The organism is Pseudomonas sp. LBUM1674 (assembly GCF_059695635.1).
On sequence record NZ_CP166779.1, the window covers coordinates 3,493,472 to 3,724,157 of the forward strand.

Below are 230,686 nucleotides of genomic sequence, written 5' to 3' on the forward strand. Positions count from 1 at the left end.
GACCAGCCGCGCCTCGCCATCGGCGACAAACGCCCCCATGCCAGCCACGCAGGCCAGCCAGGCTTTCGGGTTGAGCCATTGCATGACGGCGCCGTAAAGCATCGACGGTGCCCGGCCTGACTCCTTCGCTTCGAGTTGCCCCTGGTCGGCAGCCAATTTGAAGGCCATGTACAACAGGAACGCCACGCCGGCCCATTGCACCACCTGCGTCAACGCTGGCCAAAGCTGCAACAGCTCATGCAAGCCCAATCCCATCAGAACCAGCAGCAATACAAAGCCCAGCGTCGCACCGGCCACATGTCGCTGACTGGCGCGAAAACCGAAACGCGCCCCCGAACTCAACGCCACGATGTTCACCGGCCCCGGCGTTATCGAAGCCGCCAGGGCAAACGCCGCCATGGAAATAATCAGACTCATCGCACACCTTCTTCCATTCAGTTGATCCAGGCTCCAAGGTAAAGAGCGTCCTCTTCGCTGTATTGAATAAAACACCCCTCACCTGTACCGCGATTGACGCGCACCACTGTACGGGTCGAGCCACGCTGCACCTATGGTAAAAATACCGCTCTCGTTTCAGGAGCCCCGTCATGGACCTCGCCACGCTCAGCCTGTTTCTCCCCGCCTGCTTCGCCCTGAACATGGCACCAGGGCCGAACAACCTGTTGTCGGTCAGTAACTCGACCCGCTACGGCTATCGCACCGCGTGTGTCGCCGGTATCGGTCGACTGCTGGCCTTTGCCGGGATGATCGCGCTCGCCTCGGCGGGGCTGGCGGTAGTGCTGCAAACGTCGGAGTTGCTGTTCTACGGGATCAAGATCGTCGGCGCGGCCTATCTGTTCTATCTCGCCTGGCAGTTGTGGCGTGCCGATCCCGGGACGCAAGACAGTGTCGCGGGAGCGCCCGTGGGCACGCTGAGATTGGCGCGGCAGGAGTTTCTGGTGGCGGCCGGTAATCCGAAAGCGATCCTGATCTTCACCGCGTTCCTGCCACAGTTCGTCGACTCGACCCAGGCAATAACCCCGCAGTTCGCGATATTGGGCGCACTGTTCCTGATGCTGGAATGGATCGCCATCGGCGCCTACGCCTACATGGGCCTGCACATGCGCCGCTGGTTTGCCGAGCCACGGGGCAAGCGTATATTCAACCGTTGCTGCGCGGGCTTACTCTCGGTAGCGGCTTCGGTGTTGCTGATGGCACGACGGGCCTGAACTGCTACGAATTCTCTGTCGATTTTCCGGTGGAGGCGCCGGGCGACGCGCCTTATGCTCAGCCCATGAACCTACAGAACGCTTTGCTTCCGCCCCACGCCGAGATGGTTCGCGCCATGCTCGAACGAGACACCGCCTACGAGGGGGTGTTTTTTACTGCGGTCAAAACCACCGGCATCTTCTGTCGCCCCAGTTGCACGGCGCGCAAGCCGAAGCCGGAGAACGTCGAGTTCTTTGCCCATGCCGATGAGTGCATGTCGGCGGGTTATCGCGCCTGTCTGCGCTGCAAACCGCTGGACGCGGCGGCTATTGCCCCGGACTGGGTGCAGAGGTTGCTCGCGGCGGTGGATGCCGATCCCGACCAGCGCTGGACCGATGCCCGGTTATTGGCCGAGGGCATCGAGCCGCTGAAGTTGCGGCGTTGGTTCAAACAGCATTTCGGCATGACCTTCCATGCCTGGTTGCGCACCCGCCGCCTCGGCATGGCGCTGGGCGGTATCAAACAGGGCGACTCCATCGACCACGCCGCGTTCGACTCGGGCTATGAGTCCCTCAGCGGTTTCCGCGATGCGTTCCAAAAGTCCTTCCACATCACACCAGGCCGCGCCGCCAACAGCGAGCCGCTGCTGTTCACGCGCCTGACCACGCCACTCGGGCCGATGATCGCCATGGCCGAACGGCGTGGGCTGGTGCTGCTGGAGTTTCTTGACCGGCCAGCGCTGACCCGGGAAGTCGAAGCACTGCAGAACCGCTATGGCTATGCCGTGGCGCCCGGGCACAATGGCTACTTGCGACAAATCGAAGAAGAACTGGCGCAGTATTCCGCCGGCAAACTGACTGTGTTCAACGTCCCGCTGCACCTGCCCGGCAGCGTATTTGCCCGGCAAGTGTGGGCGGAACTGGCGCAAATCCCTTACGGCCAGACCAGCACCTACGGCACCATCGCCGCGAAGCTCGGCAAGCCCGGCGCCAGTCGCGCCGTGGGCCTGGCCAACGGGCATAACCGGCTTTCGATTGTCCTGCCCTGCCACCGGGTGATCGGTGCAGACGGCTCGCTGACCGGCTATGGTGGAGGACAACCGCGCAAGGCGTTTCTGCTGAGGCTGGAAAAAGCCGCGATGCACGTCACCCAACAACTCGCGTTCTGATCATTCGGTGTTTTTCATCTTTCATAGGGAAGGAAATTCGATGGACACGCTCGACCAACTATTTCACCAGTTGCACCAGGATGGCTTGCTGATCCTCACCAACGTCGCCGATGCCGCCGGGGCGCGACTGGTGGAGCAATTGGGCAACAAAGCCGTGGCAACCAGTAGCGCGGCGGTGGCCTGGGCTCACGGCTATCAGGACGGCAATGCCCTGCCCCTCGAGCGGCTGGTGTCGACGGTCGAATCCATCGCCCGAGTGATCTCGGTACCGTTGACCGTGGACATCGAGGCCGGCTATTCCGATGACCTGGCCCGGGTCGCAGAAGTCATTGATGCGGTGATTGCCGCCGGGGCTGTCGGGATCAATATCGAGGACGGCGCTTCTACACCCGAGCTGCTGGCGCGCAAGATCGAAATCGCTCGGCAGGTTGGCAATCGTCGCCATGTGAAGCTGTTCATCAATGCCCGCACCGATGTGTACCTCAAGGAGCTTGTACCCGCCGAAGATCGTGTGGCGGAAACCCTCAGGCGCGCCGCGTTGTATCAGGCCGCCGGCGCTGACGGGTTGTTTGCCCCTGGCGTGACGGCGCAGTACGAGATCGCGGCGCTGTGCCAGCGCACCCCGTTGCCGTTGAACGTGCTCGGGCTCCCGGGCCTGCCATCGCTTGACGAGTTGAAAGCCCTCGGCGTGCGTCGTTTGAGCGCTGGCTCGGGCATCGCCGAATTTCTGTATGGCGCCATGGCCTCACTGGCCAAGAGCTTTCTGCAAACCGGCAAACTCGACAGTAGCCAGCTCAAGGCCTTCACTTACGGCGAAGTGAATGCCCTGTTGGCACCCACAGGAAAAGTCTGAGCGCATGCCCGACACCTACCTGCCCGCCACCGAGTTTCTAGCCTCCATCGACGACGACTGGCGCCGCCACATCGTCGCCATTGGTCCATGCCTGCATCAGCCCCATGCGGCCCGTGATCCTTATGAATCGCTGGTGCGGGCGATTGCTTATCAGCAACTGCACGCAAAGGCAGGGGATGCGATTGTCGCTCGGCTGTTGGCGTTGTTTTCTTCGGGCACGTTTCCCAGGCCCGAACAGATTCTGGCGACGGACTTTGACCAGATGCGCAGTTGCGGGTTTTCCGCCAGCAAGATCGCGACCATTCAGGGGATTGCCCAAGCGGCTTTGGATGGCGTGGTGCCGGACTACGCCACAGCGTTGGCCATGGATGACGAAGCGCTGATCGAGCGTTTGATTACTTTGCGCGGGGTCGGGCGCTGGACGGTTGAGATGTTGCTGATTTACAGCCTGGAACGCCCGGATATTCTGCCGGCCGATGATTTTGGCGTGCGTGAGGGGTATCGGCGGCTCAAGGGGCTGGAGGTACAGCCGACGCGCAAGCAGATGATTGAGATCGGACTGGCTTGGAGTCCGTATCGGACGGTGGCTTCCTGGTATTTGTGGCGGGTGCCCAACAAGTAGATCGAGTCATCGTTCATCGCGGGCAAGCCCGCTCCCACAGGTTACACATATACCCTTGTGGGAGCGGGCTTGCTCGCGATGACGTCAGTACATTCAACACATTATCCAAGGCCAGTCACAACCCCGACTTCAACCGACTGAACGCCCGAATCAACGCCCGGTTAAACGCCTTGCCATTGTCATTCTTGCTATATAACGAAGCCCGAACCGCAGCCGACGGATAAGTCCCGGGATCATTACGAATCGCCGGATCAATCAACCCCTCCGCCGCCGTAATCGCATTGGCGTAATGAATGGTGTCAGTGATCGGCGCCATCACCTCGGGCGTCATCAGATAATCCATCAACGCCAGACCCGCCTGGGGATGCGGTGCATCCTTGGGGATGACCATGGCATCGAACCAGATCAACGTGCCCTCCTTCGGAATCCGGTAGCTTAGTTTGAACGGCTTGTTCGCCGCCTCGGCCTGGCCCGCTGCGATGGCGACGTTACCGTTCCAGGACATCGCCACACAGGTGTTGCCGTTGGCCAGGTCGCTGATGTTCAAATCATTGTCGAAGTAACGAATGTACGGCCGGATCTTCGCCAGTTGCTGCTCCGCCTGTTTCAGGTCATCGAGGCTCTGACGGTTGATGTCCAGCCCCATGTACTTCATGACCGCGGCGAACACCTCGTTGGGGTCGTTGAGCAGACTGACCCCGCAATCGGCGAATTTCGATACCACGGCCGGGTCGAACAGCATCGCCCAACTGTCCCGTGGCGCGTCGGGCAGGCGTTGCTTGATCGCCTGCTCCTGATAGCCCACGCCGGTCGTGCCCCAGGCGTAGATCCCGGCGTACCTATTGCCCGGATCGAACACCGCCATGTGCTGGCGAAACTCCTCGCCGACGCCGGCAAAGTGCGGCAATTGCTGCTTGTCCACGGTCTGGATCGCACCGCTTTGGATCGCCCGGGACAAATGCTGCCCCGCGGTCAGCACCAGGTCATAGCCACTGCGGCCGGTGAGCAGTTTGGTTTCGACGGTTTCCAGGGAGTCGAAATGATCGACCACCACATGGATTCCGGTTTTTTTCTCGAAATTGGTCAAGGTGTCCGGGGCCAGATACTCGCCCCAGATGTACAGATTCACCACCGGTCTGGCGGAATCGGCGGCCTGCACACACAAGGGTGCAAGCACCAGCAATAACGCTTGGGTCAGTTTGTGCAGGCCCATGATCAGACTCCTTTGTTGTTACAGGCACTGCCGGCATATTGCGGCATGGTGATGCACGCGACGTTGCCGCCGCCCAGCAGGATTTCCCTGGAGTTTTCGATGCCGACGATTTTATGTTTCGGGAACAGTTCGGCGAGGGTCGCCATCGCTGCCTGATCATTACGATCACCAAACAGCGGCACCACGATCGAGGTGTTACCGGCGTAATAGTTGATGTACGACGCGCAGATTTTGGTCCCCGCCTGACGCACATGAGTGCCGTCGAGCTGGTCCAGGCCTTCGGCCTCTTCAGCGGTCCATTCCAGTACATCCGGTTGCGGCAACTTGTGCACGATCAACTCGCGGCCTCGGCTGTCGCGGGTGCTGCGCAGGATGTCGTAGGCCTCCTGATAGATTTCCCATTGCGGGTCGTCTCGATTGTCGGTCCATTGCAGCACCACTTCACCGGGACGCACGAAACACGCAAGATCGTCGACGTGGCCGTCGGTTTCGTCGAACTTGCACCCCCGAGGTAGCCAGATGACTTGCTCGGCGCCGAGGTAATCGGTCAACCGCCGGGTGACTTCTTCCTTGCCTAGATGCTGGTTGCGGTTACGGTTGAGCAGGCATTGTTCGGTGGTGAGGATGCTGCCCTGGCCGTCACTCTGAATGCCCCCCAATTCGGCAATCAGCGGTGCGCGATAGCGGTCGAAACGTTCGATTTCAAGGATCTTGCTGGCGATCTGGTCGTCCTTGTCCCACGGGAAATACAAGCCACCGTCGAGGCCGCCATACGCGTTGAACTCAAAGTCGACGCCACGCACTTCACCGCTATTGTCGTTGACCACAAAGCACGGCCCGCTGTCGCGGAACCAGGTGTCATTGCAGGTCATTTCCACCACCCGCACTTGCGGCGGCAACTGCCGACGGGCCGTGGCGAACTGGGCGGCGGAGGCACACACGGTGACCGGTTCGCTTTGGGAAATGGCGCTGACGATCTGCACCCAAACCTTCTGCGCAGGCTTGGCGCCATTGCGCCAGACGTCGGTGCGTTCCGGCCAGCCGAGCCAGCAACCGGCCTTGGTTTCGAATTCGCCGGGCAGGCGGAAGCCGTCTTGTTTAGGGGTGGAGTCGAGCAAACGTGCCATGGTCAAACCTCATCAGCGGGGATTGGATGACCACAGGCTAAGGTCGCCGGCGCCCTCCTCGCCAACGATGATTATTTCGGAACAGTTGAATTCAACTCATCAATCAATCAGCTGATCGTTGAACCATTCGAGCATCTGCGTCACGGCCGGACGTTCCAGGCGCACCCGTTCGCACACCAGCGCATATTGACCCAGGGCCGTCATGTTTGAAGTAAACGGCCGGACCAGACGACCGCTGAGCAAATCCTCCTGAGCCGTCAGATTGTCGCCCATGGCCACGCCCTGCCCTTGTGCCGCCGCTTCCAGCGCCAGACCGGCGTGGGCAAAATACAATTGCCGTTGCGGGCGTTGATCACCGGCATGACTGGTGAGCCAGGCCGTCCATGTCTTGCCGTCCTGATCGTCGTGCAGCAGACAATGGCGGGCCAGATCCTTCGGGGTTTTCAAAGTGCCTTGGTTGAACAGGCCGGGACTGCACACCGGGAAAAACTGCAGCGCCGGCAAAGGCCGGACGAAATACGCGCTGCTGTCCACCGGGCCGGTGCCGTAAGTGATCGCCAGGTCGATGTCCTCTCCCGGCGCCGTGGCATCGATCGGTTGTTCGTAAAGGTGCAAGGTGATGTGCGGATAGCGCGCATAAAAATCCGTGAGGCGCCTCATCAACCACTTTTGCGCCAACTCGGCGGTCACCGCTAAACGCAACACGGCCAGCGATGATGGATCGCGCAACTCATCGCAGGCATCACCGATCAGCTCGAAGGCCTGCTGCAAGCTTTGCATCAGGCGCCCGGCGGCCATTGTCGGGCGAATCTGCCGGCCTTCGCGGATGAACAGCGACACGCCCAATTGCTCTTCGAGCTGGCGAATCTGATGGCTGACGGCGCTGTCGGTGACGCACAACTCCGCCGCCGCCCGGCCGAAATGGGCGTGACGGGCGGCGCATTCGAAGGTTCTGAGTGCTGCCAGGGAGGGTAGACGTCGCATGATCAAGGCCCGGATTTCGAGGTGCTCATGCTGACTCGGCGAGCGGTAGGCGTCCAGTGAGACCGCGTTATCGTTCTTCGCGAGCAGGCTCGCTCCCACAGGTTACGTGCTGAACACAGATGTTGCGTACACAAAGATCCCTGTAGGAACGGGCCTCGCGAAAAGGCCAGCACATCCACCACAAACCCAGCCCCTGCCTGAACCCGGCGCATGTTCCAGCGAGGCCATTGCGGCGTCCATCGAGGGCCGCTGAGGGTCTAGGCTGTACTGGGTAAGTTCCAGACCCGTCGGAGGGTCCCATGCTGCTCGAAGGTTCCTGCCATTGCGGCGCGGTGTCATTCAGTTTGACCAGCGCCCACCCCTACCCGTACCAGCGTTGCTATTGCTCGATCTGCCGCAAGACCCAGGGCGGTGGCGGTTATTCGATCAATATTGCAGGTGACGCCGCCAGCCTGAAAGTGCGTGGCCGCAAACACATTGCGATTTACCACGCGCGACTCAAGGAAGAAGGCGCTAAACGCGCGCACACCAGCACTGCCGAACGGCATTTCTGCTCCCTTTGCAGCTCCGGCTTGTGGTTGTTCAGCCCCGAATGGCCGGAATTGATCCACCCATTTGCATCAGCCATCGACACCCCGCTACCGGTGCCGCCGCAACACACGCACTTGTTGCTCGATTCCAGGGCGCCGTGGGTGGAAGTCGAAGTGCGTCCTGGTGATAAGCAGTTCGATGTCTATCCCGAAGAGTCGATCGCCCAGTGGCATGAACGCCTGGGCTTGAGCCGCTAAGCCGCTTCACAGCCGTTGGCGGTTTCCCGACAAAGCTGAGATCAGGTTACGCGGCTACCGGCACACCGCTGTGAAAACGAAATTCCACATCCGGCGATTCAATCAGCTCCTGCTCGGCAGCGCGAACCCTGTCGATCACCTGGGCGATGTCCTTGGCGTCGCCATACTGGTAGGCCAGTTTCAGGTAACCCTGAAAATGCCGCGCCTCGCTTTTCAGCAGGCCAAAGTAGAACTTGCCCAGCTCTTCATCCAGATGTGGCACCAGCGCCTCGAAACGCTCGCAGCTGCGGGCCTCGATAAACGCGCCGACCACCAGGGTGTCCACCAGCTTGACCGGTTCGTGATTGCGCACCACTTTGCGCAGGCCCGAGGCGTAACGCCCGGCGGACAGCTGACGCAGCTCGATCTTGCGCTTTTTCATCAAGCGCATGACCTGTTCGTGGTGCACCAGCTCTTCCCGGGCCAGGCGCGACATCAGGTTGATCAATTCGACGTGGCTGTGATACTTGGCAATCAGGCTCAACGCCGTGCTGGCGGCCTTGAATTCGCAGTTCTTGTGATCGATCAGCAGGGTTTCCTGATCGGCCAGCGCGGCCTGGACCCAGCCGTCGGGGGTTCGGCAGCCGAGAAACTCGTGAATGTCGGGAAGGATCATGGGGCTCACGGATAAGAGGTTCAAAACGAAGGGCGCCGATTATACCGGCCTGCCGCCAGACCACCAGCCGCGACCGTTGATATGCATCAAGTCCCGAATGCCCGGCCAGCAACTATAGTTGTCCAACGCAGTATTTTTACCTTCCTGGAGATCCCGATCATGCAAGCCATCCGCAGCATCCTGGTGGTCATCGAACCCGAACACTCGGAAAGCCTGGCGCTCAAACGGGCGAAATTGATTGCCGGCGTGACCCAGGCCCATCTGCACCTGCTGGTCTGCGACCGCAAGCACGACCATAGCGCCATGCTGGGCGTGCTCAAGGCCGCCCTGCTCGAGGACGGTTTCAGCATCACCACCGAGCAGGCCTGGAACGAAAGCCTGCACGAAACCATCGTCGACGTGCAGCAGGCCGAAGGTTGCGGGCTGGTGATCAAACAGCATTACCCCGACAGCCCGTTGAAAAAGGCCCTGCTGACCCCGGCAGACTGGAAACTGCTGCGCTACTGTCCAACCCCGGTACTGTTGGTCAAAACCTCGAAACCCTGGACTGGCGGGGTCATTCTGGCGGCGATCGACGTCGGCAATACCGATGGCGAACACCGCACCTTGCACGCCAGCATCGTCGATCATGGCTATGACATCGCCAGCCTGGCCAAAGCCCATTTGCATGTGGTCAGTGCCCATCCATCGCCGATGCTGTCGGCGGCCGACCCGACGCTGCAACTCAGCGAAACCATCGAGGCCCGCTATCGCGAACAGTGCAAGGCCTTTCAGGCCGAGTTCGACATTGATGACGAGCACCTGCATATCGCGGAAGGCCCGGCGGATGTGTTGATTCCGTATATGGTGCACAAGCTGGGGGCGTCGGTGACGGTGATCGGCACGGTTGCGCGGTCCGGTTTGTCTGGCGCGTTGATCGGGAATACGGCGGAAGTGGTGCTGGATGCGGTGGAGAGTGACGTGCTGGTATTGAAGCCGGACACGATCATGGATCATCTGGAGGAGATCGTGACTCAGCATTAGCCAAGATCAAACGATCGCAGCCTGCGGCAGCTCCTACATGGGATCGCATTTCCCTGTAGGAGCTGCCGCAGGCTGCGATCGTTTGACTTTAAAAATCAGCCACCGAAGGCGTCCTTGAGGAAGCCGGGCGCAATGTAGCGCTGGTAATGCGCCTCCGAGAGCAAAAAGAACTCCCGATCAATGGCATCACGCAATTGCGGCAGGTTCCAGTCGCGAAACTCCGGCATCAACACCATCCCGTAGGCTTCCAGATTGTTGATCACCCGCGCGCCACGGGCGATCAGCTGATAAGCCCAGCAATACTCCGACTGGTGCGGCACAAAACGGATCTTGCGCTGCTCCAGCTGCCATCGCAGGCGCTGGGGATCGAAAATCTCCAGCTTGCTGGCCATCACCTGGGACAGCAATTGCTCAAGCCGCAGCCACACGGCGCGTTTTTCTTCCTCGTTGTAACCATTCCAGTTGATCACTTCATGGTGGAAACGCTTGCAGCCACGGCACACCAGATCACCGTAAACAGTGGAGCAAAGGCCGACGCAGGGGGTCTTGATGGTCTGATTGGGCATAAGTAGGAGAACACGGGAAAGCAGAACAGGTGGGCATGTTAGCCCTTTGTCTAACATTCATCACCCCTCAAAATTCAGGCCCTAACTTACCTTTAATTTTTTTTTCCCGTAGAATCAGCCAGCCTTTTAAGGCGCCAATGTCCGTTAGAAGCTGTTTTCAAAGCGTCACGAGCACAGTCGTTCCTTCAGAGCGGTGTTGGCGAAGGGTTTTTCCAGCGGGGAAAAGCCCAACGCCAACCCTCATCAGCTCCCGTTCTGCAGGCGTAAAACTTTGAAAGCAGCTTCTGTAAGGAATTGTCGGTAATTCTGGCTAAGTGGCCCACAACGCCACGCAGCGCATGAGTACGGCAATTTCGGGATGAGCGTCCCGGACACCCAGATGGGACCACTGATGAGGGTAATAACTGTGCTTGAAGCCTACCGCAAACATATCGAAGAGCGTGCAGCACTGGGTATCGTTCCCCAGCCGCTTAACGCCGAACAAACTGCAGGCCTGGTCGAGCTGCTGAAGAATCCCCCGGCTGGCGAAGAAGCTTTCCTCGTTGACCTGATCACCAATCGCATTCCACCTGGCGTGGACGAAGCGGCCTATGTAAAGGCTGGTTTCCTGTCTGCCCTGGCCAAAGGCGAAGCAACCTCCCCTCTGATCGACAAGAAGCGCGCGGTTGAACTGCTCGGCACCATGCAGGGCGGCTACAACATCGTGACCCTGGTTGACCTGCTCGACAGCGCCGAACTGGCCCCAGTCGCTGCCGCTCAACTCAAGCACACCCTGCTGATGTTCGATGCATTCCACGACGTCGCGGAAAAAGCCAAGAACGGCAACGAACACGCCAAAGGCGTGCTCCAGTCGTGGGCTGACGGCGAGTGGTTCAAGAACCGCCCTGTCCTGGCCGACAAGATCAGCCTGCGCGTGTTCAAGGTCACCGGCGAAACCAACACCGACGACCTGTCCCCTGCCCCGGACGCCTGGTCCCGCCCGGACATCCCGCTGCACGCCCTGGCCATGCTGAAAATGGCCCGTGAAGGCATCGTGCCTGACGCCCAAGGCGTGACTGGCCCGATGAAGCAGATCGAAGAAATGCGCGGTCAAGGCTTCCCTATCGCCTACGTCGGTGACGTGGTCGGTACCGGTTCGTCGCGTAAATCGGCTACCAACTCCGTACTGTGGTTCTTCGGCGACGACGTTCCTAACGTACCGAACAAGCGTGCTGGCGGTTTCTGCTTCGGCAGCAAGATCGCTCCAATCTTCTACAACACCATGGAAGATGCTGGCGCACTGCCAATTGAGTTCGACGTTACCAACATGAACATGGGCGACGTGATCGACCTGTACCCGCATGCTGGCAAAGTCTGCAAACACGGCACCGACGAAGTCCTGACCACCTTCGAAATGAAGACCCCGGTTCTGTTGGACGAAGTTCGTGCTGGCGGCCGTATCCCGCTGATCATCGGCCGTGGCCTGACCGACAAGGCTCGCGCCGAACTGGGTCTGGGCCCAACCGATCTGTTCAAACTGCCTGAAGCACCTGTCGACACCGGCAAGGGCTACACCCTGGCGCAGAAAATGGTCGGCAAGGCGTGCGGTCTGCCAGAAGGCAAAGGCGTTCGTCCTGGCACCTACTGCGAACCGAAGATGACCACCGTCGGTTCCCAGGACACCACCGGTCCAATGACCCGTGACGAACTGAAAGACCTGGCGTGCCTGGGCTTCTCGACCGATCTGGTGATGCAGTCCTTCTGCCACACCGCGGCTTACCCTAAGCCGATCGACGTGACCACCCACCACACCCTGCCAGACTTCATCATGACCCGCGGCGGCGTTTCCCTGCGTCCGGGCGACGGCATCATCCACAGCTGGTTGAACCGCATGCTGCTGCCGGACACCGTCGGTACCGGTGGTGACTCCCACACCCGTTTCCCGATGGGCATTTCGTTCCCGGCCGGTTCCGGTCTGGTTGCGTTCGCCGCCGCCACTGGCGTTATGCCGCTGGACATGCCGGAATCGATCCTGGTGCGCTTCAAAGGCAAGATGCAACCGGGCGTTACCCTGCGCGACCTGGTTCACGCCATTCCTTACTTCGCGATCCAGGCTGGCCTGCTGACCGTCGAGAAGAAAGGCAAGAAGAACGCTTTCTCCGGCCGCATCCTGGAAATCGAAGGCCTGGACAACCTGAGCATCGAACAAGCTTTCGAGCTGTCCGACGCTTCGGCTGAACGCTCGGCTGCCGGTTGCACCATCAAGCTGTCGAAAGATTCCATCACCGAGTACCTGAACTCCAACATCACCCTGCTGCGCTGGATGATCGGCGAAGGCTACGGCGATGCGCGTACTCTGGAACGTCGCGCCCAAGCGATGGAAGCCTGGGTTGCCAACCCTGAGCTGATGGTTGCCGATGCTGACGCCGAATACGCTGAAATCATCGAAATCGACCTGGCCGACATCAAAGAGCCTGTGCTCTGCGCGCCAAACGATCCGGACGATGCCCGTCTGCTGTCCAGCGTTGCTGGCGAGAAGATCGACGAAGTGTTCATCGGTTCGTGCATGACCAACATCGGTCACTTCCGCGCGGCCGGCAAGTTGCTGGAACAGGTCAAGGGTCAGCTGCCAACCCGTCTGTGGCTGTCGCCGCCGACCAAGATGGACGCTCACCAGTTGACCGAGGAAGGCTACTACGGCATCTACGGCAAGGCTGGCGCACGCATGGAAATGCCGGGTTGCTCGCTGTGCATGGGTAACCAGGCACGTGTTGAGCCGAATTCGACAGTAGTGTCGACGTCGACCCGTAACTTCCCGAACCGTCTGGGTGACGGCGCGAACGTTTACCTGGCTTCGGCTGAGTTGGCGTCGGTGGCTTCGATCCTGGGTCGCCTGCCGACCGTCGAGGAGTACATGGAGTACGCGGGCAAGATCGATAGCATGGCGGCCGATGTCTACCGCTACCTGTCCTTCGACCAGATCGCCGAGTTCCGTGAAGCTGCTGCGAACGCCAATATCCCGGTGGTTCAAGCCTAACGCTGCAACGCAATAAAAAACGCCGCCCATCGTGAGATGAGCGGCGTTTTTTTATGCCTGCCCCCTTAACTGATCGTTCCCACGCTCCGCGTGGGAACGCCTCTTGTGACGCTCTGCGTCACGCTTTGGGACGCGGAGCGTCCCGGGCTGCATTCCCACGCAGAGCGTGGGAACGATCAAAACCCTGTGGGAGCCGGGCTTGGTCCGGGCGGCGATCCGACGATGGCGGACTTACAGCCCCACAAGATCCATCAGGCATTCAGCGAATAGATCAACGCCGAAATAGCCACCAAACCAACGGCCGTCACAAAGACATTGGACGCCTGACCGCGATAACGCGCCATCGCCGGCACCTTGCGAATCGCATACATCGGCATCAGGAACAGAATCGCTGCGATGACTGGACCACCGAGGGTTTCGATCATGCCCAGGATGCTCGGGTTCAGCGTGGCAACAATCCAGCAGACCACCAGCATGAACGCCGCCGTCATACGGTCCAGCGTCTTCGGTGCCGGGCGCTTGCCGCTTTTCACGATCAGTCCTTTAAGACCTTCACTGGCACCAATGTAGTGACCGAGGAACGACTTGGAAATCGCCACGAACGCAATCAACGGCGCCGCAAAAGCGATGGTCGGATTGCTGAAGTGGTTGGCCAGGTACGACAGGATCGACAGGTTCTGCGCCTTGGCCTCGGCCAGTTGCGCCGGCGACAGGGTCAGCACGCAGCTGAAGACGAAGAACAGCACCATCACCACCATCAAGCCGTGGGCCCGGGACAGGATCTGCGAGCTGCGCTCCTGGGCGTGATCGCCGTAACGACGTTTCTGGTCCACCGCAAACGCCGAGATGATCGGCGAGTGGTTGAACGAAAACACCATCACCGGAATCGCCAGCCACAAGGTGTGCAACAACGCCGAGGGTTCAGGCAGCGTGGAAGCGGTGGCCAGGATGCCGCCGTTCCAGTGCGGAATCAGGAACACCGCGAGAAACAGCAGTGCCACGATGAACGGGTAGACCATCAGGCTCATGGCCTTGATGATCGCTTGCTCGCCGCAGCGCACCACGGCCAGCAGGCCGAGGATCAGCACCAACGACAGTACGGCGCGCGGTGGTGGCATGATGTGCAGTTGATGCTCGAGAAAACTGCCCACGGTGTTGGTCAGGGCCACACTGTAGATCAGCAGGATCGGGAAGATCGCAAAAAAGTAGAGCAAGGTGATCAGCGCGCCGGCCTTGATCCCGAAGTGCTCCTCCACCACTTCGGTAATGTCCGCGCCTTCGCGGCCGGACAGCACGAAGCGGGTCAGGCCACGGTGTGCGTAAAACGTCATCGGGAACGCCAACACTGCAAGGATCAGCAACGGCCAGAAGCCGCCCAGCCCTGCATTGATCGGCAAAAACAGCGTGCCAGCCCCGATGGCCGTGCCAAACAGGCCCAGCATCCAGGTGGTGTCATGGCGATTCCAGCGGGTAAGGCTTGCTGGTGTCGCCGCTACATAGCGTTCGTCGACGCTATTGGCCTGATCATTCATCCGGTGGGATCTCCGCATTCCGGTCATTTGCTACCCGGTCAGGACGAGTCGGAAAAAACCGACAGGCAGCGCCCTGACCGAAACAGGGGCGCGATTGTCCGGGATTAATGAACAGAAGCAAAGACTTAGCTGAGGAGTGGTGGTGCGGATCAGTCAATCGGGCGAAGTGACCCCCTGTGGGAGCGATGGCGCCCTTGCGTCCGAATAAAATAGATTGTTTAAACTACCCATTCGCCAGGGTTTCAACCTGATGTATGTTCAATTCAGCCGCCGTCCGGCAGCCCTCATTGCGGAGTCACGCCATGCCACTCGTTCGCGTCGACATCAGGAAGCAGCAAGACCCCTGTTACGCCAAACGTGTCGGGCAATTGATCTACGCCGCCATGCACAGCGCCATTGGCGTGCCGGAGAACGATAACTTCCAGATTCTGGCCGAGCACGATGAACATCATTTCATCTTCGATCCCGGATACCTGGGCATTGACCGCACCGACAACCTGGTGGTGATTCAAATCACCCTGAGCGAAGGTCGCACCGTCGAACAGAAAAAGCTGCTCTATAAAACCATCGTTGACAGTTTGCATGCGCAACTGGCGGTTCGACTGGAAGATGTGTTCATCAATCTGGTAGAAGTGAAAAAAGAGAACTGGTCGTTCGGCAACGGAGTTGCCCAGTACGCCATCTGATCTGCGCATGCCTGTATTAGCTGACAGGAGTGGTCACTGAAAAACGATATTGCTCCTCTTGCAATATCTGCACACAGGAAAACTCCTACAGCCAACACATCGATAAACAAGTACGACTAACCGTTTCTTAAACATTAGAAGCCTGAATTGTTACAAGCAACTACCCACCATTGAACAACTCACATTTCCAGATTATATTTTTCCAGCATTGAATCTGAATGATTAATAGCGCGCGACTCCCCCATCAACCATGGAGTTATCCGTATGCAAAAAAATAATATTCCGTCCACACTCCTGCTTGCCGCGGCATTGTTGTGCCCCCTCGGCAGCTTCGCGCAACAAGCACCTGCCACTGGCGATGTTCGGGACCTGGCCTCCTCTCCTCGGTGGCTGACCACCAAGGTCTATATAGAGGGCGCTCCACAAACGGATGTAAAAGATAAGTATCCCGGGGTGGTCGGAATATCGACCTGGGACCCCGAACGCAATCGCTATGAGTTCTTTTACACCGACACGGGAGAATCAAAACACAACAATGGAGGTGGCGGTTACTTTTTTGTCACGGGCGATAAAAAAACCCACGTTTTAGTGCCCGATGTCGGGCCAACCAAAGCCATGGCTAGACGATTGGAAACGTTGAATACCAATGAATTTACCTATTCTCGCGAAGTGCCCCGCGACATGGTAAACAACAATCCCCTGGTGCGCATCTATGTCGTTCATGCCCCCTACACCGGCACAGTAGTTACAAAATCCGCCATCAAACCAGATTCCGATACCCACTGAAGCCATTCAGGCTGAACGGCACCCACGATTCAACTCATCACCTCCAACGCGCGTTGGCGGTTAAATATATCTTGCCACCTATAAAACATGGAGTTTCAATATGCAAAAAACCCTCAAAACGTTACTGCTATCTACGCTACTGATCGCCTCGACTTTCTCCGTTGCCAACGCGCAACCCACCACGTCCTCCCCGGTAAAAAATGCCGTCGCCACGCCAGATAATGCCATCATGCTGACCGTCTTTTTAAAGCACGATCAATCACGATCTTTGCCTGAACTGAAGACCCAACTTGAAAAGCAAGGATACTATGAGGCCTTCCCACCTGAGGGGGTAGAGGTCGTCAGTTGGAATACCGTGATGGGTATCGGCCAAATCGTCACATTGCGTTTCCCGGCCTCCCGCCTGATAGAAGTAAATCTTGCATTCGAAAGAACAGCATGGGGAAGCTTCAAGACCGAGTTCTATCCGACCTATGATGCCAAAGCTATTGCACTGGCGGAACGAGACAGAGTGCTAAAGCAGCGAACTGCCCAGTGACGCTGCGGCAGCACACTGTATTTGCAGTGTGCTGCCCAGTGACGTGACATCGGCTCCGTCTGCCCTGAACCACGAGTTTGCTTCTTTCAGGAAGCGGTCCAGACTAAAAAACACCGTCTCTGCGATTGGCGACCATTGCCAATTCGCTTGGGAATCAGCAACCTGAAAATGTTTTTCACGCCGACACGTCACGATCACAGGAGCAGAGTAATGCCCGCAACCGTTCTGGTACTGGTTGAAACCATCAATGATTACCTGCCGATTCTTGAACATCAGGGCTTTCACCTGATTCTGGCCCCGACGCCCGCCGAGCGAGCGGCGGCCATCACCCGGCATGGCGGTCAGATCGATGCAGTGCTGACCCGCGGTCCCTTAGGGCTGTATGCCGATGAAATCGCCGCCCTGCCCAATCTCAAGATCATCTGCGTGATCGGCGCCGGCTACGAACAGGTCGACCTGCAAGCCGCCGCCAACCGGGGCATCACCGTCACCAACGGTGCCGGGGTCAATGCGTCATCGGTCGCCGATCACGCCATGGCCATGCTCCTGGCACTGGTGCGCGACATTCCCCGCTGCGACGCCGCCGTGCGCCGGGGCGAGTGGCCGAAGATCATGCGCCCTTCCCTGGCCGGCAAACGCCTGGGTATCCTTGGTCTCGGCGCTGTCGGCATGGCCATTGCCAAACGCGCGGCCCACGGCTTCGACATGACGGTGAGCTACCACAACCGCCAGCATCGCAGCGACGTACCCTACAGCTTCTGCTCGACGCCAACCGAGCTGGCGCGTGCGTCGGACTTTCTGATCGTGGCCACCCCCGGCGGCCTGGGCACCAAACACCTGATCAACAAACAAGTACTCGATGCCTTGGGCCCCAAAGGCTTCGTCGTCAACATCGCCCGGGCCAGTGTCATCGTTACCGCAGATCTGATCAGCGCGTTGGAACAGCGGCGAATTGCCGGTGCCGCGCTGGATGTCTTCGATGCCGAACCCCGGGTGCCGGATGCATTCAAGGCGTTGGCCAACGTGATCCTGACGCCGCACGTCGCCGGGCTGTCTCCCGAAGCCACCCAGGGCACCGTGGAGTTGGTGGGTCGCAACCTGGTGGCGTTCTTTTCCGGCGACCCGGTACTGACCCCGATCGATCTACCGGCGAGCCAGATCAAGGCAGTGTTGTAGGCTGTCATTCAAACAGGTGTATCAAAAGCAATGATTGCCCGGCAACACGCTCACCTATAAGGGCTGTTCATGGTTGTGGGTGTCGGTTGTGCGCATTAGATTAGCCAATAGTCTCAGGCCTCCAGAATAAGCAGAAGGGATAAGCATGGCGCTTACTGACCAGTCCACCCGTATCCGCTCCGGCGAAGAACTCGATGCCAGCCTGATCGATCCGTACCTCAAAGCCCATATTCCGGGGCTCAGTGGCCAGCCTGCCATCAGCCAGTTTCCCGGCGGCGCGTCGAACCTCACCTACTTGCTGGAATACCCCGAACAGGAGTTCGTCCTGCGTCGGCCGCCATTCGGCCACAAGGCCAAGTCTGCCCACGACATGGGCCGCGAGTTTCGGATCCTCAATCAGCTCCGGGACGGCTTCCCGTACTGCCCTAAAGCCTACGTGCACTGCACCGATGAATCGGTGATCGGGGCCGAGTTCTATGTGATGGAACGGGTCAAGGGCATCATCCTGCGCGCCGAACTGCCACCGGAACTGGGGCTGGATTCGGCGAAGACCGAAGCCCTGTGCAAGAGCTTTATCGACAAATTCGTCGAACTGCATCAGGTCGATTACAACGCCTATGGCCTGGGCGACCTCGGCAAACCTGAAGGTTACGTGGCACGGCAGATCAAAGGCTGGAGCGAGCGCTACGAAAAAGCCCTGACCCCGGACGCGCCGCAGTGGCAAGCGGTCAAGGCCTGGCTCAATGACAAGATGCCGGCCGATCACCCGACCTCCAGCATCGTTCACAACGATTACCGTTTCGATAACGTGATCCTCGACCCGAACAATCCGATGCAGATCATCGGCGTACTCGACTGGGAGCTGACCACCCTCGGCGACCCGCTGATGGACCTGGGCAATACCCTCGCCTATTGGATCGAAGCCGATGACCCGGCGCCGGTGCAGTTGATGCGACGCCAGCCGAGCCACGCCCCGGGCATGTTGACCCGCCGTGAGTTCGTCGATTACTACGGCCAACGCTCAGGCATCCAGATCGACAACTTCGACTTCTACTACACCTACGGCCTGTTCCGCCTGGCCGGCATCGTGCAACAGATCTACTACCGCTTCTTCCATGGTCAGACCCAGGACAAACGCTTTGCGCAGTTCATTCACATGAACAAACTGCTGGAGCAGATGAGCTTGCAGGTCATTGCAAAATCCAGCCTCTGACTGCGCCCCTGGCCCAATAACAAGACTTTTTATAAGGGAATCCCATGTCCAAGACTCAGTTGTTCGACCTCGACGGCAAGATCGCTTTCGTTTCCGGTGCCAGCCGCGGCATCGGTGAAGCCATCGCCAAGCTGCTGGCCCAGCAAGGCGCCCACGTCATCGTTTCGAGCCGCAAGCTCGACGGCTGCCAGCACGTGGCCGACGCGATCATCGCCGCTGGTGGCAAAGCCACCGCCATCGCCTGTCACATTGGTGAAATGGAACAGATCAGCCAGGTCTTCGCCGGCATCAAGGAACAGTTCGGGCGCCTGGACATCCTGGTCAATAACGCCGCGACCAACCCGCAATTCTGCAACGTACTGGACACCGACCTCAGTGCCTTTCAGAAAACCGTGGACGTCAACATCCGCGGCTACTTCTTCATGTCGGTGGAAGCCGGCAAGCTGATGCGCGAAAACGGCGGCGGCAGCATCATCAACGTGGCTTCGATCAACGGCGTCTCGCCGGGGATTTTCCAGGGCATCTATTCGGTGACCAAGGCCGCGGTGATTAACATGACCAAGGTATTTGCCAAGGAATGCGCGCAGTTCGGCATTCGCTGCAATGCCCTGCTGCCGGGTTTGACTGACACCAAGTTTGCCTCGGCGCTGGTAAAGAACGAGGCGATTCTGAATACTGCCTTGCAACAGATCCCGCTCAAGCGTGTGGCGGATCCGAGTGAGATGGCGGGGGCCGTGCTCTATCTCGCCAGCGATGCGTCCAGTTACACCACTGGCGTGTCGTTGAATGTGGACGGCGGTTTCCTGTCCTGATTCGATTTTTTGCGGATGACCAAAGGCAGCCTCGGGGCTGCCTTTTTTGTACCTGTAGCACCGACCATTTACGTGCTGACATCATGTTGTGTATACCGCGCTGAACCCGTGTAGGAGCCGGCTTGCCGGCGAAGGCGTCTTTCATGGGCGCTGCAAGGATTGAGGCCGCCTTCGCGGCGGTGCGGCGATCCGACAAGCCAGCTCCTGCACGATCACCGGTGTACCGATGGATTGTGGAAAACGGAAATCCGTCGCTCGGGAATATTTATTCCAAATATTGCATATTGTGAATATTTATTCCATTAATAGACTTCCTGAAAACAAAAATCCAAAAGGATTCCGGCTATGCGCGAACTCGGTATCGGTCTCATCGGCACAGGCTTCATGGGCCGCGCCCACGCCTTGGCGTTTCGTAATGTCAGTGCAGTGTTCGAACTCCCTCTGAAGATCAATCTCGCCGCCCTGGCCGACGCCGACCCGCAGCGCGCCCGCCACTGCGCCGACGCCTGGGGGTTCGAAACGGCCCACAGCGACTGGCAACACTTGATCGACGATCCCAAGGTCAACCTGATCGCCATCACCACGCCCAACCACCTGCATTACCCCATGGCCATGGCCGCCCTCAGCGCCGGCAAAGCGGTGTACTGCGAAAAACCACTGGCGGTCAATCTTGAACAGGCCGATGCCATGCGCCAGGCGGCGAAAGCGGCAGGCGTGGTCACGCGGGTGGGTTACAACTATCAGCACAATCCGATCATCGGCCTGGCGCGGCAATTGATCGAAAACGGCGAGCTGGGGCACATCATCAGTTTCCAGGGTGAGTTCAGCGAAGACTTCATGGCCGATCCCGCATCCCCCTGGTCCTGGCGCTGCGACGCTGGGCATGCCGGCGGTGCGCTGGCGGATCTGGGCAGTCACCTGCTGGCCATGGCCCGTTATCTGGTGGGCGATGTCGAGTCGGTGTGCGCCGACACCCAGACCGTGCACGGGCAACGTCCCGTCACACTGGGCAGCCAGGAACAGCGCAGCATCGCGGTCGATGATCAGGTCCATGCCCTGCTGCGGTTTGCCAGCGGTGCGCGTGGAACATTCAGCAGCAGTTGGCTCAAGCACGGTTACAAGAATCACCTGAGTTTTGAAATCAGCGGCACTCACGGGACGTTGGCATTCGATCAGGAACGTTTGAATGAACTGCGTCTCTATCGCGCCGGACAGGACGGCTTCCAACGCTTGCTGGCGGGACCGGATTTGCCGGGTTACGCCGCGTTCAGCCCGGCGGCGGGGCATCAGCTGGGCTACAACGAACTCAAGACCCTGGAAGTGCATGATCTGGTAATGGCGCTGGCCGGGCTCGGTCAGGGCGGCACGGATTTCGAGCAGGCGTGGGAAGTCGAACGCCTGGCAACGGCGATTCGCCTCGCGGCGCGAGCGTCGCGCTGGGTCAGGATAGAAGAGGTCTGATCGCCCCCTCAGTGAGCGCCCGCCAGCAGCTCTACGCCGCTGGCGGTCTACACAAACTGATCCGCGTTTACTGAGTGATACAACGGGTCAGGGTGGTGTTTCGGGTCACCTGCCCTTCAGCTCGCATGTCGCCTTGCACATCAACGTTTTCAGTGGTTTGGCAGGTACGCACAGGAAGCGGCGGCGGAGCAAGGGGTGGTGGAGGCGGAGGACTGGCACAACCACCGAGTATCGCCGCGCAGAGGGCAAGCGGCAGTGGTGCAAAAACGCGTTTCCCAAGACTTTTCATAGGTTGACCCGCGATAAGTGATGTACACAGTTGTGTGACAACAAAACAACGCTGGAAAGTCCACGGGCCGGCAACAGAAAGGCAGGTTTACGAAGTTTCGGGACGATGCAAGGTATTGCTCTCAAGTTCATACCGCAGCTCTTCAACCAAAGCTGCCACGGCCTCCGGTGATCTGAGGTACGTCACATTCACCCCACTGACCACCAGGTCCACCTGCCCGGACACCGGGTGATACAGCTTCACCGTCACCAAGTTATCACCCGACACGCTGCACTCACAAGCGCGAGGAGAAAACTGCTGTTCCAGTTGCGCACGCAATTTCGTCAGATAAATCATTGCGATTCACCCCTGGGCTGGTTGATGGCCCCGTCGACCGAAACTGTTTTGAATTGGCGAAGCATGTGGCTGTTCCTTGAGCTGTTTCGAAGGGGACGCGACAGCGGTCCAAAGACCTCTATCGCACCCTTACAGACTAAGAACTGCGGCACCCCGCCAGAACATCCATTTGCATCTCAAGGCCTAGTGCATTTGCACCTTCGCGCTAACCCTTGGTCCGCCGCTGACCCGAGAACAACCCACGCTCGCGGGCCCAGACTATCGCCTCGCTGCGACTGTGCACATCGAGTTTGGAATACACCGTCGACACGTGATTGCGCACGGTATTAGGTGCCAGTTTCAGCCGCGCGGCGATTTCCTTGTCGGCCAGGCCTTCGCAGATCAGGCCGAGCACATCGCGCTCACGGGCAGTCAGGTCAGTGAAGGACACGCTGGGCAATTTCGGCGAGTTGACATGCTTCACGTTGGCGAGTTTTTCGATCAGCGTGCGGCTGAACCACGAGGCGTCTTTCATGACCTCTTCAATGGCCGACACCAACTCCAGTTCCGTGCGTTTGCGCTCGGTGATATCCATCAACACCAACAAATAGCATGGGTTGTCCTGGATGTTCACGGTGTCGGCGGAGACTGCGCAGTCGATCTCCTCGGCGTCTTTTTTACGCATACGCACGTCGATCCGGTCCAGGCTCCCGGTTTTCTCCAACGCCGCGAACAACTTCGTACGAGCGCCTTTGTCATGGATGAAATCGATCGCCACGAGCGTCTTTCCGAGCACCTCTTCGCTGGGGTACGCGAAGGTGTCCAGAAAGGCTTCATTGACGTCCATCACCACCTGATCGCCGGCGTTACACACCAGGATCGGCACCGGGGTCAGGCGAAAGGCCTTGGCAAAACGTTCCTCACTCTGGCGCAGAGCGACTTCTGCCTTGTGCCGAGGCTCCATGTCCACGAAGGAAAACAGCATGCAGGCCTCGTCGTTGAGCTCCAGGGGTTGTCCGGCGACGATGACCTGCCTGTTGCCCCCTTCGGGCAATTGCAACTCGGCCTGCATCTGCGGAATGGTGGCCCCTTCACGCAACCGTTGCTTGGCCAGGTCTTTGTTCTCGGCCCCCTCCAGCACATCCAGTTCATAGGTTGAACAACCGATCACCTGATCACGGGAGTAACCGGTCATTTCCAGGAAGCCGGAATTGACCTTGATGTAGCGCAAATCGCTGAGGCGACAGATCACCGCCGGGGCGGGATTAGCGTTAAAGGTCTTTTCGAATCGCTGCTCGGCACTGGCCCACTCGGTGACGTCGTCCATGATCAGCACCAGCGACTCCGGTTCGCCGGTACTGTCGGTCAGCACCATGCTGCGCACGTTGTGGACCCAGGTACGCTCTTCGTCCCCTGCGGGCGTCACCTCGACCAGCACATCGCTGAACGTCTCGCCCCGAGCCACGCGACTGATCGGGTAATTGTCCACCGGGACCGGGTGATTATTTCGATAGCGCAAGGTAAAGCGCCTGGCGTACTCCCTGGCATTGACGCCCAGGTCATCGATCCGACTGACACCGTGCATGGCCAGCGCGGCCTCGTTGGCCCAGAGAATGGTCTGGTCGAGCTCCAGCAGAATCACCCCGTCGGACAGGCCGGCGATGATCTGCTGCAACTGGCGGCGGTTGGTTTCGGTGGTCAGGACGTCCTGGCTCATTGCATCTCCACACGTGTGGCGGCGCGTTTACGCGCGGCCCTGTGAAGATTACGACCGCTGGCGAGCCTGATCGTGCAGAGGTTGTTCACCGGGCATGCCGGGAACAAGGTCAATGCAGGCGCTGGTGCAGGCGGCGATCTTTTGATTCCAGCGCATTCAAGATCGCCAAAATTCAAGATCAAAGGATCGCAGCCTGCGGCAGTTCCTACAGCTCCGGGTGAACGCTCTTGATCAGGTCAGGACTTTTCTTCCCAGAGCACTTCGGCGCCTATAACACCCGGTGCCCATTCTTTGTCATAGGAGGTATGAGCCTGAATACAACGCCAGTTCTTCGCGATATGGCTCACCGAATCGCCTTTTGCATATAGCGTATTCAGTTTCCATGCCGGATATTGGCCCCCCTCTCCCCCGGTTTTGACCTTGAGTGTATTGCTCGGCAATGACAGCTTACCGTTCAGATCCAGCGCTTTTACGAAGTAACAGTACTCGGTATCCGGCGTCAGGCCCGTGTCGTCAACCGAAATCTGATTCCCGCTCACGGATCTGACTTCTTGATCGTCGCGGAAGATCAGATAGTTCACAATCGGCACCGCGCCGACGGATGCAGTCCACATCAGGCTGATGCTGTCGGCGGTCTGGCCCATGCTGTGCAGGTCCTTCGGTGCGCCGGGCAGCGGTGCCCCGCCACCTTCGGCCAGCGTGCGCACGTCAATGGCCCGACTGGGCGCAGACATGTTGCCCTCAATATCGATCGCGCTGATGAAGTAACTGTACGTCGTTTCAGACGCCACGCTGTTATCGGTCCAGGTCTGCAGCGGTGCCTCGATATCGACCAGAGTGATCCCGTTGCGTGTAAGCCGATAGAAGGCGATGGGCATGGGGCCGGTGGCTGCATTCCACGTCAAGACCACCTGCTTGTCGGTGACATTGCCAGCGGCCAGACCGGTCGGTGTGCTTGGACGCTCACCTCCACCGTCGGATGGCAGGAAATTCAGATCCACTACCTGATAGAACGCCATCGAAGTATTGGCCACTTCCCAAACCGCCAGTAACACGTGGTAGCCCTCTCGCTTGGGCAATGGCACCTCATGCGTGGTGGGTGATGACGGCAACATTTCGTCTGTATATTGCCAAAAGGGTTGCTGATTGTTTTGTACCGTATGGAAGGGTTGCGATTCAAACTGATCGCGTGACAGCACCTTACGGGGATCCCATCCCTCTTTAGTCATGAAATAGTTATAGCGCCGCGTCGCGTGCTTGGCGCTGAAGTTCCAGGAGACATCCAAGGTTTCACAACTTCGCACATCATGCTGTTGCCAGTGGTCCCCGGGCTCATCCAGTTTTGCGCCAGTCAACTGATTCGCGCTGGCGATTTTCCCGTCCGGTGGCGGTGCGACGTTAGCCATGTCGTCCTTGGCGTAAACATCCCGCACGTCGCCCGCGGTTAGCGGGAAAAATTTTCCGGACTCGCGCTGGTTCAGCGCACCCTCATCCAGCCAGCCCTCCAGCCAGGCGAAATAAGCCCGGGATGCGGGATAGAACACGTGGCCGTGTCGTGGGGTATTGCTTCTGCTGATCGTATTCCGACGAATCTGTGACATGGTGTTTCTCCATTTTCTCGTGTTGCCAGGTTCGAGATCCTTGAGGTCACATGGGTTGCCATCACGACTTCAGCGCTTTTGAAGCGAAGACAGTGTTCTCCTTCCGACTGGACTATGCCTGTCGCGTTGTTCCTGCTCTGCAAGGCATCATGCTCAAGCACATTAAACGCGCTGCAAGCCGTCACGGATACTGTCAAAAGTATCAGGTCGACATGGCAGTCCAATGGTTTTGGCGGTCCGCGCGCCAAGATCAAGATCAAAAGATCGCAGCCTGCGGCAGCTCCTACACCGGTTGTGTGCATCCGCGTGATCACTGGTGTACCCGGGTAGGAGCTGGCGAAGCCTGCGATCTTATGCTCTTCAGGCCGCCAATTTTCCAGATGCGATGGCGGCGGACGCTGCCAGCATCGCCCGCAACAACACCGCACACCCGGCCGCCAAATCACCCGGCGCGGCGTTCTCGATTTCGTTGTGGCTGATGCCGCCTTCGCAAGGCACGAAAATCATCCCGGCCGGGCCTAGTTCAGCGAGGAAGATTGCGTCGTGCCCTGCTCCGCTGACGATGTCCATGTTCGACAAACCCAGCCCTTGGGCAGCAGCGCGTACGGCCTCAACGCAACCCTTGTCGAAGTACAGCGCAGGGAAATCGGCGGTGGGGGTGAGTTCGAAGGTCAAGCCGTGTTCCTCGCAGGTGGTCTCTATCACCGCATGGACTTCGGCGATCATCGAATCCAGGCGTGCCGGTTCCAGATGACGGAAGTCCAGGGTCATGCGCACCTCACCGGGGATGACGTTGCGTGAGCCGGGGTAGGCTTGCAGGCAGCCGACAGTACCGCAGGCATGGGGTTGGTGGCCGAGAGCGGCGCGGTTGACGGCGCCAACGATGATCGAAGCGCCGACCAGGGCATCCTTGCGCAAATGCATCGGGGTCGGGCCGGCGTGGGCTTCGACGCCGCGCAGTTTCAGGTCGAACCATTTCTGTCCGAGGGCGCCCATGACGACGCCAATGGTCTTGTGTTCGTCTTCAAGGATCGGGCCTTGCTCGATGTGCGCTTCGAAATAGGCACCAACGGCGTGCCCGCTGACCTTGCGCGGGCCGGCGTAGCCGATGGCATTCAGCGCTTCACCGACGGTGATGCCTTCGGCGTCGACCTTGGCCAGGGTTTCCTCGAGGGTGAATTTTTCCGCGAACACACCGGAGCCCATCATGCAGGGTGCGAAGCGCGAGCCTTCTTCGTTGGTCCAGACCACCACTTCCAGCGGTGCTTCGGTTTCCACACCCAGGTCGTTGAGGGTGCGCAGGACTTCGACGCCGGCCAGTACACCGAAGCAGCCATCGAACTTGCCGCCGGTGGGTTGGGTGTCGATATGGCTGCCGGTCATGACCGGGGGCAAGTCCGGATTGCGCCCGGGGCGGCGGGCAAAGATGTTGCCGACGGCGTCGATGCTGACGGTGCACCCGGCCTCCTCGCACCACCGCACGAAAATATCCCGAGCCTGGCGGTCGAGGTCGGTCAGGGCCAGGCGACAGACACCGCCCTTGACTGTGGCGCCGAGCTGGGCCAGCTCCATGAGCGACTGCCACAGGCGGTCGCGGTTGATGTGCTGATGGGTGGATTGCAGAACGTCTATGGCTGCGTTCATGATGATCTCCTCAGGCTGTTCTTATGGATTTCTTCAGGCGTTTCGTTGGTGGATTTGAGGTCGCCTTCGCTGGCAAGCCAGCTCCTGCAGGGGTTGCGGTTATTTGGCGGTGTTTTTTTGGTGGATTTGAGGCCGTCTTCGCTGGCAAGCCAGCTCCTACAGGGGTTTTGTGAGCGTTGAAGATCCCTGTGGGAGCTGGCTTGCCAGCGAAGAGGCCGTCCGTCACACCGCAGATTTCACGGCAGTCGGACTGGACCGCATCGAGCACAACCCGTAATAAATCAACCCGCCCAGCGCCGACCCGGTAAACCAGCCATAGCTGTAAAACCAGCTGAACGCATCACTGCCGAGGGATAACAACGTCAACACCACCGGCACACCGAAGGCGATGAACCCGAACCAGTTCCACGCCGGGTAAACGTCATCGCGATACAGCCCGGCCAGATCCAGTTGCTGCTTCTTGATCAGGAAATAGTCCACCACCATGATCCCGGCGATCGGGCCCAACAAACTGGAGTAACCCAACAACCAGTTGGAATAGACGGTTTCCAGGCTTAAATCGGAAACAATCAGCCCGAGCTTTTTCAACAGTTCATGCCCCATCAGCACCAGCCCGACCAGTCCGGTGAGCATCACCGCCTTGGTCCGGTTGATGACCTTGGGCGCAATGTTCTGAAAGTCGTTGGTCGGCGAAACGATGTTGGCCGCGGTATTGGTCGACAGCGTGGCGATAATGATCAACGCCATGGCCAGCGCGACCCAGACCGGGCTCTGGATATGGCCGATCAAGGTCACTGGATCGGAGACGGTGACGCCCACCAGTTTCACGGATGCGGCCGTCATCACCACGCCAAGCGAGGCAAACAGGAACATGGTCAGCGGCAAGCCGATGATCTGCCCGACAATCTGGTCCTTCTGACTTTTCGCATAGCGGCTGAAGTCCGGAATGTTCAACGACAGTGTGGCCCAGAACCCGACCATCGCGGTCAGCCCGGCGGCGAAGTAACTGACCACACTTGCCCCTTCCGGGCGCTTGGGCGGGATCGCCAGCAGTTCAGTCATCGACACATTCGGCATCGCCCACACCAGCAGCCCCACACCGACCAGCACCAGCAGCGGCGCCGACAGGGTTTCCAGCCATTTGATCGAGTCCGCCCCGCGAATCACCACCCACAGGTTCAAGGCCCAGAACACCATGAAGCCGATGACTTCACCGGTGCCGCCCAGCGACTTCCAGCCCTCGAACACCGAGCCCAGGAACAGGTGGATCGCCAGCCCGCCGAACATCGTCTGGATGCCGAACCAGCCGCAGGCCACCAGGGCGCGGATCAGGCATGGAATGTTGGAGCCGAGAATGCCGAAGGACGAGCGCAGCAACACCGGAAACGGGATACCGTATTTGGTACCGGGGAAGGCGTTAAGCGTCAGTGGGATCAGGACGATGATATTGGCAAACAGAATCGCCAGCAGCGCTTCACCCACGCTCAGGCCGAAGTAGGCGGTGAGGACCCCGCCGAGGGTGTAGGTCGGCACGCAGATCGCCATGCCGACCCACAAGGCGGTGATGTGCCATTTGTTCCAGGTTCGCTCGCGCACCTTGGTCGGTGCCATGTCGTGGTTGTAACGGGGACTGTCGAGGACATCGCTGCCGGCTTCGAGCTCGAACAAGCCGTCGCGCTCGGTCACTTGCGATCTGATCTGTTGCATGGCCGCTCCACTGTTCTTTGAATTTTTTTTTGCTCATCAGGGCTGATGGCTTCAATAACTGTGCCGGTCACCCCGTTTGCGCATCGGGCAGTTCCATAAAGACTTTGTAAATAACTGATGTACATCAGTTTTATTTATCCAGATATGAATCACCGTTTACTTGTCACGCCATTCGGGCTGAATATCCAACAGGTTTTACAGACAGTCAGGACTCAATCTGGTGCAGCTGTTTTTTTCCAAGGCTGCGCATCAACCATAGACCATCCCTCAAGCGGCTGATTTCACATAGAAATCTCGTTCATTTTCAGAACCTGTCAAGTGCGTCAAAATGGTGAGGCGCCTGACCATTTCAGTGAATTTGTTATTTTATCTTTCAATATCAACACTTTAAAAAATATATAAGCTTATAAAAATATTCTTGCCCAATCCCCAAACTGCAGCTAGCGTCTATTCTTGACAGCACTGACAGGAATACGCCTGTTGGTGTCTGCTTCATATAAAACATTTAGAACCGACACAAGTCGGTCATTGCCTGCGAGGAACTCGGAATGTCTCTGTTGATCCGTGGCGCCACCCTTATTACCCATGATGAAAGTTATCGCGCCGACGTCTATTGCGCCGACGGCGTGATCAAAGCCATCGGTGACAATCTCGATGTTCCGGCGGATGCCGAAGTGCTCGACGGCAGCGGCCAATACCTGATGCCCGGCGGCATCGACCCGCACACGCACATGCAACTGCCCTTCATGGGCACCGTGGCCAGTGAAGACTTTTTCAGCGGCACGGCAGCAGGACTTGCCGGTGGCACGACGTCGATCATCGATTTCGTGATTCCCAATCCGCAGCAGTCGTTGATGGAAGCGTTCCATCAGTGGCGCGGCTGGGCCGAGAAGTCGGCATCCGATTACGGCTTCCATGTCGCGATCACCTGGTGGAGCGAGCAGGTTCGCGAAGAAATGGCTGAGCTGGTCAGCCAGCATGGCGTCAACAGCTTCAAGCATTTCATGGCCTACAAGAACGCGATCATGGCGGCTGACGACACTCTGGTGGCAAGTTTCGAACGCTGTCTGGAACTGGGCGCGGTGCCGACCGTGCACGCGGAGAACGGCGAGCTGGTCTATCACTTGCAGCGCAAGTTGATGGCCCAGGGCATGACCGGCCCTGAAGCGCATCCGCTGTCGCGTCCTTCGCAGGTTGAAGGCGAAGCGGCGAGCCGGGCAATCCGTATTGCCGAAACCCTGGGCACGCCGCTGTACCTGGTGCATGTCTCGACCAGGGAAGCCCTCGACGAAATCACCTACGCCCGTAGCAAGGGCCAGCAAGTCTACGGCGAGGTGCTGGCCGGGCATCTTCTGCTGGACGACAGCGTCTACCAACACCCGGACTGGCAGACCGCTGCCGGTTACGTGATGAGCCCGCCCTTCCGTCCTCGCGGTCATCAGGAAGCGCTTTGGCACGGCTTGCAATCAGGCAACCTGCACACCACAGCCACCGACCACTGCTGCTTCTGCGCCGAGCAAAAAGCCGCCGGCCGTGACGACTTCAGCAAGATCCCCAATGGCACTGCCGGCATCGAAGACCGCATGGCGGTGCTCTGGGATGAAGGGGTGAACACCGGCCGCTTGTCGATGCAGCACTTCGTTGCACTGACCTCCACCAACACCGCGAAGATCTTCAACCTCTACCCGCGCAAAGGTGCCATTCGCGTCGGTGCAGATGCCGATCTGGTGCTGTGGGATCCGCAGGGTACGCGGACGATTTCGGCGAAGACGCATCACCAGCAGGTCGACTTCAACATCTTCGAAGGCAAGACCGTGCGCGGTGTGCCGAGTCACACCGTGAGCCAGGGTCGGGTGGTCTGGGCCGATGGCGACTTGCGGGCCGAGCGTGGTGCCGGGCGGTACGTCGAACGGCCGGCTTATCCGGCGGTGTTTGATTTGCTGAGCAAGCGGGCTGAGTTGAATAAGCCTGTTGCAGTGAAACGCTGAAATCGAGGCCTCCGGCCTATCTGATCGTTCCCACGCTCTGCGTGGGAATGCAGCCCGGGACGCTCTGCGTCCCACTGGAACGCGGAGCGTCCCCTGAGGCATTCCCACGCAGAGCGTGGGAACGATCAGCCCACCAGAGGCAGCACCTCAAATAACCGTGAGGCCAACACCGTGATCAAGACCCTGAACCACCTCCCGCATCCCCATGAGACTGCGGCCGCCCTCGCCGCCCATTTCACCGACCTGGCGCCACCACTCAACGATCGCCAGGCCCACCTGGAAGCCTCGCGCTGTCTGTATTGCTACGACGCGCCCTGCGTGAATGCCTGTCCGAGCGACATCGACATTCCCTCGTTCATCCGCAATATCCACCAGGAAAACGTGCAGGGCGCCGCGCAGAAAATTCTCTCGGCCAATATCCTCGGCGGCAGTTGCGCGCGGGTTTGCCCGACGGAAATCCTCTGCCAGCAAGCCTGTGTACGCAACAACGCCCACGAATGCGCGCCGGTGCTGATCGGTCTGTTGCAACGCTACGCGGTGGACAACGCCCACTTCAGCGAACACCCATTCCAGCGCGCCGCTGCCACTGGCAAGCGCATCGCCGTGGTCGGTGCCGGACCCGCCGGATTGTCCTGCGCTCACCGCAGCGCCATGCACGGCCATGACGTGGTGATATTCGAGGCGCGGGAAAAGGCTGGCGGCCTCAATGAATACGGGATCGCCAAGTACAAGCTGGTGGACGATTATGCGCAAAAGGAGCTTGATTTCCTGTTGGCGATTGGTGGCATCGAAATCCGCCACGGCCAAAAGCTTGGCGAGAACCTGGCCCTCAGCGAGCTGCATCAACAATTCGATGCCGTGTTCCTTGGCCTCGGTCTGGCGGCCAGCAAGCAACTGGGCCTGCCCCACGAAGATGCGCCGGGCCTGCTCGCCGCCACCGACTACATCCGCGAACTGCGCCAGGCTGATGACCTGACTCAGCTGCCGCTGGCGAACCACTGCATCGTGCTCGGCGCCGGCAACACCGCCATCGACATGGCCGTGCAAATGGCGCGTCTTGGTGCGCGCGACGTCAATCTGGTGTATCGCCGCGGTGTCGAGGACATGGGTGCCACCGGCCACGAGCAAGACATCGCCAAGGCCAATCAGGTGCGCTTGATGACGTGGGCACAACCGCAAGAAGTGTTGCTCGACGACCAGGGGCAGGTGCGCGGCATGCGCTTCGCCCGCACGCACCTGGTGGAAGGTCGTCTGCAAACCACCGGGGAAACCTTCGAGCTCGCCGCCGACGCCATCTTCAAAGCGATCGGCCAAGCCTTCGACGCCGGCGCCCTCGCCGATCCCCTGGCCCGTGAACTCAAGCGCCAGGGCGAGCGAATCCTGGTCGACGAACAGCTGCGCACCAGCATCCCCGGCGTGTATGCCGGCGGTGATTGCACCAGCCTCGATCAGGACCTCACAGTGCAGGCCGTGCAACACGGCAAGCTGGCTGCCGAAGCCATCAACGCCCAACTCATGCTCAACGTGGAGGCTGCGTAAATGGCCGATCTCTCGATTGTCTTCGCCGGCATCAAAGCCCCCAACCCGTTCTGGCTGGCCTCCGCGCCACCGACCGACAAGGCCTACAACGTGGTCCGCGCCTTTGAGGCCGGCTGGGGTGGCGTGGTCTGGAAAACCCTGGGAGAAGACCCGGCGGCGGTCAACGTGTCGTCGCGTTACTCGGCGCACTTCGGGCCCAACCGAGAAGTGATGGGCTTCAACAACATCGAGCTGATCACCGACCGCACGCTGGAGATCAACCTGCGGGAAATCACCCAGGTCAAAAAGGACTGGCCGGACCGCGCGCTGATCGTCTCGCTGATGGTGCCCTGTGTCGAAGAGTCGTGGAAATCCATCTTGCCGCTGGTGGAAGCCACCGGTGCCGACGGCATCGAGCTGAACTTCGGCTGCCCCCACGGCATGCCGGAACGAGGCATGGGCGCGGCGGTCGGCCAGGTACCGGAGTATGTCGAGCAGGTCACTCGCTGGTGCAAGACTTACTGCTCGCTGCCGGTCATCGTCAAGCTCACGCCGAACATCACCGACATCCGCGTCGCCGCCCGCGCCGCCCATCGTGGCGGCGCCGACGCGGTGTCGCTGATCAACACCATCAACTCGATCACCAGCGTCAACCTGGAACGCATGGTCGCCAATCCCGCCGTCGGCAGCCAGAGCACCCACGGCGGTTATTGTGGCTCGGCGGTCAAGCCGATCGCGTTGAACATGGTCGCCGAAATCGCCCGCGACCCGCAGACCCAGGGCCTGCCGATCTGCGGCATCGGCGGCATTGGCAGCTGGCGCGACGCAGCGGAATTCATCGCCCTGGGCAGCGGCGCGGTGCAGGTATGCACGGCGGCGATGCTGCATGGCTTCCGGATAGTCGACGAGATGAAGGATGGCTTGTCACGCTGGATGGACAGTCAGGGTTACGCCAGCGTCGCAGATTTTTCAGGACGTGCGGTGAGCAACACCACGGACTGGAAGTACCTCGATATCAACTATCAGGTGATTGCGAAGATAGACCAGGAAGCCTGCATCGGATGCGGTCGCTGTCATATCGCCTGCGAAGACACCTCGCACCAGGCGGTTGCCAGCCTCAGGCAGGCGGACGGCACGCATAAGTATGAAGTGATCGATGAGGAGTGCGTGGGCTGCAACCTGTGCCAGATCACCTGTCCGGTGCAGGATTGCATCGAGATGGTGCCGATGGAGAACGGCAAGCCGTTTCTGGATTGGAATCATGATCCGCGCAATCCGTACCATGTCACCCCCTGAATTCAACGGCGCCTGAACTGACGCCATCGCGGGCAAGCCCGCTCCCACAGGGTTTTATGGCGCACACCAATCCCGTGTACACCAGAGAACCCTGTGGGAGCGGGCTTGCCCGCGAAGAGGCCAGCCGCTACACCAAATACCTCAAGGCTCCAACCCAATCCCGCGCAATATCACACTGGTCACCGTCTGCACCGCCCGCTCGAACTGCATGTCCGACAACGGCTGGTGGTCGTTCAAAATATTCACCTGATGATCAAAGTCAGCATAGTGCTGAGTCGATGCCCAGATCATATACAGCAGGCTCGAAGGCTCCACCGGCAGGATGCGTTTATCCTCCACCCACTGGCGGATTTTCGCTTCTTTCATCTTGGCCCAGTCGTACAGGCTCTCGTCCAGTTTTTCACCCAGGGTCGGGGCACCGTGGATGATTTCGTTGGCCCAGACTTTCGAGCCGTAAGGCCGGCTGCGGGAGTGGTTCATCTTGGCGCGGATGTAGCTGCTGAGTACCACCCGTGGGTCGTCGAACATCTCGAAGCACAAGGCGTCCTGTTTCCACACTTCGAGCAGGTCGAACAGCACCGCGCTGTACAGTTCGCTCTTGGTGCTGAAGTAGTAATGCAGGTTGGAACGCGGCAGTTGCACCTCGGCGGCGATGTCGGCCATGGCGGTGCTGCCGAAGCCTTTTTCGGCGAAGACCTTTTCGGCCCCCAGCAGAATTTTCTCGACGTTACTGCGGCGAATCTCGATCTTGTGATTGCCCATGAGGGCTCCCTGACAACAGCATTGGTCAAGACTAGCATCCGCCCTACTTCGGGGCGACAGGGGAAAACGAATCTTCCTACGCCCCACTTCACGTTCACGCAGGTAAACTCCCCGCCTCTTCGAACCTGCCTCTGAGGTATCCACGATGCTGCTCAAGAACGCCCTGACCACCGCCGCCCTCCTCGGCTCGCTGCTCGCCGCCTCATCGGTGTTGGCCCATGCCCATCTGAAAAGCCAGACTCCGGCTGCGGACAGTACGGTGAGCGCACCGGTGGAACTGCGCCTGGTGTTTTCCGAAGGCGTCGAAGCGACCTTCACCAAAGTCACCCTCAGCAAGGACGGAGCCAATGTCCCGGTGAAAAGCCTGGCCACCGAAGGCAGCGATAAAAAGACCCTGGTCGTGACACCGGCGGCGCCTTTGTCGGCCGGGGCTTACAAAGTCGAGTGGCATGCGGTCTCCGTCGACACCCACAAAAGCGAAGGCGCCTACAGCTTCAAGGTTGGCCAGTAATTCATGACGAGTGCGATGGTGCTGTGCCGTTTCCTGCATTTCACCGTGGTGCTGATGCTGTTCGGGGCCTGGGTGTTCAAGCCTCTGTTGCTGGGCCGCGAAACGGCACTGGATGGGCTCCTGGCGCGGGTGAGCCGATGGCTTGCGGTGCTGGCGTTGGTCAGCGGAGTCGGCTGGTTGTTGCTGATCACCGCCAGCATGGCCGGCTCCTGGGCGGCGGCATTCGATCCGTCGACCCTGGGGCTGGTGTTGGGCAAGACGTTTTTCGGCCAGGTGTGGCGCTGGCATTTGCTGCTCAATCTGCTGTTGGCGGCGTTGCTGCTGACGCCGCTGCACCGCAATGTTCCCTTGCGGATAGCCATGAGCGGGCTGTTGCTGGCGACCTTGGCCCCGGTCGGCCATGACGCCATGCTCGACGGCCTTGAAGGGCAATTGCTGATCCTCAACCAGATCATCCACCTGATTTGCGTCGGCGCCTGGCTCGGGGGATTGATGGTGTTGGTGATGATCTTGCTGCGTCCGGCAACGCCCTCTGTCAAAGGGATGTTGCAACGCTTCAGCGGTGTCGGTTTTGCCTTGGTCGCGGGGTTGCTGGTTACGGGGCTGATCAATGTTCGGGTATTGACCGGGGCGTTCTGGCCGACGCCATTGCTGAGTGGATTTGCCTTGATTCTGTTGATCAAGGTGGTGCTGGTGGGCGCGATGCTGGGGTTGGCGCTGTTCAATCGGTTGCGGATCAGGGATTGCGAGCGGCGCATGATGGCGTTGCGTGCCAGTGTGGTGCTGGAGTGGTTGCTGGGGATTGGGGCGGTGGCGGCGGTTTCGCTATTGGGAACCCTGCCACCCATGATCATGAATTGAAATACCAGGGTTCCAGCGACATACGTCCAAAGTCATCAAGTCGTCGTACAACTTCCGATTGACAATCCGCGAAATCCTCGCAAATAATCGCCCCCATGTTATACGACGACGCATGACAACAATAAAAACAAAAAAGTTATAGGGAGCGTCACAGTGAGCAAGCTCGTCCGCAATTCCTCCGCCAGCACCCCTCGCCCCGCCTTTGCACGCTGCCATACCTTGAACCTGATCAGCTTCAGCACCCTGGTTTTCGTCTTGCCCATGACCGGCAACGCCAAAGGTTTTGTCGATGATGCCAAGGCCACGCTGAACCTGCGCAACGCTTACTTCAATCGCAACTTCACCAACCCGGCAGCGCCAACCTCGGCTACTTCATCGGCAAGGAAGACGGCAGCGCCCTGGGCGGCGACCTCGACAACAAAACCGCGTTCGCCCTGCTCTCGGCCAAATACGGCGGCAACACCTTCTATGTCGGCCTGCAAAAGCGTTTTGGGGCGGGCACAAACTCTGTCGTCAGGGTTAACCGATCAATGTGGGAGCGAGCTTGCTCGCGAAGAGGGAGTGTCAGTCGACAGTAATGTGGTCTGGTACACCGCATCGCGAGCAAGCTCGCTCCCACAGGGGTCAGTGTGACGTGCCGATCGACGTTTCACTGCGATGCCCCCCGTCAAATTCGAGCAAAGTCACGTTGACAAGAGCCGGAAACCCTAACGATACTTCAACATAGTCGTACGACAACCTACAACAAATTCAACAATGATTTTACGTCCAGGAACTTGCCATGACCACCACGCCCAATGCCCCTTTCAATCGCCTTCTGCTAACCGGTGCCGCCGGTGGCCTAGGTAAAGTGCTGCGCGAAAGTCTGCGGCCTTATGCCAACGTGATTCGCCTGTCGGACATCGCCGACATCGCCCCGGCTATCGATGATCGCGAAGAAGTCGTCACCTGCGATCTTTCCGACAAGCAAGCCGTGCATCGACTGGTCGAAGGCGTGGATGCCATCCTGCACTTCGGCGGAGTGTCGGTAGAGCGTTCGTTCGAAGAAATCCTCGGCGCTAACATCTGCGGCGTGTTCCACATCTACGAAGCCGCGCGCCGCCATGGCGTCAAGCGCGTGATCTTCGCCAGTTCCAACCATGTGATCGGCTTCTACAAGCAGGACGAAGTCATTGATGCCCACTCCCCGCGCCGCCCGGACAGTTACTACGGTTTGTCCAAGTCCTACGGTGAAGACATGGCCACGTTCTACTTCGATCGTTATGGCATCGAGACCGTCAGCATCCGCATCGGCTCTTCATTCCCGGAACCGCAAAACCGCCGGATGATGAGCACCTGGCTGAGCTTCGGCGACCTCACGCAATTGCTCGAACGTGCGTTGCTCACCCCTGGCGTCGGCCACACCGTGGTGTACGGCATGTCCGATAACAAGGAAGTCTGGTGGGATAACCGATTCGCGACCTCCCTGGGCTATGAACCCAAGGACAGCTCCGAAGTGTTCCGCGAAAAAGTCGAAGCCCAGCCGATGCCGGCCGCTGATGATCCGGCGCGGGTCTATCAAGGTGGCGCTTTCTGCGCGGCCGGGCCGTTCGGCGACTGAACCCGCACCGATCCCAACCATAAAAGCCCAAGGGAATGAGTCGCCATGCACGCCGAATTGATTGTCGATGCCCGTAACGCGGTCGGTGAAAGCCCGGTCTGGGTCGCCGAGGAAAACGCCCTGTACTGGGTCGACATTCCCGCCGGGGGCCTGCAACGCTGGAGTGCCGACAACGGTCATGTCGATGCCTGGACCACCCCGCAAATGCTTGCCTGCATCGCGCGTCAAGGCAATGGACGCTGGGTGGCGGGCATGGAAAGCGGCTTCTTTGAGTTGCACCCGCATAATGACGGCAGCCTCGACAGCGAACTGCTGGCCGGCGTGGATCACGCCCGCCCCGACATGCGCCTCAACGACGGTCGTTGCGATCGCCAGGGGCGCTTCTGGGCGGGCAGCATGGTGCTGAACATGGGCGCCAATGCTGTCGATGGCACACTTTATCGCTACAGCGCCGGGCAACCGGGGCCGCTGGAGGCACAACTCGGCGGATTCATCGTGCCCAACGGCCTGGGCTTCAGTCCGGATGGCCGCACGATGTACCTGTCGGATTCCCATCCCCTGGTCCAGCAGATCTGGGCCTTCGATTACGACATCGACAACGGCACGCCGTCCAATCGCCGGCTGTTCGTCGACATGCATCAGTTCCCCGGACGTCCCGACGGCGCCGCGGTGGATGCCGAAGGCTGCTACTGGATCTGCGCCAACGACGCCGGGCTGATCCATCGTTTCACCCCCGATGGCCGACTGGACCGCTCCCTCGCGGTACCGGTGAAAAAACCCACCATGTGCGCCTTCGGCGGCAGTCGACTGGACACGCTGTTCGTGACCTCGATCCGCCCCGGAGACGACCAGGACGAACAGTCACTGGCTGGCGGCGTGTTCGCCCTCGATCCCGGCGTGAAAGGTTTGCCGGAACCTGCGTTCAACCCTTTGCCGTAACCGCTTGTGCTGCAAGATCGCAGCCTTCGGAAGCTCCTACAGTGGACCGGGCTGCGATCTTTCAACCATTCAACGCAAGACGAAAAGCCATGACACTGCTAGAACTCAAAGACAACCTCACCCACCTCACCCTCACCCTCGCCCCCGAACTCGGCTAGCCCAGCATCTGACTCAGCACTGCGCGCAACTTGCCGGGTTTCACCGGTTTGTTCAGCAGCGGTGCCTCGAGCTTTTGCAACGCGCTGCGACACTGGTCGGTGCGGTCCGCGGTGATGATGACGGCTGGAATCATCTGGGCGAAATGCTCGCGCAAATGCCGGACCACCTCACAGCCCACCACCCCGTGATCGAGGTGATAGTCGGCCAGGATCAGTTCCGGCGCCTGCCCCTGCAAAGCCGTCAGCGCGCAGGCTTCATCGGTGGCGATCACCACTTCGCAACCCCACTGCCCCAGCAACGCGCTCATGCTTTCGAGGATGCTCACTTCATTGTCCAGCACCAGCAAACGCCGCCCCGGCAACGGGTTGCCCGTGCCCGGCAGAGGCACGGCCTGACTGATCGGCAACGGGACCTCGTGGGAAATCGGCACGTCGATGCTGAACATCGAACCGCGCCCCGGCCGCGAATGCACCTGAATCCTGTAGTCGAGAATTTTCGCGATGCGCTCGACAATCGCCAGCCCCAGGCCTACGCCCTTGCGATCGGCGGCGCGGCCGACGTCCAGTTGGTTGAATTCGAGGAAGATCGAATCCAGCCGGTCCGCGGCAATCCCGCGTCCGGTGTCCCAGACTTCCAGGCGCAGCATTGGACCGCGCCGCCGGGCGCCCAGCAGGATGCTGCCCGCGTCGGTGTAACGGCAGGCGTTGCTGAGAAAGTTGCGCAGGATCCGCGTCATCAGCCGCAAGTCGGTATTGATGGCATAGTCGCCCATGTGCACGCGCAGGTTCAATCCGGCGGCTTCGGCCACCGAGCGGAATTCAGACACCAGCGGTCCGAGCAATTCATCAAGGCGGTACAGCGCAACGTCCGGTTTGACCGCGGCCTGATCAAGCCGGGAAATATCCAGCAAATCGGTGAGCAAATCTTCGGCCCCTTCCAGGGCCTGGTGCGTACGTTCCACCAACACCTGTTCGACCTCGGGCAATTTGCGCTCGCGCAAGGTCGAGATCAGCAAACGCGCGGCGTTGAGCGGTTGCAGCAGGTCATGGCTGGCGGCGGCGAGGTATTTATCCTTGCTGCGATTGGCGGCCTCGGCAGCGTCCCGGGCATCGCGCAAGGCTTCGGCGATCTGTTTACGCTGGGTGATTTGCTGCTGCAGGTTGCGGTTGGCTTCGAGCAATTCGTCAGTGCGCGCCGTGACCCGCTGTTCCAGTTGGTCGTTGAGCTGTTGCAGACGCTGCTGGGCGAGTTTGCGTTCAGTGATATCAGCGACAAAACCTTCGACCAGCCCTTCCTGATCGGGTTTGAGCAGCAGGTTCATCAGTACGTCCAGACTGCTGCCGTCCTTGCGCCGCAATTGGGTTTCGTAGCCATGCAGGCTGCCTTGGTGCCTGAGGATTTCGCCGATGTTTTCCAGCTCCCGCGCCCCGCCGACAAACAGGTTGCTGGCCAGGTCCGCCAGCGAGAACAACACCTCCTGCGGATCCTGATAGCCCAACATCCGCGCCAACGCCGGGTTGGCGGCGCGCATGCCTTCGAGCAGGCTGGCCTGGAAGATCCCGTGCACCGCGTTTTCGAACAGCCACTTGTAGCGATTACGCTCGGCCTCCAGCTCATCAAGGCGCGCGGCCAGTTCCGGGTAGTGACTCTTGCGCGCCGAATGGCTGCCTAGTCCCAGTAGTCCGGCCAGCGCCCGTTGTTGCTCGTCAGAGGGCTTCGCCATAGACGACCTCGACATCACGCTGACTGGACTCGCGCGGGTTGGTGAGGATGCACGGGTCGTGCATGGCGTGCTGCGAGAGGAACGGAATGTCCGCCGTGCTGACCCCGTGCAGGCCGAGGGTTTCATGGAAGCCGATCGCATGCTTGAGGGCGATCAGGTGCGCCACCAGCCGCCCGCAGATCTGCCGGTGATTGAGGCCCCGGCAATCAATGCCGAAGGTCTCGGCGATCACCTTGAAGCGGTCAGGCGCCGAGTTGTAGTTGAAGGCCACCACGTGTTCCACCAATACCGCGTTGCACAGGCCGTGGGGCAGGTCGAGAAAGCCACCGAGGCTGTGGGACATCGCGTGCACCGCACCGAGGATCGCGTTGGAGAACGCCAGCCCGGCCTGCATGCTGCCGAGCATGATCTTCTCGCGCAGCGCGATGTCGTTCGGGTTGGCGATCATCTGCACCAGGTTGCCGTTGATCAGGCGCATGGCTTCCAGTGCATGGGGATCGGTCAAGGGTCCGTGACCGGTCGAGACAAAGGCTTCGATGGCATGGACCAGGGCGTCGATGCCGGTACAGGCCGACAGGAACGGGTCCATGCTCAGGGTGGTTTCCGGGTCGATCAGCGACACGTCCGGCACCACGGCCTTGCTGACGATGGAGAATTTCATCCGTTCTTGCTGATTGGAAATGATCACGAATTGCGAGACGTCCGCCGAAGTGCCGGCGGTGGTTGGAATCAGGATCAGCGGCGGGCTGGGCACGCGGATGGTGTCCACGCCCTCGAACTCGAGGATGCTGCGCCCGTGGGCGACGACGATGCCGATGCCTTTGCCGCAATCCATCGGACTGCCGCCACCGACAGCGACTATCACATCACAGTGGTTTTCCCGGTACAGCTCGGCACCGAGCATGACTTCTTCGACCCGCGGGTTGGGCGATACGTCGCTGTACAGGAAGTAATCGATGCCCTGGGCTTGCAGGCTGGCCTCGACATCCGCCACCCATCCGGCGGCAATCACCCCGGGGTCGCTGACCACCAGCACCTTGCGGGCACCGAAGGTCTTGGCGTAGTTGCCGACGTTGTGCCGGCAACCGGCACCAAAGATGATTTCAGGCGAAACGAATTTACGCAGCTGGCTGAGACTCTGGCTCATTGGAAAGCCTGTTTTTTATTGTTTTGGAAGGTAAAGCCACACTAACGCATCCGGTGGTGAATGCAATCAGACCAATGGGTAGGCCGCGGCTACCCAAATCTTATATCTAACGCAAAACCCTGTGTTGGATGTACCTATTCGATTTATCCGCGAAAGATCAGCCGCGAAGCCTTTTCATTGCGCAACGTCAGGTGTTCCATGCCCAACCCCGGCGCATCAGCCTCCTCCCGGGCCTTGAGGATCACCCCATGATGGGGCGACTTGCTGCACACCGGGTCGGCATTTTCCGCATCGCCGGTGAGCATGAACGCCTGGCAGCGGCAACCGCCCAGGTCCTTGTGCTTTTCATCGCAGGAGCGGCACGGTTCCTTCATCCAGCCATCACCGCGAAAACGGTTGAAGCCGAAGGAGTCGGTCCAGATGTGCTCGATACTGTGCTCGCGCACGTTGGGAAACTGCACCGGCAACTGTCGCGCGCTGTGGCAAGGCAGCGCGGTGCCGTCCGGAGTGATGTCGAGAAACAGGTTGGCCCAGCCGTTCATACACGTCTTGGGGCGTTCTTCGTAGTAGTCCGGGGTGACGAAAATCAGCTTGCACGGATGGCCCTGGGCCTCCAGACGCTCGCGGTACTCGTTAGTGATGCGCTCGGCACGCTGCAGTTGTTCGCGGGTCGGCAGCAGGCCGACGCGGTTGAGCTCGGCCCAACCGTAGAACTGGCAGGTGGCCAACTCGACGAAATCCGCCTCCAGTTCCAGGCACAAGTCGATGATCTTCGCGATCTCGTCGATGTTGTGCCGATGGGTGACGAAGTTCAGCACCATCGGATACCCCTGGGCTTTCACCGCCCGGGCCATCGCCAGTTTCTGGGCGAAAGCCTTGCGCGAGCCGGCGAGCATGTTGTTCACCGCTTCGTCGGCGGCCTGGAAGCTGATCTGGATATGGTCCAGCCCGGCGACCTTGAAGTCGCGCACCTTCTGTTCGGTCAGGCCGATGCCCGAGGTAATGAGGTTGGTGTAGTAACCCATGTCCCGGGCGGCCTTGATCAGCTCGACCAGGTCCTGGCGAACCAACGGCTCGCCACCGGAAAACCCCAGTTGCGCCGCGCCCATGTCCCTCGCCTCGCGAAACACGCGAATCCATTCTTCCGTGCTCAGCTCCTCACCTGATTTGGCAAAGTCCAGCGGGTTGGAGCAATACGGGCATTGCAGGGGGCAACGATAGGTCAGCTCCGCCAGCAACCACAGCGGCGGTCCCGGAGGCGAATCATTCGATCCAGAATTGCGCATGGGCCACCTCCAGGAACGCCAGCACGTCCTCGTCAATCCCCGGTACGCCAGGGAAACTCGCGGACAGCAGATCAATGATCGCCGCCACGCTGCGCCGACCGTCCAGCAGATCGAGGATCTGCCCAGCGCTGACGTTGAGCTTGATCATGCCTTCGGGGTACAGCAACACGTGGCAGTCCTGACGCGGCTCCCATTGCAGGCGAAAACCCTGGCGCAGGGACGGTGCCTGCTCGCGTTTGATCAGGCTCACAGGGTAATCCCCCGGTGCCAGACCTTCTCGGTCGTCACCGTGTGAAACGGCGGGCGCTCCAGCTCATAGGCCATGCTCATGGCATCAAGCATGCTCCACAGCACGTCGAGCTTGAACTGCAGAATCTCCAGCATGCGTTGCTGGGCCTCGAAGGTCACGTAGTGCGCCAGGGTGATACGCAAACCATGCTCGACATCGCGCCGCGCCTGGCTCAGGCGAGTGCGAAAGTAGTCGTAGCCGGCGCCGTCGATCCACGGGTAATGGGTCGGCCAGGCGTCGAGCCGGGATTGGTGGATCTGTGGCGCGAACAGCTCGGTCAGGGAGCTGCTGGCCGCTTCCTGCCAGCAGGCGCGGCGGGCGAAATTGACGTAGGCGTCCACAGCGAAGCGCACGCCCGGCAGCACCCGCTCTTGCGAGAGGATTTGTTCGCGATCGAGGCCCACGGCTTCGCCCAGTCGTAGCCAGGCTTCGATGCCGCCTTCGCTGCCGGGCACGCCGTCATGGTCGAGAATCCGTTGCAGCCATTCCCGGCGTACCTCGCGGTCGGGGCAGTTGGCGAGGATCGCTGCATCCTTGAGTGGGATGTTCACCTGGTAATAGAAACGATTGGCGACCCAGCCCTGGATCTGCTCGCGGCTGGCGCGGCCGGCGTACATGGCTTGGTGGAATGGGTGGTGGATGTGGTAAAAGGCGCCTTTGGCGCGCAGGGCCTGTTCGAATTCGGTGGGGGTCATCGCGGTGTCGGTCATTGCGGTTCTCCGCTGCTCCAGCAACAGGCCCGGCCAACGCCACGGCTGGCCGGGCGGGCAATCAACGGTTGGCGAAATACATCGTCACTTCGAAGCCAATGCGCAGATCGGTAAACGCGGGTTTAGTCCACATGGGTCAATCCTCTTCTTGTGCCGGACGATTCCGGTAAAGCCATTAATGCACGGGGTGCGAGGCGATCGAATGCTACTTTCGAAGGAGGTGGCGGCGTGCGTTGGTAGGGGGTGTAACGCGGACATTGGAAATACACAAACCCTGTGGGAGCGGGCTTGCCCGCGATGGCGGCGTCACATTCAACACATTCGTTGACTGACACTCCGCTATCGCGGGCAAGCCCGCTCCCACAGGTTTTTGTGGTGTTCTTGCGGGGTTAGAAGAACCCCATCGGATTGATGTCGTAGCTCACCAGCAGGTTTTTGGTCTGCTGATAATGGTCGAGCATCATCTTGTGATTCTCACGACCGACACCGGATTTCTTGTAGCCACCGAACGCGGCATGCGCCGGGTACAGGTGGTAGCAGTTGGTCCACACTCGCCCGGCCTTGATCGCCCGGCCCATGCGGTAGGCGCGGTTGATGTCGCGGGTCCACAGGCCGGCGCCCAGGCCGAACTCGCTGTCGTTGGCAATGGCCAGGGCTTCGGCTTCGTCCTTGAAGGTGGTGATACCCACCACCGGGCCGAAGATTTCTTCCTGGAACACGCGCATTTTGTTGTGGCCCTTGAGCAGGGTCGGCTGGATGTAATAACCCGTCGACAAGTCACCCTCAAGACGCTCGGCCGCGCCGCCGGTGAGCAGTTCGGCACCCTCCTCCTGGGCGATTTTCAGGTACGAGAGGATCTTGTCGTATTGCTGCTCGGACGCCTGGGCGCCGACCATGGTTTCGGTGTCCAGGGGATTGCCGCGCTTGATCTTGACGATCTTCTTCATCACCACTTTCATGAAGTCGTCGTAGATCGACTCCTGCACCAGCGCTCGCGACGGACAGGTGCAGACTTCGCCCTGGTTGAAGAACGCCAGCACCAGGCCTTCGGCAGCCTTCTCGATGAACTGCGGTTCGGCGTTCATGATGTCTTCGAAGAAGATGTTTGGCGACTTGCCGCCCAGCTCCACGGTGGACGGAATGATGTTCTCGGCGGCGCACTTCATGATGTGCGCGCCGATCGGGGTGGAACCGGTGAAGGCGATCTTGGCGATGCGCTTGCTGGTGGCCAGGGCTTCACCGGCTTCGCGACCGAAACCTTGCACGATGTTCAGCACGCCGGCCGGCAGCAAGTCGGCGATCAGCTCGGCGAAGACCATGATCGACAGCGGGGTCTGCTCGGCGGGTTTGAGTACCACGCAGTTACCGGCGGCCAGGGCCGGGGCGAGTTTCCAGGCGGCCATCAGCAGCGGGAAGTTCCACGGAATAATCTGTCCAACCACGCCCAGCGGCTCGTGGAAGTGATAAGCCGTGGTCAGTTCGTTGATCTCGGCGGCACCGCCCTCTTGAGCGCGGATGCAACCCGCGAAGTAACGGAAATGGTCGGCGGCCAGTGGCACGTCGGCATTCAGGGTTTCGCGTACGGCTTTGCCGTTGTCCCAGGTTTCGGTGACGGCGAGGATTTCCAGGTTTTGCTCAATGCGATCGGCGATTTTCAGCAGCACCAAAGAGCGGTCCTGCGCCGAAGTCTTGCCCCAGGCGTCAGCAGCGGCATGCGCGGCATCCAGGGCTTTTTCGATGTCGGCGGCGCTGGAGCGCGGGAATTCGGCGATCACTTCCCCAGTGACCGGTGAGGTGTTGGTGAAGTACTCACCGTTGACCGGCGCGACGAATTCGCCGCCGATGAAGTTGCCGTAGCGCGCCTTGAACGTCACGACGGCGCCTGGTGTTCCGGGTTGTGCGTAGATCATGGTGGGCCTCTGTCTGGGTCGGTGCCTGTCGGGCAAACAGGCGATGCATCGATAATAGAGAGCCCCGTGCGCCAGACGAATGCGCCGTTGGCAGGGGGATTCTCGTTATTTGGTCGTAGGTTTGCGCACATCTACCTGTTGATGATCGTTCCCACGCTCTGCGTGGGAATGCAGCCAGGGACGCTCTGCGTCCCAAGAGCCGAACGCGGAGCGTCCGATGAGGCATTCCCACGCGGAGCGTGGGAACGATCAAGGCAGCGATCAGTGCTTGGCCACGAGGTCTTTCGGCAACTTGAACGTCCAGAGCATCCCGCCCTGGTTGAAGTCCTTGATGCGCTTGGCCACTTCGCCCCCCCACAGCGGTACCGCACCGCCCCAGCCCGAGAGCACCGAGACGTATTGTTCACCGTCCATTTCCCAGGTCACGGGCGAGCCGAGTACGCCGGAGCCGGTCTGGAATTCCCAGACTTTCTCACCGGTCTTGGCATTGAACGCTTGCAGGAAACCTTCCGGCGTACCGGTGAACACCAGGTTGCCCTTGGTGGTCAGCACTCCGCCCCACAACGGCGCGTAGTTCTTGTGGCGCCAGACTTCCTTGCCGGTTTTCGGGTCGATGGCCCGCAGCACGCCGATGTAGTCTTCATTCAATGGCTTGATGGTGAAACCGGCACCGAGGAACGCCGCGCCTTTCTTGTAGGCGATGCCTTCGTTCCAGATGTCCATGCCCCACTCGTTGGACGGCACGTAGAACAGCCCGGTGTCCTTGTTGTAAGCCATCGGCATCCAGTTTTTCGCGCCGAGGAATGCCGGTGCTACGAATACCGAACTGCCTTTGGCTTCGGTGCCTGGCGCGCCTGGGCGGCTGGCGTCGTTGTAGATCGGCCGGCCCTCTTTATCCAGGCCGGTGGCCCAGGTGATTTTGTCCACGAACGGGAAGCCGCGAATGAACTTGCCGTTGGTGCGGTCCAGCACGTAGAAAAAGCCGTTACGGTCAGCGGTCGCGGCGGCTTTGATCTCTTTGCCGCCTTCGGTGTAGTTGAACGAGACCAGCTCGTTTACGCCGTCATAGTCCCAGCCGTCGTGAGGCGTGCTCTGGAAGTGCCATTTGATGGTGCCGTCGTCCGGATTGAGCGCCAGGCGCGAAGACGAATAGAGGTTGTCGCCAGGACGCAGGTGCGAGTTCCACGGCGCCGGGTTGCCGGTGCCAAACAGCAGCAGATTGGTTTCCGGGTCGTAGTAACCGCCTAGCCAAGGGGCGGCACCGCCGGTTTTCCAGAGATCGCCGGGCCAGGTCTTGCCGGCTTCACCGCCGGAGATGCCGTTCTCTACCGCTTTGCCGTCCTTGTAGACGAAGCCCATGTGGCCTTCAACGGTTGGACGGGTCCACAACAAGTTACCGTTTTTCGGGTCGTAGGCTTCGATTTTGCCAACCACCCCGAACTCACCCCCGGCCACGCCGGTAATCAGTTTGCCGTTGATCACCAACGGTGCGGCGCTGATCGAGTAGCCTTCCTTGTGATCAGCGACCTTCTTGCTCCATACGACTTTGCCGGTGTCCTTGTTCAGGGCCACGAGCTTGGCGTCGAGCGTGCCGAAGAACACCAGGTCCCCGTACAGTGCAACACCGCGATTGATCACGTCGCAGCACGGGCGGATGTCGTCGGGCAGGCGCGCATCGTATTGCCAGAGTTTCTTGCCGGTGCGTGCATCCACCGCGAACACCCGCGAGTAGGAACCGGTCAGGTACATCACGCCGTCCTTGATCATCGGCTGTGCTTGTTGACCGCGTTGTTTTTCACCGCCGAAGGAGAACGCCCAGACCGGCCGCAAGTCCTTCACGTTGTCGACGTTGAGGGTATCGAGCGGACTGTAGCGCTGACCCTGAACGCCCAGACCGTTGGTGACGATCTGCTCCGGGTTCTTGGGGTCCTGGAGGATGTCCTGGTCGGTGACGGCGGCCAATGCCGTGCCGGACAACAGCATGGCACTGAGCAGCACGCTCAGGACGAAGGGTTGGCGACGTGCGGGTTGGGTCATGACGGCTACCTCTGCGGTTTTTGTTATACCCGGGAAATTTTCCCGGTCTGGTGCAGATTCTTGGCCGCCGCCGCCCTGGCAACAATTGCCCGCAGTGTTGAGATTGCTAGTTCCTTAGTAGCGGGTCGGAGGGGATGAACACCGGATTTTGCGATCAACACCGGCCAACTGTAGGAGCGAGCTTGCTCGCGAAAAACGTGAGAGCGCCGCGTTCATCCAGGCAGTCCCCGTCATCGTTAACGTCCTTCGCGAGCAAGCTCGCTCCTACAGTTGATGTGTGTTGTTCATTTGTTTGCGGTGGAATCCACCCGCGTCATCTGTGAGCGCTCGTAACGCGGATACAGATGGCTGACGCTGCGGATCAGTTCGTAACGGCTCAGTGTGATTCCGGCGAAACGCTCGGGAATGGGGCTGCGGATCATCTCGGCCATGTCGCTGCCATTGGCGGCGCCGTCGCGCATGAGCTCGTCGAGCCAGGTCAGGTAGTCACGCATTTGCTCGAAGGGCTGTTGATCGCTGGCCACCGGCCCATGCCCCGGCACGATCAAACTCCACGGCAACCCTTGCAGCGTGGCGATGTCCGCCAGCCACACCGCCAGCCCCGGACTGTTGGGCGTGGTCAGTGCCCGTTGGTAAAACACCAGATCCCCGGCAAACAGCACGCCGGTTTTCCGGTCGAGAATAGCCAGATCCGCACCTGTGTGCCCACCCAGGCTCAGCAGGTGCAGATCGTGATTCCCAAAACTGTGTACGCCAGGCGTCAGCGTCTGCGTCGGCAACCGCACTTCGGTGCCGCGCATCCAGTCACCCACCAGCCGATACAGGTTCTCGGCCATGGCATCGCCCTGCTGCCGCAGCAGGTCGGTGGTGCCGGCCAACGCCCCGATCGGTACGTCGCTGAAGGCCTGGTTACCCAGCACATGATCAGGATGATGATGGGTCAGCAACACCTGGATCACCGGTTTATCGGTGGTCGCGGCAATCGCCTTGCGCATCGCTTCACCGTAGCGCCGGGACGGCCCGGTATCGATCACCACCACGCCGCGCTCGGTGACGATGAACGCGGTGTTGACGATGTTGCCGCCGTTGGCCTTGGCGAAATTGTCGGTGCTGCCTTCGAGCAGCCAGGTGCCTTCGGCGATCTGCCGGGGCTTGAGTGCATAGTCGAGCTCGGCCAGGGCCGGCAGGCTCAGGCTCATGAACAACAGCAACATCCAGCGCATCACGCGCTCCTTGGGGTCAGGGTATGGCCGCATCGAATTGATTGCCGCTGTTATCACGCAACAACAGGCGGGTCTGCCCTGCCCCTTCGATATCGAACGCCAGGCTGGGGTTTTCGCTGACGGCGGGGAACAGTTCAAGACGGGCCAGCAACTGATCGTGCTGGTCGCGCAGTTCAGCCTGGTTGATGAAGAACTCCGGGATGCCGCTGACCATGCCGTTGTCCATCGGGTGCGCCACCTGCAGGCGCAGACGACTGGATTGGCCACGGGGATAACGACCGCCGAGCACTTCGCCGAGGTGGTCCTCCCAGCCCGCTTGCGTGCGCACCACGCTCGGCGCCGTGCAACCGCCACCCGCCGCATCGATCAGCGTCGAGCCGACATGCCACAGCCCGTCGCGGGTCAGCACCGCCGCGCGCAGCGGCGTCGCCTGTTCGATACGGATACGGATCGACAGCCACGGCAGCACCCGGTCCAGCGGTTGGAAATCGACGATTTTCGGCAACGGATTGAGTTCGGCCCAGGCGAGGATTTTCACCACCTCGCCCTTGAACGCCCGGGCATCGATTTCCAGCGGTACTTGCCGGGCGTCTTCGGCGAACGGCGGCGCGAGCAGCTTGACCCGCTCATCGAACACGAACGGCGCATCGCCGAGCATTTGCTTGTGATAAAAGGCCCACATCACCGAGGGCACCGGGTCCTTGCCCGGTTCGATGTCCACCCCATGGGCTGCCAGGGGCAACCAGCAGGCCAACAGCCAACTCGCTCGCCAGTTCACTGTTGATACATCTCGGGCACGTCGTAGCGCAGGCCGTAGCGGGCATAGATGGCTTTCACCGAACCCTCGCGAATCAACGCTTCCAGCCCCTCCTCCACGGCATAAGCCAATTGACGATTGCTTTCGTGCACCGCCATGCCGATTTCCCACAGCTGCTTGCCCATGTTCGGGTAAGCGTTTTGCGCCAGCGCCAGTTGCGGGTCCGCCGCCTGGTGCACCTGCCAGTCGATCTCGCCACGCATCGCCATGACGGCATCGACTTCACCGGCCTTCATCGCCGCAAACGCCTGAGCCACGCCGGGATAATGGTGAGCCTTGCCGACGAGCATGCCGTTGAACACCGAGGTCAGGTAGAACGACGGCACACTGTCGACCTCGACGCCGATCGGGTGATGCTCGAACACCGCGACGCTGCCCACCTTCTCCAGCCGGCGGCGGTCGAAGGCGACTTGCCATTGTTCGCTCTGGTACGGTCCGAACATCACCACATGGCCGTTTTCCAGCTCGCCCAGTTCATTGCGTTTACGGGCGTAGTCCTGGTCGTAGGGCACGCGCATCATCAGGTCGGCCAGTTGCAGGTCGTGCAACTGGCTGGCGCGCCAGATGTAATCGCGCAGGTCGTCGTCGAGCTTCTCGCCGGCCGGTGCCCAGATCAGCGTCAAACGCACGCCCAGCGCCCTGGCCAAGGCCTGGGCGAGTTCGACATCGACCCCGCGCGGCTGGCCGGCGTCTTCAAAACTGTAGGGGGCGAAGTCCTTGTAGACCGCCACCTTCAGCTCCCCAGCGGCGATCATTTCGTCATAGGTACGGACCTGCGCCTGCGCCGCCTGGCAGCACAGCAACACAGCGCTGATCAACACAGCGAGCAGGCGCATGAATTACTCCTCGACGTGAACGCTGTCCAGATAGGTGCGCACCGCCCACAAGGCTTCCTGGCTCAGGTAGTCGGCCATCTTCGGCATGTACACCCGGCCATCGCGCACCGCACCGTGGCGGACCCGTTCGACGAACCATTCATCACCGGCATCGCCGGCATCGAGCATGCGCAGGTCGGGGGCGATGCCGCCGGACTTGGCTTCCAGGCCATGGCAGGCCGCGCAGTTCTGGTTATAGGCCGATGAGCCGATTTCCACGGCCTTGTCGTGTTCCGGGGAGGTGCGATAGGGGTTCACCGCCGCCCAGCCATCGGCATCGACCTGCACGCCGGCGTCCTTGATCGGGGTCAGGCCCTGGGTGGCGACGGCCTGGGGTACGACGTCGCCGTGAGCCCAGACTGAACCTGCACTGATAAAGCCGGCCAGCAGTCCGGCAACGAGCAAGGCGTTGCGTTTTGTTGTCATTGTTATGCCCTCGAGATTGCACGCAAAACCTCCTTGAAGAGGCTATGGCACCCATCTTAAGAAGGGCTTCGCGCAAGCCCCATGCTGCTTTGGTGTCCGCCACCCGGTACCTTGGTAGTAGGGCTTGTGGCGCACACCCAAATCAGGTGCGCCATGGGAACTTTTCCCGGCAACAGCGGGACTTTTTCCGTATCCGGCATCCCACCGGGCGCAGCAACCTGTGCAGGCCAAAACCTCCACTGGGAACTGCAACCATGACAATAAGATCGCTACCCGCCCTTTCCCCGCTGACGCTTGCCGTACAGGCCTTTTTGCTGGTGGGCAGTTTGTCCCTGAGCGCTGCCAGCCATGCCGCAACCGCCCCTGCCAACCCGACCCGCAACGTCAGCTGGGAGGACATTGCCAACGATCACCTGACCACCAGGGACGTGCTGCAATACGGCATGGGCACCAACGCCCAGCGCTGGAGCCCCCTGGCCCAGGTCAACGACAAGAACGTGTTCAAGCTGACCCCGGCCTGGTCCTACTCATTCGGCGATGAGAAGCAGCGTGGCCAGGAATCCCAGGCCATCGTCAGCGATGGCGTGGTGTACGTCACCGGTTCCTATTCCCGGGTATTTGCCCTGGACGCCAAGACCGGCAAACGCCTGTGGACCTACAACCATCGCCTGCCGGACAACATCCGTCCGTGCTGCGACGTGGTCAATCGCGGGGCGGCGATCTACGGCGACAAGATCTACTTCGGCACCCTCGACGCGCGGCTGGTCGCCCTGGACAAGAACACCGGCAAAGTGGTGTGGAACAAGAAGTTCGGCGACCATGCCGCCGGCTACACCATGACCGGCGCGCCGGTGCTGATCAAGGACAAGACCAGCGGCAAGGTGCTGCTGATCCATGGCAGCTCCGGCGATGAGTTCGGCGTGGTCGGGCAGCTGTTCGCCCGGGATCCGGACACTGGCGAAGAAGTCTGGATGCGGCCCTTCGTCGAGGGGCACATGGGCCGCTTGAACGGCAAGGACAGCACCACCACCGGTGACGTCAAGGCGCCGTCCTGGCCGGATGATCCGACCACCGAAACCGGCAAGGTCGAAGCCTGGAGCCACGGTGGCGGTGCCCCTTGGCAGAGCGCCAGTTTCGATCCGGAAAGCAACACCATCATCGTCGGCGCCGGCAACCCCGGCCCGTGGAACACCTGGGCGCGCACCGCCAAGGACGGCAACCCGCATGACTACGACAGCCTCTATACCTCGGGCCAGGTCGGTGTCGACCCGAGCACCGGCGAGGTGAAATGGTTCTACCAGCACACGCCGAACGATGCCTGGGATTTTTCCGGCAACAACGAGCTGGTGCTGTTCGACTACAAGGACAAGGACGGCAAGACGGTCAAGGCCACCGGCCACGCGGACCGCAACGGCTTCTTCTACGTGGTCGATCGCAACAACGGCAAACTGCAGAACGCCTTCCCCTTCGTCGACAACATCACCTGGGCCAGCCACATCGACCTCAAGACCGGCAAGCCGGTGGAGAATCCGGGCCAGCGGCCGGCCAAGCCACTGCCGGGCGAGACCAAGGGCAAATCCGTGGAAGTCTCGCCGCCGTTCCTCGGTGGCAAGAACTGGAACCCGATGGCGTACAGCCAGGACACCGGGCTGTTCTACATTCCGGGCAACCAGTGGAAGGAGGAGTACTGGACCGAGGAGGTCAACTACAAGAAAGGCTCGGCTTATCTGGGCATGGGTTTCCGCATCAAGCGCATGTACGACGATCACGTCGGCAGCCTGCGCGCGATGAACCCGACCACGGGCAAGGTGGTCTGGGAGCACAAGGAGGCGCTGCCACTGTGGGCCGGTGTGTTGGCGACCAAGGGCAACCTGGTGTTCACCGGCACCGGCGATGGGTTCCTCAAGGCCTTCGACGCGAAAACCGGCGCCGAGCTGTGGAAGTTCCAGACCGGCAGCGGCATCGTCTCGCCGCCGATCACCTGGGAACAGGATGGCGAGCAGTACATCGGCGTGACCGTCGGTTATGGCGGCGCGGTGCCGTTGTGGGGCGGCGACATGGCCGAGCTGACCAAGCCGGTGGCTCAGGGCGGGTCGTTCTGGGTGTTCAAGATTCCGAGTTGGGATAGCCAGGTGGCGAAGAAGTAGCTTTCTGCAGCGAGAGGGCTTCCCTGTGGCGAGGGAGCTTGCTCCCGCCGGGCCGCGAAGCGGCCCCTCCATTTTCAGCATTACCGGGTTGCCTGGGTTCGCGACTGCTGCGCAGCCGAGCGGGACGATGCGGCGTTCCGACAAGCTCCCTCGCCACTGGAACTGTATTGGTCACAGGTTTTGTGTGTATCCAGCTGCCCTGCCCATTCCGAGGACCTGTCATGAAATATCTGCCTTTAGGGCTATTGCTCACTGCCGTTGCGGTTTCCGCCGCCGCCGACGACGCCGAAGACACCCCGCTGATAATCAACGGCTGCACCATCGCCGATCACAGCCAATGCCCCGGCACCGATCTCAAAGGGGCGAACCTGAGCAATCAGGACCTGCGCAACATGAACCTGAGCGGCGCCGACTTGCGCGGTGCCGACCTGCGTCACGCCCGTCTTGACCTCGCCAACCTGGAAAAGGCCCAGCAGCAGGGCGCCAACCTGACCCGCGCCAGCCTGCAACAAAGCAACCTGCGCCTGGCTGATTTCAGTGGTGCGACGCTGATGGCGATCCAGGGTTGGGGGATGTTTGCCCAGGGAGCGCAATTCCAGGACGCCAACCTCGGCGGCGCAAACCTGCAATTCGCCCGCCTCTCCGGGGCCCGGCTGCACAATGCCAACCTGCAGGCCGCCGATCTGGAAATGACCTGGCTGAGCAAGGCCGACCTCAAGGGTGCCAACCTCGGTGATGCAAACCTGCAGGAAGCGAAGTTCGGGGAAAGTAATCTGGAACAGGCGAACCTCAGCGGTTCGCGCCAGCATTATGCGAATTTTCAGGATGCGAATATGGAGGGGTGCAAGGGGTGTCCGAAGACGTGGAACAAGTGAGGTCAGGGCAAAATACAACCACTGTAGGAGCGAGCTTGCTCGCGATGAACCTGAGAACGCAGCTGGGTGTCAGGTTACCCGCGTTATCGTTGTCGACCATCGCGAGCAAGCTCGCTCCTACACACCCGCACCACCCCCATATCGATCCCCAAATGCACCAATTCGGCATGGGACGTCACCTGCAACTTGCTCTTGAGCAAGGTCAGGTGGTTTGAAACCGTCTTGCTGCTGATGCTCAGTTGCTCGGCGATCAACCGGGCCGGGGTGCCTTTGGCGAGCATCACGAAGATCTCCAGTTCGCGTTGGGTCATGCTCTGCAAGCGCGGATCACTGGCGTCCTGTTGCGCATGACACGCCAGTTGAGTGGCCAGCGGCTGTTCGATGTAGGCATGCCCCGCAAGGATCCGCCGCACGGCCTCGATCAACACCTCCGGCGCCGAACTCTTGGTCAGGTAACCCGAAGCCCCCGCATCCAGCGCCTGGCGCACCAGCGGCAACTCATCGTGCATGCTGAAAAACAGCACGCGCAATTGCGGCAGGCGCTGACGCAGGCGTCGGGTGGTCTCCAGGCCGCTGATCCCCGGCAAGCCAAAATCCATGATCACCAGGTTCGGCACGGCTTCCTGCACCCTGGTCAAGGCTTCTTCGCTCGTAGCGGCTTCACGGACCTCCATCGCCGGCAATAGCGCGCGCAACAGACTGGCGTAGCCCTGACGGACCACCGCATGGTCATCGACCAGCAGAATATTCATGACGCCTCCAAAGGCATGCTCAAGGCCAGCGCCCAACCGGCACCGGGGTGGCTGATGATGCGCAGTTCGCCGCCCAGGCTGCGGGCACGTTCGAACATCGAGTACAAACCGACACCCGGGCGCTGTGGCTGTGCTGCACCGCGACCGTTGTCGCGAATCAGCAAACGCAAATGGCCGCCGCGATGTTGCAGGCGCACCCGCACTTCGCTGGCGCCGGCATGCCGGGCGACATTGGTCAACGCTTCCTGCAACAGGCGGTAGAGATGGGTCTTGTCCGGCGCGGACAGCGGCGGCAACTGCGCGCTGACCCGTAACTGGCAATCGATCCCCTGCCGACCCTGCCATTGCTCCACCAGCAACCCAAAGGCTTCGGCCAGCGGCAGGTGTTGCAACATCACCGGGTAGAGGTCGTGCACCAGCGCCCGAAAGCCCTGTTGCAAGTGCTCGCAGTTGTGTTCCAGCTCGCGCACCGTACGTTCCACCACCACCGGTTGATTCGCCACCAGCCGCAGCAGGCAGGCCTGGGCGCGGATGCCGGCCAGGTACTGTCCGAGGTCATCGTGCAGGGTCTGCGCCAGATGGGTGCGTTCCTGCTCCTGCACCGCCAGCAAGGTCTGTGTCAATCGGGTGTTATCCGCGTGAGCCTGCTCCAGCGCCACGGTCATGCGGTTGAAATGCGTCGCCAGTTGCCGTGCCTCCGGCAACCCTGCAGCCCGCAGGCGCACCTGGAGTTGGCCGGCGCAGACCTGCTGCAAGGCGCGCAGCAGTTCGTCGAGCAGGCCCATGCCCCGGCGCACGGCCCAGCGGATGGTCAACAGGCTCAGCACCAGCGCCAGGCCACAGAGGCTCAGCAACTGCTGGAGCGAGTCCCGGATTTCATCGATTTCATCCCGCGGATCGACCGCGATCTGTACGCGCCGGCCATCGCGCAAATCCAGTACTCGCGCGCTGTGCCGGGCTTCGGCGAACAGCAGGCGCCCGAGCCAGGCATCAAGCCCGTCCTTCACCTGCAGACGTGCCGCCTCGCCCGGCTCCAGCCAACGCACCCGCACATGACGCAAGCTGCTGGTCAGCTTCGGTTGCAGGCTGGCGGGATCACGCTCGGCGGTTTCACTCAGGTATTCGACCACCGCCTCGGCGGATTGCAACTCACGCTCCACATCCTCCACCGCCTGATGCACCAGCAAGCCCATGCACGCCAGGGCCACCAGGGCGAAAAAGCCGCAGACCCAAAGGTTGATCCGCCACAGGGCCGACACGCCTAGCGCCCCGGCATCGCGGGCACGACCAGCAACAGCGCGGGGCGCGGCCCGTGGAGTTTGTCGACGCCGATCATGCTCAAAATCAGCAACAACGGCAGGAGCAGCGCTTTGAGAATTCGCATGATCGATCGCCTCCGGAGTGATGGCCGTTATGGCCCATGCTAAAACCGCGCCGCCCCGGGCGAGCTACTACCTTGGTACTGCCTCACTGGTACTTTCTGCATATTTCATCCCCGGCCAAGGGTTCCTATGCTGGCGCTACCTGTAAAGGAGTGACCCATGCGCCAGCTTGCCCCTTACGCCCTGATCTACCTGCTGGCGATTGCCTGCGCCGCCGGGCTGGCCACGCACAGCCAGGCCGCGGACGCGCCGTTGCAGGTGCAGATCGGCTACCTGGGCTATCGCCCCGATCCCGGTCCATTGCTGTCGAACATCATTCCCGAGCCGGTCGACGCCGGGCTGCGGGGCGCGGAACTGGCGATCACCGACAGCAACAGCACCGGACGTTTTCTCCAGCACAGCTACAACCTGGTCAGCGTCAACGTCGACAACCCCGAGGCGTTGCTCGAAGCGGCGAAAGCCCAACACGAGCAAGGCCTGCGCTTGTTCGTGGTAAACGCGCCGGCCGCCAGCCTGCGCCAACTCAGTGCTGCCCTGCCCGACAGCCTGCTGTTCAACGCCGGCAGTCCTGAGGACAGTTTGCGGACCACCGACTGCCTGCCGAACGTGCTACACAGCCTGCCTAGCCGGGCGATGCTCGCCGACGCGTTGGCGCAATTTCTGGTGGTGCGCAAGTGGCAGCGGGCGCTGCTGATCGTCGGCCCGACCGCCGACGATCAAGCCTATGCCGCGGCCCTGCGCCGCGCAGCCAAGCGCTTCGGCCTGCAACTGGTGGCGGAAAAAGCCTGGAGCTTCGATAACGATCAACGCCGCAGCGCCCAGGCCGACATGCCGCTGTTCACCCAGACCGCCGAGTACGACGTGGTACTGGTGGCTGATGAACGCGGCGATTTCGGTGAATACGTGCCGTACCAGACCTGGTACCCGCGCCCGGTCGCCGGGACTCAAGGATTGACCCCGGTGGGCTGGCACAAGACCGTGGAAACCTATGGTGCCGCGCAGTTGCAGAAACGCTTCGAAGCCCTGGCCAGCCGCTGGATGAACGACCGCGATTTCGCTGCCTGGATCGCCGTGCGCAGCATCGCCAGCGCGGTGAGCAAAGTGCGCAAGGCCGATCCGATGGCGATCCGTCAGCTGGAAATCGGCGATCAGTTGCCACTGGACGGCTTCAAGGGCCGCAAGCTCAGTTATCGGCCGTGGAATGGCCAATTGCGCCAGCCCATCCCCATCGTGCAACCCCGGGCACTGGTCAGTACTTCGCCCCAGGACGGTTTCCTGCATCCCTTCAACGAAATGGACAGCCTCGGCTACGACAAGCCCGAGGTCAGCTGCCGCTTTCCCTGATCCCTGCTCCTCCACGACAACTACAACAACAAGGAATTCGCCATGCGCCGCACCCTGCTCTGCCGCTCCCTGCTTTCCTGGGCCCTGCTGCTCGCCGCCGGGCACGCCGCTGCCAGCACCGCCTGGGTCTCCAACGAAAAGGACAACAGCCTGAGCCTAATCGACCTGCAGACCCTGCAAGTCACCGACACCCTGGCTGTCGGCCAGCGTCCCCGCGGGTTGCTGCTGTCCCACGACAACAAGCTGCTGTACATCTGCGCCAGTGACTCGGACCGGGTCCAGGTGATGGACGTCGCCACGCGCAAGATCATCAAGGAACTGCCCTCGGGCAAGGACCCCGAGCAGTTCGCCCTGCACCCGAACAATCGCTGGCTGTATGTCTCCAACGAAGACGATGCGCTGGTGACGGTGATCGACACCGAAACTTCCAAGGTGCTGAGCCAGATCAGCGTCGGCGTCGAACCCGAAGGCATGGCCGTCAGTCCCGATGGCAAATGGGCGGTGAACACCAGCGAAACCACCAACATGCTGCACTGGATCGACACCAGTACCCAGACCCTGGCCGACAGCACTCTGGTGGACCAGCGGCCGCGCTTCGTCGAGTTCACCCCGGACGGCAGCAAACTCTGGGCTTCGGCGGAGATCGGCGGCACGGTGACCATTCTCGACGTCGCCAGCCGCCAGGTGCTCAAGACCCTGACCTTCAAGATCAAGGGCGTGCACCCGGATAAAGTCCAGCCGGTGGGGATCAAGCTCAGCGCTGACGGCAAGTACGGTTTTGTCGCCCTCGGCCCGGCCAATCATGTGGCGGTGATCGATGCCAAAACCTTTGAGATTGTTGATTACCTGTTGGTCGGGCGGCGGGTCTGGCAGCTGGCGTTTACCCCGGATCAAAAGCAACTGCTGGCCACCAACGGCGTCAGCGGCGATGTGTCGGTGATAGATGTGGACAGCCTCAAGGTCAGCAAATCGGTCAAGGTCGGGCGCTATCCCTGGGGCGTGGTGGTGACCCCATGAACGCGCTGGAAGTCAGCGACCTGAGTTTCGCCTATGGGCCGCGGGAGGCGCTGTGCCAGGTGAGTTTCAGCCTGGCACCGGGGCGCTTTGCAGCGTTGCTGGGGCCGAACGGCGCAGGGAAATCGACGCTGATCGCCCTGCTGACCCGACTCTACGACTTGCAGCGCGGTGACATCCGCGTCGGCGGTTGTTCCTTGCGCAATGCGCCACGCCCGGCACTCAAGCAGTTAGGCGTGGTGTTTCAGCAAAGCACCCTGGACCTGGACCTCAGCGTCGAGCAGAACCTGCGTTATCACGCCGCGCTGCATGGGCTGTCGCGGCGCCAGAGCGGCATCCGGGTCGAGGCCGAACTCGCCCGCCAGGCCCTGACCGAACGCCGTCGCGAGCGGGTGCGCGAACTCAATGGCGGGCATCGCCGGCGAGTGGAAATCGCCCGAGCCTTGCTGCATGAACCGCGTCTGTTGCTGCTCGATGAGGCCAGCGTCGGCCTCGACCCGGCCAGCCGCCTGGCGCTCAACCAGCACATCCGCAGCCTGTGCCGCGAGCAGGCGCTCAGCGTGCTCTGGACCACCCATCTGCTGGATGAAGTGCAGCCCAGCGACGATTTGCTGATCCTGCATCAGGGCCGGCTGGTGGCCAGCGGACAGGCCGATGCCTTGAGCCTGGAACATGGCGGCAACCTTGGCTCGGCATTCGCTCGCCTGACGACCTCTGGAGTCGCCCCATGAACGCTTACTGGCAGTGTTTCAGCGGCATCGTGTTGCGCGAGTGGCTGCGTTTCGTGATGCAGCGCACACGGTTTCTCAGTGCGCTGGTGCGGCCGTTGCTGTGGCTGCTGGTGTTCGCCGCGGGCTTTCGCGCGGCACTCGGCATCGCGATTATCGAGCCCTATGACACTTATATCCCGTACGAGGTCTACATCATCCCCGGCCTGGCTTGCATGATCCTGCTGTTCAACGGCATGCAGGGCTCACTGTCGATGGTCTACGACCGGGAAATGGGCAGCATGCGGGTGCTGCTGACCAGCCCCCTGCCCCGGGTCTTTCTGCTGTGCAGCAAGCTGTTGGCCACTTCATTGATTTCCCTGCTGCAGGTGTATGCCTTTCTGGCGATTGCCTGGGTGTACGGCGTGCAACCGCCGGCGATGGGTCTGTTGATCGCCTTGCCGGCCTTGTTGCTGGTGGCGTTGATGCTCAGCGCGCTGGGTTTGCTGCTGTCCAATGCGATCCGCCAGTTGGAAAACTTTGCCGGGGTGATGAACTTCGTGATTTTCCCGCTGTTTTTCCTGTCGTCGGCGTTGTATCCGCTGTGGAAGATGCGCGAGTCGAGTGAGTGGTTGTATGGGTTGTGCGCGTTGAATCCGTTTACCTATGCGGTGGAGTTGGTGCGGTTTGCGTTGTATGAGCGTTTCAATCCGGTCGCACTGGCGGTATGCGTGGGGCTGACGCTGGTGTTCTCCCTACTGGCCGTCCTCACCTTCAACCCGCAACACGCCGCCTTGCGCAAAGCCAGCTGACAACAGCATCCACTGTGGGAGCGAGCCTGCTCGCGAAGGCGGAGTGTCAGTCGGCATCAATACTGGATGTGATGGCCTCTTCGCGAGCAGGCCCGCTCCCACAGTTGATCTTCATCCGCTGCAAAATCAATGCATTAGCCAGGCAAAATTACTACTTTAGTACCGGTTTACCTGTCTATCGTCGCATTCCAATCGCACCGCGACTGGCATGTAATGGGTTCATAACTATAAGGATTGAACCCCATGCCGCGTGCCCGACCCTGCCTGTTGCGCCCTTCGCTCGCTGCGTTGTCACTAAGCCTGTTGTTGGGCGTCGCACAGGCCGATACCCCGCTGTTCTCCTCCGACGGCTATCGCATCGGCCTGTACCGCAGCCCGACCCCGGATCAACTGCAGGGCGCGACCATCGTCGATACGCCAGCCCTGCAATCGCTACTCACCCAAACGCCGCGCCCGCTGCTGATCGACGTCTACCGCCGCCAATGGCTGCAAGGCCGCTTCATCGAAGATCAGCCTCACGAAAACCTGCCCGGCAGCCATTGGCTGGCCAATACCGGTGACGGTGACCTGACGCCCGAGTGGCGGGACTATTTTGCGCGTAAGCTGAACGTATTGACCGCAGGCGATCGCGCGCAACCGCTGGTCTTCTACTGCCGCTCCGATTGCTGGTTGAGCTGGAACGCGGCAAGACGCGCCGCCGCCATCGGCTATAAGACGCTGTACTGGTATCGCGACGGCCTGGACGCCTGGCAAGCGGCGAACCTGCCAGTGACGCCGGCCCGGCCCGAACCCTTTCCCTGATCTTTACGCTTGCGTGTAGTTGCCACACCATAATCAAAAAAACGAGGTGAAAGGCCATGTACAAAATTCTGATTGCCGACGATCACCCACTGTTTCGCGAAGCCATTCATAACGTCATCAGCGATGGTTTCCCGGGCAGCGAGGTGATGGAAACCGCCGACCTCGACAGCGCCCTGGCGCTGACCCAGGAGCACGACGACCTGGACCTGATCCTGCTCGACCTGAACATGCCCGGCATGCACGGGCTCAACGGCCTGATCAACCTGCGCAACGAGGCGCCGACCATTCCGGTGGTGATCGTCTCGGCCGAGCAGGACAAACAGATCGTGCTGCAGGCCATCACCTATGGCGCGGTGGGTTTCATCACCAAATCCTCGCCACGGGTGCAGATGACCGAAGCCATCCAGCAGATCCTCAATGGCAATGTGTACTTGCCACCGGACATCATCCGCACGCAAAAAAGCGGCACCCACCGCCGGATGAACGACAACCCGAGCTTCCCGCCGGAATTGCTGCAGGCCCTGACCCGCAAGCAGTTGCTGGTGTTGGAACGCATGACCAAGGGTGAGTCGAACAAGCAGATCGCCTACACCCTGGAAATCGCCGAAACCACGGTCAAGGCGCATGTCTCGGCAATCCTGCGCAAACTCAATGTGCATAACCGGGTGCAGGCGATCTTGAGTGCCGGTGATATTGATTTCGGGTCTTATTTGCGGCGTTGAATACCGGATCAACCGGAAGACCGGGTCGGCCCTATCGTCGGAACGCCGCCCGGACCAAGCTCGCTCCCACATTTGATCTCCAGTGAACACAGTTTTTGTGAGCATCCGAGATCAAGAGTGGGAGCGAGCTTGGTCCGGGCGGCGTTCCGACGATAGGGCCCGCATAGACCCCAGAAGACTCAAGGCCTGCCGAGCAAATGACTCATCGCCGTCTTGAGCTTCATCGGCCGCACCGGCTTATGCATCAGGGTATGCCCCAATTCGCGGATCTGCAGCTTGAGCTCGTTGCTGTAGTTGGCAGTGATCATCATCGCCGGAATCGCTGAAGCACGCCGGGCATTGATCCGGGCCACGGCATCGACGCCGTTCCGGTCATCATCCAGGTGATAATCGGCAATCAGCAAATCCGCCTCGGCATGGTAGTTGTCCACCTGCCGTGCCAGATCCTGCTCCGACAGCGCCGTCACCACCAGACACCCCCACCCTTCAAGCAAGGTGCGCATGCCAGCGCAAATGGCGGCGTCGTTATCCAGCACCCACACCCGCGCCCCGCGCAAACGCTCCAGCATCGGCTCGCTCATCAGTAGGCTCGGCAGCGCCTTGGGTGCCGTGGCGCTCAACGGCACTTCCACGGAGAACATCGAGCCCTTGCCCGGCCACGAACGCACGTGAATCCGATGCCCGAGAATCCCGGCAATCTTCTCGACGATTGCCAGGCCCAGGCCCAAGCCGCGATCCTGGTCCGGACGCTGCACATCACCGCGCTTGAACTCCTGAAAAATCTCCTCCAGTCGATGTTCAGCAATGCCCATGCCGCTGTCCCAGACCTGGATCGACAGCCGTTGATGATGACGCCGGCAACCGAGTACTACCCGGCCGCTGTAGGTGTAGCGAATGGCATTGCTCAGCAGATTGCGCAGGATCCGCGCCAGCAGTTGGATGTCGCTGCGCACCAGCGCCGAACACCCAATGAAATGCAGCTCCAGGCCTTCACTGCGGGCGACCTGGGTGTACTCGGCCGCGAGGTTTTCCAGCAGCTCGCTCAGGGCAAACGGCGCAATGTCGGCCTTGATCACCCCGGCATCGAGTTTGGAAATGTCGACCAAGGTGCCCAGCAGATTTTCGACATCCTCCAGGGAATTGCTGACATTGCGCACCAGCACCGCGTTGGCCACCGGTTCGCGGCGTTCCAGCAGCGCACTGGTAAACAGCCGTGCGGCATTCAACGGTTGCAACAGGTCGTGGCTGACGGCGGCCAGAAACTTGGTCTTCGACAGGTTGGCCTGTTCGGCGTCGAGCTTGGCCTCGCGCAGGCGTGATTCCACCCGCCGACGCTCGTCGATTTCCCGCAGCAACTGATCATTGAGGGTGGTCAGTTCCGCCGTGCGTTCGCGCACCCGCAATTCCAGATTCTGATAAGCCTGGTGCAAGGCCTCGGCGGTGCGCCGGCGTTCGGTGATGTCGCGGATCAGCACGAAGATCCCCACCACTTCGCCGCTGGCCAGGCGATTGGGCACGTAGGAGCGCAGCATGTAACGCTCCTGATTATTGATGTTGATTTCGGCAAATTCGAAGGTCACGCTCTCACCGGCCAGCGCCCGGGCCACATAGGCCTCCAGGCGCTGGTAATGCTGCTCGCTGTGCACTTCGCGCAGGCTCTGGCCGAGCATCACGCCCCGGGGCCAGCAGTACCACTCTTCATAGACCTTGTTGGTGAACTCATACACCAGATCGGCGTTGAGGTAGGCGATCAGCGCCGGCACATGGTCGGTGATCAGGCGAATCCAGCGTTCGCTTTCACTGAGGGCCTCGGCATGCTGGTAGCGCTCGGTGATGTCGGTAAAGGTGTTGACGAAGCCACCGGTGGGCAACGGATGGGTGCGGATTTCCAGGACCCGGCCGTCATAGAGGCGCTGCTCGCATTCCTGCACCGGGCGCCCGTTGCCATCGCGAGTGGCCGGGGTCAGCAGGTTCAGCTCGCTGTCGGCGATCACCTCGGCGAACGGCCGATGGGCCGCCACCGGGGCCAGGCCGCTCAGCTCCAGGAAACGCCGGTTCCACAGTTCGAGGATGCCCTCGGCGTTGACCATGGCCACGCCCTGGGACAGGTTGTCGACCGCCCGTTGCAGCAAATGGGATTTCTGCGCCACGGCCTGTTCGCGGCGCACGGTCTCGCTGAGCTTGACGTCGGTAATGTCGGTGAACAGGATCACCCGCCCGCCTTCCTGGGTCGGCCGTTCGCTGACTTGCAGCCAACGGCCGTCCTGCAGGCGATAGAGCAGGTTCTCGTCGGCATGCCCCCGGGGCTCTTCGGTGAACAGCCCGGTGGCACTCATCAGCCGCTTGACCTCGGCCAGGCGCATGCCGGCGTTGATCCGCACCCGGCTGTTGCCCCAGAACGCCTTGAAGCGGCTGTTGAACAGTACGATCCGCTGCTCGGCATCGAACAGCACGAAGGCATCGGAGATGCTCTCGATGGCATCGATCAAATGCTGATGCGCGGTCTCCGCCCGCAGGCGCGCTTCGCTGAGCAGGTGATTACCGGACTTGAGTTCGGCCATGGCCTGGTTCAAGGCATCGGTGCGTTCACGCACCTGTTCGGCCAGCACCACCGAATGCTGGAACGCCGCGTACGGGTCGTTGCCGCGGGTGATGCCGGACTCGATCCGTTCGATCAGCGCGCCATTGATGCGCTGCAACTTGTGATTGTCGTGGCGCAGGCTGGCGAGTTCGGCCTGCAGGTCAGCGCTGTCCAGGGGACCGGCCTCGGGCAATGGCAACCCCGGTGAAGGTCTGGTTGATATGCATGCCATTGAACTGTTCTCCGTAGGTGTTGAAACCCATCACCCGCTGGTCGCGCAAAAAGCTGCCGATCTGCTCCAGGTGTCCGCCGTCTTCCAGCTCCAGGCGCCTGAGAAAACAGTCGCAACCGATGGTCAGCAACAGCTCGCCCAGGCGTTCCTGCAAGCCCTCGAACAGGTGTTGCAGATTGGGCAGCATCGGGCCCGGGGTCATGACCGTGAGGACGATGCCGTTTTCCACCGCGCAGTAGAAACTCAGGCTCAGGTCCGGATGCACCTGCTGGATCGCCCGCACGTAATACTGATCGTTGATCCGCACCGCCAACGGGTGCGCGGCGAAGACCCGGTGATCGAGTTCGGCCACCGGGACGCCGATGTGCCGGGCGTACTCCTCGGCGGCGGGTTCGGCATTGAGTTCGAACACCCGGCGCGAGCCGCTGTCGGCCCCGGTGACCACCAGTTTTTCCGCCCGGGGCAGGATGTGGTGAGTGGTGAAGACCTCGAAATCGAGCCAGGTGTTGACCAGCACCACCACCGCCGCGCCGCTGTGAAACTCGCCATTGAAATAGACGTGGGTGTGGGTCAGGTAGTTGTCATCACCGGCCGAACCGCCGAAATGCGGGATGTCGCCCAAGGCCGCGCTCAAGGCGGCGAGGACCATTTCTTCGCGGCTGGACAGGCCATCGAGCAAGGTCAGGGCAAAGCTGTTGCCCTTGATCGGCGCCAGGGTGTTGCTGCGACAGCCACTGACCAGGCGCTCGACCATTTGCTGGGCGTCGATCAGGCTGAAGCGCTCCATCTCGCAGATCAGTTCGGCGTCGATGGAAAAATGCCGATGATCAAAGCCTACCGCGGTCACGCAGTTGCGTCCGTAGCCCAAGGGGGTGATTTCCCCGGCGCTGGTGCAGCCCACCAGGCGAATGCCGCCGAAGCTTTGCTGCAAGGCCTGGCCCAGCGCCTGCAAGTCGTACTCGGCGGAGCAGAAAAACAGCACGAAGCCCAGGTGTGGATGCAACAACTGCCGCGCCAGCTCCTGGGCCACCTGCGGGGCATCGGTGGCCTGGGACATCGCACTGACCACACCTTCACTCTGGACCTGCTGCATCGTCGCCTCCCGCAGGTGCGTGTGTATGAGGGGTGAGTGTACGAAGGCTGTGGCGGGCGACCTATGCTACTTGGGTAGCGGTCTGGCGGTTCGATGGGATGAGAGAAGTGTCAAATCCACAAAACACCACACATCCCTGTGTGAGAGCAGTGTCAGACCTACAAAACACCGCACATCCCTGTGGGAGCGAGCTTGCTCGCGATGGCGTAGTGTCAGTCAACATGGATGTTGAATGTTAAACCGCTATCGCGAGCAAGCTCGCTCCCACAGGGTTTAGCTGGGGTTACCAGGTCAACACCGCCCCTACCGCAAAGGTATCGGTGTCTTCATTCTGCGCACTGGTGTCATGGCCATTGATTTCAAACTGGTTGTACTCCGCCACCAGCTTCAGGTTGTCGTTGACGTCATGGAACAGGGCAACGCCTCGGGTCTCGTAATCGGCGCCACTGCCGACCACACCGTTGCCGTCATCCTCGGTCTTGCCGTAGGACAAGGCCAGGCGATTCTTGCCCAGTTTGTAGGAGCCCTGCAGCAGGTAACCATCGCTATCGACATTGCGCAGCGTAGGCTCCCCGGCGTTGTTGGTGAAAAACGGGTTGATGCCCTTGGCCTGAAACCCCGAACCGGTCAGCGACAAGCCGCCCATTTTCGCCTGTACGCCGTAGCCGACGCCTTTGGAGGTGACCGATTCGACGCTGGAATCGGTGTTGTCCGAGGTCTGGTAGCTGCCGTTGACCCAGCTGTAAATCTTCGCCCCGGCGAGGTCGAACTGATAGGTGACCTCGCTCTCGGTGCGTGGATTCTCCTGGTAAGCCTTGCCCAACGGACTGCTGTCGTTGGTGTCGACCGGGTCCATGATCCCTACCGCCACCCGCAACCCCTCCATCACCGGCGTGCGGTAGGTGATCTGCGAAGTGGGGAACGGATACGGATAACCCGTGCCAATGTTGCCGAACGACACCCCGCCACCGTCCACCAATCCCAGGGTATCGCTGACCTGGCCATAACCGGCGAGCAATTCATCGAGCAAAATGTTGGAACGGGCAAACAGGCCGAAATCCTTGCCGATCAGCACTTCGCCCCATTGCGGGTTGGCCACCGTGCCGTAGAACTGCCGCACGTCGATGGCGGTGTCGGTGCCGTTGGTTTCGCTGTCGTTGATGGTCACCCAGAACGAGGCACGGGCGCCGAGCTTGAGGTCATCGACCTGCTTGCCCATGTTGAAACCCAGGTAGTTGGGCAGAAAGCCCATCTTGACCCGCGACTGCCGACGGTCGTACTGCTCGCCGGCACGGTCGACATCGCTGTTGACGTAGAAGGCGTTGATGTAGCCGTCGGTGGAAAACGTGGTCTGGTCCTTGTCGTACAGCATGATCTCGGCCTCGGCCATGGCACTCAAGCCGAGGGTCGACAGACTGGCGAAAAAGGCAGGCAAGTAACGATGCTTGAAGTTGTTATTGTTGTGCATGACGCGCTCCGCAACGGGGGACTTGATGTCGGAGGCGATTATCGAAAGCGGACCGGCGGCGTCATACGCTGCCTTGGAGCTGGTTTTCAGTTGCTTTGGAGTGGCGTATGGAGCGCGGCAAATTCGATGTAAGACCGGCCTTTGGCAAGGCTCGCCACTTAGGGTGTATGCCTGTGGAACCGACTGGCATCCACAGGAACCGGTACCCGCTAGGCGCCCGCTCTGAACAGCATGTAGGCGGCGACCACCACGCAGATGCTGGCGAAGCCGATCTGCAAGACCCGAGCCGGGACGCGCGCGCACAGCTTGCGGCCAATGACCATGCCGACGATGCTCGCGACAATGAACACCGCCCCCAAACCGTCGATGCGCACCCCGGCGTGAAACGCGCCGATCACCCCGATCGCCGAGATCAGGCTGATCACCATCAGGGAGGTGGCGACGATCCCGCGCATCTGCACGTCGGTCAGTTGCTTGAAGGCCGGGACGATCAGGAAACCGCCGCCCACCCCGAGCAGTCCGGAGACAACCCCGGTCACCGCCCCCAGGGCCGCCAGGGTTGCGGTGCATTTGGCGGTCCAGGAAAAACGCCCGGTCTGCTGATCGAGCATGCAGTTCTTCTGGCCCCAGTTGGCGTGGCCATGGTCGCTCGGCCCTTGGTCCTGACGCTCACGGCGCAACATCCGCCAGGCGACCATGACCATCAGCAGGCTGAACAGGATCATCAGGATCTTTTCCGGCAACTGATGGGCGAAGAAAATGCCCACCGGCGAAAAGATCGCCCCCAGCAAAGCGATCAACAGCGCCGCGCGATAGCGCACCAGTCCATGCCGCAAACCATCGATGGCCCCGACCGCCGCCGCACTGCCCACCGCAAACAGCGCGACCGGTGCCGCCTGGGTCATGGTCAGACCCAACCCCAGTACCAGCGCCGGCACCGCAAGAATCCCGCCACCGGCGCCGGTCAATCCAAGGACCAGGCCCATCACCACGCCAAAAAAACCTGCCAGCAACATAAAGCACTCATGATCCGCGAACAAAAAAGCCGGGAACGCCCGGTATCGATTGAGTGACAGGATAGAGCCCGTACAGCTTTTTTCATTAACAGAATTAATACGGGGGTGGCCAACCCAGGGAAAATGAAACTACCCTCATGGTCTGTCCCCCCAAAAATAAGCCACCATGTCCGCCTTGATTGAAGCCTTCCTCGACCCCGCTTCGTCCACCTACAGCTACGTCATCTACGAGGCCGATGGTGGTCAATGCGCGATCGTCGATCCGGTGCTCGACTACGATCCTGCCGCCGGGCGAACGGCGACCACTCAGGCCGACAGGCTCATCGCTTTCGTCCGCCAGCATCGCTTACAGGTGCAATGGCTGCTGGAAACCCACGCCCACGCCGATCACCTGTCCGCCGCGCCCTATCTGCGCCGGCAACTGGGCGGCAGGATCGCGATCGGTGAGTCCATCGGCAAGGTGCAGGACGTGTTCAAGTCCTTGTTCAATCTGGAAGCGGAATTTGCCGTCGACGGTTCGCAGTTCGATCACCTGTTCGCACCGGACGAGTCATTCATGATCGGCAACCTCAAGGCCACGGCCTTGCATGTGCCCGGCCACACGCCGGCGGACATGGCCTACCTGATAGACGGCCAGCTGATTCTGGTGGGCGACACGCTGTTCATGCCGGACGTGGGCACCGCCCGTTGCGACTTTCCCGGGGGCAATGCGAGCCAGATGTTCGCTTCGATCCAGAAATTGCTGGCCTTCCCCGCCAGCGTGAGCCTTTACGTCTGCCACGATTACCCCACCGAGGGTCGCGAATCCCGGTGCATGACGACGGTGGGCGAACAACGCAAGAGCAATATCCACGTCCACGACGGCATCGATGAAGCTGCGTTCGTCGCCATGCGTAACCGGCGTGATGCGGGGTTGGGCATGCCGACGCTGTTGCTGCCGGCGATCCAGGTGAATGTGCGGGCGGGGAATTTTCCGCAGGCGGAGGAAAATGGCGTCACTTACCTGAAAATCCCCCTGAACAAACTCTGATCTAAAGGTGTCGATCGTTCCCATGCTCCGCGTGGGAATGCCGCCAGGGACGCTCCGCGTTCCGCTTCCGGACGTGACGCAGAGCGTCACGGGATGCATTCCCACGCGGAGCGTGGGAACGATCAATCTTGCCCTCAGGCCAGGGTCAGACCATTGGCCGGCAACGGCAGCGCCGTCTTGTAGCGCACCTGCTTGAGCGCAAAGCTCGACCGGATATTCGCCACCCCCGGCACCTTGGTCAAAAAGTCCATCATGAAGCGCTCAAGCGACTGAATGGTCGGCACCAGCACCCGGATCAAATAGTCCGGGTCGCCGGCCATCAAATAGCACTCCATCACTTCCGGGCGATCCGAGATCGCTTCTTCGAAATGCTGCAGCGCCTCCTCCACCTGTTTCTCCAGGCTGACATGGATGAACACATTCACGTGCAACCCCAACAGATCGGCATCCAGCAGGGTGACCTGTTCGCGAATCAGCCCCAGTTCCTCCATGGCCTTGACCCGGTTGAAACAGGGTGTCGGCGACAAGTTGACCGAGCGTGCGAGGTCGGCGTTGGTGATCCGCGCGTTCTCCTGCAGGCTGTTCAAAATGCCGATATCGGTACGGTCCAGTTTGCGCATGAGAAAAAAACACCTGTGATTTTATGTTTATGCAGAATTTTTATCCTCAAATGGCTTCGAGTGCAATGAAACACAGAGAAATATTCTCCTTGGTCCGGCCTATGATTGTTGTAGGACAAGAATTCTCCGACAGAAGAATGACGGTCAGCTCACTACAAAAAATTCACAAGATCGAGCGTAGAAGCCATGAACCAAGCGTACGAACCGCTGCGCCTGCACGTTCCGGAACCTTCGGGCCGCCCAGGCTGCAAAACCGACTTCTCCTACCTGCGTCTGACCGACGCCGGCCTGGCGCGCAAACCCCCAATCGATGTTGAACCCGCCGAAACCGCCGACCTGGCCAAGGGCCTGATTCGTGTGCTCGACGACCAGGGCAATGCCCTCGGCGAATGGGCTGAAGGCGTGCCGGTCGAGATCCTGCGTAAAGGCATGCGCGCCATGCTCAAGACGCGGATCTATGACAACCGCATGGTGGTCGCCCAGCGTCAGAAAAAAATGTCGTTCTACATGCAAAGCCTGGGCGAAGAAGCCATCGGCACTGGCCAGGCCCTGGCATTGAACATCGACGACATGTGCTTCCCCACCTACCGCCAACAAAGCATCCTGATGGCGCGGGACGTGCCGCTGGTGGACCTGATCTGCCAGCTGCTGTCCAACGAGCGCGATCCGCTCAAGGGCCGTCAGTTGCCAATCATGTACTCGGTCAAGGACGCCGGTTTCTTCACCATTTCCGGCAACCTCGCCACCCAGTTCGTACAAGGCGTGGGCTGGGGCATGGCCTCGGCGATCAAGGGTGATACCAAAATCGCCTCGGCCTGGATCGGCGACGGCGCCACCGCTGAATCGGACTTCCACACCGCCCTGACCTTCGCCCACGTCTACCGGGCGCCGGTGATCCTCAACGTGGTCAACAACCAGTGGGCGATCTCCACCTTCCAGGCGATTGCCGGTGGTGAAGCAACCACCTTTGCCGGTCGTGGCGTCGGCTGTGGGATTGCCTCGCTGCGGGTCGACGGCAACGATTTCGTCGCGGTCTACGCCGCCTCGGCCTGGGCTGCCGAACGCGCCCGGCGCAATCTCGGTCCGACCATGATCGAATGGGTCACCTACCGCGCCGGCCCGCACTCCACGTCCGATGATCCGTCCAAATACCGGCCAGCCGACGACTGGAGTTACTTCCCGTTAGGCGACCCGATTGCGCGCCTCAAGCAGCACCTGGTGAAAATCGGCCAGTGGTCCGAAGAGGAACACGTCGCGGTCAGTGCCGAACTGGAAGCCGAAGTGATCGCCGCGCAAAAAGAAGCCGAGCAGTACGGCACCCTCGCCGGCGGCCAGATTCCGAGCGCCGCGACCATGTTCGAAGACGTCTATAAAGAGATGCCGGAGCACTTGAAGCGCCAGCGTCAAGAGTTGGGGATCTGACATGAACGATCACAACACCCATATCGAGCTGGAAACCGCCATGACTACCACCACCATGACCATGATCCAGGCCCTGCGCTCGGCCATGGATGTGATGCTTGAGCGTGACGACAACGTCGTGGTGTTCGGCCAGGACGTGGGCTACTTCGGCGGCGTGTTCCGTTGCACCGAAGGCCTGCAGACCAAGTACGGCACCTCTCGCGTGTTCGACGCGCCGATCTCCGAAAGCGGCATCGTCGGTGTCGCCGTGGGCATGGGCGCCTACGGTTTGCGGCCGGTGGCCGAAATCCAGTTCGCCGACTACGTCTACCCGGCCTCGGACCAGATCATTTCCGAAGCCGCCCGCCTGCGCTATCGCTCGGCCGGCGAGTTCACCGCGCCGATGACCCTGCGCATGCCGTGCGGCGGCGGCATCTATGGCGGCCAGACCCACAGCCAGAGCATCGAGGCGATGTTCACCCAGGTCTGCGGCTTGCGCACGGTCATGCCGTCCAATCCTTACGACGCCAAGGGTCTGCTGATCGCCTCCATCGAAAACGATGACCCGGTGATCTTTCTCGAGCCCAAGCGCCTGTACAACGGCCCGTTCGACGGTCACCACGATCGCCCGGTGACCCCGTGGTCGAAACACCCGGCCGCACAAGTGCCGGACGGCTACTACACCGTGCCGCTGGACGTCGCCGCCATCACCCGTCCGGGCAAGGCGGTGACCATCCTGACGTACGGCACCACCGTCTACGTCTCGCAAGTCGCCGCCGAAGAAACCGGCATCGACGCGGAAGTCATCGACCTGCGCAGCCTATGGCCACTGGACCTGGACACCATCGTCAAGTCGGTGAAGAAAACCGGACGCTGCGTCATTGTTCACGAAGCGACCCGCACCTGCGGTTTCGGCGCCGAACTGGTCGCCCTGGTGCAGGAACACTGCTTCCACTACCTGGAAGCGCCGATCGAGCGCGTCACCGGATGGGACACCCCCTACCCGCACGCGCAAGAGTGGGCGTATTTCCCTGGTCCGTCCCGGGTGGGCGCGGCTTTGAAACGGGTCATGGAGGTCTGAATGGGCACGCACGTTATTAAAATGCCGGACATTGGCGAAGGCATTGCAGAAGTTGAATTGTCGGTATGGCACGTCAAGGTCGGCGACATGGTCGTCGAAGATCAGGTGCTGGCGGACGTGATGACTGACAAGGCGATGGTCGACATCCCTTCGCCGGTGCACGGCAAAGTCATCGCCCTGGGTGGCGTGCCGGGTGAAGTCATGGCGGTGGGCAGCATCCTGATCAGCATTGAAGTCGAAGGCGCGGGCAACGTTAAAGAGTCGGCCCAGCCGGCGGTCGCTGCCGTGAAAGAAGCGCCGGTTGCAGCGCCGAAAGCTGCACCGGTGGTTGAGAGCAAACCGGTTGCGGCGCCGCGTCCAGCCGCCGTTTGCCAGGGCCCGATGGTTGCTCGCGAAGCCGATGAGCGCCCGCTGGCCTCCCCGGCCGTGCGCAAACATGCGTTGGACCTCGGCATCCAGTTGCGTCTGGTGCGGGGCACCGGCCCTGCCGGTCGCGTCTTGCACGAAGACCTCGAGACCTATCTGGCCCAAGGTCAGCAACCACAGTCGTCCGCGGCTGCCGCTTACGCCCAGCGTAACGACGAAGAACAGATCCCGGTGATCGGCATGCGCCGCAAGATCGCCCAGCGCATGCAGGACGCCACTCAGCGCGCGGCCCACTTCAGCTATGTCGAGGAAATCGACGTCACCGCCGTGGAAGAACTGCGGGCACACCTGAACGAAAAACACGGGGCGACCCGTGGCAAGCTGACGCTGTTGCCTTTCCTGGTCCGCGCCCTGGTCGTCGCCTTGCGTGACTTCCCGCAGATCAACGCCCGTTACGACGACGAAGCCCAGGTCATCACCCGCCTCGGCGCGGTGCATGTGGGCATCGCCACCCAGGCCGACAACGGCTTGATGGTGCCGGTGGTGCGTCACGCCGAAGCCCGCAGCCTGTGGGACAGCGCCACGGAAATCTCCCGTCTGGCCACCGCCGCCCGCACCGGCAAAGCCAGCCGCGATGAACTGTCCGGCTCGAGCATCACCCTGACCAGCCTCGGCGCGTTGGGCGGCATTGTCAGTACCCCGGTGTTGAACCTGCCGGAAGTGGCGATCGTCGGCGTCAACAAAATCGTCGAACGGCCGATGGTGGTCAAAGGCCAGATCGTGATTCGCAAGATGATGAACCTCTCCAGCTCCTTCGATCACCGCGTGGTCGACGGCATGGACGCGGCGCAATTCATCCAGGCCATTCGTGGCTTGCTCGAACAACCCGCCACGTTGTTTGTGGAATAAGTATTTGTGGAGCAAGGCATGCAAACGTTGAACACCACGCTGTTGATCATCGGCGGCGGCCCTGGCGGTTACGTGACGGCGATTCGTGCCGGTCAGCTGGGCATCCCGACCATTCTGGTAGAAGGCGAATCGTTGGGCGGTACTTGCCTGAACATCGGCTGCATTCCGTCCAAGGCGCTGATCCATGTCGCCGAGCAGTTTCACCAGACGCAACACCACAGCCACCACTCGGCACTGGGCATCAGCGTTTCGGCGCCGACCCTGGACATCGGCAAAAGCGTCGAGTGGAAGGACGGCATCGTCGATCGCCTGACCACTGGCGTCTCGGCGCTGCTGAAGAAGCACAAGGTTCAGGTGATTCAAGGCTGGGCCAAGGTCATCGACGGCAAGACGGTCGAGGTCGGCGACACGCGGATCCAGTGCGAGCACCTGGTGCTGGCCACCGGTTCGAAAAGCGTGAACCTGCCGATGCTGCCGATTGGCGGGCCGATCATCTCCTCCACCGAAGCCCTGGCGCCGACCTCCGTGCCGAAACGGCTGATCGTGGTCGGTGGCGGTTACATCGGCCTGGAGCTGGGGATTGCCTATCGCAAGCTCGGCGCAGACGTCAGCGTCGTTGAAGCCCAAGACCGCATTCTCCCGGCCTACGACGCCGAACTGACCCAGCCAGTGCATGATGAATTGAAAAAACTCGGCGTGCGGCTTTACTTGAAGCACAGCGTCCAAGGCTTTGATTCTGTTAACAATACACTGCAAGTTCTTGAGCCGGGCGGCGACACCCTTAACCTGGAAACCGATCAGGTACTGGTGGCCGTCGGCCGCAAATCCAATACCCAGGGCTGGAATCTCGAAGCGCTGAACCTGGACATGAACGGCTCGGCGATCAAGATCGACAACCGCTGCCAGACCAGCATGCGCAACGTGTACGCCATCGGCGACCTGAGCGGCGAACCGATGCTGGCCCATCGGGCCATGGCCCAGGGCGAGATGGTGGCCGAGCTGATCAGCGGTAAATCCCGCGAGTTCAACCCGACCGCCATCGCTGCCGTATGCTTTACCGACCCGGAACTGGTGGTGGTCGGCAAGACGCCGGACGAGGCCAAGGCTGCGGGACTGGACTGCATTGTTTCGAGTTTCCCGTTTGCGGCCAATGGCCGGGCGATGACCCTGGAATCGAAAAGCGGCTTCGTACGGGTCGTGGCGCGGCGTGACAATCATGTGATTGTCGGTTGGCAGGCGGTGGGTGTGGGTGTTTCGGAGTTGTCGACCGCGTTTGGCCAGAGCCTGGAAATGGGCGCGCGGCTGGAAGACATCGCCGGGACGATCCATGCGCATCCGACCTTGGGCGAAGCGGTGCAAGAAGCGGCGTTGCGCGCTTTGGGCCATGCGTTGCATCTGTGAATCAAGGGGATAGTTGGCGTAGCTGATGGCCCCTTCGCGAGCGGGCTCGCTCCCACAGGGATTCAGGGTGTTTGCAGGTTCCACGGCAGACAACGATCGAATGTGGGAGCGAGCCTGCTCGCGAATTCTCAAGGGCGACATCATTTATATGCCAATCACCCGATAGTCCGGGCTGCGAAAAGGGCCCGGAATGAAGTATTGTTGTCCCCATCCAGAAAAACGTCAGAAGCCTTGAACCGTTTCGGCGGTTGTTAAGCGATAGAGGGTGTCATGGGTAACGAAAGCATCAATTGGGACAAGCTGGGTTTTGACTACATCAAGACAGACAAGCGCTATTTGTCGCACTGGCGTAACGGCGAGTGGGACACAGGCACCCTGACCGAAGACAACGTGCTGCACATCAGCGAAGGCTCCACTGCCCTTCACTATGGCCAGCAATGCTTCGAAGGCCTGAAGGCCTACCGTTGCAAGGACGGCTCGATCAACCTGTTCCGCCCGGACCAGAACGCCGCACGCATGCAGCGCAGCTGCGCACGCCTGCTGATGCCGCAGGTGTCCACCGAGCAGTTCATCGAAGCCTGCAAGGACGTGGTCCGCGCCAACGAGCGTTTCATCCCGCCATACGGCACCGGCGGCGCGCTGTACCTGCGTCCGTTCGTGATCGGCGTGGGTGACAATATCGGCGTGCGTACCGCCCCCGAGTTCATCTTCTCGATCTTCTGCATCCCGGTCGGCGCTTACTTCAAGGGCGGCCTGACGCCGCACAACTTCCTGATCTCCAGCTACGACCGCGCCGCGCCACAAGGCACCGGTGCAGCCAAGGTCGGTGGCAACTACGCCGCCAGCCTGATGCCGGGCTCCCAGGCCAAGAAGGCGCATTTTGCCGACTGCATCTACCTGGACCCGATGACCCACACCAAAATCGAGGAAGTCGGTTCGGCCAACTTCTTCGGGATCACCCACGACAACAAGTTCGTGACCCCGAACTCGCCGTCGGTGCTGCCGGGCATCACCCGCCTGTCATTGATCGAACTGGCCAAGTCGCGCCTGGGCCTGGAAGTGATCGAAGGCGACGTGTTCATCGACAAGCTGTCCGACTTCAAGGAAGCCGGTGCCTGCGGGACTGCCGCGGTGATCACGCCGATCGGTGGCATCAGCTACAACGACAAGCTGCACGTGTTCCACAGCGAAACCGACGTCGGCCCGATCACCCAGAAGCTCTACAAGGAGTTGACGGGCGTGCAGACCGGCGACGTCGAGGCGCCAGCGGGCTGGATCGTCAAGGTTTGATCTGATACCCGTTGCAAACAAGCCCCCCATCGCACTGGCGATGGGGGGCTTTTTTATGAGCCATGATTTTGACCACGCCCGCTACTCCCGCAGCGATACGCTTGCCACCCGCGGAACCGCGATGCACTACATATATACAGCCCTTGATTTTTTCCGGAGCACATAATCGCCGCTTCACACATGACCACGGATTGTCATTATGGAAGCGCACAAGATAAAAACATTGAGCATTGCCGATGCTCTCGACAACTTGAAAATTTCCCCTGTGTCGGCTCTACCGGGCGATCAGGCCCGGCAAGTATTTCTGCACTTATTACCCCCAACAATGCTTGATGCGTTGCAGGCAAATGAATTTTATAAAGTCATGAACTGGGAAGATGAACATTTCTTACCCGCGTTTTGCAGATTTCCATCAATAAGGCGGATCATTTCACAGGCAACGGGGATTCTGGAAGAAAACCTCGCGTTTTCGCTGACGCTGGAGTTTCTATACAAACTTTCATATGCCATATGGAAAGACAAGCTTCCCGCCTTGTCTTACCCGACCGTCGCGTTGAGCAGCACAGCACGAAAAACATTCAAAGACGCCGTTAACATCGAGGAGATCAACAAGCAGAGTGACTATCCACTCAGTGTTGACACCACGCGCCTACTGGCAAACATCATCGACACTTATCAGCTTCGGACTTTCCAGAGCCTTCAGCTCAAAGCGCTTGCAATCGACAACGTTGATCCCTTCGACCTTCTGAAAAATCAGCCGCGCTTTTCCGAACGGATGCTGGCAGAAATAAAACACTTGTTGAACCGGATCATGGACACTTCAACTCTTTCCACGATCTATTCTGTCATTGTCCATGGTTACGTTGATGATCCGACCGAAGTGGATTCAACTCAGTCTCGAACACCTATCCAGATTTATACGGGTTCGATGGCCACCGTCATAAAAGACTATTTGATCAGCGGCGCAAAACCGCATCGACAGGACCATCACCCATGGACATCGCTGAAAGTTTCGTTTTATGAGGACGCCAATAAACCTGAAAATGCGAAAGATTCTCTGGTCAGTTCCTCCGACCTGCTCAAGGAAGGCCCAATCAACTATAGCCACTTCAACTTTTTTCCGTTCCAGCCCGCCAACCTCGCCGTCCTTGATGACTTTTTTGAGCGCATTGACAAGCTGCTTTCGCTATATCAGAAAGACATAGAGCAATATTGGCAAGCCCCCGCCCCTGGAACCGGAGCTAAAAAAGTATGGGCGGACAGACTAAAACACGACATGGAAACCGATGTTCGCCTACGACTGGCTGACACTACACTGGGGCAGGAAAGTTACCGGCTACTGGATCAGGTATTCAGTCACCCTACACTTGACGAACGAAAAAAACTGGCCAACGAATCCGCCGCCAGGGTGTTCAACTGCGTACTCGTCGACCTAGCTTCCTCGAAGGAATTTCCGCTACAAGGGACTTTCCTGATCGGCGATCATGACGACGCCAAGGCGAACGTTATTGTCTATTCGCTGGACACAGGTGCATGGGAATACGACAACTGGGAAAGCTTTACCAAAGAGTTACTCAATCAAATGGCTGACGACAACGCCCGTCATCCGCTTCTGGCGCGCCTGAGTACAAAACATGCCTGGAATATATCTGAATTTTATTCTCTGCAACCGGCACGCCTGGGCGTCAAAAGAATCGAAATCCAATCGAGCGTTATCGATGCCGTTATCGACGGGCTGCTCTGTCAGCAGCAAGAAAACTTCATCCACAACCAGGGTCTCGCAAAAAAACAGTTGCTTGCGGGAAACCTCGATGCATATTGTAAATCCCTGGACACATCCTTGGGCTTTGGTCTCGAGATAAAGCGTACCCTGCTGCTAGCCCAGCGCCAGCTGAAATTGATTGCTGGTCTAGCCGAGCATCCACTCTCCTACGCATTGGCTTTTTTTCACACGCCTGCCCACAGTGATCTCTCCAGGGCTCACCTGATGCCTCCAGCCTTGGACTTACCTGATGGCGATGATCGCTCTTTAAGTGATGACGCGCGTCGCCGACTCATGATGAAAACGTTGACCTCCAGCGACATGATCAACGCTATAAAAGGTGTTTTAGCCAATGTCGCTCCCTATTTTCCAGGCGACACCGTTATTACTCGCCAACTCAGTGCAGAAATTCTAAACAAAATAATCACCCACCGCCTGGAACTTATTGGGTTTCGCTGGGAAGTTCCCGACAGTCAACGATACAAACATTACTTTCTACAACAACAATCCCGCCAGAATCCTGATCACGTCTATGCCAAGACCCTTGTCGACAGTGCCAGTCTGCCGTTGCTGGGTATAACACGACGTCCAATGGAAACAGCCAACCCCTATTACTCATCCCAGGAACTCGATACCGCCCAGGATCAACCCGCAACAATGGTTCAAGCCTTGCGTACCGCAATAGCTGCAGGATCAACCGGCATCGATTTGAACGCCCTTGCCCGATACCTTGATGTCGCAATATTGACAATCGATGAGCCCGAGACGTCTCCCGCCTATCGATTCAATCGAAGTTATGCCCTGTACCACCAGCTTTTCCTGGATCTTCCGGGGTTCCATGCACTGGAAGATGCGCTTGAGAAGGCCGCGCCAGACCGCGATCAACCGTTATCCATAACCACAAAACGAGCGCTTGCGGTGTCGATAATCACCGACTACCTGTATCCGTCTGCGGAGCAACAACCGGGGTATGTCTGTGGCCTGAACCTCAATAGCGTCAGTATGGGTGAGTCGTCCGCCACAAAGGTTCGCGAGGCTCTTCAACATCACATCAGTCAGCAATTCCCCGGTACTGACAGAGCCGGTCAACTCTTTGCGTTTACGCTGCTCAGCGCTCGCTTCGCCCCCGAACTCCTTGTGGAAGCGCTCCCGCAAACGCTGCTTTACGGGCAGACAATAGAGGCCGTTCATTGGCGCCACGCCGTCGCCTGCATGGAAGCAATCGAGCCTTGTTCCTCCCATGGCATGACTTATGAAGAGATCACCGCTGCTTATGCGACTTTTCAATATAGTTCTCTTTCAGAAAACAAAAAAACAGCACTGGCACTTCTGAAGCAACTTCCCGCGCTGCATTTTTCCATGTGCCAAGGTGTCATTCCGGAAACAGACATTGCTTACGTTTCCCATGACAACAGCCTCAAGGCCGCCGAATACATCAAAGAACGAGAAGATCTGGAGGCTAAAACATTCACTGATCTGGTTCAAATACCTCCTCAACGCAAAACCATCGCGAGAGAGGCTTTCACCAAAGAGTTTCCAAACGAGGATGCGGAACGGGTCACGATGTTTTCGAAAACCGAATTAAACAAATACTTCTTCAGCCATCCTGCTGCTGCGGCCGACAAGGGTGTCGGACGCAAAATGAAGATGACCATTCTTGAAAAATACATGAGCTGTGCATTTGGAAATGTATTCGATGAAGCGGAACTTGGATTGAAACCTTATCCTAAAGGAGCCTGTTATTTTCAAACCTTGTTCGACGCAAAGTTTAAAATCTATAAAGAAAACTTCCTCAACGCCTTGATTTCCCGCATGACACTGTCGCTGCATGACTTGCCCGAACTGGACAGAAACAGAATCCTGAACGCTTATAAATATATTAAATTATCATTCAACAATAACCAAGCCAACCAGGACAGCTATTTCGGCATGATTGCTTTATACAAGGAAAGCGACAGCATCCAATACGCTTATGAGTTGTTCAGCCCTTCCGGGGTTATCCGGCCACTGCCTCTTACCGGAACACACCCTGTTCGCATCAATCAGGACTTTTCACCCGACACACAAGATGCACTCTGGCATGAGTCACCTTATTTGAGAATTCCGCCACTGGACGAAGGGGTTTACCTTGAAGGCATCGTCAATGGAAAAAGGAGTATCCCGGACCTGACAGTGGCTTTCTACTCCGTCCGCCGACAGACCCAACAAATGTCCAGAAACGAGAAAATCGAATACCTCTGTAAAAAACTCGTCGACTCGGTTTTTGGAAACATTGTTGAGCTTGGCTATCCAACATTGCGAAGCCCCACGCCTTTCGAAGCACATAAAGAAAGGGCTTATAATCGGGCAGTGCTATGGGCCAGTTTTGTTTTTCCCGGCTATGCGCTGTATCAGGATATAAAGTCTGGAAAAGTCACAGTGGGAACAGTCATTTTCGGCGCGCTGGAAGCACTCAGTTTATTATTGCCTTTTATCGGGCTTGGAATAAAAGCGCTCAAGGTTTCTGCCCAGCTCAGCCGCATCATCATCACATCACGCTCTCTAGGCTTCTCAAGGCAGGTATTGGCAGCAGCAAGGGCCATAAAACCTCTGCAAAATGCCGCTCCCAAGGCCTTTCTGCGCTCGGCCGAAGCCGCCAACCCGCTTGGGGCCGTCGTGCTGATGTTCCAGGCGGGAAGCAAAGGCATGCAAGCCTTGAAATTCGCTCTAAGGTTTGCCCGACAGGAATTGGGGTCTGGCCCTCACCTGTCCAGCCTTATCAAAATAAAACACCTGCCGCCCATCCACACAGTACCTATCCAGTCCATGGGGCGACCCGTCGCCCGTCAGGGGGTAACGATAGACAGTGTGGATTTTTTCAGGGCAGATTTTTCGACGTCCGGCAATTGTCTGAATATCCAACAACAGAGAAGGCTGCATGCTCGAGGTGTGGATCTATCGGACGTTGTAGCGACCAATAACATCTACTCAACAAAGGGCAAAACTTATATTTACCTTCAGGAAAATATTTATGAGGTAAACAACACCGGGGACGGTCAATACCGCATTCACAAGGAAAACATTGAAGGCCCTCGCGTTGTATTCAGCCACAGCAAAAAAAGGTGGGAAATAGCATGTTAACTTCCGAAGACTACTGCCACCTTCCAGTGAGCAGCTTACAACCCGACGCGCCTGTTCACGAAGTCGCCGTGCCCATGGCGGACGTCTCCAATCATGGCGTGATAAATTTACACGGTTATGGCGCCCATGCTTTTTACGATGCCGGCAATCAAGTCTGGAGACTACGCTTTTCATTCGGCAACGGCCCAATGGTAGCGTGGCGTGTCGCAAAAGACGAATGGGTGTCCGGTTCCGTCGTTGAATGGCAGGCCATCAGAGACACCCTGCCCCCGCTTGAAGGATTCAGGACAATCCAACTGCCGCCACTTCCTGTGCTTCCTTTAAATACTCGACCAATACCAAAAAAAATCCATCATATCTGGGTGGGCACCTCGATCCCCAACCAGAACATCATCGATAACCTCAGCCTCAATGGACGCAATAGCTCGCAATTCACTTCGACACTGCATACCGATGTCAGCGATGAACTGCTCATGACACTCAAGAACATTTTCAGGGCCACCGCACCCGGCCTGGTCATTGCCAATGTACGCGACAGCCTGTTTTTCGAGCAATTCAGAAAATCCAGACTGTACGCCCATTACATCAATGCAACCACCGGGCCGGGGCTCAACTATTCAGCGGCGTCTGATATATTGCGTTATCCGCTGAGTAACTATCACGGTGGTTTATACATGGACGTTGACGATCATTTCATACGAGATCCATTGGACATGGTTTTTCAAGCGGCGCCCAACGATCTACTGCTGGGAGGATTAGTGAAGCACGCTGATGCAGGTTTTGAAGGCTATAACAGCAGTATCTTTGCCACGCACCCAAACAATCCCGTATTGAATCAAGTGATAGAAGAGATGGCCACGCGCTGCGAGCTGAACAGAGACTTTTTTCTCAAGCCCAGGCCGCGATTCAGTCTTGACGCCGTTTCCACTTCCGCACAACAAACATACTCATCCGAGCTTTTTCGTTTGACGGGGCCTCAGGTTTTAAACGATGTATTGGCCCGAGAAAGGCCGGACTACTACAACAACCAGTTTAAGCTCACTGAGGAACATGGAACGTCAATGACTCACGTTGTATATGACCCCGCTTATGTAGACAAACTTACCGAAGTACAACAACATTATTTTCCGTTTTTCAACAAAGCCGAAGTAGCCATCGGAGCTGAGCATTCATGGCTCACAACCTGAAGGCTGGCGAGCGTTGACTGTTGGAAAAAACAGCAAACGTTCAGTCAAATGCCGGCAACCATAACCGAAACCTCGCCCCTCCCAGGGGCGATGCCTCGACGGTCAGCGTTCCACCCTGAGCCTCCAGCGCCCGGCGACTGATCGCCAACCCCAGTCCAAACCCGCCCGTGGCGCGATCCCGACTGCGGTCCAGGCGATAAAACGGCTCAAAAATCCGCTCACGTTCATCTTCGGGGATGCCGATGCCGTCATCGTCGACCCAGATCTCACAACCCCTCGGGGAAACCTGTACGCCGATCTGAATCCGTTTTTCGCAGTAGCGCATGGCGTTGCGCAGCAGGTTCTGAATGGCGCGGGCGGTCAGGCGCGGGTCGAGGCTGAAGCGTTCGAGCTGGCCGTGGAGCAGCACGTCGATGATGATGTCGGGGGATTCCAGTTCTTCGTCGACGCTGCCGAGGATGCTGTCGATGAATTCATCCAGCGAGACATCGACCTGCTCGGGCAGCCGCGCCGGGTTTTGCAGGCGGCTGTAGGACAGCAACTCCAGCACCAGCTCGTCGAGTTCACGGATGTGTGCCACCAGACCTTGCAGACGCTCGCGGCTGGCGGCCGGCAGGTCATCCGACAGCGCCAGGGCCAGGCCGAAATCCAGGCGCGTCAGGGGGGTGCGCAATTCGTGGGAGACGGCATTGAGCAAGTCCCGCTGCTGGTTGAGCAGGTTCTCGATGTCGCCGGCCATGGTGTCGAAGACGTTGGCCAGGCTGCCGATGTTGGAGCTGGCGGAAATCTGCGTGCGCTCGCTCAACTGGCCCTTGCCGAAGCGTTCCGCCGTGCCTTTGAGGCGTTCCAGGTCGCGCCAGTGCGGGCGCAGCCACAGCAACAGACAGGCGAGCATGGTCGCGCCGATCAGCACGTTGATGCTCCAGTACAGCAAACTGACGTCCGTCGGGTCCGGCGGCACCACCATTTGCACCACCGTGCGCTCGTTCAGCGGCGACGCCGCCAGGGTACGCCAGCCCCAGTCGCCAATGCGCACGATGTTCTCGCCGCGCTGCAGACGTTGCCGTTCATCGAGGGTGAAGTCGGCATCGTCGTTGCCGCTCAACACGATGTGCAGCGGCTGGAATTCCTTGTCCATCTCGGCCGCCAGGGCCGGCCATTGCGTCGGGGGGATGGAATGAAATTGTTTGACGATGAGGGTCTGCAAGCCTCGGGAATAGTCGAGGTTGTACGTCAGAAAACGCTCATGAAAGACCTTGATCACCAGGTCCGGCACCAGGTAGATCGCCGCGCTGAACGAGACGATGGTCACCAGGTACAGGCGAAAGAGGATTCTGAACATCGGCTCAGCATTCCCACTCGGAACGGCTGAACAGGTAGCCCTTGCCCCAGACTGTCTTGATCTTGCGCGCCTCGCCGGCGCAATCGCCGAACTTGCGTCGCAACTTGGAAATCGCCACGTCCACCGAGCGGTCGGTGCCGTTGAACTCGATGCCGCGCAGGCGTTGCAGGATCTGGTCGCGGCTGAGCACTTCGCCGGCATGCCGGGCCAGCACCACCAGCAGGTTGTATTCGCCGCTGGACAGTTCGACCGGTTGCTCGCGCCAGGTCACGGTGCGTTCGGACAGGTCGATGCACAGGTTGCCCATGAGGATGCGGTCATTGGCGGCCTGCGGTTCGCTGAGACTGCTGCGCCGCAGCAAGGTCCGCACCCGGGCCAGCAGCACCCGCGGCTCGCAGGGTTTGGTGACGTAGTCGTCGGCGCCCATTTCCAGGCCCAGCACCTGGTCGTGGCTGTCGTCGCGGGCGGTGAGCATCAGGATCGGCAGCGTGGCCGAATCGGCGCGCAGCAGTCGACACACTTGCAGGCCGTCCAGCCCCGGCAGCATCAGGTCGAGGATCACCAGGTCCGGCGGATCGACCCGGGCCCGTTCGCGCACGTGGTCGCCGCGGCCGATCACGCTGACGCAATAGCCGTTGCGTTCCAGGTAGCTGGCAATCAGTTCGGCGAGGGCGGTGTCGTCTTCGACCAAGAGGATGTTGGGCATGGGTGTTTCCAGAAAGTGCTGTGGCGCCTGTTCCGGCCTCATCGCGGGCAAGCCCGCTCCCACAGGGGCCGGTCGTGTTCACAAAATCTGTGTCCACATCACATCCCTGTGGGAGCGGGCTTGCCCGCGATGGCGGCCTGACAGTCGCAAAAAAGTCTCAAGCTGCAAAGGATATACGCCCTCACCCACCCCCGTGCAAAACCCTTACACAATTTCACACAGCACCTACAAAGCTTCACCGCTACCCTCCCCGCCTCCCCGTAGGATGCCGGGGTCATTATTGGGGTTATTACATGTCAAACAATCTGCTTGCCAGGCTCAGCCTGATTGCACTGGCGTTGACGCTGAGCGCTTGTGACAAAGCCTCGACTGCCGAAGAGCAGGCGCCGTTGGCCACGGTTCGCATCGAGACCCTCTCGGCCCGGCCACTGTCGATCAGCAGCGAGCTGAGCGGTCGAATTGCCGCGCCGCGCATGGCCGAAGTCCGCGCCCGGGTGGCCGGCGTGGTGTTGCAACGGACCTTCCGTGAAGGCAGCGACGTGAAACAGGGTGATGTGCTGTTCCGCATCGACCCGGCGCCGTTCAAGGCTGACCTGGACAGTGCCGAAGCCGAGCTGCGCAAAGCCGAGGCCAATGCCTTTCAGGCGCGCTTGCAGGAGCAGCGTTACGTCCAGTTGATCGAAGGCAACGCCATCAGTGGTCAGGACTACGACAACGCCCGGGCGGCCGTACGCCAAACCGCGGCCGATGTCGCCGCCAACAAGGCCGCGGTGCAGCGGGCAAAACTGAACCTGGGCTACGCCACCGTTACCGCACCGATTTCCGGGCGCATCGGTCGCGCACTGGTCACCGAAGGCGCCCTGGTCGGGCAGGACGAAACCACGCCGCTGGCCTTGATCCAGCAGCTGAACCCGATTCACGCCGACCTCACCCAGTCGACCCGCGAGCTCAACGACCTGCGCCGCGCCTTCCGCTCCGGCCAGTTGCAGCAGGTCGGCCAGGGCCAGGCCAAAGCCACGCTGATCCAGGACGACGGCAGCCTCTACCCGTTGCCGGGCAAGTTGCTGTTCACCGACATCAGCGTCGACCCCGGCACCGGCCAGATCATCCTGCGCAGCGAGTTCCCCAACCCCGACCTCGACTTGCTGCCCGGCAGCTTCGTTCGCGTACGCCTGGAGCAAGCGGTCGATCAGCAAGGCATCAGCGTGCCGCAACGGGCCATCCAGCGTGACAGCGCCGGTGTCGCCCAGGTGCTGCTGCTCGACGCCGAACAACGGGTCGGCCAACAGCCGGTGGAACTGGGCCCGGTGCAAAACGATCGCTGGATCGTCACCGGTGGCCTCAAGGCCGGCGACCGCATCGTCGTCGAAGGCCTGCAACATGCGCGCCCTGGCGAGAAAGTGCAGATCGACGACACCCCCCTTCCCCTTGCCCAGGCTTCTGGTCAGTAAGCAGGACGCTTTTTTATGCCGCAGTTCTTTATCGATCGCCCGGTGTTCGCCTGGGTGGTCGCCCTGTTTATCCTGCTGGCCGGTGCCCTGGCCATCCCGCAGTTGCCGGTGGCGCAGTACCCCGACGTCGCGCCGCCGCAGATCGAAATCTACGCCGTGTACCCGGGCGCTTCGGCGCAGACCGTGGACGAGAGCGTGGTCAGCCTGATCGAGGAAGAGCTCAACGGTGCCGATCACCTGCTGTATTTCGAGTCGCAAAGCAGCCTGGGCAGCGCCACGATCAAGGCCACTTTCCAGCCGGGGACCAACCCGGAAATGGCCCAGGTCGATGTACAGAACCGCCTGAAAGTCATCGAGTCGCGACTGCCGCAAGCGGTGAATCAACAGGGCTTGCAGGTGGAGAAAGTCTCCGCCGGTTTCCTGCTGCTGATTACCCTGACCTCCAGCGACGGCAAGCTCGACGACGTGGCGCTCAGCGATTACCTGGCGCGCAATGTGATGAACGAGATCAAGCGCCTGGACGGGGTCGGCAAGGCCCAGCTGTACGGCGCGGAACGGGCGATGCGCATCTGGATCGACCCCCGGAAGCTGATCGGTTTCAACCTCACACCCGCCGACGTCAACGCCGCCATCGTCGCGCAGAACGCCCAGGTTTCGGCTGGCAGCATCGGCGACCTGCCGACCCGCAGCACCCAGGAAATCACCGCGACTATTCTGGTCAAAGGTCAGTTGTCGACCCCGGAAGAATTCGCCGACATCGTGCTCAAGGCCAATCCCGACGGTTCCACCGTGCGCATCGGCGATGTGGCGCGGGTCGAGATCGGCAGCCAGGAATATCAGTTCGGCACGCGCCTGAACGGCAAGCCATCCACCGCGGTCGGCGTACAATTGTCCCCCGGCGCCAATGCCCTGAGCACCGCGACCCTGGTGCGGGCGAAGATGGATGAACTGGCGCGCTATTTCCCGGCCAACGTGGAATACAAGATCCCGTACGACACCTCGCCCTTCGTCAAAGTCTCGATCACCAAGGTGGTCTACACCCTCGTCGAGGCGATGGTGCTGGTGTTCGCGGTGATGTTCCTGTTCCTGCAAAACATTCGCTACACGCTGATTCCGACCCTGGTGGTGCCGGTGGCGCTGATGGGCACCTTCGCGACCATGTTGGCCCTGGGTTTCTCGATCAACGTGCTGACCATGTTCGGCATGGTCCTGGCCATCGGCATCCTGGTGGACGACGCGATTGTGGTGGTGGAAAACGTCGAACGGATCATGGTCAGCGAAGGCCTGTCGCCCAAGGAGGCGACACGCAAGGCGATGCAGCAGATCACCGGGGCGATCATCGGCATCACCCTGGTGCTGGTGGCGGTGTTCATTCCCATGGCGTTCATGCAGGGCTCGGTCGGGGTGATCTACCGGCAGTTCTCCTTGTCGATGGCCACCTCGATCCTGTTCTCGGCGTTCCTCGCCCTGACCTTGACCCCGGCGCTCTGCGCGACCTTGCTCAAGCCAGTCGCCAAGGGTGAGCATCATGAAAAACGCGGGTTCTTCGGCTGGTTCAACCGCCGCTTCGAACAGCTCACCGCGCGTTATCAGGGCTGGGTCGCCTATGCGCTGAAACGCACGGGTCGTTACCTGTTGATCTATGGCCTGTTGTTGATCGGTCTGGGGCTGTGCTTCAGCCGCCTGCCCTCCTCGTTCCTGCCGGTGGAAGACCAGGGTTACACCATCACCGACGTGCAACTGCCGCCGGGTGCGAGCAAGAACCGCACGGTGCAGGTGGTCGAACAGATCGAAGCGCACAACGCCTCTGAACCCGGGGTTGGCGACAGCACGGTGATTCTCGGTTTCAGCTTTTCCGGCAGCGGCCAGAACGCGGCGCTGGCGTTCACCACGCTCAAGGATTGGTCCGTTCGCGGCAGCGACGACTCGGCCAGTTCAATTGCCGATCGGGCCAACATCGCCCTGAGCCAGATCAAGGACGCCGTGGCCTTCGCCGTCCTGCCGCCGCCCGTGGACGGCCTCGGCACTTCCAGCGGTTTCGAGTTCCGCCTGCAGGATCGCGGCGGCCTTGGCCATGCCACGCTGATGCAGGCGCGCACCGAGTTGCTCGAAGCCGCCGACAAAAGCCCGATCCTGATGAACGTACGCGAAAGCGCCCTCGCCGAAGCGCCCCAGGTGCAGCTGGAAGTTGACCGTAAACAGGCCAATGCGTTGGGAGTGTCCTTTGCCGAGATTGGCAGCGTGCTGTCCACCGCGGTCGGTTCGGCCTACATCAACGACTTCCCCAATCAAGGGCGGATGCAACGGGTGGTGGTCCAGGCCGAAGGCGATCAGCGCAGTCAGGTCGCCGACCTGCTGAAAATCCATGTGCGCAACAGCAATGGAAAAATGGTACCGCTGTCGGCCTTCGTCCAGGCCAAATGGACCCAGGGCCCGGCGCAGTTGACCCGCTACAACGGCTACCCGGCGATCAGTATTTCCGGCGAACCGAAACCGGGTTACAGCACGGGTGAAGCCATGGCGGAAATCGAACGTTTGGTGGTGCAAGGGCCGGCGGGACTGGGCCAGGAATGGACCGGGTTGTCGCTTCAGGAGCGCCTGTCCGGCAGCCAGGCGCCGATTCTGCTCGGGCTGTCGTTGCTGATCGTGTTCCTGTGCCTGGCAGCGCTGTACGAGAGTTGGTCGATCCCGACCTCGGTGCTGCTGGTAGTGCCGCTCGGCGTGCTCGGCGCGGTATTGGCCGTGACCTTGCGCGGGATGCCCAACGATGTGTTCTTCAAGGTCGGGCTGATTACCATCATCGGTTTGTCGGCGAAGAACGCGATCCTGATCATCGAGTTCGCCAAGAGCCTGGTCGACGAAGGCCACGACCTGATCGACGCCACGCTCCAGGCCGCGCGTCTGCGCCTGCGGCCGATCGTCATGACCTCCCTGGCGTTCATCCTCGGCGTGGTGCCGCTGGCGATTGCCACCGGGGCCAGTTCGGCGAGCCAGCAAGCCATCGGCACCGGGGTGATTGGCGGGATGATCACCGCGACATTGGCGGTGCTGTTTGTGCCGGTGTTTTTTGTTGTGGTGATGAAGCTGGTGCGCAAGCGCCACAAAAACATCTAACCCCAACACATCCCCCCTGTAGGAGCTGGCTTGCCAGCGAAGGTGGGTCAGCCACATTGATTTCGACTGACACTCCTTCGCTGGCAAGCCAGCTCCTACAGGGATGTGTGTAGGCCTCACGTCTGTGGTGCTAAGGTATTTGCATACCCTGGCCCATTGAGTTCACATGCCCTTCCTCGCCCGCACCCACCCGCGCCTGTCCGCGGCCGCCACACTCGGCGTCGCGGTGGGCATTCTGGCCCCGGCCGACTCGATCATCAGCAAAATCCTCTTCGGCTGGAATGCCGGGGTCTGGACATATCTGATCCTGATGTTCTGGCTCACCGTGCGCGCCAAGGCGCCGGACGTGAAGCGCATCGCCGAGGTCGAGGATGAAAACGCCGGGCTGGTGCTGTTCGTGGTGTGCATTGCGGCGATTGCCAGCCTGGCGACCATCACCCTGGAACTGGCCGGCAGCAAGGACCTGGAAACCACGGACAAACTGCTGCACTACGGCTTTACCGCGTTGACCGTGCTTGGGTCCTGGCTACTGATCGGGGTGATCTTCAGCGTGCACTACGCGCGGCTGTTTTACACGTGGGACGGCAAGGATCAGGCACTGCGTTTTGCTGAGGGCCTGACGACCCCCAACTACTGGGACTTCCTTTATTTTTCGTTCACTATCGGTGTGGCAGTGCAGACCTCGGATGTCGGCGTAGCCACCCGGCAAATGCGCCAGATCGTGTTGGCGCAATCGCTGATCGGGTTTCTGTTCAACACGGCCATTCTCGGGTTCTCGATCAATATCGCCGCGGGGCTCTTTGGATAACAGGACGATCAGCTTCTGATTGACCGGTTGCGATTTTTTACTTCGTGCCCTGCTCGCCAATCCATGGCAGTGACCATCCGAACGTTCTACAACTCACCTTCTATGGAAACGGTTAATACAGCAGGCTCAGAGGCATTTCCCGAAATATCCATGGCACTCACCTCAAACGAGTAAGTACCGGGCAGCAAGTCAACGGCCGTGTAATGGGTCAGCGGGGTGCGGTCGAAGTATTCGCAATTGTTGTAGATGACATACTCGTGCAAACCGACGTCGTCTGTTGATTCTTCCCAGATCAGCATCACCGAATCAGCCGTCACGTCGCCCTTGTGTAGATTTTCTGGTGTGCTGGGAGGGGTAACATCCTTGGGCACGTAGGCAAGAACTGTCGGCTCGGATAACTGACCGAAAATGTCAAAGGCCGATACACTGATTGAGTATTCGACGTCCGGCGTCAGATACTGCAGCGGTAACCTTTCAAGGAACAGTACATCTCTCAAGTGCTCGTCATTTATCGAAATCCTTACGCCCGAATCGCCGGATTCCAGCTTCCAACTCAGATTGGCTGAAGTAGATGTCAACGCAGTGATTTCCACCGGCGGCGGAGCGGGTTGCGGTTTAGGCGCCTGTCCTGTGGTTTTGAACACGGCGGTCCGGCTGGGTGCAGACAGGTTTCCATCCTTGTCCCGGGCACGCACGAACGCCCAGTGATAAGTGCCGCTGATCAAATTGGTAAAAGTACAGAGCGTGTCAGAGGACGAATAAGGAATCATTCCATTCAGAAGCACTCGATACTCGTTTACTCCGACATTATCGCTCGAGGGTTCCCAACTCAGGGTCGCCGAGGTATCGGTTACATCGCTGACCACTGGAGCCCCGGGTTGGCTCGGAGGAGCGTCATCAACGCTATGCTCGAGCAAAGCGACGTCAGAATGGGCCCCGTCAAGCTGAGCATGGACTGCAAACTTCAAGTGATGCGGAACCGGGCCGGGCGAAACATCAGCCAGTTTGAAATTGTAACCCCAGCGGCCTGGGGCAACGGTGAATACTTGGCCATTGATGGATAATTCATGGGCCGGTTTTTTCCTGAAAACCGGGTCCCATGCCAGCCTGCAAATCCCGTTTCGGTGGCTGAACTTCAGGTTGGTCGGCGGGCGCAGTCTGGTCTGGAAGGTAATGAAACTCGGCTCGGAAACACCTACCTCATTGAACGCCCGCACCTCGACTCGATACTCGGTATGACTTTGCAGGTGCGTGAGGCTGACTTGAGGCTCGGTGACCAGTTTAACGAGAAAGCCGTTTAGATAAACTCTGTAGCGAGTGGGTCCAGCCCCTTGAGATGAAGGTTCCCAAAACAATGTCACCGCAGCATGACCTAGCTCGCTCAGCTCTGGAATGCCCGGTTTACCGGGAGAGTGCAGTTTGAACAGGCGAAAAGGGCTCGGCGTCGAAACATTGTTCACCGCTGCTTTGGCCGTAACATAAAACAGATACTCGACATCGGCTTTCAACCCCGTCAATTCAAAAGGCGGCCGGTCCACACTTTGTGTTGCGATGCCTTCCCCGAACACTTCATAACCAGTGGCATCCGGGCACAAATGGCAGGTTGAGTAAGGCTCATCCCAAGTCAACAGAGCGGTGGTTGAAGAGTTTCGCCAGCCTCGCACATTGCCTGGAGCGCAAATCTTAATCCCCGAGCTGGATCCACTGTTGATGACCTTACCGATTGGGCTGTCGGGGCTGGAAGGATCAAAACGGCTCATGTGGCGCTTCTCTGTTCAAGTAGTCAGCGTCCAGTAAAACCCTCCGGGGCCATCAGCACCACTATCAGAACTGCTAGTGGCGCCGCGAAGTATTTATGCTTTAGTTGTCCGATTCGACGTTGCAGCAACGAGCAGTCCGTTCTAGGCACCATTCGCCACGGACGTTAAATTGACTGGCAATCCGTCCCACAGGTGCAGCATGACCACTCACAACTGGATCGACCTGACCCAGGACGCCGACACCGGCATCGAGACGCTGCGTGCGCATTTCAGGGGCCACGCCTACGACCCGCATTGGCATGACAGCTATCTGGTGGGCGTCACCGAGCAAGGGGTGCAGCAGTTCAACTGCCGGCGGGCGAAGCATCAAAGCACGCCGGGCAAGGTGTTTCTGCTCGAACCCGGTGATATCCATGACGGCGAAGCACCGACCGAGGACGGCTTCACCTACCGCATGCTGTACCTCGATCCGCAATGGTTGCAGCGTGAACTCAGTGCGGTGTTCGACAACGCGCCCGAAAACAGTCAGTTGAGTTTCGCCAATACCCTCGCCACTGACGTGCGTCTGGCCCATGCCACCGGCCTGGCCTTTCAGGCGCTGCATCAGGGAGCGCTGAAGATCGTGCGCCAGACCGCACTCGACGGCTTGCTCGAACGCCTCACCAGCCACCTGCACTGGCGGGCTCGTTATGGCGAGGATCCGCGTCTGCCGTTGGTGGCGAAAAAAGCACGGGAGTACCTGCACGCCAACGCGCAATACGACATCGGCCTCGACCAGTTGGCCGCGGCGGCGGGCGTCGACCGCTTCCGCCTGACTCGCGCGTTCAAGGCTGCTTTTGGTATCGCACCCCACGCCTACCTGGTGCAATTGCGCCCGACGTTTTTGCCCTTCCTGTTATTTGCTTTCGTGGCGTCGATCAGCCCCGGCCCGACCAACATTCTGGTGTTGAGCAACAGTGCCCGTTACGGGTTGGCGGCGGCTCTGCCGATCATATTCGGTGCCTGTGCCAGCGCTGCAATCATAGTGCTGCTGCTCGGCACGGGGGTCGGTTCGTCGTTGACCGCTTTGCCCCGAGTGCAAACCACGATGCAGTGGGTCGGCGTGATCTGGCTGAGTTACCTGGCCTGGCAGATTTTCAGTGCCCCGGTCAAGGCCCTCGACGCGAGTGACACCCAAGCGCGGCTCGGATTACTGGGCGCTGCCAGCCTGCAATTGATCAATCCGAAAACCTGGATGATGGCGCTGGCCGTTGTCAGCGTGTTCGCCGGGAGTGGCGAGCAGCGCCTGGGCCATGTGCTGTATTTGTCCCTGGCTTTTTTCCTGATTTCCCTGCCATGCCTCGGCGCCTGGGCATTGCTCGGCGCGGGCTCCACGCGATGGTTGCGCTCGCCGCGAGCGATGCAAGGTTTCAACCGCTGCATGGCCCTGTTGCTGCTGGGATCGGCCTGGTTGAGTGTGTTGGCCTGACCGCCACCCGTCGGCATTTTTCGTTCCTCGATCAATCAGGCACTTGACGGCGGATTGGTTTCTGGTGTCTTCTGAAACCGGTTTCAGTGCTGTCGCAAAAGCACAGACCTAATAAATCCAATAAGAAGGTTTCAGACCGTGAACGATTTCTCCGCCGCCCAGCGCAGCCGCGTGACCATGCTTGACGTGGCCGAACATGCCAAGGTCTCCAAGGCCAGCGTGTCGCGGTTCATTGGTGACGACCGCGCCCTGCTCTCCGATGCGATTGCCTTGCGCATCGAGCAGGCGATTGCCGAATTGGGCTACCGCCCGAACCAGATGGCCCGCGGCCTGAAACGCGGGCGAACCCGCCTGATCGGCATGCTGGTGGCCGATATCCGCAACCCTTATTCGATTGCCGTGATGCACGGGGTGGAAACCGCCTGCCGTCAGCACGGCTACAGCCTGGTGGTGTGCAACACCGACCGCGATGACGAGCAGGAACGCCAGCACCTGGCCCTGCTGCGCAGCTACAACATCGAAGGCTTGATCGTGAACACCCTGGGCCACCATCGCGACGAATTGCGCGAACTGCATCGGGAAATGCCGTTGGTGCTGGTGGATCGCAAGGTCGAGCAACTCGAGAGCGATCTGGTCGGGCTGGATAACCCGGCGGCGGTCGAGATGGCCCTCGCGCACCTTGAAGATCGCGGCTATCGCGACGTGCTGCTGGTCACCGAACCGTTCGACGGCACCAGCTCGCGGATCGAGCGGGTCAGCAGTTTCAAGGCGCAGATTGCCCAGCGTCCGGCGCTGCGCGGCACCCTCATCGAAACCGGCAGTGAACTGACGACGCAGCTGAAAACTTTCCTCGATACCCCTGGCCCCGGTCCGAAAGCACTGTTCTGCGCGAACGGTATTGCGGCGCTGGCCAGCACCCATGCCTTGCGCGAGTTGCACTGCAAGCTGTTCGAGGACGTCGGCCTGATCGCCCTCGATGACCTGGATTGGTACCCGCTGGTGGGCAGCGGCATCACCGCCCTCGCCCAGCCGACGGCGCAGATTGGCGCCAGCGCGTTCGAGTGTTTGCTCAGGCGTTTGCGCGGGGATGACGGGCCGGTGCGGACTGTGGATTTTTCGGCGCGGTTGATTGTGCGGGGGTCGACCCATGGAGATTCCCGGTGACTGGTCTGGCCCCTTCGCGAGCAGGCTCGCTCCCACAGTTGATTGTGTCGAACATAAATTTGATGTCCAACAAAGTTCATTGTGGGAGCGAGCCTGCTCGCGAAGGGGTCACAACAGTCACCACAAAGCACCCTCCATTTTTTTTGAACAAAAATGAAACCGGTTTCAGAGGTATATAACAATGAATAAACCACCCGTCTCCATCAGCCTGTCCAGCTACGGCGCCGATCTGGTACGCCAGCGCGGCCAGGGCAGTTTCATCGACATCCTGGCCGCCGCCGGCGCTACGCGCATCGAATGGCGCGAAGAACTGTTGACCGTCGAAGATCCGTTGCAACTGGCCGACGCCACCCGCGCCCAAGGCCTGGAAAGTGTGTATTCCTCGCCGATGGAATTGTGGCTGGCCGGCCAGTCGAAACCCAATCCCGAACTGACCACCGCCCTGCAGCGCGCCCAGGCATTTGGCGCCAGATGGCTCAAGGTTTCCCTGGGCTATTTCACCGACACCTGCGACCTCCAGACCCTGAATCAGGTACTGAGCAAAAGCGCCGTGCAGCTGTTGGTGGAAAACGATCAGACCTTGCATGGCGGGCGCATCGAACCCTTCCAGCGCTTTTTCGCCAAGGTCGAGCAACACCATCTGCCGATCCAGATGACCTTCGACATCGGCAACTGGCATTGGCAGGACCAGCCGGCCGCCAACGCCGCGCGGCTGCTCGGTCGCCACGTCGGTTATGTGCACTGCAAAGCCGTATCGCGCCGCGCCGATGGCAAACTGGTCGCCATGCCCCCTACCGCCAGCGACTTGCAGCTGTGGGAACAACTGCTGCGGCACATGGCCCAAGGCGTGATGCGGGCGGCGGAATATCCGCTGCAAGGCGAGGATCTGTTGCAACTCACCACCGAGCACGTCGCCACCCTCGCCCGCCTCGGTCAACCACGCCTGGAGCGCGCTCATGTCTGACTTCGATATCCTGTCGTTTGGCGAAACCATGGCAATGTTCGTCGCCGAGCAGAACGGTGAACTGGCCGAGGTCGGTCATTTCCACAAACGCATTGCCGGCGCCGACAGCAACGTCGCCATCGGCCTGTCGCGACTGGGGTTCAAGGTGGCGTGGCTGAGCCGGGTCGGCGCCGACTCCCTGGGTCGGTTCGTCATCGACACCCTGGAGAAAGAAGGCCTGGACTGCAGCAAGGTCGCCATCGATAGCGCCCACCCGACCGGTTTTCAGCTCAAGTCCCGCACCGACGACGGTGGCGACCCGGTGGTCGAGTATTTCCGCCGCGGTTCGGCGGCGAGTCACCTGTCGCCGCAGTCGATCGTGCCTGAATTGCTCAAGGCCCGGCACCTGCACGCCACCGGCATTCCCCCTGCGCTGTCTGCCACGGCCCGGGAAATGTCCTTCGAATTGATGACCCGCATGTGCGAGGCCGGGCGCAGCGTGTCCTTCGACCCGAACCTGCGCCCGAGCCTGTGGGCCAGCACGCAACAGATGATCACTGAAATCAACCGCCTCGCCGCCCTCGCCCATTGGGTGCTGCCGGGCTTGAGCGAAGGTCGCTTGCTGACCGGTTTCGAAGACCCGGCCGACATCGCGGCGTTCTACCTCGACCAGGGCGCCGAAGCCGTGGCGATCAAGTTGGGGCCGCATGGGGCGTATTACCGCACCCATCTGGATCAGGGATTTGTCGCGGGCGTGCCGGTGGCAACCGTAGTCGATACGGTCGGTGCCGGTGACGGGTTTGCCGTCGGCATGATCAGCGCCCTCCTGGAAAACCACAGCTTTGCCGACGCCGTGAAGCGCGCCAACTGGATTGGCAGCCGGGCGGTGCAGAGTCGGGGGGATATGGAGGGGTTGCCGAGCCGATCCGAGATGTCTGCCGAATTCGAAGCCGCCTTCGCGGGCAAGCCCGTTCCCACAGGGGATCTGCTGCGCTCACACCCTCCATGCCCCACAGGGGATCTGCAGAGTTCACACAATCCCTGTGGGAGCGAGCTTGCTCGCGATGAGGCCCGCCCGGTCACTGAAGATTTTTAAACCGTTACCTGCTGCGACAAAAACAACAAGCTCAGGAGCATCACCATGAAAACCGCTACCCTCGCCGCCCGCCGCTGGTGGTACATCATGCCCATCGTGTTCATCACCTACAGCCTGGCGTATCTGGACCGCGCCAACTACGGATTCGCCGCCGCCTCCGGCATGGCGGCGGACCTGATGATCACCCCCGGCCTGTCATCGATGCTCGGCGCACTGTTCTTCCTCGGTTACTTTTTCTTCCAGGTACCAGGGGCGATCTACGCACAAAAGCACAGCGTGAAGAAGCTGATCTTCGTCAGCCTGATCCTCTGGGGTGGCCTGGCCACATTGACCGGTATCGTCTCCAACGCCTACTGGCTGATCGTCATCCGCTTCATGCTCGGCGTGGTCGAAGCCGCGGTGATGCCGGCGATGCTGGTGTACCTGTGCCACTGGTTCACCCGTGCCGAACGCTCCCGCGCCAATACCTTCCTGATCCTCGGCAACCCGGTGACCATGCTCTGGATGTCGGTGGTGTCGGGCTACCTGGTGCAGCATTACAGCTGGCGCTGGATGTTCATCATCGAAGGTTTGCCGGCGGTGTTCTGGGCGTTTATCTGGTGGCGTCTGGCCGACGATCGTCCGGCCCAGGCCAAGTGGCTCAGTGACCAGGAAAAACAGGATCTGGAAAGCGCCCTGGCGGCCGAACAGGTGGGCATCAAGGCCGTGAAGAACTATGCCGAAGCCTTCCGCTCGCCCAAAGTGATCATCCTGGCCCTGCAGTTTTTCTGCTGGAGCATTGGCGTCTACGGCTTCGTGCTCTGGCTGCCGTCGATCCTCAAGGCCGGTGCGCAAATGGACATGATCGAAGCGGGCTGGCTGTCGGCGCTGCCGTACCTGGCGGCTGTGATCGGCATGCTGCTGGTGTCCTGGGGCTCGGACAAACTGCAAAAACGTAAACGCTTTGTCTGGCCGCCGCTGCTGATCGCCTCGATTGCCTTCTACGGCTCCTACGCCCTCGGTGCTGAACATTTCTGGTGGTCCTACACCTTGCTGGTGATTGCCGGCGCCTGCATGTACGCGCCTTACGGGCCGTTTTTTGCCATCGTCCCGGAAATCCTTCCCGCCAACGTGGCGGGCGGCGCCATGGCGTTGATCAACAGCATGGGCGCCCTCGGTTCGTTCGGCGGTTCCTACCTGGTCGGTTACCTGAACAGCTCCACCGGTTCGCCTGGCGCGTCGTATCTGTTAATGAGCGGCGCATTGATGCTGTCGGTGGTGTTGACGATTTTTCTCAAGCCCGGCGCCAGTGACCGGGAGCGGCCCACGGTCAGTGTGAAGCGCCCTGCTCCCCTGCATTCCTGAATTATATTGAGATGACGACGATGAAAAAGCAGGTTGTTCTATACAAAAAACTCTCACCGCTGCTGATGGCGCGGCTGCGCGAGCAGGCCGAAGTGACCCTGATCGAAAGCCTCGACGCCGAAGGCCTGGCCAAGCTGCGTGATGCCCTGCCCCGAGCCCACGGCTTGCTCGGCGCCAGCCTGAAGCTGGATGCCGAATTGCTCGACCTCGCGCCTGATTTGCAAGCCATCGCCAGCGTCTCGGTGGGCGTCGATAACTACGACATCGATTACCTGACCGAACGGCGAATCCTGCTCAGCAACACCCCGGACGTGCTCACCGAAACCACCGCCGACACCGGTTTCGCGCTGATCCTGGCGACTGCCCGGCGTGTAGTGGAACTGGCCAACCTGGTTCGCGCCGGCGAATGGACGCGTAATGTCGGCCCTGCGCAATTCGGCACCGACGTGCACGGCAAAACCCTGGGCATCATCGGCATGGGGCGGATCGGTGAGGCACTGGCCCAGCGTGGGCATTTCGGTTTTGGCATGCCGGTGATCTATCACAGCCACTCGCCGAAACCGGCGGTGGAACAGCGATTCGATGCGCAGTACCGTAGTCTTGCGCAGTTGTTGCAGGAAGCTGATTTCGTCTGCCTGACATTGCCGCTGACGGCCGAGACTGAAGGGCTGATTGGTGCTGAAGAGTTTGCACTGATGGGGCCGGAAACGATCTTTATCAACATTTCCCGGGGCAAGGTCGTGGATGAAACGGCACTGATCCAGGCCCTGCGTGACGGGCAGATTCGCGCGGCGGGGCTGGATGTGTTCGAGCGTGAGCCATTGAACCCGCAGTCGCCGTTATTGCAGTTGGATAACGTCGTGGCGACGCCGCACATTGGCTCGGCGACCCATGAGACGCGCGAGGCAATGGCCCGGTGTGCGGTGGATAATCTGCTGGCGGCGTTGGCGGGTGAGCGGCCGGCTAATTTGGTGAATGTGCAAGCGTGGAAGGCCTGATGGATCTAGCGTTTATGAGATAGCCTTCGCTGGCAAGCCAGCTCCTACAGGGGATCTGCATTGGACACAGGTATTGTGTACGCAGCAGATCCCCTGTAGGAGCTGGCTTGCCAGCGAAGGGGCCGGCACAAACAACACAACACCTTTCAGGCCCGCCGCGCCTCCAGCAGCTGCGAAGCACACAGCGCAATCCGCCGGCACGCATCGGCGAGCTTTCTCTGATCCACCACCAACCCAATCCGGATATGCCCCGCCGCACTCGGCCCGAACGCCTCCCCGGCCAGCACCGACACGCCATAACCCTCCAGCAACCGCTCGGCGAACCGTTGGGCACACAACCCGGTCTGGCGCACATCGACCATCACGAACATCCCGCCATCGGGGCGGATCGGCCGCAGGCCCGGGCAGTCGCTCAGGCTCGCGCACACCAGGTCGCGACGCCGGCGATATTCCTCGCGCATCATCGCCACTTGCGGCAGATCCTGGTCCAGCGCCAATTGCGCTGCGTTCTGAATGAAATCCGGAATGCCGAACAGCATGCACAGCGACAGGTGTTCCAGGTGATCAGCCAAGGGTTTCGGCCCGATCACCCAGCCCACCCGCCAACCGCTCATGGCGTGGGACTTGGACAGGCTGTTGATCGTCGCCGTGCGCTCGGCCATGCCCGGCAGGCTGGCCGGGCTGATGTGCTCGCCCTCGTACAACAGATCGCTGTAGACCTCGTCGCTGATCAGCCACAGGTCGTGACGAACGCAGAGCGACGCCAGCTCCTGCCAGATCTTCAGCGACAAACTCGCCCCGGAAGGATTGTTCGGGCTGTTGAGCACAAGCGCCCGGGTTTTAGCCGTGATACGGGCCGCGACATCCGCCGGGTCGACCCGAAATCCATTCTCCGGACGCACCGCCACCGGCACCACTTTCGCGCCGATGGCACCGAACACGCCTTCATAGGTCACGTACATCGGTTCCGCGACGATAACCTCGTCCCCCGGATCGAGCAGGCATTGCGCCACCGAATACACCGCGCACTGCGCACCGGGCAATACGATCACATGATCGGCGTCCACCGCTTGACCACTTCGCTGGCGATGTCGACGGGCGATGCTGTCGCGCAGCCCCGGGCTGCCGCGTACTTGCGAATAATGGGTATCGCCGGCCAACAAACTGTCGATGGCGGCTTGAACGATAGGTTGGGGGGTATCGAAATCCGGATCGCCGACCGACAACAGCAGTACATCGACGCCCTGTTCGCGCAATTCCAGCGCGCGGTAATGAATTTGCCAGGCCGCGGCGCCTTCTCCGGCGATGCGTTGGGTCAAGCCTGAGTAGCGCATGTAGTTCTCCAATCGCGCAGGTTCCTGAGTCAACCCTATCTCAAAACACGAATTGCGCCACCATGGCGTTTAAATCCACGGCACGAGACGCCAGTTTGTGGGCATTGAAGTTTTTTTCGAGGGCGGAAGACAAAAGATTCAGGGGGTTACGACGACTGAGGCCGCCTACCTGTAATTTGTGACAGGTCCCAAGATATTTTATTCGCGTTATAAGGAGGTCGAACCGTCAGCTGCCTGCGCAGGCCTCTGAAGGACGTCCGCGCGAATCTTGCCATTTCGGATCAAGACGATGGAGCTGCACCCGCGATCATTGACGATAGAGGGGAGTCACCCGACATGTACCGTGCCCATTCAGACACACTCCAGTCATCACCCGTTCAGGCCTATAGCCAACATCAGGTGCCGGAGCAACCCACCGCCATAGCACTGACCGCGAGAGAGAAGGAAGCGCTTCAGTGGAGTGCCGCTGGTAAATCCTCCTGGGAGATCGGACGTATCTTCAACTGCACCGAAGCCGGTGTGAATTATCATTTTGCCAATATCCGCCGCAAATTCGGCGTGAGCTCGCGTGGGTCGGCCGTGGTCAAAGCGCTGGAGCTGGGGTTGATTGATTTGCCTTGAACGCGACACCCGTCTGCCGTTGAGCCAGGTCCATGCTCGCTTCTGCGGCGAGCATGGACCTGGGTTCAAATTTACTGCGGTTTCCTAGTACACATTTCCCCCGATGCTTTTAGTCGCTTCCGCCCTCTGACTCTTCGGCCCTCGCACGTTACTCACCTCAGTTTGAACATCATCCTTCAACAAACCTTTCTTTAGTCGAGACTGAATTCGCTGCGCACCGGATTGCGGATTTTCAAGCGCATCACCCAACTTGGCTCCTTTCACGGGAGCACGCTGAGCGAGCTTTTCGTCAGTTACTTTTATGCGCTCGGGTTTAATGGCCCCTCTTTTCAAGCCCTCGAAGAGCCCCCCCTTTACGTTCCCATCAACAACACTGCCTTTAAGAGCGGAAGGGGTCGATGATTTTGCCGCTTTAGACGCAGTTCTTCCCGCCGTTGCCACTTTAGACGCAGTTCTTCCCACATTAGAAGGCTCAAACATTGTCATTTCGAGGCTACTCAGACTACTGCGCGCTGAACCAGCAGCTTTCGTTCCTCCCGTCGAGAAAGCTTTTGACAACCATGATCCAAGCCTTGACAGCCAACCGAACACAGCGATTCTCCCCGTCGGATCGAACAAATCAATCGGATTGCCCCCACAATAAATATACGAATTGAGCCCCCCCTCCCCAAACGGACTCAAACTGTCCGGACTATGAAACCTCATCAAGCCAGTGTTATAAGCCCGATAACCATTGCCCAACAAATACCACCCGGTTTGCGCCTCACACCGTTCGCCGTTGTAGCGTAACGAACCGTCTGGCGCCGAGTGACCGTAGGCCGTGTAAGCCACGTCCTGACGCCCGTCCTTGCGCACTTCGCTGAACACAGTGTTCTTATGATCACTGGCCAGCATCAGGACTTTGGGTCAGCACCTGCCTGGCGCTCTGCGAGCACATTTCCACCGCCACGTACGAAGGTACTGCTATTGCCACCCTTGATCTGGTTCGCCAGCTCACCGTCCTGGTAAAAACGGTGCTCCTGCCCTCCCTCACCGCTCATCACTCCGGTCACCTCATCCAGCGGGCTGTAGTGATAACTGCCCGGTGTCTCACCCGGCAGGCCACTGACTTTGATCAACCGGCCGAGGGCGTCGTACTCGAGGGTGCGGCTTTCTTCGTCTCTGACCAGGTGACCGTCAACGTTGTAGACCAGGTCGATCTGCTTCGTGTAGTCCTCATGGGAGTTCGTGACCTTGGTCAGTTGCGCCGGGTCGTCCGTGTTGCCATAGGCATATATCGCCCGGTTGAATAAGGCTCCAAAGTAAGTCATCACCAGCTTCAGGTTGTCCAGAGCATCGAACGAGAACACCTGACGGGTGATGGCCTTGCCATACGGATCCACCGGGGGCTGGGTGCCAGTACAATCGTAGTTGATCAGTCGCCCGCGCAGATCATACCCATAGGTTTCGTCACGCAGCGTGGTGTCCCCCTCCTTCAGGGTTCGTTGCTTCAGGCCATCGACATCGTTGTAAACCTGCTTCAATGTCTGCTTGACCCCGTTGAGGTCGAAAGCACGCAGGGTTTCCCGACCGAACTCATCGTATGTCAGGGTAATACCTACGCTCTGGCCGCTGAGACTGTCGCGGGTATGGATATTTGCCGTCTGTCCCAGCGAGTCGTAGGTAAAGGTCGAAACGGTGGTACCCAACTGCGTCTTTTGCAACCGGCCCTGGGCGTCAAACTCATAACTCTGCGCCTGACGCAGGACATCGGTATAACCCAGCAATCGGCCAAGGCGGCTGTACCGATAATTCATGATGTATTCGCCGTCCTCCACGACTCGCAACTCGCTTTTGAGCTCACCGGTGCTGTAGTACTCACGGGTCAGCTGCAAGCCCTGCTCCTGGCAAAAGAGCAGCCGTGCGTTTTTCGGATCGTAGTCGTAGCGGGCTTCATCAACCTCGCCCAGGATGCCGTCGACCTGGGGCAGACGCCGCCGCACAGGCTCGGTGCCCAATTGCGGCTGATAGTCATACTCGATGACCTGGCTGCCAGGGGTCGTGACCGTGTCAGGTTCGGTTTGCCCCGGTTTAAAGGTAAAAACCTGCTTGCGACCACCGGTGACCGATTCGTACATGCGGTCCAGGCCGTCGAATACCTGCTCCCCAAGGAGGATGTTGTCGACGCTGATCGAAATCGGCAAATCCCCGGCACTGTGCGCGGCGTAGCTGCGTCGAACCACGGCGCCACCCGGCAGGGTGCTTGCAATCATCCGGTCAAAGGCATCGTAGCTGTAGAGCGTCTCGCGCTGGACTTCACCAAAACCGACGATTTCCTTGGCCGTGCGCCCAAGCCCGTCATAAAAGTACTGATGCTGGCTCTCGAGCTTCCCGGCCAGATCGAACCGTTGCGTGCGGTCCGGCTTTTCGAACAGGTTGAGCCATGTTTCAGTGACGCCACTGATCAGCGGCTCACCTACGGTGCCCACGCGCCAGCTGCGCTGGATCGGCCCCTTCGATTCGACTGACCCGATCGGGTCGGTTTCTTCGAACGTTTGCACACCGTCCGGGCCGGTGACACAGCGTTGCGCGCCCCAGTCGTCATAGTCGAATCGACTGGTCAGGGCCCGCTCGCGATCCAGCCAATCGTCCTCGGCCATCCAATCGTATTCGGTCTCTTCGACCAGATGGCCCCACGGGTCATAGGTTGCGGCGTAGACCTGGCGCGGCTCGTTGGCGCGGGTCGGGTTATCGGCATCATCCCGCTCCTCGTAGACCGCCCGGTTGAGACCGTCGAACTTCGTACGGGTTTTCACGTCCTTGACATCGAACAGTTGTTGTTCCGCCTGGTCGCCAGTGTTGGCGCACAGTTGGTATTCATAGCGCCGAGTGGCTTCACTGTCAGTGCACGGCGCCACCGTTTCGCTGGTCACCCTGCGCAGCGAGTCGTAGGTATAACGGATCTCGACATCGTTATCATCGCGATTGAGCAAGGGTTCGCCATTGAGCAGCGAATGCTGGAGGGTCGTTACCTTTTTTACGTTTCTACCGTCTTTGCCGTGGTCAAAACCAGTGAAGGTTTCCGTCGTCTGCAGCACACTTTCCTTGAACACGGCACTGTCGAGCTTGGCGTAGCCATAGTCGGTGATGGAGTCGTTTCCTTTCATCGTCACCGTCTGCCGCTCGATGCGACCATGCAGGAAGCCATCGCCCGGCTGGTTGAAGTGCGTGTACAGCGTGCGCTGCAGTTCGGTTTCACCGCTGGTCTCCAGTTGCACCTGGGTCACGCTTTCGGGGGTGAGCCAGGCCGCTACGGGGCTGCCGGTCAGCGGCGGCAACGTCTTGTAGGTGTAACGGGTGACCAGTGTCGGCGCCTTGCCGTTGGGCGACGCGGCCGGGGTGACGGTCTGCTGCTTGATGTACCGTACAAAGTCATTGGCGTCAGCGGCGGGGTACCAGGTGCTGGTTTCGACCACGCCATTGGCCTGGGTCTGCGTCAGCAGGTTGCCGTGGGTGTCATAAGTGCTCTTGACGGTTTCGCTGCGTTGGCGGGTGACATTGTCCCGCAGCGTCCAGGTGGTTTTGACCTCGTGGGGCAATTGACAGTAAGTGGATTGTTCCTCGAACGAGACGTTGGGTTTCAGGTCATACGTGGTCTCGACTTTCTGAACGTTGTTGTTCTGGGTGGTCGTTTCGCTGGTCAGCAGGTGGAACTGGTTGAATGTGCGTTCAATGGTGCGTACCGCTTTGGGTTTCGGGTTCGGGTCCGCTTCCGTGGGGGCGTCGGTGATCAATAGCGATTCAACGCACACGTACTCGTAGGCACCGATGTACTTATAGAGATTGTCCAGGCCGTCGTCGTCCCAGGATAGGGAAAGACCGAAACCCAGGAAGTTTTTCTCACCCGGATAGGTGTAGCCCACCTCGATCATCGGCTGGTCGAAGCCGGGGTACGTGCGGTGACCGGTCACCCGCGGCAGCGGTCTGTTATTGCTGCCCGCCGGAAACTGATGACCCAGGTCTTCATAGAGGATGACCTCGCGCCCGCCGGTGGGGGTCTCCACCGAGCTGATGCACAACTGATCATTCTTGAGGCTGTAGCCGAAGCGCCAGGACGCGTCGTTTTCGGTGGGCAGGGTGATCTTTTCAACGTATTTGCTGGAGCTCCCCAGGGTCATGACAAAGCGTGCCAACGGGTCGCCATCGGGGCCGGCGAACGGCTGCAGCAGCACCTCGACCGACGAACTCTCGCGCTTGACCGACAACAGGGTCTGGCCCGAGTCATCCTTGATCCAGCTCAGGATATGATGCAAACCACTGAACGGCACATGATCAAGCGTGACCTTGTGACCTTCGGGTGAATAGATCTCCACGGGCAGGGCCACCCGGTTCTCGCTGCTGCCGAATTCCTTGAGGATCTCGACCATGCCGGACTTGTGCACCACCTTATAACGACCGTCGTCCATTTTGTAGAAATGGAAGCTGTCGATCTTCTTTTCCTTCATCAACAACTGCATGCCGGCGCTGCCGGTGACCTTGAAGGTTTCACCGGTACTCAGCGACAGGATGTTTTTACCCAGGGTGTATTGCGACAGCTGCAGGTTCCAGCCCATGCCGAAACCGCTGTCCAGGGTATTGAGTGGATTGTAGGTCAGCGCCAGTGGCATGCCCGGGCCGCGCAGATCGTTGGTTTTGACATCGGGCAACGTGATCGCAACGGTATAGAGCCCGGTGCGTGGGTCGACGCCGCCTTCAAGGAAACTCATGAAGTTGAAGGCGTTGGAGTGTACTGAAGTTGAAGTGGTCATATCAGGTGTCTCGCAGTGTTTAATTAAATATCGCATCCTCAACGGATTCCGTCACGGCTGTAACGACCTTATTATCCCCACACAGGACAACTTACCCTTAATACTACCGCCATCGCCATGTTTATATGTCAGCCTCACACCTTTTACTACAATGTCACCGACCATTTTGCTGTGAAGGTTAGGAATGGACAACCAGATCGAGGAGGTGGGGTGAACAATCGTCGTCAGCTCATAATACCACCGACTGCTACCTACGCAGTCCTTGTCTGAAGTAAACGTGATCTTCGTCGCCGACGGAACATTATTTAGCTGAAAATAAGACGCCTCGTCATTATCGCAAGTAGTATCCCCCATGTAGAACGTCGCCGTTTTTTCAGCTGAAACAATGCAGCTCTTACCACCGCCATCTGCATGTTGGGAAATACTGATGTACGCGTTATTATTTTTTGGGGTTTCAGCCCACGCCCATCCCATATGCATTGGACCACTGACCAGCATTACTCCAACGGCAAGCATTTTAGAAAATTTCATTACATCGCTCCTTCGCTCATTCAAATAAATACTTTTTTTCAGCCAGCCGACATGGGCAAATCAGGAAGATGGAGTGAACAGAATGTGCTTCAATCTATTTCGATCACCCACCACACTGCTTGGAAGGTAAGTAATACGCCGCCTGTGTGCGTTACCGTTTTTATCTCTCAACAATACCGCCAGATCCCGTGACAATTTGGCTCGCGATGTGTCTGTTTCTCTTATATAAGGAATACGGTCGGAACGGTGCAAACTGATCACCAGCCTGCCGTGTTCAAAACTTCCCCGGTCGACATCAACATCCAGACTTTCGTGTTTTACGACAAACTTGGTCGCTTCATCGAATTTGATTTTTGCAATAGAATCAGGCTCCAGCCGATCCTGAAAGATGGAGCCTGTCCAACTGAACATCGTCTCGGCAAGCTGCTCGCTTTCCCAGCGAATGGTGGATTCAGAGGCCGCGACAGGGATGTCGTTCCCATCGACAGACAAAAACTCCAGCGTTTCGAAAGTGGCCCCTTGGGTCCCGGGTCTGCCCACGTAGCCAAGCGTCCAGTAATCGACAGTACGCAAATGAAAGTCAAAATCGTCATCTTCCGGATCTCCAGGATTACCCGATCCGCCATCGATCCTAGCTCGCTTGAAGGTGTAATCCTCATCAATGAACATTGGAATCGGTAGCGGGGTAATGGTGATCTTGTTGTTGATATCGGTGATGTGGGTCGATCTATGCCAGAAGTTGTCGCGGTCGGCCTGGAACGTCGCGTAGAAAGTGGCCGGCGACCCCGCCTTCTCACGGGTGTGGAGATAAAGAACCACATTGCTGATGGGGGGCGGATCGGCGCTGAAAGCGCCCGGTTCGGTGCCACGCGTGCAGTCTTGCGCCGCGAGCCCCGGGATAGGCATTTCAAAGCGGTTCACCTTCAAATTGGTCGCCCACGCCCGTGCATCCCCTTCCGGAATACCATCGCCGTCCACAAATTCGATCTCAGCATCCGAAGAATTCGTCACCAACCTCATGCTGGCCTTTTCGGAAACGCTCAACGCGCGGGCCTTCCCTTCTGAGCTCGACGTTTCGACCCTGATCTCGGTAATCAATTGCTGATAGCCGTTGGTATACATCGAACCAAGGCGACCTTGATCAAGCCCGTTAGGCACCACGACGGTAAATTTTACAAGACTGTCCCAGCTTGGCTCCGGTTCCAATTCGGATAGATCGATGACACTGTAGCCGCTGGAAAAAACCACGCCATTGCGCACGATCTCACAGTGCACGACGGTGCTGTGCGTGGTGCCCTGCGCCGGCGCGGTAAAATGCCCGCGCGCGTCGACAGTGCCGCCGCCACCGATGACTTTCCAGCGTCTGGGGACGCCCGGCAGCAACGTCGGATCATCCTTGAGTTGAACGCCCGCGGACTGCCTGACCGCCGGAACGTAGGGCGGCTCAACCCGCAGCAGTTGCTCTGCGTTCACCAGCAGCAAGGATGCCTGGCGCGTCTCGGTTCCCGTCGCTTCAATTCGCTGCACAGCCAGACCTTTGCTTCTGGCTCGGTTGTCGGCCGTGAACAGTCCCCGGTTAGCGCTCTGGGTCAGCGTTCCATATTCAGGCGCGAGCAACTTCCAGCTCACGGGCGCAGCGTCCAGCGCCGACGCGCTCAGCACCACGGCTTGTGACTGAGCGGTTGTCGAACAGGTCGCCATTCGCGGTGCAATCGTCATGCTGTCGAACACCACCAGCAACAGCGCCGAAGCAGTGTAGGTGATACCCGCATTGACATAGTCGGCAGTCACCACTACGTGCAATGAATCATGCCCGATAAGGGCCGATGAGGCCGGGGTGTACAGCCCGTCTGCTATCGTGCCCTGGCTCTCGGCGGTATGGCTGCGCAGGCCGACGGCTCGCCAGTTGCTACCCTGGATGCCCTCGCCCTTCCAGTTACGCAAGGTAAAGCGTTGCGGGTCTCCACCCGCCTTGATCGTCTTGAAGGCGGGGTCCAGGGTGATGAGCGTCTGCTTGGGACTGATATTACCGAACACCGCCAGATCGTTATCACCCGGCTTATGCCGCTCGCGCTCATCGAAAAAGTTCTCTGCGGGAAAGAGCAGGTTATTGAGCACTTCCAGATTGTTGCCCTCGACATAAGGCGTCATGTCTTTAGACAGCACCAATGACGCCGAGTATCTGTCGCTGCCATTCGCCTCCGTGTCATCCGGGATTAAAAACGGAAAGTCGTTGGTTAGCGGAAAGCGACCGGGTCCCGTATTACCCTGAAGCTGTATAAGCACCACCACGCCGCCATCACCATAGTTCAATGCACTGCGAACTTTTGCACCGGGGGCAGCCTGGGTTACAATACGAAACGACTTCGGAGTCAAGTGGTTGTAGCCCTTGAGATTCAGCATGCCCAATTGATAGACACTTCGATGAGCAGGCAACGCGGCAAAGCTTTCTTTGAACACGCTGGCCAATCGCGTATTCGTCGCCTCATCATCCCCCGCCAGGTTGCAGCGAAAGTTGGCCGCCTCTGACAAGTTCAATGTCACCTTGCCCTGCCGATCGATTTCACCGACCACCAGGGACAAGTCGATATCCATGACCAGGGTAAAACCCTGTGCCTCCGTTATATTGAATGTCGACAACAGCACTTTCTGCGCACCTGGCTGTTGGCGTGAGACGGTGTAATGGCCGGCGATGAGGTTCATTGTCAACACGGCACTCGAGTTAATCAATGATGCAGTGTTGAACGACAATAACGGTTGGCCTAACGAAACATTATTCAGTTCGACAACTTCATTTCCATCATCAGTGAGCTGCAGGCTACCGTTGAACGACGGCATGAAACCCAGGCCATTGAAACGTGCGATATATTGTTGTTCCAGCAACCGATTGAGGCGGCCGCGATTGAAGACAGAAACAGCGCCCCAGCCCTGGGTCACTGAGCCCTCTTTCATACGATTCAATAAACTTTCCAGCGAATTACCAGACATGATATTACCCCCTGCCTTGAGAAAAAAACAAAGCAATGAAACAGCGTGGATAGGTTATTCAGCCAATGCTTTGAGCACCGCCGGAAAATCAGTGAGTGGCAGCGGTAGAATCAAATGGCCTTCAAACTTGCCAAAATCTCCGCCATCTACCGTTACCGTAATCAGCACAAAACGATCTTCGGCGAACGGATCATCGGTATACAGTCCTGACGCATCGATCGACCCCGGCCCGTCAAGCGGCAGCGACCATTCACCATCGATCGGCTGGCCGTTGACAAAGGCCCGCAGCTGTAACTGCCCTTCCGGCTGGGAGGGGTCAGCTTCAGGCTTTATCGTCGCTCCGGGCTCGTTTTGTATCACTAGCACCCAGGCAGACTCGGCGTCATCGGTTTGACTGTCGCTCACCTTGATTTCATCGAGCACATAGGTTTTCCCTGTAACCTGTGGGCCGGCGATGTAAATGTGATCGCCTTCAGGCTCATCGCTCTTCACCACGGTACCGCTTTCGCCTGGGACGGGATTGTTGATCGTCCAGATCAATTCACTGGTCCCGATGCCGCCCGCCGACAGCGCCACCCGTTGGCCGTGATAGCACTTCTGAATTTGCGGGTTGACGGTAATCGCTCTCGACTGGACCGTAATCAGCGCCACACTTCGCTCGCCGGTATCCGGGTCAGTGGCAATAGCCAATACGCGGTTGAACCTGCCCTGTATCGCATGCGCCGGTGGGGCCCGATACACGCCGCTCTGCTTGTCGATAGTGCCCGGGTTGCTGGGGCTTTCGGCAAGGTTTTCCACTGTCCACTCCACACCATCGCGGGTTGGCTCGGTGCTCAGTGGCAGCGTCTTGCCGGCAGCCACTATCGCTTGCGGCTGGACGATGGAGAACGATGAGCCCATTGGATGCACCTGGCCAAACACCGCCAGGTCAGAAGGCAAAGCCACGTCGGTCGGTTGCAGGGTACTTTTGCCGATAATCGCCAACCCCGCCAAAAACTCGTCGGACGATGTTGCCGTCAGGGTGTTGGAGAATCGCTCAAGGATCGCCCGATTGACCGTCTGCCCGACGAATTCGATGATCTGCTGCAACAGCGTTGGCGCAATCGCAGGCAATCCTGAAACATGGCTCACCTGCGTGCTCCCAAAGGGGGAGGACAATGCGCCTTCCATACCCAAGGCTGAGGACTCATCCGCCGAAAAATGAAACTCATGGTCCAGGCGGATGTTGAACGTGGCGGTAAGATTTTGCCAATCGGTGCCACCCACGCGGCGGTATCTGAATGACAATGGAAAGCTGCCTTGCCAGTGCTGTGTCGCCTGGTCGTCACCGAATTCGACAGTCAGCGGTAATGCGCCGCCCGTCGCGGGGAGACTGAAGGCTTCAGACTCGAACTCAAAATCAAGGCTTTGATAGCGACCTGCGGTAGCCTGCAAGGCACCGCTTTTAGCCACCAGTTTCTTCAGCATTCCCGCTTCGTTGGCGGTCCGTTCGAACTCGGCATCGTCAAGCAATTGCAGCACTGCATGGCCGTAGGCGGCGCGGTGGACCAACGCCCGGGAAAACAGGGCCGTGCCCGACCAGGTTGTCTGCCCGTCGTCATCCGGGATCAAATACTTGTAGCCGGAGGTATCTCCGGGGAAATCGCCCGTGCTGCCATCAGCCATGCTGACGAACAGCAGGACCGCCCCGTTTTCGTTGACGGCCTGCGGTGCCAGTACCTGAGCGTCGCGTTTCTGGGTTCGCACATCAATGCTGCGGCTGAGCATGAATGGATTGTCCTCGCCGGCAAACGTACCCAGGGTATACACCCGTTTGTCGTTGGCCAGCGCTTTGAAACGCTCCAGGAAGTGCTTGCCCGCTTCACGCTGCTGCGCCGGGGTGTCGAACAAGGTCAGCAAAACCTCTTCGCCAGTGGCCAGGTCCAGCAGTGCACTGCGCGAATCGGACACCATCGGTGCCTCCAGCCGTAGTTGCGACCCATCCAGCGGGTCGAGGCTGGAGAGTCTGCTGATCGTTTTCTGCCCCTGGACGGTCTCCACCATCATCAGGGTTCCCCCCACTACCGCCAGGTTCAAGGCTGCCCGGGTACTCTGCAGCGAGGCCTTGTCGAAGGACAGCGCCGGTGCAGCCAGCTTCACACCGGACAGGTATTGAGTGATGTTGGTGTTGGGAATGTCAATCGATACATTGATGTCCCCAAGATCATTGCCCTGACTCAAGCGAATGATGTGGTCCTGCTGCAAATCACGGTTGATATTGCGGCCGTCCAGGGCAACGATCAGGTCCCACCCCAACATGCGTGAACCCTCTTTCAGCCACAGCAACAAACTTGCCAATGAATTATCGGCCATGGAATTGACTCCCCTTTACATTTGTATAAATAACAATGGGTTTAATCGCTTGAAGAGCGTTGCTCATTGGCTTAATACCTCATGCAACTCCGGAAACTCGAGCAAGGGCAACGGCAAGATCAAATGGCCTTCAAACTTGCCAAAGGGACCACCGTCGACAATGGCGAAAATGAGCGCGTATCGTTCAATGGTGGTGGGCGGCACACGGTACAGGCCTGTTGCCTCAATCGAACCCGGGCCCAAAGCAACGCTCCATTGCGCGGTCATCGGAGTACCATTGACGAGGGCCGTCAATTGAACGTCCCCTTTCGCCGGGTCCATACTGTCAATTCTCACCGAAAGGCCGGGGGTCTTCTGCAACGCCAGGACATGCACCGATCGGGCTGCCCCTGCGCTCTTCACCTCAATCTCATCGAGTACGTAGGTTTTATTGGCAACCACCGGCCCGTGGTAATACGTGTGATCGAGCTCGGGTTTGTCGCTTCGCCGCACTTCGCCGCTTTCACCGGCGACAGGATTTTTGATCGACCAGCTCAGCTCGCCCGTCCCCAGTTGCCCCGCCGCCAACTCGACAGCGCCGCCGACATTGCAGACCTGGATCAAGGGGTTGACGGTCAGCTCACCGACCAGCACGGTCACCAGGGCCGAACTGAAGTAACCCGTATCGGCCGCAGTGGCCGTGACTCGGGCCCGGATGTAACGACCCGTGATGGAATCAGCCGGTGGGGCCTGATACTCCCCGCTGTTTTCGTCGATTTTTCCAACGTTGTCGGCGCCTTCAATGACGTTTTCCACCTTCCACTTGACGCCAGGAACAACAGGCTCAGTGGTAAACTTCAGGGTGCTGCCCTGCTTAAGCAACGGTTCCATGGGGCTGACCACAAACGAGGTCTGGGTGGGGTTGATGCGACCGAAGAAGCCGACGTCCAAGGGGGCATGAACTTCGTTGCCCTGGATCGCCTGGCCAAAGTTGAGCTTGATGGTTTCGTTAATAAACGCATTGACCGACTTCTCAGGCGTTAATCGCTCTTTAAACGCTACATATAAACTTTGGCTAATTGTATTATTAATGATTAGATGTGGAATAATACTCAGAAGCAAACTGTCGAGAATGTATTTAAAAAATGCAACCCACCATGAATTATAGGCTGACCCAGCACTGTCGGACGTTACTTCCTTGATCTCATACTTCATATCAAAGTCAGTTTGTCGCAGCGACATGCGCCCGTCAGCCTCTGCAACAACCTCATACCCTGCCCGAAAGGTAAAGGAGCACCGAACGAGGAGTTCTCTTTCAGGTGCTTCGAACGGATCGATAACCCCCCGTGCTTCGGCTAACGACTCCCAACGCACGCTCAGCTTATCGTTGAAAATATCAATGGCGAACGGGTTTTTACCGTCTGCAAAAAAAACAAACTCACCCAGTTTGACTGCTATATTAACCGGGGTCCCATCATCAGGGTGCTTATACTCCTGCTCAAACTCTATTTTCGGCGTAACCAGCTGACCGGATTTTGCTGTCACACTCAGCAACTCCTTGCCACTGTACTCATAGTCAAATGAGGCATTCTCGAATAACCCTGACATGTCACTCAATACGGTGCCCATCAACGCCTGCTTACGATCAAACAGCACAGTTGCCGAGTAGTCCGACCCCTCATCGTCAGGAATCAAAAACTTATAGCCTGCTCCTGGCACATGCCCTTCCTGGGGCGCCATCGTCCGAATCAGGGCGAGGATGGCACCATTGCCATCTTCTGTAGATCGAGAATCACCAGAGGCTGTAGGACTCGCCTGAGTCCAAAGTCTAAATGACTTCGGACTCATCAACTCATTCGTCCCGCGCTGAATCTGACCCAATGGGTAGATACGTTGCTCATCAGGCAGTTGATTGAACAAATCCTTGAAAAAGTCCCCGCCCATCCTTTGCCCATGAGCCGTCTGGGCAAAGGTCAGGCGAAAGTTATCGCTCTCTTTCAAATCCAGCTTTACCCGGCCATCGATATCGACATCGCCCGGCACATTACTCAGCCGCAAATCCAGGTATAATTTCGGACCTTGCAACGGATCTATCTCTTCCAGTTTGTTCACTTTCCAGCCAGTGCTTTCTGATGCCAGCGTCATCTGGATCCCGCCCATGACCGCCATGGTCAACATGGCTGTGGAATTATTGAGATCAGCATTTCCAAATGACAGGCGTGGGACATCCAGTACAAAATCATGGACGTATTCCATCCATTCACCAACCACCATCGGCACATCTCCTCTAATCGCCGGGAGATAACTGTCCGAACCGAAACGCCGGATATATTCCTGAATGATCAACAGATTGGCCTTGCGCCGCTCTAATGCGACGACCAACCCCCACTCCAACATGCGCGCATCATCTTTCATCCACGCCAACACGCTTTCCAATGAATTACCGGCCATGATTAAAACCTCACGAAAACTTAAAGGATGTCTATCGCGCGTCAGGCGATCAGTTGGGGGGATATCTGTGGAAATGTCTTATAGGTAAATCCATCATCAAAACTTGTAGAAACAAACACGTCAAATTGTTGATCAATTGCTAACTTCATTAAAAAATCCTTGGGCAATTTCGCTTCCAGCTCCCCCGCATAGTACTCATCCTCGGTGACCACTTCCTTGGCGCCCGTACGCATATCGAAAACGTCTTTCCCCCCCGCAGACAGCAAACCTTCAACTTTAATCTTTACCCGTTGACCGGCCGACATGTAGGGCCACGAGCGTAATTTGAAAACCACGAAACCCGTTACGGCACCCAGTGAAACTTTATTATTGGGTGAAGTCGGAGAACTGATCTGGAGGGCTGGCCAACCCGTCGTCATATCTCTGATCTCCAGGTCAAATACTTGCGAATTTTTCCCCGGAGGAGTGACCTTGTAAAACACCTTCAGGCGCTTGCCCATATTTGCCGGCACAGCTTCCGGAGGAATGAAGAAGCGCTTTGGATAACCAAGCATGGGATCGGCAATGTGACTGCCCGTGCTGCCGTGACCTTCCCAGTGCATCTGAACTTTGTTGCCACCGATTTCGGCATCGTCCGGAAGCTTGATGTAAACGCCTCCGGTAATTCTTGCAGGCAGCAGAAAACCGCCTTCAGCGTCTGGTGTCGCGTTTTCAACAATGGGAAGTGGCAGCTTCAGGGGCTTGGTCAATGTCAATGCCAAGGGTTTGGAAGTACCTGCACTGCCCACCCGTGCATACTGATACATGAAGTTGACTTCTTTACTGACATTGGCCAATAGCCATGCGCGTTCCAGGTTGACTTCCAGAATGGCACTATCCATTGTCGATGCATCAACTCGCAGGGTCTTGATCACTGAAGTTTCACCCGAGGCGTACACCATGACGTCATCATTTAACTGGATGCCCGGGTAGGGTTCGATCGTCAGCGTCATGCCGTCAGGAAAAAGATCGGGATCGAGTTCTTCTTCGTCGTTAAAACCTTTTACTTGAGGGGCCGACAGCCAAGTGTCAGGCGGCGTGACAATATGCACGGTCTGCCTGGCGGATTCGGTGGGCACGGTCGGTGTGGCATAGTCGATGCGATAGCTCATATGAGCAAATCCATCCACAATGATTTCAAACTCGTTCTTCGATATCGATGGCCACTGCAGAGGTTTACCGACATCAACGTTAATTAATTCTTTTGTAAGGGTAATCGGATCCCAAGGGAAGTCTTCATCAATATATCTGTCGACGGTCAGTGTCACCTTGTCACCCGCGGACATCGCCTGATAAGGCGCCATCACAATAGTGGTCCCGCCATCCCCAATCGAATTCGGGTCCAAGGCAAGACCGTGAGATTCCTTGAACTGAGGAGCTGGCAGCAGCGACGTGCTCGACGACCGTTTGCCTACATAGAAAAACCGGCGTAGCGACTCCTCGCCTCGTGCATCAGGCTCACCGGAGTCGTACATCCTGTACGAATAAAACACCCATCCCTGATTCAGGTCCTTGAGCTTGGTATTGGAGATGAGCACACGGACACCCTGCGGCGTCAGCTCACCTGGCAATATCTCTGTCAGCTCGTCAAAGTCGTCGACCGCCTCACCGAGCGCGGTGCACCCCCACCAGGTAGGCCAGAATTTGTCGCCTTCGGCTATCCCGTCATAGTTGATCCAGGTCGGAAGGCTTGCATCTCCTAATTCATCCAGATCAATGGTGTTATCAGACTTCAGGTCCGGAATATCCGGCATGGGTAATGTCGCAGTCATCATCTCTATTCCTTTAATTGACGTAGCTTGATGCCAGGCACTTCGCCTTTGCATCAATTACGCGAACCGTCATGGATGGCTATGTTTTACGCCTGAATGTTCGATCTGCCTACTATCAGAACTGATAGGTTCGGCCACGTAACCAGCCTGTTATTGTTTTATTGGAATGCCTGTATCCCACCACTTGAATAGAGATACACGCCAGGATTGCACAGCCATTTTATTAATGGCGCTTTAACGTGATTGCCAGTAACGACTGCCGTTGTAGATGCCGCCTGAGCCGCGGCAACCGGTGTTTTAATTCTCTTGCCCGACAATGAGGTTCATATCCATGACTGCTACCTCCTCAGTGCACTCCAACGCACTTAACTTTATGAGTTCCATGAAAAACGGTGTTGATCAGCGCACCGGTCTGTATACGATTTCCATCGACTTGCCCGAGGTGCAGACCAATGATTTACGCGGCCCGGGCTTTGGCCTGGGGTTGGCCTATAGCCCGCTCAATACCCTGGACACTGGCTATGGTCTGGGCTGGAACCTGCAGCTGTCGCAATACACCCTGGGTAAAAACATCCTGTCCCTGAGCACCGGTGAAACCTTCAAGGTCACCGGCAGCGCCGGCATGCAGTTGGTGATGGCGGAAAAGAAACTCGACAGCTTCCATTTCTACAAGGTGGACGACACTCATTTTCGGGTGGTGCACAAGTCCGGCATGGTCGAGATCCTCAAGGAGTTCGGCAGCAGCGAGAACCGGGTGGCCCTGCCCGTCGAGATTTATTCACCTGTAGGGCACAAGATCACGCTTCACCATGTGCCGTTCAGCGGATCGCATCATATCCTGGCGTGGATCAAGGATGACTCGGGCCAGACTTTGTTGTCGGTCAAGCGCGAGAGTTCGTCGGTCGAGGTGCTGCTGCAGCCGTTCGCCGACCCCGATGGCGGCCCCGATGGCGGCCCGCTGGCACGCTTTGTCATGACCCTGGGGAGCTCCAGCAAATACGTTGAAAAGATCACCCTGCCCACCGAAAACGAGGCGTCCTGGCGCTTCGGCTACAGCCTCAAGAATGATCAGTTGTGCATCAGCTCGGTGGAGACCCCCTCCGGCGGGCGCGAAGTCATCCTCTATGAAGACCTGGGGCATCAGTTTCCGCAGGGCAGCAATAAGGCACCGTTGCCGCGGGTAACCGGTCACCGCACGTACCCCGGCGCCGGCCAGCCGATGATCGAGGTGGGCTACACCTATCCGGGCGAGAAAAATTTTGTAGGCTTCGGTCTTTCCGTGCAGTGGGACGACGACGGCCTGGACAATCTCTATAAGTACATCGGTGCCTACGACTACGTGTGCGTTGAATCGCTGTTGATCACCGACGCCCCCACGGAGGCGGACCCGAGACCGAAACCCAAAGCGGTACGCGCCATTGAACGCACATTCAACCAGTTCCACCTGCTGACCAGCGAAACGACCACCCAGAACAACAATGTCCAGACAGTCGAGACCACGTATGACCTGAAACCCAACGTCCCGTTCGAGCAACAATCCACTTACTGTCAATTGCCCCACGAGGTGAAAACCACCTGGACGCTGCGGGACAATGTCACCCGCCAACGCAGCGAAACCGTCAAAAGCACTTATGACACCCACGGCAACCTGCTGACGCAGACCCAGGCCAATGGCGTGGTCCAAACCAGCACCTGGTACCCGGCTGCTGACGCCAATGACTTTGTACGGTACATGAAGGAACAGACCGTCACCCCGGCCGCGTCGCCCAACGGCAAGGCACCGACACTGGTCACCCGTTACACCTACAAGACGTTGCCGCCGCTGACCGGCAGCCCCGTAGCGGCCTGGCTCACCCCCGAAAGCGTGACGCAGGTGCAACTGGAGACCAGCGGTGAAACCGAACTGCAGCGCACGCTGTACACCCACGTCAACCAGCCGGGTGATGGCTTCCTGCATGGTCGCGTCGAGCGGCAGGCGGTGACCCTGCAAGGCAAATCCAGTTTCATTGATTACCAATACGAGAAGTTCGATAGCCCTCAACTCAAGGTGCCCGTACAACAAACCACGGAGACTTTGCGTACCGACTTCGATGATGCGAGCAGAGGCATCACCCGGCAACACTCGTTGCTGACGTCGCAGGAGCTTCTAAGCCTGGTGGATGGTGTGGAAACCCGTTACACCTATGACGCCCTGAATCGATTGGCCGAAGAGGTCACGGCGCCCGGCACCGACTACGAAGCCCGTCGTCAATATGAATACACCCTCAGCGCCGTGAACGGACAACAGATCGAGCATGTCATCATCAACGCCAAAAAGATCAGGACACGCGTCGTTCTCGACGGATTAGGTCGTGCAGTTTTCGAGGAGCGTGACCACGTCGACAGCGCCGACCCGGGCCGAACCCGACAAACCAGTGCGGCGCTCTACAACGCGTGGGGCGATCTGGCCGAGCAGACCGTTTTCGACTGGCTTGACGGAAAGCAGCTGGCGCTGACCACCCGCGTCCAGTATGACGACTGGGCCCAGCAATGCACGGTCATCGGCCCCGATGGTGTTGAAGAACACCAGACCACCGACCCGATAGGGACACCGGAGTCAAATGGACCAATCAAGCGTAGCTGGCGCCAAAGCACCGGGCCTGCCCCCAAGATCCAAGGCATGAGCGAAACCTGGCTCAACCGGTTCGGCAAACCTTCCCGGACCCGGGTACTGGATGCCGCGCAACAGGAAATAGCCACACAGACTTACCTGTATGACGGGCTGGGTCGTTGCACCCAGCAGAGCGACCCGTATAAACGGATTACCCAATTCACCTATGACGCCTGGTCGCGCATGGTCAGCAGCACGCTGCCCGACGCAAACATCGTCAAGCGCGAGTACGCCGCCCACAGCGCCTCGGAGTTACCGGTGGCCTTGCGTGTCAGTGGCGATGGCGTGAAGTACACCCTGGTGGGCGAGCAGGAATTCGACGGCCTGGAGCGCCTTGTCCGGCTCACCACCGGTCAACGCACCGAACGCTACGCCTATGAAGGCGGTCAGATGCAGGTCAGCAGTAAGACCACGCCCGCGAACCAGACCATCACCTACGACTACAACCTGACACTCACCGACCAACCGATTGGCAGCCACGCGGAGGATGAAACCGCCAGTTTCACCTATGACCACACCAGTGCCCGCCTGACCCAGGCGAAGAATGAGCAAGGCATACGCGAGTATGACTACAACGCCGCCAACCAATTACTCGGTGAGCGCTGGGTCGACAAACAAGGAAAGGCCTGGCACACCCTTCACTCGAGCTCCATGCAAGGCCTGCTGCTGAAACGGACCGATTTGAAACATGAAAATAGCGACGGGCTGGATACTGTTTACCATTACGATGACCTCGGACAGCTGAAAAGCATCGACCAGGGTCAGTTGGAGGCAAAGTTCGAATACGACAAACTGGGCCAACTCACCAAGACCACGACCACAGACCTGGCCGCAAAAAGCATGCTGGTCACCGAGCTGGAGTATGACGATCAGGGGCGTGAAACCCTGCGGACCCTGACGCTGGACCAGCAGTCACCACGCACCCAGAAACAGACGTGGAAGCTCGATGGCCTGCTGCAAAGCCGGCATCTGACACAAGGCGCGGTCAACTTGCTGCACGAGACGTTTGACTATGATCTTCGTGGCCGGCTCATCACCCATACATGCTCGGGCGACACCCTGCCACGCGATAGCGAAGGCCGGAAAATCGTCAAGCAGATTTTCACCTTCACCGAGCTGGATAATATCAGGCTGACGATGACGAACTTTTCGGACGAGTCATACGAACGCGCTGTGTTCAACTATTCGACCGATGATCCTTTTCGGCTGGAACAGGTTGCCTATACCCCGAAGAGAGTGACGGGCGATCCGACATTTGCCTACGACCTCAACGGCAATCAGGTCAATGATGAACGAGGCCAGCGCCTGATCTACGACAGCCAGAACCGTCTGCTGAATGTCAAGAATACCGGGGGTCAGGTCATCAGCCAGTACCGTTATGACAGCCATGATCATCTGGTCAATTCACAACAAGGCGAGAGCGAAACCCTGCGGTTTTATCAGGACCAGCAACTGAACGCTGTCGTTGAGGGTGATCGTCAGACCCGAATCCTCTATCACATGGACCAGCCCCTGGGGCAACAACAAGCCGGGGACACTGCGCAAACCTTGCTGTTGATGACCGATGCAAACCACAGCGTACTCGGTGAAAGTCGGCAGCGCGATCTGCGCACGGCTGTCTACAGTGCCTACGGCGAGCGCCACAGTGATGACACGCTGCAAAGCCTGCTGGCGTTCAACGGTGAAGTGCGTGATCAAGTCAGCGGTTGGTACCTGCTGGGACGGGGCTATCGGGCTTACAACCCAATCCTGATGCGTTTTCACAGTCCCGACTCGCTCAGCCCGTTCGGCAGTGGCGGGGTCAATCCTTACAACTATTGCCTGGGCAACCCGATCGCCCTGCGTGACCCCACCGGCCACGAAGCGATCGGCTGGAGCGGCAGGTTGCGTCGGACGGATGAAGATGCCGTGCCGGGTTTGTCAGGGGGAGGTGGCGGGGTCATGGAATGGATTGGCGTGGCGGTGGGAGCCGTATTTGTCGCCATCGGGGTTGTTTCGTTTGTTGTTTCATTGGGCACTTCCGGACCCGTTTCTCTTGCTTTGATCGCGGTGGGGACCGGCCTCAGCTTAGGTTCTACCATCGCCAGCGCGGTGGGTGCAGCCACCGGTAACGATGAGGCACGCAACTGGGGTACGTATTTAGGGTTTGCGGCGATTGTTCCAGCGGCGCCCCTGATCGTTCACAGTGCTTATAAGGGGGTGAGCAAGATCATGATGGAGTTCGGTAAAAGGTCGGCGGGGAAAGAAATTTGGAAAGGTATACAAGCGGGAGGGACGAAGCAGGTGCAACAATTCACAATCCCGAGGCCTCAGGTGGGCTCCTCCTCCCGTCTTTCTCCTATGCTAACTGCTGGTGGTAGCACACCGCCCCCACCACAAGGTCCAGCACTAACACTAACACCAACACCAACACCAACACCCCCACCTAACCCAATATCAAATGTGGGGGGGGCCGGCATTCAGCCAAACTTAAACCAGATAACGCAAATGAAGTCACAACTGAAACCGCCTCCGCCTTCTTCACCTGCCAAACCAGGCGGCAGTAGGGATCTGCTCCTAGAGCAGCTCAAGGCAGCGACCTCACGCAGGGGCACTGAAGGAGAAGTACTCGATGCTGTAACGCACGCAAACAGCACCATTCCGGCCGAAACAAATGTGACGATCCACCAGATTCGCAAGTAACACTTGATTAAACTTCGGCGACAGCTTATCAGCGTTGTCGCCGAATCTTTGTTTTTGCCATCGCCCCCTCCAATTAAATATCCGATTGCAACTAAAAAACTCACCAATGCCTGTTTCCATGATTTCCTTGCTCGAACCCCTTCCTCAAGAAACTCTGATCAACCATTCCCAATCTCTGCTCCAAACACATACCGCAAAACAATAAAACCCATAAAAACAATAACTTGCATAAATTCATGATAGAAAGCCAGCCTCGAGAAAAATCCTACACGTCGCGTCGAAACATCCACGCCGCGAGCACTTTCCAAATTCTAAATCCCCCTCTAATATCCCGCCCCGTCATGACAACAAACCACAACCAATCTACCCAAAAGTGCAACAAGTCAGATAACTACATTATGTACTTGCCAGCACTAAACCAACCTTAGGATTCACCGTGAAAAAACATCTACTCGCACTTTCCCTGGGACTTACCGCTGCAATGGCTGGCACTTCCGTGTATGCCAACACCGGCACCATCAACTTCGAAGGCATGATCACCAGTAGCACCTGCCCAATTCAAATCGTCAACCCGGAAGATGGCTCGATCGGCAGTCAGGTAAAAATGGGCAGCATCGAAGCGAGCCGCTTTACCGCCATCGGACAGGAATACTCTGGCAAACGCTTTGGCTTGCGCGTGACCGCAGGTCCCGGTTGCGGCTTTGATCCGACTGGCAACACCGCTAGCGTAACTTTCAACGGCACTCCCGACGCATCGGGTGATTACTTCGCGGTCACGCCTACTGCTGACGGCGCCAAAAACGTTGTGATCGTGCTCAAGGATAAAACCGGTGCATCGATTGCGCCGGGCACATCGTCCGCCGACTACGATCTTTACGACACCGGCAGTACCGACATGATCTTCAATGCCTATTACCGTTCGACAGCCGCCACTGTCGCCGCCGGTGCCGCCTCGGCCGACGTCCCGTTCCTCGTCAACATCAACTGATAGCCACCCCGCCCTCCTTGAACACGGCGCTGATCGCGTCGTGCTCAAGTGGCATTTCGGTACGTCCGGGTGCAGTTCGCTCACTCGGGCGTATGGAGTTATTACCCATGTACGGCTTGACCCCACAACCTGTTATTTCCCGGCGTGTCCTGGGTACCTGCATGACGCTGCTCATGCTGGCCGTGCACGCCCCCATCGCCCAGGCGGCTTTGACCGTCGGCGCCACTCGCGTGGTGTTCGGCAGCGACAAGCGCAGTACCTCGGTGATAGTCACCAACCCCAGCAGCCGGCCGTACGCCGTGCAGACTTGGGTCAACACAGCCAGTGACGATACCACCACTGCGGTGCCGTTCATCCCTTCCCCGCCCTTGTTTCGACTCAACCCGGGCAAGGAACAGCAAGTACAGATCAACGGTTTGCCCAATACGTTGCCAACCGACCGCGAGTCGCTGTTCTATTTCAATGTGCAGGAAATTCCGCAGGCCGATACCAATGACAGCAATGTCCTGAACATTGCGCTGCGGACTCGCATCAAGCTGTTCTTTCGCCCCGCCCAGATCAAGGACAACCCCGTCACACGCCTCAAAGACCTGCAATGGTCGATCAAAGACCTTAAAGGCCAGCCACACCTGGTGGTGAATAATCCGACGCCCTTCCACGTGTCTTTTGCCCGCCTTGAAGTGATGGGCGAGGGCCAGGCCCACGCTGTTCAGAACGCCGCCATGGTCGAGCCGCTCAACAGCCAGACTTTCGCCCTCAACGGCGTCAAATCCAGTCATGGCTTGCAGGTCGTGTTCTCGGCGATCAACGACTACGGCGGCTACACCGTGCCATTGACCGTGCCGATTCAACTGGCCCCTTGAGGCAGTGCGCCCGCACTAACTGCCAGGAACTATAACCATGACCTTTTCATTACCCGACCACGGGGGCGTGGCCGTGCGTTCGCGTCTGCGCCTCGCCCTGCTGTTCATCGGTAGCAGCGGCGCCATGTTGCTACACATCAAACCGGCCCTGGCTTCTCAACCCGTCGAATTCCAGAGCGGGTTCATGCGCCAGAGTCCGGGACATGCTGACGACGCCGGAGCCTTGGCCCTGCGCGCCCTGAGCCATAGTCAGGATCTGGGTCCGGGGCGTTACTGGGTCGATATTCATGCCAACCTGCGTTATTTCGGCCAGCGCGAGATAACCTTCGAACTCGACCCCGACGGTGATCGCCTATTGCCTTGCCTTTCTCCCGAACTGCTCGAAGAGCTGGGCGTGCGGCTCGACAGTCTGGCCGACCCGACGTTATTGCGTGGCCCTTGCGTCGACCTGCTCTCGCTCATTCCCGGTGCCGAGATCGACTTCGACGCTGGCAAGTTGCTGCTGGCCATCTCCATCCCACAGATCGCCATGCGCCGCGATGTCACCGGCCGCGTCGACCCCGAACGCTGGGACTACGGCATCAACGCCGCGTTCGTCAACTACCAGGTCTCGGCCCAGCAAGGTACCAGTCGCTATGGCGGCAAGAGCACCAGCGATGATCTGTACCTGAACAGCGGCATCAACCTCGGCCCCTGGCGCTTGCGCAGCAACCAGTCGATGCGTCAGGACGAAGACGGCAAGCGCGTCTGGGCCCGCGCCTATAACTATGCGCAACGCGACCTGCCTGGCACCCATGCGAACCTGACGCTGGGTGAAACCTTTACCGGCGGCGATGTCTTCCGCAGCGTGCCGATCAAGGGTGCGCTGATCAACTCGGACCTGGGCATGTTGTCCGACAACGCCCAAGGCTATGCCCCGGTCATCCGCGGCGTGGCGCAAACCCGCGCCAAACTGGAAGTATTGCAGAACGGCTACCCGATTTATGCCACCTACGTCAGCCCCGGCCCTTATGAAATCGATGATCTGAGCACCGTTGGCGGCGGCGGTGAACTGGAAATCGTCCTGACCGAGGCCGATGGCCAGGTTCGACGGTTTACCCAACCCTACGCCACCATCGGCAACCTGTTGCGTGAAGGCATATGGCGCTACAGCGGCGCAGTCGGGCGTTACAACGCCACGGGCAACCTTGATGAACCGCTGCTCTGGCAGGGCACCCTGGCCATGGGCACGGGTTGGGGCTCGACGTTATACGGCGGGCTGATGGCCGGTGATTTCTATCGTGCCGCCAACCTGGGCATTGCCAGGGATCTGGGTTCGATCGGCGCCCTGGCCCTGGACGTCACTCGATCCAGCGCCGACATCGACACCCATGACACGCAATCGGTGCAAGGCATGAGTTATGCGCTCAAATACGGCAAATCCTTTGCGACCAGAACCAACCTGCGGTTCGCCGGTTATCGCTACTCGACCGAAGGCTATCGGGATTTCGATGAAGCCCTGCGCGAACGTAGCACCAGCTCGACTTTCCACGGCAGCCGACGCAGTCGTCTGGAGACTTCGATTTATCAGCATCTGGGGACCCGCAGTGCGGTGAGCCTGACCCTGTCGCGACAGGATTACTGGCGCAGCGATTACCAGGAACGTCAATTCCAGTTCAACTTCAACACCCATCTCAAAGGCGTGAGTTATAACTTGTCTGCCTCCCAATCACTGAGCGACAGGCGTGGCAGCCGTGGCACCGACCGCCAGTTCGGCCTGAGTGCGTCGCTGCCCCTTGATTTCGGTCGTTCCACTAACGCGACCTTCGATGTCCAGAGTAACGGTGACCGCTATAGCCAGCGTGCCAGCCTCGGCGGCAGCGCCGACGACAGCCGGCTCAATTACCGCGTCAGCCTGAGCAACAGTGAAAACAGCCAGCAAACGGCGGCACTGTCGGCCGGCTACCAGGCTCCCTTTGGCAGTGTCGGTGCGGGGCTGACCCAGGGCCAGGATTACCGCAGCGTTTCAGTCAATGCCAGCGGTGCCGTGCTGTTACACGCCGGCGGTGTCGAGACGGGGCCTTATCTGGGCGAAACCAACGCATTGATCGAAGTGACGGACATCGCCGGAGTCGGCGTGATGAATGCAACGGGCGTGAAAACCAACAAGCATGGCTACGCCCTGGTGCCTCATATGCAACCTTACCGGATCAATCAAGTCATGTTGCAGACCGACGACTTGGGCCCCGAAGTGGAGATCGATAATGGTTCCGCCCAGGTCGTGCCCAGGCGTGGCGCGGTGGTCAAGGCCAACTTCCCCGCACGCACGGTCAATCGCCTGATTATTACTGGCCGAACCCTCCAGGGCGAACCGTTGCCTTTTGGCGCTCAAGTGAGCGACGCCAAAGGGACCGTCATGGGCATCGTCGGCCAGGCCGGGCAAGTGATGCTCTCCACCAGCAGCGAACCCCAGACACTCGATGTTCACTGGGCAGAGCAGACCACCCCGCAATGCCGGTTGAGTATCGACCCTGACAGCATGGAGCAGGCTCAAGGTTACCGATTACAGGAACTGACATGCCTCTGATTATGAAGAAGTCGGCACACACCAATGGCCGTCCATCAGGAAACACCATGAAACTATCAATGCGCCGAGTGTTACGCACCGCCCTGCTGGCCGCCGGATGTCTGCCTCCATTGACGATGGCGGCCGATTGCACATGGGTTCCTGCGGGTGGGCCGACGATGATGAACTATCAGCGATCCGTTGGAACCTTGTACGTACCTCGAGACGCTCGCGTCGGCACCGTCATCGGTAGTGTCGACCTGAATCATTCCACGCCTAACGACGCAGGCATGATCGTAAATTGTAGTAACAATTTTGCTAATTATCTGCTGTTCAACGCCCGTGCCACGGCACCGCTGTTTCCAGGCCCGCTGACACTGAGCACGGGTGAGGACGTTACCGGCAAAGTACTGCAAACCAACATTCCCGGCGTAGGTGTGCGAATAAAACTGGGCTTTCCACTCACGGTAACCGGAAGCGCCCCCAACGTCTTTATCCCCATCGGCGGCCCTGCTACCGTGCCCTATGACGGGTACAACGACAAATACCTGCTGACAGCCATCAGGCTTGGCAACCTGTCCAATCAGATCACGCTGGTGAAAACCGGCCCTTTGACACCCGGGGCCGATACACTGGATGGTAGCGAACTGTTCAGTGGGCATTTCACCGATCTGGGCAAAGCGTTCGGATATGGAATAACCGGCACCATCATTGCAGCCCAATGCAGCGTCGGCGCCGATGTGGTCAGCGCCGACCCTGTGCCGCTTGGCAACTGGGACACCGCTGACTTCACCGGGCCGGGCTACGCCACCAATCCAGTGCCCTTCACCATCAAGTTGAGCCGATGCGAGACCGATACGGGTGCAGGATTCATCGCGATGGCCAATATCCGCCTCGACGGCATCCTCGGGTCGGTTCCCATCGGCCCCCCAACCGATGGCATTTTCAGCCTGACATCCGACTCGGACGCCAAAGGGATGGGTATCCAGGTCTTGAAAGCTGACGGCGCGCCACTGGAGCTCGGCACCGCAGTGCCCTTGACCCCGATTTCGCCAGGTATCACGCTGCTGGATCTCAGTGCCCGCTTCTACCAGACCGAGCCCGCCACCGCGGTGCGCCCAGGCTTGGCCAAGGGTGCGTTGAACTTTACCCTTTCCTACAAATAAGCCTGAAGTCGTTGACGCTGATTCCAAAAAAAAACGGGTTTGCCATTACCGGCAAACCCGCTGATCCCGCCACCCGTCCTCAAGCAACCAGTGTCGGTTTCAATCTAGGAAAAGACTTCCAGGTCTGCTTGTTGTCGAAGCTCACCTTAACCGCCACTTCAATGCCTGTACCAAGCTTGAAACGTTGCAGATCAACCTTGGAAATTCTCCCGACGGGGATTGTGGATGCTACCGCTGGAACCTGGTACTCCGTGAGGACGGGGATCTCCAGTCTTTGAGTGTTAGTGTCCACGCCTTCTACCCAGACGGTGAGGTACTGGTCGGTGGCCATGAAGGTCCAGCTTCCAAGCGTGAAGTCGGCGAATCCGGTTGTCAGGCTTGCCAGACTCAGGCTGCCGCCAGATACCCTGTTGCATTGCACGGTCGGCAAGCCGGTCAGGTCTTCGATCCGCAAACTGTATCTGCCCGACTCATGCGGCTTCACCACCCCGGGTTCAAACACCTCGTAATACACCGGCAAGGTCTTGCCCAGGTGTTGGGCAATCTTGTCTTTCGGTATCCTGTACTCTCTGGAATCTTGCGATACCGGCGTATTGGTTCGAAAAGCACCGACAGTGTCCGGCTCGGCCCATTGCACGTAGACGTCCTCGTCATCGTAAATGATCGCTTCGGGCGGGATGGTGACCGTCACGCCGCTGACTCCCTTGCTGGGGGTCAGCGTGCCACTCGAGGCGCCCCCCGAAGCTTCCTTGACCTTTGACGGTGCAAAGGTGCGCGGTGTGACGTCGACCTCCAGCTTTTCAGCTATCGAATACGCGCTTTGATTACCTGCACGGTCGAGCACTTGATACGACACATAACGATCGCCCTTGCCCCTGTCCACAATCAGTTGCTTGTTAACGATGAGCTCCAAGGGGAGATCATGGTTTTGATGGTCAAGATCAATGACACCGCCCTTGTTGAAGTCATCAGTGCGTGTTCCCCAAAACCATGTAATGCGATCCCCGGGCCGGGGGGTCGTATAACCGGGTATGCCTGCCTTTACCTGATCGCCGTTCTGCTCAAGGTAGCGGGCGGTCAACTTGTTGGGCGGGAGGATTACGGAAGGGAAAGTCAGTTTGCTGACAGCGGCGAGCATAGGCGCCCTGGTATCAAGGGTTATGACGAGACCTAAAGAAAAGTCTCTCTGACCATTGTAGATCTGTGTCACGTAATACAAACGGTGTTGCCCGTCATTGTTGCGCAGCCAGGTTTGCGGTAGTTCAAGATAGCGGTCCGAGTCCTCGATGGGGGCCGTCCAGGTCCGCCAGGCGATGGGGGTTGGCTGATCGTCGACGAACAGCTCTACTCGCTCCTGCGCAATACTGGGGTCAGAGAACGCAGGCACCGTAAACCAGACCTTGAGGGCATTGTGTGTCAATGCTTCGGGCACCAGGTTGGTTTCCCCTCCGGTTATATCGTCCAGTAATCCTCGCACCTCTGGCTCAGGGAGCGTCGGGTCAGGCAACTGAGTGGTTTTGAATGTAACCATGAGCAACACTCCTTGGAAAAAACGCGAAGCAGAACCAACCCAAGTATCGGAGTTGGCCTTCCTCGCGCTACAAAAAGCACATTGAACAAGGGCTGCACCCGGCTTTCCACCGGTCGGTGTCAAGCCATTCGTTTACCAGCTATAACGCACGCCCACATTGGCGCCCCATGGCTGCTCGATCTTGTCACCATTGCTGTAATCAAAATCAGCATGGATCGCGACCTTGTCCGTCAACGTCATGGCCAGACCCGCACCGAGCTCGCCACGGGAACCGGAAAGGTCAGTGGTGAAACTGTTGTTGTTGACCTCGACGTCGCTGTTATCGGCGAACTCGTGCACATAAGCAGCACGCAGATAGGGCTGCACCACTTTGCCTTCACCCAGCACGAAATTGCGCCCGGCGGTGACGCCTGCCTTGCCGAGCAAGGAGCGGGCGCGGTCGCCATCAGCGGACAAACCGTTATCCAGGTCGTAACTTGCCCCCTGCACTATCACACCCGACAACTGTGTGAAGGGTTCGACAAAGTAGCCGTCGTTCAACTTGATATGACGACCAAACTCCAGGGAGGCGCCGACACCGTTAGTGTCGTAATCGCCTTTGGTTTTTGTACCGTCGCTCAGTCGCACACTGGATTCGTTCTGGAAGCGGTTGAACTTGAGTACACCGTCGAAGTAGTAACCGCTCGGCTCATCCAGCCAAGTGGTGTAAGCACCGAGGTAGTAGCTGTCGACATCACCCGTCGTGCCGCGACTCAGGTTCAGATCGGATTTGCTGTAACCACCCAGCAGGCCCACCAGCCATTGCCCGTCGCCGATCGGCAGCGGAGCGTCGGCACCGAACGACAGGCCTTGCTGGGTTTGCTGGTACGCCACGCCGGAGCTCGCGCTGACATCGAATTTGTTGCCATAGGCACGAATCCAGCCGCCGGCTTTGCCCGGATTCATGCGTAGTTCACCCATGCGGCTGCGCAGCGTGCTGAGTTCGCCATACCAGACTGTCGGCGCGGCATTGAACAGTGCCATGACCGATTGGGTGCCTGGGCTGATGACTCTGGAGGCGGTGTTCAGGTGCCAGGCATTGTCGCCCTGCTTGATCAGGTCATAGGAGAAGGCCCCCAGGTCCACCTCACCACCCTGCAGGGAAAACTGAGCGTCACCACCTCCGATCTGAACCACCGGAATACTCCCCGCACCCACGGGTTCCGAGCCGCTGGCGTCTATTGCCAGAATATGACTGCCACTGGCCGTGCCGGTGACCGTCAGGGTATCGACCTGACCGGTGTTGAAATCGGTGTGCATGTAGAACGTACCACCCTCACCCGACAGCGTTCCCACCGACAGCTTGAAGTATTCGCCCGGGTTGCCGAACTGCACGCCCCCGCCGTTCAACGCAAGGTTTTCGACACTTGCATCGCCGATCATCACCCAGCGCGCATCGTTGTTGACGGCCAGGTTTTCAACATTTTCCAGGCGACCGGTCAATGTTGCGGAATGATCGAGTACCACATCGGCGCGGCTACCGTCTGCGACAACAATATCGCCGACCAATTGGCTGTTATCGACCTTGAAGTTGGCCGAAGACCCGTTGATGACTTCCAATAACACACCGTTGCCGCCCTTCAGCGTGGACTGGTTGTTGACCTCGATATTCGCCCGCTCGGCGTTTGTCTGAGTCTGACCGTCGATGATGATGGCCGAGCCACTGAGCCCTTCAACGTCAGAGTGGTCAAGTATCAACGCGTTGTCTGGAGAAAGATTGCCGTTGGTGAACAGGCTGACACCGTTTTTGCCCCCGACAATGCGACTGTCCGTGGCCGAGACGCGGCCGCCGAAGCTTCTTACACCGATACCATTGGCGTCACTGCCAGTGACCGAGGAGTCTACAAGTATCAATTGGCCCTTTGCACTGAGATTGACCCCCATTTGACCGCCGATTATCTGGCTCTTATCAGTGACCCGCGCCGTCGCTCCACCCCCCGCGGCCGTTTCCAACAGGCGAAGCCCTATCTGACTGCTGACCAGCTGACTGCGAGCAATGGTCGCGTAGCTGGCAGACAGCTCCATGGCATTAAGCCCTGCCTGTGCCGTGACCTCGGTACCATTGAGCGAGACACTGGAGCCTGTTTCCGCTCGAATCTGCAGTGTTTTGGCGCCTTGCGCCGTCAGACTGCCGGCATTTCTGATCAAGAAATTATCGAGCCCGGTTGAAGCATCAATGGTCCTGGGAGGCATCGTGGCGCCATCGACGATCTGCTGCCCCAGTGCACCCGGGCTGATCAATAGCAAAGGTGTCAGTGCGGCGAGCTTTATGACTCGCCCGAGCGTTGTGAGAGGAAATGTGTGGCGGACGTGCATGGAGTCGCTCCTGAGTACATCGGCTATCTGTGAAAACGCATCGATCTGGCAACGGGCTGTCAGGTCTGGGCGTTCAAGGGGCGGCGATGCTAAGCAACTTCCTACGCAAGGTATGTAGGACTAATCCTTTGGCTCGCAGGGATTTTCTTCCGCCACTTGTATGAATCACTGACAAGTACGACTGGAATCAACCGTCGACATGGGCGTAGACATCACCCATGTCGACGGTCGGGACTTCGCTAAGGTCTTGGAATCGGGCAAGGACCAGTCCCGGTGTTGAAGGATGTGCGTTTAATCAGCGACACCGACCCGATGTCTTCAGTGCCGTCATTAAAGAAGTACTGAATTTTCACCCGGCCTCGCCCATTCGCATTTTCGGTATACAGCGGATGAATATGCGTGCTGTGGGGCTGTACCAGGAAGGTGAACCCGGTGACAGGATGACCGGCAGTGCCCAGCTCAATGTCATCCTCGAACACTGCAGCAATAATGTAATCCGCTGGGTCATCGGGTTTGTTCAGGTCTTCTCCTCTCATCGGGGTGAACACGACATGGATCTCGTCTCCGTCTTTCAATAATCCCGTAAGGTCCGGGATGGCGACCTGAAGCGCCCCATCGTTCTCCAACGCGCCACAGGCCGGATAATTCGGATTCGGCTGCGAGGCAAACGTCGGAAAACTTGCTGCTGGCAGCTCAACGGTGATCGCATTGACATCCACTTCAGTGGTGCCTGAACGCAGTTCATTATCCACGCCTGCCTTTGTCACCTCGTAATGCACAGGTACTGTCGGACCGTTGCCCCCATCCTTGATATACGTCCACGGGATTTGAACAGTGAGTTCGCCGCCGGGCGTATGCCCCGGGCCCTCAAAAGTGACCTGTGCCTCGGCCACACGTGTGCCGTTCCAGAAGAAGTCGACGACATGACCATCCACTGCAGCGGCGTACCAGGTGAACGTGAATTTGGCGGGTTCATTCTTGTCGGCACGCGTCAGTTGATTGGTTCGGCTGTCGTCGTGGTTGGTAACTTCCCCTGCAAGCAAACTCGGATGAACCGGATCTGGCCAATCCACTGGCGGCCATGGCAGCCATGGAAATGCCACCTCAAAGTTGACGGGGAAGGTGTCAGACACCGGGCCGAACGACCGACCTTTACGAATGATTTCATAACTGACAGGCGTCGATTTGATTCCAGTCGTTGTTTGTCCGTACTCTTGCAGCATGAGCAGTGCGGGAAGTACCCGGTTTTCTATAGTGGGCATCGGGTTGTCGGGGATCGGGAAGTCTGGCTTCAAGACAGTGGTTCCCCACTTCAATCGAATCTCGTCACCACGTTTGTAGTTGTCGTACCAGTCAATCCAGACACTCACACCCTGTCGAACATGCTCATTGTCCAGCGGCCCGGGGTCGGCTTGTGGAAGTTTCGGTGGTTGCAGGTTCGCGGGCAGCAGCCCGAAGGTCAGGCTCAATTGCTTCTGAATCGACACTGCACTGGGGTTCTGTGCCTTGTCGATCAACACGCAGATAAATACCGCTTCGGCGTCACCAAATTCACGGATTGTATCTGCATCAATCTCTACGGTTGTATCACTGGTACCCGAGAGGACGTCGCCGAAGAACACCAGATCGGCAGTGGTCGGGTCTTCGGGGATGTTCGCGGCATCGACCAGATAAATGGCGACTTTATCGCCGTCTTTCCAGTCTGAATACCCAGGGATGGTAGCTTCCAGCGTGCCTGCGGCCGGCAAATTGGAATCATCCAGAAAGTCATCTGCAAACTGTAATGCGCTGGGTGGCAAGTGCTTGTACGGCGGCATCCGATCGCAAATGAGCGTGGTGATCTGCGACGGATTATCCTCACCAGTGAAGGACGTATAAGTGTACTGAAGCCGGATCTCGGCGTCCTCCGGAAGGTCATTGACCTTGATGGTCATGGGGAAAGGAAAGGTTTCCGGAAAATCAGTTCCTCCTGGTGGAACGGTGAACACATGCCTTCCCACCTCCCTGTCGAAATCTCCCGAATCAACGGCCATTTTGAGGATAACCGTTTCCGGCTCTTCCGGTGGAGGCAGGATCAACCACTTCGGGATACTCACCGTCAGCCCCTCTTTGAGGCTTGGACCGTTGAGAAGACCACCGGGCTTGTCCGCGAAGTATTTGTCGTCGATTTCGATCACCAGATCGGCCAGCTTGACTCGATGCTCGGCGCGCATTGTCAGATAGTCACTGCTCGCCGGTTGTTGCTGACGTTGCCCTTGTACGTTCGCCATGCTCCCTTCCTCCTGTCACACCATTTGAACCATAAGCAGTGCTATGGCTGTGCAGCCAATCAACCGCTTGCGCGCTGGAATACAAGCCAAGGAAAACCCGCCGCGCAGCAGGCCGATCCGACCCTGGGCGAATTAAGCGCTTGCGGAAAAAAAAGCGAAACTGTCAGAGTTGACAGGTGGGAATATATACAGTGTGTCGTTCAGGGCAGAACTGTCACGCGACACAGACCGAAAAACCCACGGTGCCTGGCCTCACCGGTGATCCTGATTGTCCGTGTGCAAGAGACGGCTTATCCTTGACCGGTGGCCAGTCGCCAGACCCGGGCAATGTCACCTGCCCGCTCGCGCAACAATCTCGGTGCATCGCCGCAGGCCCGCGCCAAGCTGGTTGGCCCTGACGGCAGGGCAAATGCCGCGCCTACCCCATGTAAGTACATCTGCTCGTAGCCATCGCCCAGGGTGCCGGCGATGACGATCACCGGCACACCGTGCTGTCTGGCGATCAGCGCGACGCCGAATGGCGTTTTACCGCGCAGGGTCTGCCCATCGAAACGGCCTTCGCCGGTAATCACCAGATCGGCGTTTTTGACCGCATCGGCCAGGCCGACCAGTTCGGCGACCACTTCAACCCCGGCCTGGAACTGCGCTCCCAAAAACGCTTTGGCGGCAAATCCAAGACCACCTGCCGCACCGCTACCCGGTTCGTCGCGTACGTCTTTGTTCAGGGCTTGCCCACAGAGCTCGGCAAAGTGCCCAAGGGCCTGATCCAGTTGCTGGACCTGCCCGGGCGTGGCGCCTTTTTGCGGGCCGAAAATCGCTGAGGCACCGTGGGGTCCGCACAGTGGATTGTTGACGTCGGCGGCGATGTCGAAGCGCACCTTGGCCAGACGTGGATCGATGTCGCTCAGGTCGATGCGGGCCAGTTGTTGGAGCGCCAAACCACCGGGTACGAGTTCCTTGCCCTGTGCGTCGAGCAGCTTCACTCCCAAGGCTTGCATCGCTCCGGCGCCGCCGTCATTGGTAGCACTGCCGCCAATCGCCAGGATCACCCGCTGCGCTCCTGCGTCCAGTGCCGCTCGAATCAGCTCGCCCGTGCCGAAGGTGCCGCTGATGCACGCGTCGCGCTGATCGACCGGTACCAACTGCAATCCACTGGCCTCGGCCATTTCGATGATCGCGGTGTGGCTGTGGGGCAGCCAACCCCAGGCGGCCTTGACCGTTGCGCCCAGCGGCCCGCGAACATCAGCGTGGCGAAGTTCTCCATTGCACGCGGCCAGGACTGACTCAATCGTGCCCTCCCCGCCGTCGGCCATCGGGCATTTGACCAGCTGTGCATCGGGCCAGACGTCTGTCAGGCCGAGGGCAATGGCGTCAGCCACACCTTGGGCGCTGAGGCTGTCCTTGAACGAATCGGGGGCGATGACGATTTTCATGGGAGTTCTCCAGTTCCAGTGCCCTCATGCTGCCAGCGCTCTGGAACAAAAACGCCGGTCCGCTGCACGATCGGCACTGTGGATTATTGTTCATTTCCACAAAAACCTGTGGCCGAGGCTGCTCGCCATCGAGACCTGACAGGCGACATCGATGTTGAATGTGCCGCCGCCTTCGCGAGCAGGCTCGCTCCCACAGTGTTCCGTAGTGGAGCACAGATTTTTTGTGCAATGCAGCCCCCCTGTGGGAGCGAGCCTGCTCGCGAAGGCGTACTTGTGATCGCCATCGCCGACAAGCCATGCTCCTTGTCAGGTGTCATCCTCCAGGCACATCGCTCTGTGGCAATAGCTGAACACCCAGATAAAGCGCAAGCATGCCGTCCAGCCGCAAGGGGTCGACGCCGCTGAGTTCGGCGATGCGTTCCATCCGGTAACGCAAACTATTGCGGTGAATGCCCAGTGCATCGGCGCAGGCCTGGCTCTGGCCGTCGTGGTCGCACCAGCTGCGCAAGGTGGCCAGCAGCTGGCCGTTGCCGTCCTTGGCGATGACTTTGCGCAGGGGCTTGAGCAGTTCGTCCAGCGCATCGTCGTTGCGATGACGCCAGAGCATCACTGGCAGTCGATAGCGGTTCAACGTCAGCAAACGGGTTCGGGGCACTACGTCGCGCCCGTAGGCCAGCAAGTCCCCGACCCGTCGATAGCCGCGGCGCAAACCGGACAACTCATCGGCCTGCCCGCCCACCGCAATGCGCAGGATGTTCCAGCCGAGGCCGTCGAGTTTTTCCAGCAGCCGCGCGTTCTCGACTACCTGGCTGGCCGGTCGGCACCACAGCAATGAGGACTTGGCCGAGCTCATGCACCAACTGTCCGGGTAGCGCGAGGTCAGCCAGCCGCTGAGCGCTTCGACGGTGTGCCCCGGCCCCTGCTCCGCCCCCAACTCGAACAGATAGGGCACCCGGTTCATCTGTGGCTTGAGCCCCAGTTGTTGTGCTTCGTCGATCAGTCGCGGCGAATCCCCGGCCTCGCTGAGCAACAGCGCCAGCAGGTCATCGCAACGCTGGCGCCGCCATTGCTGCTCGGCCTGTTGATTGCGTTGGGCGACCAGCATCTCGGCGGTCATGCGTACCAGTTCGGCGTAGGTACGCAATTGCTCCGGTTCGCCGGTGATGCCCAGCACGCCGATCAGGCGCTGGTCGAGCAGCAGCGGCAAGTTGATGCCCGGCTGCACGCCTTTGAGATGCATCGCGGTCTGGGCGTCGATCTCCACCACCCGAGCATTGGCCAACACCAGTTGCGCGCCCTCATGGCGGGTGTTGACCCGCTCCGGTTCGCCGCTGCCGAGGATCAGCCCCTGGCTGTCCATGACGTTGACGTTGTACGGCAGGATGGCCATTGCCCGGTCGACGATGTCCTGGGCCAGGTCGTGATCGAGTTCGAACATAGTGAGGATCCTTGAAAGCGGGATGGGGCTGGCCGAGATTCACCCGGCGATCAACGTTACCCTCGCTTCGCAAAAAATCATAATAAAGAGAGTCCCGCCCCCTTCGGGCCTGGCACCAATCCCCTGTGGGAGCGAGCCTGCTCGCGAAGGCGCCGGGTCAGTCACTCTATATGTCGCTGACCCTGCGCCTTCGCGAGCAGGCTCGCTCCCACTTTTTGTGTCCGGGTATTCGATATTTCAGTTTGATCCATGGGGTTGTTCTGGTATTTGATTGGGCCCTTCCCACTGGTAAAAGGATTTCGTCATGAGCTACCGCACGCTGGGTCATTCGGGTCTGCAGGTGTCGACCCTGACCCTGGGCACCATGATGTTCGGCGAACAGACCAGCACCGAAGATTCCCTGCGGATCATCGACAAGGCCTGGGATCAGGGCATCAACTTCATCGACACCGCCGACGTCTACACCCACGGTCGCTCTGAAGAAATCGTCGGCGAAGCCATCGCCAGTCGCCGTCAGGAATGGGTGCTCGCAACCAAGGTCGGTTTCGGACCGGTGGACGGTGTGCCGAACCGCAGCGGCTTGAGCCGCAAGCATATTTTCAATGGCATTGATGCCAGCCTGACCCGCCTGGGTACCGATTACCTCGACATCTATTACCTGCACCGCGAGGATCACAACACGCCGCTGGAGGTCACGGTGTCGGCCATCGGCGACCTGATTCGCCAGGGCAAGATCCGCTACTGGGGCCTGTCGAACTACCGCGGCTGGCGTATCGCTGAAGTCATCCGCGTGGCCGATAAACTGGGCGTCGACCGGCCGGTGATCAGCCAGCCGCTGTACAACATCGTCAACCGCCAGGCCGAAGCCGAGCAGATCACCGCCGCGCATAACTATGGCCTGGGCGTGGTGCCTTACAGCCCGTTGGCGCGTGGGGTGCTCAGCGGCAAGTACGCGCCGGATGTGAAGCCCGACGCCAACAGCCGTGCCGGACGTGCAGACAAACGCATTCTGGAAACCGAGTGGCGGGTTGAATCCCTGCGTATCGCCCAGCAGATCCAGCAGTACACCCAAGGGCGCGGTTTGGGGATTGTCGAATTTGCGATTGCCTGGGTGCTGAACAACAGCGCTGTCACCTCGGCCATCGTTGGCCCGCGCACTGAAGAACAATGGGATGCCTACACCAAGGCGCAGGCGGTGAAGATCACGGTTGAGGATGAAGCCTTTATCGATTCGCTGGTGACGCCGGGGCATGCATCGACACCGGGGTTTAATGATGTGAGCCATTTTGTGTCCGGGCGCAAACCGCGTATGGCTTGAGATCCTTCGCGAGCAGGCTCGCTCCCACAAGGGTTTGGGTGTTGATCATCCGACCATGCTTCGACTCGGATCCCCTGTAGGAGCGAGCTTGCTCGCGAAGGCGGTGTATCAGGCAACTTCAATGTTGAATGTCATACCGCTTTCGCGAGCAAGCCCGCTCCCACATTATTCGATATGTGCTGATCATCTGGTCAATATTCGGCTGGAAAACCACGTATCCTCTGCGCCCCGTTTCATGTCCAACTTCGCGAGGGCAGTTTGTCTAAAGGTATCGCTTTATCGGTCTCGGCCTCGGTGCTGTTTGCCGTCATGTATTACTTCACCTCGCTGCTCTCACCCCTGAGCGGCGTGGAAATCTTCGGCTGGCGCATGCTGCTGACCCTGCCCTGCATGACCGTGTTCATGGTGATCTCCGGCGAATGGAAACGGGTGATCGCCCTCTTTCGGCGGCTGGTCGGCCAACCGAAATTGCTCGCCGGCATGCTCCTTTCGGCAATGCTGCTTGGCCTGCAACTCTGGCTGTTCATGTGGGCGCCGCTCAACGGCTATAGCCTCGACGTGTCTCTGGGCTACTTCCTGTTGCCGCTGTCCATGGTCCTGACCGGGCGGTTCGCCTATGGCGAGCGCTTGTCTTACCTGCAAAAGGTGGCGGTATTCTTCGCGTCCCTTGGCGTGCTCAACGAGTTGTATCAGGTCGGCGGTTTTTCCTGGGCGACCTTGCTGGTGGTCGTCGGTTATCCGCTCTACTTCATCCTGCGCAAGCGCCTGGCGACCGACAACCTCGGCGGCTTGTGGATGGACATGGCCCTGATGCTGCCGGTGGCGCTGTGGTTCGTTCAAAGCGGCGAACAAGGCTTCGGCGTGTTCGATCAACATCCATGGCTGTCGCTGCTGATCCCGTTGCTCGGGGTGATCAGTGCTTCGGCGCTGGTGGTCTACATCATCGCCAGCCGGTTGCTGCCGTTCAGCCTGTTCGGGTTGTTGAGCTATGTCGAGCCGGTACTGTTGCTCGGGGTGGCGTTGTTGCTGGGGGAAAGCATCAAGCCCGGGGAGTGGCTGACCTACATTCCGATCTGGCTGGCGGTGGTTGTGTTGGTGTTTGAAGGGTTCAAGCATATGGTCCGTAACCGCAGACCTTAACGACACACAAAACAATGTGGGAGCGAGCCTGCTCGCGAAAGCAGAGTGTCAGACAACGTTGATGTTGACTGATACTCCGTCTTCGCGAGCAGGCTCGCTCCCACAGTTTTTACAGCGGCGCCGGGTTAGTCGGTGGACAGCACACCCCGACGAACCTGATCACGCTCGATCGATTCGAACAGCGCCTTGAAGTTGCCTTCACCGAAACCATCGTCACCTTTACGCTGGATGAATTCGAAGAACACCGGGCCCATCAGGGTTTCCGAGAAGATCTGCAACAGCAGGCGCTTGTCGCCCGACTCGGACGAACCGTCCAGCAAAATGCCGCGCGCCTGCAGTTCGTTGACCGGCTCGCCGTGGTTCGGCAAACGGCCTTCGAGCATCTCGTAGTAGGTTTCCGGCGGCGCGGTCATGAAGCGCATGCCGATGCTTTTCAAGTGATCCCAGGTCTTGATCAGGTCCTCGCTGAGGAAGGCCACGTGCTGGATGCCCTCACCGTTGAACTGCATCAGGAACTCTTCGATCTGCCCGGCGCCCTTGGACGATTCTTCGTTCAACGGAATGCGGATCATGCCGTCCGGCGCGGTCATCGCCTTGGAGGTCAGTCCGGTGTATTCGCCCTTGATGTCGAAGTAGCGGATCTCGCGGAAGTTGAACAGCTTCTCGTAGAAGTTGGCCCAATAGGCCATGCGCCCGCGGTACACGTTGTGGGTCAGGTGATCGATGATCTTCAGGCCAGCCCCGACCGGGTTGCGGTCAACGCCTTCGATGAACACGAAGTCGATGTCGTAGATCGAACTGCCTTCGCCGAAACGGTCGATCAGGTACAACGGCGCACCGCCGATGCCTTTGATCGCCGGCAGGTGCAGCTCCATCGGCCCGGTTTCAATGTGAATCGGCTGGGCGCCGAGTTCCAGGGCCCGCTTGTAGGCCTTTTGCGAATCCTTGACGCGGAAGGCCATGCCGCACACCGACGGGCCGTGTTCGGCCGCGAAGTACGAGGCGACGCTGTTGGGTTCGTTGTTGAGGATCAGGTTGATCGCGCCCTGGCGATACAGGTGCACGTCTTTGGAGCGGTGGGTCGCCACCTTGGTGAAGCCCATGATCTGGAAGATCGGCTCCAGGGTGTTGGGGGTTGGCGATGCGAATTCGATGAATTCAAAGCCCATCAGGCCCATCGGGTTTTCGTATAAATCTGCCATGGTTGACGCCTCATCATTTTTTCAAGTAACGGATCGTTAGTTGCTGGCAATGCTGAGACCGGCGGGTGGCGCGCAGGAGATGCCCCGCACGCTGCGGGCGAGGAAGTCACCGTAGATCAATTGAAACCCAAATATCTTCATTGTCGACCCAAGGCTATGACGGGCGAGGCTTCTGCTGCCAGAAGACGATTATTCTTATATGCGTAACCCGATTCTACACAGCGTAAATCAATTTGTCCGCCTTCTGTATCAAATCCCCTTTTTCCCTGCTCGCGCAAGGGGTTTGTTGCACAGTAATCCCCACCAGCGGCACTGGCTTTCATCAAGTCAGCCACGGGCCTGGACTACCGTTGATCGGCAAAAGCCCTCGAGTCGATCTATCATGCCCGTTACCTGAACTCTTTTTGGGAGGCGAATCGTCGTCCTGCCAGCATTTGAGAGCCCTCTTTCACCGTTACAGGTTCCACGAATGCCACTGAACGTCAAAACCCGCCGCAAACGCGGGATCAGGATTGCCGTGACCGTCTTGAGCGGTTTTCTCCCGGTACTGCTGGGGGTCGCCATTCTCTATGTGCAGGCCGAACGCACACTGCAACAAAGTACCCGGCTGACGGCGGAAGAAGCCGTGCGCCAGTTCGACCTGATGTTCGACAACACCGCCGAGGCCGCGCGCGAGTTGCTGCCGCTGGCGGGCCAACGCTGCCTCGATGTCAATCTGGCCCTGCGCGAACAGGTCACCCGCCGCCCCTTCGTGCGCTCGACCAGCCTGGTGTGGGACAACACCCTTTATTGCAGTTCCCTGTTCGGCGACTATCAGGAAAAGATCGCGGCCGGCGACTACAGCAAAGGCCGGCTGGTGCTGATGAAGGGCAACCTGGTCACGCCGGATAGCGCAGTGCTGATGTATCGACTCAACGCAGGTAAACAGGGGGCCATGAGCAACCTGGACGGCTATCACCTGAGTAACGTACTGCGCCTGATCGACCGCAAGACCTTGCTGGTATTGCAGGTGGGCGCCAATTGGTTGTCCGCCGATGGCCGGTTTCATGACGGTGCCCTACCCGTCTTTCCGGTGGCGCAAAGCGAACTGACCTCCTCGCGATACGCTTTTACCGTGGCAGCCGGTTTCCCCGAGGGCGAAACCTGGCGCTATATGAAAAGCGAGTATCCGCCACTGTTCAGTTTGCTGATCTTTTTCGGCGTGGTGTCCGGTTCGATCGGGCATTTCCTGCAAAGGCGCGCCATGTCACCCAGCCATGAAATGCAGCGCGCGATGGAAGCCGCGGAGTTCATTCCCTACTTTCAGCCGGTGGTCCATGGCGGCAGCAAGCAATGGTCCGGCTGCGAAGTATTGATGCGCTGGAACCATCCGAAGGAAGGCCTGGTGCGCCCGGACCTGTTCATCCCGTTTGCCGAGTACTCCGGGCTGATCGTGCCGATGACCCGCTCATTGATGCAACAGACCGCCGCGTTGCTGGGCCCCCTGTCCTCGTCGTTCAAAGAGCCGTTTCACATTGGCATCAACATCACCGCCAGCCACTGCAAGGACCTGGATCTGGTCGAGGATTGTCGCGAGTTCATCAAGGCCTTCGCACCGGGCTCAATCAGCCTGGTGCTGGAGTTGACCGAGCGCGAACTCATCGAGCCCACGGCCATGGCCCATCAACTGTTCGAACAGCTGCACGAGCTCGGCGTGTTGATCGCGATCGACGACTTTGGTACCGGCCACTCAAGCCTGGGTTACCTGCGACAATTCAATGTGGATTTTCTGAAAATCGACCAAAGCTTTGTTGCCATGATCGGTGTCGATGCCCTCTCCCGGCATATTCTCGACACCATCATCGAACTCTCGGCCAAGCTTGATCTGGCCATCGTCGCCGAAGGTGTGGAAACCGCGGAGCAAAGTGATTACCTGACCGCCCACGGCGTGAACTTCCTGCAAGGTTATCTGTACGGCCGGCCAATGCCCGGCGCAGAGTTCATTAACGCATTAAGTCATCATTAACTAACGGCTTGAAGCGACGAGACAGAGCGATCGCGCACCCAACTGAATCAAAAGACTAGTGTAGTTACATGAAAAAAAAGACAGGATTTACTCTTGTCCCATTAACTACTACAATTTTTCATGCCTGCGCAAGATTGGCAGGTGAGCCATTATCACCGAGTCGCTACAAGGCGCTTGGCTTATAGCCTTGTTTGCGGTTGGTATCAGCCAAATACACTATTGGAGTAAAGATATTGTCCAGACTCGCTGAATTTCGTGCAGCTGAAAAGGCCCTTCAGGAACAGCTCAAGCAGCTGGAAACCCTGAAGAACGATGCCGGGCTCAAGAAAGAAATCGAATTCGAAGAAAAGCTCCAGGGGCTGATGAAAACCTATGGCAAGAGCCTGCGCGACGTCATCGCCATTCTCGATCCGAACCTGGGCAAATCCGGTCTGCAACAGGCCACAGCGCCTAAAACCCGCCGCGCTCGCGTGGTCAAGGTCTATCAGAATCCGCACACCGGTGAACTGATTGAAACCAAGGGTGGCAACCACCGTGGCCTGAAAGCCTGGAAGGAACAATACGGTGTTGACACCGTGGATTCCTGGCTGCGTGGTTAAGTACGCGTGGTAATAAAAAAGCCCTGCCAATGCAGGGCTTTTTCATGGGCGCCGTCCAACTGCAACGATTGGCGCCGATCAATCGCTACTTGCCGACTACTTCAGGCTTAATCCCTCCGGGCATCTAAAAATGTGCACCGGGACCCTGGACTGCAGCACATTGAAATCTTCAACTAAAGTTTCAAGCTGTTACGGGCAGCGTCTATCTCGCCCTGACTTGCCTTATAAACCTCAGCCTGCCCCGCGGAGGAAAAAACATAGGCCTTATCGGCATCCACGGCCGCCACCAATGTTTGAGACAGCACATGACGACCGTTCTGGGTGATGGTGCAGGTAGTTTCCAGCGCTTCGAGGCGGCTCAAACGAGTGGGGTGAATCTTGTTGCAGACACTTTGATAGCCGCCTTGAAAGAAGTCTTTCTGCACCGACTTGCGCATCTCCAGCAACACGCCCTGCAGATTCACCTGATGACCAGTTGGCACTTGGGTCATGGTCAACTCCATCACCATCACCGGCGTGCCGCCTTGATCGTTTTTCACCGCGCGCTGGCGCGATACCTGGGCATTGGCTGGATCTTGCGGGACGGCTTCGACTTGCCAGCCGTCGGGCCAGGTCACGACTGGCGCATCGGCGTGAGCAGTGGCCGAAGCCGAGAGCACACTCAGCAGGACGAAGATCGATGGACAGAATCGAATCATTGCAATGAATACTCAGGGGTTGAACCGTAAAGTCTGAGCCTCGCCCGCCGGTCAGGCAATAGCCGAAATTTGGTGATGCCCACGCCCTTGCGTATCATGGTCGCCATTCGCTAGCCCCACTTATTGTCCGGAGGGCCCATGAGCCTGCACGAATTGAACACCTTCCCCGGCGTGACCGCCCAGCCTGATACCGCGACCCACAAGTTCGTCTTCAACCACACCATGCTACGGGTCAAGGACATCACCAGATCCCTGGATTTCTACACCCGCGTCCTGGGTTTCTCGCTGGTGGAAAAGCGCGACTTCCCGGAAGCCGAATTCAGCCTGTACTTCCTGGCGCTGGTCGATAAAGACCAGATCCCGGCCGACGCCGCGGCGCGCACCGAATGGATGAAATCGATCCCCGGCATTCTCGAACTGACCCACAACCACGGCACCGAAAACGACGCGGATTTCGCCTACCACAACGGCAACACCGACCCGCGCGGTTTCGGCCACATCTGCATCTCGGTGCCGGACATCGTCGCCGCCTGCGAGCGCTTTGAAGCACTGGGCTGCGATTTCCAGAAACGCCTGAACGACGGCCGCATGAAGAGCCTGGCTTTCATCAAGGACCCGGATGCTTACTGGGTCGAAATCATCCAGCCCGCCCCGCTCTGATGTACGACGCTGATCGTTCCCACGCTCCGCGTGGTAACGATCAGCTTGCAACGGCGCGCACAAAAAAACCCATGATCGCTCATGGGTTTTTTGTTTTTAGCGTCGGCGTTTACGCCGGGGCCGAGGTCCGGATCAGGTGATCGAATGCGCTCAGGGAAGCCTTCGCCCCCTCACCCACCGCAATCACGATCTGCTTGTACGGCACGGTCGTCACATCACCGGCCGCAAACACGCCCGGTATCGACGTCTCGCCACGGGCGTCGACGATGATCTCGCCGCGCGGCGACAACTCGAGGGTGCCTTTGAGCCAATCGGTGTTGGGCAGCAGACCGATCTGCACGAAGATCCCCTCCAGTTCCACCGTCCGCAGCTCGTCCGACTGACGATCTTTGTAGCGCAGGCCATTGACCTTCTGGCCGTCGCCGGTCACTTCAGTGGTTTGCGCATGGGTGATCACGGTGACGTTCGGCAGGCTGTGCAACTTGCGCTGCAAGACCGCATCGGCGCGCAATTGCACGTCGAATTCGAGCAGTGTCACGTGGGACACGATACCGGCCAGGTCGATGGCCGCTTCGACGCCGGAGTTGCCGCCGCCAATCACCGCCACCCGCTTGCCTTTGAACAGCGGACCGTCACAGTGCGGGCAGTACGCCACGCCCTTGTTGCGGTATTGCTGCTCGCCCGGGACGTTCATTTCACGCCACCGCGCACCGGTCGCCAGGATCACGGTCCTGGCTTTCAATGTCGCGCCGCTGGCGAAGTGGACTTCGTTCAGTTCGCCATGCTTGCCCGGCACCAGTTTGTCGGCGCGTTGCAGGTTCATGATGTCGACGTCGTACTGCTTGACGTGTTCTTCCAGGGCCACGGCCAGTTTCGGCCCTTCGGTTTCCTGCACGGAGATAAAGTTCTCGATGGCCATGGTGTCCAGCACCTGCCCACCAAAACGCTCGGCCGCGACACCGGTGCGAATGCCTTTACGGGCGGCGTAGATCGCTGCCGAAGCACCGGCCGGGCCACCGCCGACGACCAATACATCAAAGGCTTGCTTGGCGCTGATCTTCTCGGCCTGGCGCTCGATGCCGCTGGTGTCGATTTTGGCGAGGATTTCTTCCAGGCCCATGCGACCCTGGCCGAAGTTCACGCCGTTGAGGTAGATACTGGGCACGGCCATGATCTGGCGCTCGTCGACTTCAGCCTGGAACAGCGCGCCGTCGATGGCGACGTGGCGGATGCTGGGGTTCAATACGGCCATCAGGTTCAGCGCCTGGACCACGTCCGGGCAGTTCTGGCAGGACAGCGAGAAGTAGGTCTCGAAGTTGAACTCGCCCTTGAGCGAGCGGATCTGTTCGATCACCTCGACACTGGCTTTGGAGGGGTGGCCGCCGACTTGCAGCAAGGCCAGCACCAGGGAAGTGAATTCGTGGCCCATGGGGATGCCGGCGAAACGCAGGCTGATATCGGCACCCGGGCGGTTGATCGAGAACGATGGTTTACGTGCATCATCACCGTTGTCGAGCAACGTAATTTGAGTAGAAAGACTGGCAACGTCTTTCAGGAGTTCGAGCATTTCCTGGGATTTCGCACCGTCGTCGAGGGATGCAATGATCTCGATCGGCTGGGTGACCCGTTCCAGGTACGATTTCAACTGGGCGTTAAGATTGGCGTCCAACATACGGGCGATTTCCATGCTTTTAATAGGGAGTGAATTCGTAAAAAAAAACGCCCGAGCGAATCTCGCCCGGGCGTTTTTGAGGGCGGTTGCAGCTTACTTAGGTGCGGAAACCCGCCCTGATGATGCGATCCACAGACTTAGATCTTGCCAACCAGGTCCAGGGACGGAGCCAGGGTGGCTTCGCCTTCTTTCCACTTGGCAGGGCAAACCTGGCCCGGGTGAGCAGCGACGTACTGGGCTGCCTTGATTTTGCGCAGCAGTTCGGAAGCGTCACGACCCACACCGCCGTCGTTCAGCTCGACGATTTTGATCTGGCCTTCAGGGTTGATCACGAAGGTGCCACGGTCAGCCAGACCGGCTTCTTCGATCAGTACGTCGAAGTTGCGGGAGATGGCGTGGGTCGGGTCGCCGATCATGGTGTACTGGATTTTGCCGATGGCTGGCGAAGTGTTGTGCCAGGCAGCGTGGGCAAAGTGGGTATCGGTGGAAACGCTGTAGATCTCGACGCCCAGCTTCTGGAACGCGTCGTAGTTGTCAGCCAGGTCTTCCAGTTCGGTCGGGCAAACGAAGGTGAAGTCGGCTGGGTAGAAGAACACGACAGACCACTTGCCTTTCAGGTCAGCGTCCGAGACTTTTACGAAGTCGCCATTTTTGAAGGCGTCAGCTTTGAACGGTTTAACTTGGCTGTTGATGATAGGCATCGATGACTCTCCGTCAGGGGTTGAAAAGTTGATGGAATGAATCCTACCTATTCAATCTCCCGATGGCTCATTGGCAAACCTCATGCTGCTGATTGGTTTTAGCTATTAGCGAACAGTATTAATAGAAGAAAACGCTCCTAGGGGCCTTTCTCGATGGGTTCCCACAGCGCGACGGGGAAACGGATTGAGAACGCTCCTAGGGGATCACGGGCTTTTCAACGATCCGGGGCATCACCGGAAACGGATTGGCGTCAACGTAGCGCATGGCCGACTTCATATCCTTCCAGCCGACGTAACTCATCAACGATTTCAGATCCCATCCGCTCTGATGCGCCCAGGTAGCGAAGCCGCGGCGCAAGGAATGGCTGGTGTACTGCTCAGCGGGAATGCCCGCGCGTTCCAGCGCCTGGCGCAATAGCGGGATCACGCTGTTGGCGTGCAACCCCTCCTCGCTCAAGTTGCCCCAGCGGTCGATTGCGCGAAACACCGGACCACGGACCAGCGCCGCCGCGCTGATCCAGTCGATGTACGCCTGCACCGGACACAAGCGCTGCAGGGCCGGCGTCTGATAGGTCTTGCCGAGGTTTTCCCTGTCGCTCTTGCTGCGCGGCAGGTACAGCGTGATGCCAGCACCGGCGCTCGCTTGAACGTGCTCGATCTGCAGGCGACACAACTCATCGCTGCGAAAGCCACGCCAGAAGCCCAGGAGTATCAGCGCTGTGTCGCGCCTTGCCCGCAAGAGCGCCGGTTGATCGCCTGCAGATTTTGCCGCCTGCGCCTCCTGCTCCAGCCAGGCCACTGCCTGTTCGAGATGCTGCAGCTGCAAGGGCTCGGCCTGTTTCTCCTGCGCAGGATGCAGCGCGCGAATGCCCTTGAACACCTTGCGCACCACCGGCGCCTTGGTGGGATCGGCAAAACCCTGGCTGTTGTGCCATTGCGCCAGCGCCGACAAGCGCAGCTTCAAGGTATTGATCGACAGCTCACCGGCATACGCCACCAGGTAGCGCGCGATGCTGTCGGCAGTGGCCGGCAGAAAACCGCCCCAACTGACTTCGAAGTGCTCAATGGCCGCCCGATAGCTGCGACGGGTGTTGTCGCGGGTGGCGGCTTGCAGGTAACGATCCAGCTCGCTCATGAAAATAACCTGTAGGAGCGAGCTTGCTCGCGATGGACGTGAACGATAACGCTGCCTGCCTGATGCCGAACCCCTGTAGGAGCTGGCTTGCCAGCGAAGGCGGCCTTGAGCCTTGCACCGCCCATGACGACGCCTTCGCCAGCAAGCCGGCTCCTACAGGGATTTGCGTACCGAAATCTAGCGGCGAATGCTTCAGAAACGCTCTCACACGGGATAATACCAGTATATCCCGTGTCATTAACCCAGGCATATTTAACTTTCAGCATGGCATGGTACAATGTGTATTTAGTGGTACATACCACATTACGAAATCGTAGGAGAGCACATGGCCCGTGGCGGCATCAACAAAGCAGTGGTTCAAACGGCCCGTCTGGCAATCCTCGCCCGCGGTGAAAATCCGAGCATCGACGCGGTACGGATCGAAATGGGCAATACCGGCTCGAAAACCACCATTCACCGTTATCTGAAAGAGCTCGATGACGGCGCTGAACCGGCCGAGTCTTCTTCCGAGCCCCTCGACGACGAGCTGGCAGGACTGGTCTCGCACCTGGCGCAGCGCCTCAAGGAGCAGGCGCAGGAACCGATCGATCAGGCTCGCGCGCAGTTCGAGCAACAGCGAACAGAGCTTGAAACTCAGTTGACCGAAGCCCGGCAAGCCAACACGCTGTTGCAGCAGCAATACGAAATTCAAAGCCTGGCCTACACTCAGGAATCCGATGCACTGGAAAAAACCCGTGCCCTGCTGCAGACCGAGCAAACCCGCAACGCCGGGCTGAACCAGGCATTGACCGATTTCGAATTACGCTTGCAAGACAAGGACGAGCAGATCCGCTCCCTTGAAGAGAAACACCTGCATACCCGCGACGCCCTGGAGCACTACCGCAACGCCGTCAAAGAGCAGCGCGAGCAGGATCAAAGCCGCCATGAAGGCCAGGTGCAACAGATCCAGATGGAATTGCGCCAGGCCCAGCAAAGCGCACTGGTACGCCAGGATGAAATCACCCAGTTGCACCGCGACAATGAGCGCCTGTTGACGGAGAACCGAGGAACGCTGCGCGAGTTGAGCCTGCTGCAGGAACAGCTCAAGCAAACCCACCATCGCCAGGACCAGTTGCTGGAACAGGTCAACCGCATCGACAGCGAGCGCACCCTCCTCCAGGAACGCTTGCGCACTGCGCTGCTAGAAAGTCAGTCACTCAAACAGAGTGTCGAGGAACACGCGCAGGCCAATAAATCACTGGAAGCTGAATTGACACAGACCCAGTCGCATCTGGAGCAACTGCGCCTGGCGGCCATCGTTGCGACAGCGCCCGACGCAGCAGAACAGCAGAAGGACGATTAACCGGCGGCCGGCGTACGCATGGTGACGAACTCTTCGGCGGCCGTCGGGTGCACGCCGATGGTTTCGTCGAAGTCACGCTTGGTCGCGCCGGCCTTCAAGGCGATGGCCAGGCCCTGGACGATTTCACCGGCATCCGGACCGACCATGTGGCAACCCAGCACCTTGTCGGTCTTGCCGTCCACCACCAGCTTCATCAGCGTGCGTTCCTGGCACTCGGTCAGGGTCAGCTTCATCGGCCGGAAACGGCTTTCGAAGATCACCACCTCGTGCCCGGCGTCCCTCGCCTCCTCCTCGGTCAAACCGACGGTGCCGATGTTCGGCAGGCTGAACACCGCCGTCGGGATCATTTTGTAATCCACCGGGCGATACTGCTCAGGCTTGAACAAGCGCCGCGCCACCGCCATGCCCTCGGCCAGTGCGACCGGCGTCAGCTGAACCCTACCGATGACATCGCCAAGGGCCAGGATCGACGGCTCGGCAGTCTGATACTGCTCGTCGACCTCGACGAAGCCTTTCTTGTCGAGCTTGACCCCGGTGTTTTCCAGCCCGAGGTTGTCCAGCATCGGACGTCGGCCGGTGGCATAAAACACACAATCGGCTTCCAACTCGCGACCGTCCTTGAGGGTGACTTTCAGACTGCCATCGGCCTGCTTGTCGATGCGCTCGATGTCGGAATTAAACTGTAGATCCATGCCGCGCTTGGTCAGCTCTTCCTGCAGGTGTTTGCGCACCGCACCGTCGAAGCCGCGCAGGAACAACTCACCGCGATAGAGCAAGGTGGTGTCGGCGCCCAGGCCGTGGAAGATCCCGGCGAACTCGACGGCGATGTAACCGCCACCCACCACCAGCACGCGCTTGGGCAGTTCTTTGAGGAAGAACGCCTGGTTGGAACTGATTGCGTGTTCATGCCCCGGAATCTGTGGAATCTGCGGCCAGCCGCCGGTAGCAATCAGAATGTTCTTGGCGGTGAAGCGTTCGCCATTGAACTCGACCGTATGCGGGTCGACGATCTTGGCGTGACCTTCATGCAAGGTCACGCCGCTGTTGACCAGCAGGTTGCGATAAATGCCGTTCAGGCGATTGATCTCGCGATCCTTGTTGGCGATCAGCGTCGCCCAATCAAACTTCGCCTCACCCGGGGTCCAGCCGAAACCGGAAGACTGCTCGAAGTCTTCGGCGAAGTGCGCGCCGTAGACCAGCAACTTCTTCGGCACGCAGCCGACGTTCACACAGGTGCCCCCCAGGTAACGGCTCTCGGCCACGGCCACTTTCGCACCAAAACCGGCCGCAAACCGCGCAGCCCGCACACCGCCGGAACCGGCGCCAATCACATAAAGGTCAAAATCGTAGGCCATTTCTTTCTCCTCGGCAGGCTACCAGCATACCTGCGGGCGCCCATTGAGCAAGCATCACGCCGAAATGGCCGGGTCGAGAGGCGCGGCCCGCCCTTCGTTTTCGATCAGTGTCCCGCTGCTGGCTGCGCTTTCGGGATCCCTCGTTTTGATTCGTCCATCCTGTTACCTGAATTCCACCAGCAAAGATCCAACCAACAGCCAAACGCCACTACCAATCAACATCACAGCTTTGATTTGCAACAGACGCTTGAGATGAGGAGGGAAGTTCTTAATATCTACGGGGTCCAGTTCACCAAGGCGGATTGATGTCCTTGGCATCATCACCATCCCGCTGATTTTTGCTACAAGCATGAGACATCCGAACCACCCCTGATTGCGCAGGCCAGGCCCCCAGATGTAGATATAACGACTGTTTTTCAGAGCCTCCATCATAGCGTCCAAGTGACGGCCCAAGTATAAAGAGTACGCGATACCCACAACCCCCAATAGGAATGGCCCCCCAACAACTATTATGGCAACCCAAGGCGGCCACGCGTCGATCATGGCGTTGAGCCTTCGTACAATTTTTCGCCTACAAACTCGCCCCCAACACCGCCACGATTCGTACCCACCCATGCGCCAACACCTATCACGGTTGCGACGCAGACAACTCCCCCAACTCCAGTAGAGACTCCAAGCGCCAGGCAGATAGGTCCACTGGCATATCTACCAATCTCTCCACCGATAACACCACCAACAGTAGAGACCGCAAATTTCCCCCCTTCAGTAAACTTGACCTTCTCGCAAGCTTCTGCAGAGCCGGTATTACAAACCTCCTGAATACTCAGCAGCGAAGACACCCCACCGATGCCAATGCCGATGTAACCACCACTCTGCATGTATTTGGCAGCACGACTGGTTGCATCCACATGGGTGGCATAACCCGGTATCTGGCCCGGCGCACCAGCCTTATCCCAGTGGTGCACCAGGCTGCGACTGGAAATACCGAGGGCCGTCTTCAACTTGGGATGATCACCCAAGGTCGTCTGCCCACGCAGGCGAGTGGAGTTCAGCAGGTGTGCATCCAGCTGGGCGAGCAGGCGCTGGCGCTCGGCGAAGAACTGAGGTGATCTGAGGTGACCGTGCTGGCGATAGGTGTCCTGATGCAGGCGCTCCATGGCTTGAAGGGTGTCGCGCAGCCGGGTCAGGTGCTTTTCCATCACCACCGCGCTGACGCCAAGCCAGGTCGAGGTCTGGCCGGTAAAGCTGGCGATTTCAGCAGCGTGCCGGAACATGAAATCGGCTTCCTCCGGTGTCAGGGGATCGAGGTCCGCCTTGACCTGTTGAGCGGCCTGCATCAGCAGCGCTTCCTGGTAGGTGCAGGAGGTGTTGTTCGGATCGCTCAGCACGATCATCGAACCTGCTTTGAGGTCGCCGAGACCTGGATTCAGCGCTTGAAACTTCCCCATCACGGCCCGATCGCGCGTACCAAAAAGAGTAGCTTCCAGCGCCTCCCGAGTCATGCTTTTAGGCACGACATAGAAGCCAGGTTCCTGCGACTGTGCGCTGTTGAAAATCGCTGGCGCTGGAGGGTTCGAAGGAGCGAAACCGGATTGACGCGGCGCTACCGAATGACGAGTAGCCGCAGGAGAGGTCGGTTGAGCGGCTCTACGGGTGGCATACCGCGCAGGACGTGCTTCATTCTGATAGGTGGCCGTGAATACCGAAGGGATCAGTTGCGCTTTACAGGGACAATTGCTGAAGCTGTCCAGCGTGCCAGCCACGTGTTTGCCATGACTGATAAAGTGCGAAACGCCACCGACGATCTGATAGATCTTCCCGTCTTTTCCACAAGTGACTCGATCACCTTCGCGAGCATGGGCAAGACCATACAGCATGAGTCTGGTATCACCATCCAGGACTTTGCCACCACAGGTGGTCTTGTCATTCAAGCCAATGTAATAGCCTTCATTCACCGATTTACTTCTCCATTTCATCCGGTCGAGCCAGGAGGTTTGCGACCGTAAGTTGCAACCATTTGTTTTGAAGACATTGGCGCAGCGCGGCACTGAGAAATAATCCAGCAGCGCCACGCGTTACTGTCAGCCCGTGATAGATGGCAGAAAATCTTCTGCCATCGGCACACCTTCACGCACCACATACAAGGCCATGCCTTGCGGCGTATTGATGATTTCATCTCCATTGCTGAGATAACTGCCAACCAGCGCAAAATGGTTACAGTCTTGTCCCGCGCCGGTGACGATCTGCGCCGTACTGCCATCGGCATACGCTACGTAATCGCCTTTCCTCGCTACGCGCACTGTCCGATCGTTATCCAATGTGAACTCCAGCGTCGCTGTCGTTTGTTGGACCACCCCGCCGTTACGGGTTTGACTGCCCTCGGTTGCCCACCGGTAAACAGCGACGGGGGGATGAGCGATAACGTAATCCTGCTGCTGACGAATAAGCGCCTGGGCCTGTTCGTCGAATTTCGCAACCTGCTGCTCCGTGAAAGGCGAGTCGTTCAGGCTGTTGAGAAATTCAGGGGAGACATCGTTCGCATACAAGGGATGCAAGGGTGTATTCATTCGCAGGATCCTTATCCTTGGGGGCTCTGGGTTGCTTGCCCCTCTTCCCGCGGCAAGAGCACTGAGCCGGGCAAATATCGGGGCGGTCATAAATGATAAGGCGGACGCTAACAGCGTCGCGGCCCCCAAGGCAGGGTCAAAAGGACGATTAGGAAATTTCGCCAAAACAAAAACTCCTTTTCCTACAACAGCGTTGTTATGGAGTTGTTATTCGGGCAGGAGAACTCTGTTTTATGGCCGGTTGATCAGCCATATCATTTCAATGTTGCGCAGACACTCAGCGTCGAGGCGACATCAATCAACGAGATGCTCCTCGGGGATCAACTCTTTCAGGGGAGGATGGAAACAGACTGGTCTGACTATGCGACTCTCTTTGTCGGCAGGCCATAACGAAAAATGCCCCGTATCTTTCGATACGGAGCATTTTCATGAATCGCCGCGCAGTGGTTTTCACCCAGTCTGCGAGCGGCCTTTCAATACAAGCGAGTCAAGCTATCAGTAAGCCTTGCCAGTCTTGTAGAAGTTCTCGAAGCAGAAGTTGGTCGCGTCGATGTAGCCTTCGGCGCCACCGCAGTCGAAACGCTTGCCCTTGAATTTGTAGGCCATGACGCAGCCGTTTTGCGCCTGCTTCATCAAGGCGTCTGTGATCTGGATTTCACCACCCTTGCCTGGCTCGGTCTGTTCGATCAGGTCGAAGATGTCCGGGGTCAGGATGTAGCGACCGATGATCGCCAGGTTCGACGGCGCGTCTTCCGGCTTTGGCTTCTCGACCATGCTGTGCACGCGGTAGATGTCGTCGCGGATCATTTCGCCGGCGATCACGCCGTACTTGTGGGTTTCCTGCGGATCGACTTCCTGGATGGCGACGATCGAGCAGCGGAACTGTTTGTACAGCTTGACCATCTGGGTCAGTACGCCGTCACCGTCGAGGTTGACGCACAAGTCATCCGCCAGGACCACGGCAAAAGGCTCGTCGCCGATCAGTGGGCGGCCGGTCAGGATCGCATGGCCCAGGCCTTTCATTTCGGTCTGGCGCGTGTAGGAGAACGAGCAGTTGTCGAGCAGCTTGCGGATGCCGACCAGGTATTTTTCCTTGTCGGTGCCCTTGATCTGGTTTTCCAGCTCGTAGCTGATGTCGAAGTGGTCTTCCAGGGCGCGTTTACCGCGACCGGTGACGATGGAGATTTCGGTCAACCCGGCGTCCAGTGCTTCTTCGACGCCGTACTGGATCAGTGGCTTGTTTACCACCGGCAGCATTTCTTTGGGCATGGCTTTGGTCGCTGGGAGGAAGCGAGTGCCGTAACCGGCTGCTGGGAACAAGCATTTCTTGATCATATAAGTCCTTGAAAGGGCTGTGTGTTCGAGTTTCGGCGCAGTCTAAGTCAGGCGGCGCGCACCTTACAATGCCCCGCGCTGGCTAACCGATGCCATCATAGAGAAATATTCACGCGGATAGTTCCGCATAACGCTCTGCAGATCTTCCGCTGCCATCTATAAATAGCAGAGGCTGGCAGACTTGCACGGCCATCGACCGGACAGGCAATCGCACCACCATACGCCCATCAGCACCCGTTGGCTGCATTTGGCGCTATCATTGCACGATTGAACCAGCCAACGAGGCAGATAGATGTCGGTAGCAAAGAGCGTCAACGGGTACCTGATCAACCAGGCGAAAGACGGCCAGTGGTGGGTCGACAGCGTCGGCGGCGAGCATATCGCCGGACCGTTCCCCAGCGAAGCGTTGGCGATTGAAGTGGCATCGGTGTTGCAGGACCAGCCTGCTGCCCTTAAACGCCGTGGCAAGGACAAGAGCTGATCCGCCCTGTCCACACAGCCCTGCTTTACGCAGGGCTTTTTTGTGATTGCCCGCGGCGAAGTGGCCAATCGCTATAACCTTTTGCAGCCAGCGCTATCACAGGCTTAGCCCCATCATCCCGACGACGACCACACCACATGAATAGATTTTTGCCAATGATTGCGCTACTGGCCCTTACCGGTTGCGCCACGTCGGAAACGACTTACCTGCACAACGGAGAACAGGGCCTGACGATCGATTGCTCCGGGGAGGCCAACTCCTGGGCCACCTGCTACGAAAAGGCTGACGCCTCCTGCGCGGGCACCGGCTACAACATCGTCGGGACGGACGGCACCCCTTCGCCCAAGGAAAGCGACAAGACCCTGGGCGTGGATGTCGGCAATTACAAGAACCGCAGCGTGGTGGTGGTCTGCAAGTAAGGCACCCTGCCCTACATGTGGATCTCGGCGAACTTGATCCCCAGGCCGCGCACGGTCTCGATCAAGTCATCGAGACGAGCGAAGGATTCGACTTCATCGTTGTCATCCACCAGGAAATAACTGCGCCCGGCGCTTTTCTTGAAAAACACGATCCATTCCCCCGGGCTCGCCGGATTCTGGATCACGTGGGTGGCAGAGATATGACCCTCTGCATGGCACTTGCGTACCTGCTCTCGCTTCATGCTCGACTCCGGAAATGACAATGCGGTCCTGCCAATGCGATCTACTGTAGGAGCGAGTCTATCAGCCGGAAATGCAGGCGGTGGCGGCATCGCGTACATCCTGGGGGCGCAACGGCACATTGGAGATGCGTTCGTGGAGCTTGATGCTGCTGCCGCTGGAGCGTTCTTCGATGTCGAATACCGCAGCCGGGCCCGAGGAGAGCTTCTGCGGCACGATCACCCGCACGCCATCCTTCTGCGGTTCGACTTGCAGGGCGCCACGGCTGTCGGCCAGCTTCTCGGTCAGGCACTGCGCGTATTCATGGGGTTTCTTGCCAGAAATCACACTCATGGTAGGCAGCGTCTGATTGATATCCGAGACACTCGCACAACCACTCATCGCCACTACCAACGGCAGGATCCATATACCCCATTTCATGTTAAATCTCCGATAAAGAGCCTCCGACAGCATAAATGCGGTTTTTCTCCGAGGCTCGTTGCGTTAATCCGCATGGAATCGCGAATAACTGTTTTTAATTGTCAAAGCGCACCTCGACGACCGGATAATAACCTGTTCGGGCTGATAAACTGCACCAATCGCCCATGCTATCGTTTTGATTTTGTAGAAAAAGCCCTTCTGGAGGCGCCCATGAAATTTATCCACCAGCGCGAGCACCTCAACGAAGACGACATCGTCGTCATTCAGTGCTCGCAAACCTGCAACATCCGTTTGATGAACGACGCCAATTTCCGCAGTTTCAAGAATGGCGGTCGTCACACTTATCACGGCGGTGCGTTCGACACCTTCCCGGCGCGTATTACGGCACCGAGCACCGGTTTCTGGAACATCACCATCGACACGGTCAACCGCCGGCCGATCAGCGTGACCCGCAAACCGACCCTGACTCACTCGATCAAGATCATCCGCCGCTCCAGCTCGAAACTGAGCTGAGTGACGCGACCACACACAGACAAGCAGGTATGACCGTGGCTCAAACGACCAAGTACGTCATCAAATACAAACTCAACGGCGAACGCCGCTTCGAATTTGCGCAGCTGGAAAAGGGCACTGAAGAAGAAGCCAAAGTCGCGCTGGACGCCATTCATGGCCAAGGTGACGACGTCATCAGCGAAATCAGCGTAAGCAAGGCGCTGTAACGGAATCCGGAGCGCGCACCTGGAATTCGACCGCAAGCGCCGGAGTGATCGCGCCGGCAGTGCTCCCTAGACTGGCCACCTCAACCCTGGGTTAAGGAGTCAGAACATGTCCACTTCCTCGATTCGCTATATCAGCGGCACTTGCCGATCGCGAGGCACGGCGATGAGCGAGCAACGTCTCGAAGGACTGGATTGGCTGAACCTGGAACAGCAACTGGATCAGGATGGCTGCGCGATCATTCGATCGCTCTTGAGTCCGCAGACATGCGACGCAGTCAGCGCCCTGTACCCCCGGTCAGAACCGTTCCGCTCGCAAGTGATCATGGCTCGTCACGGTTTTGGCCGTGGCGAGTACAAATACTTCAGATATCCTTTGCCAGATGTCGTCGCCCGCTTGCGCAGTGCGCTCTACCCTCGCCTGGTGCCGATTGCCAATCGCTGGTACGAACGCATGGACCTGCCGACCCGTTTCCCCGAGACGCACGACGCTTTTCTCGAACGCTGCCATGCCGCCGGTCAGGAACGCCCGACCCCGTTGTTGCTGCAATATGGGCCGCAGGATTACAACTGCTTGCATCAGGATCTGTACGGTGAACATGTGTTCCCGCTGCAAGTGGCGATTCTGCTGTCAGAGCCGGACGAGGATTTCACCGGCGGCGAGTTCGTGCTGACCGAACAGCGTCCACGGATGCAGTCGCGGCCACAGGTCATCGGCCTGAAGAAAGGCGACGGGCTGATCTTTGCGGTCAATCAACGACCGGTCAAAGGCGTTCGTGGCTATTACCGCGTGACCCTGCGCCACGGCGTGAGTCGCCTGCACAGCGGAAAACGGCATACCCTTGGAATCATATTTCACGATGCCTCATGAGCCCATGTCCCCGACTACTTTCGACCTGTTTGCCGACGCTGAACCCGAGCAGCAGGCCCGGCGCGAGCAGATTGGCGAACAGTCTTTCGTCCTGAGGGGCTTTGCCCAGCCCTGGCTGGACCGGTTGCTGCCCGCACTGGAAACAGTGCTGGCAGGTGCACCATTGCGGCAGATGGTTACGCCAGGCGGCTTCACCATGTCGGCGGCCATGAGCAGTTGCGGCACTTGGGGCTGGACCACCGACCGTAGCGGCTACCGTTACACCCGCCATGACCCGCTGACCGGTCAACCCTGGCCAGCGATGCCCAAGGCATTTTTCGAATTGGCCCAGGCGGCGGCGCGTGAAGCAGGGTTTGCCGGTTTCGTGCCTGATGCCTGCCTGATCAACCGTTATGTCCCCGGCGCGAAGATGTCATTGCACCAGGACAAGGACGAAGCCTGCCTGGCAGCCCCGATTGTGTCGGTGTCGCTGGGGTTGCCGGCGATGTTCCTGTTCGGCGGCTTCGAGCGCAGTGACAAAAGCCAGCGAGTGCCGTTGTTGCATGGCGACATCGTGGTCTGGGGCGGCGTCGATCGCCTGCGTTATCACGGGGTGTTGCCGATCAAGGCCGGCCAGCATTCGCGCCTGGGTGAGCAACGCATCAACTTCACCTTTCGCACCGCCAGATGACGACCTCGAATTCGACCGCAAGACCCGGAGTGCAGCCGCCCCAGCGGCTGGTTAATCTGGATTAAACGGACCAACGGATATGACGCCATGACCAGTCACTCGCCAATTATCGCCACCGAGCATGACCCGCGCTGGGCCGCTGTCGTCGCGCGTGATCCTCGCGCCGACGGGCAGTTTGTCTATGCCGTGAAAACCACCGGTATCTACTGTCGCCCCAGCAGCCTGGCGCGCTTGCCGAAACCGCAGAATGTCGAATTCTTCGACTCCGCCGCGCAAGCCGAGGCGGCGGGTTATCGTCCGAGCAAACGGGCGGCCAAGGACCAGAGCGAGGTCGCCGCACAACATGCCCTGACCGTGGCCGCCGCTTGCCGCCAGATCGAAACCGCCGAACACCTGCCCGCGCTGAGCGAGCTGGCCCTGGCTGCGGGCCTCAGCAGCTTTCACTTCCATCGGGTGTTCAAGACCGTGACCGGGCTGACACCCAAGGGCTATGCCACGGCCCATCGTTCCCGCAAGGTCCGTGAGCGTTTGACCGATGGCGGTTCGGTGACCGACGCCCTGTATGACGCCGGCTTCAACTCCAACAGTCGTTTTTACGAAGCGGCGGATCAGTTGCTGGGCATGAAACCCGGCGATTACCGCGCAGCCGGCCAGAATAACGACATTCGTTTTGCCGTCGGCCAGTGTTCCCTGGGCGCGATCCTGGTGGCGCAAAGTGCACGCGGGGTGTGCGCGATCCTGCTCGGCGATGATCCGCACCAACTGGTCTGTGACCTGCAGGACAAGTTCCGGCGGGCCAACCTGATCGGTGCCGATCGCGAGTTCGAGCAGCTGATTGCCAAGGTCGTCGGTTTTATCGAAGCCCCGGCCATCGGCCTGGACTTGCCGCTGGATGTTCGCGGTACGGCGTTTCAGGAGCGGGTCTGGCAAGCGTTGCGGGAGATTCCGGCCGGCAGCACCGCCAGCTACGCCGATATCGCCCAGCGCATCGGCGCACCAAAAGCCGTGCGCGCCGTGGCTCAAGCCTGTGGCGCGAACAGCCTGGCGGTGGCGATTCCGTGCCACCGCGTGGTGCGCAGCGATGGTAATTTGTCGGGGTATCGTTGGGGGGTGGAACGCAAGCGGCAGTTGCTGGAGCGGGAGGTGCAGTAGATCAAAAGATCAAAAGATCGCAGCCTCGCTTCGCTCGACAGCTCCTACCCCCCCCTGCCCTGTATTCACGTTGGAGAATCCTGCAATGAGCCAATGGCCAGATACCCGCATTCTTGATCTGCTCGGGATCGAACTGCCGATCATCCAGGCGCCCATGGCCGGCGCCACGACCTCGGCCATGGTGATCGCGGCGAGCAACGCCGGCGGACTGGGCTCGATGCCCGCCGCCATGCTGAGCATCGAGCAGTTACGCGAAGAACTGAAGATGATTCGCCAGCACAGCCAGCGACCGATCAACGTCAACTTCTTCTGTCATCAGGCCCCGGCGGCCGATGAGCAACGCGCCCGGGACTGGAAAAATCTGCTGGCGCCTTACTACCGCGAACTCGGCGTCGATTTTGACGCGCCGACACCGGTGTCCAACCGCGCGCCGTTCGATAACGCGGCCTGCGAAGTGATCGAAACGCTGCGTCCCGAAGTCGTGAGTTTTCACTTCGGCCTGCCGGAAAAATCCTTGCTGGATCGGGTGAAAGCGACCGGGGCCAAAGTGCTGTCTTCGGCCACTACGGTCGAAGAAGCCCTCTGGCTTGAGCAGCAGGGTTGTGATGCGATCATCGCCATGGGTTATGAAGCGGGCGGTCATCGCGGGATGTTCCTCAGCGACGACCTGAGCAGCCAGGTCGGCCTTTTCGCCCTGGTGCCGCAGATCGTCGACGCCGTGAACGTGCCGGTCATCGCCGCTGGCGGCATAACCGATGCGCGAGGCGTCGCGGCGGCGTTTGTGCTGGGAGCGTCGGCGGTGCAAGTGGGCACCGCGTATTTGTTCACGCCAGAGGCCAAGGTCAGCGCCTCCCACCACAAGGCCCTGCGCACGGCCAGGGCGAGCGAGACCGCCATGACCAACATTTTTACCGGCCGCCCGGCACGGGGCATTCTCAACCGGGTCATGCGCGAACTCGGACCGATGAGCGATAAAGCGCCGGCCTTCCCGCTGGCGGGGGGCGCGCTGATGCCGTTGCGGGTCAAGGGGGAAGCAGACTTCAGCAACCTGTGGGCCGGGCAGGCGTTTACCTTGGGGGTTGAAATGAGCACGGCGGAGTTGACCCGCAAGCTGGCGGAGGAAGGATTGGCAAAATTGATTAACCGCTAAAAACCTGCCCCCGATTCTCCGACACGATCATCTGTGTACAAATGATTGCGAAAAACGCCGCCCCCTGTGTAGGAGCCGGCTTGCTGGCGAAGGCGTCTTCATTGGCGCTGCAAGGCTCGAGGCCGCCTTCGCTGCGGTGCGGCGATCCGACAAGCCATTTCTACAGCGTTCCGTTTACAGGCAAATCGCTATATATTTATTTATATAGCGTTTACCCTCGCCGCACTTGCCAACCATGGAGCCGTTTCATGACCATTCGTGCCTCACGTTTTGCCCCCACCTGCCTTGCGAGCCTGATCGCTGTGTTCGCCCTGGGTTCTGCCCAGGCGGACGAAGTCCAGGTCGCCGTCGCGGCCAACTTCACGGCGCCGATCCAGGCCATCGCGGCTGATTTCGAGAAAGACACCGGGCACAAACTGGTCACCTCCTTTGGTGCAACCGGCCAGTTCTACACCCAGATCAAGAATGGCGCGCCGTTCGAAGTCTTCCTCTCGGCGGACGACACCACCCCGCAAAAACTCGAAACCGAAGGCGACACCGTCAAGGGCTCGCGCTTCACTTACGCCATCGGCACCCTGGCGCTGTGGTCGGCCAAAGAAGGCTACGTCGACGCCAAGGGCAATGTGCTCAGCGACAATCAGTATCAGCATCTGTCCATCGCCAACCCGAAAGCCGCGCCCTACGGCCTGGCCGCCACCCAGGTGCTAGCCAAGCTGGGCCTGACCGACAAGGTCAAAGCCAAGATTGTCGAAGGCCAGAACATCACCCAGGCCTATCAGTTCGTCTCCACCGGCAACGCCGAACTGGGCTTCGTGGCCTTGTCGCAGATCTACAAAGACGGCAAAGTCACCGCCGGCTCGGCCTGGATCGTTCCGGCCGAGATGCACGACCCGATCAAACAAGACGCGGTGATCCTCATCAAAGGCAAGGACAACCCGGCCGCCAAGGCACTGGTTGACTACCTCAAAGGGCCGAAAGCCGCCGCCGTCATCAAGTCCTACGGTTACCAACTCTAAATGACCCTATCGAGTGCCGACTTTTCCGCCATCTGGCTGACCCTGAAACTGGCGTCGCTGACCACGGTCATCCTGCTGATCATTGGCACTCCGATTGCGTTATGGCTGTCGCGCACCCAATCCTGGCTGCGCGGTCCGGTCGGGGCGATCGTCGCCCTGCCCCTGGTACTGCCGCCTACGGTCATTGGCTTTTATTTGTTGCTGGCGCTCGGCCCCCACGGGTTTGTCGGCCACTTCACCCAATCCCTGGGTCTTGGCACCCTCACCTTCAGTTTTGCGGGGCTGGTGATCGGCTCGGTGTTGTATTCGATGCCATTCGTGGTCCAGCCGCTGCAAAACGCTTTTTCCGCCATCGGCACCCGCCCGTTGGAAGTGGCCGCGACTTTGCGCGCCAATCCCTGGGACACTTTTTTCAGCGTGATCCTGCCCCTGGCCCGACCGGGTTTCATCACCGCGGCCATTCTAGGTTTCGCCCACACCGTCGGCGAGTTCGGCGTGGTGCTGATGATCGGCGGCAATATTCCCGACAAGACCCGAGTGGTCTCCGTGCAGATCTACGACCACGTCGAGGCCATGGAATACGCCCAGGCCCATTGGCTGGCCGGGGCGATGCTGGTGTTCTCGTTTGCCGTGTTGCTGGCGCTGTACTCCAGCCGCAAAACCAAAGCGGGCTGGAGCTGATCGATGATTCATACGCGTCTGAAACTGAAATATTCGGGCTTCGCCCTGGATGTGGATCTGCAATTGCCCGGTCGTGGCGTCACCGCGCTTTACGGTCACTCCGGCTCGGGCAAGACCACTTGCCTGCGCTGCATTGCCGGCCTGGAACGGGCCGAACAGGGCTTTGTCCAGGTCAACGATGAAGTCTGGCAGGACAGCGACAAGCAGGTTTTCGTCCCGCCGCACAAACGCGCACTGGGGTATGTCTTTCAGGAAGCCAGCCTGTTTCCCCATCTGTCGGTGCTGGCCAACCTGGAATTCGGACTGAAGCGAATCCCGAAACAACAACGCCGGGTCGACATGACGCACGCGACCGAACTGCTCGGGATCGGCCATCTGCTGGATCGCCATCCGCAGCACCTGTCGGGCGGTGAACGGCAACGGGTCGGCATCGCCCGCGCCCTCCTCACCAGCCCGAAACTGCTGCTGATGGACGAACCGCTGGCGGCGCTGGACAGCCAGCGCAAAGGCGAAATCCTGCCCTACCTGCAACGGCTGCACGATGAACTGGACATCCCGGTGCTGTACGTCAGCCACTCCCAGGACGAAGTGGCGCGGCTGGCCGACCACATCGTCCTGCTCAGCAACGGCAAGGCGCTGGCCAGCGGGCCGATCGGCGAAACCCTGGCCCGGCTCGACCTGCCCCTGGCGCTGGGCGATGACGCGGGCGTGGTGATCGAGGGGCATGTCAGTGCCTATGACGCCGACTATCAGTTGCTGACCTTGCAACTGCCGGGCACCGCCCTGAACATTCGCGTGGCTCACACGCCAATGGACGCCGGCCAGGCACTGCGCTGCAAGGTGCAGGCGCGGGATGTCAGCCTGAGCCTGCACAGCGTCGAGCAAAGCAGCATCCTCAATCGCCTGCCGGTCACCGTGATCAGTGAGATGGGCGCCGACAATGCCGCTCACGTGCTGATCCGCCTGGACGCCGCCGGCACGCCGCTGCTGGCGCGCATCACCCGCTACTCCCGGGACCAGTTGCGCGTGCACCCGGGCCAGCAACTCTGGGCCCAGATAAAGGCGGTCGCCGTACTGGCATAGCTTGGCTGAAATAACTTGGCTGGCACCACTGCAACGGCATGCGGTCAATGGCAATAACGGCCCCTGATTCGTTGCAAGGACTACCGCCATGCCCGATACCGTATCGCCCGACGTGCTGCCGCCTGATTTGCATTACGTCGATGACACCTTGCCCGGCATCACCCGCAAGAAACTGCGCGGCACGTTCTGCTACTTCGATCCAGCGGGCCGGCGCATCACCGACCCGGACGAAATCAAGCGCATCAACGCCCTCGCCGTACCCCCGGCCTACTCCGATGTGTGGATCTGCGCCGACCCGCGTGGCCACCTGCAAGCCACCGGTCGTGACGCCCGGGGTCGCAAGCAATACCGTTATCACACACGCTGGCGGGAAGTGCGCGATGCCGACAAATACTCGCGCCTGCGGGACTTCGGACGCGCCTTGCCCAAGCTGCGCCTACAGCTGGAAACGTTGCTGGCGGCACCGGGTTTCAGCCGGGACAAGGTCATGGCCACGGTCATCACCTTGCTCGATGCGACATTGATCCGGGTCGGCAATACGCAGTACGCCCGGGACAATCGCTCCTACGGCCTGACCACCCTGCGCAGCCGTCACGTCGAGATCAACGGCAGTGCGATCCTGTTCCAGTTCCGCGGCAAAAGCGGCGTTGAACATCAGATCACCGTGAAAGACCGGCGCCTGGCGCGGATCATCAAGCGCTGCCAGGAAATCCCCGGGCAAAACCTGTTTCAGTATCTCGATGAGAATGGCGAGCGGCACAGCATCAGCTCCTCCGACGTCAACGCCTACCTGCAAACCCTGACCGGCGCCGACTTCACCGCCAAGGATTACCGCACCTGGGCTGGCAGCGTCCTGGCGTTGTCGGTATTGCGTCAATTGCAATGGGAGCCGGAGTCGGACGCCAAGCGCCATGTGGTCGAGATGGTGAAGAACGTCGCCCGGCAACTGGGCAACACCCCGGCGGTCTGCCGCAAGTGCTACATCCACCCGGCAGTGCTCGATGGGTTTCTTCTGGGGGCCCTGGCCCAGTTGCCGCGCCCGAGAACACGCAAAGGACTCAGGGCCGAGGAAGTCGGACTGGCGACTTTTCTTGAGCAAATAATCGCCGCCGCGGACAAACCCTGACTGGCGCCACACCGGAATTCAACCGACGAACTGCCCGTTGATTTTTTGCATGATCGCAAATGGCTTCTATGCTTGTTCTGGACACGTATCAGCTGCGGTGACGCCATGGAAGACATTTTCGTTGTGAAGCGCTGCAACAGGATCATCATTCATGGCCGCCGAGCCGGGGAAACCCGTCATCCACCCCCTGATGCCGCCGTCTGGTACCGCATTATCGATACGCGCACCCGCGGCTTCATGGGCGACGGCTTCGATCGGGAAGAAGAGGCCCGACGCGCCTGCTGGCAGCTGAACGCCAGGTCGCAGATGACCACCCGACAAGGCTGAAGTCCGGGTCTATACTGAAAACTGCTGAAGGATCAACGACCCCATCGGTAGAAAGCTCGCTCCCAGCGGGCTTTTTGCTACCACTGACAAGGTTTCTTCACCGGAGGTGTTTGCCATGTCCGAAAAAGAGTCCATCACCACCCTGCTCACCCTGCTTGACTCTCGCCAGGCTCGCTTGGCTGCGGCGTGCAAGGAAATCGCCGACTGGGTCGATCATCAAGGCGGGCACCCAACTGCGCTCAGAATTCGTGATCGCCTGAATGACATCGAGAAGGACACACCACTGATCCGCAATACTCTGTCTTCGCTCAAACCTGTCGACCCGCCCCTGCCGCGGTTCAGATGATTCGATCTGGACAACGGATTCCAGGACACGGCCTGATTCAGGACGCATGAACGGCAACAACCAGTTACCGGATGCGTCCTTGCCTGAGCGTTTTGTGCTACACCCGTCAACCCGACCTGGTGTCGGGATTTTTTTTGCCTGAATTATCCGTTCACACCCCTTTCACAACTCACCCTCTACAGTGGCCTCACTCCTTTTGAAGCATCCCCTTGGCCCGCCCGCATGCGAGCCTTTTTTTTGTCCGTGACCCGCTCAACGAACGTCGTCACCTGCGGGAGGTCAAACGATCACACGTCACGAAGGAGACGTCTGATGATCACCCACTTCAAGATCGGCGGGCATCTGGCCTGCGGTCACAAAGGCACCAACCTCACCTCGACCCGCGAACTGAACCGCGTGAAATGCAGAAGCTGTCGCAACACCGACGCCTTCAAGGAAGCGCGCAAAGACCAGCGCAACGCTGCACGCCGCGCCTCACGTAAAACCAGAGTCACCCCCACTCCCAACGACTGGCGCGCGGCCTGGACCGAGCGGCTCACCGCCATGGCCGGACGGCAACGCTTGCCTCGGGGTTTTACCGGCCAACCTTTTGTTTAGCTGAGCGGTCAGGCGGTCGGGTCGCGTTCATTCGGCCCGGCCACCCTCTTGCCGAGCGCTCAATAGAAAACCGGATGGAACAAGTCTGTTCGTTATGTTTCGAAAGTTATAAGTCCCTGTCCTTGTAAACAGGGCGCTACTGGAGAGGAAATCCTGATGAACAGTAGACTTGTGCTTCTGCTTGCCTGCCTGAGCCCTACCCTGACGATGGCCCAGGGGTGCGACGTCCTGACCCGATCCCAGAGCCCTTCCGTGCCCGTGATTGAGACCCACACCTGCTATGAATACGAAGGCATGCCGGTGGACGCCATCGACTGGTCCTGCAGCAACGAGAGCAAGGAGATGCTGACCAGCACCAAGAAAAAAGTCGAGCAGTGCGCCGACCATTACCAGGCCACGTGCCAGGGCACCTTGACGCCCGAATCCCTGGCCAACCCTCAGTCCGTCAGTAAGGACAAGAACAGCAAGGCACTGAACATCCCGAAAGATGCCCAGGTCATTACCTATTACTACGCGGCTGAAAACCTTGGGCAATCGAAGGTCGACTGCGAAACCGGCGGTGGCAACTGGAAACAGAAATAACTACGCCGGTGAGACACAACGCGCACTCGGATCATGACGGTAGCGCCGGATGCTTATCGTCAGGCTTTGGAACAGGCAAAGCTTCCAACTAATTGATAACCCTGGTGTTGTAACTGTTCACCACGGTACTCGATGGCCGCAATACCCCCGATGTGCACTATATTATTTGATTATTAGCCCTATAGCGCCGCCATCGGTAAGGGTGGCGCTATCGTGTCAATTTGTTGGCAACAATGAGTTTCCTCAACTAGGATTCCTAGCGCATCAAGCATCTTTTTAAACAGGCGTCCAATCAAGGAGAGATAGATGACATCCATTCGTGCCGCCGAAAAAACCTATCGTGCCTGGTCCAGCCCGATCCTGCTCGAACTCAAGGAGCGAGAGCATCAACTGGATCCTGATGCCCGGCAGGCCCTGCAAAACGTCTTGGTGGAGAGAAGGCTGCTGAATGTCGGCAATTCTGCTGGGGCCGATCGACGCAAACCTGATCCGACGCCTGGCGGAGGTCGATCCTAGATGTGAGAAACGAAAATAACGGATTGAACAAGAGGGTTTGCATTAGCTATCGACCGCAAGCCCTTGATTTTTTTAAGATCTCACAGATCCGTAGCTTAATTTCCGTACGATGACAATCTATCTGACACTGGTATCGATACTCGTCCTGTCACAGACCAGAACTCAAGATCCTGTGCCGATCGGGTCTGGTGCAATGAAGCGCGAGGCGATGCCATGCGCCTGAAAGCGATTTTATCTACTGGCCGCTGCTGTCGAATATGATCGTCTCCGTCCTCTGCCGACTTGTTCACAATGCCAAAGTCGCCGACCAGGCAGTGGAAAATCAGCCACGACCGTAGCCGACACGCTCCTGGCCTGGCGATTGGAAAGAGGTTGCGCAATTTGAAAGGCAAATTACTGGGTGCCGCCGCCACCTTGGCAATTATTGGTGCCGTGACTTATGGGTTAAGCAGCTGGGAAGCCAACGAAAACCCGCAGCGGGATGAGCAGTGCAAGATTGCGCGGCAGCGTGTGAAATCCCTGGAAATCCAGGCACGAGCGCTGGCCGCAGGACTCTCGGTCGATGGCTACGCCGAGGCCGAGAAGGCCGAGGTCGGCAAGCTAATTCACGCGCTCGATACGGCCAAAAACGAGCAGGAGGTCGAGGCGGTCATCGAGGCACACGCTGCCACGGTTCAAGCGCAGGTTGCCGCTTCGGATGCCGAGGTGAAGTCCCGGGGCGATCAGCTGTTTCTTGAGCAACGGCTGAAAGAGCAGCGAATACCGGCCGACGTCAAACAGCAACTCAAGCGCGCCGAGAAGGCCGTCGCTATCGCCTGTAATTGACCTTTGGCATTTCATTCCAGCGAACGCCACGCACCCACCGCTCGTCCGCTGCCCAGCACGATTTCGTCGCCGATTTTTCCAATGCTGTGTTAACCACATGCAAGGAAGATTCACCATGATGAAGCATAAAATTGCAGTGCTCACGCTCGCTGGCCTTGTCTCTGCTGGATCGATGTATGCGGTCGCAGCAGACAGCACATCCACAGGATCGACTTCAACCGATGGCACCAGCCAGACTCGTGAACCGGCGCCCAAAAGCACAAATGCCGATCCGGACGCCGCTTCGCTACCCAAAGGAGCCGATGGCGGCACCACGGATAGCGGCCCTACACCTGCCGGTTCCAAACCCGGTGGTGCCGAAAAGGCAGGTGGCGGTAGCAGCAGCGGAGGCAGTGGTGGCAGCTAGCGGTTTGACTCGGGACTTTTGTGCGGCCCCGATCCTGTAGGAGCTGGCTTGTCGGATCGCCCCACCGCAGCGAAGGCGGCGTGTCAGTCGACATCGATGCCGGGCGTCAGTTCGCCTTCGCGAGCAGGCTCGCTCTCACACTGGGTCTTCGGCGGATTCGGAATGTATTCCCTTCCGGCTTCGAATGAACTGACTGAGAGTGGTGTGACGGAAAGGATTTGTTGCGGAAAAAAACATAAGGGCCTGCGCGAGGTACCTCACGCAAGCCCTTGATATGTATGGTGCCGAAGCCGGAATCGAACCTTCATCTTTGTCGCTGAAAATAAAGGAAATTTTTAAGTTCGAAAACTTCTCTACCTCTATGTGTACCCTCATTGGGCTTTTCCAATGGTACGACTGGAACGCAGTTGGGCACCGCGCAGACAAAAAATCGGATGTTTTTTCGTTCTTTTTGGAATTCAGTAGAACACTGCAGCGCAATATTTGGAGCGCGAAACGAGACTCGCATCTGGCGTCCGACTGTAGTTTGAGCGCCCCACCGATTGGCGCTCTTTAGCAGTCAAACATTGCGCGCACCTTACAAACATGTCCCCTCCAGGGGACATCTACCTTAGCGCTTGGGTTTAGAGTGGCTCGAAGACAAAAACTGTCCCCGATAACAATAAACCGGGAGCCGCCGGACCATGCATCAGCCTCAAATCGTACCCCATCAATCTCTGTATTTTCCCTATCAGGTTTATCCTGCTTTCGTGCCGTCCCAAAGCATCCTCAATAGCTCGCCCGTGGCGATTGTGGGTGCCGGACCTATTGGTCTGACGCTGGCGCTCGAACTGGCGCGCTACGGTATCAGAAGCACAGTTCTGTCCGCTCAGCAGCAAGTCTGTGAAGGTAGCCGCGCTATTGTTTTCACCCGCCGCTCCATGGAGATTTTCCAGCAAGTAGGGGTATCCGAGGCGGTAACCGAGCAGGGCCTGCCCTGGCACTTCGGCAATTCGTATTACCGCGGCCAGCGGGTTTTTCGCATGGAAGCACCGGTCGACGAGCATGATCGCTTTCCGCCGATGACCAATTTGCAACAGCAGTACCTCGAGCAACATCTGGTGGAGGCAGCCCAGGCACAGCCACTGATCGAATTGCGTTGGGGCAATAATGTTATCGATATCGAGCAGCACACCGACCACGCAAGGTTGCAAGTCGATACCCCGGGTGATGCCTATACCCTGAAGGCCGATTGGGTGGTGGCCGCTGATGGCGCCCGCTCCGGATTGCGTTCGATGTTGGGCCTCAAGCTTGAAGGGGCGTCTTATGAAGGACGGTTCGTGATTGCCGACATCCGTATCAAGCTCGATTTGCCGACCGAACGCCTCGCATTTTTCGATCCCTCCTGGAACCCCGGCAATACCGTATTGATGCACCGAGAGCCCGGGGATATCTGGCGCATCGACTACCAGTTGCCCGCGGACGAAACACCCGAGCAGGCATTACACCCCGACTCCTTGCGCGAGCGCATCAATGCGCAACTGGCGATGCTCAATGTCGAGAACCCTGAATGGGTGCTTGATTGGAGTTCGGTGTATTCGGCCCGGGCGCTGACCTTGAAGCAGTACATCAATGAGCGAGTGATTTTTGCCGGAGACGCGGCGCATCTGTTGCCGATCTTCGGCGTGCGCGGCGCCAATACCGGATTCCAGGATTGCCATGATCTTGGCTGGAAACTGGCGCTGCACATCAAAGGCCTTGCCGGTGCCGGACTGCTGGCTTCTTACAGTGACGAACGGGTCAAGGCTGCTCGTGAAATCATTGAAGAGGCCGGCAAGAGCACGCGGTTCATGGCGCCGCCCAGTCGCGGTTATCGACTGTTGCGCGATGCGGTGCTATCGCTGTCGTTGACCCGGGAGTTCGTTCGCCCGCTATATCACTGGCGTACTTCAAGGGCTCACGATTATGCCGATTCGCAACTCAATGCGGTGAACGACGACAATCTATTGTTTACCGGCGGGCCGCGCAACGGTGCACCGTTGCTAAATGTCCGTCTGGCAGAGCAGCACTATTTTTTCGATGAGTTGGCGCCCGCTTATCATTTGATTTGCTTCACTGACGAGGTGGCACTCGATGTCGAAGTCGTTGCACATGTCCAGGCTCTGCGCCGCCAGGGAGTACCGATACAAGTGATCGCGATCGCCATGAATGGCGTCCTTCAGGTGCAACATGCCGACCTGACTTTGGCCGATTGCGACAATCTATTCAGCACGCGTTACGGCGTACAGCACGCAGGCGCCGCCTATCTGGCGCGCCCAGACCAGCATGTCTGCGCGCGCTGGTTGCATTTGGATGGCGAGCATTTGCGCCATGGATTGAACCAGGCCCTTGGCCATAACGGGAGTGACCACCCATGAGCCAGTCAATGAACGTAACAGACCTCGAACACGCTTATGACCGACTCGCCGAGGCGATTGATCGTACGGGTAACGACAGCGAGTTGTTTCTGGTCAAGCTGGCTCTACTGGCGGCCGAGGCACTGAACGATGCCGAGCGCTTCGACGCACTGATCGAGTGCGCCGTGCAGGATCTGTAAAACCTTGCATCAGCCAATAATTACAAAAACAGGATCACCCTATGTTATCCCGTCCTGCTGTGAACCCTGGCGGGCAGGCCGGCCCCCATCCGGCGGTCATTGCCAAAGTCTCGAAACGCCTGCTGTGGTTTCTTTTCATCTGCTTCGTTTTTTCATTTCTGGACCGTATCAACATCGGTTTCGCCGGGCTGACGATGATGGACGATCTGGGTTTGAGCAGTACCCAGTTTGGCATGGCAACGACGATTTTTTACCTGGCCTACATCGCCTGCGGCATCCCCAGCAACATCGCCCTGGCGAAGCTGGGTGCACGGCGCTGGATTGGCAGTCTGATGATTGCCTGGGGCTTGGCGTCGACAGCCACCTTATTTGCGCATGACGCGGCCAGTCTTTATTGGCTGCGTGCGTTGGTAGGTATCACCGAGGCAGGATTTCTGCCCGGTGTGCTGTTGTACATGACGTTCTGGTTTCCAGCGGCGTACCGGGCGCGTGCCAATGCGCTGTTCATGATAGCCATGCCGTTTACCGCGGACTTTGGCTCGATTTTGTCCGGCGCCATTTTGGGCCTGGATGGCCACTGGGGCCTGGCAGGCTGGCAATGGTTGTTTCTGCTCGAAGGACTACCCAGCGTCGTACTCGGTCTGGCGGTGTACGGTTATCTGGATGATCAGCCGCGCAAGGCACAATGGTTGAGTGACGGCGAGAAGCTGCAGTTGGCCGAGTTGATCGAGCGTGACCGTCAGGCACCTTCCCCTCACTCTCACTGGGGACGTGAGTTGCTGTCACCATCGGTGATTCTATTCTGTCTGGTGTACTTTTGCCTGGTCAACACCTTGGCGATGATCGCAGTCTGGACGCCATTGATCGTCAAGAGCTTCAGCACTGGCCAGAGCAATACTTTGATCGGATTATTGTCGGCAATTCCGCAAATATGCACCATCATTGGAATGATCCTCTGGGGCCGACACTCGGACCTGACCCAAGAGCGGCGTTGGCACCTGGCGCTTCCAATGCTGCTGGCTGCAACAGGCTGGTGTTGCACGGCCCTGTCGAGTGAGCCGATCGTGCAACTGGCCGGGGTCTGCATGGCGGCGATGGGTTCCTATACGGCCGGTTGTCTGTACGCCGCGCTGCTGTTACTGGTGGCTGCAATGCTGGTACGCACGCTACCCCACGAACGCCAACCTTCATCACGTGAACTGATCCCTGAATGAACCACTGGCTGCTTACCAACGTTTACCATCAGAGCCCATTAACGACGGGGGAAATTGCTCATCTATTGGCTCGGGTCGGCGAGGATTGCCGAACCTGGTTGGCGGCAGAGTTACTGACCCTGGTGCGGGGTGAAATGCCGCTGGCTCAATGTACGATTTTCGCTTATCCGGAAGGCCAGGAGCCGCAGGTGTTGTCGTGTTCCGATCAGGCAAGACTAGTGCAGATATCGCGTATCTCCCGGGACTACGTCGAGCGTTTTCACAGCCTGGACGGCAACCGCCAAGCGATGCTCGGTCACCGGGCAAAATACGGCGGCGCGCGAATCCTGGCTCAGCTTCAGTCAGCTGAAGACATCACCCATCGCGACTATCGGCGGATCTGCTACGAACAACCGCAAATCTCCCAGCGCATGGCCTTGCTCAATCATCAGGAAGAGGGCGGGGCCTGGCTGTCGATCAACTTCTATCGAGGTCGCGAGCACGGCAACTTCAATCAGCGCGAAATTGAATTTATCGAGTCGGTTGCGCCGTTACTGATTCAAGTCACGCGATTGCACTATCGCGCTTTTATCGAAGCCAATCAGATGCCGTCCTTGCTAAGTCAACGCGTCGAGTTGCTCTATCCTGAACTGACTCGTCGGGACCGTGAACTACTTAAGTATTTACTTTGTGGTCTTGGGGCTGAAGATATCGCGCCCCTGATGGGCATCCAGCGCTCAAGCGCCGCTACCTACATCAAACGGCTCTATCGAAAGGTGGGAGTCAGCGGACATCGAGAATTGCTGGGGCTGGTAGTGAGAGGTCGTTGGTCCTGAGCGGACGTTGAATACTGAGCATTGGCGAGAACCGCAAGCCTGAGCATCTTTCAATCGCCGCTAGCCTCAGGGGATGGCGTCTACTGGGAGAACAGCTACGCCTGTTGATAACTATCACCCCCTAGTGGCAGGCGTTGGCAGATGCCCTTCGCCGCCGCTCTGACCACCGGCCTGCCGCTGCTCGTGGGCGCTTGAATCGACAGTCTCGATTATGGCCTGGTCTCTTCGCTTGGGGGTCGTGTTCCTTCATCTGCCTGCCCCGCCACTGTCGCATCGCATGGACGCGTGAAAGCCCTTTACTTCTCGACCAATTCCCTGGCAAGAGTGCAACAGCCAGGGAGTTGCGTTCCAGGGAATCAGAGATGCTGAGGAGTGATCGGGTGCACACCTACGAACTTTTGAAAGGTGCGAACGATATCGGCATAGTCGATGTCTTCCGTGATGAAGACTATACGCGTGCGCCGGTCAGCCGAAGGCCATGATGGCAATTTCTGCGGTGAATGAAATATGTGCTGCACTCCGTGTATGACCAACGGTTCTTCAGGATACTCAACCAGATGCACAAGACCTTTCACACGTAGCATAGATTCGCCGCGCATGGATGCCATCAGGTCCAGCCAATGGAAAAAGGCAACCTCCTCTACCGGCTCATCCAGCACAATACAATGAGCCCTTATACGATCACCATGACGGTTCACGTCATGATGATGCCCGTGATGGTGATGACCATCACTGAATTTCTCATTCGACAGCCAAGCGCTGACGTCAGCCGATTTGCGTAATGGGTCGTACTCTTCGGCTCCCAGCACATCGTCCGGACTGACATTTCCATCGACCACATATCGCATCGGGGCAGTTGGATTGAGGGCCCGCAAACGCGCACTCAGGGTATCGACTACCTCGCCAGCAACCAGGTCAGTCTTGGTCAGCAGAAGACAATCAGCCACCGCAGCCTGCTTCACCGCTTCGGTATGACGATCAAGAGTGCCCATGCCGTTGACAGCATCTACGGTAGTCACAACGCAGTGAAGACGATATCGGCTGATGATGTCAGGGTCGACCATTAGGGTGTGCAGCACTGGCGCTGGATCGGCCAGACCAGTGGTTTCGATGACGACCCGAGTGAACCCGGTGATTTCCTTTCGCTCACGCCTGGCGTTGAGCTCCAGAAGTGTATCGACCAAGTCACCGCGTACCGTGCAGCACAGGCAACCGCTGTTTAGTACTCGCAAATTTTCACTCACCTCTTCGACTAGCAGGTGATCGATCCCTATCTCTCCGAACTCATTGATGATGACCGCCGTGTTCCCCAACTCGGGAAGCTGCAGCAGGTGATTCAGCACGGTGGTTTTCCCGCTACCGAGAAAACCGGTCAACAACGTCACAGGTATGCGTGAATCGACAATGTCCTTCATGGCGTCTGCTCATACACAATACGGCCTTCGAACCAGGTCGCCAGAACGCGAGTCGCAGCCAGCTCGTCGACCGGGATGTTGAACAAATGACGGTCGAGAACGATCAAGTCAGCGGATTTGCCAACCTCGATTGAGCCCGTCTCGTCTGCGATGCCCATCGCTCGCGCCGGGTTAAGCGTGTAGGCGCGCAACACCGTGGCCAGATCAAGCGCCTGTTCGGGCCAAAGCGCCCCAGGAAACCGCCCGCTGGGATCGCGTCGGGTGACCATGCCCTGAATCCCGGTCCAGGGACTCGGATCCGGTGTCACCGGCCAGTCCGAGCCACCAGCAATCAGCGCACCCGACTCGTGAAGGTCACGATTTGGCCAATAGTGCTCTACCCTCTCCAGCGGCACGGTCGCACGAATCGCTTCAATGAAGATGCCCGGAAACCAAATCATGGGCGACAAATCTGCGGCCACGTTGAGCTCGGCGAAGCGCGGTATATCGTCCGGATGTATAAAACTCGCGTGGGCAATCTGATGCATCAACCCGAGCCCGTTGAAGCTGCGCACAACCTCAATGGCGTCAAGTGCAGCCCGTACGGCGCCATCCCCTGTGCAGTGGATTTTCACAGCGATACCCTGCCCCTCGCAGTCGGATAACGCACGCGCCAACTGCGGCACACTCAGCAGGGTCGCGCCGCGAAAGCAGCAGGCGTGAAGGGCATCGGGTAGATAGGGTTCCAGCATTGCCGAGGTACGCGTGGTCGGCACACCGTCAAGGAAGATCTTGCCGGCATCGGGGCGAAAATGACGGCTGCGATAGCTATCACGTAGCGCGAACAAGGTTTCGCCCCATTCTCCCGGCGCGAGTGCCGCCTCTACGACGGGCAGTGAACCTACGACCCACGCCGTCAACTGCTCTGAATCGGCAAGCGCCTTGATGGCATCCATCACCGGACGCGATGTGAGTGCTTCCTGAAACCCTGTAATGCCGCAAGCATTGAGTCGACGCAATGCATGCGCGCCGGCATCAATGTCAAGTTGCGGCGATGATGCGAGAGCATTGCCCACGGCGGCCTCGACCAACGCTGAGGCCGCCTCCAGCAGCAGGCCCGTCGGCTCGCCAGTGGCAGGATCGCGAACGATCACACCGTTGAGCGGATTCGGCGTGGCGGCATCGATGCCGGCGAGACGCAAGGCAGCGGAACTGGCCCAGCGATTGTGGTGCGAGTCGTCCCTAAGCATTACCGGCCGGCCGCCAGCAGCCTCATCCAAGGATTTACGGGCCTCCAACGTCAACTCGCCGAGCAGGCCGCTGCCCCAGATACCGCCGACTACCCAGCCATCGGGCGGCTGCTTCATAGCGGCCTGACGAACCTGCTCAAGCACCTGTTGAAGTGAGAGGTTGGGAGGAAAACCCGTTTCATATAGCTCTGCGCGTCCGGCAAACAGAAAATGGTTATGCACGTCGATGATACCGGGCATGACCATCCGCCCCTGGAGATCGATGACTCGTGCCCGGGACGACACGGCTGCACGAGCAGCGGCCTCGCTTCCCACGGCAATCAGGCGACCGTCACGTATTGCCAGCGCGTCGGCCCATGGGTAATCAGCGTTCATCGTGTAGATCGCGCCATTGAAAAAAATTAGATCCGCATCAGTATTTTGAGAAGTCGTCATATGAGGTTGGCTCGCAGATATTGGTGTATGGGGCATCCTATCGAGCGAGGGCGAGCGAGAGTTATCCGATATTGGCAAAAATTTCAGCGATGTAGGGTCTGCGACGGCAGCTCGCCGAACATAGCCCGATAATCAGCGGAAAACCGACTCAAATGCCAGAATCCCCAACGTGCAGCGACCTTCTGCACAGAGAGCGAAGACGTGCTATCTCGCAATTCACGGCGCGCAGCATTAAGGCGCAGAGCCCGTAAATAAGCCACAGGATTAATCCCCAGGGTTTCCTGAAAACAATACTGAAGCTTGCGTCGGCTGGCTCCTATGCCGTTGCATAGATCGAGGATCGAGAACGGCTCGTCAAGGTGGCTCAGGGCAAACTCACGAGCCCGGTCAACCATCCGTTTACGCGCAGTGGGGTTGAGCGGTGGCGTTTGATCAAGCTCAACAACGTCAAGTAAATGCAACATCACCGTATCGCGAATACCACGGCGAATCGACTCATCTCCCAACAGGAAATCCCCACTCTGGCCGCCCTCCTGTAGCTCATCGAGTAATACTTTAAGTTCGCCATCCACTGTTGAGTCACCGAGCCGGTAACAGGTGGGAAAATCAGTAATCCGAAAACGACTACCCTGGCACCCCAGCACATGCTCAAGAGCCCGCTCCTCGATAGCCACAATCAGCACATCCATGATCTGTGGAATACGTATCTCAGGCAGGTTGTCGCCGTGTGCCACAAGCACACTTGGCTCACGAATCAGATGCCCGGAACAATGGACATCCCCCTGACGACTCAAAGGCACACTGAAGGTAACCGTGCCCTCCCTGGCCGCACCTTTTTTGGTCATGGCCTGATTAGAGCGGTCGCGGACGAGTTGCAACCAGTCAGAACGAAACTCGATTAACTCGCCCTGGAAGCGACCGGGACTCAACTGGTCGTACTCTATCCGCCAACCACTCAAATTGTGGGCATGTTCATCAATGTCGCTGGTTTGCACTCGATGAAGATGAGAGGCCGGTCCCGTCGAGAATCCGGAGGTTGCTTGTACCAAGACATTATTATTGTTCATTGGAAAATCCTGTCCGCACTCAAGGCTTACAGGTTGAGGCTCAACAAGTTTCATTCCGCGCCAGCAACCGCCTGAAGATTGTGCCGGAAATGGATAGTGACAAGCTGCATGGCAGCGTCAACTTCGACATTTGCTGATAGCGATCGAACCTCTGACCTTAACGAGCAAGCTCTTCTCACGAATGTAAAAGTGATGCGATCGAAGCAGCACTCATGATCCGAATGTAAAAAAGGTTTAACCGATAACCTTGAACGCCGTCATCTCTTGCAGTGACAGCGTTAGTAATCGACTCGGCACGACACAGAGGTGGCGTCCCAATCGATTAATCAGGTGGGTTTCCGGACTGCCGAACACGGAATGACGAGGCAGAGCGGGAAGCTTTGCTGCTATGACGTATTTGTCCATGACAAAGGTCTGCGACAACGTGATACCACCCGGCATTGAAAAATGCATTTGAGAATTCTTGAATCTTGTAATCGTTTTGCAAGTCGACGTCGGATTGAGACCAATCCCCAACTTATACTCTGCCTGGGGCAATATCTTCCCAATACCCAAGAACACCCAAGCCAGGGAAGCGACGACCAATGGTTCACAACGATCAGATTGTGAACCACCGTTAGTCATGAAGGCTTAATGCCGTATGCAAATAGATTTGGTTTCAGTAAAAGCATCGAGCCAATCGACACCGAAATCTCGTCCATTACCAGACTGCTTGAAACCACCGAAAGGCATGTTCGCATCAATAAGCGTGTGGCTGTTGACCCATACCGTACCGGCCTCAATACGTGGTGTCAGGTCCATGGCGGCCGACAAACTACTGGTCCATAAACTGGCCGTGAGCCCGTATTCGGTATCGTTGGCCTTGCTTAGCGCTTCTTCAACATTAGCAACCCGCGTCAGGGTTACTACAGGACCAAACACTTCGTCGCGGGTCAGCGACAGCCTATCATCGGGATTGATGACCAATGTAGGCGAGACATAAAAGCCTTCATTGTTCGGCACCATTGCGCCGCTGATCAGCTCAGCATTGTGGGTGCGAGCCTCTGCCAGGTAGGACTCGATTTTCAGTTGATGTGCTTTAGAGGCGACCGGGTTGATTTGAGAGGTTGGATCCATGCCCGCCCCAATCGAAAGCCCTTTGACCGCCAGCTCGAAATCGCCCGCCAACTGGTCGAAAAGAGGGGCTTCTATGTAAATGCGTGAACTTGCGGCACATACCTGACCCTGATTCAGAAAACTGGCCATCATTAACCCTTCTACCACCTGCTTCGGGTCGGCGTCCTTGAGTACGATGGCCGGATTCTTGCCACCCAGCTCAAGAGTAATTCGGGTCAGCCGGTCCACGGCGCTGCGGGCAATACCCTTACCCGTGGCGGTCGAGCCGGTAAAACTAATTTTGCTGATCAATGGGTGGGTGGTCAGGATTTTACCGCACACGCTGCCGCTGCCTGTCACCAGATTAAATACCCCCGGAGGAACACCCGCTTCTGTGGCTAGTTCGGCCATGCGCATCAACGTCAAGGGAGTGATCTCTGAGGGTTTGATCACGATCGAGCAGCCGGCCGCCAGCGCTGGCATCACCTTCCACATGCCAATCATTAGCGGGAAATTCCAGGGAATAATCCCGGCTACCACTCCAATGGGTTCTTTGCGCGTGTACGCGGTATATCGAGCCCCGACGGGAACAGGGATCGACAGGTCCAGCGTACGCCCCGAGATTTTGGTGGTCAGCCCTGCTGTATAGCGCATCCAGTTCAAGGTGCAGCCCACCTCAAAGGCCCGCGAAACAGCAATCGATTTGCCTTGCTCCAGGGTTTCCAACTGAGCCAGTTCTTCCGCATGCTGTTCGAGTAAGTCGGCATAGCGCAGCAAAATACGTTCGCGCTCTGCGGGTAGACGGCGAGACCATACGCCAGAAAGAAAAGCTTCATGGGCCGACTTCACAGCACGTTCTACATCGAACTCATTGGCGTCGGCGGTGGAGGCAATCTGAAGGCCCGTTGAAGGATCGTAGACCGGCAAGGTACTGGTGGACTGCGCGCTTACCCAACCGCCATCGATGTACAAGCCACGGCGTTGCTTCAAGAAGGCGTTGACCCTGTCCAGGGTCGCGACCTTATTACTATAATTCATGATTCTTGCCTCGCGCTGATGATTGGAAACAACGGCCCACTGTAATACTCACCAACGACACGTTATGAGTAACAGCGCTCTCAGCTAGAGACTAATTCAGCCATTGCTCGTTTGACTTTTCGTCTGTGCCAGACAGGTTTCTATCCCTGCCAATTTGAATTCAGATGGCTCGGTGGCTCTGAGTGGGTCAGTGACTTTTACCTTCCCTCCAGTCCCGACTACTCACACGTTCGATGAGTCGCCAGTCGGCAAAAATTGATTTAGGCACAGAGCAAAAGGTTTCTGGCAAGAATCAAAAAGAAGCTATCCACCAGCTGTAGCAAAGTGCAGGTGTGCCTGTCCCCGGCTCGTCTCAAGGAACTCAGAAATGTTCACATCCGTAGCGTTGTTAAAAAGAAAACCGCTTGCTCGACTTGCGCTCGCCATTACCTTGGGCACGCTCGGGTTGCCTTGCTGGATATCCAATGCCAATGCCCACGGGGCAGCTGCCGAAATGGTACCTCTACAATCGACCCTTGAGGAGTTTGGCGCCACGGTCAAATGGGACAACTATGCCAACCTGTTTGTCATTGCCAAGGACGGTGTCTACCTCAAGGTCAAACCGGACAGCAAGGTGGCCATGTTTAACGGCAAGCGGCTGGAGCTGTCGGTACCGGTGGTGTTCAAAGACAAGACCGCGTTCATGTCCAAGGACTTCATCAACCAGGTATTCCAGTCCGGCCTGGACAAGACCTTTGTCGTCGAGACCCGCCCTAACCCGCTCAACCCGCTGAGCGCCGACGAAATCAAGGCGGCGGTGGATGTCGTCAAGAATTCCGCCAACTACAAGCCCGGCTTTCGTTTCACCGAAGTTTCCGTCAATGAGCCACCCAAGGATCAGGTCTGGAATTTCGTCTACACCGGCCAGAACGTAACCCAACCTCGCCAGGCCAATATCGTGGTGCTCGATGGCAAGCATGTGATCGAGGGTCTGGTCGATCTCGACAGCAAGACACTCAAGTCCTGGAAACCCGTCGAAGGCGCTCACGGCATGGTCTTGCTGGATGACTTCGCTACTGTGCAGTCTGCCATTGAATCGAGCCCGGAATTCGCGCAAGCACTGGTCAAGCGCGGCATCACCGACGTCAAAAAGGTCGTGGCCACCCCATTGACCGTCGGTTACTTCGATGGCAAGGACGGCCTGGCGCAGGACAAACGACTGCTGAAAATCGTCAGTTACCTCAACACCGATGACGGCAACTACTGGGCGCATCCGATCGAGGGCCTGGTCGCGATTGTCGATCTTGAGCAAAAGAAACTGATCAAGATCGAAGACGAGGCGATCATCCCGGTCCCGATGAAACCAACACCCTATGACGGGCGTGGCCGCAAAGGCACGCAGGTCAAGCCGCTGGAAATCATTGAGCCCGAGGGGAAAAACTACACCATTACCGGCAACAGTATTCATTGGCAGAACTGGGACTTTCATGTTCGCCTCGATTCGCGGGTCGGCCCGATCCTGTCCACAGTCACCTATGACGACAAGGGCAAGAAACGCAAGATTATGTACGAGGGCTCGCTGGGCGGCATGATCGTGCCTTACGGCGACCCCGATGGCGGCTGGTACTTCAAGGCTTACCTCGACTCGGGCGATTACGGCATGGGCACCTTGACCTCGCCGATCGCGCGCGGCAAAGACGCACCGGAAAACGCCGTGCTGCTGGACGCCACGATTGCCGACTACACCGGCGCACCGACTTCGATCCCGCGCGCGATGGCGGTGTTCGAGCGCTACGCCGGCCCGGAATACAAACACCAGGAGATGGGCCGGCCCAACCTCAGCACCGAGCGTCGTGAACTGGTGGTGCGCTGGATCAGCACCGTCGGCAACTACGACTACATCTTCGACTGGGTCTTCCAGCAAAACGGCACCATTGGCATCGATGCCGGTGCCACCGGGATCGAAGCGGTCAAGGGTGTGAAATCCAAAACCATGCATGAGGCCACGGCCAAGGAAGACACCCGCTACGGCACCCTGCTGGACCACAACATCGTCGGCACCACCCACCAGCACATCTACAACTTCCGTCTGGATATGGATGTTGACGGTGAAAACAACTCACTGGTTGAAGTGAACCCGGTGGTTGCCGCGAACGACCGTGGCGGGCCGCGGACCAGTACGATGCAGACCGAGCAACAAGTGGTCGGCACCGAACAGCAGGCTGCACAGAAATTCGACCCCTCGACCGTCCGCCTGCTGACCAACTTCAGCAAGGAAAACAAAGTCGGCAACCCGGTTTCCTACCAACTGATTCCTTATGCCGGCGGTACGCACCCGGTAGCCAAAGGCGCCAACTTCGGCAAGGACGAATGGCTCTATCACCGCCTGAGCTTCATGGACAAGCAACTCTGGGTGACTCGCTACAATCCTGAAGAGAAGTACCCAGAAGGTAAGTACCCTAATCGTTCAGACAAAGACGCTGGGTTAGGGCAGTTCACCCACGATAACCAGTCCATCGAAAATACCGATGATGTTGTCTGGCTGACCACCGGCACCACTCACATCGCCCGGGCCGAAGAGTGGCCAATCATGCCAACCGAGTGGGTTCATGTACTGTTGAAACCCTGGAATTTCTTCGATGAAACGCCCACTTTGAACTTGAACGCACCGAAATAAACAAGGCACTAAAAAAGGGGGCTCCTGAGGAGCCTCCTTTTTCGTACGTATTTAAAGCCCATCCCCCGAATGCCACAGCAATCGTTCAGCGACCATCACTGCAATCAAGCGTGTTGCTTGCGGTATTCCCCAGGAGAAATCCCGAAGCGGGATTTGAACGCCGTGGAGAAGTAGCTCGAATCGGAGAACCCCCACGAGTAACCCAGTACCGACAACTTCTGCTCCATGCCCGACTGGCGCAGGGATTCAGCGCACAAATCCAGTCGGCGATTCTTGATGTAGCGCGCGACCACCAGCCCCTTCTTGGCAAACATCCGATAGAGCCCACGGGTCGATATGCCGACTTCCCGCGCCAGCCATTCAGGGCAGAGGTCTTCCGAACGGATATGATCATCAATGTAGTCGAGGGTTTTGCGAAAGATCCGTTCATGCAAATCACTGCAGTCTTCTGTATAGCTGATAGCCGGGCGCAGCAGGCTGACAACGGCCAGCAAGGTCGCTTCGCTTTCCTGCTGGCTCAGGTTTTTCTGGCGAGTGGCATCCAGTATCAGGTGGCGAGAAAGCACCGCGATGGGTGAAGTCGCAGCAATCCGATGACCGCACTTGACTTGATTGAAGCGCAGGGTCTGCTCAACCAACGGGTACGGCAGAATCAGCGACAACTGCCGCGAGTTCTCGCTGTAGGTGAAGTCGCTGGGGCGTGAAGCGTCAATCAGCGTGATATCACCGGCTGACAGTGATACCCGATTGTCGCCCTGGGCCATACCGGCAGTGCCATCGAGCTGGAATACCGCAAAGTATTTCCCCTCTTCACCAGCGGCGACTTCCAGCGGTGTGCGGTACAGCCGAGCCTGGCAGGCATCGACAAAACTGAGCTTCAGCGCACCGCTTTGGTATTCCCGGATCTGGCCGGAAAACTCAGCGCCGAGGGTTTGTGCGTTGAAGGCGCCGCAGATCTGATTGATCTGATGGATCCACTGATCAAACCCATCACGGCGATGTGCAATTGTAGAAATCATGTCAGGCCTCACGCAGGCTTATTTTTATTTTCTACGCCAATCCACGATAAATCGGGACGCTTCGGATCTCCTGAACAGCGATTACTCCCTGAACGATGGCAGGCTATTTAAGCCCGCCAAAACGCCGATAGAAACTTTCACCGACGTCCGGCAGCGGGCCGTCGGCCGTTTCCAGTGCACTGTTCAGCCACTCTTCGGCCTTGGTGTAGATCAACCGGTAAATATTGCGGCACAGCTGCCGTGCCGCACGCCCTTCCCAGTCCCCGGGTAATAGCTCATCGGGTAACTGCGGGTCGCGCAGCAGCAACTTTCGATATTCATGAATAAGCAGGACTCGCGCCAGGAAGCAGTCCGAAGGCTGCAAATTCTCTTGCTCGCGAAGAGCTTGCCAGAGCGGGCGAAACAACTGAATGAACTCACTGTAGTGGGCCGCCAGTTCCTCAATGCTCCAACTCTCGCGCACCTGCATGCGCAGCGCTTTGGACGCCAACACATCCTGGGCGGTGGTTTCAAAAACGATGGTCTCTTCCTGAGCCCCCAAGTCGAGCAAGGTCGCGTTGACGTCAGCTCGGTCGCTGCGTGGGCAAGCCAGTACTACCGGCGAAATTGCACCAAAACCTTGCCACTCCAGTTCTTCACGCACTTGCTTGCGCTTTTCCTGCGTCAACTGAGAGAGCATCACCAGACACCAGGAACCGTCCCAGGCCGGCACTGTGGAGCTGTACACCCGCTTGAAGGCCTTGTCGAAGCGGCGCCGACCAGCGCCGGTCAGGCTGTAGTAGCTACGGCGACCGACTTTCTCGGCGGTCAGCCAGCCTTCCTTGGTCAGGCGAAAGATCGAGGTACGGATCAGCCGTTCGTTGATACCGATAGGCTCGAGCAACTGGATCAGACTGCCTAGCCAGACTGTACCGCCGTGGGGTTCAATGGCATCCCCGTACAAAGTGATGATCAACGAGCTGGCGCGGATCGGCGTCTGCTCCTGAAAGCGCGTGATAAGAGAATTCAACGGAGCAAGGGACGACATGGGCGTACCAGACAGGAAAAAAGGCTGAAATATACCCGGCGACCGGCCCGCGTGACCACCGTGCTGTTGCGCTGCATGCTCATAGCGCCACCGCCCCCTTGGGCCGCAAACCGCTATCGCTGATCCGTGGGCGATCGGGTTCCGGCTCGGTCAGCGGTTCGCAGACCTGCATCTGCTCAAGGCAGCGCTTGGCCAGTTGCTGATATTCGCGGGTGCCCGCCTGCTTCCACGACACCTCCTCATCACTGAGGCTGCGCTTGACGCTGGCCGGCGCGCCCATCACCAGTGACTGCTCGGGGCATTCGAATCCGGCCTTGACGAAGGCCGCTGCCGAAACAAATGAGCGAGAGCCAATGCGCGCGTTATCCATCACCACCGCATTCATGCCCACCAGCGCATCGGCGCCGATCCGGCAACCGTGCAACACCGCACCATGACCAATATGGCCGTTGCGCTCGACCACGGTGTCGCTGTCTGGAAAACCGTGCATCACGCAGGTGTCCTGCAGATTGGCGCCCTCTTCCAGCACGATCCGCCCAAAGTCCCCGCGCAGACTGGCCAGCGGCCCGACGTAGCAATGGGGGCCGACAATCACGTCACCGATCAGGACGGCCGACGGATGAACGTAAGCAGTGGGATCAACCACCGGGGTCAAGCCATCGAGGCTGTAGCAAGTCATGGGACGTTCCTTTAAGCGCAATGCCGGGTGTATTTACAAAGCGATGCCGATATGGAGTCATTTTGTATCACATCGCTTTTACCAGCACAAAGACAAAAAAACCGTATCACTTAATTTCGGCGCTTGAAGAAGGCCCAGCGATGCGTCTACCTAAGCCATTGAAACCAATAAAACTGGCGATTATCTGGTCATCACCCTCCTCATAAGACCGCCATAAAAACGCACACCAGCCATCAATAAGACACATTAAATCAGTTTTACTATTGTATTTACGTATCACGTTATAGGTATACTCAGGCAAAACCGGCCCACCGAGCCGATCCAATAATGAGCCGGCATTACAGCCGAGCGTGCACCGTGAGGGCATCCGCCATGCCTCTAACCCTTGCTGTCGAGTTCATCGAGCCGGGCGTCCGCCTGATTACCCTGCAGCGCCCGCAAGCGCTGAATGCCCTGACCACCGAATTGCTCGGCGAACTGGCGGATGAACTAAACGCCGCACAAACCGATCCCGATACCCGCGCCGTGGTCCTGACCGGCAGCCGCAAAGCCTTCGCGGCCGGCGCCGACATCAAGGAAATGGCCGAACGCAATCTGGTCGGCATTCTCGATGACCCGCGCCAAGCGTCGTGGCAGACCATCACCCGCTTCAACAAACCACTGATCGCCGCCGTCAACGGCTTCGCCCTCGGCGGTGGCTGCGAACTGGCGATGCATGCGGACATCATCATTGCGGGCGAGGACGCCCGTTTCGGTCAGCCGGAAATCAACCTCGGGATCATGCCCGGCGCCGGTGGCACCCAACGCCTGCTGCGCGCCGTCGGCAAATCCATGGCCATGCAAATGGTGCTGACCGGCGAGCCGATCGATGCCCGCCAGGCCCAACGCGCCGGCCTGGTCAGTGAAGTGACCCAACCGGAATTCACCGTCGAACGCGCCCTGCAAATCGCCCGCACCATTGCCGGCAAAGCACCGCTGGCCGTGCGTCTGGCCAAGGAATCATTGCTCAAGGCGATGGACACCGACCTGGCCAGCGGCCTGCGTTTCGAACGCCACGCGTTCACCGTGCTGGCCGGCACCCGCGACCGTGATGAAGGCATCCGGGCCTTTCAGGAAAAGCGCACGCCGACCTTCACCGGCCAGTAACCCGGCCATCAGTCACTGATTCGAACGACCTCTCAGAGAGCGCCATGACCATGAACTACGAACACATCCTGTTTTCCGTCGAGGCCGGCGTCGCCCTGCTCAGCCTCAATCGACCGGACCAGCTCAACAGCTTCAATGCGCAAATGCATGGCGAAGTGAAGGAAGCGTTGAAACAGGTCCGACAGAACCCGGACGTGCGCGTCCTGTTGCTGACCGGTGAAGGGCGCGGCTTTTGCGCCGGGCAAGACCTCAGCGACCGCAATGTCGCGCCGGACAGTGCTGTGCCGGATCTTGGCGAGTCCATTGAGAAGTTCTATAACCCGCTGATCCGCCAACTTCGCGACCTGCCGCTGCCGGTGATCTGCGCGGTCAACGGCGTGGCGGCCGGCGCGGGCGCCAACATTCCCCTGGCCTGCGACCTGGTCCTGGCCGCACGCTCGGCGAGTTTCATTCAAGCCTTCTGCAAAATCGGCCTGATTCCCGACTCCGGCGGCACCTGGACGCTGCCGCGCCTGGTCGGCATGGCCCGCGCCAAGGCGCTTGCCTTGCTCGGTAATCGCCTGACGGCGGAGCAGGCCGAGCAATGGGGCTTGATCTACCGGGTCGTCGACGATGCCGAACTGCGCAACGAAGCCCTGACGCTCGCCCGCCACCTGGCCACGCAACCGACCTACGGTCTGGCGCTGATCAAACGCAGCCTCAATGCCAGCTTGAGCAACACATTTGATGAACAGCTGGAACTGGAAAAAGACCTGCAACGCCTGGCCGGGCGCAGCGAGGATTACCGTGAAGGGGTCAGCGCCTTCATGGAAAAACGCAGCCCAAATTTCAAGGGGCGCTGAATCATGACTGTACTGGATACCAACACACGCATCGCGGTGATCGGCGCCGGGGCCATGGGCGCCGGCATTGCCCAGGTCGCGGCACAGGCCGGCCATTCGGTTCTGTTGCTGGACAATCGTCCGGGCGCCGCCGCCCAGGCCATCGATGGCATCGACCGACAGTTGGGTAAACGCGTCGAGAACGGCAAGCTGTCCGCCGAATCCCGCAGCGCGACCCTTGCTCGCCTGCAAGCCGTGCAAGACATCGAAGCCCTGGCCGATTGCGCACTGATTATCGAAGCTATCGTCGAGAACCTTGAGGTCAAACGTGCCCTGTTCCGGCAGCTGGAAGACATTTGCGGCGAGCACTGCATCCTGGCCAGCAACACCTCGTCACTGTCGATTACCAGCATCGCCGCGCAACTGCGCCATCCGCAACGCCTGCTAGGCCTGCACTTCTTCAACCCGGCACCCGTTATGGCGCTGGTGGAAATCGTCTCGGGCCTGGCCAGCGATCCAGCCCTGGCGGCCTGCCTGTACGACACCGCCAGGGCCTGGGGCAAAAAACCGGTGCATACCCGCTCGACGCCAGGCTTTATCGTCAACCGCGTGGCCCGACCATTCTATGCCGAGAGCCTGCGCTTGCTTCAGGAGGGTGCCGCCGATCATCCGACACTGGATGCGCTGATGCGCGATGCCGGCGGCTTCGCCATGGGCGCGTTCGAATTGACTGACTTGATTGGCCATGACGTCAACTATGCCGTGACCTGCTCGGTGTTTGATGCCTATTACGGTGATAACCGCTTTCAGCCCTCGCTTATTCAAAAAGAACTGGTGGACGCCGGGCGCCTGGGACGAAAAAGCGGCCAAGGCTTTTACAGCTACGGCGAAGCTGCCGAACGCCCCGATCCCGCGTCAATCATTAGCAAGCGGCCCGTTGAAACGTGTGTCGCGGAAGGCAACCTGGGCATAGCACAACCTCTGATTTCACGCTTGCGCGAGCAAGGTGTTGAAGTTATCCAGCGCGATGGCCGCGGATTGCTGCGGGTCGGTGACGCCGTACTGGCACTGAGCGACGGGCGCATGGCCTGCCAACGCGCCAAAGAAGAAGGCCTGCACAACCTGATCCTTTTGGACCTGGTGTTCGACTACGCACAGTCCAGTCGAATCGCTATCAGCTATTGCGAGAACATTGATGACATCGCCCTTCAACAGGGTGTCGCTCTGCTGCAGCGGGCCGGCCTGAAAGTCAGCCAACTCAGCGACAGCCCTGCCCTTGCCGTACTTCGCACCGTGGTCATGCTCGCCAACGAAGCCGCCGACGCCTTGTTACAAGACGTCGCCTCAGCCAGCGACATCGACCTGGCGATGCGCGCCGGCGTCAATTACCCCCAAGGTCCCCTTGCCTGGGCCGATGCCATCGGGCTTTCGCATGTCCTTAAGGTGTTGGAAAACCTGCAAGCCAGTTATGGCGAAGAACGCTATCGGCCGTCGCTGCTATTGCGCCGCCGGGTCGCCGAAGGGAGAAATTTTCATGACTAACCACGAAGCGATGAACCTGGCCAGCACCTGCGCGCAAACAATGTTCAAGCGCGACGCCGCCAGTCAGGCAATGGGCATGCGCCTGCTCTCGGTGGCGCCAGGTGCAGCCCGCGTGGGCATGAGCGTGCGCGCCGACATGATTCAAGGCCACGGCACCTGCCACGGCGGTTACCTGTTTGCCCTCGCCGACTCGGCGTTTGCCTTTGCCTGCAACAGCTACAACGAGGCCACGGTCGCTATCGGCTGCAGCATCGACTACATCGCCCCGGCGCGCCTGGGCGACACCTTGAATGCCGACTGCATCGAGCAAAGCCGTTGCGGTCGCACCGGCAACTATGACGTACGCATTGAAAACCAACTGGGCCAGCTCATCGCGCTGTTCCATGGCAAATCCTACAAAGTGCGCGGCGCTGTGCTGACGCAGGAGAACCCGAATGAATGACGCCTTGATCATCGACGCGGTGCGGACCCCGATTGGCCGCTACGCCGGAGCCTTGAGCAGCGTGCGCGCCGACGACCTCGGCGCGGTGCCGCTGCGCGAATTGCTGCGCCGCCACCCGCAAGTCGACTGGAATGCCGTTGATGACGTGATCTACGGCTGCGCCAACCAGGCCGGCGAAGACAACCGCAACGTCGCGCGCATGTCGGCGCTGCTGGCCGGATTGCCGGTCAGCGTGCCCGGCACCACGCTCAACCGTCTATGCGGTTCCGGACTGGATGCCATCGGCACCGCCGCCCGGGCGATTCGCTGTGGCGAGGCCGGGTTGATGCTGGTCGGCGGTGTCGAATCGATGTCCCGTGCACCGCTGGTGATGGGCAAGGCCGAGCAAGCGTTTTCCCGCGATGCGCACATCTACGACACCACCATCGGCTGGCGTTTCGTCAATCCACTGATGAAAAAAGCCTACGGCATCGACTCCATGCCGGAGACCGCCGAGAACGTCGCCGAGCAGTTCAACATCTCCCGCGCCGATCAGGACGCCTTCGCCCTGCGCAGCCAGCAACGTGCCGGCGCGGCTCAGGCCAGCGGCCGCCTGGCCAAGGAAATCGTCGCGGTAGAAATCCCCCAGCGCAAAGGCCCGGGCAAAGTCGTCGAGCATGACGAACACCCGCGCGGCGATACCACGCTTGAGCAGTTGCAGAAGCTCGGCACGCCGTTTCGCGAAGGTGGCAGCATCACCGCCGGCAATGCGTCCGGGGTCAACGACGGCGCTTGCGCGCTGTTGCTGGCCAGCCCGGAAGTCGCCAAACGCCACGGCCTGAAGGCTCGCGGCCGGGTCGTCGCCATGGCCACCGCAGGCGTCGAACCACGGATCATGGGCATCGGCCCGCTGCCGGCGACGCGCAAGGTACTGGAACTGGCGAACTTAAGTCTGGCGGACATGGACGTGATCGAACTCAACGAAGCCTTTGCCGCCCAGGGCCTAGCGGTGTTGCGCGAACTCGGCCTGAGCGACACCGACCCGCGGGTCAATCCCAACGGCGGTGCCATTGCCCTCGGTCATCCGCTGGGCATGAGCGGCGCACGGCTGGTGACCACCGCCCTGCATGAATTGGAAGAACGTCAGGGTCGCTACGCCTTGTGCACCATGTGCATCGGCGTTGGCCAGGGCATCGCGCTGATCATCGAGCGCCTGTCCGACTAAAGAAACGCGATTCCCGGGGAGCCGAGAGGTATCCTTGGGGCATGCACTCTAAGCCCTTGTGCGAAAGGGCTGAAACACAAAAATAATTCGAGTGAAGTTATGAACATACCAATTGCCAAAGCCGTGCTAGATCCAGTGCTGGACCCGATTGAAACCGCCAGCATCGACGAACTCCGCCAGCTCCAACTGGAGCGTCTGCGCTGGAGCCTTAAACACGCGTATCAGAACGTGCCGCTGTACCGTCAACGCTTCGATGCGCTGGGTGTGCACCCGGATGACATCCAGTCGCTGGAAGACTTGGCGAAGTTTCCTTTCACCACCAAATCCGACCTGCGCGACAACTACCCCTACGGCATGTTCGCCGTGCCGATGCATGACGTAGTGCGCCTGCATGCTTCCAGCGGCACCACCGGCAAACCGACCGTCGTTGGCTACACCCAGAACGACATCGACACCTGGGCCAACGTGGTCGCCCGCTCGATCCGCGCGGCGGGTGGCCGACGTGGCGACAAAGTGCATATTTCCTATGGTTACGGCCTGTTCACCGGCGGTCTCGGCGCCCACTACGGTGCCGAACGCCTGGGTTGCACGGTGATTCCGATGTCCGGCGGGCAGACTGAAAAGCAAGTGCAGCTGATCAAGGATTTCCAGCCAGACATCATCATGGTCACGCCGTCCTACATGCTCAACATCGCCGATGAAATCGAGCGTCAGGGCATCGACCCGCACAAACTTGCGCTGCGCCTGGGCATCTTCGGCGCCGAACCCTGGACCGCCGAGCTGCGCAGCGCCATCGAAAATCGCCTGGGCATTACCGCCCTGGACATCTACGGCCTATCGGAAATCATGGGGCCAGGCGTCGCCATGGAATGCGCCGAAACCAAGGACGGGCCGACGATCTGGGAAGACCACTTCTACCCGGAAATCATCGATCCGGTCACGGGTGAAGTGCTGCCGGACGGGCAGATGGGCGAGCTGGTGTTTACGTCGCTGAGTAAAGAAGCGCTGCCGATGATCCGCTATCGCACCCGCGACTTGACTCGCCTGCTGCCGGGCACTGCGCGGCCGATGCGGCGTATCGACAAGATCACCGGGCGCAGTGATGACATGTTGATTATTCGTGGCGTTAACGTGTTTCCGACGCAGATTGAGGAACAGGTGCTGAAAATCAAACAGCTTGCGGAGTGTTATGAGATTCATCTGTATCGCAATGGCAACCTGGATAGCGTCGATGTGCATGTGGAGCTCAAGGCTGAACATCAGCATTGGGGGGATGACCAGCAGAAGGCTGTGTGTGCGGAGTTGAGTCGGCATATCAAGACGTATATCGGGATCAGTTCGCGGATTGTTTTGCAGCCTATGCATTCGATCAAGCGGTCTGAGGGGAAGGCTTGTCATGTGATGGATAAGCGTCCCAAAGGATGACTGCTGCACCCTTTATGGCCCCGCTTCGGCGGGGTTTTTTTTTGGATTTTGTATTGGGTGTATATCCATTTCTTAGGTGACGGCGGCGTAGGGCCGCCGTTACCGAAGAAACGGATACGCATACATAACCCCCCCCCAAAAACAACCACTCATCCCAAAGCGATACAAAAACACATACGACACTATATTTTGTGTTTGATATTAATTTCCGTATCGCTTATAAAGTTCTCTATGCCATCAAACAGATTCACGGCGGGAGACCCCCCATGTACGCACAGCTCGTTGAAACCGGCGTCAAGCGCATAAAAGACCTGGCGGAGATGTCCGACCAGGAACGCGCTTTCCAGGAAAAAATCGATTCAGAAATCAAGATCGAAGCCAAAAACTGGATGCCCGATGCCTATCGCCAAACCCTCATCCGGCAGATCTCCCAGCACGCCCACTCCGAAATCGTCGGCATGCTGCCCGAAGGCAACTGGGTCACCCGCGCGCCATCGCTCAAACGCAAACTGCAATTGATGGCGAAGATTCAGGACGAAGCCGGCCACGGCCTATACCTCTACAGCGCCATGGAAACCTTGGGCGCCGACCGCGATGAAGAAATCGCCAAACTGCACAGCGGCAAGGCCAAGTACTCCAGCATCTTCAACTACCCAACCTTGAACTGGGCCGACATGGGCGCCGTGGGCTGGTTGGTGGACGGCGCCGCGATCGTCAATCAGGTCGTGTTGCAGCGCACCTCCTACGGCCCCTACTCCCGGGCCATGGTGCGGATCTGCAAGGAAGAAAGTTTTCACCAGCGCCAGGGTTACGAAATCCTCCTGACCATGATGCGCCACGGCAATCAGGCGCAAAAAGACATGGTCCAGGACGCGATCAATCGCCTGTGGTGGCCGTCGCTGATGATGTTCGGTCCAAGCGACGAACACTCGCCAAACAGCGCCCAGTCCATGGCCTGGAAAATCAAGCGCCAGAGCAACGACGAACTGCGCCAGCGCTTCATCGACCAGACCATCCCGCAGCTGGAACTGCTGGGTTGCACCTGCCCCGATCCGGACCTGAAGTGGAACGCCGAGCGCGGCCACTACGACTTCGGCGAAATCCAGTGGAGCGAGTTCTACGAAGTGCTCAAGGGCAACGGCCCGTGCAACCAGGAACGCGTCGCCACCCGCCGCAAAGCCATTGAAGACGGTACTTGGGTCCGCGAAGCCGCGGTCGCCCACGCTCGTAAAAAACAGAACAAGAACGCCGCCTGATCGGCCCCCTGATGTGGAGTCACTGAAATGTCTGAATGGACCCTTTTTGAAGTCTTCGTGCGCAGCAAGCACGGCCTCAACCACAAGCATGTCGGCAGCGTGCATGCCGCCGACACCACGATGGCGATCGAAAACGCCCGCGAACTGTACACCCGCCGCAGTGAAGGCGTAAGCCTGTGGGTGGTGCCCTCGGCGCTAATTACCGCTTCGTCGCCGGATGAGAAAGACCCGCTGTTCGACCCGTCGGACGACAAGGTTTACCGCCATGCCAGCTTCTACGAGCTGCCGGCCGAAGTCGGGCACATGTGAGGTCGACCATGGACAACAAGACTGATCTGATCGAACACCTGCTGCGCCTCGGCGACAGCGCCCTGATCCAGGGCCAGCGCCTGTGCCAGTGGTGCGGCAAGGCACCGGCACTGGAAGAAGAACTGGCGCTGATGAACGTCGGCCTCGACCTGGTGGGCCAGGCGCGCAACTGGCTGGAGTATGCCGCCGAACTGCTGGACGACGGCCGCGATGCCGATCATCTGGCCTTCCGCCGCGACGAGCGCGCCTACCGCAACCTGCTGCTGGTGGAACAACCCAACGGCGATTACGCGGTGACCATCCTCAAACAGTTCCTCTACGACGCCTGGCACCTGCAAGTGCTCAGCGGCCTGAGCCAGTCCAGCGATGAACGCATCGCCGGGATCGCCGCCAAAGCCGTGAAGGAAGTGACCTATCACCTGCGCCGCTCCGGCGAGTGGGTCGAGCGTCTGGGTGACGGCACCGAGGAGAGCCACAAGCGCATGCTCGCGGCGATCCCCGAGGTCTGGCGCTTCACCATTGAACTGACCAGTGCCGATGACAGCGAACAACGTTTGCATGCAGCCGGCATCACCCCGGACGCCGCGCAAGTCGCTGCCGCCTGGCAAGCCAAGGTCAACGAGATTTTTGCCAGCGCCACCCTGCCCGTGCCGGTCGCACCCAGCTATTTCTACCTGAATGCGCGCAAGGGCCTGCACACCGAACACCTGGGCATCCTGCTGGCCGAAATGCAGTTCCTGCCACGAGCGTACCCCGATGCAACCTGGTGAGCTGATCGCCAGCGACCTCGGCGCCCGGCCGGCTCAACCGACCGACCTGGCCGCCGCGTGGGCGATTTTGGCGGAGGTCATGGACCCGGAAGTGCCGGTGGTCAGCGTGGTCGACCTCGGCATCGTTCGCGATCTCGACTGGCAGGCCGGACATCTGCACGTGGTGGTCACACCGACTTACTCCGGTTGCCCCGCCACCGAAGTGATCGAAAGCGATATCCGCGAGGCGCTGGAACTCGCCGGGTTCAAAGCGCCGCAACTGGAACGCAAATTGACCCCGGCCTGGACCACCGACTGGATCACTGACAGCGGTCGCGAACGTCTGCGCGCCTACGGTATTGCGCCGCCAAACGGCAGCACCAGCAAGCGCAGCCTGCTCGGCGAAAGCCCGGTGATCGTCTGTCCGCAATGCGGCAGCGCACATACCGAAGTGCTCAGCGAGTTTGGCTCCACCGCGTGCAAGGCACTGTACCGCTGCTGCGACTGTCGGGAACCGTTCGACTATTTCAAGTGCATCTGAGCGGCAATCGGCCGTCCCAGCTGGAGAATAAAAATGAGTAAATTTCACAGCCTGACCATCAAGGATGTGCGCGCAGAGACCCGTGACGCGGTGTCCATCGCCTTCGAGATTCCGCAGCACTTGCAAGACAGTTTTCACTTCACCCAAGGCCAACACCTGGTGATGCGCACCCAGATGGACGGCGAAGAAGTGCGCCGTTCCTATTCGATTTGCACCGGGGTCAACGACGGTGAACTGCGCATCGCCATCAAGCGCGTGGCGGGCGGGCGTTTCTCGGCATTTGCCAATGAGCAGTTGAAGGCCGGGCACAGCCTGGAAGTGATGCCGCCGGCCGGGCACTTTCATGTCGAGCTCGACCCGACCCGCCATGGCAACTACCTGGCGGTCGCGGCGGGCAGCGGCATCACGCCGATCCTGTCGATCATCAAGACCACTCTGCAAACCGAGCCGCACAGCCGCGTCACGCTGCTGTACGGCAACCGCTCAAGTTCCGGCGCGTTGTTTCGCGAACAACTCGAAGACCTGAAAAACCGCTACTTGCAACGCTTGAATCTGATCTTCGTGTTCAGTCGCGAACAGCAGGATGTCGACCTGTACAACGGCCGGATCAACGCCGAGAAATGCGAGCAACTGTTCTCTCGCTGGCTCGACGTCAAAACCCTCGACGCGGCCTTCATCTGCGGCCCGCAGGAGATGACCGAAACCGTGCGCGACAGCCTGAAAGCCAAAGGCGTGCCGCCTGAGCGCATTCATTTCGAACTGTTTGCTGCCGTCGGCAGCCAGCAAAAACGTGAGGCCCGCGAGGCGGCTCGGCAGGTTGATGCCGCCGTCAGCCAGATCACCGTCATCAGCGACGGCCGCGCCCTGGCCTTCGACCTGCCACGCAACAGCCAGAGCATCCTCGACGCCGGCAACGCCCAAGGCGCCGAACTGCCTTACTCGTGCAAGGCCGGCGTGTGCTCGACCTGCAAATGCAAGGTCATCGAAGGCGAAGTGGAAATGGACAGCAACCATGCCCTGGAAGATTACGAAGTGGCCGCCGGCTATGTGCTGTCGTGCCAGGCGTTTCCGGTGAGCGACAAAGTGGTGCTGGATTTCGATCAGCTCTGATTCCCCAGGCTTTGCACATTCCCTGTGGGAGCGGGCTTGCCCGCGAAGACGGAGTATCAGGCGACACCATGTTGAATCTGATGGCCTCTTCGCGGGCAAGCCACGCTCCACAGAGACTGCGCCGTAACCCAGAACCTGCTTTACCCACAACAAAAACAACAACAGAGAGCGCGCCATGACACCCAAAGACGTAGAACTCATCCGCCAGAACCCCGACTTCATCCAGTTGGTACGCCGTAAACAGAACCTGTATTGGTCGCTGTCGCTGATCATGCTGGTGATCTATTTCGGCTTCGTCTTACTGGTGGCGTTCTCCCCCGCCACCCTCGGCCAATCCCTGAGCGGTGGCGTGACCACCGTGGGCATGTTGGTGGGTGTGGTGATCGTGGCACTGGCGTTCGCATTGACCGGTTTCTACGTCTATCGCGCTAACAACGTGATCGATCCGCTCAACGAAAAGCTCAAACAGGAGTGCGCCCGATGAGCCGGCTTCTTGCGTTATTCCTGCTACCTCTGGCCTTTGTCACTGACTTTGCGGCAGCGGCCGACGGCGCGTCCCGCCCGCTGAACTGGACCGCGATCGGCATGTTCCTGGTGTTCGTGCTGTTCACCCTCGGTGTGACGCGCTGGGCCGCTCTGCGTACTCGCTCCGCCAGCGATTTCTACACCGCGGGCGGTGGCATGACCGGTTTCCAGAACGGTCTGGCGATTGCCGGCGACATGATCTCCGCGGCGTCCTTTCTGGGCATCTCGGCGATGATGTTCCTCAATGGCTATGACGGCTTGCTCTACGCGCTGGGCGTACTGGCGGGCTGGCCGATCATTCTGTTCCTGATCGCCGAACGCTTGCGCAACCTCGGTAAATACACCTTTGCCGACGTGGTCTCCTATCGCCTGGAACAAACCCCGGTGCGCCTGACCTCGGCCTTCGGCACCTTGACCGTGGCCCTGATGTACCTGGTGGCGCAGATGGTCGGCGCCGGCAAGCTGATCGAATTGTTGTTCGGCATCGATTACCTCTACGCGGTCATGCTGGTCGGCGTGTTGATGGTGTTCTACGTGACCTTCGGCGGCATGCTCGCCACCACCTGGGTGCAGATCATCAAGGCCGTGATGCTGCTGTTCGGCACCACGTTCATGGCGTTCATGGTGCTCAAGCATTTCGGTTTCAGCACCGAAGCGATGTTCGCCGGGGCCACTGCCGTGCACGCCAAGGGTAACGCGATCATGGCGCCCGGCGGTTTGCTGTCGAACCCGATCGATGCAATCTCGCTGGGTCTGGGCATGATGTTCGGCACCGCCGGCCTGCCGCATATCCTGATGCGTTTCTTCACCGTCAGCGATGCCAAGGAAGCGCGTAAAAGCGTGTTCTACGCCACCGGATTTATCGGTTATTTCTACTTGCTACTGATCATTGTCGGCTTCGGTGCGATCGTCATGGTCGGCACCGATCCAGCGTTCCGCGATGCCAACGGCGCGATCATCGGCGGCGGCAACATGATCGCCGTGCACCTTGCGCAAGCCGTGGGCGGCAACCTGTTTCTCGGGTTCATCTCGGCCGTCGCTTTCGCCACCATTCTGGCGGTGGTGGCCGGACTGGCGTTGTCCGGCGCCTCGGCGGTATCCCACGATTTGTATGCCTGCGTAATGCGCAAAGGCCAGGCCAGCGAACAACAGGAGATTCGCGTCTCGCGGATTGCCACGCTGTGCATCGGTGTCCTGGCGATCATTCTCGGCCTGTTGTTCGAGTCGCAGAACATCGCGTTCCTGTCCGGACTGGTGCTGGCCATCGCCGCGTCGGTGAATTTCCCGGTGCTGTTTCTCTCGATGTACTGGAAAGGCCTGACCACCCGCGGCGCGGTGACCGGCAGTCTGGCGGGGCTGATCTCGGCGATTGTCCTGCTGGTGCTAAGCCCGGCGGTGTGGGTCAACGTGTTTCATCACGACAAGGCGCTGTTCCCCTACTCCAACCCGGCACTGTTCTCCATGAGCCTGGCCTTCTTTAGTGCCTGGGTGTTTTCCGTCACCGACACCTCACCCCGTGCGGCCCTTGAGCGTGGCCGTTACCTGGCGCAGTTCATCCGTTCAATGACCGGCATCGGTGCCTCCGGCGCCAGCAAGCACTAAACGACAATCGATCTGATGGCAGGGAATAAAAATAATGAAGCCCGCGCGTACCGCATCCTACGAATCACTGTTTTCGTTAGCCGCCGCATTGAGTCTGCCCATGGTCGCCACTAGCGCCATGGCCGACTTCATCGACGACAGCAAGGCCCGTATTGAAATGCGCAACCACTACATCAATCGCGATTTCCGTCAGGACAACGCGCCACAATCCAAGGCTGAAGAATGGGCCCAGGGGTTCACGGCGCGCATCGAGTCCGGGTTCACCGACGGCACCTTCGGCTTCGGTCTCGACGCGCTTGGGGAACTGGGGCTGAAGCTCGATTCCAGCCCGGATCGCCGTGGCACCGGGCTGCTGCCCTATGGCCCGAGCAGCCATGAACCTGCGGACGAGTTCAGCCAACTGGGGCTGACCGGCAAGCTGCGAGTATCCAAAAGCGTACTGAAGCTCGGCACTCTGCAACCGTTGCTGCCGGTGGCTACCTACAACGACACCCGCCTGTTGGGTTCGACCTTCGAGGGTGGCCTGCTCACCAGCCAGGAAATCAGTGGCCTGACGGTAAATGCCGGGCGCCTGACCAAAGCCAACCTGCGGGACTCGTCCAGCAACGATGACATCGGCTACGGCGCCGCCAGCAGCGATCACTTCGACTTTGCCGGCGGCAGCTACGCCTTCAGCCCGCAGCTGAACCTGAGCTACTACTACGGCAAGCTCGATCAGATTTATCGCCAACAGTTCGTCGGGCTGGTGCATACCCAGCCGCTGGGCAACGGTTTCAACCTGCGCAGCGACCTGCGCTATTTCGACAGCCGAGGGGATGGCGCCGAGCGGGCCGGACGTATCGACAACCGCAACTTCAACAGCATGTTCACCGTGTCCCACGGTGCCCACAAAGTCAGTGCCACGTACCAGCAGTTGTCCGGCGACAGCGCCTTTCCGTTCCTCAACGGCGGCGATCCCTACGTGGTCAACCTGGTGACCTACAACACCTACACCCGCGCCGACGAGGACTCCTGGCAGCTGCGTTACGACTATGACTTCGCGGCGCAAGGCATCCCCGGCCTGACCTTCATGACCCGCTACACCGACGGTCGCCACGTTAAATCCGGCAGCGTCGACAACGGCCGCGAGCGGGAACGCGACACTGACATCAGTTACGTCATCCAGAGCGGCGTGTTCAAGGACGTCAGCCTTCGCTGGCGCAACGTGACCTTCCGTTCCGGCAATGGCTTGAGTACCGCCATCGATGAAAACCGGCTGATTGTCGGTTACACCGTGGCGCTTTGGTAATCCCTGAATGGCGCGGTCGCAACCGCGTCAACACCTTTCATAACCTGGAGGAATCGTGATGCCTCACGCCCCTACCCTGCAAAGTTTCATCGCCGGTCGCTGGATCGGCCAACACGGCGCTCAGGTGCTGCGCAGCGCCATCGATGGCCATGAAATCGCACGCACCCATGAAGAGCGTCCGGACTTCGCCGAAGCCGTCGAGCACGGTCGTCGCCAAGGCGTCAGCGGCCTGATGGCGCTGGACTTCCAGCAACGGGCGCAACGTCTCAAGGCCCTGGCCTTGTACCTGAGCGAACGCAAGGAACAGCTCTACGCCATCTCGCACCACAGCGGCGCGACCCGCGCCGACAGTTGGATCGACATCGAAGGCGGCAACAGCACGCTGTTCACCTACGCCAGCCTCGGCTCGCGCGAATTGCCGTCGGGCAACATCGTCCACGAAGGCCCGGCCATGCCGCTGAGCAAACTGGGCACCTTCGCCGGCACGCATATTCTGGTGCCTCGCGGCGGCCTGGCGGTGCACATCAACGCCTTCAACTTCCCGATCTGGGGCATGCTGGAAAAGTTCGCACCGAGCTTTCTCGCCGGCATGCCGTGCATCGTCAAACCGGCCAGCGCCACCAGCTATTTGACCGAAGCCGTGGTACGGCTGATGGACGAATCCGGTTTGCTGCCGACGGGCAGTTTGCAGTTGATCATCGGCAGCACCGGTGATTTGCTGGATCGCCTGCAAGGCCAGGACGTGGTGACCTTCACCGGCTCGGCCGACACCGCCGCCAAACTGCGGGTCAATCCGAACCTGATCCGCAACTCGGTGCCGTTCAACGCTGAAGCCGACTCGCTGAACTGCGCGATCCTCGCCCCGGACGTGACGCCGGACGACGAAGAATTCGAGCTGTTCATCAAGGAAGTCGCTCGGGAAATGACCACCAAGGCAGGGCAGAAATGCACCGCCATTCGCCGCGCGATTGTGCCGGCCAAACACATCGATGCGGTCGCCAGCCGTTTGCGCGATCGCCTGAAGAAAGTCGTGGTCGGCGACCCGTCGGTGGAAGGCGTGCGCATGGGTGCGCTGGCCTCTCACGATCAGCAAAAAGACGTTGCCGAACGCCTGGAAAGCCTACTGCAAAGCAGCGATATGCTGTTCGGCGCCCGCGACGGTTTCGAGCCGCGCGGTGAAAACGTCAACCAGGGTGCGTTCTTCGCGCCAACTCTGTTGCAGGCCCGCGACCCTCACGCCGAAGGTGGCGCCCACGACATCGAAGCGTTCGGCCCGGTCAGCACCCTGATGGCCTACGACGATCTGGACGAAGCACTGGTCCTGGCCGCTCGCGGCAAAGGCAGTCTGGTGGCCAGTTTGATCACCAAGGATCCGCAGATCGCCGCCAAGGCAATCCCGGTGGCAGCTGCCTGGCACGGCCGTTTGCTGGTGCTGGACCGCGAATCCGCCGCCGAATCCACCGGCCACGGTTCGCCCCTGCCACAACTCAAACACGGCGGCCCGGGTCGTGCCGGCGGGGGTGAAGAACTCGGTGGTCTGCGCGCGGTGAAACACTACCTGCAACGCGCGGCGGTGCAAGGCTCGCCGACCATGTTGGCGGCGGTCACCGGCGAATACGTGCGGGGCGCCAAGGTCATCGAAACCGAGGTGCATCCGTTCCGCCGGTTCTTCCAGGACCTGCAGATCGGCGAATCGCTGCTGACCCACCGTCGCACCGTGACCGAAGCCGATCTGGTGAACTTCGGTTGCCTGTCCGGCGATCATTTCTACATGCACTTCGATGACATCGCCGCCAAGGAATCGCAATTCGGCAAACGCATCGCCCACGGTTACTTCGTGCTGTCGGCGGCGGCGGGCCTGTTCGTGTCGCCAGCACCCGGCCCGGTTCTGGCCAATTACGGTCTGGATACTTTGCGCTTTATCACTCCGGTGGGCATCGGCGACACGATTCAGGCGCGCCTGACCTGCAAACGCAAAATCGATCAGGGCAAAAAGAGCCCGCAAGGCATCCCGCAAGGTGTAGTCGCGTGGGACGTGGAAGTCACTAACCAGTTGGGCGAACTGGTTGCCAGTTATGACATTTTGACCTTGGTGGTGAAGCGCGAGGAGTAAAACCACAACCTGAAAGGGATTATCTCTCTCATGAGGTAATCCCTTTCTTTCTGTTGCGGACAACTACTCGCCTCTCGATCACCAACGCTGTTATGCCTACCAGAACTTCCATGTGTAAGTCGTGATCAGCCGGTTCTCATCGAAGTCGGCACCGTAGCGTGTCTTCACCTTGATGTTGCGCCCCTCGAAACCCAGCCCTTGAAGCGGACCACTCTGCACCACATAAGACATGACGAAGTTGCGTTCGCTCTCGACGTTATCCGCAAGGTTAGCTCCACGGTTGATGTCGACGCCGCGTAGATAACGGGTCATGAACTTGAGGCCCGGAACACCCAGCGCGGCGAAATCGTAGTCATAACGCGCTTGCCAGGAGCGCTCGCTGGCTTTGTAGAAAGCGACGGTCGACCAGTTCACAAGATAAGGCTGCGGCGCATAGCCATTGAGTAGCGGGAAGGCGTCGTCACCGAACATGCGTTGATAAGCGAGCGTGTAGGTGTTTCCTCCTTTCCTCAGCGCCGTCATAAGGCCCAGCGATCGGTTATCGAGGTCACCCGACAGCTGCTTCCCCTCCTCGCGATTGTTGTAGTAACGGACATCGTTCTTGAGGCTATAACCGTCCCCAAAACTCAAGGTGTACGCGAGCCCGAGGTAATGTTGCTGGTAGATGTCTTCAAGTTGACCGAAGTAATAGGTGGCGTTGAGCGCAGGGGTAAAGTCGTAACGCGCACCGGCGAAATTGAGTCCGTCGCTGCTCTGGGCAGGACTGTCGCCGAACAGGTAGATGTCTTCCCGATTGGACGATTCGCGCGTGGATATCTTCCAGAATCTACCGGCGTTCAAGGTCAGTTTCGACCACTCCCGGGACTCAATGGTCGCCCCTTCAAAGGTGGTGACCAGCTGCCTGGAGTCATCCATGTAGGCCACAGGTAAGGTTGGGCGTAGCTCGCCCACGCGGACTTCGGTGTTGGACATCCGCACTTTGGCGGTAAGGCCGGCACGACCATAGTCACGAACCGGTTCGCCGGTGCTCATATCGTAGGGCAACACGGTGTCCGGCGCCCGCCCTCCACCGCCATCGAGCCGATAGGCAAACTGTCCGGCGGCGTCCAGGCCAAACTGGATCGGGCCATCGGTATAACCCGACTTGAATTGCAAATCGAAGCCCTGGCTCCAACTGCCGACACGAGACTTGGGGGCATTGCTCTGCTTGAAGTCCCTGTCGACGTAAAAGTTGCGCAAGCCGAGGTTGAGATGACTGTCCTCCAGGGCATCAGCCTTCACTGCGGGAGCGATTACGAAGGTCAACAAAGAGCCCAAAGTACCAAGACGAACAGAAGCTTTCATGACGCATATTCCTTTCTTATTGTTGTTCTGCAAAAACTGAAATGCAGCGCACAGCCGAGCCCCTGCGAATGCAAGGCCTCGCCGGATTCATTGGTTTTTTGTATAGAAGGCGCAATCGCTGCTATCGCGCCTGTCTCCCAACGGCAGGAAAGTGCGCTAGAACGGGTACTGGATCGGATCGTTCATCAAGCTGACCCACTGACGCTCGGTAAACTCATCAAAGTTCGCCGGGCCACCGTAACGGCCGCCGTAACCGGAAATCCCCATGCCGCCAAAAGGCACCTGGAATTCGTTGTTCACCGTCTGGTCGTTCACATGCACCATGCCGCTGTGAATACGCCCTGCCCATTCATAGCCGCGCATGGCATTGCCGGTATGAATGGCAACCGCCAATCCATATGACGACTCATTGACCAGCGCCAAGGCCTCCTCGATATCGTCGTACACGACGATGGGCGCGACCGGCCCGAAAATCTCGTCCTTGAACACTGGCATCTCCGGCGTGACGTCGATCAGTACCGTCGGCCGGTAACACAGATCCTTGTATTCCCCCCCGGTGACCAACCTCGCTCCCTGGTGGATGGCGTCTTGTACCAGGCCATGTACGCGGTCGCGCTGTTGGGCGTTGATCAGTGGCCCAAGTTGCACGGTTTGGGTAAAGGGGTTCCCGCAGACAAGACGCTCCGCCCGTTCCCTGAGTTTTTCTGTGTAGGCCAAGGCCACGCTGCGATGAACAATGTGCCTTCCTGCCTGCATGCAGATCTGCCCTTGGTGCAGGAACGAGCCCCAGGCACCTGAGGAGCTGGCCGCATCGAGGTCTGCGTCAGGACACACGATCAGGGCATTGTTGCCTCCCAGTTCCAACGAACACCGCTTGAGCAATGCGCCGCAGGTTTCGGCAATCCTACGACCCACAGCCGTCGAACCAGTGAAGGCAATCATTTTCACTGAAGGATCGCTGACCAGTGCAGAACCAGTTTCTGCAAGACCGGGAAGTACTTGAAACACCCCTTGCGGCACACCCGCCAGTTCGAACAAGCGTGCCAGCAACAGACCGCCGGTCACGCTGCTGAATTCCGAAGGTTTGAGTAGCACCGCATTACCCAGGGCGAGCGCCGGCGCAATCGAGCGCAAGGACAACAGCAACGGGAAATTCCAGGGAGAGATGACGGCGACAACCCCCATCGGCACCCGACGCCAGATATTGGTTCGCCCTGGCATGCTCGTGGGGAATACTTCGCCATTGGCTTGCATTGGCATGGCAGCGGCCATCTGCAACTGTTCGACGCAAACACTGAGCTCCCACTCGGCTTTGAAACGAGCGCCGCCACACTCACGGATATTCCATTCGATGAAGCTCTCGGCTTCCTGGTGCAGAAGCCGCGCCGCCTCCCGCAGTATCGCCGCGCGCTGATCGAAAGGTGTAGCCGCCCAGCCCGACTGGGCTTGCCTGGCGCGTAGTGCGGCGCGTGCAACGTCCGCCGCACTGGCAATCCCTACGGTTGCCAGGCGCTCACCGGTGGCGGGCTCATTCACCTGCATTTCGTTCTCGGTCGATTGCCAGGTTCCAGTATAAAAACGTGCTTTCCAGCGTTGCTCGTCCATGAATTCGGCAATAGACGCATATTGATTTTGAAGGTTAGTGGTTGCCATATCAGACACCCTCCGTAGGGCGATGTTGTGCAAGGGGAAGTGCAACCGGCTTCTGTGAGATCAACAACACGGCAATCACCGCGATCACTCCAGGAAGGGCGAAGACCAGGAAATTGTGCTCAAAGGGCAAGCTCAGGCTGAACAGAAAGCCTCCCAGCAATGGCCCTGCCACAGCGCCGCAGCGGCCAATCGCAGCAGCCATGCTGACGCCGGTGGAACGAACCCGGGATGGGTAAAGATCGGCGGCCAGGGTATGCACTACAGAGAGGCAGCCCACGGTTGAACCACCAGCGATCAGCAACAAGGCATAGAGCGTGGTCGCGTCCGGCTTGATGCCCAACATCGATATGGATACGGCAGCCAAGGCGAAGAACAGCGCCAGTGTCGCCTTGCACCCCCAACGATCGGCCAGCACGCCGCTGATCAAGGTGCCTATCAGGGAACCGACGTTCATCACCACCAGAAACACGATGCTGGACCCCAATGGATAGCCACCGCTGCTCATCAGCTTCGGCAGCCAGGTGTTGAGGCCATAGACCATCAGCATGCACATGCCAAAGCTCAACCACAGCATCAATGTGCTGAACCCCCGGCCATTGCCGAACAATGCTGACATCGACGTTTTACCAGCGCCCGCGTCAGCCACCGACTCCAACACATAGGTCACCGCGCCAACAGGATTGTGATCCGGGTTGATCCGACGCAACATCTTAGCCACCTCTTCCTGGCGGTTACGATGCAGCAGATAGGCCACCGACTCGGGCAGGGTCTTGTAGAGCAACGGCAGGGACAAAAACGACAGGCCTGCGACGTAGAACGGCGAATGCCACCCCAGGTGCGGGATCAGATAGATACCGGCCAGGCCGGAAAGCAGCCCACCGATGGCAAAGAAGCTGAGCATCAAGTTGATCAGGCGGTTGCGGCATGAACCCGGCGACATTTCTTTGAGAATGGTCACCAGATTGGGCACGACTCCACCCAGTCCTGCTCCAGTGAGGAACCGGCACAAGGCGAAGCTGGTGGCGTCGGTGGCAAAGGCGTTTGACAACGCCGCCAGGCTAAACAAGGCAACGCAGAAAAGGATAATGCGACGCCTGCCGAAGCGGTCGGCCTGGGTGCCCAGGGTGACGGCACCAAACATCATCCCGACCATGGAACTGGCGCCCAACATGCCCGCTTCGGCGGGTGTCAACGCCCATGCGGTCATCAAATGTGGCAGCACAGAACCGTAGATGACCAGGTCGTAGCCGTCGAACATCATGATGAACGAACACCAGAAAACCAGCAGGTAGTGGAACCGATTCAGCCGTGCAGAGTTGACGACTTCCAACGCATTGATCGAGCGCATACAAGTTACTCTTATTATTGTCATGGCCATGGCAGCGGGACTTGGCAGTGCGGTTGCCAGGGAGTATTGCGAAACGGTGTACGACCACTTCGTTTGCGTTTCTAGACGATATGGATAGAATCTGAATAGATCAAATAGATAGATTTTTCTATTAACTATAAATACAAACTATACTCGGAGTGGCAGTGATCGACCTCAATCTGGTCCGGGTCTTCGTGACGATTTTCGAAACCGGCAGTGTAAGCGGCGCCGCCGAGCGCTTGCATGTGACCCAACCGTCCGTGAGCTACGCGTTGTCTCGCCTGCGTACATTGCTCAACGAACCGCTGTTCAAACGCAGCCGGGATGGCATGCAGCCCACATTCCTGGCCACGCAGCTGTATGCCAAATTCCGTTACTCACTGTCGGAGATCGAGCGGGCCATTGCCCAGACCAGCCACTTCGACCCACGGGTTTCGACTCGCGGCTTTCGCCTGGCCTTGTCCGACCTGGGTGAGGTGTTCTTTCTGCCTTACATCCTCAAGGCCTTGCAGGTGCAAGCACCCGAGACCGAGCTGGAAATCATCCAGATCGACATCGACAAGCTGGGCGAGTGGCTGAGTACCGGAAAGATCGACGCGGCCATCTGTAACCGCAGCGACTCACCGCTCAATGCCAACTGTGACCTGATTTTTAGTGAGCGCTATGTGTGCCTGGTGTGTCAGGACCACCCACGCATCGGTTCGACGATGACAATGGAGCAGTACCTGGAGGAGAACCACGTTGTGGTGTCCGCATTGACCGGGCACCACGTGGTGGAGGATCGTTTGCGCGAGTCCGGCTTCGAACGCAAAGTCCGATTGCGGGTGCCGCATTTCAGTGTATTGCCGGAAGTTGTTTCCAGAAGCGACCTGCTGGTTACCCTGCCTTCACGGGTGGCGACTATGTTCGCGTCTCGCAGCCATACCCGCGTGGTGGAGCTACCTTTTAGCGTCCCCTCTATCGAAGTCAGCCTGCAATGGAATGACCATGACAGCGACATCCTTGCTCAACGGTGGTTTTGTGGGCTGTTGAAGGACACCCTGGCAGGCCTTTGAGTTCAAGCGGCTGGAACGTGACCAGCCGCCTCAGAAAAATAGACACTATCTATATTTAGTCGAAAAAATCATCTATTTGATCTATTCAAGGCGACCTCTTACTTTTGAGGCTGACGTTTTGACAGAGATAATCGCAATGGCATCCGTACACTCCACGACCTACGAACTGCTGCGTCGCCAAGGCATCACCACCGTCTTTGGTAACCCGGGCTCGAACGAGCTACCGTTCCTCAAAGACTTTCCAAAGGATTTCAACTACATCCTCGGTTTGCACGAGGGTGTGGTGGTCGGCATCGCCGATGGTTACGCACAGGCCAGCGGTACCCCCGGTTTCGTGAACCTGCATTCGGCCGCCGGCACCGGCAACGCCATGGGTGCGTTGAGCAATGCCTGGAACTCTCATTCCCCACTGATCATCACCGCAGGCCAGCAGACCCGCGCCATGGTTGGGGTGGAAGCGCTGTTGACCAACGTCGACGCCGCCAACCTGCCCAGGCCGCTGGTCAAATGGAGCTATGAGCCGGCCAGTGCCCAGGAAGTCCCGCACGCCATGAGTCGTGCGATCCATATGGCATCAATGTCGCCGCGCGGGCCGGTCTACTTGTCCGTACCCTATGACGACTGGGCACGGGAAGCCGATCCACAATCTTCCCACTTGCTTGAGCGACGGGTAGTCAGTGCCGGGTTGCCGGGCGATGCCCTTCTGGCGGATCTGCTCGAGCAAGTGTCGAACGCCCGCAACCCGGTGCTGGTACTGGGGCCAGATGTCGATGCGGCAAACGCCAATGAGCATTGCGTAACATTGGCAGAACGTCTTAAAGCCCCGGTGTGGGTCGCACCGTCGGCGCCTCGCTGCCCTTTCCCGACGCGCCATCCGTGCTTTCGTGGCCTGCTGCCGGCAGGCATTGCGGCCATTGGAAAACTGCTGGAAGGTCATGACCTGGTACTGGTGCTCGGTGCACCGGTGTTTCGCTACCATCAGTACGATCCGGGTCAGTACCTGGCTCAAGGTACGCGACTGATTGCGGTTACCTGCGACCCACTGGAAGCAGCGCGGGCACCCATGGGTGATGCCATCGTCGGTGATGTCGGCTTGATTGCTGCCGCCCTGGCCGAACGCGTAGCGCCCTCCTCCCGAGCGATGCCGACAGCGCTGCCATTACCTGAGCCGGTGGAGCAGCACGCAGGCCCGCTGCGCCCGGAGGTGGTGTTCGACACGCTCGACGAAATCGCTCCGCACAATGCCATTTACCTGAACGAATCCACCTCCACCACCGCGTTGATGTGGCAACGCCTGGCCATGCGCAATCCGGGTAGCTACTACTTCGCCGCTGCCGGTGGACTGGGGTTCGCCATGCCTGCGGCAGTGGGTGTTCAGCTCGCCGAGCCCGAGCGCCGTGTCATTGCGGTGATTGGCGATGGCTCGGCCAATTACAGCATCGCCGCCCTATGGACCGCTGTTCAATACAACATCCCGACGATTTTCATCATCATGAACAACGGGACCTATGGTGCCTTGCGCTGGTTTGCCGGCGTTCTGGAAGTGGAGAACGTACCGGGCCTGGATGTCCCGGGCATCGACTTCTGTGCCCTGGCCAAGGGGTATGGCATGCAGTCGTTCAAAGCCGAAGACCGAAGCCAATTAGAGGATGCTCTTCATCAGGCTCTAGCATTGCACGCGCCCGTATTAATCGAAGTCAGCACATTGGCGCCGCAGAGCTGAGGAGCATCATCGATGTGGAATAATGCTCCGCTGAATGTCGCCGACTATCGTGAATTGGCCCGTCGGCGCTTACCCAAAATGGTCTTCGATTACCTTGAAGGCGGGGCCGAAGACGAACAAGGCCTGCAGCACAACCGAGAGGTATTCCAGAACGTCCGATTCAAGCCGCGCCGGTTAGTGGATGTCAGCCAGCGGGACCTCTCGACCAGTCTGTTCGGCAAACGCCAGGCACTGCCGCTGTTGATCGGTCCCACCGGCCTCAATGGCGCGTTGTGGCCCCAGGGCGATCTGGCCCTGGCCCGTGCGGCAAGCCGGGCGGGCATACCTTTCGTGCTGTCTACCGCCTCTAACTTGTCCATCGAGGACCTGGCCCGACGCTGCGATGGTGAATTGTGGTTCCAGCTCTATGTGGTCCACCGCACCCTGGCCGAACAGATGGTCGAGCGCGCGCTGGCGGCTGGTTACACGACCCTCGTGCTGACCACCGACGTGGGAGTCAACGGCTACCGCGAACGCGACCTGCGCAATCAGTTCAAGATGCCGATGAGCTACACCGCGCGGGTCATGCTCGACGGTTGCCTGCATCCACGCTGGTCACTTGATCTGGTGCGCCATGGCATGCCCGAACTGGCCAACTTTGTCAGTAGTGACGCGTCCAGCCTGGAGGTCCAGGCCGCTCTGATGAGTCGGCAGATGGACGCCAGTTTTGATTGGCAGGCGTTACGCTGGCTGCGTGACAAATGGCCCCACACGTTGCTGGTCAAGGGCCTGCTGGATGCCGACGATGCGCTCCGATGTATCGCTGAGGGCGTCGACGGGGTGATTCTGTCCAACCACGGCGGACGTCAACTCGACACCGCCATCTCACCCTTCGAAGTGCTGGCTGAAACCGTGCGCAAGGTCAGCCCCCCGGTATTGATCGACAGCGGCTTCCGTCGCGGAGCCGACATTGTCAAGGCGCTGGCCATGGGGGCCGACGCGGTATTGCTGGGGCGCGCCACTCTGTATGGGCTGGCGGCGCGAGGTGAAGCCGGGGTGGATGACGTGTTGCGCCTGCTCAAGGCCGATATCGATCGAACCCTGGCCCAAATCGGTTGCCCTTGCGTCGAGCAGTTGTCGACCGAATACCTCGACCTGCCGCCTGCACCAGCACAAGCCATTTTGGTACCTGCCCGGATTCATCCACTAGAACAAGCGAGAAGCTAAAGATGTCTGCCGTCAAGATCACCGGACTCAAGTCCCGAGCTGTGAATGTTCCCCTGACGTATCCCATTCATACCGCTGTCGGCACTGTCGCCACAGCCCCGTTGGTACTGTTGGATCTGACCACCGACGCTGGTGTAACCGGGCATGCCTATCTGTTCGCTTACACGCCGGTAGCACTCAAACCGCTCAAACAGATGGTCGATGACATGGCCAGTCTGATCGTCGATCAGCCCTTGGCACCCAGTGACTTGGAACAGATGCTCAGCAAGCGCTTTTGCTTGCTGGGTTTCACTGGTCTGGTGCGAATGGCCGCCGCCGGGATCGATATGGCCGCGTGGGATGCCTTGGCCAAGACCCAGGGGCTGCCGTTGGTACAGTGTCTGGGTGGCAATCTACGGGCAGTGAAAAGCTACGACAGCCACAGCCTGGACGGTGAAGCCCTGGCAACGTCACGTGCAGTCAATGCCGCCGAAGCGGGTTTTCGCGCGGTCAAGACCAAGATCGGCTATGCCAGTCTGGCCGAGGATCTGCGTGTCATTCGTAGCATGCGCCGCGCGGTGGGTGAGGGGTTTTCCATCATGGTCGACTACAACCAGAGCCTGACCGTGCCCGAAGCGATCCGCCGGGGCCTGGCCCTGCAAGAAGAAGGCGTGGCCTGGATCGAGGAGCCGACTCTGCAATACGACTATGTCGGGCATGCACGAATCTGCGAAGCGTTGGATGTACCGATTCAGATCGGCGAAAACTGGTTCGGCCCCGAAGAGATGTACAAGGCGCTGAGCGCCGGTGCCTGCGACCTGGCGATGCCGGACATCATGAAAATCGGTGGCGTTACCGGATGGCTCCGAGCAAGTGCGTTAGCCCAGCAATTCAGCCTGCCGCTTTCCAGCCACTTGTTCCAGGAGTTCAGTGCACACTTGCTGGCGGTCTCCCCCACCGCTGACTGGCTCGAACGACTGGACATCGCCGGGGCGGTCATCGAACCGACTCTAACCTTCAAGGATGGGAACACCGTGATCCCGGACTTACCGGGTGTCGGGATTGTGTGGCGCGAAACGCAGATCGATAAGTTCAGCCTCTGAAGCACTTCCCGGGCTGACTATTAAGAATGGGAGGAACACCAATCAGTTCCGCCGCGACATTGTTAGCCGCACATCGACCTAGCACGATATCACCGCATGATCACCCTGACTCGCGCATGAGCGGCGCTCTGTCTCGGCTGGAGCGTGGCGGTATCGTCCAGAGCAGTACAGCGCCAGGTGTTCGTCGCCCTCACGGAGCAGGGCAGCAGTGTTTCGTCGAAACAAGTGCGGGATGGAAAGCAATCATCGTTATATTTTCCTACCAACCATAAGACCTCATTACACACCCTTACTCAACCAATGAGAGAGACGAAAATCCGAGCAAATCATAAGACGACTCGTCAGACCGGTGGCTCCCACAGCACTCGGTAAGCCTCGACGGCCCTTACAGCTTCAGCGCAAATGACTTCGGAAATTAGGCCGTCCTTCGCGTAACCATGCTTCATACAGGCAAAAGCGATCTCGACGGCCAGAGCAGCTACATCCGGTTCGGTTGGAAGCGTCAACGCTAGGCCAGCTCCTCGAAGCTGATTGAACGCCAATCCGGCGCTCTATCCATTTCCGGCACAATTTCAGAGAGACGCCTAGGAGAGGAATAGAACTTGCCTTCACATTTAGTGATCATCCAATGGCGCTGCAAACATGAACAACAATTTCCTGGCCCAACCGCCGAGTGCACAGCCACCTTACCTGAGCCGCATACAGACCCACGACCCCGACGAGCACGCTCGTCACCTGAGTGGCTGGCGCCTTAGTTACGATCAATTGAGTCATGGCCGCTTCGAAGGTGAACTCGACGAGTTTCGTTCGGACAAGATTCAGATGGTCCGCGACCGCTCTAATCAGGCCATGACGAAGAAAGGCGCGGGGGCTGAAGGTACGATTGCCTTCTGCGTCACGCTGAAGAACCACGATGACGTGTACTGCTCCGGACACCAGATCACCGAGCCCTGCGTGATGGTGGCGCATAGCGATAATATGCCTGAACTCAAGGTCCCGGAGATCGTCGATATCCTCTTGGTCGCCATCGATCAGGGATCGCTACAACATACACTTGAGCGTCAAGGTAGCAGCTTTCGTATTACCGATTTCCCCAAGTGTTACCCGATCGGCGATTCGCTCGCGTGGCACGAGCTAAAATGGTTGGTTACTGAACTGGCAAGGGCATCACCAAGCGGCAATGAACTTCAGCAGAAGACGATTCGCAGCGACATCAGCGATACAGTGATCATGCACCTGATCGACTTGGTCACCAGCGACGAAACACTTTCACTCAAACCGACAGCGCGCAAACGCACGGTTGACAGAGCCTGTGAGTACGCAATGAGCCACCTGGACGAACCCTTCTCAATCCTTGATCTTTGCAACAGCATTGGTGCAAGCCGACGGAAATTGCAGTATTGCTTTCAGGAGGCGTTAGGCACCAATGCCATCGCTTATCTTCGAGCACTACGCCTCAATTCAGTGCGTCGTGAGCTTCGAGAAAGCGGCACGACACAGGTAATACAGACGGTCGCGGAGCGTTGGGGCTTCTGGCATATTGGCCGCTTCTCCGTCGATTATCATACTATGTTCGGCGAACGCCCCTCTCAAACGTTAAGACGTTAATCTGTGCTGAAATTGGATATAAAAAAACATAGCCGCACAACATGATGCCCTCACTTCGCCGACCCGCATGAGGACATCCCATGAACAACAAGACAAATAACTGCACAAAACACTTCGTGGCACTCACAGTCAGCCTACTGGGCGCATGGACGTCGGCAGAGGCAACCGAGAATGGAAGCCCAACCACTACCTTCGGTGTTTATGATTTCGGGGCAGGCATGACCCCTCCGCCCACCGCAAATGGAACCGTAGGAGTACGAACCGGTTACTATTCCGCCAGGACTCTAAAGGACAGCCATGGCAACCGTTCTGACAACGATTTCTCTCTCGACATACTCAGCATCTCCGCCTCTTATTTGCGGATGACCGAGCACACCCTGTTGGGTGCCAACTACGGATTCGGTGTCGTGCTTCCATTGTTCAAGATGGACGCTGAACTCAACGTGCAGACTCCGGCCGGCCCAATGAAGCTCGAAGCCGATCCGTTTCGAATGTCTGATGCGGTCTTCATTCCATTAATACTTCAATGGAACTTATCGCCCAACTTGTTCGTAAACACATCCCTGGCCATCACAGCCCCAACCGGCGATTACGATAAGAATCGTTTGGTCTCACCCGGCCTTAACCACTGGACCTACTCGCCCGCCTTCAATGCCACCTACATCACCGATAGCGGCTTCGAGGTTTCATCAAGTTTTCAAGTCGATTTCAGCACCCGCAATAAAGCCACCGACTACAAGAACGGTATCGAGTATCGACACGAGTTCGCCGCAGGACAGCATATCGGCCCATGGACCGTCGGATTGGGAGGCTTTTATTACCGTCAAGTCAGCGACGATAACGCTCCCAATCTAACAATCGGAAACCGATCGAGAGCTCTTGCCATTGGTCCCGCAGTGGCCTATTTCAAGCCAGGACTTCCCCCTATATCGGCGCACATATACAAGGAGTTCGATGCGCGAAACCGACCTGAAGGTTACACCTTCGCCGTGCGCGTCTCGCAAAGCTTCTGAGCCTTTGGACAACGAGCCTGCAAATTCAGGCGACAGGACTTGTACCAGCGTCTCGGCACCACCCACATACACCCACATAAACCAAACACTGTCATTGTGTCTGTCGAACACCTATTACTCAAAGGGTAATCACTCGAACAGGCCAATGACCTCTCGTGAACAAAAATCAGAGAATGACACCCATAATCCCCAAGGAGCAGCTACATAATATTGAATATAAATTGGTCGCAATGATAGCCAGTCAGAACCCCAAGTGTGTTGCCGAACCGTTCGCAAAGATGAGCGCCTTCTTCCCGAAGGCGCCCTCTCGTAGTCCAATTCGCAATCGCCGAACTCTTAAAGATCCGGGCTCCAAAAGCTTCATAGACGAAACTTACACAACCAAGAGTTCGATGGTGATGAATATGTTGCAACAGAAATAGTTGCGCTCGAACTTTTTGCGCCTCCTTTCCTGCTATGAAAGAACACTATTTGGCCACTTGAAAACATCTCGATGGCGCCTGGCAATTGCATTGGGACATAATCAACCGAGATCACCTAAATCCCTCCAAAGTTTTCTACTGGTATTGACCCTATTGCAGTCCAGCGCAGATAAGCCGCGAATCCTGTTATCTCATCCGCCGATGTATGACATTTCTACTTTCGCCACACCGGCGCCGCCTGCAATTTGATCAACGTTGCCTCTTAGCTCTGAATACCGATCGGTACGCCCTTCCCAGATACTCGCGACTGTCGTGTAGATGCTGTCATCACTCCACCCGTTCCTAATCAGCGTTCGAAGGTCGTGGCCGTGCCCAGAAAACAGGCAGGAGTAGAGTCGACCCTCGGCTGATAAACGAGCGCGGTTACACTCGCCACAAAATGCATGAGTCACGCTGGAGATGACTCCAATCTCACCGCTGCCATCGAGATAGCCCCAACGTTGGGAGGTATCACCGCTGCGTTCCGAATCGAGTTGGCGTAGTGGGAACTGAGAGCTGATGACCTGGACGACATCGTCTGAGGGCATCACTTCATCCATCTTCCATTGATTCGATGTACCCACATCCATGTATTCGATGAAGCGCAGCACTATCCCTGATCCTTTGAAATGCGTAGCCATCGGTAGGATTTCCTTATCATTGGTCCCGCGCTTTACCACCATGTTGATTTTTATTGGTGACAGCCCAACTGCGTGAGCTGCATCAATCCCTTTCAAGACATCCGTCACAGAAAAGCCGACGTCGTTCATCTTCTTAAAAAGTGAATCATTTAGGGCGTCGAGGCTTACGGTGACTCTTGATAATCCTGCGTCTTTTAAAGCCCGCGCTTTCGGCGCGAGAAGGGAACCATTGGTGGTGAGGGTAATGTCGAGTTGCTCACCTTTGGGAGTGGTTAAGGAGGCTAAACGCTCAATCAAATACTCAAGGTTTTTCCTGAGCAAAGGCTCCCCTCCAGTAAGTCGAATTTTCTCCACGCCGAGCCTCACGAACACCCGAGCCACTCGCTCAATTTCCTCAAAAGATAGGAGAGAGCTTTGTTTTAGAAATGCGTGATCCCTACCGAAGGCTTTTTTGGGCATGCAGTAAACACATCTAAAATTACACCGGTCCGTTACCGAAATTCGAAGGTCCCGCAGCTCTCGTGCAAACTGGTCAGCAAGCAGACCTGTTGTAGAAACGCTGGTGATCAACGGCCTCCGAAGGAGGTCGACCGTGGGAATACGAGAGGAATGTGTGAGCATATTTTTAAGATCAGCCAAGCTTCAGGCTCCGGTCTAAACGCCCTCCGCATGAGCCCTTCGGGAATGAAGGACAAGCAACTCAGCAAACTGATAGGAACCCGAAAGCATCACCATCACTCGATGCCCTTCACCGTACCCACCGATAACGCTCTAGACCGAAGTCGCACATATTCTTAGTTTTGGTGGGAGCTGAGTGCAGGCTCACCACACCTGCACTCATCACCCTTTGCTTACAACCCTGAGCTTTCGCCAATTATTTGTATTGGATCTCAGGGGGCGTAAACACAGTCAGCGGAGGCAGCTCCCCTGTGTATTTTTCTATGTCCACAAGGCAGCTGTTTGCTGATGGCCCTTGAGCTAACGATGACGTCCCTACGTCATTGGTAACGGCATTAGGATTACCGTGAATTTCAAGACTCATAGGATCGTGGACATCCAGCATGTCGTACCAAGCCCCCGTAGCGATCTGCAAAACGTTTCGTCTTAACGCGTCGGACAAGATCACGCCTGCGAGGAAGGATCCACGATTATTGAAGACGCGCACGATATCGCCATCTACGACTCCAATTTCTTTCGCGTCTTCCGGATTTAAGCGAATTGGTTCACGGTCTTGGATTTTCGAAAGTTGGCTCGTGATGCCATGGTCAAACTGACTGTGGAGTCGCGTAGCAGGTTGGTTTGATAACAGATGGTAAGGGAACGTTTTTGCTAAAGGGCTTCCGAGATATTCGACTTTGTCGTACCACGCCGGATGCCCAACGCAGTCCTCGTAACCGAAGCCCGCAATAGTTTCTGAGAATATCTCAATTTTCCCTGACGGCGTATTCAGTGGATTGCCTACCGGGTCATCGCGAAAGCGCTCAAGAGTCTGTTTGCTATCCGAGAACATCGGGCGCAGATCTATCGGTGGGCCGTCATTGAACTCTTCGAAGCTAGGCAATGTGATGCCGACAGCTTTGGCATTCTGCTGAGTGACGCCGTACAAATGTTTGACCCATTGAGCTGCGTCGCGACCTTCTGTGAACTGTTCTTTGATGCCTAATTTTTCCGCGATGCCTGAGAAAATATCGTAGTCATTACGAGCATCAAGGTAAGGCTTAAGCGACTGGCGCATCGGTGTGAGCCAGTTGTCCATGCTACCGCCAGCGAAGTCTTCTCTTTCCAGATGTGACGTAGATGGGAGAACGATGTCAGCCAAGCGAGCCGTAGTGGTCCAATTGATTTCATGGGTGACGATGGTTTTGGGGTAGGTCCAAGCTTTGCGGAGACGGTTGATATCTTGGTGATGGTGGAACGGATTACCTCCAACCCAGTAAACCAAATCAATATCCGGGTAGGTGAGATTCAACCCGTTATACGTAAATGCACCGCCCGGATTCTCAAGCATGTCAGTTACACGGGCCAAGGGGATGTAATCCGACACAGCATTTTTCCCCTGTGGAAGCGACCCTACAGAGAAAGGAATAATACGGCGCTGCATGGTGCTCATTTTGCTCACGCCCGCTCCCATGACAACACCGCCGCCAAGTAGGCCGATGTATCCGAGCGCTGACGCTAGCGCGATCCCAGCCCAGTAAGTTTGCTCGCCGTGCTCGGCCCGCTGGACGGAAAATGAAAGACCGATCATGCAGCGCTCTGCCGCCATCAGGCGTGCCAATTTGCGTATCTCTTCCGCGTCAATTTCTGACTTGCCTTGGGCCCACTCTGCGTCCTTGGGCTGACCGTCACCTACACCCATCACATAGTCAGAGAAAATGTCGAAGCCCACGCAGTATTTGTCCACGAACGCCTGATCGACCAGGCCTTCTTGGATCAGTGTGTGTGTCAGGCCGAGCATGATGGCTACGTCACTGTTAGGACGGCACTGAATCCAGCGAGAGTTCAGGTTGCCGGCAACGTCGTCTCTGATAGGGCTAACGTTTACGACGTCAATGCCTGCTTCGGCAATAGCATTGAAGTGTGAGCGTGCGTCATGTTGGCCGGTACCTCCTGGATTCACCTGCATATTACGGGTCGCAGCACCGCCGAAATACACAATGCGTTTGCAGTGTGCAGCTACTTCCTCAGTAGTGGAGACCTCCATGCCTGCTTGGAAAGCGTTCAAGCCAAGAATATGAGGTATGAGAACCTCAGCTGCCGCGTACGAATAGGTGTCAACAGAATCTGTGTAACCGCCACAGCATCGGAGAAAACGGTGGACCTGGCTCTGCGCATGATGGAATCGGCCGGCGCTTGCCCAACCGTAGGATCCACCATAGATGGAATTATTACCCTTCGTGTCCTTTGCAGCTTGTATAGCTTCAGCTACCAGGCTTAGCGCCTCATCCCAACTCACAGCAATAAACGGTTCTTTCCCCCGTTGCTGAGTGTCGCTGGCTCTTCGATTTTCGTAATACCCCTTACGTACCATAGGTTGCGAGATACGGCAGTTTGAATCCTGGGTAGAGGCCAGAGACTGGCCGATTGGAGAGGGTTCAGAATCATTGGGAACTGGGTCAACGATGATCGCGCCGTTTTCATCACTATGAACGAAGTAATTGCCCCAGTGAGTGGCGGTCAAACGCTTTGGCGTAATGCGTGTCATTTTCGCTCCTTCATAGCTCTTTGAGCTTTTATAGATGCGGATGTAAGACCCGCGATTCTTTCACAAGCCATACTTCATTAACTTGCGACCGAGAATAAACAAAGATGAAAACGCGATTTGCAATCAGTCTATTATCTAATTACAAAACAGCCTCCACTCAAATCACACTTTAAAAACTGAGCCACAGGGACGTGACAACACTTAAAAGCTAGGCTTAAGCGGAACACTCCATTGACCCTATGACCGGCGTTTTTCAAGGTAGTTGTCGCGTCAACCGTTCAACTATGCCGCTCTTTTCTCGTCCTGCTGCTCCCGATCCGGATTCAGCATCACCGCTCCTACCGGCTCCCAGTTCCGCGTCTGGCCTGACCAACGTTATAGTTTTATACGGCAGCGATGGGGCTACCCATGGTCCATGATGTTATTGTCGATCGTTCGGCACATTTTGATAACTCATAAGCAGTCGCCTTCGGGCTATAGGTTGTTACCGAGGCGGAGCGAGTCTCCATAAGCCGAATCGGGTAAATGACTGCCGCCATCCTCCGACAGCCTGGGCCTGAAGGTACCACTTTGCGGCTGGGTTCTGTAGAGGCCGCGCTTCTGTAATTCGTGGATGATTAGTTACACAAATTTTAGATGTGCCGGGACTGATCAAGGGATTAATCATGTATCCGCTGGCGCCGGAAATGCTCGCGTGCACTTCGATTCGGTCGACTACCTTTTGCGAGGTGTCGACCAGGACCAAGATTGGCTGACTGGTACGAGCCCAGTCAGCAAACTGGATAGATGTTAGCCCTCCGAGTTAACGTTCTGAGCGATTGCGGAGTATACGTCCGGATGAGACTTCTTAAGGCGAATGGCATACAAGCCACCAATGATAAACGCCAGGACAAGCAGGTAGGGCAGAAGAATTACTACTGGGCTCTTACTTCCGGTCAGGAGATCGAAATTTCTTACGGCAAGCGACACTGCCAATGCAAGACCGATGAAGCTTACGATGGGTGCGGTTAGAGTGCGCCACCAATGAGTGCGGCCCTTGCGAAGGAAGTAAGCGATGATGGCAAGGCTGGTAAGCGCCTGAAGCGCGATGATACCAACCGTACCGAATCCGATTCCGACTGCCCCCAAGCCTAGTAGAGGATCAAGGCCAAATTCAAAGGTGATGGCGACAACGGTAACAGTGATCAGGGTAATAAGCGCACTCGCATTGTGAGGTGAGGCATGCGTCGGATGTACACGCCCTAAAAATGCTGGGAGACAGCCCTGTCGGCCAAGGGCAAAGATATAGCGACTGGCCACATTATGAATCGCAAGCAAGGTTGCGAACATGCTCGTCGAAAGAAACAGTTCCATGGTATGGGTGGCAAGCTTATTGAGGTATTGGTCCCCGAGATTGAAGTAGAGCGTTGCCAACTGACTCGTCGCGACATTCTGGACATCGCTGCCCACGGCACCAATGGTGATCCACGTGGTCACGAAATAGAACAACGCCGTGAGAAAAACAGCCCCGAAGGTTGCCAGCCCGATACTGCGCGAAGGTGAATGGGTCTCTTCGGAATACAGTGCTGCAGATTCCACGCCGATGAAACAGGTAAACGCCAACATGATGGCGATGCCCGGTGCCCCGCTGAAAACCGCGCTCAAACTGAAAACACTGACGGGAAATGCGTCTGCCCCTTTGCTCCAGATAATGCTAATGTTCAGTGCAATCAGCACGGCGAATTCGACCGCCAGCAGAATGGCGAGCATGCGCGAGCTGAAATCGATCTGCCGATAGCCAAGGATCGCCGCGAGTACCACAGCAACTATTGCCGGCACTATCCAGTGCACGTTGATACCGAATAGATCGCTTAACGCAACCTGTGTAAAGAAAGCCACATAACCAACGACCCCACACACGAAAACCGTGTAGGAGAGTATCGCCAGGAAGGCTGAGCCAAGCCCCAATACACTACCGAAGCCACGGGCTACATAAGCGTAGAATGCACCAACATTCACCACCTCCTTGCTCATCGCGTTATAGCCGACCGTAAAAAAGCCCAGAATGACGGCGACTCCCGCGAAAGTGAGTGGTACCCCCAGTCCATTACCAAAAGCAAAGGCGATGGGAACGACACCCAGTACCGCCGCCATCGGTGCCGCTGCAGCGATGATCAGAAAAATAAGACGCAATGTACCTAGGCTCGGGCGGAGCGTATCGGCTTCCTCTGTTGGGAGGCTGGTTCCCAAGCTGTCCAGAATACTTCTGTTTTCAACTTTCATCGCATTCTCCGCGTGCAGCGACTCCAAATCAGGAGCACTACTAAGATTTATCGGTTTTATTGGCTTCAATGACGGGATCACGATGACTGGCCATTTTAAAGTCAGCGCGCAGGCCCGTTGACAGTGCCTTTGTCCTATATCCATTGTTTCCTTCTGAAATAAACTCAGAAGTCGAAGTCCGATAGATCTATCCTACGTAGCCTGGAATGCTAGCGTTAGCCGGAATTGGCACAACATGCCTTGATGCGAACGGGACCAATGCCAGCTTTTGTTTTTAAAGCGGGTGGAAGATAGCTCCCGCTCGGCGCCGTTCACGATGGAACGGCGCCATCACCCAGCGGAGTCACTATGTCCACTATTAAGCTCTATCACTTCCCCCGTTCTGGTCACGCACATCGCGTGGAACTGATGTTGTCGCTTCTGCCGCACACCTTCCGCGGCAACAGCTCCCGTCACAGATCGGAACATCCAATAAAACTTCAGAATAAAGTAGAGCCACGTAAACTTTCGCTCCGCATATATGCATATGAGGCCTCCCTCAGTCAGCCGCGCACTCGTATGGATGAGTTAACCATCGTCGCTTCGAGCTTAATACATCCACACCAATCAATGTGGTTTGCCAAACTCGCAGCTATTTCCTCATTACCGCAAGGATGCGCCTTGCGTATCCGGAAAAGACGGCAAACTGAAAGTCCGTTGACTACTTGCTAAAGCTCGACGGCAACACCGTGCTGCGAACTAGCTTGCCAGCTGGATCCCCCGCATGGCGGTGCCGCCGAGAAGCTATCTATTTCTGGTGATTGCAGTGCGGGCCGCACTCGTGATCCGCTGAGCGGAGAGTCGTGGACCTCTTCAGGGATTGCAAGCGCTCAGGAGGCAGCTCGGCCTCGTCTAGACGAGGAAGAATGCTCGTATCAAATACATCCTTCCCACCCAGCACGGTTCGTAGTACTTGCGTCTTGGGCAACGCATCAAGGGTGCAGGTGAGCGGATTCTGATCGACAATGACCAAGTCCGCCTTATACCCAGGTCTCAACGCTCCAATACCGGCCCACTGCATCAACTTGGCGTTATTGGTCGTCCAACCGTCCAGCGCCTGTTGTCTAGTGATGGAATAGCCCGGGCCGTCGTGCCGGTATCCGGAGCCCGCAAACTCGCGTGTCTCCGCGAGCGCCAGGTGCTCGAATACGCTTGCAGGTCCCCAGTCGCTGCCCAAACCGATGTTGGCGCCTGAAGCGAAGATCTTTCCGAAGGGAGAGAGTTCCTTGAGTACTTGCTCTCCCATGCGCTGCCGGTACATATCGCCCTTTCCGAAGCAGAAGCTCATGGTGCCGGAAAAATGGAATTGCAGCTCGGCATAGCGCTCGATCGTGGCGTCATCAATGAAAATGTTGTGCTGCATGACCCATTCCCTTGCACCTACATTCCAGTCGGCGAGGAATGGCTGGAGATTCTCGAGGAACCGCCGATGATCGCGACCGCTCGTCGGCATGAAATTCAAGCGGAGATCATTGCGCAGGCAATAGTCGATCGCTTCACGCTCAATATCCCCTGAAATAAACGAGCGTCCGCGCGTTGGCCGCCCAAAGGGGTCGCTGTAGGTGCGGTCGGTCGGCATGTGGCCCGTCCAGCCGGGCCCGCCGACACCGAGCGTCATGCCGTTGACACGAAACAGCGGATCGACGTTCTGTGTCAAACTCGCTGCCAGCGCAAACCGGGCCCGAATGCCATCGTCGGTCAACCCCATGCCGAAATCGAACGCGACAGACTCTACCTCCAGCGCCGCCAGGACACGCATGTTCAGGCTTCCTTCATCCCGCGCGCGTTGATAAGCGGAGATGTGCTCCGGCTCCATCGCGTGGCCCTCGTAGGCGGCGGTAATGCCTCGCTGCGCGGCTGATAACTGCCCCGCCATCGCCCCCTGGTACCAGAGGTCGTCGCTCGGACGCATCACCTGCGCAAGCACGCGCGTCAGCCAGAATCGGCTGCTATTGTAGTAATTGGTCACGTAGCCACTGAAGATGCCCGTCAGTTCGCCGTTCGCGTCTTTTTCGACGAACACATCGTCGATGAAATCCGGCAGATCGCGCGTAAACCCTAGCACCTGTAGCGCCTTCGAATTCATGGCGCAGACATTGGGCAAAGTCGGCGCGAAGGCCTGAATCCAAACGGGGTGATCCGGGGCAGCGGCGTCCAGTTCATAGCGGTTAGGTAGGCGGCCTTCAGGCAGATCACGCCAGGAGCGGCGGATAAAATAGTGCGGCTCGCCTACCGGCGTGGTGACAATCCATTCGCCACGCGGAGTGACAGCAGCACGCTCGCGGAGGCGAGTTCGAATGTCGTCGTGGTCGCGAGCATCGTACAGCTTGACGCACGACACATCGAAGCTCCCGTAATGCAGAAAGTGCGGGTGATTGTCGATCAACCCGGGCATCACGCAGGCCCCATCAACATCGATTTTCCTCGACATAGAACCTGCTAGTGCCCGCATATCTTCGAGCGAACCAGTGGCCAGCACGGTATCGCCTTCGAGGACCAAGGCCTCATGTGTTTCACGCCGTTCGTTCTGGGTTAGAACAGAACCGCCGAAAATCAGGGTACGTTGCAACGATTGGGACATGCTGCTGCCTCCTTAAGTAATCGTTCTTTGTTCGGGGCTCGATACCCCAGGTTTTCTAGCCCCCCTGCTGAAGCCATTCCCCAAGCGCGCTGGTTAATATGTCGGCGCGGCCTTGCGAGCCGAAGAAGGTGCAGGGAGATCGCAGACAAGCCGACCACGAAGTGCACGTGCAGACACTTTGGTTTCTGGGGCTCAGATTGACTAACGATGATGCAAAGTTAATCGTGATGAACGCATGGCGTTAGCCGATTTTGGCACAGCGAGAAACACTGGACTGAGGGTGCCTTGATTCAGGATTACTGGTCAGAAATCGAGGGCAGAGTCAATGATTGCGAGCTGCCAGAGCAACTGCCTTGGTCGCACCGCGTCAGATAGGGCCATGCGCCCACCAGGTTGGTAACTGTCAGTAATAACAGAGTCGCCAACGGGATAGTTCTTTCCGGAAAAACACCGGGAAGGAGCTTGGCGATCACCGCATCAACAAAAAACATCTCCGCCGGTATCGCCAGCATTGCCACTACTACGTAACCTGCGAATACCGCAACGATTGCAGGAAAGTGACCGGGAGCTTTGTATAGGTGCCTAGCGTCCCTGTATTAGGAAACATCAAGGCCAGCTCAGCCCTATCCATGAAATACCGTTACACTTCGTTCTCGATCAGGCTTGACTTGGGACATTGGTTTGAATGCAGGAAGGCTCACCCCGACGAACTTCTCGAAAGTTCGAATGATCTCGGCATATTCAATCTCTTGAACGATGAGCACGATTCGCGAGCGGTGATCCGTCGATGGCCACTTTGCAAGCCGTTTCAATGGATGGAAGATTTGCTGTACACCATGAATAACAATGGGCTGATCTGGATGTTCGACCACCCGCACTATTCCCTTCACTCGCAGCAGGTTTTCCCCCCTCACCGACGCAATGAGTTCCAACCAATAGGCGAGGCGTTCCTGTTCAACTGGCTGATCCAGAATCAGGAAGTGAGACTGAACCTTGCCTTCGTGGTAGCTCTCACCGCCTCGCCTCTGGGCTTGCTCCATGTAAGCGTCAACGTCGAGCACGTCGTGTCGTGTAGTGCAGTCTTCGTGCCCTAGCACATCGGCCGCATCTACATGCCCCTTGATAACCCGCTTGAAATCAGCCGCAGGATTTATGCCCCGCAACCTGGCCTCCAGTGCTGCAATAGCTTGACCAGACGCCAGATCGGTTTTGGTCAACAGCAACCGATCCGCCAGAGTTACCTGCGCGACAGCCTCAACGTGCCGATCAAGGGTACTTGCACCATTAACCGCATCCACTGTAGTGACAACCTGTTGGAGGCGATAACGCTGAATGATCTCGGGATCGATCATAAAGGTCTGCAACACCGGTACCGGATCCGCGAGCCCCGTGGTTTCAATGACTACACGGCTGAATGACGAAAGTTCTCCGTTCTCCCGCCGGTCGTGCAGGTCCACCAAGGTGTCAACCAAATCACCACGTATAGTGCAACACACGCATCCGCTCTGCGGCAATCGCAGGTTCTCACTCACCTGTTCGACAAGGAGATGATCAATTCCAATTTCTCCGAACTCGTTGATGATGACCGCCGTATCGGCGAGCTCGGGCAGGTGCAACAAGTGATTCAGGGTCGTGGTCTTTCCACTGCCGAGAAAACCGGTCAACAGCGTGACCGGCACCCGGGCATCAGTCGCATCGCTCATGCCTGGGCCTCATACACCAAATTGCCGGCGAAGTAGGTCTGCAGGACTTGGGTCTGTGCCAATTGGTCGACTTGGATCTCAAACAGGTAACGATCAAGCACAATGAAATCGGCGGACTTACCCACTTCCAGTGAGCCGGTTTCATCGCCGAGGCCCATCGCCGTAGCAGGACCAATGGTGTAGGCACGCAACGCGGTGGGCAGGTCCAATCCCTGCTCGGGCCACATTTCTCCAGGGAACGCTCCACTTGGATCACGCCGAGTGATGATGGCTTGCAGGCTGATCCACGGGCTCGGATCAGGCACCACCGGCCAATCCGAGCCAACGGCGAGCAAAACCCCAGCTTCATCCATGGAGCGATTCGGATAAGACCGCGTTGAGCTGGTCAACAATCACCCCAGGGCACCAGAGTATCGGCGAAAGGTCAGCAACGATGTTCAGCTCTTTGAAGCGCGCGATGTCACTGTCGTGCAAGTAACCAGCATGGGCGATCTGATGCTGGCGATTGCCACCGTTGAAGGTGCGCACCACTTCAAAGGCATCAAGTGCTACGCGTACCGAACCATCGCCGGTGCAATGGATCTTCAGACTGACATCAGCCTGTTCGCATTCAGCTATCACTCGCGCCAACTGTGGCACTGTCAGGAAGGTCGCACCGCGGAAGCAGCAGCCGTGCAAAGTATCGGGTAGATAAGGCTCCAACATCGATGCAGTGCGGGTGGTGGGCACGCCATCGAGGAAGATCTTGCCGAATTCAGGACGGAAGTATTCGCTGCGGTAATGGTCACGCAGTTCAAATAACTCCTTTCCCCATTGTTCGGAGGCAAGAGGTCCTCCTTCCAATACAGGCAAGGAGCCGACGACCCAGGCGGTCAATTGTCCGCGATCAGCCACAGTCTTGATCGCGTCCATCATCATCCGCGCGGTCAGAGCATCCTGAAGCCCGGTGACACCTAGAGCATTCATGCGTTTGATCGCATGAACGGCCGCAGCGACGTCGAGTTCCGGCTCTTTTGCCTATTACCGGGACACCGTAGCCTCAGCCAGAGCGGAAGCGGTTTCCAGCAACAAGCCGGTAGCCTCACCGGTTTGCGGATGCCTCGCAATGGTTCCGTTGGGAGGATTGGGGGTGTTGTCGTCAATACCACAAGCCTTCAATCCTGCAAGGTTAAGCCAGCGGTTGTGATGGGAATCATCTCGCAGCATGACCGGACGTCCAGCGGATGCCTCATCTAGACGAAGGCGCGCCTCGTAGGTCAGCTGATCAAGCAACGTACTGCCCCAAATACCACCGACGATCCACCGACGATCCACCGATCCTGCGGACGATCTTTGGCTGCATCGCGAACCATTTCAATGATCTGGTCGAGATTGGCAGTCGGCGGAAAATTCACCTCGTATAGCTCGGCCCGACCTGCAAGGACGAAGTGGCTATGGACGTCCATCATGCCGGGCATCACCATTTTCCCTTGCAGATCGATCACGCTGGCATCGGCACCTACGGCAGCCCTTGCAGCTTCCTCGCTACCCACCTAAACCAACCGACCGTCTCGCACCGCCAAGGCATCAACCCATGGAGTATCAGCATCCATCGTGTAGATCGAGAGCTCCGATATCAAACCGGTATTTTCAAGTTGTGGCTTAGCTGGCCGTGATCTACCTCGCCCTTCGCTGCACACGACTGCTCAGGCTGTTGCGAATCGGCAGCGGCGGCTATATCACTCGGCCTGAGGAGGAAATGTGCTAGTGCCGGTAGCAGGATCAGTGCTCCCAACATGTTCCATAGGAACATGAAGGCCAACAGCAGTCCCATATCCGCCTGAAACTTGATAGGACTTAGCACCCAGGTGACAACACCAATGGCCAGCGTGATACCCGTCAGCATCACAACCTTCCCGGTAAACAACAGGGCTCGGTAGTAGGCCTCGGATAAGCTCTTACCCTCTCGCAACTGAGCCAAAGTGACGGACAGGATGTACAGGGCGTAGTCGATACCGATTCCCACCCCCAAGGCGATGACAGGCAATGTCGCAACCTTAACGCCCATGCCGAGAGTGACCATCAACGCCTCGGCGAGTATCGAGGTAAGCATCAATGGCAATACCGCTACTACCACCGCCCGCCAGGAACGGAAGGTAATCAGGCTTAGTACCGCAACAGCGGCATAGACTAGAAACAGCATTTGCCACCAGGCTTGCTTGACCACAATGTTAGTGGCCGCTTCGATACCGGCATTCCCGGCAGCCAACAGGAACTTGGTATCGTCAGTATCGTTCTCGCGGGCAAATGCTTCGACAAACCGGACCACGGAAGACAGCGTGTCAGCCTTGTGATCGCGCAAATAGATGTAAAGCGTCAACAGGCTGCAGCTGTCGTCGTAAAGCCCGCGCGGTGCGCCAGCTGTGATCGTGTTCAGCATGCTCTGATTGGGAAGGAACTCGTACCACTTAGGGTTGGCCTCGTTCAAACCAACCAGCATTTTCCGGTTCAGCAGAGATAGTGAGTTGGTCGTCTCGACGCCCGGGAGCTGACGTAGTTGCCATTCCAGCGAATCGATCTTGTTGAGCGTTTCGTATTGGGAGCATTGGCCTGCGGGGCTCGCGACCATGACAGCGAGAACGTCGCTTGATGCACCGTAGCTCGTGTTCATGAAGGCCACATCACGGTTGTAACGACTGTCAGAACGCAGCTCGGGCGCCCCTGGGTCCAGGTCACCGATTTTCAGATGGGTGCTGACGACAAAACCGGCCACACCAATGATCGTGGCCCCCACCAATGCGAAGGCAGCCATCCTGCGCTGAGTGAAGCGATCCAGAAAAGACCAGAGCGGGTGCTTGCCCTGCCCTTTATCATCTGCTGACTCGGCATGCAGGCTACGCTTGGCAGCAAAGGCGCTGACGCCAGTGTAGGAAAGCATGATCGGCAACAGGATCAGATTAGTAAAGATGAGTACCGCCACGCCGATCGAGGCAGCAATAGCCAATTCGCGGATAACCTGAATGTCGATCACCAGCAACACTGCGAAGCCGACAGCATCGGCCAGCAGTGCCGTCATACCTGCCAAAAACAGACGGCGGAATGTGAAGCGTGCGGCGAGTAACTTCGGAACGCCCCGCCCGATGTCCTGCATGATGCCATTCATCTTCTGCGCGCCATGGCTCATGCCAATAGCGAACACCAGAAACGGCACCAGAATAGAATAGGGATCCAGGGAATAACCAAGCGTCGGCAACAGTCCGAGTTGCCATACCACTGCGATTAACGATGCTGTAACCACCAGCAACGTAGAGCGGGCACAACGGGTGAACCAAAACACCGTAACAGTGGCGATACCGACGGCTATGGCGAAGAACACCAAGACCGAACGCACACCGTCGATAAGATCGCCGACAATCTTGGCGAACCCTGTGATGTGCACCACATTACCTTCGGCTTCGTACTTGTGACGCAGTTGTTCCAGATATCCGGCGAATACCGCATAGTTCAAGGGGCGACCTTCGCTGTCCTTGGCCAGTAACGGAACGTAGATCACCGATGACCTGCCGTCGGTGGACACGATCTGGCCGATCTCACCGGAGCGGGCGATGTTCGCCCGCAACTGCTCAAGGCTTGAAGGGCTGCCGTCGTATCCTTCAGGAATCACCTGGCCGCCTTCAAGACCCTCTTCGGTCACGCCCGTCCACCGTGTTGATGGCGTCCACAGTGACTTCATGTTCGCCCGATCCACCCCGTGCAAAATGAAGATTTCATCGGACATGCGGCGCAACGCATCGAGGTATCCGGGATCGTAAATGGTGCCTTTAGGACTCTCCACTGCAACGCGAACAGCGTTGCCAAGACCAGCCAACTGATTCTGGTATTTGTTGAACTCCTGGATGTAAGGGTGCTGCGTCGGAATGGTTTTTTCAAAGCTGGCATTGAGCTCCAGCTTGGTCGTCTGCCACCCCAATAAAGCGGTAACAATGGCACAAAGAATGATGACCACGAGTCGATTGTTGAATAACGCGCGTTCCAGCAGGGAGCCCGACTGGTGATCGAAATTGGCGGCATCCCCTGAGAGGTCTGACGATTGAATCTTCACAGCTTATCTCCAGGTTTGACTACATGTACGCCAAGCTGACTGAGCACCACCGTGCTCAAGTTTGATGTGAGCAGCACACCGTTAAGGGGTGGAAAAGGTCGGGTATTGAGTGGTTCGAGCTTTCCTCCCCGCTCGCGCATTACCAATCCAGCCTGATTAACCAGAATCAAGTGACCATCAGGCTGGATCGCAGAAGAGGTAATAGACGCTTCATCCGGCGAGACCAGTGATGTCCATGTCTTGCCGCCATCCTCAGAGCGCAAGGCATTGCCGCGTAAACCAGCGACGACAACTTCATGCTTCGATAGAATTTCTACCGTGAAATAACTGCCCCGATAGGGTGTCTGGGCGATGGAAAAGGTCGCACCGCCATCCTCTGAAGTGCGAACCAACCCTTGTTCGCCAACGATAATGATCGTCTGGCCCTCGCCGCGTATTGCATTCAAGTGAAGCGCACCAGGGTTTTGAATTCGGTCTCTCCAGGATGACCAGGTCTTGCCACCGTCGGTGGTTGATAGGGCGATTCCGTAAGCACCCACCACAACGGCATTAAGAGGATCGCGCACCAGAACATCGAGAAGAGGCTTGTCCGCCCCTTCCTCAACCATGCGTTGCGCGAAAGCGATTGGCCGGGCTTCGCCTTTTTTTTGCGCTTCAGCAAGAACTATCTGGGCAATCCGCCGGCCGTCGAGGCTAAGTGTCCAACTTTCGCCAGCGTCAGAGGTCACTAGCACGCAACCTCCATGCCCAACGGCATAGCCGTTCCTGGCATCGGCAAAGCGCACGCCGGTCAGCGTCACGCTGACCGGGGTCTGCACCTGCCGCCAGTTCGCTCCAGAATCATCGGACAACACCACAATTCCCCGCTCCCCCACAGCGACGAGGCGATTTCCCGCCTGCGCCACGCCAAGCAAGTACGAGCGTGCCGCCATTACAGTGGGAATTGAGGGTCTTTCTAACGCAGATCCAACCGGCGCCCCATTGGCAATCGACAATGTCGATATAAGAACCATGCCCCAAAGAAGGCACCATGCTAAATGTCGAGAAACGTTACTCATGTTTGACATAATTGACTCCGTACTTCGTTCAGTAACTCACCAGTAAAATGTTGAGCATGCAGCTTTGATACTCAACGCGTTTACCCTGAGTTCACTGCCACTGTTTACCCAATGATAAGCGCCTGACCTAACAGACGAAGCGCGAACCTGTGGGCAAACCTTTCTCTTAGAATGTGCGCTGTAGTGAAAGAGAAACGAAGTCGCGATCCTTCATCGATTGTTTGTATGACGTGAAACTCGTGTCATCCAGGAACGTACCTTCCGGCCCAAAGAAATGGGTGTAGGTAAGCCCCGCTTTCCAATCGTTGAGGTATGTCGCCTTCAACCCGATACTGACATCTCCGACATGATCTCCGTTAAACGACCCCACTACTGACGAGTTGCCAATACCGAAGCCCAGACCTAATGGCACGGAGATATCTACCCCAGAAAAAAACTGGCGATAAGATGGCTCGTAGAGTACGCGTATGTTGGCTGCATCTCGATCAGCATTGGGGCTTAGAAGATCAGGGTTCTTGGTAATACTCGTGCGTCGATTCCAAGCGACCTCCCCGAGAAAACTGGCTTCATTTGCGATGAATGATGGACCCAGGGTCGCCAACCAAGACACTTGCGCATGCAGGGAATTACCTACGGCATAAAGCGGATTGCCATCGTTATCGCCGGTGCCTGTCAAATCGACCGCGCCACCGCTGATCAGAGGAGTGTTGCGACGCACAGATACTTCGCCGGCAATGTTGTAGTCGCCAAACGTGCGACTGAAACTCGCCCCGTAAGCAGTGATATCTTCCGGATAAACCCATCGGTATTCACCGATCTGTCCACTGACAGGATTGAGGGCACCAGGTCGCAGATAAAGCTGAGGTGTTTTGTCGTGGTAACGGATCGCGTAGATGCCATAGTCTGTTTCATCGACGCTGAAGCGTACTTGCACGCCACCTTGCCCGGAATTCCTGGCCTTCATGTCCTTCCCTCGGAAGAGCGCCAATGGCCCACCTCCTGGTATGACAGGAGGGCCGGCGATCAATCGCTCGGCACCATCTCCTATAACATCGAGGGTCGAGAAATAGCTGCCAGCAGCAGGCAACTTCGTTTCTTCCCACCGCCACTGGTAATAGGCGCCGATGGAGACGTCCGGCGTTAACTGAAGCTGCCCGGAAAACTGCTGGACCGGGCGAATCAGCTCCTTGAACTGGGTATTGGGTACAGACAGAGCTTTCACTGCATCTATCGGTGCCATCCCACCTGCAATGCCGTTGGCACCAAAGAACAGGCTCTCACCCCAAATCAGGGCATGCCTGCCCGCTCGAAAGGTGGCCTTGGTATCCCCGATAGGCACTCGGCCATAAACAAACGCATCCAGCAACTCGGCCTTTTGCCCGTGCAATTTCTCGGTATCGCTGGTGAACTCGTCATAGGGACGGGAAAAGGAGTTAACCGTGCTCGGCGAATTATTATCGTTGGATTCGTTATAAACGGTGTCATACCAGCCAGCGCCCGACAACCGTGCGCCGAAACCCTGGTAGTTCATATCCAACTCTGAGAGAACGTCGAACCGGTTGGAAATCAAGCCCTTGCTGAAGTTTCGATCACCGTCATCCTGGTTGACCGAGGAAGTCAACTTATCGGACGCCCCCTTGACACGAAAAGCGCTGTTGTACTTGACCGTATTGTCCCACCGAAGCTTGAAATCTGGATTTTCAGTGTCAATCACGAATGCATAAACACTCGGCGACACGATAGCCATTATGGAGATAGCGAGTGGACGCAAGGCTTTATTTTTATGCATTTTATTGGCTCCGCTAGTGCCTGATTCATAGTCATCGACCAATGGAACTACCCGTCACTCACCGACAAACGCCGGAGTTGTATCAGAGTATTCCGACGGAAATTAGATTACGAAGGCATCGCGGCGTCCGTTAGCCTAATTTGGCATCACAACCGCAGAAGCATTGAAATACCACTGCGGCAAGCCTGACTCATCCGGAAGTCGATGAGAGTTCGCAGAATGTCCCATCCTGTCGACTCCAGTTACAGAGCAGTCCAGCGATTTGGTGCATGCCAATATTGGATAACACCCCCCCCTCCTTCTCTTTGTATCTTGTTCGTCAGCACTAAGATCGACATCAAATCTTTTTGCAGAGGTTGGACAGCAGTGGTCGACTGAAACCCTCTGTACATGCGAAAACGATATAAAAAGGAGCGAACGGTGACCAACATCGAATTGCTGCAGCGCAGAAATCAGCTATTAGGCAAGGCTGCACCGCTTTTCTATGACACACCGCTACACATTGTGCGCGGCGAAGACGTCTGGCTATTTGACGCCGACGGTAAACGTTATTTGGATGCCTACAACAACGTACCGGTAGTGGGGCATTGCAACCCAAAAGTAGTAGAGGCTCTTTGCAAACAGGCAGCCGATCTCAACATACATACCCGCTACCTACACGAGAATGTAGTCAATTATGCCGAGCGCCTGACAGCGACTTTTGACAGATCACTGGATATGGCCATTTTCACCTGCACCGGCAGCGAAGCCAATGAATTGGCCTTGCGCATAGCCAGGATGACAACCGGCGCCAAGGGCATCATTTGTTCGAACTGTACTTATCATGGCAATACGGCGGCAGTGGATGAGCTGTCGACCATGTTTACCGGTGGCGTCACCGGAAGTCTCAATGTACGTGCAGTGCCATTCCCCGACCACTATCGTCCGCTCGGCGGCCTACAGGGCGAAGCACTCATCGACACCTATGTCGCTGAAGTCGCAAAAGCTATCGAAGCATTGAAGGCAGACGGCTTGGGGTTCGCCGGGCTTTTGATCTGTCCGATCTTCGCCAACGAGGGCCTGCCTGGCGCTCCCTCCAGCTACGTCCAAAAAGTAGCTCGCTTGGTACGCGAAGCCGGTGGCTTGCTGATCTTTGACGAGGTCCAGTCAGGCTTCGGTCGCACCGGACATATGTGGGGCCAGGATCAGGTCGGTGTTGTTCCGGATATTGTCACCATGGGTAAACCCATGGGCAACGGACATCCGATCGGCGCCGTGGTGTCTCGAGCAGATCTGGTCAACAACTTCCGCGAGCGGGTGATGTACTTCAACACTTTCGGGGGAAATCCGGTCTCCTGCGCAGCAGGACTGGCGGTGCTGGATGTTATCCAGGAAGAACGACTGTTGGAGCATGTTGCCCAGGTTGGCGAGCATACGCTCAAGGGTTTGATCGCACTCCAGCAGCGCCACGAGATCATCGGCGACGTCCGAGGTTCAGGGCTGTTTTTCGGCATCGAACTGGTGCTGGACCGCAACAGCAAAGAGCCCGCAAGGGACTTGTCCAAGCAGGTGGTCAACCTGATGAAGGACCGCGGTGTTCTGATCAGCCGCCTGGGACCGAACGACAACGTACTCAAAGTGCGCCCGCCGCTGCCTTTCACGACCGAACACGCCGACCTGTTCATCAATACCCTCGACGATTGCCTGGCAACCCTGTAGGAGCCGCCCATGAGCGAACACATTGAAATTAGCCAGGAGCAGATGCTGAGCAATCTACTGGGGCTGGCACGGGCGTCGTTGCACCAGTGGAACATGGACTGTCTGGACGTCACCCTGATCAAATACCGCGAAAATGCAGTATTTAAAATCGAGACCACAAACGGAAACCGCTACGCCCTCCGTGTGCACCGTGGCGGCTATCACTCGGACGCAGCGTTGCGCTCCGAGCTGCAATGGATGGCTGCACTACAGCAATTCGGAATCGACGTGCCCGTAGTGGTACCGACCGACAAAGGTGAGTTGTTCATTCTGGCCACGCTACCCTCCACTGGCGAAATCTTACAGATCGACCTGTTCGAGTGGATCGAAGGTCGCCAGCTCGGCACGGCTGAAGGCGGCCTCGGCGATGACATACAGCAGATCCAGCATACTTACCGGACCATTGGAAACATCGCCGCACGCCTCCACGAGCACGGCAGACAATGGCGTCGGCCCGAAGGGTTCAATCGCCATGCCTGGGACGCTGAAGGCCTGGTCGGCGACTCCCCTTTCTGGGGGCGCTTCTGGGAACTGCGCAGCCTCAACG

Annotated in this window: 187 protein-coding genes and 5 pseudogenes (2 of these 192 cut by a window edge); 108 read left to right on the forward strand and 84 right to left on the reverse strand. The window is 58.6% G+C overall.

Annotated features, from left to right (window positions below):
- Nucleotides 1-417 carry the 5' portion of a LysE family translocator gene (locus ACA067_RS16095; RefSeq protein ID WP_497462662.1) on the reverse strand. 171 nt of this gene lie to the left of the window's left edge, so the window shows 417 of its 588 coding nt (coding positions 1-417); it begins with the start codon at nucleotides 415-417; its stop codon lies off the left edge, out of view.
- Between the two features lie 170 nt (nucleotides 418-587).
- Between ACA067_RS16095 and ACA067_RS16100 the strand changes: the two genes are divergently transcribed.
- From ACA067_RS16100 to ACA067_RS16115, 4 genes are all read left to right on the forward strand, one after another.
- Entirely contained in the window at nucleotides 588-1,208 is a 621-nt protein-coding gene (locus tag ACA067_RS16100) for a LysE family translocator (protein ID WP_497462663.1), read from the forward strand.
- A 65-nt stretch (nucleotides 1,209-1,273) separates the two neighbouring features.
- Nucleotides 1,274-2,356 carry a bifunctional transcriptional activator/DNA repair enzyme AdaA gene (locus tag ACA067_RS16105; protein WP_497462664.1) on the forward strand — a complete coding sequence of 361 codons (1,083 nt, stop codon included), beginning with the start codon at nucleotides 1,274-1,276 and terminating at the stop codon, nucleotides 2,354-2,356.
- A 40-nt stretch (nucleotides 2,357-2,396) separates the two neighbouring features.
- Nucleotides 2,397-3,209 carry an isocitrate lyase/PEP mutase family protein gene (locus ACA067_RS16110; RefSeq protein ID WP_497462665.1) on the forward strand — a complete coding sequence of 271 codons (813 nt, stop codon included), beginning with the start codon at nucleotides 2,397-2,399 and terminating at the stop codon, nucleotides 3,207-3,209.
- A 4-nt stretch (nucleotides 3,210-3,213) separates the two neighbouring features.
- Nucleotides 3,214-3,831 carry a DNA-3-methyladenine glycosylase family protein gene (locus ACA067_RS16115; protein WP_497462666.1) on the forward strand — a complete coding sequence of 206 codons (618 nt, stop codon included), beginning with the start codon at nucleotides 3,214-3,216 and terminating at the stop codon, nucleotides 3,829-3,831.
- 115 nt (nucleotides 3,832-3,946) lie between these two features.
- Here ACA067_RS16115 and ACA067_RS16120 read toward each other — a convergent pair whose 3' ends face one another.
- From ACA067_RS16120 to ACA067_RS16130, 3 genes are all read right to left on the reverse strand, one after another.
- Nucleotides 3,947-5,044, reverse strand: coding sequence for an extracellular solute-binding protein (locus ACA067_RS16120; RefSeq protein ID WP_497462667.1), 1,098 nt, complete (start codon nucleotides 5,042-5,044; stop codon nucleotides 3,947-3,949).
- A 2-nt stretch (nucleotides 5,045-5,046) separates the two neighbouring features.
- Nucleotides 5,047-6,171 carry an agmatine deiminase gene (gene aguA, locus ACA067_RS16125; protein ID WP_497462668.1) on the reverse strand — a complete coding sequence of 375 codons (1,125 nt, stop codon included), beginning with the start codon at nucleotides 6,169-6,171 and terminating at the stop codon, nucleotides 5,047-5,049.
- Between the two features lie 99 nt (nucleotides 6,172-6,270).
- Nucleotides 6,271-7,155, reverse strand: a complete 885-nt coding sequence (locus ACA067_RS16130) for a LysR substrate-binding domain-containing protein (RefSeq protein WP_497462669.1) — start codon at nucleotides 7,153-7,155, stop codon at nucleotides 6,271-6,273.
- A 299-nt stretch (nucleotides 7,156-7,454) separates the two neighbouring features.
- On the opposite strand from ACA067_RS16130, the gene ACA067_RS16135 reads away from it, so the two are divergent.
- Nucleotides 7,455-7,943: a GFA family protein gene (locus tag ACA067_RS16135; RefSeq protein WP_497462670.1), complete on the forward strand. Its 489-nt coding sequence runs from the start codon at nucleotides 7,455-7,457 to the stop codon at nucleotides 7,941-7,943.
- Nucleotides 7,944-7,989: 46 nt separating this feature from the next.
- Here ACA067_RS16135 and ACA067_RS16140 read toward each other — a convergent pair whose 3' ends face one another.
- On the reverse strand, nucleotides 7,990-8,598 hold the full coding sequence (locus tag ACA067_RS16140; protein ID WP_497462671.1) for a MiaE family protein: 609 nt from the start codon (nucleotides 8,596-8,598) through the stop codon (nucleotides 7,990-7,992).
- Between the two features lie 159 nt (nucleotides 8,599-8,757).
- Between ACA067_RS16140 and uspL the strand changes: the two genes are divergently transcribed.
- Complete coding sequence (uspL, locus tag ACA067_RS16145; RefSeq protein WP_497462672.1) at nucleotides 8,758-9,621, forward strand: universal stress protein UspL; 864 nt, start codon at nucleotides 8,758-8,760, stop codon at nucleotides 9,619-9,621.
- Between the two features lie 95 nt (nucleotides 9,622-9,716).
- On the opposite strand, the gene ACA067_RS16150 is transcribed toward uspL, so the two are convergent.
- Nucleotides 9,717-10,187 carry a DUF1289 domain-containing protein gene (locus ACA067_RS16150; RefSeq protein ID WP_497462673.1) on the reverse strand — a complete coding sequence of 157 codons (471 nt, stop codon included), beginning with the start codon at nucleotides 10,185-10,187 and terminating at the stop codon, nucleotides 9,717-9,719.
- Between the two features lie 406 nt (nucleotides 10,188-10,593).
- Here ACA067_RS16150 and acnB point away from each other — a divergent pair, with 406 nt between their 5' ends.
- Nucleotides 10,594-13,203, forward strand: a complete 2,610-nt coding sequence (acnB, locus tag ACA067_RS16155) for a bifunctional aconitate hydratase 2/2-methylisocitrate dehydratase (protein WP_497462787.1) — start codon at nucleotides 10,594-10,596, stop codon at nucleotides 13,201-13,203.
- 251 nt (nucleotides 13,204-13,454) lie between these two features.
- Here acnB and ACA067_RS16160 read toward each other — a convergent pair whose 3' ends face one another.
- Nucleotides 13,455-14,735 (reverse strand): serine/threonine transporter, encoded by a 1,281-nt coding sequence (locus ACA067_RS16160; protein ID WP_497462674.1) that lies wholly within the window; start codon nucleotides 14,733-14,735, stop codon nucleotides 13,455-13,457.
- Between the two features lie 302 nt (nucleotides 14,736-15,037).
- On the opposite strand from ACA067_RS16160, the gene ACA067_RS16165 reads away from it, so the two are divergent.
- From ACA067_RS16165 to ACA067_RS16195, 7 genes are all read left to right on the forward strand, one after another.
- Entirely contained in the window at nucleotides 15,038-15,421 is a 384-nt protein-coding gene (locus ACA067_RS16165) for a tautomerase family protein (RefSeq protein WP_497462675.1), read from the forward strand.
- Nucleotides 15,422-15,685: 264 nt separating this feature from the next.
- On the forward strand, nucleotides 15,686-16,207 hold the full coding sequence (locus ACA067_RS16170) for a DUF4822 domain-containing protein (RefSeq protein ID WP_497462676.1): 522 nt from the start codon (nucleotides 15,686-15,688) through the stop codon (nucleotides 16,205-16,207).
- Between the two features lie 100 nt (nucleotides 16,208-16,307).
- Complete coding sequence (locus ACA067_RS16175; RefSeq protein ID WP_497462677.1) at nucleotides 16,308-16,745, forward strand: hypothetical protein; 438 nt, start codon at nucleotides 16,308-16,310, stop codon at nucleotides 16,743-16,745.
- A gap of 210 nt (nucleotides 16,746-16,955) precedes the next feature.
- Nucleotides 16,956-17,921 carry a 2-hydroxyacid dehydrogenase gene (locus ACA067_RS16180; RefSeq protein ID WP_497462678.1) on the forward strand — a complete coding sequence of 322 codons (966 nt, stop codon included), beginning with the start codon at nucleotides 16,956-16,958 and terminating at the stop codon, nucleotides 17,919-17,921.
- Nucleotides 17,922-18,066: 145 nt separating this feature from the next.
- Nucleotides 18,067-19,134, forward strand: coding sequence for a phosphotransferase family protein (locus ACA067_RS16185; RefSeq protein WP_497462679.1), 1,068 nt, complete (start codon nucleotides 18,067-18,069; stop codon nucleotides 19,132-19,134).
- Between the two features lie 44 nt (nucleotides 19,135-19,178).
- The gene (locus tag ACA067_RS16190; RefSeq protein ID WP_103393686.1) at nucleotides 19,179-19,946 is read left to right on the forward strand and encodes an SDR family oxidoreductase; all 768 of its coding nucleotides are present in this window, start codon (nucleotides 19,179-19,181) and stop codon (nucleotides 19,944-19,946) included.
- A 345-nt stretch (nucleotides 19,947-20,291) separates the two neighbouring features.
- Nucleotides 20,292-21,407: a Gfo/Idh/MocA family protein gene (locus ACA067_RS16195; RefSeq protein WP_497462680.1), complete on the forward strand. Its 1,116-nt coding sequence runs from the start codon at nucleotides 20,292-20,294 to the stop codon at nucleotides 21,405-21,407.
- 376 nt (nucleotides 21,408-21,783) lie between these two features.
- On the opposite strand, the gene ACA067_RS16200 is transcribed toward ACA067_RS16195, so the two are convergent.
- From ACA067_RS16200 to ACA067_RS16220, 5 genes are all read right to left on the reverse strand, one after another.
- Nucleotides 21,784-22,032 carry a DUF1652 domain-containing protein gene (locus ACA067_RS16200; RefSeq protein WP_497462681.1) on the reverse strand — a complete coding sequence of 83 codons (249 nt, stop codon included), beginning with the start codon at nucleotides 22,030-22,032 and terminating at the stop codon, nucleotides 21,784-21,786.
- Between the two features lie 205 nt (nucleotides 22,033-22,237).
- Complete coding sequence (locus ACA067_RS16205) at nucleotides 22,238-23,728, reverse strand: PAS domain S-box protein (protein WP_497462682.1); 1,491 nt, start codon at nucleotides 23,726-23,728, stop codon at nucleotides 22,238-22,240.
- Between the two features lie 236 nt (nucleotides 23,729-23,964).
- Nucleotides 23,965-25,329: a lytic polysaccharide monooxygenase gene (locus ACA067_RS16210; RefSeq protein WP_497462683.1), complete on the reverse strand. Its 1,365-nt coding sequence runs from the start codon at nucleotides 25,327-25,329 to the stop codon at nucleotides 23,965-23,967.
- Nucleotides 25,330-25,689: 360 nt separating this feature from the next.
- Nucleotides 25,690-26,973 carry a Zn-dependent hydrolase gene (locus ACA067_RS16215; protein ID WP_497462684.1) on the reverse strand — a complete coding sequence of 428 codons (1,284 nt, stop codon included), beginning with the start codon at nucleotides 26,971-26,973 and terminating at the stop codon, nucleotides 25,690-25,692.
- A gap of 222 nt (nucleotides 26,974-27,195) precedes the next feature.
- Nucleotides 27,196-28,680: an NCS1 family nucleobase:cation symporter-1 gene (locus ACA067_RS16220; protein WP_497462685.1), complete on the reverse strand. Its 1,485-nt coding sequence runs from the start codon at nucleotides 28,678-28,680 to the stop codon at nucleotides 27,196-27,198.
- A 548-nt stretch (nucleotides 28,681-29,228) separates the two neighbouring features.
- On the opposite strand from ACA067_RS16220, the gene hydA reads away from it, so the two are divergent.
- The 3 genes from hydA to preA all read left to right on the forward strand — a co-directional run bounded on the left by hydA (nucleotide 29,229) and on the right by preA (nucleotide 33,482).
- Nucleotides 29,229-30,668, forward strand: a complete 1,440-nt coding sequence (gene hydA, locus ACA067_RS16225) for a dihydropyrimidinase (RefSeq protein ID WP_497462686.1) — start codon at nucleotides 29,229-29,231, stop codon at nucleotides 30,666-30,668.
- Nucleotides 30,669-30,839: 171 nt separating this feature from the next.
- Nucleotides 30,840-32,207, forward strand: a complete 1,368-nt coding sequence (locus ACA067_RS16230; protein WP_497462687.1) for an NAD(P)-dependent oxidoreductase — start codon at nucleotides 30,840-30,842, stop codon at nucleotides 32,205-32,207.
- On the forward strand, nucleotides 32,208-33,482 hold the full coding sequence (gene preA / locus ACA067_RS16235) for an NAD-dependent dihydropyrimidine dehydrogenase subunit PreA (RefSeq protein WP_497462688.1): 1,275 nt from the start codon (nucleotides 32,208-32,210) through the stop codon (nucleotides 33,480-33,482). It begins immediately after the preceding gene.
- A 141-nt stretch (nucleotides 33,483-33,623) separates the two neighbouring features.
- Here the strand turns inward: preA and ACA067_RS16240 are convergent, their stop codons facing one another.
- Entirely contained in the window at nucleotides 33,624-34,244 is a 621-nt protein-coding gene (locus ACA067_RS16240; protein WP_497462689.1) for a TetR/AcrR family transcriptional regulator, read from the reverse strand.
- A 145-nt stretch (nucleotides 34,245-34,389) separates the two neighbouring features.
- Between ACA067_RS16240 and copC the strand changes: the two genes are divergently transcribed.
- From copC to ACA067_RS16265, 5 genes and pseudogenes are all read left to right on the forward strand, one after another.
- Nucleotides 34,390-34,755: a copper homeostasis periplasmic binding protein CopC gene (gene copC / locus ACA067_RS16245; RefSeq protein WP_497462690.1), complete on the forward strand. Its 366-nt coding sequence runs from the start codon at nucleotides 34,390-34,392 to the stop codon at nucleotides 34,753-34,755.
- 3 nt (nucleotides 34,756-34,758) lie between these two features.
- The gene (gene copD / locus ACA067_RS16250) at nucleotides 34,759-35,616 is read left to right on the forward strand and encodes a copper homeostasis membrane protein CopD (protein WP_497462691.1); all 858 of its coding nucleotides are present in this window, start codon (nucleotides 34,759-34,761) and stop codon (nucleotides 35,614-35,616) included.
- A 356-nt stretch (nucleotides 35,617-35,972) separates the two neighbouring features.
- Nucleotides 35,973-36,140: pseudogene (locus ACA067_RS16255) on the forward strand (OprD family outer membrane porin); the annotation flags it as partial.
- Between the two features lie 257 nt (nucleotides 36,141-36,397).
- Nucleotides 36,398-37,216 carry an NAD-dependent epimerase/dehydratase family protein gene (locus ACA067_RS16260; RefSeq protein WP_497462692.1) on the forward strand — a complete coding sequence of 273 codons (819 nt, stop codon included), beginning with the start codon at nucleotides 36,398-36,400 and terminating at the stop codon, nucleotides 37,214-37,216.
- A 45-nt stretch (nucleotides 37,217-37,261) separates the two neighbouring features.
- On the forward strand, nucleotides 37,262-38,155 hold the full coding sequence (locus tag ACA067_RS16265) for an SMP-30/gluconolactonase/LRE family protein (protein WP_497462693.1): 894 nt from the start codon (nucleotides 37,262-37,264) through the stop codon (nucleotides 38,153-38,155).
- Nucleotides 38,156-38,309: 154 nt separating this feature from the next.
- Here the strand turns inward: ACA067_RS16265 and ACA067_RS16270 are convergent, their stop codons facing one another.
- The 12 genes from ACA067_RS16270 to pedF form a co-directional block, all read right to left on the reverse strand.
- Complete coding sequence (locus tag ACA067_RS16270) at nucleotides 38,310-40,037, reverse strand: hybrid sensor histidine kinase/response regulator (RefSeq protein ID WP_497462694.1); 1,728 nt, start codon at nucleotides 40,035-40,037, stop codon at nucleotides 38,310-38,312.
- A complete protein-coding gene (gene ercA, locus ACA067_RS16275; RefSeq protein WP_497462695.1) occupies nucleotides 40,021-41,184 on the reverse strand; it encodes an alcohol dehydrogenase-like regulatory protein ErcA in 1,164 nt (387 codons plus the stop codon). The genes ACA067_RS16270 and ercA overlap by 17 nt, the downstream gene beginning before the upstream one ends.
- Before the next feature lie 143 nt (nucleotides 41,185-41,327).
- On the reverse strand, nucleotides 41,328-42,470 hold the full coding sequence (gene pqqE / locus ACA067_RS16280; protein WP_497462696.1) for a pyrroloquinoline quinone biosynthesis protein PqqE: 1,143 nt from the start codon (nucleotides 42,468-42,470) through the stop codon (nucleotides 41,328-41,330).
- Nucleotides 42,448-42,720, reverse strand: coding sequence for a pyrroloquinoline quinone biosynthesis peptide chaperone PqqD (pqqD, locus tag ACA067_RS16285; protein WP_497462697.1), 273 nt, complete (start codon nucleotides 42,718-42,720; stop codon nucleotides 42,448-42,450). Before pqqD ends, pqqE begins: the two co-directional genes overlap by 23 nt.
- Complete coding sequence (gene pqqC, locus ACA067_RS16290; RefSeq protein ID WP_497462698.1) at nucleotides 42,717-43,469, reverse strand: pyrroloquinoline-quinone synthase PqqC; 753 nt, start codon at nucleotides 43,467-43,469, stop codon at nucleotides 42,717-42,719. Before pqqC ends, pqqD begins: the two co-directional genes overlap by 4 nt.
- Before the next feature lie 61 nt (nucleotides 43,470-43,530).
- Nucleotides 43,531-43,602, reverse strand: coding sequence for a pyrroloquinoline quinone precursor peptide PqqA (pqqA, locus tag ACA067_RS16295; protein WP_003253598.1), 72 nt, complete (start codon nucleotides 43,600-43,602; stop codon nucleotides 43,531-43,533).
- A gap of 256 nt (nucleotides 43,603-43,858) precedes the next feature.
- Nucleotides 43,859-45,379 (reverse strand): acetaldehyde dehydrogenase ExaC, encoded by a 1,521-nt coding sequence (gene exaC / locus ACA067_RS16300; RefSeq protein ID WP_497462699.1) that lies wholly within the window; start codon nucleotides 45,377-45,379, stop codon nucleotides 43,859-43,861.
- A 261-nt stretch (nucleotides 45,380-45,640) separates the two neighbouring features.
- Nucleotides 45,641-47,416: a PQQ-dependent methanol/ethanol family dehydrogenase gene (locus ACA067_RS16305; protein WP_497462700.1), complete on the reverse strand. Its 1,776-nt coding sequence runs from the start codon at nucleotides 47,414-47,416 to the stop codon at nucleotides 45,641-45,643.
- A 284-nt stretch (nucleotides 47,417-47,700) separates the two neighbouring features.
- Nucleotides 47,701-48,639 carry a quinoprotein relay system zinc metallohydrolase 1 gene (locus ACA067_RS16310; protein ID WP_497462701.1) on the reverse strand — a complete coding sequence of 313 codons (939 nt, stop codon included), beginning with the start codon at nucleotides 48,637-48,639 and terminating at the stop codon, nucleotides 47,701-47,703.
- Between the two features lie 16 nt (nucleotides 48,640-48,655).
- On the reverse strand, nucleotides 48,656-49,417 hold the full coding sequence (locus ACA067_RS16315; protein WP_497433902.1) for a quinoprotein dehydrogenase-associated SoxYZ-like carrier: 762 nt from the start codon (nucleotides 49,415-49,417) through the stop codon (nucleotides 48,656-48,658).
- On the reverse strand, nucleotides 49,414-50,292 hold the full coding sequence (locus ACA067_RS16320) for a substrate-binding periplasmic protein (protein WP_497457536.1): 879 nt from the start codon (nucleotides 50,290-50,292) through the stop codon (nucleotides 49,414-49,416). Before ACA067_RS16320 ends, ACA067_RS16315 begins: the two co-directional genes overlap by 4 nt.
- 3 nt (nucleotides 50,293-50,295) lie before the next feature.
- Complete coding sequence (pedF, locus tag ACA067_RS16325) at nucleotides 50,296-50,757, reverse strand: cytochrome c-550 PedF (protein ID WP_497457537.1); 462 nt, start codon at nucleotides 50,755-50,757, stop codon at nucleotides 50,296-50,298.
- 254 nt (nucleotides 50,758-51,011) lie between these two features.
- On the opposite strand from pedF, the gene exaA reads away from it, so the two are divergent.
- Nucleotides 51,012-52,904 (forward strand): quinoprotein ethanol dehydrogenase, encoded by a 1,893-nt coding sequence (gene exaA / locus ACA067_RS16330; protein ID WP_497457538.1) that lies wholly within the window; start codon nucleotides 51,012-51,014, stop codon nucleotides 52,902-52,904.
- Nucleotides 52,905-53,125: 221 nt separating this feature from the next.
- Complete coding sequence (locus ACA067_RS16335; RefSeq protein ID WP_497457539.1) at nucleotides 53,126-53,779, forward strand: pentapeptide repeat-containing protein; 654 nt, start codon at nucleotides 53,126-53,128, stop codon at nucleotides 53,777-53,779.
- Between the two features lie 83 nt (nucleotides 53,780-53,862).
- Here the strand turns inward: ACA067_RS16335 and ACA067_RS16340 are convergent, their stop codons facing one another.
- Genes ACA067_RS16340 through ACA067_RS16350 form a run of 3 tightly spaced genes read right to left on the reverse strand, consistent with a single transcriptional unit; the run spans nucleotide 53,863 to nucleotide 55,915 of the window.
- Nucleotides 53,863-54,531, reverse strand: a complete 669-nt coding sequence (locus tag ACA067_RS16340) for a response regulator (RefSeq protein ID WP_497457540.1) — start codon at nucleotides 54,529-54,531, stop codon at nucleotides 53,863-53,865.
- Entirely contained in the window at nucleotides 54,528-55,790 is a 1,263-nt protein-coding gene (locus ACA067_RS16345) for a sensor histidine kinase (RefSeq protein ID WP_497457541.1), read from the reverse strand. The genes ACA067_RS16340 and ACA067_RS16345 overlap by 4 nt, the downstream gene beginning before the upstream one ends.
- Nucleotides 55,791-55,792: 2 nt before the next feature.
- The gene (locus ACA067_RS16350; RefSeq protein WP_497433923.1) at nucleotides 55,793-55,915 is read right to left on the reverse strand and encodes a hypothetical protein; all 123 of its coding nucleotides are present in this window, start codon (nucleotides 55,913-55,915) and stop codon (nucleotides 55,793-55,795) included.
- Nucleotides 55,916-56,072: 157 nt separating this feature from the next.
- Between ACA067_RS16350 and ACA067_RS16355 the strand changes: the two genes are divergently transcribed.
- The 6 genes from ACA067_RS16355 to ACA067_RS16380 all read left to right on the forward strand — a co-directional run bounded on the left by ACA067_RS16355 (nucleotide 56,073) and on the right by ACA067_RS16380 (nucleotide 61,313).
- On the forward strand, nucleotides 56,073-57,257 hold the full coding sequence (locus tag ACA067_RS16355) for an ABC transporter substrate-binding protein (RefSeq protein WP_497457542.1): 1,185 nt from the start codon (nucleotides 56,073-56,075) through the stop codon (nucleotides 57,255-57,257).
- A 42-nt stretch (nucleotides 57,258-57,299) separates the two neighbouring features.
- Complete coding sequence (locus tag ACA067_RS16360; protein ID WP_497457543.1) at nucleotides 57,300-58,274, forward strand: YVTN family beta-propeller repeat protein; 975 nt, start codon at nucleotides 57,300-57,302, stop codon at nucleotides 58,272-58,274.
- The gene (locus ACA067_RS16365; RefSeq protein ID WP_497457544.1) at nucleotides 58,271-59,002 is read left to right on the forward strand and encodes an ABC transporter ATP-binding protein; all 732 of its coding nucleotides are present in this window, start codon (nucleotides 58,271-58,273) and stop codon (nucleotides 59,000-59,002) included. The genes ACA067_RS16360 and ACA067_RS16365 overlap by 4 nt, the downstream gene beginning before the upstream one ends.
- Complete coding sequence (locus tag ACA067_RS16370) at nucleotides 58,999-59,790, forward strand: ABC transporter permease (RefSeq protein ID WP_497457545.1); 792 nt, start codon at nucleotides 58,999-59,001, stop codon at nucleotides 59,788-59,790. The genes ACA067_RS16365 and ACA067_RS16370 overlap by 4 nt, the downstream gene beginning before the upstream one ends.
- A 243-nt stretch (nucleotides 59,791-60,033) precedes the next feature.
- Nucleotides 60,034-60,591: a PQQ-dependent catabolism-associated CXXCW motif protein gene (locus ACA067_RS16375; protein ID WP_497457546.1), complete on the forward strand. Its 558-nt coding sequence runs from the start codon at nucleotides 60,034-60,036 to the stop codon at nucleotides 60,589-60,591.
- A 56-nt stretch (nucleotides 60,592-60,647) separates the two neighbouring features.
- Nucleotides 60,648-61,313 carry a response regulator transcription factor gene (locus ACA067_RS16380; RefSeq protein WP_017339466.1) on the forward strand — a complete coding sequence of 222 codons (666 nt, stop codon included), beginning with the start codon at nucleotides 60,648-60,650 and terminating at the stop codon, nucleotides 61,311-61,313.
- Between the two features lie 179 nt (nucleotides 61,314-61,492).
- Here ACA067_RS16380 and nahK read toward each other — a convergent pair whose 3' ends face one another.
- The 4 genes from nahK to ACA067_RS16400 form a co-directional block, all read right to left on the reverse strand.
- Entirely contained in the window at nucleotides 61,493-64,087 is a 2,595-nt protein-coding gene (nahK, locus tag ACA067_RS16385) for a hybrid sensor histidine kinase/response regulator NahK/ErcS' (RefSeq protein ID WP_497462788.1), read from the reverse strand.
- Nucleotides 64,056-65,219 carry a nitric oxide-sensing protein NosP gene (gene nosP / locus ACA067_RS16390; RefSeq protein ID WP_497457547.1) on the reverse strand — a complete coding sequence of 388 codons (1,164 nt, stop codon included), beginning with the start codon at nucleotides 65,217-65,219 and terminating at the stop codon, nucleotides 64,056-64,058. The genes nahK and nosP overlap by 32 nt, the downstream gene beginning before the upstream one ends.
- A 283-nt stretch (nucleotides 65,220-65,502) precedes the next feature.
- Nucleotides 65,503-66,687 (reverse strand): porin, encoded by a 1,185-nt coding sequence (locus ACA067_RS16395; protein WP_497457548.1) that lies wholly within the window; start codon nucleotides 66,685-66,687, stop codon nucleotides 65,503-65,505.
- Nucleotides 66,688-66,896: 209 nt separating this feature from the next.
- Nucleotides 66,897-67,703 (reverse strand): sulfite exporter TauE/SafE family protein, encoded by an 807-nt coding sequence (locus tag ACA067_RS16400; protein WP_497457549.1) that lies wholly within the window; start codon nucleotides 67,701-67,703, stop codon nucleotides 66,897-66,899.
- 166 nt (nucleotides 67,704-67,869) lie between these two features.
- Between ACA067_RS16400 and ACA067_RS16405 the strand changes: the two genes are divergently transcribed.
- Nucleotides 67,870-68,733 carry an MBL fold metallo-hydrolase gene (locus ACA067_RS16405; RefSeq protein ID WP_497457550.1) on the forward strand — a complete coding sequence of 288 codons (864 nt, stop codon included), beginning with the start codon at nucleotides 67,870-67,872 and terminating at the stop codon, nucleotides 68,731-68,733.
- Nucleotides 68,734-68,867: 134 nt separating this feature from the next.
- Here the strand turns inward: ACA067_RS16405 and bkdR are convergent, their stop codons facing one another.
- Complete coding sequence (gene bkdR / locus ACA067_RS16410) at nucleotides 68,868-69,353, reverse strand: Bkd operon transcriptional regulator BkdR (protein ID WP_008149727.1); 486 nt, start codon at nucleotides 69,351-69,353, stop codon at nucleotides 68,868-68,870.
- 186 nt (nucleotides 69,354-69,539) lie between these two features.
- On the opposite strand from bkdR, the gene ACA067_RS16415 reads away from it, so the two are divergent.
- The 7 genes from ACA067_RS16415 (at nucleotide 69,540) to ACA067_RS16445 (ending at nucleotide 81,870) form a co-directional block, all read left to right on the forward strand.
- Nucleotides 69,540-70,775 (forward strand): 3-methyl-2-oxobutanoate dehydrogenase (2-methylpropanoyl-transferring) subunit alpha, encoded by a 1,236-nt coding sequence (locus tag ACA067_RS16415; RefSeq protein ID WP_497457551.1) that lies wholly within the window; start codon nucleotides 69,540-69,542, stop codon nucleotides 70,773-70,775.
- Between the two features lies 1 nt (nucleotide 70,776).
- Nucleotides 70,777-71,835 carry an alpha-ketoacid dehydrogenase subunit beta gene (locus ACA067_RS16420; protein ID WP_150744576.1) on the forward strand — a complete coding sequence of 353 codons (1,059 nt, stop codon included), beginning with the start codon at nucleotides 70,777-70,779 and terminating at the stop codon, nucleotides 71,833-71,835.
- The gene (locus ACA067_RS16425) at nucleotides 71,836-73,110 is read left to right on the forward strand and encodes a dihydrolipoamide acetyltransferase family protein (protein WP_497457552.1); all 1,275 of its coding nucleotides are present in this window, start codon (nucleotides 71,836-71,838) and stop codon (nucleotides 73,108-73,110) included.
- Nucleotides 73,111-73,128: 18 nt separating this feature from the next.
- Nucleotides 73,129-74,511 carry a dihydrolipoyl dehydrogenase gene (lpdA, locus tag ACA067_RS16430; protein ID WP_497457553.1) on the forward strand — a complete coding sequence of 461 codons (1,383 nt, stop codon included), beginning with the start codon at nucleotides 73,129-73,131 and terminating at the stop codon, nucleotides 74,509-74,511.
- A gap of 270 nt (nucleotides 74,512-74,781) precedes the next feature.
- Nucleotides 74,782-75,801, forward strand: coding sequence for a branched-chain amino acid aminotransferase (locus tag ACA067_RS16435; protein ID WP_150796738.1), 1,020 nt, complete (start codon nucleotides 74,782-74,784; stop codon nucleotides 75,799-75,801).
- 199 nt (nucleotides 75,802-76,000) lie between these two features.
- Complete coding sequence (locus ACA067_RS16440) at nucleotides 76,001-80,683, forward strand: dermonecrotic toxin domain-containing protein (protein ID WP_497457554.1); 4,683 nt, start codon at nucleotides 76,001-76,003, stop codon at nucleotides 80,681-80,683.
- Nucleotides 80,677-81,870, forward strand: a complete 1,194-nt coding sequence (locus tag ACA067_RS16445) for a glycosyltransferase family 32 protein (RefSeq protein WP_497457555.1) — start codon at nucleotides 80,677-80,679, stop codon at nucleotides 81,868-81,870. The genes ACA067_RS16440 and ACA067_RS16445 overlap by 7 nt, the downstream gene beginning before the upstream one ends.
- Nucleotides 81,871-81,910: 40 nt before the next feature.
- Here ACA067_RS16445 and ACA067_RS16450 read toward each other — a convergent pair whose 3' ends face one another.
- Nucleotides 81,911-83,212 (reverse strand): ATP-binding protein, encoded by a 1,302-nt coding sequence (locus ACA067_RS16450; RefSeq protein WP_497457556.1) that lies wholly within the window; start codon nucleotides 83,210-83,212, stop codon nucleotides 81,911-81,913.
- 4 nt (nucleotides 83,213-83,216) lie between these two features.
- Nucleotides 83,217-83,918: a response regulator gene (locus tag ACA067_RS16455; protein ID WP_497457557.1), complete on the reverse strand. Its 702-nt coding sequence runs from the start codon at nucleotides 83,916-83,918 to the stop codon at nucleotides 83,217-83,219.
- Between the two features lie 293 nt (nucleotides 83,919-84,211).
- Here ACA067_RS16455 and ACA067_RS16460 point away from each other — a divergent pair, with 293 nt between their 5' ends.
- From ACA067_RS16460 to ACA067_RS16470, 3 genes are all read left to right on the forward strand, one after another.
- Nucleotides 84,212-85,369: an efflux RND transporter periplasmic adaptor subunit gene (locus tag ACA067_RS16460; protein WP_497457558.1), complete on the forward strand. Its 1,158-nt coding sequence runs from the start codon at nucleotides 84,212-84,214 to the stop codon at nucleotides 85,367-85,369.
- 15 nt (nucleotides 85,370-85,384) lie between these two features.
- Nucleotides 85,385-88,483 carry a multidrug efflux RND transporter permease subunit gene (locus tag ACA067_RS16465; RefSeq protein WP_497457559.1) on the forward strand — a complete coding sequence of 1,033 codons (3,099 nt, stop codon included), beginning with the start codon at nucleotides 85,385-85,387 and terminating at the stop codon, nucleotides 88,481-88,483.
- Between the two features lie 166 nt (nucleotides 88,484-88,649).
- On the forward strand, nucleotides 88,650-89,291 hold the full coding sequence (locus ACA067_RS16470; RefSeq protein WP_497457560.1) for a DUF1345 domain-containing protein: 642 nt from the start codon (nucleotides 88,650-88,652) through the stop codon (nucleotides 89,289-89,291).
- A gap of 86 nt (nucleotides 89,292-89,377) precedes the next feature.
- Here the strand turns inward: ACA067_RS16470 and ACA067_RS16475 are convergent, their stop codons facing one another.
- Nucleotides 89,378-91,051 (reverse strand): fibronectin type III domain-containing protein, encoded by a 1,674-nt coding sequence (locus ACA067_RS16475; RefSeq protein ID WP_497457561.1) that lies wholly within the window; start codon nucleotides 91,049-91,051, stop codon nucleotides 89,378-89,380.
- A gap of 199 nt (nucleotides 91,052-91,250) precedes the next feature.
- Between ACA067_RS16475 and ACA067_RS16480 the strand changes: the two are divergent.
- The 7 genes and pseudogenes from ACA067_RS16480 to ACA067_RS16510 form a co-directional block, all read left to right on the forward strand.
- Nucleotides 91,251-91,925 (forward strand): annotated as a pseudogene (locus ACA067_RS16480) (AraC family ligand binding domain-containing protein); the annotation flags it as partial.
- A complete protein-coding gene (locus ACA067_RS16485; RefSeq protein ID WP_497462789.1) occupies nucleotides 91,920-92,519 on the forward strand; it encodes a LysE family translocator in 600 nt (199 codons plus the stop codon). The pseudogene ACA067_RS16480 and the gene ACA067_RS16485, both read left to right, overlap by 6 nt.
- Nucleotides 92,520-92,657: 138 nt before the next feature.
- Nucleotides 92,658-93,683 (forward strand): LacI family DNA-binding transcriptional regulator, encoded by a 1,026-nt coding sequence (locus ACA067_RS16490; protein WP_497457562.1) that lies wholly within the window; start codon nucleotides 92,658-92,660, stop codon nucleotides 93,681-93,683.
- Nucleotides 93,684-93,864: 181 nt separating this feature from the next.
- On the forward strand, nucleotides 93,865-94,647 hold the full coding sequence (locus tag ACA067_RS16495; RefSeq protein WP_497457563.1) for a sugar phosphate isomerase/epimerase family protein: 783 nt from the start codon (nucleotides 93,865-93,867) through the stop codon (nucleotides 94,645-94,647).
- Nucleotides 94,640-95,722 (forward strand): sugar kinase, encoded by a 1,083-nt coding sequence (locus ACA067_RS16500; RefSeq protein ID WP_497457564.1) that lies wholly within the window; start codon nucleotides 94,640-94,642, stop codon nucleotides 95,720-95,722. The genes ACA067_RS16495 and ACA067_RS16500 overlap by 8 nt, the downstream gene beginning before the upstream one ends.
- A 45-nt stretch (nucleotides 95,723-95,767) precedes the next feature.
- Nucleotides 95,768-97,066 (forward strand): MFS transporter, encoded by a 1,299-nt coding sequence (locus ACA067_RS16505; protein WP_497457565.1) that lies wholly within the window; start codon nucleotides 95,768-95,770, stop codon nucleotides 97,064-97,066.
- Nucleotides 97,067-97,086: 20 nt separating this feature from the next.
- Nucleotides 97,087-98,064, forward strand: a complete 978-nt coding sequence (locus ACA067_RS16510; RefSeq protein ID WP_497457566.1) for a 2-hydroxyacid dehydrogenase — start codon at nucleotides 97,087-97,089, stop codon at nucleotides 98,062-98,064.
- 146 nt (nucleotides 98,065-98,210) lie between these two features.
- Here the strand turns inward: ACA067_RS16510 and ACA067_RS16515 are convergent, their stop codons facing one another.
- Nucleotides 98,211-99,398 (reverse strand): pyridoxal phosphate-dependent aminotransferase, encoded by a 1,188-nt coding sequence (locus tag ACA067_RS16515; protein WP_497457567.1) that lies wholly within the window; start codon nucleotides 99,396-99,398, stop codon nucleotides 98,211-98,213.
- A gap of 336 nt (nucleotides 99,399-99,734) precedes the next feature.
- Between ACA067_RS16515 and ACA067_RS16520 the strand changes: the two genes are divergently transcribed.
- Nucleotides 99,735-100,019, forward strand: a complete 285-nt coding sequence (locus ACA067_RS16520; RefSeq protein WP_497457568.1) for a response regulator transcription factor — start codon at nucleotides 99,735-99,737, stop codon at nucleotides 100,017-100,019.
- 84 nt (nucleotides 100,020-100,103) lie between these two features.
- Here the strand turns inward: ACA067_RS16520 and ACA067_RS16525 are convergent, their stop codons facing one another.
- From ACA067_RS16525 to ACA067_RS16555, 7 genes are all read right to left on the reverse strand, one after another.
- The gene (locus ACA067_RS16525; RefSeq protein ID WP_497457569.1) at nucleotides 100,104-100,913 is read right to left on the reverse strand and encodes an RHS repeat-associated core domain-containing protein; all 810 of its coding nucleotides are present in this window, start codon (nucleotides 100,911-100,913) and stop codon (nucleotides 100,104-100,106) included.
- Entirely contained in the window at nucleotides 100,913-104,806 is a 3,894-nt protein-coding gene (locus ACA067_RS16530; RefSeq protein WP_497457570.1) for an RHS repeat domain-containing protein, read from the reverse strand. The genes ACA067_RS16525 and ACA067_RS16530 overlap by 1 nt, the downstream gene beginning before the upstream one ends.
- Before the next feature lie 51 nt (nucleotides 104,807-104,857).
- Nucleotides 104,858-105,337 (reverse strand): hypothetical protein, encoded by a 480-nt coding sequence (locus tag ACA067_RS16535; RefSeq protein WP_497457571.1) that lies wholly within the window; start codon nucleotides 105,335-105,337, stop codon nucleotides 104,858-104,860.
- Nucleotides 105,338-105,397: 60 nt separating this feature from the next.
- Nucleotides 105,398-108,325 (reverse strand): hypothetical protein, encoded by a 2,928-nt coding sequence (locus ACA067_RS16540; protein WP_497457572.1) that lies wholly within the window; start codon nucleotides 108,323-108,325, stop codon nucleotides 105,398-105,400.
- 54 nt (nucleotides 108,326-108,379) lie between these two features.
- A complete protein-coding gene (locus ACA067_RS16545) occupies nucleotides 108,380-110,677 on the reverse strand; it encodes a hypothetical protein (protein ID WP_497457573.1) in 2,298 nt (765 codons plus the stop codon).
- 63 nt (nucleotides 110,678-110,740) lie between these two features.
- Nucleotides 110,741-113,107, reverse strand: a complete 2,367-nt coding sequence (locus tag ACA067_RS16550) for a hypothetical protein (protein ID WP_497457574.1) — start codon at nucleotides 113,105-113,107, stop codon at nucleotides 110,741-110,743.
- 41 nt (nucleotides 113,108-113,148) lie between these two features.
- Nucleotides 113,149-114,921 carry a hypothetical protein gene (locus tag ACA067_RS16555; protein ID WP_497457575.1) on the reverse strand — a complete coding sequence of 591 codons (1,773 nt, stop codon included), beginning with the start codon at nucleotides 114,919-114,921 and terminating at the stop codon, nucleotides 113,149-113,151.
- A 619-nt stretch (nucleotides 114,922-115,540) separates the two neighbouring features.
- On the opposite strand from ACA067_RS16555, the gene ACA067_RS16560 reads away from it, so the two are divergent.
- The 5 genes from ACA067_RS16560 to ACA067_RS16580 all read left to right on the forward strand — a co-directional run bounded on the left by ACA067_RS16560 (nucleotide 115,541) and on the right by ACA067_RS16580 (nucleotide 125,812).
- On the forward strand, nucleotides 115,541-120,250 hold the full coding sequence (locus ACA067_RS16560) for an RHS repeat domain-containing protein (RefSeq protein ID WP_497457576.1): 4,710 nt from the start codon (nucleotides 115,541-115,543) through the stop codon (nucleotides 120,248-120,250).
- A 436-nt stretch (nucleotides 120,251-120,686) separates the two neighbouring features.
- Nucleotides 120,687-121,238 carry a fimbrial protein gene (locus tag ACA067_RS16565; RefSeq protein ID WP_497457577.1) on the forward strand — a complete coding sequence of 184 codons (552 nt, stop codon included), beginning with the start codon at nucleotides 120,687-120,689 and terminating at the stop codon, nucleotides 121,236-121,238.
- A 107-nt stretch (nucleotides 121,239-121,345) separates the two neighbouring features.
- Complete coding sequence (locus ACA067_RS16570) at nucleotides 121,346-122,101, forward strand: fimbrial biogenesis chaperone (protein ID WP_497457578.1); 756 nt, start codon at nucleotides 121,346-121,348, stop codon at nucleotides 122,099-122,101.
- 37 nt (nucleotides 122,102-122,138) lie between these two features.
- Complete coding sequence (locus tag ACA067_RS16575) at nucleotides 122,139-124,667, forward strand: fimbria/pilus outer membrane usher protein (protein WP_497457579.1); 2,529 nt, start codon at nucleotides 122,139-122,141, stop codon at nucleotides 124,665-124,667.
- Entirely contained in the window at nucleotides 124,658-125,812 is a 1,155-nt protein-coding gene (locus ACA067_RS16580; RefSeq protein WP_497457580.1) for a fimbrial protein, read from the forward strand. The genes ACA067_RS16575 and ACA067_RS16580 overlap by 10 nt, the downstream gene beginning before the upstream one ends.
- 79 nt (nucleotides 125,813-125,891) lie before the next feature.
- On the opposite strand, the gene ACA067_RS16585 is transcribed toward ACA067_RS16580, so the two are convergent.
- The 5 genes from ACA067_RS16585 to ACA067_RS16605 form a co-directional block, all read right to left on the reverse strand.
- Nucleotides 125,892-127,343: a hypothetical protein gene (locus ACA067_RS16585; RefSeq protein ID WP_497457581.1), complete on the reverse strand. Its 1,452-nt coding sequence runs from the start codon at nucleotides 127,341-127,343 to the stop codon at nucleotides 125,892-125,894.
- Nucleotides 127,344-127,475: 132 nt separating this feature from the next.
- Nucleotides 127,476-129,698, reverse strand: a complete 2,223-nt coding sequence (locus ACA067_RS16590; protein WP_497457582.1) for an autotransporter outer membrane beta-barrel domain-containing protein — start codon at nucleotides 129,696-129,698, stop codon at nucleotides 127,476-127,478.
- Nucleotides 129,699-129,937: 239 nt separating this feature from the next.
- Nucleotides 129,938-131,968, reverse strand: coding sequence for a hypothetical protein (locus ACA067_RS16595; protein ID WP_497457583.1), 2,031 nt, complete (start codon nucleotides 131,966-131,968; stop codon nucleotides 129,938-129,940).
- Nucleotides 131,969-132,258: 290 nt separating this feature from the next.
- Nucleotides 132,259-133,401: a glycerate kinase gene (locus ACA067_RS16600; RefSeq protein WP_497457584.1), complete on the reverse strand. Its 1,143-nt coding sequence runs from the start codon at nucleotides 133,399-133,401 to the stop codon at nucleotides 132,259-132,261.
- A 313-nt stretch (nucleotides 133,402-133,714) separates the two neighbouring features.
- Nucleotides 133,715-134,839, reverse strand: coding sequence for a sugar diacid recognition domain-containing protein (locus tag ACA067_RS16605; RefSeq protein ID WP_497457585.1), 1,125 nt, complete (start codon nucleotides 134,837-134,839; stop codon nucleotides 133,715-133,717).
- 304 nt (nucleotides 134,840-135,143) lie between these two features.
- Between ACA067_RS16605 and ACA067_RS16610 the strand changes: the two genes are divergently transcribed.
- Both ACA067_RS16610 and rarD read left to right on the forward strand, forming a co-directional pair.
- Nucleotides 135,144-136,157, forward strand: a complete 1,014-nt coding sequence (locus tag ACA067_RS16610; RefSeq protein WP_497457586.1) for an aldo/keto reductase — start codon at nucleotides 135,144-135,146, stop codon at nucleotides 136,155-136,157.
- A gap of 258 nt (nucleotides 136,158-136,415) precedes the next feature.
- Complete coding sequence (gene rarD / locus ACA067_RS16615; RefSeq protein WP_497457587.1) at nucleotides 136,416-137,297, forward strand: EamA family transporter RarD; 882 nt, start codon at nucleotides 136,416-136,418, stop codon at nucleotides 137,295-137,297.
- Between the two features lie 125 nt (nucleotides 137,298-137,422).
- Here the strand turns inward: rarD and hppD are convergent, their stop codons facing one another.
- Entirely contained in the window at nucleotides 137,423-138,499 is a 1,077-nt protein-coding gene (gene hppD / locus ACA067_RS16620; protein WP_046027366.1) for a 4-hydroxyphenylpyruvate dioxygenase, read from the reverse strand.
- A gap of 469 nt (nucleotides 138,500-138,968) precedes the next feature.
- Here hppD and ACA067_RS16625 point away from each other — a divergent pair, with 469 nt between their 5' ends.
- Nucleotides 138,969-140,504 (forward strand): EAL domain-containing protein, encoded by a 1,536-nt coding sequence (locus ACA067_RS16625; protein ID WP_497457588.1) that lies wholly within the window; start codon nucleotides 138,969-138,971, stop codon nucleotides 140,502-140,504.
- A 233-nt stretch (nucleotides 140,505-140,737) separates the two neighbouring features.
- Entirely contained in the window at nucleotides 140,738-141,103 is a 366-nt protein-coding gene (locus tag ACA067_RS16630; RefSeq protein WP_497457589.1) for a histone-like nucleoid-structuring protein, MvaT/MvaU family, read from the forward strand.
- A 173-nt stretch (nucleotides 141,104-141,276) separates the two neighbouring features.
- On the opposite strand, the gene ACA067_RS16635 is transcribed toward ACA067_RS16630, so the two are convergent.
- Entirely contained in the window at nucleotides 141,277-141,801 is a 525-nt protein-coding gene (locus tag ACA067_RS16635; protein WP_497457590.1) for a DUF4946 domain-containing protein, read from the reverse strand.
- A gap of 138 nt (nucleotides 141,802-141,939) precedes the next feature.
- Between ACA067_RS16635 and gloA the strand changes: the two genes are divergently transcribed.
- Nucleotides 141,940-142,461 (forward strand): lactoylglutathione lyase, encoded by a 522-nt coding sequence (gene gloA / locus ACA067_RS16640; protein ID WP_497457591.1) that lies wholly within the window; start codon nucleotides 141,940-141,942, stop codon nucleotides 142,459-142,461.
- A 109-nt stretch (nucleotides 142,462-142,570) separates the two neighbouring features.
- On the opposite strand, the gene ahpF is transcribed toward gloA, so the two are convergent.
- The 3 genes from ahpF to ACA067_RS16655 form a co-directional block, all read right to left on the reverse strand.
- Nucleotides 142,571-144,133, reverse strand: a complete 1,563-nt coding sequence (gene ahpF, locus ACA067_RS16645) for an alkyl hydroperoxide reductase subunit F (RefSeq protein WP_497457592.1) — start codon at nucleotides 144,131-144,133, stop codon at nucleotides 142,571-142,573.
- A gap of 137 nt (nucleotides 144,134-144,270) precedes the next feature.
- Complete coding sequence (gene ahpC / locus ACA067_RS16650; RefSeq protein WP_007975937.1) at nucleotides 144,271-144,834, reverse strand: alkyl hydroperoxide reductase subunit C; 564 nt, start codon at nucleotides 144,832-144,834, stop codon at nucleotides 144,271-144,273.
- A 196-nt stretch (nucleotides 144,835-145,030) separates the two neighbouring features.
- Nucleotides 145,031-145,969, reverse strand: coding sequence for a site-specific integrase (locus ACA067_RS16655; protein WP_497457593.1), 939 nt, complete (start codon nucleotides 145,967-145,969; stop codon nucleotides 145,031-145,033).
- Between the two features lie 325 nt (nucleotides 145,970-146,294).
- On the opposite strand from ACA067_RS16655, the gene ACA067_RS16660 reads away from it, so the two are divergent.
- A complete protein-coding gene (locus ACA067_RS16660; RefSeq protein WP_497457594.1) occupies nucleotides 146,295-147,311 on the forward strand; it encodes a DNA-binding protein in 1,017 nt (338 codons plus the stop codon).
- On the opposite strand, the gene gorA is transcribed toward ACA067_RS16660, so the two are convergent.
- The 5 genes from gorA to galU all read right to left on the reverse strand — a co-directional run bounded on the left by gorA (nucleotide 147,308) and on the right by galU (nucleotide 152,568).
- Complete coding sequence (gorA, locus tag ACA067_RS16665; RefSeq protein ID WP_497457595.1) at nucleotides 147,308-148,666, reverse strand: glutathione-disulfide reductase; 1,359 nt, start codon at nucleotides 148,664-148,666, stop codon at nucleotides 147,308-147,310. The two genes, ACA067_RS16660 and gorA, sit on opposite strands and share 4 nt — an antisense overlap.
- Before the next feature lie 162 nt (nucleotides 148,667-148,828).
- A complete protein-coding gene (locus tag ACA067_RS16670; protein ID WP_497457596.1) occupies nucleotides 148,829-149,209 on the reverse strand; it encodes a hypothetical protein in 381 nt (126 codons plus the stop codon).
- Nucleotides 149,206-150,621 carry a PAAR domain-containing protein gene (locus tag ACA067_RS16675; protein ID WP_497462790.1) on the reverse strand — a complete coding sequence of 472 codons (1,416 nt, stop codon included), beginning with the start codon at nucleotides 150,619-150,621 and terminating at the stop codon, nucleotides 149,206-149,208. The genes ACA067_RS16670 and ACA067_RS16675 overlap by 4 nt, the downstream gene beginning before the upstream one ends.
- A 126-nt stretch (nucleotides 150,622-150,747) precedes the next feature.
- Complete coding sequence (locus ACA067_RS16680) at nucleotides 150,748-151,233, reverse strand: hypothetical protein (RefSeq protein ID WP_497457597.1); 486 nt, start codon at nucleotides 151,231-151,233, stop codon at nucleotides 150,748-150,750.
- A gap of 495 nt (nucleotides 151,234-151,728) precedes the next feature.
- Complete coding sequence (gene galU, locus ACA067_RS16685) at nucleotides 151,729-152,568, reverse strand: UTP--glucose-1-phosphate uridylyltransferase GalU (RefSeq protein WP_064678069.1); 840 nt, start codon at nucleotides 152,566-152,568, stop codon at nucleotides 151,729-151,731.
- A gap of 292 nt (nucleotides 152,569-152,860) precedes the next feature.
- Here galU and ACA067_RS16690 point away from each other — a divergent pair, with 292 nt between their 5' ends.
- Nucleotides 152,861-153,049, forward strand: coding sequence for a hypothetical protein (locus ACA067_RS16690; RefSeq protein ID WP_497457598.1), 189 nt, complete (start codon nucleotides 152,861-152,863; stop codon nucleotides 153,047-153,049).
- Between the two features lie 137 nt (nucleotides 153,050-153,186).
- Nucleotides 153,187-153,468, forward strand: coding sequence for a hypothetical protein (locus tag ACA067_RS16695; RefSeq protein WP_497457599.1), 282 nt, complete (start codon nucleotides 153,187-153,189; stop codon nucleotides 153,466-153,468).
- Nucleotides 153,469-153,479: 11 nt separating this feature from the next.
- Here ACA067_RS16695 and ACA067_RS16700 read toward each other — a convergent pair whose 3' ends face one another.
- Both ACA067_RS16700 and ACA067_RS16705 read right to left on the reverse strand, forming a co-directional pair.
- Entirely contained in the window at nucleotides 153,480-153,710 is a 231-nt protein-coding gene (locus ACA067_RS16700) for a hypothetical protein (protein ID WP_497457600.1), read from the reverse strand.
- 61 nt (nucleotides 153,711-153,771) lie between these two features.
- On the reverse strand, nucleotides 153,772-154,128 hold the full coding sequence (locus ACA067_RS16705) for a hypothetical protein (protein WP_497457601.1): 357 nt from the start codon (nucleotides 154,126-154,128) through the stop codon (nucleotides 153,772-153,774).
- A 210-nt stretch (nucleotides 154,129-154,338) separates the two neighbouring features.
- Here ACA067_RS16705 and ACA067_RS16710 point away from each other — a divergent pair, with 210 nt between their 5' ends.
- The 21 genes from ACA067_RS16710 (at nucleotide 154,339) to ACA067_RS16810 (ending at nucleotide 170,796) form a co-directional block, all read left to right on the forward strand.
- Entirely contained in the window at nucleotides 154,339-154,641 is a 303-nt protein-coding gene (locus ACA067_RS16710) for a DUF1883 domain-containing protein (protein ID WP_008065357.1), read from the forward strand.
- A 29-nt stretch (nucleotides 154,642-154,670) separates the two neighbouring features.
- Nucleotides 154,671-154,847 carry a hypothetical protein gene (locus ACA067_RS16715; RefSeq protein ID WP_497457602.1) on the forward strand — a complete coding sequence of 59 codons (177 nt, stop codon included), beginning with the start codon at nucleotides 154,671-154,673 and terminating at the stop codon, nucleotides 154,845-154,847.
- Nucleotides 154,848-155,010: 163 nt separating this feature from the next.
- The gene (locus ACA067_RS16720) at nucleotides 155,011-155,715 is read left to right on the forward strand and encodes a 2OG-Fe(II) oxygenase (protein WP_497462791.1); all 705 of its coding nucleotides are present in this window, start codon (nucleotides 155,011-155,013) and stop codon (nucleotides 155,713-155,715) included.
- Nucleotides 155,705-156,385 carry a DNA oxidative demethylase AlkB gene (gene alkB / locus ACA067_RS16725; protein ID WP_497457603.1) on the forward strand — a complete coding sequence of 227 codons (681 nt, stop codon included), beginning with the start codon at nucleotides 155,705-155,707 and terminating at the stop codon, nucleotides 156,383-156,385. Before ACA067_RS16720 ends, alkB begins: the two co-directional genes overlap by 11 nt.
- A gap of 87 nt (nucleotides 156,386-156,472) precedes the next feature.
- A complete protein-coding gene (gene ada, locus ACA067_RS16730; RefSeq protein ID WP_497457604.1) occupies nucleotides 156,473-157,537 on the forward strand; it encodes a bifunctional DNA-binding transcriptional regulator/O6-methylguanine-DNA methyltransferase Ada in 1,065 nt (354 codons plus the stop codon).
- Nucleotides 157,538-157,622: 85 nt separating this feature from the next.
- Nucleotides 157,623-158,687 (forward strand): NAD(P)H-dependent flavin oxidoreductase, encoded by a 1,065-nt coding sequence (locus tag ACA067_RS16735; protein WP_497457605.1) that lies wholly within the window; start codon nucleotides 157,623-157,625, stop codon nucleotides 158,685-158,687.
- Nucleotides 158,688-158,935: 248 nt separating this feature from the next.
- On the forward strand, nucleotides 158,936-159,703 hold the full coding sequence (modA, locus tag ACA067_RS16740) for a molybdate ABC transporter substrate-binding protein (RefSeq protein ID WP_497457606.1): 768 nt from the start codon (nucleotides 158,936-158,938) through the stop codon (nucleotides 159,701-159,703).
- A complete protein-coding gene (modB, locus tag ACA067_RS16745; protein WP_497457607.1) occupies nucleotides 159,704-160,384 on the forward strand; it encodes a molybdate ABC transporter permease subunit in 681 nt (226 codons plus the stop codon).
- Between the two features lie 3 nt (nucleotides 160,385-160,387).
- Complete coding sequence (gene modC, locus ACA067_RS16750; RefSeq protein WP_497457608.1) at nucleotides 160,388-161,467, forward strand: molybdenum ABC transporter ATP-binding protein; 1,080 nt, start codon at nucleotides 160,388-160,390, stop codon at nucleotides 161,465-161,467.
- 88 nt (nucleotides 161,468-161,555) lie between these two features.
- On the forward strand, nucleotides 161,556-162,593 hold the full coding sequence (locus tag ACA067_RS16755; RefSeq protein WP_497457609.1) for a DNA topoisomerase IB: 1,038 nt from the start codon (nucleotides 161,556-161,558) through the stop codon (nucleotides 162,591-162,593).
- Nucleotides 162,594-162,698: 105 nt separating this feature from the next.
- Nucleotides 162,699-162,920: a hypothetical protein gene (locus ACA067_RS16760; RefSeq protein ID WP_497457610.1), complete on the forward strand. Its 222-nt coding sequence runs from the start codon at nucleotides 162,699-162,701 to the stop codon at nucleotides 162,918-162,920.
- A gap of 115 nt (nucleotides 162,921-163,035) precedes the next feature.
- Nucleotides 163,036-163,266 (forward strand): hypothetical protein, encoded by a 231-nt coding sequence (locus ACA067_RS16765; RefSeq protein ID WP_007946177.1) that lies wholly within the window; start codon nucleotides 163,036-163,038, stop codon nucleotides 163,264-163,266.
- Nucleotides 163,267-163,578: 312 nt separating this feature from the next.
- Complete coding sequence (locus ACA067_RS16770; protein ID WP_497457611.1) at nucleotides 163,579-163,863, forward strand: hypothetical protein; 285 nt, start codon at nucleotides 163,579-163,581, stop codon at nucleotides 163,861-163,863.
- A 156-nt stretch (nucleotides 163,864-164,019) separates the two neighbouring features.
- On the forward strand, nucleotides 164,020-164,445 hold the full coding sequence (locus ACA067_RS16775) for a hypothetical protein (RefSeq protein ID WP_497457612.1): 426 nt from the start codon (nucleotides 164,020-164,022) through the stop codon (nucleotides 164,443-164,445).
- Between the two features lie 306 nt (nucleotides 164,446-164,751).
- Nucleotides 164,752-164,961: a hypothetical protein gene (locus ACA067_RS16780; RefSeq protein ID WP_497457613.1), complete on the forward strand. Its 210-nt coding sequence runs from the start codon at nucleotides 164,752-164,754 to the stop codon at nucleotides 164,959-164,961.
- Between the two features lie 381 nt (nucleotides 164,962-165,342).
- A complete protein-coding gene (locus ACA067_RS16785; protein WP_497457614.1) occupies nucleotides 165,343-165,786 on the forward strand; it encodes a hypothetical protein in 444 nt (147 codons plus the stop codon).
- Between the two features lie 115 nt (nucleotides 165,787-165,901).
- The gene (locus ACA067_RS16790) at nucleotides 165,902-166,192 is read left to right on the forward strand and encodes a hypothetical protein (protein ID WP_497457615.1); all 291 of its coding nucleotides are present in this window, start codon (nucleotides 165,902-165,904) and stop codon (nucleotides 166,190-166,192) included.
- 683 nt (nucleotides 166,193-166,875) lie between these two features.
- A complete protein-coding gene (locus ACA067_RS16795; protein ID WP_497457616.1) occupies nucleotides 166,876-168,588 on the forward strand; it encodes an FAD-dependent monooxygenase in 1,713 nt (570 codons plus the stop codon).
- 8 nt (nucleotides 168,589-168,596) lie between these two features.
- The gene (locus ACA067_RS16800; RefSeq protein ID WP_497457617.1) at nucleotides 168,597-168,767 is read left to right on the forward strand and encodes a DUF2783 domain-containing protein; all 171 of its coding nucleotides are present in this window, start codon (nucleotides 168,597-168,599) and stop codon (nucleotides 168,765-168,767) included.
- 41 nt (nucleotides 168,768-168,808) lie between these two features.
- Nucleotides 168,809-169,981, forward strand: coding sequence for an MFS transporter (locus tag ACA067_RS16805; RefSeq protein WP_497457618.1), 1,173 nt, complete (start codon nucleotides 168,809-168,811; stop codon nucleotides 169,979-169,981).
- A complete protein-coding gene (locus ACA067_RS16810; protein WP_497447564.1) occupies nucleotides 169,978-170,796 on the forward strand; it encodes a helix-turn-helix transcriptional regulator in 819 nt (272 codons plus the stop codon). The genes ACA067_RS16805 and ACA067_RS16810 overlap by 4 nt, the downstream gene beginning before the upstream one ends.
- Nucleotides 170,797-171,152: 356 nt before the next feature.
- Here the strand turns inward: ACA067_RS16810 and ACA067_RS16815 are convergent, their stop codons facing one another.
- From ACA067_RS16815 to ACA067_RS16835, 5 genes are all read right to left on the reverse strand, one after another.
- A complete protein-coding gene (locus tag ACA067_RS16815) occupies nucleotides 171,153-172,211 on the reverse strand; it encodes a CobW family GTP-binding protein (protein WP_497457619.1) in 1,059 nt (352 codons plus the stop codon).
- Nucleotides 172,208-173,875 carry an amidohydrolase gene (locus tag ACA067_RS16820; RefSeq protein WP_497457620.1) on the reverse strand — a complete coding sequence of 556 codons (1,668 nt, stop codon included), beginning with the start codon at nucleotides 173,873-173,875 and terminating at the stop codon, nucleotides 172,208-172,210. The genes ACA067_RS16815 and ACA067_RS16820 overlap by 4 nt, the downstream gene beginning before the upstream one ends.
- A gap of 83 nt (nucleotides 173,876-173,958) precedes the next feature.
- The gene (locus ACA067_RS16825; protein WP_497457621.1) at nucleotides 173,959-174,942 is read right to left on the reverse strand and encodes a helix-turn-helix domain-containing protein; all 984 of its coding nucleotides are present in this window, start codon (nucleotides 174,940-174,942) and stop codon (nucleotides 173,959-173,961) included.
- A gap of 234 nt (nucleotides 174,943-175,176) precedes the next feature.
- On the reverse strand, nucleotides 175,177-175,395 hold the full coding sequence (locus ACA067_RS16830) for a hypothetical protein (protein ID WP_497457622.1): 219 nt from the start codon (nucleotides 175,393-175,395) through the stop codon (nucleotides 175,177-175,179).
- A gap of 177 nt (nucleotides 175,396-175,572) precedes the next feature.
- Nucleotides 175,573-177,075, reverse strand: a complete 1,503-nt coding sequence (locus tag ACA067_RS16835; RefSeq protein ID WP_497457623.1) for an aldehyde dehydrogenase family protein — start codon at nucleotides 177,073-177,075, stop codon at nucleotides 175,573-175,575.
- A gap of 367 nt (nucleotides 177,076-177,442) precedes the next feature.
- Between ACA067_RS16835 and tynA the strand changes: the two genes are divergently transcribed.
- Nucleotides 177,443-179,731 carry a primary-amine oxidase gene (gene tynA, locus ACA067_RS16840; protein WP_497457624.1) on the forward strand — a complete coding sequence of 763 codons (2,289 nt, stop codon included), beginning with the start codon at nucleotides 177,443-177,445 and terminating at the stop codon, nucleotides 179,729-179,731.
- A 104-nt stretch (nucleotides 179,732-179,835) separates the two neighbouring features.
- Here tynA and feaR read toward each other — a convergent pair whose 3' ends face one another.
- The 3 genes from feaR to paaY all read right to left on the reverse strand — a co-directional run bounded on the left by feaR (nucleotide 179,836) and on the right by paaY (nucleotide 182,456).
- Nucleotides 179,836-180,750: a transcriptional regulator FeaR gene (gene feaR / locus ACA067_RS16845; protein WP_497457625.1), complete on the reverse strand. Its 915-nt coding sequence runs from the start codon at nucleotides 180,748-180,750 to the stop codon at nucleotides 179,836-179,838.
- 103 nt (nucleotides 180,751-180,853) lie between these two features.
- Entirely contained in the window at nucleotides 180,854-181,777 is a 924-nt protein-coding gene (paaX, locus tag ACA067_RS16850) for a phenylacetic acid degradation operon negative regulatory protein PaaX (protein ID WP_497447571.1), read from the reverse strand.
- Between the two features lie 79 nt (nucleotides 181,778-181,856).
- Nucleotides 181,857-182,456 (reverse strand): phenylacetic acid degradation protein PaaY, encoded by a 600-nt coding sequence (gene paaY, locus ACA067_RS16855; RefSeq protein ID WP_497457626.1) that lies wholly within the window; start codon nucleotides 182,454-182,456, stop codon nucleotides 181,857-181,859.
- Nucleotides 182,457-182,828: 372 nt separating this feature from the next.
- Here paaY and paaF point away from each other — a divergent pair, with 372 nt between their 5' ends.
- The 15 genes from paaF (at nucleotide 182,829) to paaZ (ending at nucleotide 198,529) form a co-directional block, all read left to right on the forward strand.
- Nucleotides 182,829-183,602 carry a 2,3-dehydroadipyl-CoA hydratase PaaF gene (gene paaF / locus ACA067_RS16860; RefSeq protein ID WP_497457627.1) on the forward strand — a complete coding sequence of 258 codons (774 nt, stop codon included), beginning with the start codon at nucleotides 182,829-182,831 and terminating at the stop codon, nucleotides 183,600-183,602.
- Nucleotides 183,603-183,652: 50 nt separating this feature from the next.
- A complete protein-coding gene (paaG, locus tag ACA067_RS16865) occupies nucleotides 183,653-184,444 on the forward strand; it encodes a 2-(1,2-epoxy-1,2-dihydrophenyl)acetyl-CoA isomerase PaaG (RefSeq protein ID WP_497462792.1) in 792 nt (263 codons plus the stop codon).
- A gap of 3 nt (nucleotides 184,445-184,447) precedes the next feature.
- On the forward strand, nucleotides 184,448-185,965 hold the full coding sequence (gene paaH / locus ACA067_RS16870; protein WP_497457628.1) for a 3-hydroxyacyl-CoA dehydrogenase PaaH: 1,518 nt from the start codon (nucleotides 184,448-184,450) through the stop codon (nucleotides 185,963-185,965).
- The gene (gene paaI / locus ACA067_RS16875; protein ID WP_426117199.1) at nucleotides 185,958-186,407 is read left to right on the forward strand and encodes a hydroxyphenylacetyl-CoA thioesterase PaaI; all 450 of its coding nucleotides are present in this window, start codon (nucleotides 185,958-185,960) and stop codon (nucleotides 186,405-186,407) included. The genes paaH and paaI overlap by 8 nt, the downstream gene beginning before the upstream one ends.
- Nucleotides 186,400-187,611: a 3-oxoadipyl-CoA thiolase gene (gene pcaF / locus ACA067_RS16880; protein WP_497447574.1), complete on the forward strand. Its 1,212-nt coding sequence runs from the start codon at nucleotides 186,400-186,402 to the stop codon at nucleotides 187,609-187,611. The genes paaI and pcaF overlap by 8 nt, the downstream gene beginning before the upstream one ends.
- Nucleotides 187,612-187,710: 99 nt before the next feature.
- On the forward strand, nucleotides 187,711-189,036 hold the full coding sequence (gene paaK, locus ACA067_RS16885) for a phenylacetate--CoA ligase PaaK (RefSeq protein ID WP_497457629.1): 1,326 nt from the start codon (nucleotides 187,711-187,713) through the stop codon (nucleotides 189,034-189,036).
- Between the two features lie 266 nt (nucleotides 189,037-189,302).
- On the forward strand, nucleotides 189,303-190,292 hold the full coding sequence (gene paaA / locus ACA067_RS16890; protein WP_426117205.1) for a 1,2-phenylacetyl-CoA epoxidase subunit PaaA: 990 nt from the start codon (nucleotides 189,303-189,305) through the stop codon (nucleotides 190,290-190,292).
- Between the two features lie 27 nt (nucleotides 190,293-190,319).
- Nucleotides 190,320-190,601, forward strand: coding sequence for a 1,2-phenylacetyl-CoA epoxidase subunit PaaB (gene paaB / locus ACA067_RS16895; protein ID WP_007943393.1), 282 nt, complete (start codon nucleotides 190,320-190,322; stop codon nucleotides 190,599-190,601).
- An 8-nt stretch (nucleotides 190,602-190,609) separates the two neighbouring features.
- The gene (gene paaC / locus ACA067_RS16900; protein ID WP_497457630.1) at nucleotides 190,610-191,371 is read left to right on the forward strand and encodes a 1,2-phenylacetyl-CoA epoxidase subunit PaaC; all 762 of its coding nucleotides are present in this window, start codon (nucleotides 190,610-190,612) and stop codon (nucleotides 191,369-191,371) included.
- On the forward strand, nucleotides 191,358-191,891 hold the full coding sequence (gene paaD / locus ACA067_RS16905) for a 1,2-phenylacetyl-CoA epoxidase subunit PaaD (RefSeq protein ID WP_426117210.1): 534 nt from the start codon (nucleotides 191,358-191,360) through the stop codon (nucleotides 191,889-191,891). The genes paaC and paaD overlap by 14 nt, the downstream gene beginning before the upstream one ends.
- Before the next feature lie 33 nt (nucleotides 191,892-191,924).
- Nucleotides 191,925-193,001, forward strand: a complete 1,077-nt coding sequence (gene paaE / locus ACA067_RS16910; RefSeq protein WP_497457631.1) for a 1,2-phenylacetyl-CoA epoxidase subunit PaaE — start codon at nucleotides 191,925-191,927, stop codon at nucleotides 192,999-193,001.
- Nucleotides 193,002-193,176: 175 nt separating this feature from the next.
- Entirely contained in the window at nucleotides 193,177-193,485 is a 309-nt protein-coding gene (locus tag ACA067_RS16915; protein ID WP_497457632.1) for a DUF485 domain-containing protein, read from the forward strand.
- Nucleotides 193,482-195,128 carry a cation acetate symporter gene (locus ACA067_RS16920; protein ID WP_497457633.1) on the forward strand — a complete coding sequence of 549 codons (1,647 nt, stop codon included), beginning with the start codon at nucleotides 193,482-193,484 and terminating at the stop codon, nucleotides 195,126-195,128. Before ACA067_RS16915 ends, ACA067_RS16920 begins: the two co-directional genes overlap by 4 nt.
- A 34-nt stretch (nucleotides 195,129-195,162) precedes the next feature.
- On the forward strand, nucleotides 195,163-196,416 hold the full coding sequence (locus ACA067_RS16925) for an OprD family porin (RefSeq protein WP_497457634.1): 1,254 nt from the start codon (nucleotides 195,163-195,165) through the stop codon (nucleotides 196,414-196,416).
- Between the two features lie 58 nt (nucleotides 196,417-196,474).
- Nucleotides 196,475-198,529, forward strand: a complete 2,055-nt coding sequence (paaZ, locus tag ACA067_RS16930) for a phenylacetic acid degradation bifunctional protein PaaZ (RefSeq protein WP_497457635.1) — start codon at nucleotides 196,475-196,477, stop codon at nucleotides 198,527-198,529.
- Between the two features lie 96 nt (nucleotides 198,530-198,625).
- On the opposite strand, the gene ACA067_RS16935 is transcribed toward paaZ, so the two are convergent.
- The 3 genes from ACA067_RS16935 to ACA067_RS16945 form a co-directional block, all read right to left on the reverse strand.
- Nucleotides 198,626-199,873, reverse strand: a complete 1,248-nt coding sequence (locus ACA067_RS16935) for an OprD family porin (RefSeq protein ID WP_497457636.1) — start codon at nucleotides 199,871-199,873, stop codon at nucleotides 198,626-198,628.
- 156 nt (nucleotides 199,874-200,029) lie between these two features.
- Nucleotides 200,030-201,526 carry a benzaldehyde dehydrogenase gene (locus ACA067_RS16940; RefSeq protein WP_497457637.1) on the reverse strand — a complete coding sequence of 499 codons (1,497 nt, stop codon included), beginning with the start codon at nucleotides 201,524-201,526 and terminating at the stop codon, nucleotides 200,030-200,032.
- A gap of 1 nt (nucleotide 201,527) precedes the next feature.
- A complete protein-coding gene (locus ACA067_RS16945; RefSeq protein ID WP_497457638.1) occupies nucleotides 201,528-202,874 on the reverse strand; it encodes an MFS transporter in 1,347 nt (448 codons plus the stop codon).
- Between the two features lie 179 nt (nucleotides 202,875-203,053).
- On the opposite strand from ACA067_RS16945, the gene ACA067_RS16950 reads away from it, so the two are divergent.
- The 6 genes from ACA067_RS16950 to ACA067_RS16975 all read left to right on the forward strand — a co-directional run bounded on the left by ACA067_RS16950 (nucleotide 203,054) and on the right by ACA067_RS16975 (nucleotide 210,582).
- Complete coding sequence (locus ACA067_RS16950; RefSeq protein WP_497457639.1) at nucleotides 203,054-203,950, forward strand: LysR family transcriptional regulator; 897 nt, start codon at nucleotides 203,054-203,056, stop codon at nucleotides 203,948-203,950.
- Between the two features lie 136 nt (nucleotides 203,951-204,086).
- Nucleotides 204,087-205,673, forward strand: coding sequence for a benzoylformate decarboxylase (mdlC, locus tag ACA067_RS16955; RefSeq protein ID WP_497457640.1), 1,587 nt, complete (start codon nucleotides 204,087-204,089; stop codon nucleotides 205,671-205,673).
- Between the two features lie 12 nt (nucleotides 205,674-205,685).
- The gene (locus ACA067_RS16960) at nucleotides 205,686-206,879 is read left to right on the forward strand and encodes an alpha-hydroxy-acid oxidizing protein (RefSeq protein WP_497457641.1); all 1,194 of its coding nucleotides are present in this window, start codon (nucleotides 205,686-205,688) and stop codon (nucleotides 206,877-206,879) included.
- A 2-nt stretch (nucleotides 206,880-206,881) separates the two neighbouring features.
- Nucleotides 206,882-207,961, forward strand: coding sequence for an enolase C-terminal domain-like protein (locus ACA067_RS16965; RefSeq protein WP_497457642.1), 1,080 nt, complete (start codon nucleotides 206,882-206,884; stop codon nucleotides 207,959-207,961).
- 642 nt (nucleotides 207,962-208,603) lie between these two features.
- A complete protein-coding gene (locus ACA067_RS16970; protein WP_497457643.1) occupies nucleotides 208,604-209,569 on the forward strand; it encodes a helix-turn-helix domain-containing protein in 966 nt (321 codons plus the stop codon).
- Nucleotides 209,570-209,649: 80 nt separating this feature from the next.
- Nucleotides 209,650-210,582, forward strand: coding sequence for a SphA family protein (locus tag ACA067_RS16975; protein ID WP_497447583.1), 933 nt, complete (start codon nucleotides 209,650-209,652; stop codon nucleotides 210,580-210,582).
- A 613-nt stretch (nucleotides 210,583-211,195) separates the two neighbouring features.
- Here ACA067_RS16975 and moaA read toward each other — a convergent pair.
- The 4 genes and pseudogenes from moaA to ACA067_RS16995 form a co-directional block, all read right to left on the reverse strand.
- Nucleotides 211,196-212,305 (reverse strand): GTP 3',8-cyclase MoaA, encoded by a 1,110-nt coding sequence (gene moaA / locus ACA067_RS16980; RefSeq protein WP_497462793.1) that lies wholly within the window; start codon nucleotides 212,303-212,305, stop codon nucleotides 211,196-211,198.
- 253 nt (nucleotides 212,306-212,558) lie between these two features.
- Nucleotides 212,559-214,889 carry a molybdopterin-dependent oxidoreductase gene (locus tag ACA067_RS16985; protein WP_497457644.1) on the reverse strand — a complete coding sequence of 777 codons (2,331 nt, stop codon included), beginning with the start codon at nucleotides 214,887-214,889 and terminating at the stop codon, nucleotides 212,559-212,561.
- A gap of 474 nt (nucleotides 214,890-215,363) precedes the next feature.
- A pseudogene (locus ACA067_RS16990) lies at nucleotides 215,364-215,670 on the reverse strand (LLM class flavin-dependent oxidoreductase); the annotation flags it as partial.
- Nucleotides 215,671-215,678: 8 nt separating this feature from the next.
- On the reverse strand, nucleotides 215,679-217,151 hold the full coding sequence (locus ACA067_RS16995) for an APC family permease (RefSeq protein WP_497457645.1): 1,473 nt from the start codon (nucleotides 217,149-217,151) through the stop codon (nucleotides 215,679-215,681).
- Between the two features lie 348 nt (nucleotides 217,152-217,499).
- On the opposite strand from ACA067_RS16995, the pseudogene ACA067_RS17000 reads away from it, so the two are divergent.
- Nucleotides 217,500-217,574: pseudogene (locus ACA067_RS17000) on the forward strand (glutathione S-transferase); the annotation flags it as partial.
- 364 nt (nucleotides 217,575-217,938) lie between these two features.
- Here ACA067_RS17000 and ACA067_RS17005 read toward each other — a convergent pair.
- From ACA067_RS17005 to ACA067_RS17040, 8 genes and pseudogenes are all read right to left on the reverse strand, one after another.
- On the reverse strand, nucleotides 217,939-219,771 hold the full coding sequence (locus ACA067_RS17005) for an amidohydrolase (RefSeq protein ID WP_497457646.1): 1,833 nt from the start codon (nucleotides 219,769-219,771) through the stop codon (nucleotides 217,939-217,941).
- Between the two features lie 623 nt (nucleotides 219,772-220,394).
- Nucleotides 220,395-221,474 carry a CobW family GTP-binding protein gene (locus ACA067_RS17010; RefSeq protein ID WP_497457647.1) on the reverse strand — a complete coding sequence of 360 codons (1,080 nt, stop codon included), beginning with the start codon at nucleotides 221,472-221,474 and terminating at the stop codon, nucleotides 220,395-220,397.
- Complete coding sequence (locus tag ACA067_RS17015) at nucleotides 221,471-221,827, reverse strand: amidohydrolase family protein (protein WP_497457648.1); 357 nt, start codon at nucleotides 221,825-221,827, stop codon at nucleotides 221,471-221,473. The genes ACA067_RS17010 and ACA067_RS17015 overlap by 4 nt, the downstream gene beginning before the upstream one ends.
- Nucleotides 221,820-222,788: pseudogene (locus ACA067_RS17020) on the reverse strand (amidohydrolase family protein). The gene ACA067_RS17015 and the pseudogene ACA067_RS17020 overlap by 8 nt, the downstream one beginning before the upstream one ends.
- Nucleotides 222,731-222,958 carry an amidohydrolase family protein gene (locus ACA067_RS17025; protein ID WP_497457649.1) on the reverse strand — a complete coding sequence of 76 codons (228 nt, stop codon included), beginning with the start codon at nucleotides 222,956-222,958 and terminating at the stop codon, nucleotides 222,731-222,733. Before ACA067_RS17025 ends, ACA067_RS17020 begins: the two are co-directional and overlap by 58 nt.
- 131 nt (nucleotides 222,959-223,089) lie before the next feature.
- Nucleotides 223,090-225,555, reverse strand: coding sequence for an efflux RND transporter permease subunit (locus tag ACA067_RS17030; RefSeq protein WP_497457650.1), 2,466 nt, complete (start codon nucleotides 225,553-225,555; stop codon nucleotides 223,090-223,092).
- Nucleotides 225,552-226,622, reverse strand: a complete 1,071-nt coding sequence (locus ACA067_RS17035; protein WP_497457651.1) for a WD40/YVTN/BNR-like repeat-containing protein — start codon at nucleotides 226,620-226,622, stop codon at nucleotides 225,552-225,554. The genes ACA067_RS17030 and ACA067_RS17035 overlap by 4 nt, the downstream gene beginning before the upstream one ends.
- 157 nt (nucleotides 226,623-226,779) lie before the next feature.
- Entirely contained in the window at nucleotides 226,780-228,402 is a 1,623-nt protein-coding gene (locus ACA067_RS17040; protein WP_497457652.1) for a DUF1302 domain-containing protein, read from the reverse strand.
- 420 nt (nucleotides 228,403-228,822) lie between these two features.
- Between ACA067_RS17040 and ACA067_RS17045 the strand changes: the two genes are divergently transcribed.
- Nucleotides 228,823-230,100 carry an aspartate aminotransferase family protein gene (locus ACA067_RS17045; protein WP_497447599.1) on the forward strand — a complete coding sequence of 426 codons (1,278 nt, stop codon included), beginning with the start codon at nucleotides 228,823-228,825 and terminating at the stop codon, nucleotides 230,098-230,100.
- 9 nt (nucleotides 230,101-230,109) lie between these two features.
- Nucleotides 230,110-230,686 carry the 5' portion of a phosphotransferase enzyme family protein gene (locus ACA067_RS17050; RefSeq protein WP_497457653.1) on the forward strand. The gene runs 476 nt beyond the window's last position, so the window shows 577 of its 1,053 coding nt (coding positions 1-577); its start codon is at nucleotides 230,110-230,112; its stop codon lies beyond the right edge, outside the window.

Coding starts and splice junctions, on each gene's coding strand:
- ACA067_RS16100 (WP_497462663.1), top strand. CDS start 588: ATGGACCTCGCCACGCTCAGCCTGTTTCTCCCCGCCTGCTTCGCCCTG.
- ACA067_RS16105 (WP_497462664.1), top strand. CDS start 1,274: ATGAACCTACAGAACGCTTTGCTTCCGCCCCACGCCGAGATGGTTCGC.
- ACA067_RS16110 (WP_497462665.1), top strand. CDS start 2,397: ATGGACACGCTCGACCAACTATTTCACCAGTTGCACCAGGATGGCTTG.
- ACA067_RS16115 (WP_497462666.1), top strand. CDS start 3,214: ATGCCCGACACCTACCTGCCCGCCACCGAGTTTCTAGCCTCCATCGAC.
- ACA067_RS16120 (WP_497462667.1), bottom strand. CDS start 5,044: ATGGGCCTGCACAAACTGACCCAAGCGTTATTGCTGGTGCTTGCACCC.
- aguA (WP_497462668.1), bottom strand. CDS start 6,171: ATGGCACGTTTGCTCGACTCCACCCCTAAACAAGACGGCTTCCGCCTG.
- ACA067_RS16130 (WP_497462669.1), bottom strand. CDS start 7,155: ATGCGACGTCTACCCTCCCTGGCAGCACTCAGAACCTTCGAATGCGCC.
- ACA067_RS16135 (WP_497462670.1), top strand. CDS start 7,455: ATGCTGCTCGAAGGTTCCTGCCATTGCGGCGCGGTGTCATTCAGTTTG.
- ACA067_RS16140 (WP_497462671.1), bottom strand. CDS start 8,598: ATGATCCTTCCCGACATTCACGAGTTTCTCGGCTGCCGAACCCCCGAC.
- uspL (WP_497462672.1), top strand. CDS start 8,758: ATGCAAGCCATCCGCAGCATCCTGGTGGTCATCGAACCCGAACACTCG.
- ACA067_RS16150 (WP_497462673.1), bottom strand. CDS start 10,187: ATGCCCAATCAGACCATCAAGACCCCCTGCGTCGGCCTTTGCTCCACT.
- ACA067_RS16160 (WP_497462674.1), bottom strand. CDS start 14,735: ATGAATGATCAGGCCAATAGCGTCGACGAACGCTATGTAGCGGCGACA.
- ACA067_RS16165 (WP_497462675.1), top strand. CDS start 15,038: ATGCCACTCGTTCGCGTCGACATCAGGAAGCAGCAAGACCCCTGTTAC.
- ACA067_RS16170 (WP_497462676.1), top strand. CDS start 15,686: ATGCAAAAAAATAATATTCCGTCCACACTCCTGCTTGCCGCGGCATTG.
- ACA067_RS16175 (WP_497462677.1), top strand. CDS start 16,308: ATGCAAAAAACCCTCAAAACGTTACTGCTATCTACGCTACTGATCGCC.
- ACA067_RS16180 (WP_497462678.1), top strand. CDS start 16,956: ATGCCCGCAACCGTTCTGGTACTGGTTGAAACCATCAATGATTACCTG.
- ACA067_RS16185 (WP_497462679.1), top strand. CDS start 18,067: ATGGCGCTTACTGACCAGTCCACCCGTATCCGCTCCGGCGAAGAACTC.
- ACA067_RS16190 (WP_103393686.1), top strand. CDS start 19,179: ATGTCCAAGACTCAGTTGTTCGACCTCGACGGCAAGATCGCTTTCGTT.
- ACA067_RS16195 (WP_497462680.1), top strand. CDS start 20,292: ATGCGCGAACTCGGTATCGGTCTCATCGGCACAGGCTTCATGGGCCGC.
- ACA067_RS16200 (WP_497462681.1), bottom strand. CDS start 22,032: ATGATTTATCTGACGAAATTGCGTGCGCAACTGGAACAGCAGTTTTCT.
- ACA067_RS16205 (WP_497462682.1), bottom strand. CDS start 23,728: ATGAGCCAGGACGTCCTGACCACCGAAACCAACCGCCGCCAGTTGCAG.
- ACA067_RS16210 (WP_497462683.1), bottom strand. CDS start 25,329: ATGTCACAGATTCGTCGGAATACGATCAGCAGAAGCAATACCCCACGA.
- ACA067_RS16215 (WP_497462684.1), bottom strand. CDS start 26,973: ATGAACGCAGCCATAGACGTTCTGCAATCCACCCATCAGCACATCAAC.
- ACA067_RS16220 (WP_497462685.1), bottom strand. CDS start 28,680: ATGCAACAGATCAGATCGCAAGTGACCGAGCGCGACGGCTTGTTCGAG.
- hydA (WP_497462686.1), top strand. CDS start 29,229: ATGTCTCTGTTGATCCGTGGCGCCACCCTTATTACCCATGATGAAAGT.
- preA (WP_497462688.1), top strand. CDS start 32,208: ATGGCCGATCTCTCGATTGTCTTCGCCGGCATCAAAGCCCCCAACCCG.
- ACA067_RS16240 (WP_497462689.1), bottom strand. CDS start 34,244: ATGGGCAATCACAAGATCGAGATTCGCCGCAGTAACGTCGAGAAAATT.
- copC (WP_497462690.1), top strand. CDS start 34,390: ATGCTGCTCAAGAACGCCCTGACCACCGCCGCCCTCCTCGGCTCGCTG.
- copD (WP_497462691.1), top strand. CDS start 34,759: ATGACGAGTGCGATGGTGCTGTGCCGTTTCCTGCATTTCACCGTGGTG.
- ACA067_RS16260 (WP_497462692.1), top strand. CDS start 36,398: ATGACCACCACGCCCAATGCCCCTTTCAATCGCCTTCTGCTAACCGGT.
- ACA067_RS16265 (WP_497462693.1), top strand. CDS start 37,262: ATGCACGCCGAATTGATTGTCGATGCCCGTAACGCGGTCGGTGAAAGC.
- ACA067_RS16270 (WP_497462694.1), bottom strand. CDS start 40,037: ATGGCGAAGCCCTCTGACGAGCAACAACGGGCGCTGGCCGGACTACTG.
- ercA (WP_497462695.1), bottom strand. CDS start 41,184: ATGAGCCAGAGTCTCAGCCAGCTGCGTAAATTCGTTTCGCCTGAAATC.
- pqqE (WP_497462696.1), bottom strand. CDS start 42,470: ATGCGCAATTCTGGATCGAATGATTCGCCTCCGGGACCGCCGCTGTGG.
- pqqC (WP_497462698.1), bottom strand. CDS start 43,469: ATGACCGACACCGCGATGACCCCCACCGAATTCGAACAGGCCCTGCGC.
- exaC (WP_497462699.1), bottom strand. CDS start 45,379: ATGATCTACGCACAACCCGGAACACCAGGCGCCGTCGTGACGTTCAAG.
- ACA067_RS16305 (WP_497462700.1), bottom strand. CDS start 47,416: ATGACCCAACCCGCACGTCGCCAACCCTTCGTCCTGAGCGTGCTGCTC.
- ACA067_RS16310 (WP_497462701.1), bottom strand. CDS start 48,639: ATGCGCTGGATGTTGCTGTTGTTCATGAGCCTGAGCCTGCCGGCCCTG.
- ACA067_RS16320 (WP_497457536.1), bottom strand. CDS start 50,292: ATGCGCCTGCTCGCTGTGTTGATCAGCGCTGTGTTGCTGTGCTGCCAG.
- pedF (WP_497457537.1), bottom strand. CDS start 50,757: ATGACAACAAAACGCAACGCCTTGCTCGTTGCCGGACTGCTGGCCGGC.
- exaA (WP_497457538.1), top strand. CDS start 51,012: ATGACAATAAGATCGCTACCCGCCCTTTCCCCGCTGACGCTTGCCGTA.
- ACA067_RS16335 (WP_497457539.1), top strand. CDS start 53,126: ATGAAATATCTGCCTTTAGGGCTATTGCTCACTGCCGTTGCGGTTTCC.
- ACA067_RS16340 (WP_497457540.1), bottom strand. CDS start 54,531: ATGAATATTCTGCTGGTCGATGACCATGCGGTGGTCCGTCAGGGCTAC.
- ACA067_RS16350 (WP_497433923.1), bottom strand. CDS start 55,915: ATGCGAATTCTCAAAGCGCTGCTCCTGCCGTTGTTGCTGATTTTGAGC.
- ACA067_RS16355 (WP_497457542.1), top strand. CDS start 56,073: ATGCGCCAGCTTGCCCCTTACGCCCTGATCTACCTGCTGGCGATTGCC.
- ACA067_RS16360 (WP_497457543.1), top strand. CDS start 57,300: ATGCGCCGCACCCTGCTCTGCCGCTCCCTGCTTTCCTGGGCCCTGCTG.
- ACA067_RS16365 (WP_497457544.1), top strand. CDS start 58,271: ATGAACGCGCTGGAAGTCAGCGACCTGAGTTTCGCCTATGGGCCGCGG.
- ACA067_RS16370 (WP_497457545.1), top strand. CDS start 58,999: ATGAACGCTTACTGGCAGTGTTTCAGCGGCATCGTGTTGCGCGAGTGG.
- ACA067_RS16375 (WP_497457546.1), top strand. CDS start 60,034: ATGCCGCGTGCCCGACCCTGCCTGTTGCGCCCTTCGCTCGCTGCGTTG.
- ACA067_RS16380 (WP_017339466.1), top strand. CDS start 60,648: ATGTACAAAATTCTGATTGCCGACGATCACCCACTGTTTCGCGAAGCC.
- nosP (WP_497457547.1), bottom strand. CDS start 65,219: ATGCAGCAGGTCCAGAGTGAAGGTGTGGTCAGTGCGATGTCCCAGGCC.
- ACA067_RS16395 (WP_497457548.1), bottom strand. CDS start 66,687: ATGCACAACAATAACAACTTCAAGCATCGTTACTTGCCTGCCTTTTTC.
- ACA067_RS16400 (WP_497457549.1), bottom strand. CDS start 67,703: ATGTTGCTGGCAGGTTTTTTTGGCGTGGTGATGGGCCTGGTCCTTGGA.
- ACA067_RS16405 (WP_497457550.1), top strand. CDS start 67,870: ATGTCCGCCTTGATTGAAGCCTTCCTCGACCCCGCTTCGTCCACCTAC.
- bkdR (WP_008149727.1), bottom strand. CDS start 69,353: ATGCGCAAACTGGACCGTACCGATATCGGCATTTTGAACAGCCTGCAG.
- ACA067_RS16415 (WP_497457551.1), top strand. CDS start 69,540: ATGAACCAAGCGTACGAACCGCTGCGCCTGCACGTTCCGGAACCTTCG.
- ACA067_RS16420 (WP_150744576.1), top strand. CDS start 70,777: ATGAACGATCACAACACCCATATCGAGCTGGAAACCGCCATGACTACC.
- ACA067_RS16425 (WP_497457552.1), top strand. CDS start 71,836: ATGGGCACGCACGTTATTAAAATGCCGGACATTGGCGAAGGCATTGCA.
- lpdA (WP_497457553.1), top strand. CDS start 73,129: ATGCAAACGTTGAACACCACGCTGTTGATCATCGGCGGCGGCCCTGGC.
- ACA067_RS16435 (WP_150796738.1), top strand. CDS start 74,782: ATGGGTAACGAAAGCATCAATTGGGACAAGCTGGGTTTTGACTACATC.
- ACA067_RS16440 (WP_497457554.1), top strand. CDS start 76,001: ATGGAAGCGCACAAGATAAAAACATTGAGCATTGCCGATGCTCTCGAC.
- ACA067_RS16445 (WP_497457555.1), top strand. CDS start 80,677: ATGTTAACTTCCGAAGACTACTGCCACCTTCCAGTGAGCAGCTTACAA.
- ACA067_RS16450 (WP_497457556.1), bottom strand. CDS start 83,212: ATGTTCAGAATCCTCTTTCGCCTGTACCTGGTGACCATCGTCTCGTTC.
- ACA067_RS16455 (WP_497457557.1), bottom strand. CDS start 83,918: ATGCCCAACATCCTCTTGGTCGAAGACGACACCGCCCTCGCCGAACTG.
- ACA067_RS16460 (WP_497457558.1), top strand. CDS start 84,212: ATGTCAAACAATCTGCTTGCCAGGCTCAGCCTGATTGCACTGGCGTTG.
- ACA067_RS16465 (WP_497457559.1), top strand. CDS start 85,385: ATGCCGCAGTTCTTTATCGATCGCCCGGTGTTCGCCTGGGTGGTCGCC.
- ACA067_RS16470 (WP_497457560.1), top strand. CDS start 88,650: ATGCCCTTCCTCGCCCGCACCCACCCGCGCCTGTCCGCGGCCGCCACA.
- ACA067_RS16475 (WP_497457561.1), bottom strand. CDS start 91,051: ATGAGCCGTTTTGATCCTTCCAGCCCCGACAGCCCAATCGGTAAGGTC.
- ACA067_RS16495 (WP_497457563.1), top strand. CDS start 93,865: ATGAATAAACCACCCGTCTCCATCAGCCTGTCCAGCTACGGCGCCGAT.
- ACA067_RS16500 (WP_497457564.1), top strand. CDS start 94,640: ATGTCTGACTTCGATATCCTGTCGTTTGGCGAAACCATGGCAATGTTC.
- ACA067_RS16505 (WP_497457565.1), top strand. CDS start 95,768: ATGAAAACCGCTACCCTCGCCGCCCGCCGCTGGTGGTACATCATGCCC.
- ACA067_RS16510 (WP_497457566.1), top strand. CDS start 97,087: ATGAAAAAGCAGGTTGTTCTATACAAAAAACTCTCACCGCTGCTGATG.
- ACA067_RS16515 (WP_497457567.1), bottom strand. CDS start 99,398: ATGCGCTACTCAGGCTTGACCCAACGCATCGCCGGAGAAGGCGCCGCG.
- ACA067_RS16520 (WP_497457568.1), top strand. CDS start 99,735: ATGTACCGTGCCCATTCAGACACACTCCAGTCATCACCCGTTCAGGCC.
- ACA067_RS16525 (WP_497457569.1), bottom strand. CDS start 100,913: ATGCTGGCCAGTGATCATAAGAACACTGTGTTCAGCGAAGTGCGCAAG.
- ACA067_RS16530 (WP_497457570.1), bottom strand. CDS start 104,806: ATGACCACTTCAACTTCAGTACACTCCAACGCCTTCAACTTCATGAGT.
- ACA067_RS16535 (WP_497457571.1), bottom strand. CDS start 105,337: ATGAAATTTTCTAAAATGCTTGCCGTTGGAGTAATGCTGGTCAGTGGT.
- ACA067_RS16540 (WP_497457572.1), bottom strand. CDS start 108,325: ATGTCTGGTAATTCGCTGGAAAGTTTATTGAATCGTATGAAAGAGGGC.
- ACA067_RS16545 (WP_497457573.1), bottom strand. CDS start 110,677: ATGGCCGATAATTCATTGGCAAGTTTGTTGCTGTGGCTGAAAGAGGGT.
- ACA067_RS16550 (WP_497457574.1), bottom strand. CDS start 113,107: ATGGCCGGTAATTCATTGGAAAGCGTGTTGGCGTGGATGAAAGATGAT.
- ACA067_RS16555 (WP_497457575.1), bottom strand. CDS start 114,921: ATGATGACTGCGACATTACCCATGCCGGATATTCCGGACCTGAAGTCT.
- ACA067_RS16560 (WP_497457576.1), top strand. CDS start 115,541: ATGCAGTTGGTGATGGCGGAAAAGAAACTCGACAGCTTCCATTTCTAC.
- ACA067_RS16570 (WP_497457578.1), top strand. CDS start 121,346: ATGTACGGCTTGACCCCACAACCTGTTATTTCCCGGCGTGTCCTGGGT.
- ACA067_RS16575 (WP_497457579.1), top strand. CDS start 122,139: ATGACCTTTTCATTACCCGACCACGGGGGCGTGGCCGTGCGTTCGCGT.
- ACA067_RS16580 (WP_497457580.1), top strand. CDS start 124,658: ATGCCTCTGATTATGAAGAAGTCGGCACACACCAATGGCCGTCCATCA.
- ACA067_RS16585 (WP_497457581.1), bottom strand. CDS start 127,343: ATGGTTACATTCAAAACCACTCAGTTGCCTGACCCGACGCTCCCTGAG.
- ACA067_RS16590 (WP_497457582.1), bottom strand. CDS start 129,698: ATGCACGTCCGCCACACATTTCCTCTCACAACGCTCGGGCGAGTCATA.
- ACA067_RS16595 (WP_497457583.1), bottom strand. CDS start 131,968: ATGGCGAACGTACAAGGGCAACGTCAGCAACAACCGGCGAGCAGTGAC.
- ACA067_RS16600 (WP_497457584.1), bottom strand. CDS start 133,401: ATGAAAATCGTCATCGCCCCCGATTCGTTCAAGGACAGCCTCAGCGCC.
- ACA067_RS16605 (WP_497457585.1), bottom strand. CDS start 134,839: ATGTTCGAACTCGATCACGACCTGGCCCAGGACATCGTCGACCGGGCA.
- ACA067_RS16610 (WP_497457586.1), top strand. CDS start 135,144: ATGAGCTACCGCACGCTGGGTCATTCGGGTCTGCAGGTGTCGACCCTG.
- hppD (WP_046027366.1), bottom strand. CDS start 138,499: ATGGCAGATTTATACGAAAACCCGATGGGCCTGATGGGCTTTGAATTC.
- ACA067_RS16625 (WP_497457588.1), top strand. CDS start 138,969: ATGCCACTGAACGTCAAAACCCGCCGCAAACGCGGGATCAGGATTGCC.
- ACA067_RS16635 (WP_497457590.1), bottom strand. CDS start 141,801: ATGATTCGATTCTGTCCATCGATCTTCGTCCTGCTGAGTGTGCTCTCG.
- gloA (WP_497457591.1), top strand. CDS start 141,940: ATGAGCCTGCACGAATTGAACACCTTCCCCGGCGTGACCGCCCAGCCT.
- ahpF (WP_497457592.1), bottom strand. CDS start 144,133: ATGTTGGACGCCAATCTTAACGCCCAGTTGAAATCGTACCTGGAACGG.
- ahpC (WP_007975937.1), bottom strand. CDS start 144,834: ATGCCTATCATCAACAGCCAAGTTAAACCGTTCAAAGCTGACGCCTTC.
- ACA067_RS16655 (WP_497457593.1), bottom strand. CDS start 145,969: ATGAGCGAGCTGGATCGTTACCTGCAAGCCGCCACCCGCGACAACACC.
- ACA067_RS16660 (WP_497457594.1), top strand. CDS start 146,295: ATGGCCCGTGGCGGCATCAACAAAGCAGTGGTTCAAACGGCCCGTCTG.
- gorA (WP_497457595.1), bottom strand. CDS start 148,666: ATGGCCTACGATTTTGACCTTTATGTGATTGGCGCCGGTTCCGGCGGT.
- ACA067_RS16670 (WP_497457596.1), bottom strand. CDS start 149,209: ATGATCGACGCGTGGCCGCCTTGGGTTGCCATAATAGTTGTTGGGGGG.
- ACA067_RS16680 (WP_497457597.1), bottom strand. CDS start 151,233: ATGAATACACCCTTGCATCCCTTGTATGCGAACGATGTCTCCCCTGAA.
- galU (WP_064678069.1), bottom strand. CDS start 152,568: ATGATCAAGAAATGCTTGTTCCCAGCAGCCGGTTACGGCACTCGCTTC.
- ACA067_RS16690 (WP_497457598.1), top strand. CDS start 152,861: ATGTCGGTAGCAAAGAGCGTCAACGGGTACCTGATCAACCAGGCGAAA.
- ACA067_RS16695 (WP_497457599.1), top strand. CDS start 153,187: ATGAATAGATTTTTGCCAATGATTGCGCTACTGGCCCTTACCGGTTGC.
- ACA067_RS16700 (WP_497457600.1), bottom strand. CDS start 153,710: ATGAAGCGAGAGCAGGTACGCAAGTGCCATGCAGAGGGTCATATCTCT.
- ACA067_RS16705 (WP_497457601.1), bottom strand. CDS start 154,128: ATGAAATGGGGTATATGGATCCTGCCGTTGGTAGTGGCGATGAGTGGT.
- ACA067_RS16710 (WP_008065357.1), top strand. CDS start 154,339: ATGAAATTTATCCACCAGCGCGAGCACCTCAACGAAGACGACATCGTC.
- ACA067_RS16715 (WP_497457602.1), top strand. CDS start 154,671: ATGACCGTGGCTCAAACGACCAAGTACGTCATCAAATACAAACTCAAC.
- ACA067_RS16720 (WP_497462791.1), top strand. CDS start 155,011: ATGAGCGAGCAACGTCTCGAAGGACTGGATTGGCTGAACCTGGAACAG.
- alkB (WP_497457603.1), top strand. CDS start 155,705: ATGCCTCATGAGCCCATGTCCCCGACTACTTTCGACCTGTTTGCCGAC.
- ada (WP_497457604.1), top strand. CDS start 156,473: ATGACCAGTCACTCGCCAATTATCGCCACCGAGCATGACCCGCGCTGG.
- ACA067_RS16735 (WP_497457605.1), top strand. CDS start 157,623: ATGAGCCAATGGCCAGATACCCGCATTCTTGATCTGCTCGGGATCGAA.
- modA (WP_497457606.1), top strand. CDS start 158,936: ATGACCATTCGTGCCTCACGTTTTGCCCCCACCTGCCTTGCGAGCCTG.
- modB (WP_497457607.1), top strand. CDS start 159,704: ATGACCCTATCGAGTGCCGACTTTTCCGCCATCTGGCTGACCCTGAAA.
- modC (WP_497457608.1), top strand. CDS start 160,388: ATGATTCATACGCGTCTGAAACTGAAATATTCGGGCTTCGCCCTGGAT.
- ACA067_RS16755 (WP_497457609.1), top strand. CDS start 161,556: ATGCCCGATACCGTATCGCCCGACGTGCTGCCGCCTGATTTGCATTAC.
- ACA067_RS16760 (WP_497457610.1), top strand. CDS start 162,699: ATGGAAGACATTTTCGTTGTGAAGCGCTGCAACAGGATCATCATTCAT.
- ACA067_RS16765 (WP_007946177.1), top strand. CDS start 163,036: ATGTCCGAAAAAGAGTCCATCACCACCCTGCTCACCCTGCTTGACTCT.
- ACA067_RS16770 (WP_497457611.1), top strand. CDS start 163,579: ATGATCACCCACTTCAAGATCGGCGGGCATCTGGCCTGCGGTCACAAA.
- ACA067_RS16775 (WP_497457612.1), top strand. CDS start 164,020: ATGAACAGTAGACTTGTGCTTCTGCTTGCCTGCCTGAGCCCTACCCTG.
- ACA067_RS16780 (WP_497457613.1), top strand. CDS start 164,752: ATGACATCCATTCGTGCCGCCGAAAAAACCTATCGTGCCTGGTCCAGC.
- ACA067_RS16790 (WP_497457615.1), top strand. CDS start 165,902: ATGATGAAGCATAAAATTGCAGTGCTCACGCTCGCTGGCCTTGTCTCT.
- ACA067_RS16795 (WP_497457616.1), top strand. CDS start 166,876: ATGCATCAGCCTCAAATCGTACCCCATCAATCTCTGTATTTTCCCTAT.
- ACA067_RS16800 (WP_497457617.1), top strand. CDS start 168,597: ATGAACGTAACAGACCTCGAACACGCTTATGACCGACTCGCCGAGGCG.
- ACA067_RS16805 (WP_497457618.1), top strand. CDS start 168,809: ATGTTATCCCGTCCTGCTGTGAACCCTGGCGGGCAGGCCGGCCCCCAT.
- ACA067_RS16810 (WP_497447564.1), top strand. CDS start 169,978: ATGAACCACTGGCTGCTTACCAACGTTTACCATCAGAGCCCATTAACG.
- ACA067_RS16815 (WP_497457619.1), bottom strand. CDS start 172,211: ATGAAGGACATTGTCGATTCACGCATACCTGTGACGTTGTTGACCGGT.
- ACA067_RS16820 (WP_497457620.1), bottom strand. CDS start 173,875: ATGACGACTTCTCAAAATACTGATGCGGATCTAATTTTTTTCAATGGC.
- ACA067_RS16825 (WP_497457621.1), bottom strand. CDS start 174,942: ATGAACAATAATAATGTCTTGGTACAAGCAACCTCCGGATTCTCGACG.
- ACA067_RS16830 (WP_497457622.1), bottom strand. CDS start 175,395: ATGCATTTTTCAATGCCGGGTGGTATCACGTTGTCGCAGACCTTTGTC.
- ACA067_RS16835 (WP_497457623.1), bottom strand. CDS start 177,075: ATGAATTATAGTAATAAGGTCGCGACCCTGGACAGGGTCAACGCCTTC.
- tynA (WP_497457624.1), top strand. CDS start 177,443: ATGTTCACATCCGTAGCGTTGTTAAAAAGAAAACCGCTTGCTCGACTT.
- feaR (WP_497457625.1), bottom strand. CDS start 180,750: ATGATTTCTACAATTGCACATCGCCGTGATGGGTTTGATCAGTGGATC.
- paaX (WP_497447571.1), bottom strand. CDS start 181,777: ATGTCGTCCCTTGCTCCGTTGAATTCTCTTATCACGCGCTTTCAGGAG.
- paaY (WP_497457626.1), bottom strand. CDS start 182,456: ATGACTTGCTACAGCCTCGATGGCTTGACCCCGGTGGTTGATCCCACT.
- paaF (WP_497457627.1), top strand. CDS start 182,829: ATGCCTCTAACCCTTGCTGTCGAGTTCATCGAGCCGGGCGTCCGCCTG.
- paaG (WP_497462792.1), top strand. CDS start 183,653: ATGAACTACGAACACATCCTGTTTTCCGTCGAGGCCGGCGTCGCCCTG.
- paaH (WP_497457628.1), top strand. CDS start 184,448: ATGACTGTACTGGATACCAACACACGCATCGCGGTGATCGGCGCCGGG.
- paaI (WP_426117199.1), top strand. CDS start 185,958: ATGACTAACCACGAAGCGATGAACCTGGCCAGCACCTGCGCGCAAACA.
- pcaF (WP_497447574.1), top strand. CDS start 186,400: ATGAATGACGCCTTGATCATCGACGCGGTGCGGACCCCGATTGGCCGC.
- paaK (WP_497457629.1), top strand. CDS start 187,711: ATGAACATACCAATTGCCAAAGCCGTGCTAGATCCAGTGCTGGACCCG.
- paaA (WP_426117205.1), top strand. CDS start 189,303: ATGTACGCACAGCTCGTTGAAACCGGCGTCAAGCGCATAAAAGACCTG.
- paaB (WP_007943393.1), top strand. CDS start 190,320: ATGTCTGAATGGACCCTTTTTGAAGTCTTCGTGCGCAGCAAGCACGGC.
- paaC (WP_497457630.1), top strand. CDS start 190,610: ATGGACAACAAGACTGATCTGATCGAACACCTGCTGCGCCTCGGCGAC.
- paaD (WP_426117210.1), top strand. CDS start 191,358: ATGCAACCTGGTGAGCTGATCGCCAGCGACCTCGGCGCCCGGCCGGCT.
- paaE (WP_497457631.1), top strand. CDS start 191,925: ATGAGTAAATTTCACAGCCTGACCATCAAGGATGTGCGCGCAGAGACC.
- ACA067_RS16915 (WP_497457632.1), top strand. CDS start 193,177: ATGACACCCAAAGACGTAGAACTCATCCGCCAGAACCCCGACTTCATC.
- ACA067_RS16920 (WP_497457633.1), top strand. CDS start 193,482: ATGAGCCGGCTTCTTGCGTTATTCCTGCTACCTCTGGCCTTTGTCACT.
- ACA067_RS16925 (WP_497457634.1), top strand. CDS start 195,163: ATGAAGCCCGCGCGTACCGCATCCTACGAATCACTGTTTTCGTTAGCC.
- paaZ (WP_497457635.1), top strand. CDS start 196,475: ATGCCTCACGCCCCTACCCTGCAAAGTTTCATCGCCGGTCGCTGGATC.
- ACA067_RS16935 (WP_497457636.1), bottom strand. CDS start 199,873: ATGAAAGCTTCTGTTCGTCTTGGTACTTTGGGCTCTTTGTTGACCTTC.
- ACA067_RS16940 (WP_497457637.1), bottom strand. CDS start 201,526: ATGGCAACCACTAACCTTCAAAATCAATATGCGTCTATTGCCGAATTC.
- ACA067_RS16945 (WP_497457638.1), bottom strand. CDS start 202,874: ATGCGCTCGATCAATGCGTTGGAAGTCGTCAACTCTGCACGGCTGAAT.
- mdlC (WP_497457640.1), top strand. CDS start 204,087: ATGGCATCCGTACACTCCACGACCTACGAACTGCTGCGTCGCCAAGGC.
- ACA067_RS16960 (WP_497457641.1), top strand. CDS start 205,686: ATGTGGAATAATGCTCCGCTGAATGTCGCCGACTATCGTGAATTGGCC.
- ACA067_RS16965 (WP_497457642.1), top strand. CDS start 206,882: ATGTCTGCCGTCAAGATCACCGGACTCAAGTCCCGAGCTGTGAATGTT.
- ACA067_RS16970 (WP_497457643.1), top strand. CDS start 208,604: ATGAACAACAATTTCCTGGCCCAACCGCCGAGTGCACAGCCACCTTAC.
- ACA067_RS16975 (WP_497447583.1), top strand. CDS start 209,650: ATGAACAACAAGACAAATAACTGCACAAAACACTTCGTGGCACTCACA.
- moaA (WP_497462793.1), bottom strand. CDS start 212,305: ATGCTCACACATTCCTCTCGTATTCCCACGGTCGACCTCCTTCGGAGG.
- ACA067_RS16985 (WP_497457644.1), bottom strand. CDS start 214,889: ATGACACGCATTACGCCAAAGCGTTTGACCGCCACTCACTGGGGCAAT.
- ACA067_RS16995 (WP_497457645.1), bottom strand. CDS start 217,151: ATGAAAGTTGAAAACAGAAGTATTCTGGACAGCTTGGGAACCAGCCTC.
- ACA067_RS17005 (WP_497457646.1), bottom strand. CDS start 219,771: ATGTCCCAATCGTTGCAACGTACCCTGATTTTCGGCGGTTCTGTTCTA.
- ACA067_RS17010 (WP_497457647.1), bottom strand. CDS start 221,474: ATGAGCGATGCGACTGATGCCCGGGTGCCGGTCACGCTGTTGACCGGT.
- ACA067_RS17015 (WP_497457648.1), bottom strand. CDS start 221,827: ATGGATGAAGCTGGGGTTTTGCTCGCCGTTGGCTCGGATTGGCCGGTG.
- ACA067_RS17035 (WP_497457651.1), bottom strand. CDS start 226,622: ATGTCAAACATGAGTAACGTTTCTCGACATTTAGCATGGTGCCTTCTT.
- ACA067_RS17040 (WP_497457652.1), bottom strand. CDS start 228,402: ATGCATAAAAATAAAGCCTTGCGTCCACTCGCTATCTCCATAATGGCT.